The sequence below is a fragment of the Microbacterium sp. LMI1x-1-1.1 genome (assembly GCF_040676205.1).
Lineage (GTDB): Bacteria > Actinomycetota > Actinomycetes > Actinomycetales > Microbacteriaceae > Microbacterium > Microbacterium aquilitoris.
In genome coordinates this window covers 617,514-840,307 of sequence record NZ_JBEGHM010000002.1, presented here as the reverse complement: position 1 = coordinate 840,307, position 222,794 = coordinate 617,514, and the positions used below count along the sequence as shown (strand labels likewise).

The window sequence follows — 222,794 nt, the reverse complement described above, 5'->3', positions numbered from 1 at the left end:
GCCCCGACAGCGACATCACGTCGGTCGCCGATCTCAAGGGCAAGAAGGTCGCCGCGACGAGCGGAACCGACCCGTACTTCTTCCTCCTGCAGGCGCTCGAGACCGAGGGACTGAGCGTCAAGGACGTCGACGTGCAGAACCTGCAGCACGCGGACGGGCGCGCCGCCCTCGACGGCGGCTCCGTCGACGCGTGGGCGGGCCTCGACCCGATCATGGCGGCCGCAGAGGTCGAGTCCGGCGACAAGCTCATCTATCGGAACGTCGACTTCAACTCCTACGGCTTCCTCAACGCGACCGAGGATTTCCTCACCGACCACAAGGACGTCGCGCAGGTCGTCGTGGACGCCTACGAAGAGGCGCGCACCTGGGCGCTGGCGCACCCCGACGAGACCGCGTCGCTGCTCGCGAAGGTGGCCGGGATCGACCCGAAGGTCGCGACGACCGTCATCGGCGAGCGCTCGAACCTCGACGTCAGCGGCGTCCCCGGTGAGGCTCAGCTCGCCGTCCTGAAGAAGATCGCGCCCGTCCTCGTCGACTCCGACGCCGTGACCGGCGGGCAGGATGCCGTCGACAAGGCACTTGACACGATCATCGAGCCGTCCTTCGCCGAGAAGGCGGCGGGCTGACGATGACGGCATCCGTCGACACGACCGCCACCGCCGCAGCGCCTTCGGGCGTCGCGGCGGTGCGGCCGTTCTGGTCCCGGACGAGTGTCCGCATCATCGGAGGTCTCGTCGTCCCCCTCGCCGTCCTCGCGCTCTGGCAGGCGGTGACGGGCTTGGGTCTCATCCCGACCTACCGGCTCCCGGCTCCGTTCGACGTCGTGGTCGCGGCGATCCAGCTCGCCGAGGGCGGCGCGCTGTGGACCCACGTCGCGATCTCGGTGCAGCGCGTCGTTCTCGGGTTCGTGTTCGGATCGCTCGTCGGACTGGCGGTTGCGGCCATCGTTGGGCTGACGCGCTCCGGCGACGTGCTGCTGAGCCCGATCCTTGCCGCTTTCCGCGCGATCCCCTCCCTTGCGCTCGTTCCGCTCCTCCTGCTTTGGATGGGGATCGGCGAGGACTCGAAGGTCACTCTCGTGGCCATCGGCGCGTTCTTCCCGATGTTCACGACGGTTGCGGGCGCTCTGCGGCACGTCGATCCGCACCTCGTCGAGATGGGACGCTCCTTCGGCCTCCGCGGCTGGGATCTGTTCCGGTCGGTCCAGCTCCCCGCGACCGTTCCTGCCCTGATCTCGGGGCTGCGCCTCGCGCTCGCACAGGCCTGGCTCTTCCTGGTCGCCGCCGAACTCCTCGCGGCGTCGATGGGACTCGGGTTCCTCCTCACCGACGCGCAGAGCACCGGCCGCGTGGATCGCATCTTCCTCGCGATCGTCATCCTGGCGGCACTGGGGACCCTGTCGAACGCGCTCGTGACCCTGCTGCAGCGCCGTCTGCTGAGGAGATGGGCATGACGGGTCACTCAGCCGAGGAGCTCCGCCTCGTCGAGACGCGCGCGTACCCTGCCCCGTCGGCCTTCGCCGCGCAGGCGAACGTGTCACAGGGTGCGTACGCGGATGCCGCGGCCGACCCGATCGCGTTCTGGGAGGACGCCGCCCGGCGGCTCGACTGGCAGACGCCGTGGCACACCGCCCTCGACTGGCGCCCTCCCGTCCGTTCCGCGGAAGGCGAGCTGTCGATCCCTGTCGCCCGATGGTTCGACGGCGGCACCCTGAACGTCGCGGCGAACTGCGTCGACCGTCACGTCGAGGCCGGGCGCGGCGAGAAGGTGGCCCTGTACTTCGAAGGCGAGCCGGGCGACCGCACCGCGGTCACCTACGCCGACCTCCGGCGCCGGGTGTCGCAGGCCGCGAACGCGCTCATCGCCCTCGGCATCCAGCCCGGCGACCGCGTCGTCGTCTACCTGCCGGTCCTCGTCGAGACCGTCGTCATCGCGCTCGCCTGCGCCCGCATCGGCGCGGTGCACTCGCTCGTGTTCGGCGGGTTCTCGGCCGAGGCCGTCCGGTTCCGCCTCGAGGACACCGGCGCGAAGCTGCTGGTGACGAGCGACGGTCAGTTCCGACGCGGGGGAGCGGTCGAGGTCAAGTCCGCCGCCGACACCGCCGCCGCAGGCCTGCCCGCGCTCGAGCACGTGCTCGTCGTCCGACGCACCGGCAGCGACGTGCCCTGGACGCCCGGCCGCGACGTCTGGTGGCACGACGTCGTCGACACGGCGTCGCCGGTCCACGAGGCGACGCCGTTCGATGCGGAGCATCCGCTCTTCATCATCTACACGTCGGGCACGACCGGAAAGCCGAAGGGCCTCGTCCACACCACGGGCGGGTACCTCGCGCACGCGAGCTGGGCCCACTGGGCGCACTTCGACGCGAAGCCCGACGACGTCCACTGGTGCACCGCCGACCTCGCGTGGGTGACGGCCCACACCTACGAGATCTACGGGCCGCTGTCGAACGGCCTCACGCAGGTCATCTACGAGGGCACCCCCGACGCACCTCACCGGGAGCGCCACCTCGAGATCATCGAGCGGTACGGCGTGACGGTGTACTACACGGCGCCCACCCTCATCCGCACCTTCATGACCTGGTTCGGCGACGACCTCCCCGAGGTCCACGACCTGTCGAGCATCCGCCTCCTCGGCACCGTCGGCGAGGCGATCAACCCCGCCGCGTGGGCGTGGTTTCGCCGCGCCTTCGGACGCGACGAGGTCCCCGTGGTCGACACGTGGTGGCAGTCCGAGACCGGCGCCGCCATGATCGCCCCGCTCCCGGGGGTCACGACGCTGAAGCCGGGCTCGGCGAGCGTGCCGCTCCCGGGGATCGACGCCGCGGTGGTCGACCCGGACGGTCGCGAGGTCGAGCCGGGCCGATCGGGCACCCTCGTCGTCCGTCGTCCCTGGCCCGGGATGGCGCGGACCGTCTGGGGGAACCCCGAACGCTATCGCGACTCCTACTGGTCGACCTATGCCGGCCACGGCGAGCACGGCGGGTACTACGTCGCCGGCGACGGCGCGACCCGCGACGCCGACGGCCACATCTGGATCCTCGGCCGCCTCGACGACGTCGTGAACGTCTCGGGCCACCGGCTGTCGACGATCGAGATCGAATCGGCGCTCGTCGCGCACGCCTCCGTCGGAGAGGCCGGAACCACCGGCGTCGTCGACCCGATCACCGGTCACGCCGTCGCCGCGTTCGTCGTCCCGTCCGGGGCGGGGCAGCCGGATGCCGCTGCCCTCCGCGCGCACGTCGCCCGCGAGATCGGCCCGGTCGCCAAGCCCCGTCATGTGGTCGTCGTCCCCGACCTCCCCAAGACCCGCTCCGGCAAGATCCTCCGCCGCCTCCTCGCCCAGCTGTGGGAGGCCGAGCAGGACCGCCGCGCCGGACGTGAACCCGCACCGCTCGGCGACACCACGTCGCTGCAGAACCCCGACGCCGTCGACCGCATCGCCGCCGCGCTGGCCGCGGCGTGACCTGCGGCATCCACCCGCCAGAGAGAGAACATGACTGACGAACACCGCTTCGGCTTCCGCACGCGCGCACTCCATGCCGGCGGCACCCCGGATGCCGCGACCGGCGCCCGCGCCGTGCCGATCTACCAGACCTCCTCCTTCGTCTTCGACGACGCGACGGATGCCGCGAACCTGTTCGCGCTGCAGAAGTACGGCAACATCTACTCGCGCATCGGCAACCCGACGGTCGCTGCACTCGAGGAGCGCCTCGCGTCCCTCGAGGGCGGCATCGGCGCAGTGGCGACCGCCTCCGGGATGAGCGCCGAGTTCATCACCTTCGCCGCGCTCGTCGGTGTCGGCGACCACGTCGTCGCCTCGGCGCAGCTCTATGGCGGCACCGTCACCCAGCTCGACGTGACGCTCCGCCGTTTCGGGGTCGACACGACGTTCGTCGCCTCGAGCGACCCGGCGGACTACGCTGCGGCGATCCGCCCCGAGACGAAGGTGCTCTACGTCGAGACGATCGGCAACCCGTCGGGGGAGATCGCCGACATCGAGGGCCTCGCCGAGGTCGCACACGCGGCCGGCATCCCCCTCGTCGTCGACTCGACGCTCGCGACCCCCTACCTCGCGCGCCCGCTCGAACACGGCGCGGACATCGTCATCCACTCCGTGACCAAGTTCCTCGGCGGACACGGCACGACCCTCGGCGGCGTCGTGATCGAGAAGGGGACGTTCGACTGGGGGAACGGCAAGTTCCCGCAGATGACCGAGCCGGTCGCCTCGTACGGCGGCATCAAGTGGTGGGACAACTTCGGCGAGTACGGCTTCCTGACCAAGCTCCGGAGCGAGCAGCTCCGCGACATCGGTGCGGCTCTCAGCCCGCACTCCGCCTTCCTGCTGCTGCAGGGCATCGAGACCCTGCCGCAGCGGATCGACGCGCACGGCGCGAACGCGCGGATCGTCGCCGAGTGGCTCGCCTCAGACCCCCGGGTCTCGTTCGTCACGTGGGCGGGGCTGCCGGATCACCCCCACCGCGAACGGGCCGAGAAGTACCTCCCGCTCGGGCCGGGATCGGTCTTCGCGTTCGGCGTGAAGGCCGGCGACGATGCCGCGAACGAGGACGACCGCGTCGCCGCGGGTCGCCGGGCGGGGGAGGCGGTCATCGACGCGCTCCAGCTCGCCTCGCACCTCGCCAACATCGGCGACGCCCGGACGCTCGTCATCCACCCCGCCTCGACGACGCACCAGCAGCTCAGCGCGGATCAGCTCGTCGCCGCCGGGGTGCCGGCCGACCTCATCCGCATCTCGGTCGGTCTCGAAGACCCCGAGGACATCGTGTGGGACCTTGATCAGGCCCTCACCGCCGCGACAGGAGTCTCCCGATGACCGATCCGAACGCCTGCGCCCTTCCGACCCCGCCGGCACCGGCCGACGGCGTCGCCTGCGCGCTGCCCGGCGCGCCGGCGGCGGCGAACGATGTGCGGACGTGGCCCGCCGCCGGCCCTCAGGAGAGGTTCGAGATCCTGCGCCGGGCGAAGACGATCGCGATCGTGGGTGCCTCCGACAACCCGGCGCGCGCGAGCTACTTCGTCGCCACCTACCTGAGTGGAAGCTCGCCGTACGACGTCTATTACGTCAACCCGCGGGCGAGCGAGATCCTCGGGAGGCCCGCCTACGCGTCGCTCGCCGACCTGCCCGTCGTCCCCGACATCGTCGACGTCTTCCGCAAGCACGACGACCTGCCCGGCGTCGCGCAGGAGGCGGTGGATGCCGGTGCCTCGACGCTCTGGCTGCAACTCGGCTCGTGGCACGAGGGCGCCGCGAAGATCGCCGCCGACGCGGGTCTGTCGGTCGTCATGGACCGGTGCGTCAAGATCGAGCACGCCCGCTTCCACGGTGGTCTGCACCTGGCGGGCTTCGACACCGGGGTCCTCAGCTCGAAGCGGCAGCTTCTCAGCCGGTGAGCCGGGCGCAGGCGTCACAGGCGCGCGGCGACCTGTAGACTGAGAGGATGCCGCGCCGCGTCCGCGCGCGTTCCGGCAGACATCTCTCCTCACCGATCCTGGAGGACCACCATGGCCAACCGTGACCAGGGCATCATCGACCCGCCCATCGACGCACTCCTCAACAAGGTCGACTCGAAGTACCAGCTCGTGATCTACGCATCCAAGCGCGCGCGTCAGATCAACGACTACTACTCGGACCTCCACGAGGGCAACCTCTTCGACAACGTGGGCCCGCTCGTCGACTCCAACGTCGAAGACAAGCCGCTGACGATCGCCCTCCACGAGATCCACGAGGACAAGCTGCGCCTCCGCGCGGCCGAGTGATCTCGACCTCATGACCCCGGCGCCACACGGCGTCATCCTCATGCCCGCGAGCCCCCCGTGTCGGGGGCCGCGGGCATGATGGTTTCCACACCCCCGATCCGCCCTCTGGAGGACCGATGAGCGCGCTGCGCCTGTTCACGTCGGAGTCTGTGACCGAAGGTCACCCCGACAAGATCTGCGACCAGATCTCCGACAGCATCCTCGATGCCCTCCTCGCGGTCGACCGCGGCAGCCGCGTCGCCGTCGAGACACTGGTCACGACGGGCCTCGTCCACGTCGCAGGTGAAGTCCGCACCGACGGCTACGTCGACATCCCGGGGATCGTCCGTCGCGTCGTGAACCGCATCGGGTACACCTCCTCCGAGACCGGCTTCGACGGCGACTCGTGCGGTGTGACGGTGTCGATCGGCGAGCAGTCGGGCGACATCGCCGCGGGCGTCGACAACGCCCTGGAGCACCGCGAGGGCGGTTCGGTCGACCCCGTCGACGCGCTCGGCGCGGGGGACCAGGGCATCATGTTCGGCTACGCGACGAACGAGACGCCCTCGTACATGCCGACCGCGATCTGGACCGCCCACCGGCTGGCCGAGCGGCTCACCGATGCGCGTCGCAGCGGCGCGCTGCCGTTCCTCCGCCCCGACGGCAAGACGCAGGTGACCCTCGGTTACGACGGCACGACGCCGCGGACCGTCGACACGGTCGTCCTCTCCACCCAGCACCACCCCGACATCTCGCTCCCGGCCCTCCGCGCCGCGGTGCAGGCCGAGGTCATCGACCCCGTCCTCGCGCAGACAGGGCTCGACGTCTCGGGCGTGCGCTACGTCATCAACCCGGCGGGCCCCTTCGTCGTGGGCGGTCCCAAGGGTGACGCAGGCCTGACGGGTCGCAAGATCATCATCGACACCTACGGTGGGGCCGCGCGTCACGGCGGTGGGGCGTTCAGCGGCAAGGACCCCTCCAAGGTCGATCGCTCGGCGGCGTATGCGATGCGCTGGGTCGCGAAGAACGCCGTCGCGGCGGGCTTGGCCGACCGGCTCGAGGTGCAGGTCGCCTACGCGATCGGCCGTGCCGCCCCCGTGGGGCTGTACGTCGAGACGTTCGGAACGGGCCACGTCTCGGACGAGAAGATCACCGCCGCGATCCGCGAATCGTTCGATCTCCGGCCGCAGGCGATCATCGACGACCTCGACCTCCTGCGCCCGATCTACGCGCAGACCGCCGCCTACGGACACTTCGGGCGGGAACTGCCCGAGTTCACGTGGGAACGCACCGACCGCGTCGACGCGTTGCGGGCCGCCGCCGGGCTCTGACGCCCGTGATCGCCGTCGCGCGGATCCTCCTCGATTCGCCGCTCCCTCAACTCGACCGGCTCTTCGACTACGCCGTGCCGGGCGCCCTGGACGCCGACGCGCAACCGGGTGTGCGGGTGAAGGTGCCGTTGCGGAGCGCCGGCCGGATGATCGAGGGCTGGGTCATCGAGCGGGCCGAGGTCGAGCCCGGCGGGCGGCCGCTGTCCGAGGTGGCATCCGTCGTCTCTCCGGTACCGGTGCTTCCGGCATCCCTCTACGCGCTGGCACGGCGCGTCGCCGACCGTGCCGCGGGCTCTGCGAGCGACATCCTGCGCCTTGCGGTGCCGAAGCGGATGGTGCGTGCCGAGAAGGCCTGGCTCGCCGCCGATCCGCCCGAAGCTCCGCAGGTGGATCCGGATGCCGTGACCCGCGCGCACGAGCTCGCATCACCCTATCCGGGGCTCGCCGACGCCGTCCTGAACGGGGAGCGGGTCGCGATCGACGCCCCGCCGCATCCGACTCCCAGAGCTCTCCGCGGTGCGTGGGCGGACCTGCTGGCGAGCCTCGCCGCGCTCGTCCTGGACAGCGGTCGGAGCGCGCTGCTCGTCGTCCCCGATCACCGTGACCAGACGCAGCTCCTCGACGCCCTCACGACCCTCGTCCCGGGCGAGGCGGTTGTCCGCGACGACGCCCGACGCTCGGGCCCGGAGCGGTACGCGACGTACCTGCGGATGCTGAGTCCCACGCCCTGCATCGTCGTCGGGAACAGGTCCACCGTGTACGCGCCCGCTCACGATGTCGGCGCCGTCTTCGTCTGGGACGACGGCGACACGCTTCTCGCCGAGCCGCTCAGTCCGGGAGTCCACGCACGGGATGCCGCGCTCGTCCGTCAGGAGGAGGAGCACTCCGCGCTCGTCTTCGCGGGCCACACCCGCACCACCGATGTCGAGCGTCTCGTCCAGCTCGGGTGGGTGCGTGAGATCCCCGCGTCGCGACGGGTCAGTCCGAGGGTCGTCCTGTCCGCGACGCACGAGGCCGAGTACCGCGGTGCCCGCGTCCCCTCGGCCGCCTTCGGTGCGGCGCGAGAGGCCTTGCAGCACGGCCCGGTGCTGGTCCAGGTCGCCCGGCCGGGCTACTCACCCGTCCTCGTCTGCGCGGAGTGCCGAACGCCCGCCCGGTGCCGGCACTGCTCCGGCCCGCTCCGTGCGCGCCGCCCCGGTGCGACTCCCGACTGCGGATGGTGCGGCCGGTCGGCGCCGAACTGGACGTGCGCCAACTGCGCCGGGACGCGCTTCCGGATGGCGTCATCGGGGAGTGAACGTACGGCGGACGAACTCGGTCGGGCGTTCCCCGGCATCCGCGTCATCGTCGCCGACGGCGATCACCCCGTTGCATCGGTCGACGGCCGACCGGCCCTCGTGATCGCTACGCGCGGAGCGGAGCCCGCGGCGGAGGGCGGCTACCGTGCGGTCATCCTCCTCGACGGCGACAAGATGCTCATGGCCGAGCAGTTGCGGATCGGCGAATCGTGCCTGCGGTGGTGGTCGAACGCCGCCGCGCTGGCGGCTCCCGGCTCGCCGGTCCATCTCGTCGGCGTCACCGGTCCCGTCGCCCGTGCCCTCGCGACGTGGACCCACGCCGCATACGCACGTGCCGAGCTCGCGGACCGGGCGCCACTGCTGATGCCCCCGACCGTCCGGGTCGCCGCCGTCGAGGGGGCCGCGGCATCCGTCGACCGCGCCCTCGCCGAGCTGCGCGAGGCGGTTCCCGACCTCGCACCGCTGTCGGTGCTCGGCCCCGTGCCCACCGACGACGGCGCGCGCGCCCTCGTCCGGGTGGACTACGCGCACGGCCGCGCCGTCGCCGAGCAGCTGCGGGCATCCGTCGTCGCTGATGCGGTCCGGGGTCGCCGCCGGGGTCCTGGACCCCGGACTACACTCAGGGTTCGGCTCGATGTGCCCGAGCTCGATCTGTGAGGACCCCTGCATGCGCGTCGTTTTCGCCGGAACCCCCGAACCGGCCGTCCCGTCCCTCCGCGCCCTCGCGGCCTCGTCCCATGAGGTCGTCGGCGTCGTCACGCGACGCGATGCTCCGATCGGACGCAAGCGCGTCCTGACGCCCTCGCCGGTCGCGGTGGCGGCGGAGCAGCTCGGGCTCCCGATCGTCAAGGCGGACCGCCTCGACGACGCCGCGACGGCCGAGATCGCCGCGCTCGGCGCGGACCTGGGTGTCATCGTCGCCTACGGCGGACTGGTGCGCGAACCGCTCCTATCGATGCCGCCGCACGGCTGGATCAACCTGCATTTCTCCCTCCTCCCGCGCTGGCGCGGCGCGGCGCCCGTGCAGCACGCGCTCATCGCCGGCGACCGTGTGACGGGCGCCGCCGTGTTCCAACTCGTCGCCGCCCTCGACGCCGGGGACGTCTTCGCCGAGCTCCGCTACGACGTCCCGCGCGGTGCCACGGCGGGCGACGTGCTCACGGACCTGGCCGCGTCCGGCGCGGAACTCGTCTCGGGAGTCGTGGATGCGATCGCCGACGGCTCGGCGGTCACGACGCCCCAGCACGGCGAACCCACCCTCGCGCCGAAGCTCACACAGGCCGACGGCGCCCTCGATCTGGCCGAACCCGCTGACCGGGTGATCGACCGCTTCCGCGGGACGACGCCCGAGCCCGGTGCCCACGTGTCGCTCGACGGTCAGCGGGTGAAGGTGCTCGCCGCCCTCCGCGGTCCCGACGCCGATCTCGAGGCCGGTCAGGTCGCGCTCGTCGGCCGTGACGTTGTCGCGGGCACGGGGGAGGGAACCGTCCTTCTCCGGACGGTCCAACCCGCCGGAAAGGGTGCGATGAACGCGGCCGACTGGTGGCGCGGGCTCCGCGTCGATGATCCTCGGATCGATCTCCCTGGAGCGGTCTCGTGAGCGCCGCCCGCGACGTCGCGTACGCGGTCATCCGCGCCGTCGGCGAGGACGACGCCTACGCGAACCTCCTCCTGCCGCGCGAACTCGAGCGCGCCCGGCTGTCGACGGCGGATGCCGCCCTCGCCACCGAGCTGACCTACGGCACCCTCCGCCGCGTCGGGACCTACGACGCCATCATCGAGATGGCGGCGTCGCGCCCTGTCTCGGGGATCGACGCGCCCGTCCTCGACGCCCTTCGACTCGGCACGCACCAGCTCCTCGCGACCCGCGTCCCCGCTCACGCCGCCGTCCACGAGACGGTCGACCTCGTCGGTCGTGTGGCGGGCCGCCGCGCGACGGGGTTCGCCAACGCCGTCCTCCGCCGTGTGTCGGAACGGGACGAGGAGGAGTGGCTGACCCGCATCGAGGATGCCGCCCGCTCCGACGACGAGCGCCTGGCCGTCCGGTTCGCGCACCCCGTCTGGATCATCCGCGCCTTCCGTCGCGCACTCTCCGTCGAGGGACGCGGCGACGAGCTCCTCGACCTCCTCGCCGCCGACAACGCCGCACCCACCGTGACCCTCACCGCCCTGCCGGGCGTCGGGTCGATCCCGGAGGACGCGGAGCGCACCCCGTTCTCCCCGATCGGATTCCGCCTCGCCGGTGGTGACCCGGACCGGATCGTCCGCGGGTCGGGGGGCGCTGTCCGCGTACAGGACGAAGGGTCGCAGCTTGCGGCCCTCGCCCTGTCGCGTGCGGTGCCGATCCGCGCGGGGGAGCGGTGGCTGGACCTCTGCGCCGCGCCCGGCGGCAAGACCGCCGTGCTGGCTGCCGAGGGCGCCACCGGCGGCGCGATCGTCGAGGCGAACGAAGTGTCACCTGCGCGGGCCCGCCTCGTCCGGCAGTCGGTCGCCGCCGTCCCTCTCGACGTGCCCGTGTCGGAGGAGGACGGCCGCACCCGCGCGGGCCGCGGGGTCTACGACCGGATCCTCGTCGACGCCCCCTGCACCGGCCTCGGCGCCCTCCGACGCCGGCCCGAGGCGCGGTGGCGGAAGGCCCCGGCGGACGTCCCCGAACTCACGCAGCTGCAGACCGAACTCCTCATCGCGGCGGTCGACGCGCTTGCTCCCGGCGGCGTCGTCGCCTACGTGACGTGCTCACCCCACCTCGCCGAGACCGCGGGTGTCGTGGCAGAGGTCGAACGTCGGTTCGGTGACGCTCTCACCCAGCTCGACGCGCGCGAGGTGCTCCGGCAGGTCGCCGGCGGGGATATCGATCTCGCGGAGCCGTCGGATGGATCGGGCCGCGCCCAGCTGTGGCCCCACCGTCACGGCACCGACGCGATGTCGATCTGGCTGCTCCGCAAGAACTGACCGGGCACCGGGATAATGGCTGACGTGGCCGATTCCGACGTACGCATCAACCCCAGCATCCTCGCCGCCGACTTCGTGAACATGCAGGCGGAACTCGCCCGCATCGCGTCGGCCGACTTCGTCCACGTCGACGTCATGGACAACCACTTCGTCCCGAACCTGACGTTCGGCCCGCAGATGGTCGAGCGCATCCAAGCGACGAGCCCCGTCCCGCTCGACGTGCACCTCATGATCAGCGACGCCGATCGCTGCGCTCCCGAGTACGCCGAGATCGGGGCGGCATCCGTCACGTTCCACCTCGAGGCGGCCGCCGACCCCGTCGCCCTCGCTCGTCGGCTGCGGCAGATCGGCGCACGCGCCGGCGTCGCGGTCAAGCCTGCGACCCCCGTGGAGCAGCTGTTCGACGTCCTCGACGAGTTCGACCAGATCCTCGTTATGACCGTCGAGCCCGGCTTCGGCGGGCAGGGCTTCATGGCCGACCAGATGCCCAAGCTCCGCCGGCTCAGCGACGAGGCCCGCCGCCGCGGGTCGCAGGTCTGGCTCCAGGTCGACGGCGGCATCGGCGAGTCGACCATCGCGCAGGCAGCCGATGCCGGTGCCGACACGTTCGTGGCGGGCTCGGCCGTCTTCGGGGCCGAGGATCCCGGCGCGGCGATCAGCGCCCTCCGCTCGGCCGCGGCATCCGCTCACCGTCACTGACGCGCACGGCCGTCACGCGGACCGGCCGTGATCGGCGGGCCGGTACCCTGGAGGGTGTGAAGACCTTCGACGCACTGTTCTCCGAGCTGAGCGAGACCGCGGCGAGCCGTCCCGAGGGATCGGGCACGGTCGCGCAGCTGGATCGCGGCGTCCACGCCATCGGCAAGAAGATCGTCGAAGAGGCCGCCGAGGTCTGGATGGCCGCCGAGTACCAGTCCGACACCGAGACGGCCGAGGAGATCTCGCAGCTGCTTTACCACCTGCAGGTGATGATGCTCGCGAAGGGCCTGACGCTCGAGGACGTGTACCGACATCTCTGATCGGTCCCTCGACTCGTCCGCCCACCTCCACACCGAAAGACGCTCCATGCTGCGCATCGCCGTCCCCAACAAGGGCATGCTCGCCGAAACCACCGCGGGGATGCTCGCCGAAGCCGGGTACACCGGTCGACGCGACCCCAAGGACCTGCACGCCATCGACCCCGTCAACGACGTCGAGTTCTTCTACCTTCGTCCCAAGGACATCGCCACCTACGTCGGCTCCGGTGCGCTGGACGTCGGCATCACCGGTCGCGACCTGCTGCTGGACGCCCGGATGCCGGGCGCCCGTGAGATCGAGAAGCTCGGCTTCGGCGGCTCGACGTTCCGGTTCGCCGGCCCTCCCGGACGCTTCACGGAGCTCGCCGACCTCGACGGACTGCGCGTCGCGACGGCATACCCGGGCCTGGTCGACGCGTACCTCGACGACCTCGGCGTCGCCGTCGACCTCGTGCCGCTCGACGGTGCGGTCGAATCCGCCGTTCAGCTGGGTGTCGCGGATGCCGTCGCCGACGTCGTCTCGACCGGCACGACCCTCCGCCAAGCGGGTCTCGAGATCTTCGGACCGGTGCTGCTGGAGTCCGAGGCCGTCCTCATCGGCGCGCCGACCGAGGCCGACGGCACCGAGACGCTCCTGCGCCGCCTGCGCGGCGTGATGGTCGCCCGGCGCTACGTCCTCATCGATTACGACCTGCCCGCGCACCTGGTCGACCAGGCGGTCGCCCTCGCTCCCGGCATCGAGTCGCCCACGATCTCGCCGCTCCGCGACCCCGAGTGGGTCGCCGTCCGCGTCATGAGCCCGCGGAAGACCGTGAACCAGGTCATGGACGCCCTCTACGAGATCGGCGCGCGGGCGATCCTCGTGACCGCCATCCACAACGCGAGGCTCTGACGTGTCGCTCGTCAGCCGCGTGATCCCGTGTCTCGACGTGGCCGCGGGCAAGGTCGTCAAGGGCGTCAACTTCGAGAACCTCCGCGAGATGGGCGATCCCGTCGAACTGGCGCGCCGGTACTACGAGCAGGGCGCCGATGAGATCACCTTCCTCGACGTGACGGCCACCGTCGACGCGCGCGACACGACGTACGACGTCGTACAGCGCACCGCCGAGCAGGTCTTCATCCCGCTCACCGTGGGCGGGGGAGTGCGCTCGGCCGAGGACGTCGCACGGCTCCTCGGGGTCGGCGCCGACAAGGTGGGCGTCAACTCGGCCGCGATCGCCCGGCCCGAGCTCCTCGGCGAGATCGCCGACCGCTTCGGGGCGCAGGTCCTCGTCCTCTCCCTCGACGTCAAGCGCGATCCCGGCACGCCGTCCGGCTTCGCCGTCACGACGCACGGCGGACGCACCCTCACCGACATCGACGCGCTCGCCTGGGCGCGCGAGGCGATCGAGCGCGGTGCGGGGGAGCTCCTCGTCAACTCGATCGACGCCGACGGCACGAAGGACGGGTTCGACCTCGAGCTCGTCTCGCTCATGCGCGAGGTGTCCACGGTGCCCGTGATCGCTTCCGGAGGAGCGGGGGATGCCGCGCACTTCGCCCCGGCGATCGCCGCCGGTGCCGACGCGGTGCTCGCGGCATCCGTCTTCCACTCCGGCCAGCTGACCGTCGCGGACGTCAAGGACGCGCTCGTCCGCGAAGGGGTGGAGGTCCGCCGATGACCCGGTCGATCGAGGAGCGCATGTCCCGAGTGGTCTACAACGCCGACGGCCTCGTCCCCGCGATCGTGCAGCAGCACGACACGCGCGAGGTGCTCATGCTCGGGTGGATGGATGCCGAGGCCCTCCACCGGACGCTCACCGAGGGTCGCGTGACGTTCTGGTCGCGGTCGCGTCAGGAGTACTGGCGCAAGGGCGACACGTCCGGCCACGCGCAGTTCGTGAAGGGCGTGCGGCTGGACTGCGACGGCGACACGCTGCTGGTGTCCGTCGAGCAGGTCGGCGCGGCCTGCCACACCGGCGACCGCACGTGCTTCGACGCCGACGACCTCGATCCCGTCGTCGGCGAGTTCTCGTGACCGAGGCGACGTCGCGGCGCACCCGTCTGTCGGCCGTCCTCGCGATCCTGGCCGGCGGCGCACTCGGCATCATCGGGTCGACCCAGACCTGGCTCGAGGCGACCGTCGACGACGGGTCTCCGGTGCCGATCGCCGTCGCGGGAGCCGATGCCCTCGCCGTCGTCGCGCCCCTGAGCCTCGCGGCGCTCGCTCTCGGGCTCGCCCTGACGATCGTCGGCCGGGTGCTCCGCCACGTCTTCGCCGTCATCGCCGTGGCCCTCGGCGCCGGCCTCGGATGGGGTGCGTTCCGCATCGCCTCTCAGCGACCCGTGGATGCCGTCGCCGGCCCGGTGACCGACGCCACCGGTCTCAGCGGGGAGAAGAGCATCGCCGCCATCGTGACCGAGGTCACGGCGACGCCCTGGCCGGCGGTCACCGTCGCGGCATCCGCTCTGATCCTGCTCGGCGGCGTGCTCGCCCTCGCGACGGCACACCGATGGAGCTCGGCGGGCCGGAAGTACCGCACGGATCGCGCGGCCGGTCCCCGCGACAGCATCGACTCCTGGGACGATCTCTCGCGCGGCGAGGACCCGACCACCTGAGCTCCGCGGGGCGGGGGAGTCTGCACGCCCCGCTAGACTGATCGGGCGGCGTCAGCCGACCCAGACAACCCGTGCGTCCCATCGAAGGAGAACAATGAGCGGCATCGAGGACCCCGGCCACGGACACTCCCCGGCGGCATGGACGACGGTCATCATCATGCTCGTCGCGCTGACGATCGGCACCGTGTTCTTCTTCCTCGAGATGCCGCTCCTCGTCTGGCTCTCGGTCGTCCTGCTGCTCCTCGGTCTCGTCGTCGGCTTCATCATGACCAAGGCCGGCTACGGCGTCGGCGGGTCGAAGACCGTCTCGAAGCAGCACTGACATGCTCGCCGACCTCATGGGCGGCGCGGTGGAGGATGCACGGGAGCGGGAGACCGTCCGCCCCCTTGCTGTCGTGGAGAAGCTCGCCCTCGCGCAGCCTGCCGCGATCGACGCCCTCGCCGCCCTCGCACCCGCAGAGCGCGTCAAGATCATCGCCGAGGTCAAGCGCGCGAGCCCGTCGCGCGGTGACCTCGCCGACATCCCCGATCCCGCGCTGCAGGCGCGCCGGTACGAACTCGGCGGCGCGTCCGCCATCTCGGTCCTGACCGAGGGGCGCAAGTTCAAGGGTTCGCTCGCCGACCTCGAGGCCGTCCGCGCCGCGGTCACGCTTCCCGTACTCCGCAAGGACTTCATCTCGACGGCCTACCAGGTGTTCGAGGCACGCGCCGCGGGCGCCGACCTCGTGCTGCTCATCGTCGCCGGGCTCGAGCAGGACCTGCTCGCCGAGCTCCACGGTCTCGTGCAGGAGCTCGGGATGACGCCCCTCGTCGAGACGCACTCGGCGGAGGAACTGGCGCGCGCGAACGACATCGGTGCGCGTCTGGTCGGAGTCAACGCGCGCAACCTCTCGACCTTCGAGCTCGACCGCGACCTCTTCGGGCGGCTCGCGGCCGACATCCCCGAGGGTGTGATCAAGATCGCCGAGTCCGCGGTCCTCTCACCCGCCGACGTCGCGCACTACCGTGCCGCGGGTGCCGACGTCGTCCTGATCGGCGAAGCGCTCGTCACGAGTGACCCCGTGTCGACGCTCGCCGCCTTCCTGGAGGCAGGTTCATGAGTCTTCGTGCAGCTACCGGTCCGTTCTTCGGCGAGTTCGGCGGGCGGTACATGCCCGAGTCCCTGATCGCCGCGATCGACGAGCTCACGGCGGTCTACGAGGATGCGAAGGCGGACCCCGCCTTCGCTGCCGAGTTCTCCCGGCTCCTGAGCGTCTACGCCGGCCGACCGTCGGCCCTGACCGAGGTGCCCCGGTTCGCCGAGCACGCCGGCGGCGCGCGGGTCTTCCTCAAGCGCGAAGACCTCAACCACACCGGCTCGCACAAGATCAACAACGTCATCGGTCAGGCGCTCATCACGAAGCGGCTCGGCAAGAAGCGCGTGATCGCCGAGACCGGGGCAGGCCAGCACGGCGTCGCGACCGCGACCGCCGCCGCCCTGTTCGGCTTCGAGTGCACGGTGTACATGGGCGAGGTCGACACCGAGCGACAGGCGTTGAACGTCGCGCGCATGCGGCTGCTCGGGGCCGAGGTCATCCCCGTCACGACGGGCTCGCGGACGCTGAAGGACGCGATCAACGAGGCGTACCGCGACTGGGTCGCGTCGGTCGACACGACCAACTACATTTTCGGCACCGCCGCCGGGCCCCACCCGTTCCCCGCGATGGTGCGCGACTTCCAGAAGATCATCAGCGAGGAGGCGCGTCAGCAGCTCCTCGACGAGATCGGCCGGCTCCCCGACGCGGTCGTCGCCTGCGTGGGCGGCGGGTCGAACGCGATCGGCATGTTCGACGCCTTCCTCGACGACGAGGGCGTGGCGCTGTACGGCGTCGAGGCGGCCGGCGACGGCGTCGACACGCCCAAGCACGCGGCATCCATCGAACGCGGTCGCCCCGGCATCCTCCACGGCGCGAAGACGTTCGTCCTGCAGGACGAGGACGGGCAGACGACCGAATCGCACTCGATCTCGGCCGGGCTCGACTACCCGGGCGTCGGTCCCGAGCACGCGTGGCTCGCGAGCATCGGCCGTGCGCAGTACATCCCCGCCACCGACACCGAGGCGATGGAGGCCCTGCGTCTGCTGAGCCGGACCGAGGGCATCATCCCCGCCATCGAGTCCGCGCACGCCCTCGCCGGGGCGCTGCGCATCGGACGCGAGCTGGGTCCCGACGGCGTGATCGCGATCAACCTCTCGGGCCGCGGTGACAAGGACATGGACACCGCCGCCCGGTGGTTCGAGCTCTACGACGCCGACAAGGAGCCCGTCGAGGTGCCGACCGACCCCGCGCACGGCAGCGGCGAAGGGGTCGAACTGTGACCTCTCGCGTCGCGGCGGCGATCTCCGCCGCGAAGGAGGCGGGACGCGGGGCCTTCGTGGGCTACCTCCCGATCGGATATCCCGACCTGCAGACGAGCATCGACGCCGCCGTCGCCCTCGCCGAGAACGGCGCCGACATCCTCGAGCTCGGCCCGCCCTACTCCGACCCCGTCATGGACGGCGTCGTCATCCAGGAGGCCACCCAGGCCGCCCTGGCGGCCGGGTTCCGCTTCCGCGACACGTTCACGGCCGTCCGTGCGATCGCCGAGCGCGTCGACGTCCCGATCGTCGTCATGACGTACTGGAACCCGGTGTTCCAGTACGGCGTCGACCGCTTCGCCGACGACCTGGCCGCTGCGGGCGGCGCGGGGCTCATCACGCCCGACATCACCCCCGACGCCGCCGCCGACTGGATCGCCGCGTCGGAGCGCACCGGCCTGGACCGCATCTTCCTCGCGGCGCCCTCTTCCACCGAGGAGCGGATCAAGATGATCGCCGAGCACTCCACGGGCTTCGTCTACACCGTCTCGACGATGGGCATCACGGGGGAGCGTGCCGAGTTGGATGCCGCAGCCCGCGCGCTCGTCGACCGCCTGCGGGCCCACGGGGTCGAGAACGCCTGCGTCGGCATCGGGATCTCCACCGCCGACCAGGTGGACGGTGTCCTCGAGTACGCGGACGGCGCGATCGTCGGCACGGCGCTCGTCCGCGCACTGCGGGACGGCGGCGTCGACCGGCTCGCGGCGACGGCGCGCGAGCTGTCGCAGGGCGCAGGACCGCACGCCGTCACCGCGTAGACTCGCCGTCGTGACTTCTGCTGCCCTCTCTGTCGTCGCGAGCATCCCCAGCCCGTCGATCAGTTCGTTCCAGCTCGGCCCGCTGACGATCCACTTCTACGCCCTGTGCATCCTGGCGGGCATCATCGTCGCGACGCTGTGGACCAACCGTCGCCTCACCGCGCGCGGCGCGGAGCCCTGGGTCGTGATCGACATCGCTCTGCTGGCCGTCCCGCTGGCCATCATCGGCGCGCGCATCTTCCATGTCCTGACCCACCCCGGCTTCTACTTTGGCGAGGGCAAGGACCTGTGGGCGATCTTCCGGATCTGGGAGGGCGGCATCGCCATCTTCGGCGCCCTCATCGGCGGTGCGATCGGCGCGTGGCTCGGCTGCAAGTGGAGCGGCATCCGCTTCTGGACGTTCGCCGACGCCCTCGCGCCGGCACTGCTGCTGGCGCAGGCGTTCGGACGTTTCGGCAACTGGTTCAACCAGGAGCTCTACGGTCTTCCCACCGACCTGCCCTGGGGGCTGGAGATCGACTACCCGAACTCGGCGTGGCCCGCCGGGCTGCCCGTGGGCACCCTGTTCCACCCGACGTTCCTCTACGAGGTCATCTGGAACGTCATGGGCGTCATCATCATCGCTGCGGCGGGACGCCGGTTCCGGCTGCAGTGGGGACGCCTGTTCGGCCTCTACCTGGTCTGGTACTCGGCCGGTCGCATCGTCTGGGAGTCGATCCGCATCGATCCGAGCGAGGTGTACCTCGGTCTCCGCACCAACGTGTGGGCGGCGATCTTCGGTGTCATCGTGGGTCTGGTCATCATGATCGTGCAGAAGCGTCGGCACCCGGGGCTCGAGCCCTCGCCGTACCAGCCGGGTCGCGAATGGACTCCGCCGGGCGGGGTACACTCACAGGGAACCGATGACTTCGTGGACGTGAGCGCACCCCCCGCGTCCGAAGAATCCTCCGGTGGGGCCACAAGCTCCCTCACCACCCGATAGCACCGCAGGGCCGACGTCGTCCCAGGTTGAGCACCCATGTGAGGACGGTAGGCATGCCCTCGAGCTCCCGTCACGAAGACACCACGACCCGGCCGGCCGGGTCCATCACCGGTGGTTCGTTCCCTGCGAAGCAGGGGATGTACAACCCGGCGTTCGAGAAGGACGCCTGCGGTCTGGCGATGGTCGCGACTCTGCGCGGCGAGGCGGGCCACGACATCGTGGACCTCGCCCTCACCGCGCTCCGAAACCTCGAGCACCGCGGTGCCATCGGGTCGGATGCCGGTACCGGTGACGGCGCCGGCATCCTGACTCAGATGCCCGACGCGTTCCTGCGCGCGGTCGTCGACTTCGACCTGCCCGCGGTCGGCGAGTACGCCGTCGGTCTCGCGTTCCTGCCGACCGACCACGATGAGCGTGCCGCGCAGAAGGCGGCTGTCGAGGACATCGCGGCGAGCGAGGGTCTGACGGTCCTCGGGTGGCGCGTGGTCCCGACGGCGGATGAGAACCTCGGCAAGCTGGCGTTCAACGCGCGCCCGGCGTTCGAGCAGCTCTTCGTGTCACGGCCCGCTGTCGGCGATGCGCCGGCGTTGTCCGGCATCGCGCTGGACCGCCGCACGTACCGCCTGCGCAAGCGGGCCCAGCACGAGCTCGATGCGTACTTCGTGTCGCTGTCGAGCCGCACGCTCGGCTACAAGGGCATGGTGACGACGCTCCAGCTCGAGCCGTTCTACCCCGATCTGCAGGACGAGCGTTTCGCGACCGAGCTCGCGGTCGTGCACTCCCGCTACTCGACCAACACCTTCCCCTCGTGGCCGCTGGCCCAGCCGCTGCGCATGCTGGCCCACAACGGCGAGATCAACACCGTCAACGGCAACCGCAACTGGATGCGGGCGCGGCAGTCCCAGCTCGAGTCCGAGCTCCTCGGCGACATCAGTCCGCTGCTGCCGATCTGCAGCCCCGGCCAGAGCGACTCCGCGTCGTTCGACGAGGTGCTCGAACTGCTGACGTTGACCGGCCGCAGCCTGCCGCACGCGATCATGATGATGGTCCCCGAGGCGTACGAGAAGCAGGCCGACATCCCCGATGACCTGCGCGCCTTCTACGACTACCACTCGATGCAGATGGAGCCGTGGGACGGCCCGGCGGCGCTCATCTTCACCGACGGCTCGCTCGTCGGCGCGACGCTCGACCGCAACGGCCTGCGCCCCGGTCGCTGGACCGAGACGACGGACGGCCTCGTCGTCATCGGAAGTGAGACGGGTGTGCTCGACTTCGAGCCCCAGCGCATCAAGCGGCGCGGTCGGCTCCGGCCGGGACGCATGTTCGTCGTCGACACGGCGCAGGGCCGCATCGTCGAGGACGACGAGATCAAGCGCGACCTCGCCTCGCGCCACCCGTGGCAGGAGTGGCTCGACGCAGGGCGCGTCCGCCTCAAGGACCTTCCCGAGCGCGAGCACATCGTGCACCCGATCGCCTCGATCACCCGGCGTCAGCGCACCTTCGGCTACACCGAGGAGGAGGTGCGCATCCTCCTGACCCCCATGGGCCAGACCGGTGCCGAACCCCTCGGTGCGATGGGCTCGGACACGCCGATCGCCGTCCTCAGCCAGCGGCCGCGCCTTCTCTTCGACTACTTCGTGCAGCAGTTCGCGCAGGTCACGAACCCGCCGCTCGACTCGATCCGCGAGGAGGTGGTCACCTCCCTCGGGCTCGGCCTCGGCCCCGAGCGCAACCTCCTGGCCTCCGGCGCCGACCACACCCGTGTGATCACCCTCGACTTCCCGGTCATCGACAACGACGAGCTCGCGAAGCTACAGAACATCGACCGCGCCCTGCCCGGTCGCCGCTCCATCACGATCCGGGGCCTGTACCGCGCCGACGCCGACGCGGACTCGTTGCGCTCCCGGCTCGACGAGATCTGCGCCGAGGTGGATGCCGCCATCGCCGACGGCGTCGAGTTCATCATCCTCAGCGACCGAGACTCGACGTCGGACCTCGTGCCGATCCCGTCACTGCTGACCCTGTCGGCCGTACACCACCACCTCATCCGCAACCAGAACCGCATGAAGGTCGGTCTCGTCGTGGAGGCGGGCGACGTCCGCGAGGTCCACCACGTCGCGACGCTGATCGGATACGGTGCGTCGGCGGTCAATCCCTACCTCGCGATGGAGACCGTCGAGTACCTGGTCCGCGCGGGGTACATCACGGGCGTCGAGCCCGAGAAGGCCGTCCGCAACCTGATCTACGCGCTCGGCAAGGGCGTACTGAAGATCATGTCCAAGATGGGCATCTCGACGGTGTCCTCGTACGCGGGCGCCCAGGTCTTCGAGGCCGTCGGACTCTCGCAGGAGTTCATCGACACGTACTTCACCGGCACCGAGACGAAGCTCGGGGGCATCGGGATCGAGGAGATCTCGCGGGAGAACCTCGCCCGTCACGAGTTCGCGTACCCCGCCGATCAGGCCGCGCGTGCACACGAGCGGCTCTGGACGGGCGGCGAGTACCAGTGGCGGCGGGACGGGGCATCCCACCTCTTCAACCCCGACACCGTGTTCCGTCTGCAGCACGCGACCCGGACGCGCCGCTACGACATCTTCCGCGAGTACACGCAAATGATCGACGAGCAGGCGTCCGACCTGAAGACGCTGCGCGGCCTCTTCCGGCTCAAGTCCGGCGTCCGCCCCGCGGTTCCCATCGACGAGGTCGAGCCGATCTCGTCGATCGTGAAGCGCTTCTCGACCGGAGCGATGAGCTACGGCTCCATCTCCAAGGAGGCGCACGAGACCCTCGCGATCGCGATGAACCGACTCGGTGCGAAGTCGAACACGGGCGAGGGCGGAGAGGACGTCGACCGGCTCCTCGACCCCGAACGGCGCAGCGCCATCAAGCAGGTCGCCTCGGGACGTTTCGGCGTCACGAGCATGTACCTGACGCACGCCGACGACATCCAGATCAAGCTCGCCCAGGGCGCGAAGCCCGGCGAGGGCGGGCAGCTGCCTCCCGGCAAGGTCTACCCCTGGATCGCGCGGACGCGCGGCGGCACGCCCGGTGTGGGACTCATCTCACCGCCGCCCCACCACGACATCTACTCGATCGAGGACCTGAAGCAGCTGATCTTCGATGTCAAGCGAGCCAACCCGTCGGCGCGCGTCCACGTGAAGCTCGTCAGCCAGTCCGGCATCGGCGCGGTCGCGGCGGGAACGGCGAAGGCCCTGGCCGACGTCATCCTCGTCTCGGGACACGACGGCGGCACGGGGGCGAGCCCGCTGAACTCCCTGAAGCACGCGGGCACGCCCTGGGAACTCGGTCTCGCCGAGACCCAGCAGACGCTCATGATCAACGACATGCGCGGCCGGGTGGTCGTGCAGGCGGACGGACAGCTGAAGACCGGACGCGATGTGCTCATCGCGGCGCTGCTCGGCGCCGAGGAGTTCGGCTTCGCGACGAGCGCGCTCGTCGTCGAGGGCTGCATCATGATGCGCGTGTGCCACCTCGACACCTGCCCCGTCGGCGTCGCGACGCAGAACCCGGAACTGCGCAAACGCTTCTCCGGTAAGGCCGATCACGTCGTGAACTTCATGGAGTTCATCGCGCAGGAGGTGCGGGAGTACCTGGCCGAGCTCGGCTTCCGCTCGATCGAAGAGGCCGTCGGTCACACCGAGGTCCTCGACGTGCAGCCGGCGGTCGACCACTGGAAGGCGTACGGGCTGGACCTGTCGCCCATCCTCCGCGGACCCGTGTTCGAGGAGGATGCACCCCGTCACCGCGTGCGCGAGCAGGACCATGAGCTCGAAGAGCACTTCGACGTCGGCCTGCTCGACCGGGCGCGCGATGTCGTCGCCCACGGGGGTCACGTGACGATCGACCTCCCGGTGCGCAACACCGAGCGTGCCGTCGGCACCATGCTCGGACACCACGTCACCAAGGCCCACGGTGAGAACGGTCTGCCGTCGGGCACGATCGAGGTCAACCTGACCGGATCGGCGGGGCAGTCCTTCGGCGCCTTCCTGCCTTCGGGCATCACGCTGCGTCTCGAGGGCGACTCGAACGATTACGTCGGCAAGGGCCTGTCGGGCGGCGAGATCGTCGTCCGGCCTCCCCGCGATGCCGCCTTCGACGCGTCGAAGAACGTCATCGCCGGCAACGTGATCGGCTACGGCGCGACCCGCGGCTCGATGTTCCTCCGAGGCGTCGTCGGCGAACGGTTCCTCGTCCGGAACTCCGGAGCCACGGCTGTCGTCGAGGGCGTCGGAGACCACGCGCTCGAGTACATGACCGGCGGACTCGCCGTGATCCTGGGGCCCACCGGCCGCAACCTCGGAGCGGGCATGTCCGGCGGATCGGCCTACATCCACCACCTGGACCGGGCCCTCATCAACCGCGAGGCCCTCGCGACCGGCGAGCTGGAGCTCCTCGAGCTCGGCGCCGGCGATGTCGAGATCCTCCGCGACCTGCTGGTCCGTCACGTCGAGGAGACCGGATCGGACCTCGCCGAGCGGCTGCTCGCGAACCTCGACACCGAGGTCGCGAACTTCACCCGCGTCCTGCCGCGTGACTACGCGGCCGTCCTGAAAACCCGCCAGGAGGCGGCCGCCGAGGGGCTCGACCCCGACAGCGACGTCGTCTGGAACCGCATCCTGGAGGTGACCCGTGGCTGACCCGAAGGGCTTCCTCAAAGTCACCGAGCGCGAGCTGCCGCCGCGCCGGCCCGTCCCCGTTCGCATCATGGACTGGAAAGAGGTGTACGAGCAGGGCGACCAGGCCGTGCTGCGTCGCCAGGCCGGCCGCTGCATGGACTGCGGCGTCCCGTTCTGCCACCAGGGATGCCCCCTGGGCAACCTCATCCCGGAGTGGAACGACCTCACCTGGCGCGGGGAGGGTCGCGCTGCCATCGAGCGGTTGCACGCGACGAACAACTTCCCGGAGTTCACCGGTCGCCTGTGTCCTGCGCCCTGCGAGAGCTCGTGCGTCCTGGGGATCAACCAGCCGGCCGTCACGATCAAGCAGATCGAGGTCTCCACGATCGACGAGGCGTTCGCGCACGGCTGGGTCGAGGCCGAGCCGCCGGGACGTCTGACCGGCAAGACGGTGGCCGTCGTGGGTTCGGGCCCCGCCGGTCTCGCTGCGGCGCAGCAGCTCACGCGCGCCGGGCACACGGTCGCCGTGTACGAGCGCGACGACCGCATCGGCGGTCTGCTGCGCTACGGCATCCCGGACTTCAAGATGGAGAAGCGCCACCTCGAGACCCGACTGCGGCAGATGCGTGACGAGGGCACCCGCTTCCGCGCCGGCGTCGAGATCGGCAAGGACCTGTCGTGGGACGACCTGCGGGCGCGGTACGACGCCGTCGTCATCGCCACCGGTTCGACCGTGCCGCGCGACCTCGCGATCCCGGGGCGCGACCTTGCCGGCGTCCACTTCGCCATGGAGTACCTCGTCGAGTCCAACAAGGCTGTCGCGGGCGATCAGGTCCCTCACCAGATCCACGCCGAGGGCAAGCACGTCGTCGTGATCGGCGGCGGCGACACCGGCGCCGACTGCATCGGCACGGCGCACCGCCAGGGTGCCCTGAGCGTCACCAACCTCGCGATCGGCAAGCAGCCGCCCGAGGCGCGTCCCGATCACCAGCCGTGGCCCATGATGCCGACCCTGTTCGAGGTCGCCTCGGCGCACGAAGAGGGCGGCGAGCGTTCGTACCTCGCCTCGACCGTCGAGTTCCTCGGCAACGAGGCGGGGGAGGTGCGCGCCCTGCGGGTGGCCGAGACGGAGTTCGTCGACGGCCGCCGCGTCCCCAAGGGCGGGACCGAGCGGGAGATCCCCGCCGATCTCGTTCTCATCGCCATGGGATTCACCGGCCCCGAGCGCACGGCGCTCGAGCAGCAGCTCGGCGCCGTGTTCACCTCGAACGGCAACGTCGAGCGTGCGGGCGACTGGCAGGCGACGGCACCGGGTGTCTTCGTGGCCGGGGATGCCGGTCGTGGTCAGTCCCTCATCGTCTGGGCGATTGCAGAAGGGCGCGCGGCGGCCTCGGCCGTCGACGAGTACCTGATGGGGTCGACCAGCCTCCCGGCGCCGGTCCGACCGACCGACGTCGCGATCGGCCTCCAGCACGCCTAGGCTGAGACCGTTCCCAACTCCCGAATCACTACCCGACGGAGCAATTTCTGTGAGACGCGCGAAGATCGTCGCCACTCTGGGTCCCGCCACCGAAAGCTACGAGATGGTCCGTGCCATCATCGACGCCGGTGTGGACGTGACCCGCTTCAACCTCAGCCACGGCGACTACGCCGACCACGACGCCCGCCTGGCGAACGTGCGCAAGGCGGCGGATGACGCCGGCCGTGCCGTCGCCGTCCTCGTCGACCTGCAGGGCCCCAAGATCCGGCTCGGCCGGTTCGCCGAAGGCCCGCACTTCCTCGCCGTCGGCGACGTCTTCAAGATCACGACCGAAGACATCTCCGGCACGAAGGACATCGTCGGCACGACGTTCAAGGGCCTGCCCGAAGACGTCAACAAGGGCGACTTCCTCCTGATCGACGACGGCAAGGTCCGCGTCCAGGTCACCGGTGTCGAGGGTCCGGTCGTCACGACCGAGGTCATCGTCGCGGGCTACGTGTCGAACAACAAGGGCATCAACCTGCCCGGCGTCGCCGTCAACGTCCCCGCGCTGTCCGACAAGGACGAGGCCGACCTCCGCTGGGGCCTGCGCGCCGGCGCCGACATCATCGCGCTGTCCTTCGTGCGCAACGCCGCCGACGTCACCCGCGTGCACGAGATCATGGCGGAGGAGGGCCGCAAGGTCCCCGTCATCGCCAAGATCGAGAAGCCGCAGGCCGTCGACGCCCTCGAGGAGATCATCGACGCCTTCGACGGCATCATGGTCGCCCGCGGCGACCTCGGCGTCGAGCTGCCCCTCGAGGCCGTGCCGATCGTCCAGAAGCGCGCGGTCGAGCTCTGCCGCCGCATGGCCAAGCCCGTCATCGTCGCGACGCAGATGCTCGAGACGATGATCGAGAACCCGGTTCCCACGCGCGCCGAGACGAGCGACGTCGCCAACGCCGTCCTCGACGGTGCGGACGCGGTCATGCTCTCGGGCGAGACGAGCGTCGGCAAGCACCCTGTCGGCGTCGTCGAGACGATGGCCCGCATCATCGACGCGACCGAGACGCACGGTCTCGAGCGCATCCCCCCGCTCACGGCCAAGCCCCGCACGCAGGGTGGCATCATCACCCTCGCCGCGAACGAGGTCGCCGAGTTCGTCGAGGCCAAGTACATCTGCCTCTTCACCGAGTCGGGCGACACGGCGCGTCGCATGTCGCGCCTGCGCCCCGGCATCCCGATGCTCGCCTTCACCATCGAGCCCGCGATCCGTCGCCGGATGGCGATGACGTGGGGCATCCAGTCGGCGCTCGTCGACCACGTCGCCCACACCGACCTCATGTTCCTGCAGGTGGACGACTACTTCCTGTCGCGCGGTCTGCTCGAAGAGGGTGACAAGGTCGTCGTGATCTCCGGGTCCCCTCCCGGAATCATCGGTGCGACCAACGACATCCGCATCCACAAGATCGGTGACGCCGTGCACGGCAAGGCCCCGATCTACAAGGCCGAGAGCTGATCCCTCGCCTGTGATGCACGAAACGGCGCCCCCTCGGGGGCGCCGTTTCGCTGTGGTGCCGGTGGTGGGAGTCGAACCCACACGCCCTTTCGGGCAACCGAGTTTGAGTCGGTCGCGTCTGCCATTCCGCCACACCGGCGCGCGCCTGATCGACGATACCGCAGGATGCGGGTGCGCCCTGGCCTAGGATGGACGAGTGACTGAGCAGGAACCCTCCCTCGCCCCCCAGGCAGCTCCCACCCCGCGACGTGTCGTCGTCGCGGAGGATGAGTCGCTGATCCGCCTCGACATCGTCGAGATCCTGCGCGACAGCGGCTTCGATGTGGTCGGCGAGGCGGGCGACGGCGAGACCGCCGTCCAGCTGGCCACCGAGCTCCGTCCCGACCTCGTCATCATGGATGTGAAGATGCCCATCCTCGACGGCATCAGCGCCGCCGAGAAGCTGAGCAAGAACCACGTCGCCCCCGTCGTCCTCCTCACGGCGTTCAGCCAGAAGGAGCTCGTCGAGCGGGCGAGCGAGGCCGGCGCGCTGGCCTACGTCGTGAAGCCCTTCACTCCGAACGACCTCCTGCCGGCGATCGAAATCGCCCTCGCGCGCTACGAGCAGATCATCACGCTCGAAGCCGAAGTCGCCGACATGGTCGAGCGCTTCGAGACCCGCAAGCTTGTCGACCGGGCCAAGGGCCTGCTCAACGAGAAGATGGGTCTGTCCGAGCCCGAGGCGTTCCGCTGGATCCAGAAGGCATCCATGGATCGTCGCCTCACGATGCAGGATGTCGCCAAGGCGATCATCGAGCAGCTGGCTCCCAAGAAGGCCTGACGCCTTCGTCATGATCGACGAACTCGACGTCCCCGTCACCCTCGCATCGCGAAACGGATCGGTGCGACTGCGGGGAGCGTCGCAGGACGACCTCGATGCGATCGTCGCGCTGCTGTCGGACGACCCGGTCAGCGCCGGTCGCGGAGATGTGGCGGCCGCGGAGGACCGAGGCCTCTACCTTCGCGGATTGCTGCGCACCCTGGACTCGGAGAGCAACGACGTGCTGGTCGTCGAGAGCGACGACCGCGTCGTCGGGACGATGCAGCTCACCGTCATCCCCGGGATGGCGCGTCGCGGCAGCACGAGGCTCCTCGTCGAAGCTGTCCGAGTCGCGAGCGCCGAGCGTTCAGCGGGGATCGGCGCCGCGATGATGACGTGGGTCGCCGACGTCGCCGCTCCTGCCGTCGGAGCATCCGTCGTGCAGTTGACGTCGGATGCCGCGCGCACCGACGCCCACCGGTTCTACACGCGCCTGGGGTTCGTCGACTCGCACGTCGGCTTCAAGCTCGCCGTCCCGCGCTGAGCGGATCAGGATGCCGGCAGGTCCCGCACCATGTTGGTGATCCGGACCGTCGAGCACCGGCGACCCTGATCGTCGGAGACGACGATCTCGTGGACCGTGAGGCTCCGGCCGAGGTGCAGGGGGGTGCAGACCCCCGTCACCCATCCTTCGGTCGCCGAACGGGTGTGCGTCGCATTGATGTCGATGCCCACCGCGAGACGGCCGGGACCTGCGTGGAGATTGGCGTGCATCGACCCGAGCGACTCGCCGAGCACGACGTAGGCGCCGCCGTGCAGGAGGCCGACCGGCTGAGTGTTGCCGGCGACCGGCATCCGCGCCACTGCCCGCTCAGGCGAGAACTCGGTGAACTCCATGCCCATCTTCTCGGCGAGGGCTCCCATGCCCCGGCTCGTGACCCATTCGAGCGCGTCGGAGGGGAAGGACGCGGACTCGGGCATGGCGATTCACCTCGTGGATCGGGCGGTGCCGACGGGGCAACGCGGGGGGAGTCGATGTCGCGGGCCCGAACTAGGCTGGTCGGGTGAGCGACTCCGGAAAGCCTACTCTGCTCGTCGTCGACGGCCACTCGCTGGCCTACCGGGCGTTCTACGCCCTTCCCGTCGACAACTTCTCGACGAAGGACGGGCAGCACACCAACGGGATCTACGGCTTCCTCTCGATGTTCGTGAACCTTGTCAAGGCAGAGAAGCCGACGCACCTGGCCGTCGCCTTCGACACGTCGCGGCAGTCGTTCCGCACGCGCGTCTACGAGGAGTACAAGGCCAACCGCTCCGAGTCGCCCGCCGAGTTCAAGGGGCAGATCCCGCTGCTGCAGGACTGCCTCGCCGCCATGGGCGTGCCGGTGCTGACGAAGGAGGACTTCGAGGCCGACGACATCCTGGCGACCCTCGCGACGCAGGGCGTCGAGAGCGGCTACCAGGTGCTCGTGTGCTCCGGCGACCGTGACACGATCCAGCTGGTGACCGAGGACGTCACGCTCCTCTACCCGAGCGTCCAGGGCGTCTCGCAGCTGAAGCGCTACACCCCCGACGCGGTCGTCGAGAAGTACGGCCTCCCGCCCGAGAACTACCCGGACATCGCCGCGCTGGTGGGCGAGACGAGCGACAACCTGCCCGGCGTCCCGAAGGTGGGGGAGAAGACCGCGGTCAAGTGGATCACCCAGTTCGGTTCGCTCGACGCGCTCCTTGAGCGCGCCGATGAGATCAAGGGTGTCGTCGGCGGAAACCTCCGCGAGCACCTCGACGACGTCCGTCGCAACCGCCAGCTCAACCGCCTTCTGCGCGACGTCGAACTCGAGTACGCGCCCGAGGACCTCGTCATCCGCCCGCTCGACACCCAGGCGGTCCGCGACATCTTCGCTCGTCTGGAGTTCCGCACCCTTCTGCCGCGGGTGTTCGAAGCATTCGACGCGACCGACGAGCCGCCCGCGCCCGAGGTCTCGGCGCCCGAACCGCAGCAGACGGATGCCGCGACCCTGGCCGTGTGGCTGACGCAGCAGACGGGCGAACTGGCACTGACGGTCACCGTCGCCGGCGGTCTTCCGACGCGGCTCGGCGTCGCGACGTCGGACACGGTCCACGAGGTCGATTGGGACGAGAGCGCCCGCGAGGCGCTCGCCCCGTGGCTCGAGAGCGACGCCGCGAAGATCATGACCGACGCGAAGCCGCAGGTGAAGGCCCTCCGCCGCGCCGGCGTTCGGCTGAGCGGGCTGACGTTCGACGTCCTGCTCGCGGGATGGCTGCTGCGTCCGAGCCTGCCCGACAAGACCCTCGCCGACCTCGTCGACCGCTACCTCGACGAGAAGCTGCCCGAAGCCGACCCGTCCCAGCTGGTCCCCGAAACCGAGGGCGCGACGCCGGGTCAGCTCGCCTGGTTCGCCCTGCGGGTGGCCGAGGCTGAACGGGCGGAGCTCCCGGCATCCGTCGGCGCCGTCCTGACTGACATCGAGCTCCCGTCCCTCGACGCCCTCGCCGACATGGAGCTCGCGGGGGTCTCGGTCTCGCGCGACAAGCTCTCGGGCTTCTCGGGCGAGCTGGCCGCACGAGCCGACGCGATCGCGCAGGAGGCATACGGCATCATCGGGCGCGAGGTGAACCTCGGCTCGCCCAAGCAGCTGCAGGAGGTGCTCTTCGACCAGCTGGAGCTGCCGAAGACTCGTAAGACGAAGACGGGGTACTCGACGGATGCCGCGGTCCTCGCCGACCTTCAGGAATCCCACCCGCATCCGTTCCTGGGGCTTCTCCTCCAGCACCGTGAGGCGACGAAGCTCCGCCAGATCATCGAGTCGCTGACGGTCGGCATCGCCGACGACGGCCGTATCCACACGACCTACGTGCAGACGGGCAGTCAGACGGGTCGCCTCTCGAGCACCGACCCGAACCTGCAGAACATCCCGATCCGCAACGAGGAGTCGCGCCGCATCCGCGAAGCATTCGAAGTCGGCGAGGGCTACGAGACCCTGCTGACGGCGGACTACTCGCAGATCGAGATGCGCATCATGGCGCACCTGTCGGGTGATCCGGGGCTCATCGAGGCCTTCAACTCGGGTGAGGACCTGCACCGCTTCGTCGGCGCCCGTGTGTTCGGTGTGGAGCCCGCCGAGGTGACCGCGCCGATGCGCACGAAGGTGAAGGCGATGTCGTACGGCCTCGTCTACGGGCTGAGTGCCTTCGGTCTGTCGAAGCAGCTGCGCATCGAGCAGTCCGAGGCGAAGCAGCTCATGCTCGAGTACTTCGCCCGCTTCGGTTCCGTGCGCGACTATCTGCGCTCGTCCGTCGAGCAGGCGCGGATCGACGGCTACACCGAGACGATCTTCGGACGCCGCCGACCGTTCCCCGACCTGACGAGCCCGAACCGCGTGCTCCGCGAGAACGCCGAGCGCGCGGCGCTCAACGCCCCCATCCAGGGCAGCGCGGCCGACATCATGAAGATCGCGCTCGTCGAGATCCACAGCGACCTCCGTGAGAAGGGTCTGGCGTCGCGCGTGCTTCTGCAGATCCACGACGAACTCGTCGTCGAGGTGGCGACGGGGGAGTGGGACGCGGTCGAGGAGATCGTCCGCGCCCGGATGGGGGACGCGGCGGAGCTCTCCGTCCCGCTCGACGTGCAGATCGGCCGCGGCGCCGACTGGGACGAAGCGGCTCACTGACGTCCGGCGGTGCGACGCTCTACGCTCGAGGGATGACCGACGCACAACGCACGCCCACTCCGATCGACACGATCGCGGACCGCTGGGTGGACACGCTGGCAGAGCTCTCACCGAGTCTCGCGACCTACATCGGACGCACCGAGCACAACGGCCGTCTCGATGATTTCTCACCGGAGGGACACGACCGCCTCGCTGCTGCGGCGGGCGAGACGCTTCGCGCCCTGCAGGCCGCGGACGCGGTCGACGACGTCGACGAGGTCACGAAGATGGACCTCTCGGCGGAGCTCGGGCTGCAGCTCGACCTGCACGCGGCGAAGTCGCACCTGCGCGACCTCAACGTGATCGCCTCGCCGTCTCAGGACATCCGCGCGGCGTTCGACCTCATGCCGACCGACACCGTCGAGGACTGGTCCGTCGTCGCCACGCGCCTCGCGGCCATCCCGACGGCGCTCGGCGGATACATCGAGACGCTCCGGCAGGGCATCGCCGAGGGTGTCGTCCCCGCGCGTCGCCAGGTCCGCGAGGTCGTGACGCAGATCGCGCGATACACGAGCGACACCGGCTTCTTCGCGACCTTCGTCGGCGATGCGGCCCCCGCCGACGGTCACCTTCCCGCCTCGCTCGCGCGCGAGCTCGCCGACAATTCGGGCGCCGCGCGCGTCGCGTACGACCAGCTCGCGGCGTTCCTCCGCGACGAACTGGCACCGGAGGCCTCCGAGGTGGATGCCGTGGGCCGGGAGCTCTACGCGCTCCACTCGCGTCGGTTCCTCGGCGCGACGATCGACCTCGACGAGACCTACGAGTGGGGCGTCGAGGAGCTTTCGCGGATGGTCGCCGAGCAGGAGTCGATCGCGAACGAGATCCAGGCCGGTGCCACCGTCGAGGAGGCCGTCGCCTTCCTCGAGCAGGACGAGGCGCGGAAGCTCCGCGGCACCGAGGCGCTGCAGAAGTGGATGCAGGAGACCAGCGATCGCGCCGTCGAGGAACTCGGACGCACCCACTTCGACATCCCCGACCCGATCCGCCGCCTCGAATGCATGATCGCGCCGACGAACGAGGGCGGCATCTACTACACCGGCCCGACGGACGACTTCTCGCGGCCCGGCCGGATGTGGTGGTCGGTCCCCGAGGGCGTCGACACCTTCGACACCTGGCGGGAGCTCACGACGGTCTACCACGAGGGTGTTCCGGGGCACCACCTGCAGATCGCGCAGGCGGTCTACAACCGGACCGAGCTGAACTCGTGGCGGCGCCTGCTCGCCGGTTCCAGCGGACACGCCGAGGGGTGGGCCCTTTACGCCGAGCGACTCATGGCGGAGCTCGGCTACCTCGACGACCCCGCGGACCGCCTGGGCATGCTCGACGGACAGCGGATGCGGGCGGCCCGCGTGGTCCTCGACATCGGCGTCCATCTCGGCAAGCCGCGGCTCGACGGCACCGGTACGTGGGACGCCGACTACGCTCTCGAATTCATGCGGCGGAACGTCAACATGTCCGACGAGTTCATCCAGTTCGAGGTGAACCGCTACCTCGGGTGGCCGGGTCAGGCACCGTCGTACAAGGTCGGTCAGCGGATCTGGGAGCAGATCCGCGACGAGGCCGCTCAGCGCGGGGGGTCCGGCTTCGACATCAAGAGCTTCCACATGCGAGCACTCCGCCTCGGCGGCGTCGGGCTCGACACCCTCCGTGCCGCCCTGCGCGACAGCTGACGAGACGTCGAAATTCTCCGTCGGGGGATGCCGGGAATATCCGGCATCCCCCGACGTTCATGCATGTGAATGAAAGGGGCGGACATGACCGCTGTGGAACTGGGCCTGGACACGTTCGGCGACATCACCGTCGATGAGAACGGCGACAAGGTGTCGGGCGCTCAGGCGATCCGGAATCTCATCGCGCAGGCGACTCTCGCCGACCAGGTGGGCGTCGACTTCATCGGCGTGGGGGAGCACCACCGCGCGGACTATTCCGTGTCGAGCCCCGAGATCGTCCTCGCGGCGATCGCCGCGCAGACCGAACGCATCCGCGTCGGCACCGCTGTGACCGTCCTCTCCAGCGACGATCCGGTACGCGTCTACGAGCGCTTCGCGACGCTGTCGGCGATTTCAAACGGTCGCGCTGAGGTCATCCTCGGACGCGGATCCTTCATCGAGTCCTTCCCGCTCTTCGGGTTCGACCTCTCCGATTACGAAGCCCTCTTCGAGGAGCGGCTCGAGTTGTTCTCGCTGCTCCGGACGGAGAAGCCGGTCACGTGGCAGGGATCGACCCGGGCCCCCCTCACCGACGCAGACGTCTTCCCGAAGACCGAGCACGGCTTCCGCGCCTGGGTGGGCGTGGGCGGATCGCCGGAGTCGGTCATCCGCACCGCCCGCTACGGGTACGGGCTGATGCTGGCCATCATCGGCGGCCCGGCTGCCCGCTTCCGCCCCTACGTCGACCTGTACCACCGCGCCATCGGCGAGCTCGGCACCGAGGCTCAGCCCATCGGCATCCACTCTCCGGGGTACATCGCCGACACGGACGAGCAGGCGTGGGAAGAGGCCTACCCGGGCTTCGAAGCGCAGAACAACTCGATCGGCCGCGACCGCGGCTGGCCTCCCTACAGCCGCATGCGGTTCCAGCACGAGGTCGGGCCGGAGGGTTCGATCTACGCCGGATCACCCGAGACGGTGGCGCGCAAGATCGCCGACACCATCACGACCCTCGGCGCCTCGCGATTCGATCTCAAGTACGCCAACGGCACTCTCGGGCACGAGAAGCTGATGCGTTCGATCGAGCTCTACGGCACCAAGGTGATCCCGATGGTCCGCGAGATGCTCGGCGAGTGAGCCCGGACCGGCGCTCCCCTCGTACGATGCAGGGATGACCACGACCACGACGGGCTCCGTCGCCAGCCGGCTCGACCGTCTGCCGTTCACCCGGACGCACCTGCGTGTCCTGACCGGTTCGGGCGCCGGCTGGGCCTTGGACGCGATGGACGTCGGGCTGATCTCGTTCGTCATCGCCGCGCTGGTCAGCGAGTGGGACCTCACGCCGGCCTCGACATCGTGGATCGCCTCCGCGGGCTTCGCGGGCATGGCGATCGGCGCGACCGTCGGCGGTCTGCTCGCCGACCGCATCGGCCGTCGATCGGTCTTCGCCCTCACTCTGCTCGTCTACGGCGTCGCCACCGGCGCGAGCGCCCTCGCCGGTGGTCTCGTGGCTCTGATCGCGCTGCGGTTCCTGGTGGGACTGGGTCTCGGCGCCGAGCTGCCCGTCGCCAGCACCTATGTGAGCGAGTTCGCGCCGGCCCGGATGCGCGGGCGGATCATCGTCGTCCTCGAAGCCTTCTGGGCCGTCGGGTGGACGGCATCCGCTCTCATCGGCTACCTCGTCATCCCGTCGGTCGCCGAGGGGTGGCGCTGGGCCCTCGCGATCGGCGCCGTCCCCGCGGTCTACGCCCTCGTGGTGCGCTGGGGTCTCCCCGAGTCGCCACGCTGGCTGGCCTCCCGCGGACGGGTCTCCGACGCGGAGCGGATCGTCTCCGACCTCGAAGCATCGCGCCCACTGTTCGGACGGACGTCGACCGACTCCGCGCTCGCCCCGGACGCCCCGGCAGCACCCGCGACGACGGTGGGGATGCGGCTGCGCGGCCTCTGGGCCCCCGATGTGCGCGTGCGCACCGCCTCACTCTGGGTCGTCTGGTTCTGCGTGAACTTCTCGTACTACGGCGCCTTCATCTGGATCCCGACGCTCCTCGTGTCGCAGGGGTTCGGTCTGGTGCGCAGTTTCGAGTTCACGCTGCTCATCACCCTGGCCCAGCTGCCCGGATACGCCGTCGCCGCGTGGCTGATCGAGAAGTGGGGGCGGCGCGCGACGCTCTCGGTGTTCCTCGCCGGTTCCGCGGTCGCCGCGATCCTGTTCGGACAGGCGACGACGGTGCCGATGATCCTCGCCACGGGGATGGCGCTGTCGTTCTTCAACCTCGGCGCCTGGGGCGCCCTCTACGCTGTGACGCCCGAGACCTACGCCACGACCCTTCGGGCGACCGGTGCCGGCTGGGCGGCGGGCATCGGCCGCATCGCCTCGATCCTCGCGCCTCCGGTCGTCCCCGCGCTCCAAGCGCTCGGCGGCATCCCGCTCGTCTTCATCGTGCTGAGTGCCTTCTTCGCGGTCGCGGCGGCCGCCGCGTGGGGGCTCGCCGAGTCGCGAGGTCGCAGCCTCGCGGACTGATCGACGGCTGCGACTCGTAGGCTGGCGGGATGTCACAGGAAGTCCGCTACGTCGCGATCGGGGATTCGTTCACGGAGGGCGTGGGTGACGAGCTGCCCGACGGGACGGTCCGAGGCTGGGCCGACCTGGTCGCGCAGGGATGGGCCGATTCGCGAGGCGAGGCGATCTCGTACGCGAACCTCGCCGTACGCGGCAAGCTCATCGGACCGATCGTCGACGAGCAGTTGGAGCGCGCCCTCGCCCTGAACCCGACGCACCTCTCGTTCAACGGCGGCGGCAACGACATGCTCCGCCCCCGCACTCCCATAGCCCGTGTCGCCGACGTCTTCTCGCAGGTGCTGCGGCGCTGCGATGAAGAGGGCGTCACGATGATCGTCCTGTCGGGGGCCAACCCGTCGGCGCAACTGCCGCTGTCGGGGCTCATCCAGCGCCGCGGCGATGAGCTGTCGCGCGCGGTGACGGAACGGATCCGCGGTCGTGATGACCTCGTCGTCGCGCTCAACTGGCCGGACGTCGAGCTCTCGGATCCCTCGTTCTGGTCGGCGGATCGTCTCCACATGAACTCCCGAGGCCACCATCGGGTCGCGGCACGCGTCCTCGAGGCCCTCGGCGAACGACCGCCCGCGCAGTGGTGGCGGCTCGACGAGGCGGACTCGGCGGTGTCCCTGAGTCGCGCCCGCTACTTCCGCGAACACCTCGGCCCGTGGCTTCGGCGACGTCTCACGGGCACATCCTCCGGCGACGGCCGACCGGCCAAATACGGTGACTGGCTCACCGTGCAACCGCGAGCCACAGCCTGATTCCGCCCCCTGTCAAGGGCTATCAGGTTCCTGTCAGGGTCGGGGATGATCGGAGCACACCGCCAAGAGAGGGAGTGTGCGCATGAGCATCGGAACCGGAATCGTGCTGTTCGTCATCGGAGCCATCCTGACGTTCGCCATCGACGTCGACGTCCAGTACGTCGACCTCGACCTGATCGGCTACATCCTGATGGGCGCCGGTGTCGTCGTCTTCATCCTCGGCCTCGTGCTGATGATGCGTCGGCGTTCCAGCGAGTCCACCGTCCGAACGGTGGACCCCGTCGCGGGGGAGCGGGTCACCCGCTCCGAGACGCGGACGTCGGGAGACGGCACCGTCTGACACGCGACAGACATCGAACGACCCGTTCCTCCCGGAGCGGGTCGTTCGTCGTTCCGGTCAGACGCGCCGGCGGGGCTGGTCCATCCCGATATGGATGCGGGTGCGCCGCCGTTCGATGCTGATGAACACCGCACCGAGGACCCACAGCGGAATCTGGACAAGGAACGCGATGCGGAAGGCATCGAGTCGGTAGGTGTCGGGGGTGCCCGCTCCCTGCAGATCGAGCACGAAGCCGATCGCGAAGATCGCGAGGAGGGCGGCGAGGAAGCCACCCGCATTGGTGACCCCGGTCGCCGTGCTGAGCCGGTGCGACGGATTGTGCGTCCGAGCGTGGTCGAAGGCGATCATCGACGCCGGCCCGCCCATGGCGAGAGCGATGAGCAGAATGACGAGGAGCCAGATCGGTGAACGCCCCGGCCAGAGGATGACGGCCGACCACGCCAGCAGTTGGAACCCGACAGCGGGAAGCACGAGGGCACGCGATCTCCGGTGGGGCGCTCTCCGCGACAGCTCTCCGAGGACGGGACCGAGCGCCATCCCGGCGAAGACGTAGATCGAGGTGAGCGCGCCGGCTTGGCCCACGGTGAGCCCTTCGCCCGCGGTGAGGTACGGGAAACCCCACAGCAGGATGAACGCGGTGCCCGCGAAAGGCGTCGTGAAGTGCGACCAGAAAGCCAGTCGCGTCCCCGGGTGGGCGAGTGCTGCGCGGATGCCGACCCCGGTGTCGATCGTCGACGTCACGACGCGGATGGCGCCGGTGTCGGTGTCGACGCTGACGTCGCGCGCGAGTTCGGGCGGGCGGTTGCGGACGATCGCGAAGACGAGGATCGCGAAGAGCACGCAGAGCCCGGCGATCCCCCCGAACGTCACGCTCCAGTCCGTCGCGTGGAGGACGGCGGCGATGGGGATGACCGCGATGAGCTGACCCGCTTGCCCGAGGATGCCGGTCAACTGCACCATGAGCGGCCCGCGCTGTGCCGGGAACCACGTCGCCACCAGGCGAAGGACAGCGGGGAAGACGGCGGCATCGCCCGCTCCGAGCAGCATGCGCGCGACGATCGCCACGCCGACGCTGGGGGACAGGGCCATCGTCAGCTGGCCGGCCGCCATCAGCAGCATCCCGATCGTGATGATGGGTCGGGAGCCGTAGCGGTCGAGGAGGACGCCCACGGGGATCTGCATACCGCCGTAGACGGCGAGCTGGACCACCGCGAACAGCGACAGGGTCGCGGCATCCGCCTGGAACCGGTCGGCGGCGTCGACGCCCACCGCAGCCAGGGACGTGCGGTTGGTGACGGCCAACATGTACGCGGCGACACCGGTGCCCCAGATGAGCCAGGCTCGCAGACCCGGACCGTTCGCTCGTCCGACTGCGTCCACCCGCCCACGCTACTCTCCGCCGGGCGTACGCTGAGGCCACACCACCGGATGAGCGGAGACGACATGAAGGCGACCATCGGCGAGACGGTCATCGCAGAGGCGAATGACGACGAGATCATCCGGATCGAAGGGAACGCCTATTTCCCGCCGGCATCCGTCAAGGAGGGCGTGCTGGTCGAGAGCCCGACGCCGTACACGTGCCCGTGGAAGGGCGAATGTCAGTACTTCCACATCGAGGCCGGTTCGGAACGCCTGTCCGACGGCGCCTGGTCGTACCCGAACCCGTACCCGTCCGCATTCGACCGTGTGGGTGCGGACTTCTCGGGCTACGTCGCCTTCGCGCCCGGGGTCACCGTCGGAGCCTGATCACTCCTCCAGCGGGCCGAGAAGGGGACGGGGAACGAACCGCGCCGTCTCGGCCAGAGGCTGTTCGAGCTCGACGACCGTCAGGGTGTTCCTTCCGGCACGGGTGACGGGCGCCGGCACGTAGAGCGTCTGCTGCGGTCCGTTGGACCAGTAGCGACCGAGCAGGAAGTCGCCGACGAAGACGTACCCCTTCCCCCACCCCGTGGTGTCGAGGTAGAGGTCGGTCGCTGTCTCGAGGTCGAAAGCGCCCTCCGCCACCGACAGCTCGGGCGCCGCCGAGGTGTCCTCGAGGAGAACCGGCGTCGTCCGCCAGCCTGCGAGATCCCGGCCGTCGACGGTCACCGGACCGATGAGACCCTTCACCTCGCCCAGACGTTCGGCGTAGTTCACACGCCCCTGCTCCTCGACCAGGATCGAGAGCGCCGAGCCCCGTGGCAGCCGGAGGGCGTGTTCGTGGCGCGTCCGCGAGAGCGATCCGATCCGGATGCCGTCGACCGAGACCCACGCCTGGTCGCGGACCTCGCCGATCGCGAGGACGCCGCCGGCGAATCCGTCCGGCAGCGCGACGTCGTAGCGGAGGAGCGTGCCGGTGTGAGCGGCATCCTCGAATGTGACCCTCCCGGGCAGTGAGCGCTGCACTCCGGCGTCGGACGTGCGGCGGGGAGTCAGGGCGACGGAGAACTCCGGACGGGGCGTCGCCGACGGCGGCACGTCGTCCGGGACGTCGGCGTACTTCGCGATCACCTCTCGGAACGCGTGGAACTTCGCCGTGGGATCGCCGGCTTCGTCGAGCGGGGCGTCGTAGTCGTAGGACGTCACGATGGGCAGGTACCGGCCCTTGTCGTTCGCGCCGTTGGTCGTCCCGAAATTCGTCCCGCCATGGAACATGTAGATGTTCACCGAGGCTCCGGCGGCCAGGAGATCGTCCAGTTCGGCAGCGGCGGCGCCGGCATCCGTCGTGTGATGCGTGCTGCCCCACCAGTCGAACCATCCGTCCCAGAACTCCGAGCACATGAGGGGCCCCGTGGGCTGGTGCTGCCGGAGGGTCGCGAGACGTTCGCCGGCCCGCGAGCCGAACGAACCGGTCAAGTGGATGCCGGGGAGCGACCCGGCCTCGAGCATGTCGGGCTCGGGCTGGTCGACCGTGGTGAGCGGCACCGTGATGCCCGCATCCCTCGTGACGCGGACCAGCTCCGCCAGGTAGTCCTTGTCCGAGCCGTAGGCACCGTACTCGTTCTCGATCTGGACGAGGACGACGTTGCCGCCGCGGTCGATCTGCCGGGGCGCGACGATGCGGTACACGCGGCGCAGGTAGGTCTCGAGCGCTGCCTGATAGCTGGCATCCGTCTGGCGCAACCGGATGCCGGGGGTCGCCGTCAGCCAGGTCGGGAGGCCCCCGTTGTGCCACTCGGCGCAGATGTACGGGCCGGGGCGGACGATGGCGTGGAGCCCTTCGGCGGCGATCAGGTCGAGGAAGCGGCCAAGGTCCAGGCCGTCCTTCTCGCTCCACTGGCCCTCGACGGGCTCGTGCGCGTTCCAGGCGACGTAGGTCTCGATCGTGTTGAGCCCCATGAGGCGTGCTTTGCGGATGCGGTCGGCCCAGTCGCCGGGATGGATCCGGAAATAGTGCATCGCGCCGGAGATGATCCGATGGGGCCGGCCGTCCAGCAGGAAGTCGCGGTCGCCGATGGCGAAAGTGCTCATGTGATCTCCGCTCGGAGCTGTTCGTCCGGGTACCCGCCTGCGTCGAGGAGGGGTGACGTGGCGCTGCGCGAACTGCTATGTTTACGCAATCATGTCGCCTCAGCGTAGCACGCGACCGGCCCCGGAGACGGGTGCCGATGCACCCCTCGACGAGCCCGTGGCACGTCGTGGCGGAACACCTCATGGCGTGCCCACGCAGGCCGACGTCGCTCGCCACGCGGGCGTCTCGGCGCAGACGGTCTCCCGCGTCGTCACGGGCGGCGCGCGGGTGGACGAGCCGACGCGGGAGCGCGTCCTGGCGAGCATGCGGGAACTCGGATACCGGCCGAACCGGGCGGCGCGTGCACTGCGCTCAGCCCGGTATCGGAGCATCGGCGTCATCATGAGCGATCTGACGTCGTACGGCAGCGTCCGCACGTGGGAGGCGATCTCCCGCGCGGGCGCGGCATCCGGCTATGCGGTCGCCCTCGTGCCGACCTCGCGATTCGACCGCAGCGCCGTCGCCGAGGCGATCGAGCGTGCGCGAGACCAGGCCGTGGACGGGCTCGTCATCGCGATCGGCGATCACCTCTCGGCGGGAGAGGATCTGCCCCTTCCCGACGACCTTCCCGTCGTCGTGGTCGATGCGTCCGCCCTCGATGACCGCTCCTTCGTCGACACGGATCAGACGATGGGCGCCGGTCAAGCCGTGACGCACCTCCTCGAGCTCGGGCACGAGACCGTCCACCATGTGGCGGGCCCGGTGAGCTCGTATTCCGCCGTCCGCCGCGAGCAGGGATGGCGGGTGGCGCTGACCGCCGCGGGGCGGACGGCCCCCACCCTCGAGCGCGGGGACTGGAGTGCGCAGTCCGGATACGACGCAGGATGCCGTCTGCGCGGGGAACCCGCCGTGACCGCCGTGTTCGCGGCCAACGATCAGATGGCCCTCGGGGTGCTCCGCGCGTTCCACGAGGCCGGCGTCGCGATTCCTTCGCAGGTCAGCGTCGTGGGCTTCGACGACATGCCCGAGGCGGGCCAGTTCTGGCCGCCGCTCACCTCCGTCCACCAGGAGTTCGAGCAGGTCGGGCGTGCGGCCGTCGACGTCCTCCTCGCGCGCATCGACGACGCCGCCGCCGTCCACCGGCTGTTCGTCCCCACCCGACTGGTCGTGCGCGGGAGCACGGCCGCCGCTCCCCGAAAGGCGACCTCATGACGTTCCACCCCTCGCACACCGGCGTGCTCTGGCGCGGCGACGGACAGACCGTCTCGATCGAGGCCTGGGGGCGCGGCGTGCGCGTGCGCGCCGCCCTCGGCCCGATCGACGACGCTCCTGGCGCCCTCGTCGAGGTGCCCGGCTCCCGCGCCGAGGTGTCCATCGAGGGCGCCGTCGCGACCGTCGCGACCGGTGGGGTCCGCGTCGTCGCCGAGGAAGAGGACTACCACGACTGGTCGGTGGGGTTCCACACGCCGCGACTGCGGTTGCGGGTGCAGGATGCCGACGGCCGCCTCCTGTTCGAGGAGATCCGCGACGGCGGGGCCCTCAAGCTCGCCGCGCGCGAGTTCCGTCCGACCGAAGGCGGCGACCACCGGCTGCGGCTGAGCCTCGCCGCCCCGGCGGACGAGCACCTCGTCGGGATGGGGCTGTACCAGCAGGACCTGGTCGACCTGAAGGGCACGGTGCTCGAGCTCGCGCACCGCAACTCGCAGACCTCCGTCCCGTTCGTCGTCTCGAGTGCCGGGTACGGCTTCCTCTGGAACCTCCCCTCGATCGGCCGCGCCGTGTTCGGGGCGAATCGCACCGAATGGGAGGCCGAGAGCGCGACCCAGTTCGACTGGTGGGTGTGCGCGGATCCGCGTCCGTCGCAGATCGCCGCCGCGTACGCGGAAGCCACGGGTCATGCGCCGATGATGCCGGAATACGGCCTCGGGTTCTGGCAGTGCAAGCTGCGCTATTCGACCCAGGGCGAGCTCCTGGCGGTCGCGCGCGAGTACCGCCGCCGCGGCATCCCGATCGACGTCATCGTGGCCGACTTCTTCCACTGGCGGTGGATGGGGGACTGGAGCTTCGAGGAGGAGTTCTGGCCCGACCCCGCCGCGATGACGGCGGAGCTCCGCGAGCTCGGGATCGAGCTCATGGTGTCGGTCTGGCCGCAGGTGGTGCCGCAGTCCGAGAACTGGGACGAGCTGCGCGACGGGAACATGCTCGTGCGCACCCGGCGCGGGATCGACGTCCAGTACTACTTCGACGGCCAATACACGCGGTTCCTCGACGTGACCGAACCCCGGGCGCGCGAGTTCCTGTGGCAGAAGCTCGCCGAGAACTACGGCGCCTACGGCATCACCGCGTTCTGGCTCGATGAGGCCGAACCCGAGTACGGGGCCTATCACTTCGAGAACTACCGGCTCGCTGCGGGGTCGAGCGCACAGGTCGCCAACCTCTACCCGCGGGAGTTCACCCGCGCGATCGCGGACGGCCTCCGTGCCGACGGCAACGATCAGCCGGTCTCACTCGTCCGGGCGGCTTGGGCCGGATCGCAGCGGCACGGCGCGCTGGTGTGGTCGGGCGATGTCCACTCGACCTTCGCCGACCTGAAGGCGCAGATCGCCGCGGGGATCCACATGGGGGCCGCCGGCATCCCCTGGTTCACGACCGACATCGGCGGGTTCACCGGCGGCGATGTACGGGAGCCCGCGTTCCACGAGCTCCTCATCCGCTGGTTCCAGTTCGGGGCCTTCAGTCCCGTCATGCGTCTGCACGGCGATCGCGTACCCGGGATCCCCGTCGTCGACGCCCAGGGCGTCGCGCGCGTCGGGTCCGGGGCCGACAACGAGGTGTGGAGTTTCGGCGAGCAGATCGAGGCCCTCCTCGTGGAGTACATCCGGCTGCGCGAGGACCTGCGGGACTACACCCGCGAGGCGATGGCGGACGCTCACCGTGACGGAGCCCCCGTCATGCGCGGCATGTTCTTCGAGTTCCCCGACGACGAGCGGGCGTGGACGACACCGGGGCAGTACCTTTTCGGGCCCGACATCCTCATCGCCCCGGTGACCGAGCCGGGGGCGACCCGGTGGGACGTCTACCTGCCCGCGGGGACGGCATGGACCGACGCGCGGAGCGGAGCGTCGCACGCCGGCGGTCAGACCGTGACGGTCGACGCCCCTCTCGCGTCGATTCCCGTGTTCCACCGCGGTGGCCGCGTCGGATCGGCGCTCGCCCGACTCGCTGACCTGCCCGACATCCGCCTGTCCTGATCCGACCTCACACCCTCGATGGAGAGAACCGAATGAGCCTCATCACCGCGACGACCCGCGCCCACCGCATCGACCGACGCATCTACGGCCAGTTCGCCGAGCACCTCGGTCGCGGCATCTACGAGGGCCTGTGGGTCGGCGAGCAGGACGAGATCCCGCACAAGAACGGTCTGCGCACCGACGCGATCGCGGCCCTCCGCGAGATCAAGGTGCCCGTCGTCCGCTGGCCCGGCGGCTGCTTCGCCGACGAATACCACTGGCTCGGGGGCGTCGGGCCCACCGAGCAGCGTCGCGCGATGGTCAACACGCATTGGGGCGGTGTCGTCGACCCGAACACCTTCGGCACCCACGAGTACTTCGAGCTCCTCCACCAGCTCGACGCCGAGGCCTACGTCAACGGCAACGTCGGCAGCGGCTCGGTGGCCGAGATGCAGGACTGGGTCGAGTACATGACCCTCGACAAGCACACCCCGATGGCCGAACTCCGCCGTGCGCACGGGCGCGACCAGCCGTGGAAGCTGCAGTTCTTCGGGGTCGGAAACGAGAGCTGGGGATGCGGCGGCAACATGCTCCCTCTCCACTACGCGAACCTCTACCGCCAGTACCAGACGTTCGTGCGCGACTACGGGGACAGCCACGTCGCGAAGGTCGCGTGCGGTGCGAACGCCGACGACTACGAGTGGACGGACGTCCTCATGGCGCGCGCCGCCGGGCACATGGACGCGCTCAGCCTCCACTACTACACGCTCCCGACGGGGGAGTGGGACGTGAAGGGCGCCGCGCTGAGCTTCGACGACGCCGCCTGGTACGACACGATGCACCGCACGCGGCAGATGGACACGCTCCTGCGCCGTCACGGCGAGATCATGGACCGGCACGACCCGGCGCGCCGCGTCGGCCTGTTCGTCGACGAGTGGGGCACCTGGTACGACGTCGAGCGGGGGACGAACCCGGGCTTCCTGTTCCAGCAGAACACGATGCGCGACGCGATGGTCGCGGCGGTGAACTTCCACATCTTCCACCGTCACGCCGCCCGCGTCCGGATGACGAACATCGCGCAGATGGTGAACGTCCTCCAAGCGATGCTCCTCACCGACGGCCCGCGCCTGCTGAAGACCCCGACGTTCCACGCGTTCGGCATGTACATCGACCACCAGGACGCCGATTTCGTCGAGACCGTCGACGACGGCGGGCGCTCGGGCGGTCGTGGCGGAGCGCACCTCGACCACACCGTCAGCGTCAAGGACGGCGTCTACACCGTCAGCGCCGTCAACTGGGACCTCGAGACCGAGGCCGAGCTCGCACTGCGGCTGCCCGAGCGGATCGGCGAGGTCGTGAGCGCCCGGATCCTGCACGCGGCGGCATCCGCTCACAACACCTTCGACGAACCGGATGCCGTCGCCCCGGTCGACTTCGACGGAACCGTCGTGGCGGGCACCGACCTCCGTCTCGCGCTGCCGCCGCGCAGCATCGTGACGGTGCGGGTGCGGGCAGCCGGATGAGCGAGACGGCAGCCGAGCTGCTGCCGCTCGCCGCCGTCGCACTGACGAACGGTCCGTTCGCCGCCGCGCAGCAGCGCGCTCTGCGGACGGCGCTGGACCTCGACCCCGAGCGGCTGCTCGCGCCGTTCCGCCGGGAGGCGGGGCTGGCGACGGGTCCGGGATACGGCGGCTGGGAGTCGGAGGGACTCGACGGGCACACGCTCGGGCACGTCCTCAGTGCGCTGTCGGCGCACGCGGCCGGCGGGTCGGCCGCCGCACGCGAGCGTCTCGAGCTGCTGCTCACCGGGCTCCGCGACTGCCAGGTCGCTCACGGCACGGGTTACGTCGGGGGCGTGCCGGACGGCGTCGCCCTCTGGAGCGAGATCGAGAACGGACGGATCGACGCGCAGACGTTCGATCTCGACGGGCGGTGGGTGCCGCTGTACAACCTCCACAAGACGCTGACGGGTGTCATCGACGCCGCGGTGTACGCCGACTCCGCGCTCGGACGGACCGTTGCGGCGGAGTTCGTCGAGTGGTGGCTGCGGGTGTTCGCACCACTCGGAGACGCCGACGTCGAGATGGTCCTCCGGACCGAATCCGGTGGCCTGGCGGCATCCCTTGGTCGATGGTCGCAGTTCACCGACGACGAGCGCCCGGGCGGGCTCGCCGTCCGTCTCGCCGTCCGCGCCCTGTGGGAGCCGCTCGCGGCGGGGCGTGATCCGTTGGACGGACTGCACGCCAACGCGCAGATCCCGATCGTCGTCGGACACGCCGTCCTCGCCGGACTCGGCTGGGGCGAGCAGTTCGCCGCCGCGGCCCGGACCTTCTGGGAGAGCGTCACGCGGCACCGGACGACCTCGATCGGCGGGAACAGCGTGCGCGAGCACTTCCCGCCGCGCGACGATTGGTCGACCATGTTCACGGCGCGCGAGGGCCCCGAGACGTGCAACACGGTGAACATGGTCGAACTCGCCCGTGAGCTCCACCAGCTCGACGGCGGCGCCGAGCACCTCGCCTACATCGACCGCGCCCTCAGCGCGCACGTGCTCTCGGCGCAGCATCCCGACCACGGCGGCATCGTGTACTTCACGTCGCACCGGCCGGGCCACCATCGCGTCTACTCCCGACGCGAGACGGGATTCTGGTGCTGTATGGGCACCGGTCTCGAGGCTCCTGCCCGGTTCGCCGCCGCGGCATTCGCGCAGGCTCCCGGGCGTGTCGACGTGAACCTCCTCGTCGGTGCACGCGCCCGAGTCGAGGACGTCGTCGTCGAGACCGAGACCGACCGTCCGTTCTGGGACGACGCGAGCATCCACGTGAGCGTGCCGACTCCGCGCGCCTTCGTTCTGCGGATCCGTCTGCCGGAGGGGGTGGATGCCTGGACGGCGGAGGCCCTGGTCGACGGCACCGCGTACCGGCCGGCGCCCGATGGCTGGTTCCGCATCGATCGCACGTGGACCGACCGCACAACGGTCCGGCTCACGCTGCCGCCTGTGCTCCGCGTCGAGGCGGCCCCCGACGGATCCGGGTGGGCGACTCTCGTCGACGGGCCTCGCGTGCTCGCCGAGCGTCTGCCTCATCCCGCCGTCGACCCGCTCGCGACGGACGCCCGCATGGGCCACATCGCCCGCGGGGCGCTGCTCCCGCTCGCAGCGGCGCCGATCCTGACACCCGAAGACGTGCGGTCGGCGGACCGATCCGGAGGCCGCGTCGTCGTGCTGCCGGCGACCCCGACCCGGCGCGAGATCGTCCTCGAACCTTTCGCCTCTCTGCACGATGATCGCTACATCCTCGCCTTCCCGTTCGCGTCAGACGGGGATGCCGCGACCCGCCTCACCGCGCTCCTCGCCGAGGACGCACGCGCCGACGAGCTCGACTCCCGCACGATCGACGCGGTGACGTTCGGTCAGCAGCAGCCGGAATCCGATCACGCCCTGACGTTGGCCGGCACGAAGTCCGGATACGACGCGGTGCACTGGCGGAGGTTTCTCGGTCCGTCGACGTTCGTCCTGCAGGACTGGAGTGCGTCGGCGGCGACCTTGCGTGTCTCCTGGCTCGCGGATGCGGTCGGCCGGCGAATGATCGTCGGGATCGGGGACGACGTCGTGATCGATCGCATCATCGACGCCGGCGACGGCGACGGCATGGAGATCGACCTCGCCGCCTACGCGGACGGGCGGTCTCGCTGGGTCGTCGTGGTGGACGGGGCAGGCGAGGGCACTCCGCGCCTCACCGAAGCCCGCCTGATGAGCGCGGCGGTCGCCTGACCGACGGCCGTCAGGCGTCGTGACGCCAGAACGCGCACGCGTGCGCGTCGAGGCGGAGGTCGACGGCGGTCGAGTCCGGCGCGACGCCGCGCACGGTCTCGTCTCCTCTCCGACCCGGGCGCGTGGGCACGGTCGCATCCGTCCACACGTCGACGATCGACCTGGGCGCGGGGCCGAGTCCGAGGTCCCGCGTGTCCAAGGTCGCCGTCAATGCGGAGCCGGTGATGTTGACCGCCGCGATCCACGTCGTCGCGCCGCCGATCGCGCGCCAGAGGACGAGGCCGTTCTCGCGTCGGATCTCCCCGGACGATTCCGCTCGCGTCAGCAGGTCGACCAGGGCGGGGCTCTGCAGGAGTGAGATCGTCTCGGGCTCGGTCGAGGGCAGGTCGCCCCCGAACATGAGCGGCGAGCGGGCGATCGTCCAGAGTGTCAGCAGGCTCCGCCGCTCGGCGGGGGTGAGCGCATCGTCTCGTGGCTCGCCGCGCTCGGCACGGATCCCGATGCGGCCGAGCGGCAGCATGTCGGCATCCGGCCAGGCACCCCGGCGCGCATGCGGCGCCCACCGTGCCATGCGTCCGAGGTTGTCTGCGACATCCTCCCACCGGTCCCACACGTCATCGCAGATGCGCCACATGCTCGCGTGCTCGGCGAGATGCTCGCGGTGAGCCGCGGACAGGTCGCGGCCGGGGGAGAGGCTGAGGATGATCTCGCGCTCGGCGGACTCCACTGCCGCGCTGTAGGCCGAGATGTCCTCCTCCTGGTAGGGCCAGAGCATGTCGTCGGCCTTGATGAGGTCGACACCCCACGCGTCGTAGAGGGCGACGGTCGAACGGTAGTAGGCCGCGGCATCCGGATGGGCATGATCGATGCCCACGAAATGGGGGTTCCACTCGCAGTCGTTCGCGGAGTCGGCGATCGCCGACAGCGGGGTCGAGGTGCCGTGCAGCAGCAGGCCTTCCGCCATCGCGCGACGAGGGATGCCGCGCATGACGTGCAGTCCGAACTTCAGACCGAGCGCGTGTATCTGCGCGGCGAGCGGTCCGAACCCCGCGCCGCCCGATGAGGAGGGGAAGCGCGCCGGGTCGGGCAGGAGGCGCCCGTGCTCATCGATGTGCAGCCGGGCGTCATCGTTGTAGCCGTGGGAACGGGCGTCGGGATCCGCCCAGTCCGCGTCGACGACGACGGTGTCCCACCCGGCGTCCCGCAGGTGCTCCGCCATGAAGCGGGCGTTCGCGAGCACCTCCGCTTCGGTGACCGTCGTGCCGAAGCAGTCCCAGCTGTTCCATCCCATCGGCGGGCGATCCGGGCGTGCGAGGACCATGTGACTCCTGTCGGGTTCGTCCTCAGCCCGCGACGGGCTGAGGGGCGGATGAGGCGGTCGGTGGAGGACCGGGCGGTTCCACTCGCGGACCGGGACGCGACCGCACGCGGCGGGCGAGAGCGCTCGAGTCGAGGTGGTTCTCGAAAGCGAGCACGGCCATCCCCGTCGCGACGCTGTTGACCTGGACCGGTGACACTCCGAGATCGAGACGCGCGGCGGTCAGTTCTGGAGCACGCTCGGCGAGGGCGATCCGCGCGGCCGGCAGCAGCGCGTCTCCGAGCGCCCACGCGGTCCAACCGGTGAGGGTCATGACCTCCGGATTGAGCACCGCGACGATGTCCGACAGGGCGATGCCCAGGTACCGCGCGGTCCGCGCGAGCGTCTCGGCGACGGGGGGATGGCCCACCGCGTCGCGGAGCCCCTCGATGAACTCCCGTTGGTGGAGCTGCAGGAGCGCGTGATCGGGATCCACCTCGCTGAGGGTGTGACGGATGCCGGGCACCCCCACGTACGCTTCGACGCACCCCCGGCGGCCACAACGGCATAAGCGCCCGTCGAGCTCGAGGACCGTGTGGCCCCATTCGCCCGCCGTATGCGTCGCACCGCGGAGGACCCGCCCTTCGACGATGATGCCTGCACCGACGCCCGTGCCGAGATTCACGACGACAGCGCTCGAGCGCCCGCGAGCAGCGCCGAACCAGATCTCCGAATGTCCCACGGCCTGCAGGGGGTTCGCCGTTACCAGGGGTCCCGGGAGGCGTGGGCGCACGCGGTCCTCCAATCGGCGCACGTGCGCCGCCCATCCGGGCGTCGCCACGGTGCCGGTGCGGTCCGTCGACAGGAGACCGGGCAGGCCGAGGCCCACCCCGAGGATGTCGCTCGGCGCGCGGCCGCCTCTCTCGAGCGCCAGGTCGACGGCACGCAGGAGAGCATCGGCCACGCTGTCGACGGACACCCACTCTTCATCGATCTCGACGTTCGCGGCGCCGATCTCCGTCACGGCGGCGTCGAACACGACGGCACGGACGTAGGTCTCGGCGAGGTCGATCCCGAGGAAGGAGCCTCCCTCGCCGTCGATCCGCAGCACCGTCGTCGGTCGACCGGTGCCGGCGCTGTCGGTCCCGGCATCCGCGATGAACCCGGCCTCCCTTAGCTCCGCGACCAGGTTCGACACCGTCGCGGCGCTGAGTCCCGTCGTGTGCGCGAGTTCGGTCCGCGTGGCCGTCCCCTGCACGACGAGTGCGCGGACGATCTCGCGCCGGGAGGCGTCGCGGATCTCACTCGAGGATCGAGTACGGGTCATGGTCGTCACAGGTCTCTGACCCGAGCGGGGCTCAGGCGCCCCCGAGGCCTGTCTCCGCGACACCGCGCAGCAGCCACCGCTGCAGCAGGATGAAGACGAGCAGGACGGGGATGGAGGCGAGGAAGCCCGCGGCGAACAACCCGGTGTAGTCGAAGGTCTGCGCTGTGATGAACGACGACAGGTAGACCTGCACAGTGAGCGCGCCGAATCCCGTACCGGCGACCACGAGTGGCCAGAGGAACGCGTTCCATGCGCCGAGGAAGCCGAGAACGGTGAGGGCCGCGGCGAAAGCGAGCGAGTTGGGCAGCACCACGCGCACGAAGGTGCCGATGTATCCGAGACCGTCGAGCTTGCCGGCCTCTTCCAGTTCCCTCGGGAACGAGATGAAGAACTGTCGGAAGAGGAAGACGTTGAACGCCGTGAACAGCGTCGGGATGACGATGCCCTGCAGACTCTCGGTCCATCCGAGCCACGAGACGATCAGGTAGTTCGGGAGGAACGTGGTGGCGCTCGGGATGAGGAGCATCGTCACGGTCAGCGCCAGGAGCGGCTTCGAGGCGCGGTTCGGGATGCGGGCGAGCCCGTACCCCGCGAGGGCGCCGATGATGATCTGCCCCACGGTCATCGACACGGCCATGATCGCCGAGGTCACGAGGGACTGTCCGAAGCGCTCGTCGGCGAAGATCTCCGCGAACTTGCCCCAGTTGGGGTTCGTGGGCCACCACACGAACGTCTTGGAGGTGACGTCCTCGGGCTGCGAGACCGCGGTCTTGACCATGACGTACAGCGGCATCAGGAACAGCAGTGCGAGGACGATGAGGACCGCGTAGCGGAAGGTCAGTTCGACCCTCCGGCGGACGGGGTTTCCGACGACACTCATGAGGCGCGTCCCTTCCGGGCACCGCGGCGCGGCGCTTTCGTCTCGTCAGCGGCACCGAATCCGAAGAAGCGCGACTGCAGGAGGGCGACGAGGACGACGATCGCCGTGACGACGAACGCACCCGCGGAACCCTTGCCGTAGTCGAGTTGCTGGAACGAGAGGTTGTAGATGTAGAGGAGGGGTGGTCGGACCGAGGGGATCGTCCGTACGAGGTTGTAGAACTCGTCGAACGCCTGGAACGCCGCCACCAGCAGGAGGAGCATGACGGCCGCCGTGGTGGGGCGGAGCTGGGGCCACGTGATCGCGAAGAATCGCCGGGGTCCGCGGGACAGGCCGTCGATCGCCGCGGCTTCGTACAGCGTCTCGGGGATCCGCTGGAGGCCGGCGATGAACAGCAGCATGTAGAAACCGACCTGCAGCCACAGGCGGACGCTCACGATGACGACCCAGTAGTAGGGCGACTGCGTCAGCCAGGCATCCACCGTCGGCAGCCCGAGCGAGGAGAGCACCGAGTTGGCGACGGAGGAGGTCGATCCGCTGAAGATGCCGAGCTTCCAGATCAAGGACGCGATGACGTACGAGAACGCCGTCGGCAGGAAGAAGACGGATCGGAAGAAGGCGCGGGCGACCGGGAGGTTCGCCACCAGCATCGCGAGGACCAGCGAGACGATGAGGGTGGTCGGCACGACAAGCACCGCGAACACGGTGAACGACAGGAGCGATGACAGGAAGCTCGGGTCGGTCAGCAGCGAGACGTAGTTGTCGAAGCCGACGAAGTCGGTCGGCGTGATGGTCGCAACGGCGCGCGTGAAGCTGAGATAGAAACCCCAGAACAGCGCGATGATGCTGAAGATCAGTAGGCCGAGGAAGAACGGGCTGACGAAGAGCCAGAAGGCACGCCGGGTGCCTCGGATCGGACGCCGGCGTCGCGGCACGGACGGCGGGGGAGTGGGCCGGTGGCCCGGGTCTGAGACCCGGGCCACCGGAGTGTTGAGCTGAGTCACTGGAGTGCGTCCAGCATGCCCTGCATCGTGGTCTGAGCCGCAGCCAGCTCGGACTTCGCGTCCGCGCCTTCGACGACGATGCGGTTGACCGCGTCGGTGAGCGCTGTGCTCATCGCGGGCGTGTAGTACGGGCCGCCGGTCCAGCCGTACTCCGTGGTCAGGTCGACGATGTCCTTCGCGATGCCGTCACCGAGGCTCTTGGCCTGCTCGCGCGCGGACTTCAGCGGCGGGATGTGGAATCCGTACTTGGTGCTGAACTCGATCTGCCAGTCTGTGTCGTCGATCCACTGCTTCTTGGCGATCTCCTTCGCCTTCTCGATCTTGCCCGACTTGCCGGCGACCATCTCGTTCCACTGCGAGACGCCCACGATGGGCTGTCCGCCTTCGAGCGCCGGGACCGCGAATGCGCCCACGTCGTCGCCGAGCGCCTTCTTGAGGGCGGGGATCGCCCACAGGCCCTGCCAGCTGATCGCGACATCACCGGCGATGAAGGACGTCGGGTCCCACCAGTCGGTCGGTGCGCCCATCAGGAGCGAGCCCGAGTCGTAGAGATCGTGAGCCGAGGTCAGCGCGTCGGCGAGCTGGGGCGAGTCGAGCGAGACCTTCGTGTTCTCGTCGTTGATGATGCCGCCGGGGGCTGCCGGCGGCAGGTTGGCGGCGAGGATGCCCGCGCCACCGTCGTTGCCGAGGAACAGGCCCTTGTGGTCGGCGTTCGTGAGCTTCTTGGCCGCCTCGACGAGCTCGTCCCACGTCGTGGGGACCTCGATGCCGGCTTCCTTGAACATGGAGGGCCGGTAGACGAAGAGCTGGGCATCGGTGATCATCGGGATGCCGTAGTACTTGCCGTCGATCGTGACGGGCTTGAGGGCGATCGGGAGGATGTCGTCCTTGACAGGCTCGACGATGTCCGTGAGATCTGCGTACTGCCCCTGTCGGGCCGCCTCGACGTTGATCGCGTTGTACTCGAACAGGTCGACCCCGCGGCCCGATGCGAGCAGGGCGTTGACGCGCTGCGCGTAGTCGCCCTCGACCCACTGGAGGTCGATCTTGGCGTCCTTGTAATCGTCCGCCCAGCGGTTGACGGCATCCTGGACGCCGTCTTCGCCGTACTGGTGGTAGAACTGCGTGATCGGGCCGTCCGCACCGCCGCCCGCGCCGCTCGAGCATCCGGAGATCAACAGCGCGGATGCGCTGAGGAGTGCTGCTGTGATTGCGAGCTTGCGTCGCTTGGGTGATGTCATCCTTCTCGCCTCTCTGCGGGATGGTGACGGCGATACGGGTATCCGATCGGTCCGCCGTCGCACCGATCGCCCTTAATCTAACGCTTAAAAGAAGGGGTGGTCTACCCCTGATCCAGAATCGGTTCGGCTCTGGCAGTATTCATGCAGGCAGTCGCGTAGGTCGTGGGGATGCCGGAGAGAAGAGACAGTGGTCGGGAAGAGATCGTCGCGCGACATCCGCAGCGAGTCGCGTCTCGACGTCCTGCACGGTCTGCTCTCGGCGGGAACCTCGACGCGTAACGAGCTCGCCCAGACGACGGGGCTGAGCGTCGCCACCGTCGCGACCATCGTTCAGGAGCTCCGCGGCGAGGGCCTGGTGGTGGATGCCGGCAGCTCGGCACTCGGTGCCGGACGACCGACGACGATGCTGCGGGTGAACGGTGACCGCGGCCGCATCCTCGGGATCGACGTCGCCGAGACGTACGTCCGCGCGATCGTGTTCGACGCGAGCCTCGAGGAGATCGGCTCCGTCGAGGTCCCGATGGACGAGTCCCTTCCGTCGGCGAGCAGCGTGACCGAGACCATCGTCCGTGCCGTCGACACGGCTCTTCGCGAGACGGCGATCGACCGCGACCGTGTCCTCGGCGCCGGCATCGCCCTGCCCGGCCTCATCAGTGCGGAGGAGTCGGCGGACGCCGTTGCCCCCCGCTGGGCCGCGCGTAACGTCGAGGTGCTCCGCCAGCTGCGTGAGCGCATCGGTCTTCCGCTCGTCGTGGAGAACCCGCTGAAAGCCATCGCCACGGCCGAACTCTGGTTCGGGCGGGGCCGCACCGCGGCCTCGATGGTGATCGCCAACCTCGGCACGGGTGTCGGAGCGGGCATCGTGCTCGAGGGGAAGATCCTGCGGGGCGCGACGCACAGCGCAGGGGAGTGGGGTCACGCCGTTCTCGTCCTCGATGGGCGCACCTGCCGTTGCGGTCGCCGGGGATGCGTCGAAGCGTACGTGGGGGCACCCGGCATCCAGGTCACCCTTCGGGAGATCGCTCCCGATCACGAGCTCGCCGTCGTCCCGCAGCGCGAGTTCATCGACGGATTGGCACAGGCGCACCGCCGGGCCGGGGGAGACCCGGTCATCGACGACGTATTGGCGCGCACAGCCCATTACCTCGGGGCGGCGCTCGGCGACCTGGCCTCGATCATCGATCCCGAGGTGATGATGCTGACGGGCTGGACCGCGTGGACGCTCGGCGATGACCTGGTCGAGCCCACGAAGCGCGAATTGCAGCGCCGGGCACCAATCGGCGCGACCACGCCGCGGGAACTCGGGGTGTCGACGGTGCGGGGGAGTTCGGTCGCCATCGGGATGGCGACGCTGGCGTTCGAGCGTTTCCTCGGCGACGTCGGCCTCTCGACGACGCGTCTTCCGCTCGCCCTGTGAGCGCCGGTCGAACCGGCGTGCGGCCGGCCATACTGAGGACATGGGCTTCTCCCTGAGCTTCTACCCGATCGACCGCGGCGATCTCGGCGACGCCGACCGGGACGGCCTGGCCGCGTTCCTCGATGCACGTGGATTGTCGGTGCACTCCGACGGCAGCGGGCTGTTCTCTGCGGACGGTGCCGCGATGTCCTTCGACGGGGCCCGGAGCGACCTGGCCCTGGACGTCCTCGACCAGCCTGAGCCGGTCACCGGAACACTCCCGCACGCGACCCTCAGCTCGTCGGAGTGCGCCTTCGTGTTCGACCTGTGCACAGCGGGGAGGTTGATGATCGCCAATCCGCAGGGCGATCCCACCTACCTCGGCATCGCCGGCATCCACGACGGTGATGACTTCCCCGATCCTGACGACGCGGTCGTGGTCGGCAGCGCGGCGGAACTGGCCCTCGCCCTCGAAGGCGGATTCGAGAGGTTCCAGGACTACCTGCAGCGTGTCCTCAACGGGAACCCAGGCTAGATCCTCGGGTTGTGAGCCGCTCGCGAGCCGTACGCGCAGCGGCATCCCGTCCGATCGCGACACGGACGACGAGATCTTCCGGATGAAGCGCGATCTGATGGAAGGCACCGTGCGTCACGAGCGCCGCCGTCCAGTCCCACTCCGGCCAAAATATCGACGCGGCCGCGCGAACGTCCGATACGTCGATCTCGCGATCGTCGCTTCGTCGGTCGGTCACCCGTCCATCCTCTGGCCGGGGAGCACCTGCGTCGTCGCCCGTCGCCGAGTTGACATAATGTACATTATCGGATGACTCATCTGGTTCAGAGGCATCCCGTGGTGATCGTCCCGTGGATCGTTCCGTCGATCGTTGAACGATCGGCGATGCGCAGGGTGACCGTCGTGATCGGATCGAAGCGGATGTCCGTCTGGATCGCACGATCGACCTCGTACCCGGCGGCATCCCACGTCGCGAGGATCTTCTCCAGTGACGCCGCGTTGTCCTCGGTTGTGAGCGAGAACGTCAGTGCCGATTGCGCGGCGCCCCGATCGCATGTCGTCCGTGTCGGCGCGGACGACGCCACGGCGCGGCCGTCCGTGCCAACGGCTCCGGGAACCGCAGCGAGTGTCGCTGCGTACATGCGCTCCAGTTCCGCCTCGGCGCGTTCCAGACTGACGGGTGCCGGCGCAGTCGGCGTCGGCGACGGACGATCCGCCTGATACGTCGGACGCTTCAGCCCGCACTCCGGCACGTGCCCCGTCAGCTCAGGCACGGTCACCGTCTCGACGACACCACTGCCCGCGGAGGCAGCCGACACCCGCAGAGTTCCGTCCTCTTCCGAGGCGCCGTACGCGCCCTCGTGGAACGGCATCCCGCCATCCGCGTTCGAGATCGTCGCCACGCCGGTCGCAACGAGACCGTCCATGCGGTACAGGGAGCTCGAGCTCGACAGCCAGTGGTTCTCCTCGCGGACGAGGTAACCGGTGTCGCATCCGTCATCGTCGATGAGCGGCGACACGATGGTGGTCGGGAACGTCGCCAGGAACACACCTGCGCCCGCGACGAGCACCGCTCCGGTTGCCGCGACCCTCGCCACGATCACTCCAACGCGGCCCGCAACCCTCGTCGCTCGCAGACTGAAGACGAGGACAGTGAGGTCGATCACGCCCACCAGGATGAGCACAGCCACGATCTGCCGCGAATCCAGCGTCCCCACGAGAACCGTCGTGCCCTCGCCTTCCTCGCTCGTCGACACCGCTACGGCGATCATCGCTGCGGCGATGAGAACTGCCACCACCGCTGTGAGGACTCGGATGCCGACGGCCACGCGCCGTGCGTCAGCCACCCGTATCCTCGGCCGGCTCCCAGCGCAGCAGGTCACCCGGTTGGCAGTCGAGCGCCTCGCAGAGCGCGTCGAGCGTCGTGAACCGGACGGCTTTCGCCCGGCCGTTCTTCAGCACCGCGAGGTTCGCCGGTGTGATGCCGATGCGGGCGGCCAGGTCACCCACGGCCATCTTCCGCCGCGCGAGCATGACATCGATGTCCACGACGATGGGCATCAGACGACCTCGTCGAGCTCGGAACGCATCTCGATCGCCTTCCGCAGCAGTGACCGCATCACGACCACGACGAGCGCGACTCCCCCGGTCGCCAGAGCTGCGCCATAGACGATCCCCACCACTCCGGGGGCGGCCGATCCCGGGACCAGCATCGTCGCCAGCATCCCGGTGAGGACGGCGGCGCCGGCGATCGCTGCGATGATCCCGTCGACGAAGCGGAAAGCGCCGACCGAGAACACTGCGTCGGCCGCAGCCATCGACACGAGCCGCCAGATGCACAGCGCGACGACCTGCAGGCACACGAGCCAGAGGGCGAGGATGACGATGACCGTCACCCGCCATGCGGTCGGCAGCGCCTCGAGGTCGTTCCAGATTGTCGGAAGCACCAGGATCTGCACCGCCAAGGACCCGAGCAACGACAGAGCGAGCGCCGTCCGCAGGGTGAGGATCGTTACACGACTCATGAGCGCCTTTCGATAGCCATCTATCGAAAAACGATAGCCACTCCCCCGTCTCCGGGCAACCGTGACTCCCCGTAGGCTCGAATGATGATCGAGGTGCTCACCGGATTCGCCGTCATCGGCGTCGCGATCATGGTCGGGTGGATCATCGGACGCATCGACCTCCTGGGTCCCACCGGCGGCCAGGTCCTCGGTCGGATCACGTTCTTCGTGCTGAGTCCGTTCCTCCTCTTCGTCGTGCTGGCGCGCGCCGACGTCGCGACGCTGTTCTCCGCGCTCCTGCCCGTCTCGGCGCTCGCAGCCGTCTCGGTGTTCGCCATCTTCGCCGCCGTGTCGCGATTCGTCTGGCGGCGACCGGCCGGCGAAATCCTCATCGGCCTCCTCTCGGCCGGTCAGGTCAACTCGAACAACATCGGCATCCCGCTGTCGCTCTACGTGCTCGGAAGCGCGGCATACCCCGCACCGGTGATCCTCTTCCAGCTGCTCGTGCTCACACCCGTCGTGATGGCGATCTTCGAAGCTCTGACGACGGACGGACGACGGCGGCCGTGGCCGATCCTGCGCCGGACGATCACGAACCCCATCGTGGTGGGATCGCTTCTCGGCACGATCGTCTCGGCCACCGGCATCCCGCTGCCGCAGATCGTGATCGCGCCGATGGAGCTGATCGCGGGCGCCGCCGTCCCCGTGCTGCTGATCAGCTACGGCATCTCACTCCACGGCCAGCGGGTGCTGGGGACGCCGGGACGACGCCGCGACATCCTCCTCGCCGCCGGCCTGAAGCTGCTCGTCATGCCCGTCGTGGCGTGGGTTCTCGCGCAATTCGTCTTCGGCCTCTCCCCCGCCGAGGTCCTCGTCGTGACCGTGCTCGCCGCGCTCCCGACCGCGCAGAACGTCTTCAACTACGCGCAGCGATACGCGATCGGGCAGACGATCGCCCGGGACACCGTCTTCGTGACGACGATCGGATGCGTCCCCGTACTGTTCGTCGTGGTCCTGCTCCTGCGACCGGGCGGCTGAACCCGCCGGGGCGCCGTCAGACGCCGAACGAGCTCGTGTCGCCGATGAGGCGAGTGTTGTCGGCGGGGATCGGCTCCACCGCGGCGCGGGCGACCTCGGCCGCGAACTCCGACACGTTGTAGAGCTTGCCGGCGCTCTCGCGACGCTCGGCGATCGCACCGGGGTTGGCGCGCTCCAACAGCGTCGCGGTGATGGTGCCCTCGATCATGTCGCCCGAGACGACGACGAACTCGACGCCCTTCTCGGAGAGAACCGGGATCCGCTCGCGCAGGGCGTCCTCTCCGGCACGCTTGGAGCGGGCGACGGGCTCGTATTCGGGCATCGTCGGCGTCGTGTGGATGAAGTGGGCCTGGTGGCTCGTGACGAAAACGACGCGGCCACCGGCCGGGATCAGCGGGAGCGCAGCCTCGAGCGCACCCACCTGGGCGTCGCGGTTCAGGGTCAGGGCGTAGTCCTCGGCCATGCCGCCCTCCATGCCGCCGGACGCGTTCAGCACGAGGATATCGAGCGAGCCGAAACGCTCCTTGATCGCCGAGACCATCTCCGACACGGATGCCGCATCGGTCAGGTCAGCGCCGACGGTGAGCACCTCGACGCCGAGCCCCCGCAGTTCGGTCGCGAGCTTCTCGGCTCGAGGAGCCTTGTTGCGGAAGTTGATGACCACGTTCGCGCCCGCCTGGGCCAGATAGCGCGCCGTGTCGGCGCCGATGCCTCGCGACGACCCGGTCACCAGGGCGGTCTTACCGGTCAGGGATGCGGCGGGGACGGGCTGCGACATGGGGCTCTCCTGCGAGGTGCTCGGCGGGTGCGCGAGGCGGATGGGGCTCGACGAGCCTATCAATCCGGCGCGTCCGACCCGCGCGAGGGAGCCCGTTGGTAGTGTGCGAGGACACGCCCACCGAAGGAGCCGACGATGTTCCCGGACCTCATCCAGTACCTGTGGATCGGTTGGCTGGTGCTCGCGGTCCTCTTCGTCATCATCGAGCTGCTTACCCTCGAATTCACCTTCCTCATGCTCGCTGCCGGCACGCTGGTCGGCGGGCTGGGAGTGAACCTCGTCGGTGGCGTCTGGTGGCTCCAGATCCTCGCGGCCGCGGCCGTCTCGGCGCTGTTGCTGTTCACGATTCGTCCGCTCCTGCTGCGGGCGTTGCACCGCTCGAGTCAGCACATCCCGACCAACGTGGACGCTCTCACCGGGATGTCCGCGCGGGTCGTCTCGGCCTTCGTCGACGGCGACGGCTCGGTCAAGCTCGACAACGGTGAGACGTGGACGGCGCGATTGACGGATGCCGCGGCATCCGTCTCCCCCGGTCAGCGCGTCACCGTCACCGCCGTCCGCGGCGCCACCGTCGTGGTGGCACCCGAAGAAGGGAACCCCGCATGAGAATCCCCCTCACCGTCAACGCCGGTGACTTCGTCGGTCAGATCTTCGTCGTCGTGTTGCTGGTCGTCGTCGCGATCTTCGTCGTCGTCGTCCTCTTCCGCTCGATCCGGATCATCCCACAGGCCTACGCCGGGGTGGTCGAGCGACTCGGGCGCTACCAGCGCACCCTGTCCCCCGGACTGAACCTCCTCATCCCGTTCATCGACCGCCTCCTGCCGCTGGTCGACATGCGCGAGCAGGTCGTCTCGTTCCCGCCTCAGCCGGTCATCACCGAGGACAACCTCGTGGTCTCCATCGACACGGTCGTCTACTTCCAGGTCACCGACGCGCGGGCAGCGACGTACGAGATCAACAACTACCTCGGCGCCGTCGAGCAACTGACGACGACCACGCTCCGCAACGTCGTCGGTGGTCTCAACCTCGAAGAGGCGCTGACCAGCCGGGACAACATCAACACTCAGCTGCGCGTCGTCCTCGACGAGGCGACGGGCAAGTGGGGCATCCGCGTCTCGCGCGTCGAGCTGAAGGCGATCGACCCGCCGGTGTCTATTCAGGATTCGATGGAGAAGCAGATGCGCGCCGAGCGCGACCGCCGCGCCGCGATCCTCACCGCGGAAGGTTCCAAGCAGTCGCAGATCCTCGAGGCCGAGGGGCGACGTCAGGCCGAGATCCTGCGCGCCGAGGGCGACAAGCAGGCCGCGGTCCTCCGCGCCGAGGGCGAGGCCGAGGCGATTCAGTTCGTCTTCGAGGCCATCCACAAGGGTGATCCCGACGAGAAGCTCCTCGCTTATCAGTACCTGCAGATGCTGCCGAAGATCAGCGAGAGCTCCTCGAACAAGCTCTGGATCATCCCGAGCGAGTTCACGAACGCCCTCAGTTCGTTCAGCACCGCCTTCGGCGGTTCCGACGCGCACGCTCCGAAGCCGAAGCCCGCAGACGGGACGACTCCGACGTCATGACCCACCCGTGGTTCCTCGGTGAGGCGACCCCCCGCATCCTCGCCCACCGCGGTTTCGTGCCGCCCGATTCCGAGAACGTCGCCGAGAACTCCGTCGCCGCCCTCGCGGCGGGCCGGGCGACGGGGACGCTCTATCTCGAGTCGGACTGCCACCTGACCGCGGACGGCGACGTCGTCCTCTTCCACGACGATGACCTTCGCCGCGTCACCGGCGATCCCCGCCGCGTCGCTGACGTACGGACCCGAGAGCTCACCGACATCATGTCGACGCGAGGCGGTCTCGCGGTGCTCCCCGACGTCCTTCAGGCGTTCCCCGACGCCCGATTCAACCTCGATGTGAAAGCGGATGCCGCCGCCCACCAGGTCGGCACGCTCGTCGCACGCGAAGCCCACCGCGTCCTCCTCACGAGCTTCTCGGATCGCCGGCGTGAGGTCGCCCTCGTGGCCGCCCGGTCGCAGGGCGGCGAGCCGGCGACCTCGGCGGGCTCACGGACGCTCGCCGGCGTGCTCGCCGCGCTGTCGGCGCGCCTCCCCCGCCTCGCTGCGCGACGACTCGACGGGGTGGACGCGCTGCAGATCCCCGAACGCCACCGCGGCATCCCGATCCTGACGCGCCGGCTGCTCGATCTTGCTCATGCGAGGGGCATCGAAGTCCACGTCTGGACGGTGAACGATCCCGACGCCATGACACGACTGATCGGTGTCGGGGTGGACGGCATCGTCACGGACCGAGCCGATCTCGGCGCGGCCGCACGGGCGAAATCGCTATAACCTCCGGGCCTGGAAGTCGGCTGTGAATACCACATCGATTGAGGTCTTCTCGGATGATCCGCACAGGTGGGTTCGTTATACCTGAGGACGACGAGAGGACCACACAATGGCAGATCGCAGCCTTCGCGGCATGCGTCTCGGCGCTTCGAGCCTACAGAGCGAAGAAGGCGTCGTATTCGTAGAGCGCACCAACCACACCTACGTCTGCACGCAGTGCGAGCGGGAGACCGTTCTCACCTTCGCTGCAGACGCTGAGGTCCCTGAGGCCTGGGAATGCCGGACCTGCGGAGCCGAAGCACTCCGCCGCATCGGCGACACCGTCGCCGTGGTGGACCACTCCGGCGACAAGGCCGCTCGCACCCACTGGGACATGCTCATGGAGCGTCGCACCATCCCCGAGCTCGAAGAGCTGCTCGAGGAGCGACTGGCTCTCCTGCGGTCCCGACGCGGCGAGAACTCCGGCAAACTGAGCGCCTGACCCTCACACTTCAGCGGCGTCGTCCTTCGCGGACGGCGCCGCTTTCGTGCGCCTGCGGACGAGGACGCCGAGCAGCAGCAGCACGGGGAGGGCCGACCAGCCGAGGACCCACTGCACCGCCGGGCCGATGACGACGGCGGGTGTGAGGCCGGTGCGCAGCGGGACGTCCACCAGGAGGGCCCCGGAGGTGTCTGCGGCCAGGCCGTCGATGACGGAGCCGTCCGGACCGATGACCTGACTGGTCCCCACCGTCGAGATGTTGACGACGGCGCGGCCCGTCTCGATCGCCCGCATGCGCGCGAATCCGAGCTGCTGCACGTTCTCGTCGGTCCCGCGGAAATCGGCGTTGTTCGTCTGGAACATGTACACCTCGGCGCCGTCCCGGGCACCCTGCCAGATCACGTCGTCGTAGATGACGTCGAAGCAGATCGCCAAACCGACGCCCACGCCGTTCACATCGAAGAAGGGCGGGTTCGTACCCGGGGTGTACTCGCGAGTGATCAGGCCGACGAGATCAGGCGCCAAGGCTTCGAAGAACCAGCGATCGGGCACGTACTCCCCCATCGGCACGGGATGGGTCTTGTCGTGGATCGCCAGCGGGTTCTTCCGGCCTGCCTGCCACAGCATCGAGGTGTTGTAGACGAGCGAGTCGCGCTCGGTGGCGGCATTCACGAGTAGGGGCGCCTCCACCTCCCGGGACAGGTCGTCCAACGCTCCTGCGATGGAGCTGTTGTTCAGCGGGTCGGCGTCGACACCGCCCTCGGGCCACAGCAGGACGTCGAGCTTCTTCCCGATGAGGGGCTGTGTCGCGGCGAGCTGGGCCCGGAACACGTCGTAGGGCTCGCGCCTGTCGAAGAAGCCCGAGGGTCCGTTGCCCTGCACCGCGCCGACGCGCATGGTTCCGGCATCCGTCGTCGGGAACTGCGGAATGAGGACGAGGACGGCGGCAGCGACGGCGGCGGGTGCGAGCAGGCGTACGCGACGCCACACGCGCAGGCGTACGGCTTCGATGGCAGCGGCGACGACGAACACCATCACGAAGGTGAGACCACTCACACCGAGCCACGACGCGAGCTCCGCGAGCGGACTGTCGGCCTGGCTCATTCCGAGTCGTGCCCAGGGGAAGCCGGTGTAGGGCCACGAGCCCATGAACTGCTCGCGCGCCGTCCACGCTGCGGCGACGAGCGCCGGAAGGAAGGTCACGCGAGCCCAAGACCCGGGGAGCAGACGCGGCAGCCATCGGTAGGACAGCGTGATGACGATCGCTCCGACCGCGCTGAGTATCGTCTCGACCCCCGCGAGAGCGAACCATGGGACAGCGCCGAGGTAGCGGGTGATCCATGCGATGTGGAGCAGGTAGAAGGATGCCGCGAACACGGCGCCCACGGCGACGGAACCCCACGCGGAGCGGCCGATCAGGGTCACGAGCGTGAGCGCGGCGCCGACGAACGCGAGCGGCCAGATGCCGATGTCAGGGAAGGCGAGGTCCAGCACCGCTCCCCCGGCGATCGCGACGGGCAACGCGAGCCACAGGGGCAGCAGGGGGCGTTCGGGCACGGACGGAAGCCTAGATGAGTCGGGCTATGGCGAGGCTGGAGACGGCCCCGGTCACCAGACGGTCCCGGTCACGAGACAACACCGTGCCGCTCGGCGTGACCGAGGTAGATCTCCGCGTTGCGGAGGATCCCGGAGCGCTCCTCGTCGGTCAGGTCCCGTCGAACGCGCGCGGGCACACCCGCCACGAGCGACCCGCTCGGGATGACCGTCCCCTCGAGGATCACCGCGCCGGCGGCGATGAGGCATCCGGGTCCGATGTCGGCACCGGACAGGACGACCGTCCCCATGCCGACGAGCGTTCCGTCGCCGATGCGGCAGCCGTGGACGACGGCGTTGTGGCCGATCGAGACGTCCTCTCCGACGTCCACCCCGTGCGCGGAGTCGACGTGGATCGCGACACCGTCCTGCACATTGCTCCGCGCCCCGATCGCGATCGGCGCGCTGTCGCCCCGGAGGACGGCGTTGTACCAGATGCTCGCGCGCTCCCCGAGGGAGACGGCGCCGACGAGGCGGGCGCCCGCGGCGACGAAGGCCGAGTCGGGGACGGACGGGACGCCGCCCGCCACGGAGATCACAGTGGCGTCAGGTGACACGGTCATGGTTCTGCTCCTCAGCCGTCGATGTGGGTGAGGCGGCCGGCGAGGATCGTCGCTGCCGCGCGCGTCGTCCGCAGCTCGGGGTCCGTCGCGGTCAGCGGGTCTTTGTCGACGACGACGAGGTCGGCGGTGCCCCCGGGCTCGAGGGCGCTCCCCGTCAGCGAACCTCCGGCGGTGGATGCCGCGAGCGCGATCGCTGCAGACAGTCCCTGATCCGGTCGCCACGGCTCACGTCCCCCGCGCGTGCGGTGGACCGCCGCAGCCATCGCGGCCCAGGGGTCGAGCGGCGAGACCGGGGCATCCGAACCGAACAGGAGGTTGGCACCGGAGTCGGCGAGCGAGCGGAGCGGGTAGGGCAGGGCGGTCTGCGCGGACCAGACGGAATCGGTCAGGTCGCGGTCGTCGATCGCGTGCTCCGGCTGCACGCTCGCTCCCACGCCCAGCCGGGCGAACCGGGGGATGTCGGCATGGGCGACGAGCTGCGCGTGCTCGATCGTGCCCGTCGCGCCCGTGGCTGCGAACGCGTCGAGCGCGTGGGAGTTGGCGACGTCGCCGATCGCGTGGATCGCGCAGGACAGCCCCGCACCGGTCGCCCGCACCATCAGGGCACGGAGATCCTCCGGTGCCACCGTCATGACTCCCGTGTTGTGCGGGTCGTCGGGGTAGGGATGCGAGCACGCCGCAGTGCGGGTCCCCAGCGATCCGTCGGTGATCACCTTCAGTGATCCCACACGGATGAGGCCGCGGGGATCGAGCGCATCGCCCGTCGCGAGTCCCTCGGCGACGGCTCGTTCGAGGAACTCCGGGTACACGCCGAAGGCGACGCGCACGGCATCGAAGCCGGCCGCGACCCGGCGAGCCCAGGCATCCGCGTTCCACGCCATGTCGAGGTCGACGATGCCGGTGACACCGCGGGATGCCGCGCGGTCGAGCGCCGCGACCACGTACCGATCCACCGCTGCCGGCTCGAGGTCGTTGAGGCGTCGGGAGATCTCGAACGCGGGTTCCTCGCGCAGGATCCCGTCGGCTGTGGGAGCGATCGATTCCCGGCGGAACGCGGCGCTGTTCAGCCACACACTGTGGACGTCGGCGTTAATGAGATAGGTCGGAACCTCCCCCGTCGCCGCGTCGAGCAGATCGAGCGTGGGGGCGTCCGCCCAGAACGCGTCGCGGAAGCCGGTGCCGATACGACGCCCGTCGTCGAGGACGGGGGCGCGTCCCATGACGGATGCCGCCTCCACAGCACTCGCGACGTCGCCGAGCGGCGTCCGCTGTGCGGTGAGGGCCCATTGGACCGTGTGCACGTGGTGATCCCGAAGGCCCGGCAGGAGCCACCCACCGGCGCCGTCGACGACGGTCCCGCGGGCGGGCAAGGCACCCGCGGGCGCGATGTCGGCGATCACACCGCCTCGCACGTGAACGTCGACGGGGTCGTCACCGAACGGGTCGACGCGGTCGGCCCCCGTCAGTCGGACCCCTGCGATGACCCCGACCTCATCGCCCCGTTCGGCACTCATCCTTGCCCCTCACGCGCCCGGCGCATGGCGTCGCGCGAACGGCGCATCTCGTCGGCGAGCCGGGGATCCGCGTAGGGGCTCGCCCCGGCATCCAGTCGGTCGATGATCGTGTCGACCACCTCGTCCGGCCGGTTCTGGCTGAGCTTGCGCTTCGCCGTGACGTGAGTGGGCGTGAGCCGGAAGCCGACGGTGCCCTTCTCGAGCCGGCGGACGAACTCCTCGTCGTTGGGCGCCTGCCACATCGGTCGCGGTTCGGGCAGCCCCGATTCGAAGCGGTCGACCAGGCGTTCGAGCACCTCGAGGTTCTCCTCCGGAGTCAGGATCTCGGGAACGCCGCGGAGGTGGACCGAGACGAAGTTCCACGTCGGCACCGCCGGGCCGTCGCCGTACCAGCCGGGCGAGATGTACCCGTGCGGGCCTTGGACGATCACGAGGAGCTCGGACTGCCCCAGTCCGTGGATGAGGTCGTCGGGCCGCCCGACATGGCCGACGATCGTCAGATCGTCCCGCGTCGGGTCGAGGAGGACGGCGTAGTGCGAGGCGACGAGGCCCGCCTCGGTGTCGCTGACGATCGTGACCCACGGATGAGCGTCGATGAGGCGGCGCATCTCGGTCACGTCGGTCATGGCGAAGCTCGGATTCTGCCTCATCGCCGCTGCCCCTCCCCCGCCGTCACGCCTGGCACCGCGGGCACCAGTACAGCTTGCGGGCCGCCATCTCCTCGAGGACGATCTCCGTCCCGCACACCCGGCACGGCAGACCGGCCCGGTGGTAGACCCAGTGGCGGTCGTCGCGATGCGCCATGGCGCGTCGGTACGCCTCGGGGTCGAGGTCGTCCATCGTCATCATCTGACCGGTCTCGACACCGATGGCCAGGAGGCGCACCCAGTCCTGCCAGAGCAGTCGGAGGGTCTCCTCCGGGACGTCACGGCCCGGGGTGTGGGGGTTCAGGTTCGCGCGGAAGAGCATCTCGGCGCGGTAGACGTTGCCGATCCCGCTGACGACCTTCTGGTCCATCAGCAGCTGCCCGATGGGGGTGGGCTTCCGGCGCGCGGCGGCGACGAAACGCGCCTCGCCCTCGGCGACGTCGTCGACGAGCGGGTCGGGCCCGAGAGCTGCGACGGTGGCGAGCATCTCGTCGACCGTCTGCACCTGACAGGCGGTGGGGCCGCGCAGGTCCGCGCACGTCGAGTCGGTCAGCAGACGCAGACGCACCTGGCCGACGACGGGCGGCGGCCACTCGGCATCCGTCTGGCCGTCGAGACCTCGGGTCTGCTCGCTCATACGGACGGCGCCGCGGGCCCGCCGCGGCGCGCCGATGGACGCGAGCGAGTTCTCGCCGGCGGCGTCGTAAACGGGGTCGACGCCGCGCTGGTTCGTCTGCCCCATGCGTCCGTTCGCCGAGGCGATCGTCGGATCGAGCAGGATCTCGCCGGCGAAATCCCACGCGCCGTAGATGCCCAGGTGCACGCGCAGCCACACGTCCTCGTCGAAGGCCAGGAACATCTGCTTGCCGACCGCGCGCGCCTCGGTCGGTGTGCGTCCATCGAGGACGGCAGCCCCTTCGGAGAAACGCCCCTGAGGGCTCGAGGCGGACACGGGCCGCCCCACGAAGTTGCGGTCGAACTGGCGGGCGATGCGGTGGACGGAATGCCCCTCGGGCATCAGCCGGCTTCCGGGTCGAACGTCTCCGAGGCGTCGAGCACGTCGGGCGTCACGGCGCGAGGGTCGGCCTCGAGCGTGCCGTCGGTCTCGTACGCGGCGAGCTGGGCGATGCGCCTCGCATGGCGCTCCTCGCCCGAGAACGGTGTGGCGATGAATCGATCGATGAACCCGACGGCCTCATCGAACGTGTGCTGGCGGGCGCCGATCGCGATGACGTTCGCGTCGTTGTGCTCGCGGGCCAGCTCGGCCGTCGCGATGCTCCAGACGAGGGCCGCACGGATGCCGCGCACCTTGTTCGCCGCGATCTGCTCGCCGTTGCCGGAGCCGCCGAAGACGACGCCGAGCGTCTCGACGCCGCGCGCCTGATCCTCGGCCACGGCCTGCGCCGCACGGATGCAGAAAGAGGGGTAGTCGTCGAGGGGGTCATACTCGATCGGCCCGTGGTCGACGACGTCGTGACCGCCCTCGGCCAGGTGGTGCTGCAGGCGGGTCGAGAACTCCATGCCCGCGTGATCGGTCGCGATGTGGATGCGCATGTGACGATTCTAGGGACGCCGGTACCACGTTCCGGCGAGACGGCGGCGTAGGCTGTGACGGTTGCCGTCGGCGCCAGCAGCGCCCGTCCGCGGCACCCCACCCTCACCCCTGGGAGACACGAACGTGCCTGGAGAGAACCTCACCCGCATCGAAGCGCAGGAGCGCCGCGCGACCGTCGAGACGCATTCGTACGACGTCACGCTCGATCTGACCACCGGTGACGAGGTCTTCGAGTCTCGGAGCGTCATCCGCTTCGCCGCGACCGCCGGCGCCTCGACCTTCGTCGATCTGATCGCCCGCGGCATCCGCGAGATCACTCTCAACGGCCGGACGCTCGACCCCTCCGCCGTCTACGCGGACTCCCGCATCGCCCTCGAAGGGCTCACCGACGAGAACGAGCTCGTCGTCGTCGCCGACTGCGAGTACACCAACACGGGCGAGGGCCTCCACCGCTTCGTCGACCCCGTCGACGGCGAGGTCTACCTCTATTCGCAGTTCGAGGTGCCGGATTCCCGGCGCGTCTTCGCCGTCTTCGAGCAGCCCGACCTGAAGGCGACGTTCCGCTTCACCGTCACCGCTCCGGACGCGTGGAAGGTCGTCTCCAACTCCCCGACCCCCGAGCCGCAGCCCGCCGGCGACGGCGTCGCGACCTGGTCGTTCGACCCGACCCCGCGCATCTCCTCCTACATCACGGCGCTCGTCGCCGGTCCTTACGAGCAGGTGTTCTCCGAGCTCACGAGTTCGGACGGTCGCACCATCCCGCTCGGCGTCTACGCACGCAAGAGCCTGTGGCAGTACCTCGACGCCGACTACGTCTTCGAGAAGACGCGGCAGGGATTCGCCTACTTCGAGGACAAGTTCGGCGTCCCCTACCCGTTCGCGAAGTACGACCAGCTGTTCGTTCCCGAGTTCAACGCGGGTGCGATGGAGAACGCCGGCGCGGTGACCTTCACCGAGACCTATGTCTTCCGCTCCAAGGTGACGGATGCCGTCAAGGAACGCCGCGTCGTCACGATCCTCCACGAGCTCGCCCACATGTGGTTCGGCGACCTCGTCACCATGAAGTGGTGGAACGACCTCTGGCTGAACGAGTCGTTCGCCGAGTGGGCCTCCACGATCGCGACCGCCGAGGCGACCGAGTGGACCGAGGCGTGGACGACGTTCAACGCCATGGAGAAGACCTGGGCGTACCGCCAGGACCAGCTCCCCTCGACCCACCCGGTCTTCGCCGAGATCAACGACCTCGAGGACGTGCAGGTCAACTTCGACGGCATCACCTATGCCAAGGGCGGCTCCGTCCTCAAGCAGCTCGCCGCATGGGTCGGCATCGAGGCATTCTTCGCCGGGGTGTCGGCCTACTTTCAGAAGAACGCCTGGGGCAACACGGAGCTCAGCGACCTGCTCGTCGAGCTCGAGGCCACCAGCGGCCGCGAGCTGACGACCTGGTCGAAGAAGTGGCTCGAGACCGCGGGCGTGAACACGCTCGCCCCCGAGATCCGCGTCGACGGCGACGGCACCATCACGCGGTTCGCCATCGTGCAGACGGCGCCCGCCGACTACCCGACGATCCGCCCGCACCGCCTCGGGGTCGGTTTCTACTCGCTCCAGGCAGACACGCTCGTCCGGACCCACCACGTCGAACTCGACGTCGATGGCGACCTCACCGAGGCGCCCGAGCTCGTCGGCCTCACTCAGCCCGACCTCGTCCTCCTCAACGATGACGACCTGGCGTACGCGAAGATCCGCCTCGACGAGCGGTCGCTCAAGACGGCGACGGCCCACCTGAGCAAGATCAGCGACCCGCTCGCCCGCTCACTCGTCTGGGGTGCCGCGTGGGATCAGACGCGCGACGCCGAAGCCTCGGCATCCGAGTACATCGATCTCGTGCTCCAGAACATCGGGACCGAGACCGAGTCAACGACCGTCCGCACGACGCTCGGGCAGCTCCAGCTGGCCGCGAACTCGTACGTGTCGCCGAAGAAGCGGGATGCCGCGCGCCAGCGTGTCGCCGACGGCCTGTGGGATCTCGCCCGCGATGCCGAGGCGGGAAGCGACAGCCAGCTGCAGTTCGTGACGGCCTACGCCTCGGCGGCCGCGACCGCCGCGGACTGGGAGCGAGTCGGACAGCTGCGCTCGGGTGAACTCACCCTCCCCGGACTCGACATCGATGCGGACCTCTCGTGGGCCCTCCTCGTGTCGCTCGCCGCCGGTGGCGTCGTCTCGGCTGCCGACATCGACGACGCGCTGGCGTCCGACAACACCGCCAAGGGCGGCGAGTTCGCCGCACAGGCGCGCGCCGCGCTGCCCACGGTCGACGCGAAGCGTGCCGCGTGGGCGTCGCTCATCGACAACGCCGATCTTCCGAACACGGTCGTCCGTTCGGCGGCGGCCGGCTTCGTCCACCCCGCCGGGATCGAGGCTCTCGGCGACTTCGTCGGCGCGTACTTCGACATGCTGCTGCCCGTCTGGGAGTCGCGCACGTACCAGATCGCGCAGTACCTCATCGTGGGCCTGTTCCCGGCGCCGCTGGCGAACACCGCGCTGCGCGACGCGACGCGTGGATGGCTCGCAGACCACCGCGACGCACCCGCGGCCCTGCGTCGTCTCGTGAACGAGAACCTCGCGGGCGTCGAGCGCGCCCTCTCGGTGCAGGAGCGCGACGCACAGGACTGAGCACGGCCGCGGCGGGGCATGTCGTACCACAGGGGGACATGCCCCGCCGCGATCTCCCGCTCACGGGGGACGCGGGGTGGGCCGGCCGCTCCGTAGCGTGGGCTGCATGATCGTTGCAGAAGGCCTCACGAAGAGGTACGGAGACAAGACAGCCGTCGATGGCGTGAACTTCACGGTCCAATCCGGCAAGGTAACGGGGTTCCTGGGGCCGAACGGCGCCGGCAAGTCCACCACCATGCGAATGATCGTGGGACTCGACAAGCCGACCGCCGGACGCGTCACGCTGGACGGACGCGACTACCGATCGCTGCGTTCGCCTCTGACCGAGGTGGGGATCCTCCTCGACGCGAAGGCGGTGCACACCGGGCGGAGCGCGCGCAACCACCTGCTGGCCATGGCGGCGACCCACGGCATCCCGCGTTCACGCGTGGACGAGGTGATCGAGATCACCGGCCTGCAGAGCGTCGCGAAGCGCCGAGCCGGCAAGTTCTCGCTCGGCATGGGACAGCGGCTCGGGATCGCGGCGGCGCTTCTCGGCGACCCGCAGACGCTCATCCTCGACGAGCCCGTGAACGGTCTCGACCCCGAGGGCGTGCGCTGGGTGCGCCAGTTCGTGCGCGCACAGGCGGCATCCGGCCGCACCGTGCTGCTGTCGAGCCACCTCATGAGCGAGATGTCCCTCACGGCCGACCACGTCATCGTCCTCGGACGAGGACGAGTGCTCGCGGATGCGACCATCGCCGACCTCGTCGCCGCCTGGACGCGCAGTGCCGTGACGGTCCGTTCGCCGCGCGCTGCCGAGCTGGCGCAGCTCGTGGCGGGGGCCGACATCACCGTGACGTCCTCCGAGTCGGGCCTCCTCGACATCACCGGCACGACCGCCGCCGCCGTCGGCGACATCGCCGCGCAGCACGGCATCGCCCTCCACGAGCTCACCCCGCGCAGTGGGTCGCTCGAGGACGCCTACCTCGCCCTCACCGAGGGTTCCGTCGAATACCGCACGCAGGGGGCCGCATCATGACCACCACGACCGACACCCGCGTCGCGGCGCGTTCCTCGGCGCCGTCGTCGACCTACCGTCTGGGCTTCCTCCGCCTGGTGCAGAGCGAAGCGATCAAGCTCTTCACGCTGCGTTCCACCTGGTGGTCGCTCGCCGTCACGGTCGCCCTCGCCGCCGGGATCTCACTGTTGATCGCGGCGATCATGAACAGCCTCGCCGACGGCCCCGGTCAGATGGTGGCGAACCCCATGACGGCCGTGGTCTCACCCCTGCAGTTCACGATGCTCGTGGCGGGCATCCTGGGTGCCATAGCGATCACGGGCGAGTACTCCACGGGCATGATCCGGTCGAGTCTGACCGCTGAACCGCGCCGCGGTGCCGTGCTGATCGCGAAGGCGCTGGTTGTCGCGGCGACGCTGATCGTGACCACCGTCGTGACCTCGCTCATCTCGATCCTGATCGTCACACCGGTCTACGCCGACAACGGATTCGACTGGGGCAACGCAGAGCTGACGTGGATCCCCCTCGCCTACGCGGTCATCTCGATGGCGACGTTCGGTCTGCTCGGGCTCGGGAGCGGATTCCTCATCCGTAACGGTGCCGGTGCGATCGCAGCGACCGTCGGCATCCTCTTCGTCCTGCCGATCGTCATGGGGCTGTTCAGCTTCGGCGGACCGTCGTGGCAGTGGCTCATCGACCTCTACAACTACCTCCCGTCGACCGCGGCGGGGGCTTTGACGACCAACCCCGCGAGCGAGACCGTTCGGAACGTCATCGTTCTGCTCGCGTGGCCTGCGGCGGCCCTCCTCAGCGGCTGGGCCGTCCTGCGGGTACGGGACGCGTAAGGTCTTGGCGTGACGAACAGAAGCCGCAGCTCCTCCTCTTCCGAGGGGGAGCTGCGGCTTCCGCGTCCGCCGGGCGTGCTCCGACGGTATTGGGCCCGGCATCCGTTCTTCGCCGACACGCTCGTCGTCGTCGTGTGTCTGATAGTCTCGGCGATCCCCGTCCTCGCCACCCCCGTCCTCCCCGACGGCGTCGGCACCGAGGGGGCCGAATGGCGACGCGTGCTGCCGACGTTGATGGTCGTCGCGGGCCTGGGATGTCTCTCGCTCCTCCTGCGGCGCCGGCACCCGCTGCTCGTGTTCGTCGTGTCGTTCGTCGTGGCGCTGGCCTACCTGTTCGCGCCGACCCCGATCAACGGCCCGCTGGTGCTCGTCGCCACCTACGCCGTCGCGGTCTACGTCAGCACACGTGCCACCCTCGTCGCGGTCGCCGCGGGGATGATCGTCCTGGCGGGAGCGGGCCTCGTCCTGGCGGGGACCGGCGTCATCTCGACGACCGTCCTGTGGGGTGCGCTCGTCAACGAGGGGCTGAACGCCGTCATCGGCGGGCTGATCGGAGCGAACGTCGGCTCGCGGGCACGCTACGTGGCTGCCCTCATCGATCATTCGCGTCGCCTCGTCGTCGAGCGCGACCACCAGGCGCAGCTCGCCTCGTCAGCGGAGCGCGAGCGCATCGCGCGGGAGCTCCACGACATCGTCGCCCACTCGCTCACCGTCATGGTCGCCCTGGCCGAAGGCGTGGCAGCCTCGAACGATGCCGAGCGCACGCGCCCCGGCGTCGAGGCCATCGCGGCGACGGGCAGAGAGGCACTGAAAGACATGCGGGCGACCCTCGGCATCCTGCGCGACGCGGATGCGGCTCCGCTCGCGCCGCTCGCCCGGGACACCACGACGGAGACAGTCGCGTCCGCGCGTGCGGCCGGGTTCGACACCCGATTGGTCGTCTCGGGTGATCCGGCAGATCTCGACTCCCGCACTCAGCTCGCCGTCTCGCGGATCGTGCAGGAGAGCGTGACGAACGTCCTCCGCCATGCGTCGGCGGCCACCCGCATCGACGTGGCGATCCAGCACGATCCGGACGGCGTGTCCGTCACCGTCACGGACGACGGCCTTCCGACGTCCGCCTCAGAGCACACCGCTGGCTTCGGCCTGCGCGGTCTGCGAGAGCGCGTCGGGCTCGCGGGAGGCACCATCACGGCAGGTCCGCGCCGTCCCCACGGCTGGTCGGTCGCCGCCCGCATTCCCCGACAGGAGTCCGCCTCGTGAGTACGTCCCCTTCCGCCGCGGTGCGGGTGCTGATCGTCGACGACCAATCGCTCATCCGCCTCGGGTTCCGCATGGTCCTCGAAGCCGCCGACGGGATCGAGGTGGTCGGCGAGGCCGGGGACGGTGCGGAGGCCATCGAGGCGACGGCACGCCTGCGTCCCGATGTGGTCTTGATGGACGTCCGGATGCCGGGGGTCGACGGAATCGAGGCCACGGCGACGATCGCTCGGGACCACCCCGGCGCCCGCGTGCTCGTGCTCACCACGTTCGATCTGGACGAGTACGCGTTCGGCGCCCTCCGCGCCGGAGCGGGCGGCTTCCTCCTGAAGGATGCCGGGCGCGATGAGCTCGTCGCCGCTGTCCGCGCCGTCGCCGCGGGGGAAGCCACTCTCGCCCCTCGCATCGTCCGGCGGATGATCGAACTCGTGACCGCAGCACAGGGGGCGGATGCCGCTCCCCCGCCGGTGACGGGGTCGGCCGGGCTCGATCTCCTCACGTCGCGCGAGCAGGACGTGCTGCAGGCGATGGCGCGAGGCCTCACGAACACCGAGATCGCCGAGGAACTGTTCCTCGGCGAGTCGACGGTCAAGACGCATGTCGGCCGGATCCTCGCGAAGCTCCCGGCCCGCGACCGCGTCCACGCCGTCCTCATCGCCCACGGGCTGGCGAGTCCGTGGGAGCACGCCGCCGAGGGCGTTCAGGTGGATGGCGAGACCCGTCGTTAGGATCGAGACGATGACCACGATCGTTGACGCCGCATCCGCTTCGACACCTCCCGAAGGGTGGGAGGCCATCCGCGACGGATTCCTCGCCTTCCTCGTCTCGGCGGGCTGGAGCCTCCTGTGGGTCGTCGTGACCGTCGTGCTCGCACTGCTCCTCTCGTGGATCATGCGCCGACTGATCGGCCGAGTCGTCGATCGCATCGTCACCGGCGCCAAGTCGCGCGCCGCGGCGGAGGACACGCGCGCGATCGACATGTCGCCGCTCGCACAGGTCCGGGTCGTGCAGCGCACCCGCACCCTGGGGTCGATCCTCACCAACATCGTCAACGTCGCGATCGTCATCATCGCCGCGCTGACGATCGTCTACATCCTGAACCCGGGTGTCCTCGCGTCGTTCACCCTGTTGTCGGCGGCGATCGGCGCCGGCCTCGGATTCGGAGCGCAGAACATCGTCAAGGACGTCCTGAACGGCATCTTCATCGTCGCGGAGGACCAGATCGGCATCGGCGACGTCGTCGACGTGGGGCTGGCGACGGGTGTCGTCGAGTACGTGAGCGTCCGCGTCACCCACGTCCGCGACGTGAACGGCACACTGTGGTTCGTCCGCAACGGCGAGATCCTCCGCATCGGCAACATGTCGCAAGGCTGGGCGCGCGTCGTCATCGACGTGGGCGTGCCCGTCGACGCAGACCTCGACGCCGTCGAGGACGCGATGCTCACGGCCGCGAAGGACCTCGTCCGCGAACCGAAGTGGCGCACGCGCATCATCGACAAGCCCGAGGTCTGGGGTCTCGAGTCCATCGGCGGCGAGACCATCGTCACGCGCCTCGTGGTGAGGACCCGCCCGAACGCGAAGGACGACGTGTCCCGTGCGCTGCGCGCACGACTGAAGAAGGCGCTCGACGAGCTGGGCGTCCCCCTCCCCCAGCTCGACTCCGTCTTCCTCACCGGAGCGGACGCGGCTCAGAGCGTGCGCGGTGCGAACCCGCCCAAGACGAAGCCACAGCAGATCACTCCGCCGGCGGCGCCGCAGCGTCTCGCGTGGCGCCCGAAGAAGCGGGGACGGACCGACGGGGACGCCCCCGAGGGGAGTGCGGCGCCGTGAGCGAGCAGATGAGCTTCTACGACGAGGTCGGCGGACACGACGTGTTCCGTCGCCTCGTGGATGCCTTCTACCGCGAAGTGGCCGCCGACGACATCCTGCGGCCGATGTACCCCGAGGAGGACCTCGGACCCGCCGCTGAGCGGCTGCTGCTGTTCCTCGAGCAGTACTGGGGCGGACCGACGACCTACGGCGAGACGCGGGGTCACCCGCGCCTCCGCATGCGTCACATGCCTTTCCACGTCAACCCCGAGGCGCGCGACCGCTGGCTGCGGGCGATGCGGATCGCGGTGGACGAAGCGCAGCTGTCGCCTCTGCACGAGGCGACCCTCTGGGATTATCTTCAGCGCGCCGCCCACGCGATGGTGAATACCTTCGAACCGACCGGCGCCGGCCCGAAAACCGAGCCCCGCGGCGGCACGAACCTGCCGTTGCACCCCGGGGCGTGAGCCCCCGCGCGGTCAGCGACCGCCGGTCGAGCGGACCGTGGTCAGTCCGGTCGGGTTGCCGGCCCGGACCAGCACGTGTCCGCGGGACAGGCTGACACGGGTCCACGTCCCGGTCCGTCGGACGGATGCCTCTTCGTTCCCGTCCGCGCCGAGGAACCCGAGGGCGTCCGCCGCGAACGCCACTCCCGCGACGAGACCGTCCAGCTCCGCGTCGGGTGCGCCCCACACGGCGGCTCGGACTGTCCGGACGAGGTCCTCGCCGGGTGCCGCCGGCAGCGCCGTCGCCACGGCATCCACTCCGCGACGGACCGACCGTGCGAACGCATCGACCGCGACCGGCGAGCCGGGCAGCCAGCCCGCGCGGGGCGGCGAGATGCCCGCCCACGCGGCGGAGACGCCGCTGTCGGGAAGTCCCACACGCCTCGGGTCCTCGCCGGCGCGGAGGGCACCGGCATCCACGACGAGGTCGCACTCCAGTTCGGGGTCGATGGAGAGGAAGCGCATCCCGAGGACCGTCGGGGTGTCGTCGCCGAAGCCGCGCGGTGACAGCGGGGCCGCGGAGACGGCCAGGGTCCCGCCGGCGGCCCGCAGCCGCACCGCCGGGTCGCCCAGCCGCGCGGCCCGCCCGGCGAACGTGAGGAGGTCGGCCGCCGAGCGCGGGTCGGGGAAAACGAGCTGCGGGGACATCCGACCTAAACTACCAACCGGGCGCCCACGGGATGACATCGGGCTCCCCGGAAAGGAACGCCGTGAGCGAATCGGGCCACGTCGACGGGCTGCTGGCCGTCCTGGATCTGTCCTCGAGCGACGCCCGCACCACGGAGGACATCTTCACCGGGGTGTCGCAGGCGATGCCGTTGGGTCGGGTGTTCGGCGGTCAGGTCCTCGCGCAGGCGGTCATCGCGGCGGAACGAACGGTCGACGACGGCCGCGCCGCCCACTCGATGCACGGGTACTTCCTCCGCCCGGGTGACTCGACGCGCGGCATGACCTTCTCGGTCGATCGCATCCACGACGGGCGGTCATTCTCCACGCGGCGCACCCAGGCCTTCCAGGAGGGCGTGCCGATCTTCTCCATGATCGCGTCCTTCGAGGTCGACGCGACGGGACTCGAGCACCAGGACGAGATGCCGAGCGGCATCCCCGGACCGGATGACCTGTCCGATGACTCCGTCCTGGCGGGGCTGCACCCAATGAGCAAGCGCCACTTCGATCAGAGCCCCGTCGAGGTGCGCCACGTCGAAGATCCCATCTATGCGAGCGTCGGCAGCGACCGCGTCGCGCACCAGTCGGTGTGGGTGCGCACGCGCGGCGAGGTTCCCGACGATCCGCGCGTGCACCGGGCCGCGCTCGCGTACATGAGCGATCTGACGATCCAGGAATCGGTCCTCCGTGCCCACGGAGCCTCGTGGGCCACGCCCGGACTGAAGGTCGCGAGTCTCGACCACGCCATGTGGTGGCACCGTCCCGCCCGCGTCGACGAGTGGCTGCTGTACGTCCAGCAGTCGCCGAGCGCGCAGGGCGGCCGAGGGCTCGCGACGGGGCGGATCTTCTCTCGCGAGGGAGAGTTGGTCGCCTCCGTCGCTCAGGAGATCATGGTCCGCATCCCGGACGCGGACTGACCGGACTCAGCGTCGTCCGAGCGGCGGCAGCGGTTCGCCGAGGAACGGCTCCCAGGCCTTCCGCGTTTCGGGCGACAACCGCACGGGACGGCCGGTCCCGGCATCCACCTGGACGATGACGGTGGATGCCCGGGCGTACAGCGTCTGCGGCTCCTGGCCCGCGGGCGTGAAGACCTCGTAGTGGACCTCGGCGCTCGATCCGCCGATCTTCCCGAACCACATCTGCACGTCGATCGGATCGCGCTGGTAGGGAACCGGTGCGAGGTACTCGATCTCCTGGCGGGCGATGAGGGTCAGCTGCGCCGCGCCGTGGCTCGCGTCGATGACCGCGGTCGGGACGACCCGCTCCCCCGCGCCGGGCACCCAGAAGGCGCGCACGCGCGCCTCTTCGAGGAGCTTCAGCATCGCGGCGTTGTTGACGTGGTTGTACGCGTCGAGATCGCCCCACCGCAGGTGGATGGGAACGCGGATGCGGGGGTCAGTCACGCGTGAGCTTGCGGTACGTCGACTTCGCGGGGTTCGCCGCGTCGGCGCCGAGCCGCTCGATCTTGTTCGCCTCGTACGCCTCGAAGTTGCCCTCGAACCAGTACCACTGGTCGGGCTTCTCGGCGGTGCCCTCGTACGCGAGGATGTGCGTCGCGATGCGGTCGAGGAACCACCGGTCGTGGGTGATGACCACGGCGCAGCCGGGGAACTCCAGCAGAGCGTTCTCGAGGGAGCTCAGGGTCTCGACGTCGAGGTCGTTCGTGGGCTCGTCGAGGAGGAGCAGGTTCCCGCCCTCCTTCAGCGTGAGCGCGAGGTTCAGGCGGTTGCGCTCACCGCCGGAGAGCACTCCCGCCTTCTTCTGCTGGTCCGGCCCCTTGAAGCCGAACTTCGAGACGTAGGCGCGCGAGGGGATCTCGGTCTTGCCGACCGTGATGATGTCGAGGCCGTCCGAGACGACCTCCCACAGCGTCTTGTTCGGGTCGATGTTCGAGCGTGACTGGTCGACGTAGCTGATCTTGACTGTCTCGCCGATCTTCAGGTCGCCGCCGTCGAGGGGCTCGAGGCCGACGATCGTCTTGAAGAGCGTGGTCTTGCCGACGCCGTTCGGGCCGATGACGCCGACGATGCCGTTCGGCGGCAGGCTGAAGCTGAGGCCGTCGATGAGCGAGCGGCCGTCGAAGCCCTTCTGGAGCTTCTTGGCTTCGATCACGACACTTCCCAGGCGCGGCCCGGGCGGGATCGAGATCTCCTCGAAGTCGAGCTTCCTCGTCCGCTCCGCCTCGGCCGCCATCTCTTCGTAGCGAGCCAGGCGCGCCTTCGACTTCGTCTGGCGGCCCTTCGCGCTCGAGCGGACCCACTCGAGCTCTTCCTTCAGGCGCTTCGCGAGCTTGGCGTCCTTCTTGCCCTGGACTTCGAGACGCTCGCCCTTCTTCTCAAGGTAGGTCGAGTAGTTGCCCTCGTAGCCGATGAGGCGGCCGCGGTCGACCTCGGCGATCCACTCCGCGACGTTGTCGAGGAAGTACCGGTCGTGGGTGATGGCGATGACCGCACCCTTGTAGGCCTGCAGGTGCTGCTCGAGCCAGAGCACGCTCTCGGCGTCGAGGTGGTTGGTGGGCTCGTCGAGGAGCAGAAGGTCCGGCTTCTGGAGCAGGAGCTTGGCGAGGGCGACGCGGCGCTTCTCGCCACCGGAGAGCGGGGCGATCGCGGCGTCTGCCGGAGGCGTGCGGAGTGCGTCCATGGCCTGCGACAGCTGCGAGTCGAGATCCCAGCCGTCCGCGGCGTCGATCTCCTCCTGCAGCGTCCCCATCTCGGCGAGGAGCGCGTCGAAGTCGGCGTCGGGATCGGCCATGAGCGCGGAGATCTCGTTGAACCGGTCGAGCTTGGGCTTGATCGCCACGCCGTCCTGGATGTTCTCGAGGACGGTCTTCGACTCGTCGAGCTCGGGCTCCTGCATGAGGATGCCGACCGAGAACCCGGGCGAGAGCTTCGCCTCGCCGTTGGACGGGGTGTCGAGACCCGCCATGATCTTCAGGATCGTCGACTTACCGGCGCCGTTCGGGCCGACCATGCCGATCTTGGCGCCGGGCAGGAACGCCATCGTGACGTCGTCGAGGATGAGCTTTTCGCCGACGGCCTTGCGGGCGCGGACCATGGAGTAGATGTATTCGGCCATAACGGCCCAAGTCTACGTGGGTCGTCCCTCGTGACGGGACGGTCCGGGTGTCACCAATCGATCGATCGGGTCTGTCCGAGCAGGCACGCACCGTCGGCGAGGCCGGGCATCACGAGCGCCGTCGGCTTCGCCACCGACGGACCGACCTGTCCGACGAGGCACTCGTCGCCGATTCGGACGGAGAACTGGATGCTGTCCGCGGGATTGCCGATCGAGGTCTCGTCCTCCGTGACCTGCATCGCCTTCTTCGGGAACCCCGCCGCCACCAGGGCGTCGACGTAGACGCGCCCCTTGACGGATGCCGAGTCCCGCCAGACGGCATCCATCACCGACGTGAAGTCGGGCAGACGCGCCTCGGCGGAGTCCGCAGCGGCTGTGGCGGTGGGTGTCGCCGACCCCGCGGGGCTGGGCGCAGCTGCAGAGGAGGTCGCGGGCTCGGAGGGCGCCGGGCTCGACCCGGGTGCACATGCGGCGAGCGTCACCACCACCACGGGCGAGAGCGCGAGCAGGAGCAGGCGGGATCCCCGGGAGGGCTGGTGTCTGCGCACGGGCGAGAGTCTAGGGCGTGCGGCCTCCGAGCCGGCTGGGTGCGAGTCAGAACGGCGTGGCGGCGGGTTCGGCCTGCCAGGTCCGCTCGTCCGCGCTGTCTGCGTCGGCCCCGGATTCCGCGCCCGGCGCCGCCCACTCCGTCGCCGATTCGCCGGTGTCGGCCTGACCGCGCGGCTTCTCGTCGCGCGTGAACACCGACGTCCCGAAGGCGAGGTCGTGTCCCAGTGCGACGGCGTCGATCTCGGCATCCGTTCCGGACTTGTCACCGGCCTCCCACCGCTTGATGGCGAGGGTTCCGTGCACGACGATGCGCTGACCTCGACGGACGGAAGCGGCGACGTGCTCTCCGAGCGTCCGGAAGACCGAGACGCGGTACCAGCTGGTGAGCCCGTCGACCCACGCGCCCGCCTTCACGTCGTAACGGCGGTCGGTGCTGGCGACCCGCAGCGACACGACGGGCGTGCCGTCGGGAAGTCGACGGTACTCGGGGTCGGCCCCGACGTTGCCGACGATCGTGATGTGATCCTTCATTTCGACTCCTTCAGTCGTCGGGGCACGGTTGTGCCCGCTCGATGCTCCGACGCCCGCGTGCCCGGCGGGCGTCGGAGCCCCTTCAGGATTCCGTTGACGCCCGGCACGACGGCGCCCCGGTCGCCGAACGGTGGAAACCGTCGGCGACCGGGGCGCGTGGGGAGAAGGCGGAGACCATGAGGTCCGCCGGGGAGGATCAGCGGCGGGCGTACTCCCCGAACCGGGCCCGGACCTTGTTCACCTTCGGCACCGCGACGGCCAGGCAGTAGCCCTGGCCCGGGTTCTTGGTGAAGAAGTCCTGGTGGTAGTCCTCGGCGGGGTACCACTCGCCGAGGGGCTCCATCGTGGTGACCAGTCCGCCACCCCACCAATCCGCGGCACGTTCCGCGGCGCGCTGGAACTCCTCGCGCTGCGCGTCATCGGCGGGGAACATGGCGGAGCGGTACTGGGTGCCGACGTCGTTGCCCTGCCGGTTGAGCTGGCGCGGGTCGTGCATGGTGAAGAACGCATCGAGGATGACGTCGGAAGGGATGATCTCCTCGTCGAACGTCACCTTGACGGCCTCAGCGTGACCGGTCGTGCCGGTGCACACCTGCTCGTACGTGGGCGACGCCACGGAACCGCCGATGTAGCCAGATTCGACCGACTCGACTCCCTCGAGAGCGCGGTACGCGGCGTCGAGACACCAGAAGCAGCCTCCGGCAAGCACATAGGTCTGCATGCGAGACCTTCCTTTCACTGTGGGATCGTCACGAGGGACAACGCCGACGGCGGGCGCGATGTTCCGTCCCGAAGGTGCGTGTCGGTGGCCGAGCGTACCCTGCGAATCGACGCAGAGGAGGCCCCGTGACCACCATCGCACCGAACACCGATGTCCGGCTCCGCCGATATCGCCTCACACCTGTCTCCGACCGCCTGTCGCGCGTCGTCGACCCCGAGGGCCGGGTCGTCGGACACGTGGCCCGCATCGGCGACGACCTCGCCACGCGCTATCGCGCGCGCCGGTTCCGCCCTGCGGCCGGTGGCTTCGTCGAGCTCGGCGATTTCTGGCGGATGGAGGACGCGGTGGCCGTCCTCCACGACTCGCGCTGACACGCTCAGACGATGGCGGCGACGGCCTCGCTCTCGTCCTGCGCGTGCCCCGCACCCGCGCCGCCCACTTCGGGCCACAGTCGTGCCAGCACCGTGATCGCGTCCCGCAGTTGCTCGGGCGGGGCGGTGAACGGCACGCGAAGGTGCGCGTCGTATCCGCCGTCCACGGAGAAACGCGGGCCCGCCGACAGGAGGACTCCCTCGCGCCGAGCCGCCAGGACGAGCGATCCGCTGAGCGGAGCGTCCATCCCCACCCACAACGAGACTCCGCCCGCCGGGACGGGGACATCCCACGTCGGGAACGATGCGCGGAGCGCGGCCACGGCGGCATCCCTCCCCCGGCCGAGCAACTCGGCGCGCTGCGGCAGGATGTCGGGCATCAGACGCATGAGACGCGAGGCGACGGCTTGCTCGAACTCGGCGGTGCCGAGATCGCGACGGGGGCGGGAAGCCACCAGCCGCCGCACGAAGGTTCGGTCCGCCCGCACCCAGCCGACCCGCAGCCCACCCCACACCGTCTTGCCCAGTGAACCGATCCGCACGGCATGAGGTCCGAAGTCCAACGGTTCTGGAGCGGTGCCGTCGATTATCAGCTCGGCGGTCGTCTCGTCGATCACGAGCACCGTCCCCGCGCGTTCGGCTGCGGCGCGGAAGGTCGCGGCATCCGTCGGGGACATCGACCGCCCCGTCGGGTTCTGGAACCACGGCATGAGATAGGCGAGGGTCGGACGCGCACGCCGGAAGGTCTGCTCGGCACGATCGAGGTCCCAGCCGCCGTCGACGGTCACCGGTGTTCCGGTCACGCGCGCTCCCGTGGCCTTGATCGCCTCGGTCGCATGCGGGTACGTGGGCGTCTCGAGCAGCGCCGTCATCCCCGGCCCGAGGAGAGCGGCCGTGACGAGGTGGATGGCGTGCTGTCCCCCGTTCGTGACCAGGATCTCGTCCGGGGCAGTCGGAATCCCGCGTGCGGTGTAGCGGTCGGCGATGGCCGTCCGGAGTTCGCTGCTGCCGACGATGTCGTAACCGGGCCGGCCGACGAGGGATGCGGCATCCGCTCCGACCTCGGCGATGACGCCCGCAAGGCCGGGCCACGCCGCCGGACTGGCCTGCTGCAGGTCGATGCCCTCGCCGTCGTCGAACACTCGACCGGCTCCTCGGCGCACCTGGGGAAGCGTGATGCTGCCCGATCCCCGCGTGCTCTCGATGTGACCGCTCTCGCGGAGCGAGCGATAGGCCGCCGCGACCGTCGCCCGACTCAGGCCGAGTGTCGCCGCGAGTTCGCGCTCGGCGGGCAGGGCGGTGTGGGCGGCGACGCGGTTATCGAGACAGAGAAGACGGATGCCGTCGGCCAGGGCCTCGTAGGTGGGCGTCCTGGTCCGCCAGCCACCGAGTGCAGCGGCGAGGCTTCGGGCACCGATCCGAGAGTCCATGGTCCACCTTTTCGAGATTGGACTGCATACAGAAGGCCAATCTTACGGTGGAATGGGTCCATGCTTCTGCGCCTCCTCCGCCTCGTCATCGGACTCGCCCTGTTCGGCATCGGCTGCGCCGTCCTCGTCCAGGCCGGCATCGGACTCGACCCCTGGACGGTCCTCGCCGAGGGACTCTCCGTGCAGACGGGTATCGGGATCGGCTGGATCGTCGTCATCACCGGCGCGCTCGTCCTCCTCGCCTGGATCCCGCTCCGTCAACGCCCCGGCATCGGCACGATCGCGAACATCCTCGTCGTCGGAACCGTCATGCAGGGGGCGCTTGCGGTCATCCCGCCCGTCGAGAACTACCTCTTGGGCGTTCTCGTCTTCGTGTTCGGCATCGCGCTCATCGCCGCGGCATCCGGGATCTACCTCGGCGCCGACCTCGGACCGGGGCCGCGCGACGGGTTGATGACCGGCCTCCACGCTCGGTTCGGATGGCCGATCTGGGTCTGCCGGTTCGCCGTCGAAGGGAGCGTCCTCGTCACCGGGTGGCTGCTCGGCGGCACCGTAGGCCTCGGCACGGTGCTGTTCGCGGTCCTCATCGGTCCCGGCGTCCACGTCGCCCTCGACGTGTCGGCGCGGTGGCGCGCCCTGCGCGCGCGCCGAGCGACCATAACCGTGTGAGCGGTAGCCTGGGGGGCGAGCATCCTTCCCTCCATAGCTCAGTGGATAGAGCGAGCGGTTTCTACCCGCCAGGTCGGGGGTTCGAATCCTCCTGGAGGGGCTCCGAGTCGCCGTGTCCGCGGACGACTCCTGTGGGAGGAGACCACGTGTCAGCTGCGGAGAACGACCGCCTCGTCTGGATCGACTGCGAGATGACGGGCCTCGACCTGTCGGTCGACGAGCTCGTGGAAGTCGCCGTCGTCATTACCGACTTCGAGCTCAACGTCCTCGACCCCGGCTTCCAGATCGTGATCAAGCCCGACGACTCCGCCCTCGCGCACATGAACGACTTCGTGACGAAGATGCACGAGAGCTCCGGCCTTCTCGCAGAGATCCCGAACGGGGTGAGCCTCGCCGACGCCGAATTCCAGGTGCTCGAGTACATCCAGCGGTTCGTCCCCGAAGGCAAGGCCCCGCTCGCGGGCAACACGATCGGCACCGACCGCATGTTCCTCGCGCGCTACATGCCCCGCGTCGATCGGTGGCTGCACTACCGCAACGTCGACGTGTCGAGCGTGAAGGAGCTCGCCCGTCGGTGGTACCCCCGCGCCTACTTCAACGCTCCGGCGAAGGACGGCGGCCATCGCGCCCTCGCCGACATCCGCGAGAGCGTCCGCGAGCTCGCGTACTACCGCGAGACGGTCTTCGTGGACGCCCCCGGACCGTCGAGCGACGACGCGCGCACCGCCGCGGCATCCGCCGTGTCATCGTTCGCCTCCGGACTGTAATACACTTGTGGGGTTGCCCGGAGACGGGCACATGGTGGGTATAGCTCAGTTGGTAGAGCACCTGGTTGTGGTCCAGGGGGTCGCGGGTTCAAGTCCCGTTACTCACCCCATATCTTCTCCGCGTGAGGCGTGGTCATGATCGATATGGATGCCGAGGCATTCGAGGATCTGGTTGCGTCCGAACTCGATGGGTTGCCCGACGACATGGTCGTGGGGCTCGACAACGTCGTGTTCGTCGTCGAGGACCGTCCCGAGGACGGCTCACTCGACCTGTTGGGGCTGTACGACGGCCTCGCGTTGACGGAGCGGGACCAGTACGGCATGGGTGACCTCCCGGATCGCATCATCCTCTACCGGGAACCGCACCTGGACGCGTGCGATGACGTCGACGACCTCCGTGATGAGGTGCACACGACCCTCGTCCACGAGATCGCCCACTTCTACGGCATCGACGATGCCCGACTGCACGAGCTGGGGTGGGCCTGATGAGCATCGCGTCGCCGGAGATCGACGAGCGGACGGACCTGCAGGCATCCACCTCGGGACCCTGGCAGACCGTCGTCTGGAACGACCCCGTCAACCTCATGAGCTACGTGGAGCACATCTTCCGCCAGTACTTCGGATTCTCGCGTGAGAAGGCGCACCGGCTGATGCTCGCCGTCCACCACGACGGGCACGCGGTCGTCGCCGAGGGGGCGCGGGAGCAGATGGAGCTGCACGCTCAGGCGATGCACGACTACGGGCTGTGGGCGACCGTGCGAGAGGCGGGGTCGTGACTGGCCACGCTGTCGCCATGGAGCTGACGCTCCTCGAAGCCGCGCATCTGTCCGATCTCGTCGGACAGTTCGAAGACGTCGTGACCTCGCACGACGGCTCCGACCCGGCCGTGCGCCGACTCGTGCCGGACGCCTACGCCGACGACGCAGAGGCAGCGGCGGAGTTCCGTCGCCTGACCGAGGACGACCTCCTGGCACGACGGGCGGCGGATGCGGGCATCGTCCGCGCGTCCCTGCGGCACGACGGGCAGGACCTCGACATCGATCAGCTCGACCGCGCCGCCGCCGAGGACATCCTCGTGGTCGACCTGACCCCGGATGCCGCCGGTGCCTGGCTCCGCACGCTCGCCGCCCTTCGGCTGGTGCTGGCGGACCGGCTCGGGGTGACGGACGAAGAGCAGCGCGGCGACGGCGACGCCCGGTTCGGCGTGTACGAGTGGATCGGCTACCGCCTCGAGATGCTCGTGCAGGCGCTCGACGCCTGAGCAGGGACGTTCAGGGCAGCCGGAAGACGTGGCTCGCGAGCTGATCCGGGTGGTGATCCCGGAGGTGCGCCTCTTCTTGCCTCTCCCACCGCTCCCAGTGCGGTCGGTACGTCTCGCCGTCCCGTTCGAGCGCGCGCACCCGGCGGGCGTCCCGGGGCGCGTCGAGCCATACGGCGACGTCCGCGAGCGGGGCCGATGCGGGCGTCAGCACACCGGAACCCTCCACGATGACGACGGCCGCGGGGGCGACGCGCCTCTCCTGCCCCGAGGGCCGATCCGTCGTCCAATCCCACACCGGCCACGACCCCGGTTCGCCCCTGCGCAGCGGCACGAGGACGCCCTGACGCACGGTGTCCGCGCCGTCGCGCAGGCCGTCCCAGCCGGGGTAGACGTCGTCGAGTCGCACGATCGCCGCACCCGCCAGCCGCTCGGCGAGGAGGTCCGCGAACGTCGACTTCCCGGCGCCGGAACGACCGTCGACCAGCACCACCGCCGGCTCGCGCCGCACGCCGTGAACGGCGTCCGCGACGTCGTCGACCGCGACGACGAGGGCAGCCCCGAGCCGATCAGCGCTTGAGTGCACGGATGACGCGGCTGAGCGCCCGTCCCGCGATCCACACGAACGGGATGCCGACGGCGACGAGCGAGACTAGATTCGGCTCGAAGCGCAGGTCATCGCCGGTGCGGATGTACGCACCGATCGGGATCGCGGCGCCGCCGCCGCCTCCGCCGCCTGCACCGCCCGACGTGTCCTCTCCCGCGCCGAAGCCCGACCAGGTCAGGGCGACGGGGATGATCCGGATGCCGTCGACGTCCTGCTGTTCGCCGTAGACGGTGGTCACGCCGAGCGAGGCGAACTGCTTGCCGAGTTCGAGGGGGAGGTTTGCCATGCCCTCACGGTAGCCGCAGGCGACGCGGAAAGCAGGGGGTTGCGCCGATTCGGGTCAGTCCGGCGCGGGGCGCGGGTTGGTGGGAAGAGCGTTGACGTCTCGTCGCGGCCCGAGGGTGCTCGCGCGCGTGACGGCGCCGCGGCCGAACCTGCTGCGGGCGTCGTCGAGAGCGGCATCCACCCTCCGCCACTCCGCGTCGTCGTCCCACAGTGCCAGACCGCCGATACCGTCGCCCGTGAGCTTCTCGCCTCGGACCCCGATCAACCGGACGGGCTGGACGAGGTCGATCTTTCCGAAAAGCTCGAGGGCGACGTCGCCGATCCGCTGACCGACGTTCGTGGGCTCAGGGACGCTCACCGACCGTGAGAGGGTCGTGAAGTCCGCGAACCGCACTTTTATGGCGATCGTCCGCGCTTCCCAGCCGCCCGCGCGCAATCGAGAGGCGACCCTGTCGGCGAGACGGCGGAATTCGCTCCGGAGCATCGCTGTGTCGGAGACATCCTCGAGGAAGGTCTCCTCGTGCCCGACGCTCTTCTCGGTGTGCTCCGTCTGCACCGACCGCGGGTCGTGGCCGCGCGCGAGCTGCGAGACACGCGCGCCCATCGCCGGGCCGAGCGCTCGATCGAGGACGCTCCGCGGGGTGTTCAGGATGTCGGACACCATCCGGATGCCGCGCGCTTCGAGTGCCTCTGCAGCTTTGGGACCGACGCCCCAGAGCGCGCTGACCGGGCGAGCAGCGAGGAACGCCTGTGTGTCGGGCTCAGCGACGATCAGCAGCCCGTCGGGCTTCGACACCGTCGAGGCGATCTTCGCGACGTGCTTCGTGGCCGCGACGCCGATGCTGCACGTCAGTCCGGTCTCCTCCAGGACCCGGCGGCGGACCATCCGAGCGATTTCGCCGGGACTCCCCCAGAGGCGGCGCGCACCGCTCACGTCGAGGAACGCCTCGTCGATCGAGAGCGGCTCCACGAGCGGGGTGACGTCGCGGAAGATCGCCATGACCTTCTTCGACAACTCCGAATACCGCTCGAACCGCGGGACCACGACGATCGCCTGCGGGCACAGCTGGAGTGCCCGGCCGACCGACATCGCCGACCTCACCCCGAAGCGGCGAGCCTCGTACGACGCGCTCGAGACGACGCCGCGCCCCTCCATCCCGCCCACGATGAGCGGCTTACCCGCGAGCGACGGGTCGTACAGGACCTCGACCGACGCGTAGAACGCGTCCATGTCGACGTGGAGGATGCGGGTGCCGGTGTCGTCGGCGCCGTCGGGCGAGACGATCCGTCCCGTCCCGTCTCCGCGTCCCATACCTCCATTGTCGACGATGCCGCCGACACCGAGCCCGGATCGGGCAGCGGCGCGGCGGCATCCTCGATCAGCGTCAGGCCTGTCCGGCGCGCTCCAGGATGAGCTCGCGGACGCGTGCGGCATCCGCCTGGCCCTTCATGGCCTTCATCACGGCGCCGATGACGGCACCGGCGGCCTGGACCTTGCCGTCCTGGATCTTCGCGAGAACGTCGGGCTGCGCGGCGAGGGCCTCGTCGATGGCGGCGATCAGGGCGCCGTCATCCGAGACGACGGCGAGACCACGCGCGTCGACGACCTCCTGCGGGGTCCCCTCCCCCGCGATGACGCCCTCGAGCACCTGACGCGCGAGCTTGTCGGTCAGCGTGCCGGCATCCACCAGCTTCTGCAGCTCGGCGACCGATTCGGGCGAGACCAGCGCGGCGGGTTCGGCTCCCTGCGCGTTGGCGACACGGGTGACTTCGCCCGTCCACCACTTGCGAGCGGATGCCGGGGACGCGCCGGCGGCGATCGTCGCCTCGACCTCGGCGAGGAGACCGCCGTTGGCGACGTCCTGGAACTCGAGGTCGGTGAAGCCCCACTCGGTCTTCAACCGTCGTCGGTACACCGAGGGCGCCTCGGGGAGCGCGGCGCGCAGCTCCTCGATCAGCTCCTCGGACGGCTCGACGGGCAGGAGGTCGGGCTCGGGGAAGTACCGGTAGTCGTCGGCATCCGACTTCGGGCGGCCGGGCGAGGTGCGCCCGGTGTCCTCGTGCCAGTGGCGCGTCTCCTGCGTGATCGTGCCGCCACCGGCGAGGATCGCCGCCTGACGCTGGATCTCATAACGGACGGCACGCTCCACAGAACGCATCGAGTTGACGTTCTTCGTCTCGGTGCGCGTGCCGAGCTTCTCCTGACCGCGGGGGCGGAGCGAAACGTTCGCATCGCAACGGAGGTTGCCGCGCTCCATGCGCGCCTCCGAGATCCCAAGTGACCGCACGATGTCGCGGATCGCCGCCACATAGGCCTTGGCGACCTCCGGAGCACGGTGCTCGGTGCCGAAGATCGGCTTGGTGACGATCTCGACGAGCGGCACGCCGGCGCGGTTGTAGTCGACGAGCGAGTACTCCGCGCCCTGGATGCGACCGGTCGAACCGCCCATGTGGGTGAGCTTGCCGGCATCCTCCTCCATGTGCGCGCGCTCGATCGGGACGACGACCAGGTCGCCGCCCTCGAGTTCGATCTCGACGCTGCCCTCGAAGGCGATCGGCTCGTCGTACTGGGAGATCTGGTAGTTCTTGCCGAGGTCCGGGTAGAAGTAGTTCTTCCGCGCGAACCGGCTCGACGGCGCGATCGAGCAGCCGAGGGCGAGGCCCAGGCTGATCGAGTAGCGGACCGCGGTCTCGTTGACCACCGGCAGCGAACCGGGCAGGCCCATGTCGACCGGGGCGACGAGCGTGTTGGGAGCTGCGTCGTGGTTCGCCTCGTGCGCCGGGTTGGCCGCCGGCGAGAACATCTTGGTCTCGGTGTTGAGCTCGACGTGCACCTCGAAGCCCAGCACCGGCTCGAAGAGCTCGAGTGCTTTGTCGAAGTCCATCAGCGCGTCCTTGGCCATCAGCGGGCTCCTCCGAGGATCGGGGCGCGGTCCAGCAGCGGACCGCCCCAGCTGTCGACGAGCAGGGCCTCGAGGGCCGCGCCGACGCGGTACAGACGTGCATCCTCCCGAGCGGGGGCGACGAACTGGATGCCGACGGGCAGCCCGTCCTCCGCCGCGAGGCCCGAGGGGATCGAGATGCCGGGGACGCCGGCGAGGTTGACCGGGATGGTCGTCACGTCGTTGAGGTACATCTGGATCGGGTCGTCGAGCTTCTCGCCGAGGCGGAAAGCGGTCGTCGGCGCCGACGGCGTCGCGATGACGTCGACCTGCGCGAACGCTTCGTCGAAGTCGCGCTGGATCAGGGTGCGGACCTTCTGAGCGCTGCCGTAGTAGGCGTCGTAGTACCCCGCCGACAGGGCGTAGGTGCCCAGGATGACGCGCCGCTTGACCTCGTCGCCGAAGCCGGCATCGCGGGTCGCGGCCATGACGTCCTCGACGGTGCCACCGGGCACGTTCACCCGCATGCCGAAGCGCACGGAGTCGAACTTGGCCAGGTTGCTGGAGGCCTCCGCGGGGAGGATCAGGTAGTACGCGGCGACCCCGTACTCGAAGTGGGGTGCGCTGACCTCGACGATCTCGGCGCCGGCGGCTTCCATCGCGGCGAGGGAGGCGCGGAACGACTCCGAGACGCCGGTCTGGAAGCCGGAATCGTCGAGCTCGCGGATGACGCCGACCTTCAGGCCCTTCAGGACCTCGCCGGTCGCCCCCTCGCGCGCAGCGGCCGCGAAGGACGGCCAGGCGTCGGCGAGGGACGTGGCGTCGTGGGGGTCGTGCCCGCCGATGACGTCGTGCAGGAGCGCCGAGTCGAGGACCGTGCGCGAGACCGGGCCGACCTGGTCGAGGCTCGACGCGAGCGCGATGGCGCCGTAGCGGCTGACACCGCCGTAGGTGGGCTTCATGCCGACGGTACCGGTCACATGGGCGGGCTGCCGGATGGAGCCGCCGGTGTCGGAGCCGAGGGCGAGCGGTGCCTCGAAGGCGGCGACCGCCGCAGCGGAGCCACCGCCCGACCCGCCGGGGATCCGGTCGAGGTCCCACGGATTGTGGGTCGGGCCGTACGCGGAGTGCTCCGTCGAGGAACCCATGGCGAACTCGTCCATGTTGGTCTTGCCGAGCGGCACGAGACCGGCGGCGCGGGAGCGCGCCACGACGGTCGCATCGTAGGGCGACATGTAGCCCTCGAGGATCTTCGATCCGCTGGTCGACGGCATGTCTGTCGTCACGAGGACGTCCTTGATGGCGAGCGGGACGCCGGCCAGTTCGCCGAGCTCCTCGCCCGCAGCGCGGCGCCGGTCGATGTCCTGGGCGACCTCGACCGCGTGGTCCGAGACGTGCAGGAAGGCGTGGACGTCGCCGTCCACGGCGGCGATACGGTCGAGGTGGGCCTGCGTGGCCTCGACGCTCGACAGCTCGCCGGAACGGAGCTTCGCCGAGAGGTCGGCAGCGGTCAGCTTCAGGATGTCGCTCACTGCTCCTCCCCCAGGATCGCGGTCACGCGGAACCGGCCGTCGGCGGCATCCGGCGCGTTCTGAAGCACCTCGTCGAGGCTCAGCATGTCGCCGGGGACATCGGGACGGAACACATTGCTCAGCGGGATCGGGTGGCTCGTCGCGGCGACCTCGGGGGTGGCGACCTCGGAGACCTTGGCGATGTTGTCGACGATCGCATCGAGCTGGCCGGTGAGGCGTTCCACCTCCTCGTCGCTCAACTGGATCCGGGCGAGCACGCCGAGATGGCGCACGAGATCGGGGGTGATTTCAGACACTCCCCCAGTCTAGTTCGGGCCACTCGTCGTCCGAGCGCTCGCCCTAGGCTGAGGACGTGACCGATTCGATCTCCGCCGATCGCCCCTGGCTCTCGTCCTACGACGCCGGCGTCCCGCTCGATCTCCCGCCCGTCACCGGGTCGCTCATGGATCTGCTCGACGACTCCGTCCGCGATTACCCGAAGGCGGCCGCGCTGCAGTTCTTCGGCAAGGAGACGACCTACGCCGCGCTGGCGGATGCCGTGAGTCGAGCGGCGGCCGGGTTGCGCCGCCTCGGGGTGAAGAAGGGCGACCGGGTCGCGATCGTCCTTCCCAACTGCCCGCAGCACATCGTCGCCTTCTACGCCGTCCTGCGCCTGGGCGCCGTCGTCGTTGAGCACAATCCGCTCTACACGCCGCGGGAGCTGCGGACCCAGTTCCAGGACCACGGCGCGCGCCACGCGATCGTCTGGAACAAGGTCGTCGCGACGGTCCAGGAGTTCCCGGCGGACCTCCACGTCGAGGCACTGGTGTCGGTCGACATCACGACGGCACTCCCGCTGCACACCCGGCTCGCGCTCCGGCTGCCGGTCGCGAAGGCCCGCGAATCGCGCGACGCGCTCACCGCGCCGGTGCGCGGGACGCGCACGTGGGACGACCTCGTCCGGACCGAGCCGCTCCCGGCATCCCACCCCCGTCCCGCCACGGATGACCTCGCGGTCCTCCAATACACCTCCGGAACGACGGGCACGCCCAAGGGTGCGATGCTCACCCATCGGAACCTCCTCGCCAACGCCCGCCAGAGTCAGGCATTCATCCCGGCGGTGGTCCGCGGGGACGGATGCGTCTTCTACGCCGTCCTGCCGATGTTCCACGCGTACGGGCTCACGCTGTGCCTGACGTTCGCGATGTCGATGGGAGCGCGTCTCGTGCTCTTCCCGAAGTTCGACGCCGACATGGTGATCGACGCGATCAAGAAGCACCCGCCGACGGTCCTGCCCCTCGTCCCGCCCATCGCGGAGCGCCTGCTCGCTCGTGCCCGTGAGACCGGCGCGTCGATCCGGGGCATCGGAATCGGCGTGTCGGGCGCGATGGCCCTCTCCCCGGCGCTCGTCGAACCCTTCGAGGAGGCCACGGGCGGCTACCTCATCGAGGGCTACGGCCTCAGCGAGTGCTCACCCGTCTTGATGGTGAACCCGCCGGCCGACAGCCGGAAGGCGGGGACGATCGGCATCCCTGTCCCCGGGACCGACGCGCGGGTCGTCGATCCGGAGGACCCGTCGCGCGTCTTCGGTGTCGGTGAGCCCGGCGAGCTCGTGGTGCGCGGACCGCAGGTCTTCTCGGGGTACTACGGCAAGCCGGAGGAGACCGAGAAGGTGCTCGAGGACGGCTGGTTCCGCACCGGGGACATCGTCGAGCGCGACGAAGACGGCTTTTTCCGGGTCGTCGACCGGCTGAAGGAGCTGATCGTGACGGGCGGCTTCAACGTCTCGCCGTCCGAGGTCGAGGCGACGCTCCGTCAGCACCCGCAGGTCGCGGATGCCGCCGTGGTCGGCCTGCCCGATCCGCACAGCGGCGAGCAGGTCGTGGCCGTCGTCATCCCCGCCCCCGGCGTGACCGACCTCGACATCGACGACATCCGCTCCTTCGCGCGGACGCGACTGACCCCGTACAAGGTGCCGCGTCGCATCGAACCGGTCGACGACCTGCCGCGCTCGCTCATCGGCAAGGTGCTTCGCCGCCAGGTGCGGGACGCGCTGCTCGCGCAGAAGGACTGAGCCTCACTCCACGACGGGAGCCTCGCCGAGGGCATCCGGCCCCTCGGTCACCAGCAGGTGGAACTGAGCTGCGTCGATGATGCGGAGCCCGAGCGCTTCGGCCTTCGCCAGTTTCGAGCCCGCGCCGGGGCCGGCAGCGACGAAGTCGGTCTTCTTCGAGACGCTGGATGCCGCCTTCCCCCCCGCCTGCATGATCGCCTCCTGCGCGCCCTCGCGGGTGTAGCCCTCGAGCGAGCCGGTCGCGACGACCGTGATGCCCTCGAGGACGCCGCCTGCTGCTGCGGCGGCACCGGACCCGGGGTGACCCGGGATCGACAGGCGCGCACCGGCCGCGACCCAGCGATCGACGATGTCGACGTGCCAGTCGACCGCGAACCAGTCCTGCAGTGCGTCGGCGATGATCCCTCCGACGCCGTCGACGGAGGCGAGCTCATCGCGCGAGGCGGCGCGGATGGCGTCGAGTGAGCCGAAGTACTGCGCCAGCGCACGGGCGGCGACCGGACCGACGTGCCGGATGTTGAGGGCGACGAGGAACCGCCAGAGGTCCTTCGTCTTGGCCTTCTCGAGTTCGTCGATGAGGGTGAGCGCCTGAGCCGACGGCTGCGGGCCGGTGAGCCCCTCCTTCTTCTCTGCGGCGCTGGGATTGCGGCGGAAGGGAGCGCGCCGGATCACGTCGCCGGTCTTCTCGTCGACGCGTGCCTCCCCGGTCTCGGAGTCCCGGACGATGACCTCGATCGGGACGAGCCGCTCCACCGTCAGGTCGAACAGCCCCGCCTCGGTGTCGAGGGCGGGTTCCTGCGGCGGGAGCGGCTGCGTCAAGGCGGCCGCGGTGACCTCGCCGAGCGCCTCGATGTCCAGCGCGCCACGGGAGCCGATGTGTTCGACGCGGCCGCGCACCTGCGCGGGGCAGCCGCGGGTGTTCGGGCAGCGCAGATCGATGTCGCCCTCTTTCGCGGGGGCGAGCGTCGAACCGCACTCGGGGCACTCCGTCGGCATGACGAACGCCCGCTCGGTGCCGTCGCGCAGTTCTGCAACCGGTCCGAGCACCTCGGGGATGACGTCGCCCGCCTTGCGCAGCACGACCATGTCGCCGATCAGCACGCCCTTGGCCTTGACGACGTCCTGGTTGTGAAGGGTGGCCTGACGCACGACGCTTCCGGCGACGAGTGCGGGCTCCATCTGCGCGTAGGGCGTGGCTCGGCCTGTGCGCCCCACCGACACGATGATGTCGACGAGCCGCGTCTGCACCTCTTCCGGCGGGTATTTGTAGGCGATCGCCCACCGCGGCGCGCGACTGGTCGCGCCGAGCTCATCGTGCAGCGAGAGTTCGTCGACCTTGACGACGATGCCGTCGAGCTCGTGAGCGACGGAGTGACGCTTCTCGCCGTACTCCGCAACGAAATCGAGGACGCTGTCGACGTCGTCGAAGGTGCGCGGGTAGGGACTGACCGGGAGCCCCCACTCGGCCAGAAGCCCGTACACGTCGCTCTGCGCGGCGACGGGCGGGTCCGGCCACGCGCCGATCCCGTGCACGTACATGCGCAGCGATGCGAGACGGGCCTCGCCGGCCTCCAGCTCGAGACCCGACTTCTTGTCGAGCTGCTGGCGGAGTCCGCCGCTGGCCGCATTGCGCGGGTTGGCGAACGCGGGGAAGCGCCGGGCGGCGCTCTTCTGGGCCTTCTCCTCGTCGTACCGCGGCCGCGCGGCCGCGTCGGCGATGACGCGCTCTCGCAGCCGCGCCTGAAGCGCGTTGAGCTCTTCGAACGCCGCGACGGGGATGAAGACCTCGCCGCGGACCTCGACGAGAGCGGGATGCCCCTCCCCCGCCAGTCGATCGGGGATGCCGGCCACGCGCACCGCGTTGACGGTCACGTCCTCGCCGATGCGGCCGTCGCCTCGGGTCGCGGCCGAGGTCAGGACCCCGTCCTCGTATCGCAGCGAGATGGCGAGACCATCGATCTTGAGTTCGGTGAGCCAGCGCACCGGGCGTCCGGCCGAGGCCTCGGCCTTCGTGCACCACTCCCGCAACTCCTCCGGCGAGAACACGTTGTCGAGGCTCAGCATCCGCTCCGCGTGCTCGACGGGGGCGAACATCGACGATTCGGCCGCGCCGACCGTCTGCGTCGGCGAGTCCTGGCCCTGCAGCTCCGGATGCGCGCGCTCGATGGCCTCGAGCTCGTGCATCCACCCGTCATAGGTCGCGTCGTCGACGAGCCCGACGTCGCCGCCGTAATACGCCTCGCGCGCACCGAGGATCTTCTCGGTGAGGCTCTCGGCGGCGGCGCGCGCCTCATCGAGTGTCAGTGCGGGGAGTTCTGCGTCAGCCACATCGACAGTGTAGGGAGGGCGGCCGACACTCCCGAGCCGCTGTCGTCGTCGCGCACGATGCGGTAGGCGAACGATCCCGAGTACCGGAAGACCTCGCCGAGGAGAGGCATCCGGAGCCGGACGTCGACGCGCTGACGCCCGCCGCCGCCCTGGCCCGCACTCTCCTGCACGGTGACCGAGGCGACCCGGGGCAGAGGGACGCGGATGCCGCGCACCCGCCACGCGAGTCGTCCTGAGCGCAGCACCATACGGCGGTCCTCGATTGCGGGACGAAGGCGTACCTCCAGCCCGCCGCGGCGGCCGAGCCGCTCGATGATCTCCCCGTCACCGGCACGCATCGTGTCGCGCATGACCCGGAGCCGGCCGGGGAACGCGAACCACCGCGATCCGGCGAGACCGTCCGCGACGGGTCGGTTCTCGACCAGGAACGGCACCTGCTCGCCCGCCTCGGGGAAGAGCATGTCGTGCCGCGTCGACCAGACCAGCAGCGGCCACACGATCAGGCGGTAGCGGGATCCGACGGTGTCGTACGTCCCCTCCCCGACCCCGACGTGCCCAGGAGGGATGGGACCGAAGTACCGCGCCAGCACGGACGGCAGATCGCCGTACGCCTCACCGAGCACGCGTTGGTAGACGGATGCCGGGGCGTCCCCGGCGGCGGCGGTCATGCTCGGAATCTACCGCGGGCGGGGGTGGCGGCCGGTGCATGTACCGTCGAGGCATGAGCACCGACCGTCCTCGTGCCGTGGTCGCCGGAGCCGGCGGGTTCATCGGCGAAGCTCTTGCCGCCTCTCTCCGCGCCGACGGCTACGACGTCGTCGAGGTGGGTCGGACCTCCCGCGTGTCCTGGAACGACCCCGAGGCGCTCCGTGCAGCGATCGACGGCGCGGACCTCCTCGTCAACCTCGCCGGGAAATCCGTGGACTGCCGCTACACCGATGCGAACCGCGACGCGATCCTGGCTTCCCGTGTCGAGACGACGCGGGCACTGCACGATGCCGTGGCGGCGGCATCCGTCCCGCCGGGACTCTGGGTGAACTCGTCGACCGCGACCATCTACCGCCACGCGATGGACCGGCCGAACACCGAGTCGACCGGCGAACTCGGCGCCGGGTTCTCGGTCGACGTCGCGAAGGCGTGGGAGCGCGCCTTCTTCGCCGGCGACCTCCCCGCGACGAGGCGCGTCGCGCTCCGCCTGGCGATCGTCGTCGGCGACGGTCCCGCCACGCGCATGCTTCTCACCCTCGCCCGTACCGGCCTCGGCGGGCCGCAGCACGACGGCTGGGTTCCGCCGCACCGTCGCTATCGCGGCATCGGCGACGAGCCCACCGGCGGCCGGCCGCCCTGGTACCGCACGCGCGGCCGTCAGCGGTTCAGCTGGGTGCACATCGACGACGTGCTCGACGCGATCAGGTTCCTCGTGCGGCGGGACGACATCGCGGGGGTCGTGAACGTCGCGGTGCCCGAGGCATCCGACAACCGGTCGCTCATGCGCTCCCTCCGGAGCGTCGTCGGGATGCCGGTGGGAATCCCCTCGCTCCGCTGGATGCTCGAGATCGCCATGTGGGTCCTCCGCACCGAGCCCGAGCTGATCCTGAAGAGCAGATGGGTCGCGCCCGAGCGACTGGTCGAGGCGGGGTTCCGCTTCTCGCACACCGACCTGCGCGAGGCGCTCGCGTCCGTCGAATGCGAGCGGAGGCTCAGGCGTCCTGCGGCACGGCGGACACGGTCCGCGCGATCGTGAACTGACCGATGACGCGCGTTCCGTCGTAGAGGACCGCCGTCTGACCGGGGGCGACCCCGTCGAAGGGCTCGTCGGGGACGACCGTCACCGAGCCTGCGGCCACCATGGCACGCGCCGGCACCGGGTCGGCGTGTGCCCGGATCTGGACGTGGCACGCGAACGCGCCGTCCTCAGGCGCACGGCCGGCCCAGCTGTGCCGTTCCCCGGAGATCTCCGCCGTCGCGAGCGCCTCCTTGGGGCCGACGACGACGGTGTTCGAGACGGGACGCACCTCGAGGACGAAGCGCGGCTTGCCGTCCGCGGCCGGTACGCCGAGCTGCAGGCCGCGACGCTGACCGACGGTGAAGGCGTGCGCACCCTCGTGGCGGCCCACGACGGCACCGTCGCGGTCGAGCACGTCGCCCTGCTCGGCGCCGACCTTCTCGGCCAGCCAGCCGCGGGTGTCGCCATCGGGGATGAAGCAGATGTCGTGGCTGTCGGGCTTCTGGGCGACGGTCAGGCCGCGCTCGGCGGCCTCAGCGCGGACGACCGCCTTGGACGGGGTCGTGCCGAGCGGGAAGTATGTGTGCGCGAGCTGATCCGCCGTCAGCACACCGAGGACGTAGGACTGGTCCTTCGCCTCATCCGACGCGCGGTGCAGCTCGCGGCCCTCGGGGCCGTCGACCAGGGTCGCGTAGTGGCCCGTGCAGACGGCGTCGAATCCGAGCTCGATCGCGCGCTCGAGGAGAGCCGCGAACTTGATCTTCTCGTTGCACCGCATGCACGGGTTCGGGGTGCGCCCCGCTCGGTACTCGCTGATGAAGTCGTCGATCACGTCGTCTCGGAAACGCTCGGAGAAGTCCCACACGTAGAACGGGATGCCGAGCAGATCCGCCGCGCGCCGCGCGTCGAGGGCGTCCTCGATCGTGCAGCAGCCCCGGCTGCCCGTGCGCAGCGTCCCGCCCGCACGCGAGAGCGCGAGGTGGACGCCGACGACGTCGTGTCCGGCGTCGACGGCTCGGGCCGCGGCAACCGCCGAATCGACCCCACCGCTCATCGCTGCCAGTACGCGCATCGTTCCAGTCTACGAGCGGGCGGCCGCACGGGCGCTGGATGCCGCGGCTCGCCGGTGCGCATCCGGGAGCGCCGCGAGGAACGCGTCGACGTCGTCCGCCGTGCTCGATCGCCCGAGGGTGATCCGCAGGACCGAGCGCGCTTCGCGGTCGCCGTATCCGAGCGCCATGACGACGTGGCTCGGTTCCGCGATCCCGGCCTGACACGCGGACCCCGTGGAGACCTCGACGCCGGAGTGGTCGAGCAGGAACAGCAGGGTCTCGCCCAGCGCGTCGGGGAACAGGACGTGGACGTGGCCCGGCAGCCGCCGGTCCGGCGAGCCCAGCAGGCGCGCCCCGGGGACGACGCGACGGATGCCGTCGGCCAGCCGACCCGCGAGCGCCGTCAGTCGCGGCGACTCGGCGTCCCGCTCAGCCGCTGTGAGCTCGAGGGCGACGGCGAGGGCAGCGGCACCCGCGACGTCGGGGGTGCCGGAGCGGAGACCTCGCTGCTGTCCGCCTCCGTGGAGGACGGCGCCGATCCGGGCGAACCGAGAGACCACGAGTGCCCCCGTACCGACGGGAGCGCCGACCTTGTGACCCGAGACACTGGCGGCGACGAGTCCGTGCGGCGCATTCCCCGTTCCGCGGAGCGCCGCGAAGTCGATCGGTGTGTGGGCGATCGCGCCCACCGCGTCGAGGTGCAGCGGCACGGCGGCATCCGCTGCGGCCGCGGCGAGCCGGGCCACGTCGGACACCGTCCCCACCTCGTTGTTCGCGACGAGCGCCGTCGCGAGGGCCGCACCCGGCAGCACCGCGGCGAAGGCGTCGGCGTCGATCGCCCCCTCCGGGTCCAACGGCACCGGGCGGACCTGCGCCCCCTGGGCTGCGGCGAGCCACTCGACCGTGTCGAGGGTCGCATGGTGCTCGCCGTCGGGCAGGACGATCGCCGAGCGGTCGGGCTCCCGCGCCCACCACAGCCCCTTCACGCCGAGGTTGACGGACTCCGTGCCTCCCGAGGTGAAGACGACCTCGATCGGATCGCAGCCGAGGACCGCCGCGATGCGCTCGCGCGCATCCTCCAGGACTCGGCGTGCGGCTTGCCCCGCACCGTGCACCGAGGACGCGTTCCCGGTCAGCTCCGCCGCAGCGAGCCACGCCTCGCGCGCTTCGGGCCGCAGCGGCGTGGATGCCGCGTGGTCCAGATAGACCCCCATCGCCCTCCGCCTGCCGCTGTCGTCCATCACCTGCTCACTACTGTAGAACGCATGATCTCCGCCCCGGCCGACCCGACCACCGCGGCATCCGTCTCCCCCGCCGCAGACGTCCTCTCGGACACGTACGACCGTCTCGGGATACGTCTGCACGACGGCGTCGCCACCCTGCGCATCTGGTCCGGCGACGCGAGCGCCGTCGAGGTGGTCGTGTTCGACGACGACGACCCCGACTGGATCGTCGAGACTCTGCCGCTCTCGCCCGCGGGCGGCGGCGTCTGGGAGGTGACGACACCCGTGCTCCGCCCGGGCGTGCGATACAGCGTGCGCGTCGACGGACCGCACGGCCCGGGGATGACATTCAATCCCGCGACCCTCCTCATCGACCCGTACGCGCGCGGGCTGGCGGTGCCCGGCATCCATTCCTGGAGATCGGTCGTCGTCGACGAGTGCTTCGACTGGGGTGGCGTGCGCAAGCCCGAGACGCCCCTCGACCGCACCGTCGTCTACGAGGCGCACGTCAAGGGGCTCACCAAGCGGCATCCCGGGGTCCCGGCGGCGCTGCACGGCACGTACGCCGGCATGGCGCACCCGGCGATGATCGAGCACTACCAGCGCCTCGGCGTGACCGCCGTCGAGCTCCTCCCGATCCACGCCTTCGCCAGCGAGCCGCGCCTGCTGCAGCTGGGCTTGACCAACTACTGGGGATACAACTCGGTGGGGTTCTTCGCGCCCCACGCCCCGTATGCGACCGCGGCGGCACAGGCCGAGGGCGCAGGCGCCGTGCTCCGCGAGGTCAAGGGCATGGTCAAGCTGCTCCACCAGGCCGGCATCGAGGTGATCCTCGACGTGGTCTACAACCACACCTCCGAGCAGGGGCTCGGGGAGCCGCGGTCGAGCTTCCGCGGCATCGACAACCGCGCCTACTACCGGCAGGCCGAGGACGGTACCTACATCGACGTGACCGGATGCGGGAACTCCGTCAACACCTCGACGGATGCCGCGGCCCGATTGGTCCTCGACTCCCTCCGCTACTGGGCGAACGAGGTGCAGATCGACGGGTTCCGATTCGATCTGGCGCCGACCCTGGGACGGGATGCCTCGCACACGTTCACCGCTGACCATCCGCTGCTGCGCGCGATCATCGACGACCCCGCGCTCACCGGCGTGAAGAAGATCGCCGAGCCGTGGGACGTCGGCCTGGGCGGATGGCAGACCGGCGGGTTCGGCACGGGGTGGAGCGAGTGGAACGACCGGTACCGCGATCGGGTCCGGAACTTCTGGCTGAGTGACATCGACTACTCGCGGCGCGCGGACGTGACGCCCGTCGGCATCGGCGGGTTCGCCACCCGCCTGGCCGGCTCCGCCAACACGTTCAGCGCCGAGCGGGGACCCCTCGCGAGCGTGAACTTCGTCACCGCGCACGACGGGTTCACCCTGCACGACCTCGTCTCCTACGACGTCAAGCGCAACGACGCCAACGGCGAGCACGGACGCGACGGCGCGGACACCAATCGATCCTTCAACCACGGCTTCGAGGGACCGACCGACGACGAGGCGGTCTTGCGCACGCGGCGGCGGGCCATGCGGAACCTCATGGGCACGCTCCTGTTGTCCGCAGGTGTCCCGATGATCACCGCGGGCGACGAGATCGGCCGGAGCCAAGACGGCAACAACAACGCGTACTGCCACGACTCGGACCTGACCTGGTACGACTGGGACCTGAGCGACTGGCAGGAGGAGCTCCGCGCGCACGTCGAGCTGCTCACGCGCATCCGCCGGGAGAACCCCGCGCTCCGCCCCGTGCGGTTCGCGCATGCCGACAAGACGGTGCCGAGCGCCTCGGTGATCGACTGGTACGACGAGCACGGCCAGACGATGTCGGTGGAGCAGTGGACGGATCCGTCCCACCGGACCCTGCAGTACGACGCCCAGTCGACTCCGGAGCACGAGGCGCAGAACCGCATCCTCCTGGTCGTCCACGGTCGCGAGCGGGGGACGGACATCACGCTGCCCGCGCTGGACGGGGTCACCAGGTTCGTCCCGCTCTGGTCGAGCGTCGACGAACGGCCGTCCGATCACGCGGACGTCCGAACCCCCGGCGAGACGTTCCCCGCGGCGGGGACGTCAATGTACCTGTTCCGGGCCGAGTGATCCAGGGCCGTTTCCGGGTCCGCCCGGCAACGGTAGGTTCGGAACGTGGCCTCACCGATCTCCCCCGCTTCCGTCCGCAGCTCCGCAGAGATCCCCCTTCGCCCGGCGAAGGCGACGAAGAAGGATGCCGGAATCCGCAACGGCCGCATCCCGATCGCCTCACACCGTCCGAGCGTCCCCGGCGGCAAGTTCGCCCCGTCGGCGTTCGTGGGCGAGGCGGTGCCCTTCACGGTCGCCGCGTTCCGTGAAGGACACGACCGGATCGGGGTGCACCTTCGGCTGACGTCGCCCTCCGGAGCTGCCAGTCTGCACCGGCTGCATCCGCTGGACGACGGCTTCGACACCTGGCAGGTGCATGTCGCGCTCCTCGAGCAGGGAGCCTGGCGCTTCCGTTTCGAGACGTTCGCCGATGACTACGCGACGTGGCGGCATGCCGCCGAGGTGAAGATCGCCGCCGGAGTCGACCCGATCCTCATGCGCGAGACGGGTGCTCGCCTGTTCGAACGCGCAGCCGCGGAGAAGACCCGACCGGCAGACGAACGGACCGCCCTCGCGGCCGCCGCCCGCGCGCTCCGGGACGACTCCGTCGATGACGCCGCCGCACTCATCGTCGTCCGCGACCCGGGACTCGCCGACGCCTTCGCCGACCGGCCCGCCGTCTCGCTCCACACCGTCCACGAGGAGAACACGCTCCTCGTGGAGCGCGAGCGCGCGGGTGTGGGCGCCTGGTACGAGTTCTTCCCGCGCTCCGAGGGCGCCGAGCGGATGCCGGACGGCACCGTCCGCAGCGGCACCTTCCGCACAGCGGCGAAGCGCCTTCCCGGCGTCGCGGCCATGGGCTTCGACGTCCTCTACCTCCCCCCGATCCACCCGATCGGCGAAGTGAACCGCAAGGGTCCGAACAACACCCTCGATGCCGGTCCTGGCGACCCGGGTTCCCCCTGGGCCATCGGCTCCGCCGCCGGCGGCCACGACACGGTCCACCCCGACCTCGGCACGCTGGAGGACTTCCGCGCGTTCGTCGACGCGGCCGCCGCCCAGGGGCTGGAGGTCGCGCTCGACCTGGCCCTCCAGGCCGCGCCCGACCACCCGTGGGTCACGGAGCACCCCGAGTGGTTCACGACCCTCCCGGACGGATCCATCGCGTTCGCGGAGAACCCGCCGAAGAAGTACCAGGACATCTACCCGGTCAACTTCGACAACGACCCGGAAGGCATCCGCGCCGAGGTCCTGCGCATCGTCCACCACTGGATCCGCCAGGGCGTACGCATCTTCCGCGTCGACAACCCGCACACCAAGCCGTTGCAGTTCTGGGAGTGGCTCATCCGCACGGTGAACGCGGAGCACCCCGACGTCATCTTCCTCGCCGAGGCCTTCACGCGCCCGATGCCGATGCGCGCGCTGGCTCAGAGCGGCTTCCAGCAGAGCTACTCGTACTTCACCTGGCGCAACACGAAGACCGAGATCGAGGAGTTCTTCGCGTCGATCTCCGATGAGACAGCCGACTTCATGCGGCCGAACCTCTTCGTGAACACCCCCGACATCCTCACCGAATACCTCCAGTTCGGCGGTCGGCCGGCGTACCGCATCCGCGCGGCGCTCGCCGCGACCGCGGGCGCCAGTTACGGCGTCTACGCGGGCTACGAGCTCTACGAGAACGTCGCGCGCCCCGGCTCGGAAGAGAACATCGACAACGAGAAGTACGAGTACAAGTTCCGCGACTGGGAGGCCGCGGAAGCCGCGGGCGACTCGCTCGCGCCGTACCTGCGCCGGCTCAACGAGATCCGACGCGCGCATCCCGCGCTCCGGCAGCTCCGCGGGCTCCACGTGCTCGGGTCCGACGACGATGCGATCGTGGCCTACGCGAAGCACCTGCCGGCTCCCCTGTCACCGACCGGCGAATCCGACACGATCATCGTCGTCGCCAACGTCGACCCGCACTCGGCTCGCGAGACGACGGTCCACGTCGATTCGGAGCTCTGGGGTCTGCCCCGCGGCCACGATTACGACGTCGAGGACCTCGTCACCGGCGCCCGCTGGACCTGGAACGAACACAACTACGTCCGCCTCGACGCGTTCGCCGAACCCGTCCACATCCTCCACGTGAAGGCACGCTCATGACCCGTCCCGACGATTCGATCCTGGATGCCGTCGGTGCCGGCTCCTACCACGCCCCGCATGACGTGCTCGGCCCCCACCAGGAGGGCGACGAGTGGGTGGTGCGTGCGCGCCGTCCCTTCGCGCAGACCGTGACCGCCGTCCTCTCCGACGGCGCCCGCGTCGAGCTCCGACACATCCGCGCGGGCGTCTGGGAGGGCGAGACGACGGTCCAGCCCACCGCCTACGACATCGTCGCCACCTACGAGGGGGCGCCCGACTACCGTGTCGACGACCCCTATCGCCATCTGCCGACGGTCGGTGAGGTCGACCTCCACCTCATCCGCGAAGGACGCCACGAGCAGCTTTGGAAGGTGCTCGGTGCGCACGTGCGCCACTACGACGCGCTGAGCGGCGTGTCGTTCGCCGTCTGGGCTCCCAACGCCCGGGCCGTCCGCGTCGTCGGCGACCTCAACGGGTGGGACGGCACGCAGCACGCCATGCGTTCCCTGGGCTCCACCGGCGTCTGGGAGCTGTTCGTCCCGGGCATCGGGGTGGGATCCGCGTACAAGTTCGAGATCCTCACCGCCGACGGGCAGTGGGTCATGAAGGCCGACCCGATGGCGCGTCGCGCGGAGGTCCCGCCCGCGACGGCATCCGTCGTCACCGAGAGCGAGTACACCTGGTCGGACGACGAGTGGCTCGCCGACCGCGCGAGCGGATCGGTGCACGACCGGCCGATGTCGACGTACGAACTCCACCTCGGGTCCTGGCGTCCGGGACTCGGCTACCGCGAGGCCGCTGACGAACTCGTCGACTACGTCGGCGGGCAGGGCTTCACGCACATCGAGTTCCTGCCGCTCGCCGAGCACCCCTTCGGCGGCTCCTGGGGCTATCAGGTCACCGGCTACTACGCCCCGACGAGCCGCTTCGGTACGCCCGACGAGCTCCGCTACCTCATCGACCGCCTCCACCAGGCGGGCATCGGCGTCATCATGGACTGGGTCCCGGGGCACTTCCCGAAGGATGCGTTCGCTCTCGCCCGCTTCGACGGCGCGCCCCTGTACGAGCACCCGGATCCGCGCCGCGGTGAGCACCGCGACTGGGGCACGTACATCTTCGACTACGGCCGCAACGAGGTGCGGAACTTCCTCGTCGCCAACGCGCTGTACTGGTTCGAGGAGTTCCACGTCGACGGGCTGCGGGTCGACGCCGTCGCCTCGATGCTCTACCTCGACTACTCCCGCGAAGAGGGCGAGTGGGAGCCGAACATCCACGGCGGCCGCGAGAACCTCGAGGCGATGCGTTTCCTGCAGGAGGTCAACGCCACGGCCTACAAGCGCTACCCCGGCATCGCGATGATCGCCGAGGAGTCGACGAGCTTCCCGGGAGTGACCGCGCCGACCAGCCAGGGCGGTCTCGGCTTCGGCTTCAAGTGGAACATGGGCTGGATGAACGACTCGCTCGTCTACATCGGCCGCGACCCGCTGTACCGCGCTCACCACGAGGGTGAACTCTCGTTCTCGTTCGTCTACGCCTTCAGCGAGAACTTCGTCCTGCCGATCAGCCACGACGAGGTCGTGCACGGCAAGGGGTCGCTGTTCACCCGGATGCCGGGCGACCACTGGCAGCAACTCGCCAACATGCGCGCCTTCCTGGCGTACATGTGGGGGCACCCCGGCAAGCAGCTGCTGTTCATGGGCCAGGAGTTCGGGCAGATGTCCGAGTGGTCCGAAGGACGCGGTCTCGACTGGTGGATGCTGGACCAGCCCGCGCACCAGCAGCTGCAGCACTTCGTGTCAGCCCTCAACCACACCTACCGTGCTGAGGCGCCCCTGTGGTCGCGGGACAGCGACGGTGAGGCGTTCTCCAGGGTCTGGCCGCACTCCCCCGACAGCAACGTCCTCGGGTTCGCACGGCGCGACCACGACGGCGGAACGGTCGTGGTGCTGTGCAACTTCGCCGGGTCACCGCGTCACGACGTGCGACTGACGCTGCCCGAAACCGGTGCATGGGCCGAGGTGCTCAACTCCGACGCGGCCGAGTTCGGCGGTTCGGGCGTCGGCAACTTCGGAGGCGTGACGACGGATGCCGACGGCACCGCGCACGTGACTCTGCCGCCGCTGGGCGTCCTCTGGCTCCGCCACCGCCGCGAGGCGTGAGAAACCGCCGCGAGGCGTAAGAAACAGCCGCGAGTCGTGAGAAAGGGGTCCGGGGCTCAGCCCCGGACCCCTTCTCCGTCGTCTCCGGAAGCCGTCAGAACAGCAGACTCGCCAGACGACCGCGCGCCCGGATCACCCGCGCATCGGCGTCTCCGACGACACCGAACAGCTCGAGCAGGCGCTCCCGCACGGGAGCACGCTCCTCGGCGGGAAGAGCCGCGAACAGGTCCAGCAGGCGCGCGAACGCGTCGTCGACGTGACCACCCGCGAGATCGAGGTCTGCGACCGCGAACTGCGCGTCGACGTCGGTCGGCGCTGATGCGGCAGCCGCGCGGGCCTCGGCGAGATCGAGGTGCTGCACGCGGGCGAGCAGGTGGACCTGCGCCAGCCCGGCTTTCGCATCCTCGTCACGGGGATTCTCCGTCAGCGCCTGTTCGTACGCGGTCGCGGCAGCGGCATAGTCGCCGGCCTCGATCGCATCGAACGCCGCCTGATGCAGGGGCGGGAGCGCGGGAGCAGCGTCATCGCCCTCGGCCGGCGGTGCCCCCTCCATCGGAATGGTGCCGGTGACGCCGTGCTGGGCGGCGAGCTGCAGTAGCTGCGTGAACACCTCGCGCACCTGCGCCTCGGGGACCGCACCGGTGAACAGCTGCACCGGCTGCCCCGCGACGAGCGCGACGACGAGCGGGATCGACTGGGCACGGAAGCTCTGGGCGAGCTGGGGATTCGCGTCGACGTCAACCTTCGCGAGCACGAGTCGGCCATCGAGCTCGGTGACGAGCTTTTCGAGCACGGGACTCAGCTGCTTGCACGGACCGCACCATTCGGCCCAGAGGTCGACGACGACGGGAACCGTCTTCGACAACTCGAGCACCTGCCCGAAGTCCGCATCCGTGACGTCGAAGACGAGGCGGGATGCCGGTGCCTGCCCGTCCGGCGAGGGCGCGGTGCCGCCGGCGGGCGCCGGGCCGGCGGGCCGGTTGCGGAGGGACGAAAGGTCGACGGCGCCGCGCAGGACGGCACCGGGGGCGGGGGTACTCACTCTTTCTCAACCACCTTGGCGTCGAGGACGTTGGAACGGGAGGCGAGCAGCTGGATCTTGTCGTTCGACCCCTGCGCGGGGACGAAGAAGTACAGCTGATCGGTGTAACGGGTGCGGAATCCGGTGCTCGATTGCGAGACGCCGGACAGCGCCTTCACGACGACGTTGTCGCCGAGCTTGATCACGGCGTCCTCGTCGGTCGGCACGATCGTCTCATTCTCCGTCACCGTGACCGCGACGATCGCGCCGCTGTCGAGCGTGACGAGTGAGAGTGGCTCGGACGGGCCGGGCTCGGCGAGGAAGGAGACGCGGCCGGTCTTCTCACCGGTCTCGTTGAAGTTCTTCAGGAGCGTCGCGCGGTTCTCCGCCACCAGCGGGCGGAAGGTGTCGCTCTTCTCGTCGAACATGCCGGCGAATTCGCTCTTGGCACCCTTGTCGAGAACGTCCGCATACGCGGCCGCGAGGTCCTTGGGCGGCATGAGGAGGAACGGCGAGTTCGGCTCCACGGCGACGGCGCCCACGTACTTGGCCGCGAGGTTCATGCTGGCGTCGGCCCGGAGACTGGAGATGTAGGCGACCTTGTACTCGGCCCAGGGATTCTCCTGCGTGGCGGTCAACACCGTCCCGACTCCGTCGGCGTCTTCGACGACGGCGAGGAACATGCGGGGCCAGTCGTTCTGGGCCTGCGGGAGGAACGCCGTCATGTCACCGGAGGGGATCGCCGGGAGGGCCTCCGACTTCGGAAGTGCCGTGCGCAGGCGGTAGTTGGTCTCCCGTTCCACGAGGGCGGGGCCTGTCAGCCTGGCCGCCGCCGCCTTCGGGTCGTTGGCCTTGTCGGCGGCTTGCACCTGCTCGGAGATCCTCGTCAGGATCCGTTCGGCCTGCGTCTGGGTGACGGCCGGAGCACCCTGACCTTCCGGGACGATGACCGACGGAGTCGGAGAGGGCGTCGTCCCGGGCTGCAGATCGGGCCATGCCTCGGGCGAGCAGCCGGTCAGAGCGATGCCCCCTGCCACGAGAGCAGAGAGCGCGACCACGCTGCGCCGACGGCCGATCGTCAGGCGCCGCCGGGTGGGGGCTGCGGTGATCACGCCCTTCTCCGCTTCTTCGACCGCGAGGTCGATCGGCTGGGTCTGCGTGAGCGGCAGACCCTTCCGGCGGGGACCGCGGGAGCGCCGTACATGACGGAGAGCGAGGATGTAGAGGACCAACCCCACGACGGCCATTGCGATGCCGCCCGCCAGGAGAGGACCCGCCCAGGGGGTTGTCGCGCCCGTAGGCCAGGAAACACTCATGGCGGAGGGGGCGGCCGCCGAGCCGTCGGAGGCGACCAGGACGCTCATGTCCTCGGGCAGCCGCAGCGTCGTCGCCAGCGAACCGTCCTGCTGGAACTCGTCCAGCCACAGGTCGGATCCGGCGGGAGACGCCGTCGGCGACGCACCTTCGACCGGAGCCGAGGCGGGGACCGTTTTCGACGTCGGTTCGCCGTCCTTCCCGAGGGTCACGTGCACGTACGGCGTCGGTGCGAGCCACGCCGTGACATCCTGGGTCCGCCCGTAGGCGGCAAAGACCTGACCGGTCCCGTCGATGCGAACGGTCTGCGCACCGGGATGACTCGCGAGCACGGCCCCGTCGATCAGAACGTACGGCTCTGCACCATCCGTCGAGATCTTCGCCGTCTCGGTCGTGGGAGCCTCGAGGATCGTGCGCTGTGCGATGCCGGCACCGATCATCACCGTGGCCAGTACGAAGGCGATGATCGCCCACACGAATCTCACGAACCGCCGCCCTCCTCCGACCTGCATCAGGGGGTGCATGGCCGATCGACATTCCAGCCTAGCGAACGGCGCTGGCAAACGCGTGGGAGCGTGTGTCTGCTCATGAGGTCGCTATGAGAGAACTAGGGTGAGTGCAGACCTGGGAAAGGGCCGACGTGAAGATCCAGCATCCGTTCCGTACTGCACTGATCGCCACGCTCGGCGTGGGCGTGGGCATCCTCATCCTGACCGGTGTGCAGACGCTGTCGACGGTGTTCCTCTACATCGGCACGGCATTGTTCCTCGCTCTTGGACTCGACCCCGTCGTCTCCTTCTTCGAGCGCCGCGGCCTCCCGCGCTGGGGAGCCCTGGTGGCGACCTTCGCAGGGCTCCTCGCTATCGCGTCCGCCCTCGTGCTCATCGTCGTGCCCGTCCTCGTGGACCAGATCGCCAAGCTCGTCCAGCAGACTCAGCGCCTCGTGGACAGCGCGATCAACGGCGAGTGGAACCCGATCACGGTCGTCAGCAAGTGGCTGGCCGACACCTTCCCGCTCCTGCAGGTCGACATGGTCCTCAACTACGTGAACGACTGGTGGAACGGACTCGATTTCACCGACATCGGCGCGTCCCTCGGATCCGGCCTGCTGTCCTTCGGCGCGGGGATCGTCGCCTTCGCCACCGGGACGATCATCGTCCTGATCCTCACCATCTACTTCACCGCGTCGATGCGGTCGCTTAAGCGCTCCGTCTACCAACTCGCCCCGGCATCCAAGCGGGAGCGGTTCGTCGACCTCTCCGAGCAGATCACCGCCTCGGTGGGCTACTACGTCATGGGGCAGGTCATCCTCGGTGCCATCAACGGCATCCTGAGCGCCGTCTTCCTCTCGATCATCAAGGCGCCGTTCCCGGCCGTTCTGGCCGTCATCGCCTTCTTCTTCTCTCTGATCCCGCTCGTCGGTACGCTCACCGGATCTGCCATCATCGTGATCGCATGCCTCGGGCTCGCCTCTCCCCTGACCGCGCTCGTGGCGCTCATCTGGTACCTCGTCTACATGCAGGTCGAGGCGTACTTCATCTCGCCGCGCATCATGAGCCGCGCGGTCTCGGTCCCCGGCGCCGTCGTCGTGATCGCGGCGCTGGCGGGCGGTTCGCTCCTCGGCCTGTTGGGCGCCCTCATCGCCATCCCGGTCGCCGCGAGCGTGCTGATCATCTACCGACAGGTCCTGATCCCGCGTCAGAACGAACTCTGATCAGGCGATCCGCCAGCAGGCGGTGTGCCAGTGGCGCCGCGCCGCCAGATCGGCGGCATCCCCCAGCACACCGTCGGCACGCCAGACGACGACGTGCGCCGTTCCCCGCGGCACCGTGCGGCCGCAGCCGGGGCAGGTGTACTCCTTCTGCGCCTGGACGGCCGACACCGGTTGAACGGTCCATTCCACACCGCGTCGCTGCTCGGTCCGCTTCCAGCCGGCCAGCAGGCGATCGAAGGATGCGTCGGAGCCGGTGGGCTTCCGGCGGTGCGAGCGGGGCATCGGCTCAGTACCAGCCCGAACGCTGCGACTTCCCCCACGCGCCGCACGGGGTGCCGTACCGGCCCTGGATGTAGCCGAGTCCCCACGTGATCTGTGTCGCCGGGTTCGTCTGCCAGTCAGAGCCCGCGGACGACATCTTGCGTCCGGGAGTGGCCTGGGCGATCCCGTAGGCACCGCTCGAGGCGTTGTACGCGTTGACGCGCCAGCCCGACTCCTTCTTCCACAACGCGACCAAGCAGGCGAACTCCGAGTCGCCCCAGCCGCGCGCGGTCACCATGTCGTAGGCGATGGCCTGCGCGCTCCCGGGATTCGGGGTCACGAATGGCGGGCTCCACCCGGATGACGAGCCCGAGCCGGACTTCTTCGCGGGGGTGGGAGTGGGCGTCGGAGTGGGGGTCGGCTTGACGTACACCGTGTACTCGCTCGCACGGTCGAGTTCGAGGACCGGGGCCTCGCCGGCGTGATACTGCTGCGCGTCGTGGACCGTGGAGGCGTAGAGCGACATCGGGTCGAGTTCGGTCGCCTCAGCGGTGTTCGGGAACGAGACGAGCGGGACGAGGGATGCCGCCACGAACCCCGCCGTCGCCATCACCGCGAACGCCCCGAGCACACCGCGACGACGCGACCAGCGAGAAGCAGGTGCGACGCGTGCCGAGTGCCGGCCCGACCGCGCGGCGACGCCGGTGCGGGACGGGAGGATCTCGTTGCCGGAAGTCACAGTGCCCCGATCATATCCGCGGCGGGGAACCGCCGCCACGCGGTCATCCGACGGACTGCATCACGTCGACCACCGCATCCAGCACGGCATCCACCTGCGCCTCGTCGTAGCCACGGAGCTGCATACGGAACGCCACCGTGCGCACCTGCTCGATGGTGAGCCCCTCGCCCGCCTCGAGGTACCGCGCGACGCGACCCGCGACGAGGTCGACCTCGTCGACGCGATACCCGAAGCGAAGGGGCGAGACGCGCCGGAACTTGTGGTGGGCGGGGCGGGACAGCCTGTCGAGGATCTCCTGGGCGAGTGCACGGGACGCGCCCACCCACGCGCGCGCGCCGCGCTGCGACATCGCCGCGGCCCGCTCCCGCTGCGCGAACGCATCCTCGATCCGTGCCAAGGCGGCGTCGACGGCCTCGACGGCGTACCCGTCCCGGACGATCGGGAAAGCCGCGCTCCGGATGTCCTCGGACGTCACCGTCGTGCCCTCGGTCTCGAACGCCGCGCGGGTCGACGAGAGGAACTCGTCGACGGGCTGACGCGCGTAGCCCTTGCGACGGCCGGAGGCGGGGAAGGCAGCGGGCGAAGTCAGTTCGGTCATGTCAGTGCGCTCAACGGATTCAGGAGGATGTACAGGGCGAGGCCGGGGACGAGCGACGGGAGGATCGAATCGAGGCGGTCCAGCACTCCCCCGTGGCCGGGGAGGAACGAGCTCATGTCCTTGATGCCGAGGTCGCGCTTGATGAGGGACTCGCCGAGGTCGCCCACCGTCGCGGAGACGAGGATGGCGAGTCCGAGGATGAGGCCGGCCCAGAGCGGGATCTGCAGCATCAGGACACCGAGCAGCCCGCCGGCGACGAGGCTCGCGACGACGGCGCCGCCGAACCCCTCCCAGGTCTTGTTCGGGCTGATCCGAGGGGCCATCGGGTGCCGACCGAGCGCGACTCCGCTGGCGTACGCACCCGTGTCCACCGCCACGGCGATGACGAGCACGGCGAGCAACCACAGCTCGCCGTGATCCTGACGCAGGATCACCAGTGCGAGGCTGCCGTGGAACACGACGTACACCTGGATCAGACCGCTGGCGAGGACGTCGCTGACCACATCGCCGTACCGCCGCCCGTCATGAGCCGCCATCTGGGCGACGAGACGCCACACGACGACGAGGACGACGGCGGCGAAGATGACGAACCACTGCGTCAGGTAGCCCACGAACGCTGCGCCGAGGACCAGGACACCGCCCGACAGCTGGGCGGCGAGGTCGATCCGACGCCCCGCGGCCTGGAGAGCGCGGGTGAACTCGAGCGCTCCCATGAGGCACAGCGGCACCGCGAAGGCGATGAACGCCCACTTCCAGAACAGCAGCGACCCCAGCACCACCGCACCGATCGCAAGACCGATTAGGGTGGCGACGAGGAGATTGCGCCCGGAGCGCGCGTTCAGACGCTCGTTGGCCTCTTCGAACTCGACACGGGCACGTTCGATCTGGCTCTCGAACTCGCTGCGCGCCGCACGCACGTGAGCTTGGAACGACGACGAGTCCGCTGTGGCATCCCCGCCACGGCGCGAGTCGGATCGGCTCGGGGAGGCGTCCGGTCCGGGCGCCTTCCCCGATGCGTCTTCGGACATGACGATCTCAGACCTCGAGGAGTTCTGCCTCTTTGCGCTTCAACGCCTCGTCGATCAGGTCGACGTGCGTCTTGGTCACCGCGTCGAGCTCCTTCTCGGCACGAGCGAGGTCGTCGTCGCTCACTTCGCCCTTGAGGGCGTCGAGCTCGTCCTTCGACTTGCGACGGATGCCGCGGACATGCACCTTCGCGTCCTCCGCCTTGGTCTTGACGAGCTTGACGTACTCCTTGCGGCGGTCAGCCGTCAGCTCGGGCATCGTGACGCGGACGACGTTGCCGTCGTTCGACGGATTCGCGCCGAGGTTGGGCATGTCGCGGACGGCCTGCTCGATGCCCTTCAGCGCGGACTTGTCGTACGGGGTGATGACGAGCGTGCGAGCCTCGAGCGCGTTGAGCGATGCGAGCTGCGCCAGCGGGGTCGGGGTGCCGTAGTACTCGACCATGACCTTCTGGAACAGCTGCGGGTTCGCGCGCCCGGTGCGGACGGTCGAGAAGTCCTCTTTCGCGGCCTCGACGGCGCGGTCCATGCGGGTCTTCGTGTCGGCCAGGATCTCGGCGATCACGGTCTCTCCATTCGTCGGTACGTCCTGTTGAGTCTAGTCGTCGGCCGGGGTGGACCTCAGACGCTGACGAGCGTGCCGATCGATTCTCCGAGGAGTGCACGGGTGACGTTGCCGGCCGGCTCCATACCGAACACGCGCATGTCCATGCCGTTGTCCATGCACAGGCTGAACGCCGTTGAATCGACGACTTTGAGGCCACGCTGCAGAGCGTCGCGATAGGTGATCGTGTCGAGCTTCTGCGCCGAGGCATCCGTCTTCGGGTCGGCGGTGTAGACGCCGTCGACGCCGTTCTTGGCGACGAGGACCTCGACCGCTCCGATCTCGAGGGCGCGCTGCGCGGCCACCGTGTCGGTCGAGAAGTACGGAAGTCCGGCGCCGGCGCCGAAGATGACGACGCGGCCCTTCTCGAGGTGACGCTCGGCGCGGCGCGGGATGTAGGGCTCGGCGACCTGTGTCATGGAGATCGCGGACTGCACGCGTGTGGCGGCGCCGGCCTGCTCGAGGAAGTCCTGAAGGGCGAGCGCGTTCATCACCGTGCCCAGCATGCCCATGTAGTCGGCGCGGCCGCGGTCCATGCCGCGCTGGCTCAGCTCAGCGCCGCGGAAGAAGTTCCCGCCGCCGACGACGACGGCGACCTCCACGCGGTCGACGGCCGCCGCGATCTCTCGGGCGATCTGGCTGACCACGTCGGGGTTGACGCCGAGCTGGCCGGCACCGAACGCTTCGCCGGAAAGTTTCAGAAGGACGCGACGGCGTCCGGTGTTCTCATCGATCACGCGGGGATCCTCTCGTCTAGGGGGAGACTATCGAACGGCACGGAAAAGGGGTCCGCATCTTCCGATGCGAACCCCTCGTCCATCTGCTTACGCGCCGACCTTGAAGCGGGCGAAGCCGGTGATCGTGATCCCGGCGTCGGCCGCGACCTTGGCGACGGACAGCTTGTTGTCCTTCGCGTAGTCCTGGTCGAGCAGGGCGACCTGCTTGAAGAACGCGTTCACGCGACCCTCGACGATCTTCGGAAGGGCGGCCTCGGGCTTGCCCTCGTTGCGGGAGATCTCGGTGACGATCTCACGCTCCTTCTCGACGTCGGACTCGGGGACCTCGTCGCGCGAGAGGTACGTCGGGTTGGCGAACGAGACGTGCTGCGCGATCGAGCGAGCGGTCTCGGCGTCGTCACCCGAGTAGGCGACGACGACGCCGACCTGCGGGGGCAGGTCCTTGCTCGTCTTGTGCAGGTAGACCTGGAACGCGTCACCGGACAGGGTGCGGACGCGGCGCAGCTCGACCTTCTCGCCGATGATCGCGGCCTCGTCGGAGATGAGGTCGGCGACCGTCTTGCCACCGGCGTCGGCGGCGAGAGCAGCCTCGGCCGAGTCGGCACCGGCTGCAGCAGCCGCGTCGAGGACCTTCTCGGAGAGCGCGATGAAACGCTCGTTCTTCGCGACGAAGTCGGTCTCGGTGTTCAGCTCGATGAGCGTGACCTTGCCGTCCTGCTCGCGCGCGGCGATCAGGCCCTCGCTCGTGGAGCGGTCGGCACGCTTCGCGTTGCCCTTCGCGCCCTTGAGGCGGAGGATCTCGACGGCCTTCTCGAGGTCGCCCTCGGCCTCCTCGAGCGCCTTCTTCGTGTCGACCATTCCCGTGCCGAGCTGCTCGCGCAGCGCCTTGATGTCGGCGATGGTGAAGTTTGCCATGGGTGGCGGCTCCTCAGTAGTTGGGTGGTTGTATCCGGACGTCGGCGCCCCGCGGGTGGCGGGGCGCCGACGGGAAGATCACTCGGCGGACTTGGCCTCGGCGGGAGCCTCGGTCGCCTCGGCGGCCGGAGCCTCCTCGGCGGCCGGAGCCTCCTCGGCAGCGGGAGCGGACTCCTCCGCAGCCGGAGCGTCGGCCTGCTCGGCGGGAGCGGACTCGAGGAGCTCGCGCTCCCAGTCGGCCAGCGGCTCGGCCTCGGCCGACTCATCGGTCGGGTTGTGGCGCTGGATGAGACCCTCGGCGGCGGCGTCGGCGATGATACGCGTCAGCAGGCTGACCGAGCGGATCGCGTCATCGTTGCCCGGGATCGGGAACTGGAACTCGTCCGGGTCGGCGTTCGTGTCGAGGATGCCGATCACGGGGATGCCGAGCTTCTGCGCTTCGCTGACCGCGAGGTGCTCGCGCTTCGCGTCGACGATCCAGATGGCCGACGGCGTCTTGGTCAGGTTGCGGATACCGCCGAGCGACTTGTGCAGCTTGTCGAGCTCGCGCTTCTTGAGAAGCAGCTCCTTCTTCGTGAAGCCGCTCTCCGACGGGTTGTCGAAGTTGAGCTCCTCGAGCTCCTTCATGCGAGCGAGGCGCTTGGAGACCGTCGAGAAGTTGGTGAGGAGGCCACCGAGCCAGCGCTGGTTGACGAAGGGCTGGCCGACGCGCGTCGCCTGCTCGGCGATGATCTCCTGCGCCTGCTTCTTGGTGCCGACGAAAAGGACGGTGCCGCCGTGGGCAACGGTCTCGCGGACGTACTCGTACGCCTTGTCGATGTAGCCGAGCGACTGCTGCAGGTCGATGATGTGGATGCCGCTGCGCTCGGTGAGGATGAAGCGCTTGACTTTCGGGTTCCACCGGCGGGTCTGGTGTCCGAAGTGGACGCCGCTGTCGAGCAGCTGGCGAATGGTGACGACGGCCATGGCCGTTCTCCTGTTCTGTGTGGTTGATCGCGCCGGACCGTTGGTCGCGACGAGCCTGGTGCCCGGCACGCACCCGCTCCCGGAGGAGACCGTTGGGTGGGATGCCGCGATGTCGATCGACGTGGTCGGATCGAGCCGCTCAGGGCACGCGTAGTCACCCCGACGAGCGAGGTGCCCCATCAGCATAGCAAGAACGGGGCTTCTCCCCCGCGCCGCGGAACGACGGATCATCCCCCGCATGGCGAACCCGTCGTCGCGCTGTTGTCGCACCCGTCGACGATCAGGGGATGCACCGCATCCTTCGCTCCCCCGCGTCGACCGCGGCTCTCGCCCTTCTGCTCGCTCTGGCGCCCTGGGGTGCGGCTGCCGCGGAGGACCCGCCGCCCTCCTGGCGGCTACCGGTGAGCGGAGCCCGTGTCCTCGTTCCTTTCGAGGCGCCCGCGCACGACTACGGACCCGGGCATCGGGGCATCGACATCGGGCCCGCCGACGACGTGGTCGCGGCGCCCGCGGGCGGGGTCGTGGCGTTCGCCGGCACCGTCGTCGATCGCGGGGTGGTGAGCATCGATCACGGGGGCGGATGGGTCACGAGCGTCGAGCCCGTGACGCCGACCGTCGCCCCCGGTGATGTCGTGCGGGCCGGCGACCCCATCGGCCGGATCTCCGAGGGCGGTCATGCAGGGCCGGGCTCCCTCCACGTCGGCGTGCGGCACGACGGCGAGTACGTGAACCCCCTCGCGCTGATGGGTCGCGTCCCACGGGCCGTGCTGCTGCCCTGCTGCTGAGCGCCCTAGGCGCGCGGGTGGGCCAGCCGGTAGGCCGCGGACAGTCGTTCGGTGGATACGTGCGTGTAGATCTGCGTCGTCCCGAGGCTCGCGTGCCCGAGGAGTTCCTGCACCGCGCGGAGGTCGGCACCGCCGTCGAGCAGGTGCGTGGCAGCCGAGTGGCGGAGGGCGTGGGGGCCGACGGCATCCGCTCCCACGACGGGGCCGACGATGCGGCGGACGACGTCGTACGCGGTGCGCACGCCCAGGCGGCCGCCGCGCGCGCCGAGGAAGAGCGCGGATGCCTCCGTACCGGCGAGGAGGGCGGGGCGTCCACGGACGATCCAGGCGTCGAGCGCGAGAGCTGCGGGCGCCCCGTAGGGCACGACGCGTTCCTTGCCCCCTTTCCCGAACACCCGGACCGTCGCCGCTCCGCGGTCGAGTGAGTCGAGATCGAGGCCGCAGGCCTCGGACACCCGCAGGGCCGACCCGTAGAGGAGTTCGACGAGCGCGGCATCGCGGAGGACGATCGGGTCCCCCGCGGCGTCAGCTTCGACGCGCAGGTCGTCGAGGGCGTGCTGAAGCGACGACGACGACGCGACGGCGGGGAGGGTGCGGCCGCGCTTGGGGGTCACGAGCCGCAGGGTCGGGTCGTCCTCGCGCAATCGCTCCCCCGCCGCCCACGCGAAGAAGCCGCGCACGGATGCGGTGCGCCGAGCAAGGCTCGCCCGCGCAGTGCCGCGCTGGGTCGCCGCCCACAGCCACTCCCGCAGGTCTTCCACGTCGATGCGATCGAGCTCGGGGTCGCCCAGAAAAACGGCGAGGTCCGCGAGGTCGGAGCGATACGCCCGCACCGTGGCGGCGGAGAGCCGGCGCACGCGTTCCGCGTGCTCCGTGTAGAGCAGGACCGCCGCCGACATACGCACCTTCCCAGGATGCCGCGCGATGACCGTGTCGGCGGGAGGCGTGCCGATGCGCGGCGGAGGCGCCGCCTCATCCCGGGGACGCTGAACGCCGCCATCCGTCCGGACCGCGCCGAGCCCGCCCCTCGAGCTCGAGCACCGCGAGGAGCCCTCGGGCCTCTTCGGGCGCGAATCCCGCCCGGAGCGCGACATCCTCCGGCGTCCTCGGACTCCGGAAGCTCAGGGCGTCAAGGACGCGCGTCCGATCGTCCGTCCTGTCCGGCGACGTCGATCCGGATGTCTCCGCGCCGCCGTACAGTTCCGCGGCATCGTCCGCCGACGTGATGCAGCGCGCGTCGTACTCCCGCAGCAACCGGTGACATCCCGCCGACGCCGCGCTCGTGACCGGTCCCGGGACGGCCCCGAGCGGTCGGCCCAGCGCTGCTGCATGACCTGCGGTGTTGAGCGACCCGCTGCGCCAGCCCGCCTCCACCACGACGGTCGCGCGGCCGAGCGCAGCGATCAGCCGGTTGCGTTGGAGGAACCGCCACTTCGTCGGCGCCGTCCCGCACGGGACCTCGGCAACGACGACCCCGGGACCCCCGGCGATGCGCCCCAGCAGATCGGCGTGACCGGCTGGATATGCGCGGTCGACGCCCCCTGCGAGCACGGCGACGGTGACTCCGCCCGCTGCGAGGCACGCGCGATGCGCCATGCCGTCGATGCCGTACGCGCCCCCCGACACGATCGACGCGCCCCGGTGGGACAGTTGCGTGGCGAGCTCAGCGGTGACGTGCTCCCCGTAGGCGGTCGCCGCACGGGCTCCGACGAGGGCGAGGGCGGAACCGTCTCGGCGCAACGCCTCCGCGTCGCCCCGGGTCCAGAGTGCATGAGGCGAGTGGATGCCGAGATCCTCCACCGCCGCGGGCCATTTGGCGCTTCCCGGCACGATGAGCGACGCGCGGACGCGCCTCGCGCGGTCGAAGGCGTCGTCGACGGTCGCCCAGCGCGTACGCCAGCGTCGTCGCCCGGCGTCGACGGCCGCGTTCCCGGTGTCGGCGTCCCTGACGGCGACATCCAGTGCCTCGACCGCCCCCATCTCCGAGATGAGAGCGCCGGCCACACCGTCGCCGGGCTCGGTGAGACACGACCACACTGCGGCGGCGTGATGCCGGGCGACGGCCTGCGCGTCCTCGAGTATCGCGGCGGGCACGAGGCCCGCCAGGCGACCGCGCCAGGCAGTGAGGTCGGAGCTCATCGCGGCGACGCTCCTCTCTTGAGGTACAGCGCACCGCCGATGTCCGCAGCATTCGGACGGCTCCGACCGGAGAGGTCGGCGAGCGTCCACGCCACTCGGAGGACTCGGTCGTAACCCCGCAGTGTGAGGGAGCCACGGTGCAGCGCGTCGTCAAGCGGGCGCGTGATCGACGGCTCGGGGCGAAGCGGTCCGGATCGGAGCCACGTTCCCTCCACCTCGCTGTTGGTGCGCCAGGGGGTGTCTGACAGACGGTGCCGTGCGCGGTCGCGTGCACCCGAGACTCGCTCGCGCGCCTCGTCCGTCGACATCCCTGCGACCACGCTCTGCGTCGCGGACACGCGCTGCAACCCCAGTTCGATGTCGATCCGGTCGATGAGGGGGCCTGACAGTCTGCCGAGGTAGCGCCGGATGGCGAGCGAAGGGCAGGAGCAGGCACCTCCCGGGACGCCGTAGTTGCCGCAGGGACACGGGTTCGTCGCCACCACGAGTTGGAGCCGCGCGGGCAGAACCGCACGGAAGCCGACCCGGTGGATCTCGATGCGGCCCGACTCGAGGGGCTGGCGGAGGGCGTCCAACGCATGCCCGCTGAACTCTCCCGCCTCGTCGAGGAACAGGACTCCCCCACTCGCTCGAGCGATCGCCCCCGGCTGCAGGATCCGACTCCCCCCGCCGACGAGAGCAACGGCCGACGCGGTGTGGTGAGGCGCTTCGAACGGCGGTCGACGACGAAGCGTCGTGACGGGCAGACCTGCGAGCGAGCGGATCGACGCCACTTGCAGGGCCGTCTCGTCGTCGAGGTCGGGCAGGAGGCCTGGCAGACGCTTGGCCAACATCGTCTTCCCCGCCCCCGGCGGGCCGCTCATCAGCAGGTGATGGCCACCGGCCGCGGCGACGATGAGGGCTTCGACGGCGTCGCGCTGGCCGATCACGTCAGCCAGATCGGGCGTCGCCACCTCATCGGTCTCGACGTCGCCCGGGCCTGCGACCGGCTCGGTCTCGACGTCGGGCACGTCCAGTCCGTGCGCCCGAGCGACATCGCGCAGGCTGACGGCGCCTCGCACTTCGATCCCCTCCACGAGCGCCGCCTCGGCGAGGTTGCCGTGGGGGACGATGACCCGGCGGAAGCCGGCCCGTGCGGCCGCCAGGACGGCCGGGAGGATCCCCGAGACGGGGCGCAGCCTGCCGTCGAGACCCAGTTCGCCCAAGTGGACCGTCTCGGCGAGCGACTGCCGATCCAGCGGGGCCTCGGTCGCCACTGCCGCGATGGCCACGGCGACGTCCAACGCCGAACCCCGTTTGGGAAGGTTCGCGGGCGACAGGTTCACCGTCACATGGCGACGAGGGAGCGCGAGGTCGCTGTTGGCGCAGGCGTTGTGGACCCGCTGCTGCGCTTCGCCGAGCGCCTTGTCCGCCAGACCGATGATGGAGAAGCCGGGGATCTGGTTCGAGAGGTCCGCTTCGACCTCCACGATATCTCCCACCAACCCGGTGAGGACGACGGACCACGTACGGCAGAGGCTCATCGGAGGTCCTCCAGGTGCTCCACGACCGCCGATTCGGGATCGGGGCCCGTGACGCCGATCACATCGAGCCGCAGTCGCCTCCCCCGAGCTGCGTCAGGGTGCGCGACGACCCAGGCGGCGCCCAGGCGCCAAAGGCGATCCCGCTTCCTCGCATCCACGGCGGCGAAGGGATGGCCGAACCATTCGCCGCGTCGCGTCTTCACCTCGACGACGACGAGGTCCCTTCCGCAGGCGGCGACGATGTCGATCTCGCCGCTGCGGCTTCGCCAGTTCCTATCGAGGATGCGGTAGCCGAGGGTGCGAAGGTGCCTCTCGGCACGCTCTTCGCCCGCTCGGCCGAGGTCGTCTTTCGCTGCCATTCCCCCACTGTCGAGGGCGCGCGGTGCGATTCCCGCCGCTACTGCCGGACCCGTGGAGCCACGCGACCGAACCCGACCTGGGGAGGAGGCTCAGCCGTCGAGCGAGAGCTCTTCAGGGAGCTGGAAGTCCCGACGCTGCAGTTCCTCCACGTTGACATCCTTGAAGGTGAGGACGCGGACCGACTTGACGAAGCGATCGGCGCGGTAGATGTCCCACACCCAGACGTCGGTCATCGAGATCTCGAAGTAGAAGTCGTGCTCGGTGTCCCGGCGGACCACGTTCACATCGTTGGCGAGGTAGAACCGTCGCTCGGTCTCGATCACGTATTGGAACTGACCGACGACGTCGCGGTACTCCTTGTACAGAGCCAGTTCCAGCTCGCGGTCGTAGTCCTCGAAGACTTCGTCATCCATGGTGATTCCATCCTAGGCGGGCGCTCGGCGCGCGCGGACCTAGAACAGCGTCGGCGCCGATGCGATGGCCCACGACGCTCGATGATGCACGCTCAGACCGTGGGTCTCGATGGCTGCGCGATGCTCTGCGCTCGCGTAACCCTTGTTCCGCGACCAGCCGTAGACTGGGGCGTCTCCGTCGAGTCCGCTCATGTACTCGTCGCGTGAGACCTTCGCGATGACGGATGCCGCCGATGCCGACGCGCAGTCCCGGTCCGCTTTGATGACGGGCCGGACACCGCGACCCACCGCGGAGACGGGGGTGATGTAGTCGTGGTTGCCGTCGAGGATCACCAGGGCGTCGTCGATGTCGACCCCCTGGGCACCCAGTCCTTCGATCGCCCTCACCGCGGCGAGGCCGAGCGCCCGGATGATGCCGACGTCGTCCACCTCGGCCGCCGACGCCCACCCGACGGCGTGCGCGGGAACCCATGCGCGCGCCCGCTCGGCGATGCCCGCGCGTCGGGGTTCGACGATGAGCTTGGAGTCACGGAGCCCCTCCGGTATCCGGCGGCGGCTGAAGGCGGCATCCGCTGCCACCGCCCCGACGGCGACCGGTCCTGCCAGCGCGCCCCGACCGACCTCGTCGCACGCGATGACGAGCGAGTGTTCTTTCAGCAGGCGGCGCTCCAAGGTCAGCGTCGGCGCGACCGCCGCCATCACGGCGCCGGGACCCCTCTGAACACCTCGTGGTGGAAGTCGAGCGTCCCGAACCGGTCGAACGGCCAGGTGATGAGGAATGCCCGCCCCACGATGTTGTCGATCGGGACGAAGCCGTGACCGGGCTGATCCTGCTGGTATCGGGAGTCCTGGGAGTTGTCGCGGTTGTCGCCGAGAACCCAGACGGAGCCCTCGGGGACCGTGACGTCGTAGTCGAACTCCTCGGGAGCGGACTGCGAGGGGCCGAGATCGAGGTACGGGGTCTCGTCGATCGGCACGCCGTTGACCGTGACCTGCCCCAGTGCGTTGCAGCAGATCACGTGATCGCCGGGTAGGCCGATGATGCGCTTGATCAGGTGATCCTCGCTGTCGGACGCCGTCAGGCCCACGAGGGATCCCAGCCAGTCCAGCGCAGCCGTCAGCGGGGGCTGCTCGGGCTCGTAGGTCGTCGGAAGCCACCCGCCCGGGTCGCGGAAGACCACGACGTCGCCGCGCTCGTACGCACCGAAGCGGGGCGTCAGCTCATCGACGAGGATCCGGTCGCCCTTCAGCAGCGTTCGCTCCATCGAGCCCGACGGGATGTAGAACGACCGCACGAGGAACGTCTTCACCAGGAAGGAGACGAGCACCGCGACCAGCAGGATCACGAGGAGGTCGCGGATGAAAGGCCACGGTCCGCGACGGGGACGCGTGTCGCTGTCGACGGCGGGCGACGAGGAGTCGGTGGTCATGCTGTCCTTCACCGGCGCCGGGGTTCGGCGACCATCCACCAGCGTCGCACATGACGGCTGGACCGGGCATCGAAACACCCGGGAACGACGGATGCCCCGGGACAGTGTCCCGGGGCATCCGTGGAAAAGCGCTCAGCGGTCGCGCTTCTCCTTGATCTTCGCCTTCTTGCCGCGCAGCTCGCGCAGGTAGTACAGCTTCGCGCGACGCACGTCACCGCGGGTGACGACCTCGATGTGGTCGATCACGGGGCTGTGCACCGGGAAGGTACGCTCGACGCCCACCTGGAAGCTGATCTTGCGAACGGTGAACGTCTCGCGGACGCCGTCACCCGAGCGACCGATGACGACACCCTGGAACACCTGGATGCGCGAGCGGTTGCCTTCGGTGATGTTGACGTGGACCTTCACGTTGTCGCCGGCGTTGAAGACGGGGATGTCGGACCGCAGCGAGGCTGCGTCGACGGAGTCGAGGATCTGCATGATCGTCACTTCCTGCGACCGCCCCAGGTCGACCGCGAGAGTTAGAGGAGAAAGGATGCGGTGCCCTGTCGGCGCCGATGCGGCTCCGAACTCCCCCGAGGCAGAGGTCTGTCAGGGCACAAGCGTCCATTCTGCCATGGATGCCGACCCCCTCCAAACGCGCCCGGATCAGACGAGGGGGTCGCGCTTCTCCTCGAGGACGACCACCGAAGGATCGCGACGTCCTGCCGTGGCCGGGGCCGTGTAGCGACGGAGGATCACCGAGGGGCGGGCCTCCTGGAACAGCTGCCGGAGCGAGGACCAGAAGACGGCGAGATACACGACGGTCGCTGCGATCAGGAGCGGCCAGAACCACGTCTGATTGAACAAGCCCACCGCGATCGTCAGGACGTGCCAGAGGCCGACGCCGGCGGCATCCCACCATGACACCGTCCGCGTGTGCCGGACGGTCCCTCGGGAGCGGATGAGGAGGGTCAGGATGAGCTGACCGACGAGTACGGACGGGATCGCGATCACGAGGACCCAGGCGAGCGCCCACCCACCGGCGTCCGAGACGATCCAGCCCACCAGGAGCCAGAGCGGCAGGATGGCCGCGCTCGGGAGGAGCCAGAAGAAGAATCCACGACGCAGGGGCATCCTCCGATGCTACGCCGACGAGGACCGACCGGCCTCTGCGGGTTCCGGCTACTCGGGCAGGAGGTCGGGGCGACGCGTCCTGGTGCGCTCGACCTGCTGGTCGCGACGCCACTGCGCGACACGTCCGTGGTGACCGCTCAGCAGGACGTCGGGAACCTCGTATCCTCGCCACGACGCGGGCTTCGTGTACGAGGGGTATTCGAGCAGCCCGTCCTCGTGCGACTCCTCGACGAGGCTCTCGGGATTGCCGACAACGCCCGGGACGAGTCGCCCCACGGCTTCGATCATCGCCATCGCCGCGACTTCACCGCCGTTCAGCACGTAGTCTCCGAGGCTCACCAGGCGCACGCGGCCGATGGTCGCGGCGTACGAGAAGACGCGCTCGTCGATACCCTCGTACCGTCCGCAGCCGAAGACGATGTGCGGCTCGTGGCTCCACTCGCGGGCGAGGGACTGCGTGAACCGTTCCCCCGCAGGCGAGGGGAAGACGAAGAGCGGTCCGGATGCCGCATCCTCGGCGTCGTGACCTGCGGCGGCGATCTCATCCAGCGCCAGCGCCCAGGGTTCGGGCTTCATCACCATCCCGGCGCCACCGCCGTAGGGCGTGTCGTCGACGGTACGGTGACGATCGGTCGCGTGCTCGCGAAGATCGTGGACGCGGATGTCGAGGAGGCCGGCTCCGCGCGCTCGACCGAGCAGCGAGACCTCCAGGACGTCGAAGAACGCGGGGAAGATCGTGACGACGTCGATGCGCACGTCAGGCTCCGCGGACGTCCTCATCGGCGACCTCGTCCGAGGATCCCTCGGAGTGGTCGTCATCGGCGGGAAGCTCTTCGAACAAGCCTGGCGGCGGGGTGACGATCAGCCGGCCGGCAGCCATGTCCACCTCGGGAACGATGGCCTTCACGAAGGGGACGAGAACCTCGCGGTCGCCGTCCTGGGTCAGCTGGACTCCGAGGAGATCCTGGGCCGGGAAGTGGTCGACACGGACCACTTTGCCGACGACATCGCCGTCGCGCACGACGTCGAGCCCGACGAGCTGGTGGTCGTACCAGGCGTCGTCTTCGACGACTGGAGCGGAGGCATCCTGCTCGATCCAGAGGATCGCCCGCACGAGGGACTCGGCCGCGCTGCGGTCGTCGATCCCCTCGAGGAAGACGACGGGGTGCGAGTTCATCCATTTGAACTCGCGGACGGTCACGGTCCTGCCGTGCCAGGGCGAGGACTCCGGGACCTGCAACGTGAAGACGGCACCGGTGACGAAACGCCCGTCCGGGTCATCCGTGTAGAGCTCGAGCTTGAGGGCGCCCTTGAGGCCGTGCGCCTTGACCAGGCGTCCGACACGCAACTGCGTCCGGGCCGACTTCGCCGACATCTCAGTCGTCCGCAACGTCGACGCGGACGCGCGAGCCGTCGGCCAGCGCGGAGATGAGGGTGCGCAGGGCTTTCGCCGTGCGTCCGCCGCGCCCGATCACACGACCCCGGTCATCGGGGTGCACACGCACTTCGAGCACCTCGCCGCGAGGCGAGGAGCTGGAGGCGATGGTGACGTCATCCGGGTGATCGACGATCCCCTTGACGATGTGTTCGAGCGCGGCGGCCAGCAAGGTCTTACTCGGACTCGGTCGCGTCGGCGGCCTCGGCGTCGGCGGCGGGCGCCTCGGCCTTCTTCTCGGCCTTCGGCTTGACGACCGACTTCTTCGACGAGTCGAGCTCGAAGGGAGCCTTCGGCTCGGCGGTCTTCACGGTCGAGACCGCGTCCTTGTCGCCCTTGAACTTGCCCCAGTCGCCCGTGAGCTTGAGGATGGCGGCGACCTGCTCGGTCGGCTGTGCGCCGACGGAGAGCCAGTACTGCGCGCGCTCCGAGTCGACCTCGATGAACGAGGGCTGCTCGGTGGGGTGGTACTTGCCGATCTCCTCGATCACGCGACCGTCGCGCTTGGTGCGCGAGTCGGCGACGACGATGCGGTAGTACGGCGCACGGATCTTGCCCATGCGCTTCAGACGGATCTTGACAGCCACAATTCTCCTGAATGGTGTTGCGAATGATGATGAACGTCGCCTGGAGCGTGGGGTGCACACCCGGCGGGAGCTCTGCGGTGGACCTCCGAGCCGGATAGAGGGTCGGGCAAGGCGGTCCAACCGTCCATTCTGCCAGATGGAGAGGGATGCCGCGAACCGCCGGATCGGCGTGCCACACTGGGCCGATGACGGTGACCTTCGCCACATCCGCCCGTTCGTCCGTCGGTATCGAATGGGAGATCATGTTGGCCGACAGGTCGACCGGTGATCTCGTGCCGGCGGCCCTCGGCATCCTCGACCAGGTCGAGGAGCAGACGCGGCACGAGCGTCACACGGTCACGGGCGAGCTCCTGACGAACACCATCGAGGTGACGAGCGGCGTCGGCGACACCGTCGCGGCGGCGGTGGACGACATCGGGGATGCGATCGATCTCGTCCGCACGGTCACCGATCCCCTGGGCGTCGAGCTCCTCTGCGCCGGCAGCCACCCGTTCGCACGCTGGTACGACCAGCAGGTCACGGACAAGACGCGCTACCACAAGCTCATCGAGCGGACCCAGTGGTGGGGGCGCAACATGATGATCTGGGGCATCCACGTCCACGTCGGGGTGGAGGACGTGTCGAAGGTCTTCCCCATGATCAACGCGCTCTCGGCGTATCTCCCCCACCTCCAGGCGCTGTCCGCCTCGAGTCCGTTCTGGGCCGGCGACCGCACGGGGTACGCGTCCAACCGCGCCCTCGTCTTCCAGCAGCTCCCGACGGCGGGGCTCCCCTGGCCGCTGGAGTCGTGGGCCGAGTACGAGGCCTACCTGGGCGACATGGAGCGCACGGGGGTCATGGCCGATGCGACCGAGGTGCGGTGGGACATCCGACCGGCACCACGGTGGGGCACCATCGAGATCCGCGCGTGCGACGGCATGTCCACGCTCCCCGAACTCGCGGCGGTCGCCGCCCTCGTGCAGGTCCTCGCCGAGCACTTCTCGCGGATGCTCGACGAGGGGCGGGCCCTCCCGACGATCCAGCCGTGGTTCGTCCGCGAGAACAAGTGGCGGGCCGCACGCTACGGACTGCAGGCCGACGTCATCGTCGACCGCGAGGGGCGGCAACGACCCGTCGCCGACCATCTCCGCGAGATCGTCGACTCGCTCTCGCCCATCGCCGCGGAGCTCCACTGCGCGAAGGAATTCGCCGGCGTCGCCCAGATCCTCGACCAGGGTGCCAGCTACGAGCGACAGATCCGAGTCGCGGATGCCGCCGACGGCGACCTGCGCGAGGTCGTCCACCACCTCATCCGGGAATTCCGCGGCGGACCCAGCCTCCGGGACATCGTCTCGGTCGGCTGAGCCGTTCAGCCCTTGCCGAAGAGCTTCTGGATCTCGGCGAGGTCGGCCTCGCTCGGCTGAGCGGGTGCGCCGAGCCCGAACCCGGAGCCGGATGCCGCCGTGCTCGCCGACGTGATGCCCGCGTTCTCGGCCGCGCGCTTGGCGGGATTGCCCGAGCGCGATCCGCCACCGCTCTTCTGCTTCTTCCCGCGCTTGCTCGAGGCGCCCGGCTTGCCGCCGACAGCACCCATCCCCGGCATCGAGGGGACGCCGCCGCGAGCCACGGTCTTCATCATCTTGGCCGCCTGGTCGAAGCGTTGCACGAGCTGGTTCACGTCGGTGACCGTCATGCCCGAGCCGCGGGCGATGCGGAGGCGACGCGAGCCGTTGAGCACCTTCGGATTGCGGCGCTCTCCCGGCGTCATGGAGCGGATGATCGCCTCGGTCCGGTCGATCTCGCGCTCGTCGAAGTTCTCGATCTGCTGCTTCATCTGCCCCATACCGGGCAGCATTCCGAGCATCTTCTTCATCGAGCCCATCTTGCGGACCTGCTGGAGCTGCTCGAGGAAGTCCTCGAGGGTGAACTGCTCGGTCGCGAGCTTCTCAGCGACGCGCTGCGCCTCCTCCTCATCGAAGGCCTGCTGAGCCTGCTCGATGAGGGTGAGGATGTCGCCGAGGTCGAGGATGCGGCTCGCCATGCGGTCGGGGTGGAAGGGCTCGAGGTCGTCGAGGCCTTCACCCGTCGACGCGAAGATGATGGGGCGACCGGTCACGGAGGCCACGGACAGCGCGGCACCACCGCGTGCGTCGCCGTCGAGCTTGGAGAGCACGACACCGGTGAAGTCGACGCCGTCCTGGAACGCCTTGGCCGTGTTCACGGCATCCTGACCGATCATCGCGTCGATGACGAAGAGGACCTCGTCCGGCGCGGTCGCCTTGCGGATGTCGGCGGCCTGCTTCATGAGCTCGGCGTCGACGCCGAGGCGGCCGGCCGTGTCGATGATCACGGTGTCGAACTGCTGACGTCGCGCGTGCTCGACGCCATCGCGGGCGACCTTGACCGGGTCACCGACGCCGTTGCCCGGCTCGGGCGCGTAGATGGCCGCGCCGGCACGCTCCGCGACGACGGTCAGCTGGTTGACGGCGTTGGGGCGCTGGAGGTCGCACGCGACGAGGAGCGGAGTGTGACCGTCCTTCTCGAGCTGCTTGGCGAGTTTTCCCGCGAACGTCGTCTTACCGGACCCCTGGAGACCGGCCAGCATGATGACCGTGGGGGGCTGCTTGGCGAACTGCAGACGGCGCTGCTGCCCGCCGAGGATGGCGACGAGCTCCTCGTTGACGATCTGGACGACCTGCTGAGCCGGGTTCAACGCCCGGCTGACCTCGTCACCGAGTGCGCGCTCGCGCACCTTGCCGGTGAACTCCTTGACGACCTGCAGTGCGACGTCCGCGTCGAGCAGTGCGCGACGGATCTCGCGCACGGTGCCGTCGATGTCGGCGGGCGACAGCTTCCCCTTCGTGCGGAGGTTGCGGAAGGTCTCGGTGAGACGATCGGAGAGCGTGCCGAAGGTAGCCATGATGGATCGAGTTTAGTCGAGAGAGCGGGAGTCCCCCGCCCGGCTCCACGGGAGAGTGACCTCCGCCACCACCAGGGCGTGCGCCAGCTCCATCGCCAGCGTCGCGCGGGCCACCCCGCCGCGCGCCCATCGTTCGATGGCGACCATCACGGCTCCGGCGTGCGCCGCGCCGCACACTGCAGCCTCGACCTGATCGGCGCCGTGTGCGATGACGGATGCCGCGACGGCTCGCGCGATCCTGGCGTGGCGCACCGCGGCGCCGCGCTCGAGCTCGTCGGTCAGCCCCATGGCCTCGGTGTTGACCAAAGCGAGGGCGAGACTGTCGGGCTCGAGGTCGCGGCACAGCGTCGTGAGAGCAGCGGCCGGGTCGATGAACGGGACGTCGCCGCGAAGGCGGTCGATGCGCTCGTCCAGGGACGACCAGAGGATCGCTTCCTTCGACTCGAAGTAGTTGAAGAAGCTGGACCGGCTCACGCCCGCGCGACGGGAGATGTCGGTGATCGAGGTCGCGTCGAAGCCGCGCTCGAGGAAGAGCTCGCAGGCCGCCTCGGACAGGACTTCCCGAGACGACGCGCGGGGCCGGCCGGACGTCATGCGACGAGCTTACCGGGGGCGTATTGTTGCACGCAGTCCAACAACCCCTGAGGAGGCTCACGTGATCGAGATCCGGACGGTCGGCTTGTCGCCCGACCTCGTGCCCTACCGAGAGGGCTGGGCGCTGCAGCGTCAGCTGCATTCCGAAATCGTCGATGGCCGCCGCGGAGACACCCTGCTGCTGCTCGAGCACGACGCCGTCTACACCGCGGGCGCGCGCACCGCGGCCCACGAGCGGCCGATCGACGGCACGCCCGTCGTGGACGTGGACCGAGGGGGCAAGATCACGTGGCACGGTCCTGGCCAGTTGGTGGGCTATGCCCTCGTTCGCCTGACGGAGCCCGTCGACGTCGTGGCTCACGTCCGTCGGCTGGAGAGCATCCTGATCCGCGTGACCCGATCCTTCGGCGTCCCGGGGATGCGCGTGGACGGCCGCAGCGGGGTGTGGGTCGAACACCGGGGAGCTGTCGAGAAGATCGCGGCGATCGGGGTCCGGGTGCAGGCCGGCGTCACGATGCACGGATTCGCCCTCAACTGCGACAACACGCTCGAGCCGTTCAGCCGCATCATCCCGTGCGGGATCGCGGACGCCGGCGTCACGACCCTCAGCACGGTCCTCGGTCGGGACCTGACCCCCGCCGAGGTGCTGCCGACCGTCAGCGCGGCGTTCGCCGAGGAGTTCGGGGCGGAGGTCGCCGCATGAGCGGGTCCGCGTCGCCGGAGGGCCGTCGGATGCTCCGTCTGGAGGTCCGCAACGCGCAGACCCCGATCGAACGCAAGCCCGAGTGGATCCGGACGAAGGCCCGCATGGGCCCTGAATACCAGGCCCTGCAGACACTGGTGAAGGACGAAGGCCTGCACACCGTCTGCCAGGAGGCGGGCTGTCCGAACATCTTCGAATGCTGGGAGGACCGGGAGGCGACGTTCCTCATCGGCGGCTCCCAGTGCACGCGCCGCTGCGACTTCTGCCAGATCGACACCGGCAAGCCGGCGGACTACGACACGGATGAGCCTCGGCGCGTGGCCGAGAGCGTCAGCCGTATGCGATTGAGGTACGCCACCGTGACCTGCGTGGCGCGCGACGACCTCCCCGACGGCGGCGCCTGGCTGAACGCCGAGACCGTCCGCCGTATCCACGCGGACAATCCCGGAACCGGGGTCGAACTGCTCGCGACGGACTTCAACGGCGATCCGGGACTCCTCGACGTCGTGTTCGAGGCTCGGCCGGAGGTCTTCGCCCACAACGTGGAGACGGTGCCGCGCATCTTCAAGCGGATCCGACCGGCATTCCGGTACGACCGGTCGCTGGGAGTCCTGACCCGGGCACGGGATGCCGGATTGATCACGAAGTCGAACCTGATCCTCGGAATGGGTGAGGAGCGACACGAGATCGAAGAGGCCCTCCGGGACCTCCACGCCGCCGGAACCGACATCATCACGCTGACCCAGTACCTGCGCCCGACGCCCCGGCACCTGCCCGTGGACCGTTGGGTCACGCCGCAGGAGTTCGTGGAACTCCGCGAACTCGCCGAATCGATCGGCTTCCTGGGCGTTCTGGCGGGCCCGCTCGTGAGGTCGTCCTACCGGGCGGGCCGGCTGTGGGCACGATCGATGCGATCGAAGGGGCGAGAGATCCCGGCCGCCCTGGCGCATCTGGCCGCGGAGGCCGACGAGGCCGGCTTCGCCCAGGCGGTGTGACCCGCTTCCTCCACAGCTGCCTCCAGCGCGACGGTCTCCGCCGGGTCGGTGTCGGCAGGACGCGGCGGCGCAGGGCGCCCGTACCTTCATCGGGATGCCGGACCTCGGCATCCCGATGAAGGAGAATCATGCGCACACCTCTCACCGTCACCGCCGCCCTCGGGCTGGCTCTCTCGGCGGCAGTCCTTCCCCACGTGACGGCCTCAGCGCCCACCGCGGAACCACCCGCCGACACCGTGGTCTCGGTCACCGGCGATGCGGAGAACGGCTTCGAGATCCACTACTACGACGGCTCAGCGGAGTACCCGCCTACCGATTCGGAGGCACTCGCCGAGTGCGGTGAGTACGACACCCGCGTCGAGCGGGTGCGATGCCGTGTCGAAGTCCGTACGTGGTACCGCGACCTCGCGACGCTGCGAGACGCCCTCAAGTGGGCCCACGCGTCGAAGGGCTGACCGGGTCAGTCGGCGCTGGTCACCGACTGCACCGCGCCGGAGACATCGAGGTTGACGAGAAGCACATCGTCGGTCGAATCGGGGTCGAGCGCGTACTCGAGGACGGCGAACGGGTCCTTGCCCCCGTGCTCGTCGGCGAGGATCGTCATGCTCATCAGCTGCAGGGAACGGATGACGTCCATGTGCGTGTCGCCGGAGACGTCCACGAGGAAGTCCTCGATGTCCTCCCCGAGGATCTCCTGCTGTTGCAGGATGAACTCGGTCACCTCGCTCGTCCGGTCGTCGAGCTCGGACACCATCGCGTTACGGGCCCGGAGGTCGATCGACTCGAGCGCGGCGATCATCGCGGCGGCCACGTCGAGCGCGTCGATGGAGACGTCATCCTGATCGGGCGCGGTCAGGTCGACGGTGACCCGCTGATCACCGAAGTCCACGACTTCAGACCAGAAGATCGACCCGTCGGGTCCGGACTCGAGGAGTCCGAAGTAGTCGTGCTCGATCGCCATGTCTCAATGAAACCAGCCTCGGGGCCTGCGCGCGACCGACTCGCTCAATCCACGAGCGCCGAAGCGAACACGTGAGGCGTGAATCCGGTCAGGTCGCCGACCCCCTCACCCTGCCCGAGGAGCTTCACCGGGATACCGGTGCGCTCCTGCACGGCGAGGACGAAGCCACCGCGAGCCGACCCGTCGAGCTTGGTGAGCACCAGGCCGGTGACACCCGCGTGCTCGAGGAACGCCTCAGCCTGCATCAAACCGTTCTGCCCCGTCGTGGCGTCGAGCACGAGCAAGACCTCGCTGATCGGAGCCTGCTTCTCGATCACCCGACGGATCTTCGTGAGCTCGTCCATGAGACCCGCCTTGGTGTGCAGCCGACCCGCCGTGTCGACCAGGACGATCTCGGTCCCGGTGCGGATCGCGTAGTCGATCGTCTGGAACGCGACGGATGCCGGGTCCTGCCCCTCCTGCTGAGGCCGCACGATCGCCGCCCCGCCGCGCTCGGCCCACGTGGCGAGCTGGTCGACGGCCGCAGCGCGGAAGGTGTCGGCTGCGCCGACGACGACGCTTCGGCCGAAGCGCCGGAGGTAGTGGGCGAACTTGCCGATCGTCGTCGTCTTACCGACCCCGTTCACGCCGACCACGAGGACGACGGCCGGACGCTCGCTGAGGCGGAGGGTCGTGTCGAACTTCGCGAAATGCTCCTCGAGGGTCTCGCGCAGCATCCGCTGGAGGTCCTTCGGATCCGTGGTCCGGAACCGTTCCACCTTCTCGCGGAGCTCGTCGACGATGCGCTCGGTGACGTCGGGACCGAAGTCAGCCGTCAGGAGAGCCGTCTCGAGGTCCTCCCACGTGTCGTCATCGATCGTCGGCTTGACGAACAACCCGCGCAGTGCGCGACCAAGGGACCAGGAGCTCTCCGCCATGATCCCAGGCTAGTTGACCGGATCAGCCCTTCTCGCAGGCGATGCCGTCCTTGTCGCGGTCCATCTTCTTGTTGGCGTTGTACAGCGCCGTCGAGAACGTCGGCCGCACCCCGAAGGCCCGCTTCTTCCCGTTGACCTTGTTGTGGGTGACGCCGGCCTTCGCGACGCCGCCCCGATGCACCTTGTTGAGCGCCGTACAGTTCTTGTAGGTCTTCACGACGGGCTTCGCCGCCGGGACCATCCGCGCCGCCGTCACCGACGCCGCCGGCCCCGGTGCTGCGACGGCTGCCGCCGCCGGTGCTCCCGCCAGCCCGACGGCCAGAACTGCGATCATCGCCATCCGGCGCACGCTCGTACGAACCTTCATTCCCACCCCTGTCGATCGTGTGGGATACGTCGTGTTCCCCCGCTCACAGGCTACACACAGGACGCGGTCGATCACGCCGTCGCGCGCTCGCGCACCCGCTGTCCCACCACAGCCGAGACGCCGTCCTGCCTCATCGAGACGCCGTAGAGCGCATCAGCGATCTCCATCGTCCGCTTCTGATGAGTGATCACGATCAGCTGGCTCGACTGCCGTAGCTGCTCGAACACCCCGAGCAGTCGACCCAGGTTCGCGTCGTCGAGCGCCGCTTCCACCTCGTCGAGGATGTAGAAGGGACTCGGTCGCGCTTTGAAGATGGCGGTGAGCAGGGCCACGGCGGCGAGAGAACGTTCACCGCCCGAGAGGAGCGAGAGTCGTTCGATCTTCTTCCCGACGGGGCGCACGGCCACATCGATCCCCGTCGTCAAGGGGTTGTCCGGATCGGTCAGGGAGATTGATCCCGTGCCTCCCGGGAAGAGGATGGGGAAGACCTCGCCGAACGCGACCTTCGTGTCCTCGAATGCCGCAAGGAAGATCGTCTGCATCCGCTCGTCGAGCCCCTCGATGATCGTCAGCAGATCCGTCCGGGTACGGACGAGATCGTCGAGCTGAGCAGTGAGGAAGGAGTGCCGCTGCTCGAGCGCCGCGAACTCCTCCAACGCGAGCGGGTTCACGCGTCCGAGCTGCGAGAGCTTGCGTTCCGCCTCCTGGAGTCGGCGTCGCTGAGCGGTCCGATCGAACGATTCAGTGGCCCCCTCGTCCGAGGTGGGGATGGGGACATCCGGACCGTATTCCGCGAGGAGAATGCTCTCGTCGAGACCGAGTTCAGACTGGACCCGCTCGAGGAGGCTCTGCACGTGAAGACGCTTCTCGTGCATCTGCAGCTCGAGACCGTGCACCGACTCGGTGACCCGCGACAACCGCTCGCGGACCCCCGCATCCTCCTTGCGGAGCTCCGCCAGTTCCGCCGTCAAGGCCGTTCTCGTCTGCTCCGCACGCTCCAGCTCGACCCGTGCTTGCGCTGTTGATCGATCGATCGAGTCGAGGACGGGCGGCAACGCGGCCACGACCTCCGATGCAACGGCGCGCTGCGCCCGTCGGACCACGGCACGCCGTGCCGCGGCTTCGGCGGCTGCACGCTCGCGCTCACGCTGGCGCTCGAGCTGGGCGACGCGCGACTCGGCCGCGCGGACACGCTCGCGGAGGGTCTCGACGTCGAGGCGCGTATCCATCTCACGCGTCCGAGCCGACTCGAGCGCGTCGAGCAGGCCGTCGCGAGCCGACGCGTCGAGGATCGGCCGCGGTGACTCCTCGGCGGCGCGATACGCCTCCCCCGCGGCCCGGGCGGCCGTCTCGGCGTCTCGGGCCGCGGCCTCGGCTTGGCGGAGCCCGGCGTCGAGACGTTCGCACTCGGCGGCGGCGGATTCGAGGCGGACGGTGGCCCGGTTCATCTGCTCCGCGTGAGCCGCGAGGGCGGAGTCGTGCTCGCGGAGCGCGGTCAGCGTCTCGCGGGTGCGCTGACGCGCGGCATCCCACCGGGCCTGGGCGTCGGTGAGGGCCTCCCGTAGCGAATCGGCGACCACCGTGACCTCGGTGAGTCTCTCGCTCGCGGCATCCCGCTCGGCGCCGAGTTCGATGCGCGACCGGGACTGTCCGGATCCGGCTTGGACGGTGCTGGCCGTGACGGTCTCGCCTGCGCGCGTCACGACGATCACGTGGACGCCCGAGTCCGCCGCGGTCCGCGCTGCGACATACGCGTCTTCGAGGTCTGCGGTGATCGCCACCCCCGCGAGGGCGGCGCGAACACCCGAGGGCGCGTCGACCACGTCGGCGGCCCAGGTCCATTCCCCGGGCACCGCTGGTCCGGGCGCGGCGGCGCCGTCCGCCACCGCGATGTCGACCACGCCGAGGTCGTGCTCGCGGACAGTCTCGACGACGCCGCGGGCGGTCTCGAGGTCGTCCACCAGGACGCCGTCGGCAAGCGCACCGAGCGCTGCGGCGACCGCCGCTTCGAAGCCCGGCGTGACCCGGATGGCATCGCTGACGATTCCACGGATGCCGGGGCCTCCGCGGTCGACGACCGCGGCCGCCGCATTCCGTATGTCGAGGGCTCGACCGAGCGCTGCCGTCTCTGCGAGGAGGGACTCCCGTTCGCGTTCGGCGGCGTGGAGCCGTTCACGGATCCCGCCCACCCCGCTCTCGGCCTCCGTCGCCTCCCGCTGCGCGCGATCGTATGCGGCCGCGAACTCCGCTGCGGAGTCCGCAGGTCCTTCCGACGCGGGCTCGATCTCGGCGAGAGCCGCTTCGGCCTCGTTCCGACGTTGCTCCGCGGCATCGAGCGCACGCTGCTGACGTTCCACCGCGGCGCGCAGTGCCTCTGCTTTCGATGTGGCGGCCTCGAAACGCCCGTGCAGGGATGCGAGCCGCATGTCGTGTTCCGAGACGAGGGCGCTCTGGGCGGCGATGTCCGTGTCGAGGGCATCGAGCTCGGCGCGGGCGCGGATGACCTCGCGAGCAGCGGCAGCAGCGGCATCCTGCGCAGTGCCCAAGCCGGAGCCGATCTCACCGATCTCCGCGCGCGCCTCGTCGATGACCGCTTGGGTGACCGTCGCGCCGGCCTCGGCGGGCTGCGTGTCGTCCTCGAGAAGCGACAGACGCTGTCCTGCCAGCGAATAGAGCCCGCGGAGCCGCTCCTGAACGCGGCCGAGCTCGAACGTGATCGCGCGAGCGCGGTCGACCGCTTCGGCACGCTGGTCGTTCTCGAGCTCTTCGATGCGGCGGCGGAATCCCTCGGCGCGGTCCTGCAGCACCAGTCGCTCGGCGTGACGCTCCTGCTCGTTCTGCGAGTGATCGGCCAGTTCGGCGCGGAGCCGCGCGAGCTCGTCCGCGTGCAGTCGTGCCTTCGCATCGCGGACGACGGCGGCGATCGTCGCGGCTTCACGGGCGATCTCGGCCTGCTTGCCGAGCGGTTTGAGCTGTCGGCGGAGTTCACCGGCGAGGTCGCTGAGCCGCGTGAGATTGGCCTCCATGGCATCGAGCTTGCGGAGGGTCTTCTCCTTGCGGCGGCGATGTTTGAGGATGCCCGCCGCCTCTTCGATGAAGCCACGTCGATCCTCGGGGCTCGCCTGGAGAACCGTGTCGAGGCGCCCCTGACCGACGATGACGTGCATCTCACGGCCGAGACCGGAGTCGCTCAGGAGCTCTTGGACGTCGAGAAGCCGGCAGGTCTCGCCGTTGATGGCGTATTCGCTCGACCCGTTCCGGAACAGCGTCCGGCTGATCGTCACTTCGCTGTACTCGATCGGCAGGACACCGTCGGAGTTGTCGATCGTCAACTGCACTTCCGCACGACCGAGGGGACCACGGGTCGCCGTGCCCGCGAAGATGACGTCCTCCATCTTGCCGCCGCGGAGCGTTTTCGCCCCCTGCTCCCCCATCACCCAGGCGAGCGCGTCGACGACGTTCGACTTACCTGACCCGTTGGGGCCAACGATGCACGTCACCCCGGGCTCGAGGGCGAACGTCGTGGGCTGCGCGAAGGATTTGAACCCCTTGAGCGTCACGCTCTTCAGGTGCATGAGGGGCCTCCGGTGTCGTCGTCGCGTCCACGCTAGCGGACGAATCGTCGCCGTCTCTTGACGGCGCGCCCGGGGCGACGCTAGTGTCGGGGCTCGCGTCAGAAGTCTGAGAAAGGAGGTCCTCGACATGATTATCGACATGATGCCCACTGGAGAAGCGTTCATCGCGTTCCCGTTCGCCTCGGGGACCGTCTCCTTCGGCGCCGCTGCGGACACCCGCGCTCACACCGGCCACTAACCGCCGCCTCACGTGAGCTCCGTCTTCGGACGGAGTGCGCCTCCCTGCCCCCGGACGTTCCGCGTCCTCACCACCCCGTGTTCGCCGGGCCACCGGCCCCGGACACGGACGTGCTCCTTCGTGCTGCGGCACGATACTCCGCCGCGCTCGCGGCACCTCACTGCAACGATCGAAATGAGATCACCTCATGCGCACTCTCACCGCGCCGCAGCGCACCTCGGCGGTCATCGCCGCGCTGCAGCATCCCACCCCGACGGGCATCACCGCCCGTCAGACGATCATCGACCGACTGGCCCTGCGGCTCGCGTTGGCACTGCTCCTGTGGAGCACCCGTCCCGGCGCCGATCGCGAACAGATCGACTCCCGCCGCCGAGAGCGGCTCGCCCGCGATGCGCGCGAAGCCGAATGGGACCGCCGCCGTGCGCTCCTCGCCCCGCGTCGATGACCCTCTCGGGGGCTGCGACACCGTCGCAGCCCCCGACCACACTCCGTCCCGGAAGAAGACCATGACGACCGCACCCTACGAACTCCGTCCCCTTACCGTTCCCGCATCCGTCGATGCGCCCGACGCCGCCGACTTCCTCGCGATGGTCGACGTCCGTAACGAGATCTATCGAGAGATCAGCGACAACGACGACGAAGCCGCGACCGCGGCGCAGCTGTTGCCGCACTTCCAGGAGAACCCCGACAACGACAAGCGCAGCTGGATCGTCATCGTCGGCGACGACGTCGTCGGCCGGGTCATCGTCGACATCCCCGCAGAGGAGGGGTCGCAGGTCGCCTACTGGATCATCGAGCTCCTCGAGCGCGTCCAGGGTCGAGGCATCGGCAGCGAGCTTCTCGGCGTCGTCGAGGACACCGCGCGGAAGGCGGGTCGCACCGTCCTCGAGTCCTGGGCGGAGCATCCCGAACCGCACCCCGGGGCCCCGACGGAACGACTGGCCGCTCCCACCGGCTTCGGGACCATCCCGCTCGATCGTCCGGCGCGCTACTACCGACGCCACGGCCACACCCTCGAACAGGTCGACCGCAAGAGCATTCTCGAGATCGAGCCGTCGTTGTCGACGGTCACGGCGATGCAGGCAGAGGCGTTGGTTCACGCGGCCGGCTACCGGGTCGAGCAATGGACGCTGCCCGTGCCGGACCGGTATCGGGAGAGCTTCGCGTGGGCGAAGTCCCGCATGTCTACGGATGCTCCGGCCGCCGGCCTGGAGGTGGACGAGGAGGTATGGGATCTCGAACGCCTCGGACGGCACGAGGCTCGCTACCTCGAGGCCGGACAGACCGTGCTGGTTACCGCGGCGGTCCACGAAGCCTCCGGTCAGGTGGTCGCCTTCAACGAGCTGTGTTCCGGCGCGGACCCGACCGCGACAAGCCAGCAGATGGACACCCTGGTGCTCCGCGAACACCGGGGACACCGACTCGGGCAGCTCATCAAGTGCGCCGGGATCCTCCGCTGGCGGGAGATCGCACCCCAGTCACCGAGGATCATCACCTGGAACGCCGAGGAGAACCGTCCCATGCTCAGCATCAACGAGGCGATCGGGTTCGCACCCGCCGCGTACATCGGAGCGTGGAAGAAGGTGCTCGGCTAGCCCCGGCGCTGACACCTGGGGCAGTAGTGGCTCGACCGGTTGGTGAAGCTCACGCGCACGATCGGTGTGCCGCAGCGGGGACAGGCTTCGCCGGTGCGGCCGTACGCGTTGAGGGAATGGGCGAAGTAGCCGGCCTGCCCGTTGACGTTCACATACTGCGCGTCGAAGCTGGTCCCCCCTTCGGCGAGGGCTCGGTGCAGCACTGCCCGAACCTCGTCGAGGAGCCTGCGCACCGCGCGTGACGAGAGGTCGTCAGCCGAGCGCTCCGGGTGGATCCGCGCCGCCCAGAGCGACTCGTCCGCATAGATGTTCCCGATGCCGCTCACCACGGTCTGGTCGAGCAGCACCCGTTTGATGGCCGAACGCGTGCGTGCCAACCGGGCACGGAACACGGTCTCCTCGAAAGCGGGGTCGAGGGGGTCCCGCGCGATGTGCGCCACCTGAGTCGGGACCAGGGGTGCCTCGCTCCCCCAGCCGCCGGCCGCGGCGTCAGGTGTGGGGATCAGCCGGTCCAGGGCCAGCGAGCCGAAGGTGCGCTGATCGACGAAGACCACAGCGACATCGGCATGGGTGGGATGCCGGATGTCGAACCGGATCCGTTCGTGGCGGAGCTCCGGCGTCCCCGAGGAGCGCAGCAGCATCTGGCCGCTCATACCCAGGTGACCGACGATCGCCTCGGACTCGGCCCGGCCGTCGCCGTCGCCGAGCGGCATCCACAAGAACTTGCCGCGACGGGCGACGGCGTCCACCGTCCGCCCGGTCAGGCGGTGCTCGAAATCTGCTGCACTGCCATCGTGTCGGGTCAGCGATCGTGGATCGAGGACCGTGACGGCCTCGATCCGCGAGCCAGCCAGGGCGGGGGCGAGGCCCGCGCGGACGACCTCGACTTCGGGGAGCTCGGGCACGTCTGCTCAGGACCGAGCCGACAGCTCGCGCCAGACGGCAAGAGCAGCCGCCATCTCGGCCTGCTTCTTGCTGGAGCCGCGGCCGCTTCGTGACACTTCGCCGACGGCGACGGTCGCGGTGAACACCCGGTGGTGATCGGGCCCCTCGGCCTCGACGCTGTACGAAGGGACCGGACGCCCGGATCGTGCCGCGAGCTCTTGGAGCGCGGTCTTCGGGTCCATCGCCGCACCGTAACGCTCGGGATCCGCCATCAGCGGCGACACCAGGCGGAGGACGAGTGCGGTGGCCTCCTCGATTCCCGCAGACAGATAGGCGGCGCCGATGAGCGCCTCCGTCGTGTCGGCGAGGATGGAGTCCTTGTCGCGTCCGCCGGTCTGGTCCTCACCGCGGCCGAGCCGCAGATGCGTTCCGAGCCCCATTCCGCGGGCGACCTCCGCCAACGCGACCGTCGACACCACGCTCGCACGACGCTTGGCCAACGACCCTTCGTCGAGGTCGGGGTGTGAGCGGTAGAGATGGACGGTGACCGCCATCCCGAGGATGGAGTCGCCGAGGAACTCCAGACGCTCATTGTGAGCGATCCCCCCGTGTTCGTAGGCGTACGACCGGTGGGTGAGCGCAAGCGACACAAGCTCGGGGTCGATGTCGACCCCGAGCTTGTGTGTGAGCACCGAGTGATCGGTGGTGGCGTCTGTCACGACGCGCCGATCAGATGTCGGCGACCTTGCGGCCCTTGTATTCGAGGAACAGCTCCGTGCCCTGCGAGTCGGTGACGACCTTCGCCTGGTGGGGACGGCTGTAGACGACCTTGCCGTTCTCGATGGTCTTGACGAGCGTGGGGGCCTCGGCCTTCCACTGCGCGCGACGCGAACGGGTGTTGGAGCGGGAGACCTTCCGCTTCGGGGGGTTACCTGCCATGGTCAGCTCTTCTCTGTGTCGTCGGCGGCGGGGCGTGATGCTTCGCCGTCGTGGTCTGTGGGTGGGGCCGACAAGGCGGCCAGCGCAGTCCAGCGCGGGTCGATCTGAGTCTCCGTGACCGGTGCTTCGGTCAGCTTCTCACCCGTGGACGGATCAAGTCCGGGGCAGTCCGGCTGACACACCGGCTGGAACGGAAGCGACAGGACGATCGCATCCCTGACTCCTGTTTCAAGATCCACGTGGTCGTCTTGAACCTCGAAGTCAGTCGCTTCGTCCCCAGAATACCCGAAGAGCTCCTGAAACTCGACTTCGAGGGGGCGTGTCAGGTCCGTGAGGCACCGGCTGCACTGTCCGTCGTAGGTCGTGGAGATCTCCGCGGTGACGAGGATGCCCTCGTGGACGGATTCCAGACGAGCGTCGACATGGACGTCTTCACCCGCCGGAACCCAGGCGAGTCCCTCGCCCCATTTCTCGGCGACAGGCACCGTCAGCTCGAATTCGCGCATCTCCCCGGGAGCCCGGAGGATGTCGCGGACGGGAAGGACGAAGGGACCGCTCACACGCTTTCTGACCACGGTCGTCCATCGTACGCGTGACGGGGAGCTCCAGGGCCGGATCAGCCTTCGCGAGCACCGGTGTCGAGGAATCGAGCCACCGGCGCGGGCACGAACGGCGACACATCCCCGCCGAGCGACGCCACCTGACGCACGAGCGAACTGGACACCAGGGCGTGAGCGGGGTCGGGCAACAGGAACACGGTCTCGATGTGCGCAAGATGCCGGTTCACGATCGCCATCGGGGTCTCGTAGGCGACGTCGACTTGGGAGCGGATCCCCTTGACCAGGACTCCGGCGCCGACGTCGGTCGCATAGTCGACGAGGAGGCCGACGCTCCAGGCGGCCACGATGACGTCGCCGTCGATGTCGCTCTCGGAGATCGACTGTTCGAGGAGCGACAGTCGCTGAGCGATCGGCAGCATCGCCTCTTTGCCGGGGTTGTGCACGACGAGCACGTGCAACTGGTCGTAGAGGGCTGCGGCGCGCCGGATGACGTCGAGATGCCCGAGCGTCGGCGGGTCGAACGAGCCCGGCACCACGGCGATCCGGTTGTTCATGCCGTCGAGCCTAACGACAGAGAGCCCGCGCCGCGGCCCGGCTCAGTTCTTCGCGAGCGCCGCGCGTTCCCGCTGACTCACGCGACCGGCGATCGCCGCAGCGAGTCCAGGGGCTCCGTCGAGGGTCGGGTCGTCGGCGAGAAGACGCTCCGCCTCGGCGCGGGCCGTCGCGATCAGGTCCGCATCGGCGACGACGCGCAGCAGCCGCAGCGACGACCGCACACCGGATTGCGCGTCGCCGAGGACGTCACCCTCGCCGCGCAGCTCGAGATCGACCTCGGCGAGTTCGAAACCGTCCGTCGTCGCGGCGACGGCCTCGACGCGCTGTCGTGCCGGCGTGAACGGTTCGGCCTCGGTGACCAGCAGGCAGAGCCCGGGAACTGAGCCGCGGCCGACACGCCCGCGGAGCTGGTGGAGCTGCGAGACGCCGAATCGATCCGCCTCGAGGATCACCATGGTCGAGGCGTTCGGGACGTCGACACCGACTTCGACCACCGTCGTGGCGACCAGCACGTCGATGTCGCCTCGCGCGAAGGCCTGCATGACGGCATCCTTCTCGTCACCGGGCATCTTGCCGTGGAGGATCTCGACGCGGATGTCCCGGTAATCGGGATGCCCCGACAGCAGCGCGGCCGCCTGCACGACTCCCCAGCGCGTCCGGGCGGGCTCCTCGGTCTCGGGACCCTCCTCGTCGGTCGCGTCGGTCGCAGCGTCGATCGCCGGACACACCACGAACGCCTGCCTCCCGAGTCGGACCTCCTCGGCAACGCGCTCCCAGACGCGCGCGAACCACGCGGGCTTCTCCCCCACGGGCGCGACGAAGCTCGAGATCCCGGCGCGGCCCCCGGGCATCGTCCGGATCGTCGACACGTCGAGGTCGCCGAACACGGTCATGGCGACCGTACGAGGGATCGGGGTGGCGGTGAGGACGAGGACGTGCGGCGAACTCCCTTTGGCGCGCAGCGTCTCGCGCTGGTCGACCCCGAAGCGATGCTGCTCGTCGACCACGACGAGACCCAGATCCGCGAACGTCGTGGACTCGCTCAGCAGCGCGTGGGTTCCCACGACGATGCGCGATTGCCCCGAGGCGACCCGCAGGGCCGTCCGTCGCCGCTCGGCCGCGCCCAGCTGCCCGGTGAGCAACGTGGGCATGAGTTCGGGTGCGAGCTCGGGTCCCAGCATCCGAGCCATGGAACGCACGTGCTGGGCGGCCAGGACCTCCGTCGGGGCGATCAGCGCGGACTGCCCGCCCGACTGGGCGACCTGGAGCATGGCTCGGAGCGCGACGAGGGTCTTGCCGGACCCCACCTCGCCCTGCACGAGGCGGTTCATCGGCCACGGGGCGACGAGGTCCGCGGCGATGCGGTCACCGACGCTCAGCTGGTCGGGTGTGCGCTCGAACGGCAGCCGTGCGTCGAATCGGGCCAGAAGGTCGCCGGGTGGCCGGGCGGTCGCGGACATCATCCGGACGAAGTGACGCTGTTGCAGGAGGGCCGCCTGAAGGACGAACGCCTCGTGCATCCGGAGGGTCTCGCGTGCCGGATCGATCTGGTCGAAGGACTCCGGATCGTGGATGCGGGTCAGCGCCGTGCGGGCGTCGAGAAGGCCCTGAGCGGCGCGGAAGGCGTCGGGGAGAGGCTCGGGCACGCCCGTCAGCGCAGGGAGCACCAGGTCCACGCACTTCTTGACCTGCCAGCTCGAGAAGGTGCTCGTCGCCGGATAGATCGGGATGGGGCGATTCCGCCACGCCTCCGCGGTGAGCCGCGCCGTTCCCTCGTCGTCGAAGAGCTGGTAGTCGGGATGCGTCAACTGCTTCTGACCGCGGTACTCCCCCACCTTGCCGGAGAAGATGCCCTGCCGGCCGGCCGTAAGGTCCTTCACGCGCCAGGACTGTCCGAAGAACGTGAGCGACATGGTTCCCTCGCCGTCGCCGATGACGACCTCGACGAGTTCCCCCCGGCGGCCCCGCATCGGCCTCGTCGACGCGGAGCGGACCTCGGCCACGATCGTGACGAGCTCGCCGACCGGAAGAGCGGCGATGTGTGTCAGCTCCCCGCGGTTGGCATACCGCCTGGGGTAGTGCCCCAGCAACTCCCCCACTGTCGTCATGTGGAAGGCGCGCTTCAGCCCCTTCGCCAGGTTGTCGCCGACCGCCTCGTGCAGGGGCGTGTCGAGCGAGTACGAGGCCATGCGATGAGTCTACGAGCGACCGCCGACGCGGATATCGTGTGGGGGTGACGAGGATCATCGCCGGGGCCGCCGGATCGCTGCCGCTCGCCGTCCCGAGCGCCGGGACGCGGCCGACGAGCGAACGTGTGCGGGAGTCGCTGTTCGGCGCTCTGGAATCCGCGGACCTCATCGAGTCCGCCGCCGTCCTCGATCTCTACGCGGGATCAGGCGCGCTCGGGCTCGAGGCCGTGAGCCGCGGGGCGTCGTCGGCCGACCTCGTCGAGCGGGCGCCGCGCGCGGCATCCGTCATCGAGCGGAACGTCCGAGCCGTCGCCCGCAGTCTCCCGGATCGGCGGGTGACGGTGCACCGGTCCTCCGCGGATGCGTTCCTCCGCGCCGGCGGACCGTCTTTCGACCTCGTGTTCGTGGACCCGCCCTACGACATGACGGATGCCGAGGTGTCCACGACGCTCGCACTCCTGACTCCTCGGCTCACCGGCTCCGCGGTCGTCGTCGTCGAACGGGCCACCCGCTCCGGCGAGCCCGATCTGTCCGCAGGCCTCGTCGTGGACCGCGCGAAGAAGTACGGCGACACGACCCTCTGGTGGCTCGCCCCCGCCGATGCCGCGGACGCGGGTCAGCCGAGCGCCGAGTCCCAGTCGGCGTAGGGATCCCAGCCGCCTCGCGCCGAGGGGACGGCGCCCTGCACGAGGACGGCGGCGTCGCCGCGCACCCGCACGTGGCCGATGACCTCGAAGCCGGTCGGCGTGGACCCGGCCGGGAAGCAGGCGAGGAGAGCGTGGTCCTCGCCGCCCGAGAGTGCGTCGTCATCGAGATCGACATCGATCGACAGCGTCACGCGCGAGGCGTCCGCGATCCGTGAGGCATCGAGCAGGAGCCCGTCGGAGACGTCCATGAGCGCCGTCGCTCCCGCCCGCGCGGCGAGAACGCCGAGTTCGATCGGCGGACGAGGGCGCAACTGCGCGTCGAGGTCGTGCTGCTCGGCAGGCGCGAGGACGTCGCGATCGATCGGGACGGGTGTGCCGGCGGCATCCCGGAACCGGTCGAACAGGATCCGAAGGCCCCGAGCCGCCGCGCCCAGCTCACCCGCCACCGCGATCTCGTCTCCGGGACGCGCGCCGGACCGGCGGACGGGTTCCACTCCGTCGAGCACGCCGAGGGCGGTGACGGCGACCGTGAGCGTCTCGGAGACGGCGAGGTCGCCCCCCTCGACCGCGCAGCCCGGCGCGAGTTCGGCGAGGGCGTCGCGGAAGCCGGTCGCGAGAGCCTCGACGAAGGTCGCCGGCAGCCAGTCCGGCAGCGCCAGGGCGACGAGCAGCGCTGTGGGCCTCGCGCCCATCGCAGCGACGTCGGCGATGTTCACCGCAGCGGATTTGTAGCCGAGATCGTAGGGCGAGGTCCAGGCGAGGCGGAAGTCAGGCCCGTGTACGAGGGTGTCGGTCGTGGCCACGATCCGCCCGCCGGCAACGGCGAGCACGGCGGCGTCGTCCCCGGGGCCGATCTCGGCACGCGACGCCGGTCCCAGCACACGGAGGATGCGGGCCAGGAGCTCCTTCTCGGACACATCGCGCACACGGAGCTCACCCATGCGTCCACGGTAGCCTGGAGCGATGCCCCGGACCCGCTCGACCACCGCGCTCGCCCTGCTCGTGGCCGGGTTCGCCGCCTTGTCCGGCTGCTCCTCGACCGTCGCCGTCCAGGCCGCTCCGAACGCCGACGACCCGCGCTGCGCGCAGGTGATGGTCCTCCTCCCCGACGTCCTGGGAGATCAGTCGCGCCGCTGGACCGACGCGCAGTCCACCGCGGCGTGGGGCGACCCGACGACCGTCCAGTTCACCTGCGGCACACAGCCGACGGGACCGACGACGCTCCCGTGCTTCACGGTCGACGGCGTCGACTGGGTCGTGGACGACTCGCGCGCGCCGTTGTACCGGATCGCCACCTACGGGCGGACGCCCGCAGCGGAGCTCATCCTCGACTACGACGCCGTCTCGTCGAGCGGTCCCGTCTCGGCGCTCAGCCGATTGATCACGAAGCGGTTCGAGGTCACCGGAAAGTGCGTTGCTCCGACCGAGGGGCAGCCCTGACCCGGTTTACCGCGCCAGTTCGATGAGCTCGGTGATCAGGTCGGGGTAGCTGAGCCCGCTCTGGATCCAGCACGTCGGGAACATCGAGATCGGGGTGAACCCGGGCATCGTGTTCACCTCGTTCACGAAGAACTCGCTGCCGGTGTAGAAGAAGTCGACGCGCGACAGACCCTGTCCCCCGACCGCCTCGAACGCCTGCGCCGCGACCCGCTGCATCTCGCGCAACTCACCGTCGTGCAGCTCGGCGGGACAGACGAGATCGATCCCGGGAGCGCCGAGATACTTCGCCTCGAAGTCGTAGAAGTCCCGCCCGCTGACGACGATCTCCCCCGCCACGCTGACGCGCGGCTCGGCGCCGTCTCGGCCCTGCAGGACGCCGCACTCCACCTCGCGCCCCGTCACGGCCTGCTCGACGAGAACGCTGGAGTCTTCGGCGAAGGCGGTGTCGAGGGCGGCATCCAGGTCCTCCCATTCGGACACCTTCGACACGCCGACGCTGGACCCGGCGCGGGCCGGCTTGACGAAGACGGGAAGACCGAGGGCACGGATGCGGCGTCGCCACAGGTCGTCGTCGCGCTCGAGCGCTGCGCGGGTGACGGTCACCCACGGCACGACGGGAACGCCCGCCGCGCGGAGGACGCTCTTGGTCGTGTGCTTGTCCATGCCGATCGCCGACATGAGCAGGCCCGCTCCGACGTAGGGCAGGTCGAGGAGCTCGAGGAAGCCCTGGACGGTGCCGTCCTCGCCGAAGCGGCCGTGGAGGATGGGGAAGACCACATCGATCTCACCGAGGGACTCGACCGCCCCGTCGGGGCGACGCACCGACAGCGTCCGGTTCGCCGTCGACTCCGGCCAGACGATCCGCGTGCCGTTGTCGACGACCTCGGGGAGCCGCTCGGGATTCAGCGCGAACTTGTCGGGATCGTCGTCCTCGAGGACGTACGCGCCCTCGCGCGTGATCCCGACGGGGATGACGCGGTACCGCTCACGATCGATCGCGCGCAGCACCCCGCCCGCCGTGGCGGAACTGATCGAATGCTCGCTGGAACGCCCTCCGAAGAGCAGAACCACTACCGCCTGAACCATTCTGAGTCCTCTCCTCCGTGGGCTCATCGTCATCCGTTGTGAGGTGCGGTGCGATGTCACGGGGGTTCATCGTGCCGTCGAGCACCATCTTGACCTGCTCGACGATGGGCATCTGGACGCCGGCTTCCTTGGCGAGCTGGAGGACGGGGGCGACGGAGGCGAGGCCTTCGGCCGTCTGGTCCATCTGCTTCACGACCTCCGTGAAGCTGTAGCCCTGTCCGAGCAGGCGGCCGGCGGTGTTGTTGCGGCTGAGGGGCGACTGGCACGTCGCGATCAGGTCGCCGAGTCCGGCGAGTCCCTGCAGCGTCTCGGGCTGCGCCCCCTGGGCGACGGCGAAATCCGTCATCTCGACGAGGCCTCGCGTGATGATCGACGCTTTCGTGTTCTCGCCGTAGCCGACACCGTCGACGATGCCGATCGCCACCGCGATCAAGTTCTTCAGCACCCCGCCGAACTCGGTGCCGATGACGTCCGTGTTGACGAACGTGCGGAAGTAGGTGTTGCGGGCGATGCGCGCAACGGCTTCGGCCGTCTCCTGGCTCGACGACGAGATGACCGCGGCGGTCGGCTGCTCGCGGGCGATCTCGAGGGCGAGATTCGGGCCGGATGCCACGGCGATTCGGTCGGGGTCGCAACGGAGCTCCTGCTCGAGGACCTGACTCATCCTCAGTCCGGTCTTCTTCTCCACGCCCTTCATCAGCGACACGATGGGCGCGTCGCCGGCGGCGAGGATGGGGCGGACGGCCTTGAGGTTCTGACGGAGCGCTTGGCTGGAGATGGCGATGTAGACCTGCGTCGCCCCGTCGAGGGCCTCGGCGAGGTGGTGGGTCGCGGACAGACCGCGCGGCAGGTTGATGCCCGGGAGGTACTGCGAGTTCCGCTTGCCCTCGCGGATCTCGTGAGCGAGCTCGGCGCGTCGCGCCCACATCATGACGTCCGCGCCGCCGTCGGCGAGGACCTTCCCGAACGTCGTTCCCCAGCTTCCGGAACCGAGGACCGCGACCCGGGGAGCCGCGGCGTCGCGGCGCGATTCCCTAGGAGTCAAGGCGTCCCGTTTCGTTCTGCCCGTGCTTGGCCGGATTCCAGCGCTCGGCGGGCGGCTCCTCGCCGCGGAGGCGACCGAGGAGGATCGAGATGTCCCGCATGACGGCATCCGTCGCCGCGACGAGCGTGGCGGGGGTCGTGTCGGTGAACGCGGACAGGTCGACGGGAGGACCCACGAGCACGCGCACCCGGCGACGCGGCGGCCACAGCCGCAGGCGCCCGTACCGCGGCAGGATCTCCTGCACACCCCACGTCGCGACGGGGATGACGGGGAGTGTCTCGGCCGCGGCGAGGGCGAGGCGCACGGCGCCCGTCTTGCCCCGCATCGGCCACATGTCGGGGTCGCGGGTCAGCGAACCCTCGGGATACACGATGACGCCGCGCTGCTCGGCGACGAGGGCGTTCGACTGCGCGAGCGTCTGCGTCGCCGCCGCCGAGTTCGAGGCCCGGGCCACGGGGATCATGCCCGTCGCCCGCAGGAGGGCACCCAGGACCGGGACCTTGAACAGACTCTCCTTGGCCATGAACCGGGGCGCCCGGCCCATCCGCCAGGTCGCGACGGCGACGATCACCGGATCGAACTCGCTGTAGTGGTTCGGGGCGAGGACGTAGGCGCCCTCGAGCGGCAGGTTCTCGGCGCCCTCGATCTCGATCTTCGCGAACCATCCCGTGGCGGGGATGACGATCATGGCGGCGGGCCAGAAGACGCTCGGGCGGGTCTTCTCAGCCGACGCGTGACGACGAGGGCTCACCCGGGTCACTCCGTGACGTCGAAGTCGGCGCCGAGGTCCGTCAGCTTCTCGAGCAACTTCTCGTAGCCGCGACGGATGATCCCGATGTTGCGAACGGTCGACTCGCCCTCGGCCGCCAGCGCGGCGATGACGTAGGAGTAGCCGCCGCGGAGGTCCGGGACCACGACGTCGGCACCGTGGAGGGGCGTCGGACCGTTGATGACAGCGGCCTGCTCGAGGGCGCGGCGGGGAACGCGTCGCTCGGAGCTCGCGATGCCGTCGGGGTGCACGACGATGTCGGCGCCCATCTGGACCAGAGCGCGGGTGAAGCCGAGCCGGTTCTCATACACGGTCTCGTGGACGACGGACTCACCCTCGGCCTGCGTCAGGGCCACGATGAGCGGCTGCTGCCAGTCGGTCATGAACCCGGGGTGCACGTCGGTCTCGACCATGACGGGCTTGAGCGGACCGCCGCGGCGGAAGCGGATGCCGTCCTCGGCGATGTCGAAGTCGCCACCGACCTTGCGGAAGACGTTGAGGAAGGTCAGCATCTCCTGCTGCTTGGCGCCGCCGACGAAGATGTCGCCGTCGGTGGCCAGGGCGGCGGCGGCCCACGAGGCGGCCTCGTTGCGGTCGAAGATCGCCCGGTGGTCGTAGCCGCGGAGAGACTCGACGCCCTCGATGAAGATCACCCGGTTGGGCTCGTAGGAGATGATCGCGCCCATCTTCTGCAGGACGGCGATCAGGTCCATGATCTCGGGCTCGATGGCCGCGTTCCGAAGCTCGGTCGTCCCCTTCGCCCGGACCGCGGTGAGCAGGACCTGCTCGGTCGCGCCGACGCTCGGGTAGGGCAGCTCGATGTTGGCGCCGTGAAGGCCGCCGGGCGCCGACAGCCGGATGCCGCTCGGGAGCTTGTCGACGATGGCGCCGAACGAGCGGAGCGCGTCGAGGTGGAAGTCGATCGGGCGGTCGCCGATGCGGCATCCGCCGAGGTCGGGGATGAACGCCTGGCCGAGCAGGTGCAGCAGAGGTCCGCAGAAGAGGATCGGGATGCGGGACGCACCGGCGTGGGCGTCGATCTCCTCCATGTGAGCCGAGACCGCTCCGCTCGGGTCGAGCCGGAGGACGCCGTCCTCGAGGTCCTCGACGTGGACGCCGTGGACCTCGAGGAGCGAACGCACGACATGGACGTCGCTGATGTCCGGCACATCCCGGAGGATGCTGGCGGTCTCACCCAGGAGGGCGGCCACCATCGCCTTCGTGGCGAGGTTCTTCGCCCCCTTCACTTCGACCCGGCCGCGCAACGGTCGTCCGCCGCGGATCCGGAGCGTCTGACCCGTATTACCGCCGCCGGCGGGGGTGGACGCGGAGTCGCTGAGAAGTGTGTTCATGGGTGGGACCTCATTACTGGTGTCGAGGAAGCGTGGTCGGCCCCGTTGTGCGGGGCGCTGGCCGATCAGCGGACGGGGAGCGTCCGCGGCCGCCACGCCTCGCGGCGCGCCTCGAACTGCGCGATCTGATCTTCGCTGCGCAGCGTGAGCCCGATGTCGTCGAGCCCTTCGAGAAGCCGCCACCTAGTGTAATCGTCGATCTCGAACGAGGCCTGGAGGTCGCCGACCGCCACCGTTCGTGTCTCGAGGTCCACGGTGATCTCGCGGCCGGGGTCAGCCTCGAGAGCCGCCCAGATGGCCTCGAGGACGTCTTCGGTGACGACGCCGGTGACGAGGCCCTGCTTGCCGGAGTTGCCGCGGAAGATGTCGGCGAACTTCGTGCTGAGGACGACGCGGAATCCGTAGTCACGAAGAGCCCAGACGGCGTGCTCACGGCTCGACCCCGTCCCGAAGTCCGGGCCGGCGACGAGGACGGATCCGCCGCGGTAGGCATCCTGATTGAGGACGAACTCGGGGTCCTGTCGCCAGTTCGCGAAGAGCGCGTCCTCGAAACCCGTCTTCGTGACGCGCTTCAGGTAGACGGCCGGGATGATCTGGTCCGTGTCGACCGCGGAGCGCTTCAGGGGCACGCCGACGCCGGTGTGGCGGGTGAACTTCTCCATGTCAGGCCTCCGTCAGGGTCAGTGCGTCGAGGTCGCTCGGGCTCGCGAGGCGGCCCAGGACCGCCGTCGCCGCAGCGACCAGCGGCGACACGAGGTGGGTGCGGCCGCCCTTGCCCTGGCGGCCCTCGAAGTTGCGATTGCTCGTGGAGGCGCAGCGCTCCCCCGGGGCGAGCTGGTCGGGGTTCATCCCGAGGCACATCGAGCATCCGGCGAAGCGCCATTCGGCGCCGAAGTCCGTGAAGACCTTGTCCAGCCCCTCGGCTTCGGCTTCGAGACGGACGCGGGCGGAACCCGGGACCACCATGACGCGGACGCCCGGGGCCTTGGTGCGACCCGCCACGATCGATGCGAACTGGCGGAGATCCTCGATGCGGCTGTTCGTGCACGAGCCCATGAAGACGGCATCCACCGCGACGTCCTTCAGGGCGGTGCCCGGCGCGAGATCCATGTACTCCAGAGCCCGCTCCGCGGCCGCGCGTTCGTTCGGGTCGGCCATCTCGGCGGGTTCGGGGATGACGCCGTTCAGCGAGACGCCCTGGCCGGGGTTCGTGCCCCACGTGACGAAGGGTTCGAGCTCGTCGGCATCGAGGAAGACTTCCGCGTCGTAGACGGCTCCCTCATCGGAGGGCAGCGTCCGCCAGTAGGCGACCGCCTCGTCCCAGTCGGCCCCCTGCGGGGCGTGCGGCTTGTCCTTCACGTACGCGAAGGTGGTCTCGTCCGGCGCGATCATCCCCGCGCGGGCGCCCGCCTCGATCGACATGTTGCAGATCGTCATACGCCCCTCCATCGAGAGGGCGCGGATGGCGGAGCCGCGGAACTCGAGGACGTAGCCCTGCCCGCCGTTCGCGCCGATCTTCGCGATGATCGCGAGGATGATGTCCTTCGCGCTCACGCCGGGCTTCAGGGTGCCCTCGACGGTGATCGCCATGGTTTTGAAAGGCTTGAGCGGCAGCGTCTGCGTCGCGAGGACGTGCTCGACCTCGCTCGTGCCGATGCCGAATGCCATCGCCCCGAACGCGCCGTGGGTCGAGGTGTGGGAGTCGCCGCAGACCACGGTGATGCCCGGCATCGTCAGACCCAGCTGGGGTCCCACGACGTGCACGATCCCCTGCTCCTTGTCGCCCAGCGAGTGCAGGCGGACGCCGAACTCCTCGGCGTTGCGGCGGAGGGTCTCGATCTGCGTGCGGCTCGTGAGGTCGGCGATCGGCTTGTCGATCTCGAGCGTCGGCGTGTTGTGATCCTCCGTCGCGATCGTGAGGTCGAGACGGCGGACCGGTCGTCCCTCCGCGCGGAGACCGTCGAAGGCCTGCGGGCTCGTCACCTCGTGGACGAGGTGCAGGTCGATGTAGATGAGGTCGGGGCTGCCGCCCTCGCCCTTCACGACGAGGTGGTCGTCCCACACCTTCTCAGCGAGGGTCCGTGGACGGTCGGGAATCGTGCTCATGTTGTCTCCTGATGTCGGATGGCGCCCGCGACAGCCTCCGCGACGAGAGAGAGCTCAGAACGAGGTCTCGTCGCGGCCGATAAGGAGTCGAGCGGTCCGCACGGCGTCAGACTATCACCGGCCTCCCGGCGACGTGCGCGACCGCGCCCCGGTCAGGGACGGAAGCGCGGCGATCCTCACCGGGCGTCGTCAGAGGGACGCGTCTCGACCGTGGGAGGGGTCCCCTGTTCAGCGGCGACGTCCTCCGCGTGGCGGACGGGCGTCGGCCCGGTTGCGGGGAGCGGTTCCCGCAGCCCCTCGCGGCGCGCCGCGATGAGACTGGCGATCGTCGCGACCGCCATCGAACCGACGATGACCCCGAGAGACACCCAGGTGGAGATCTCCGGAGCCCACTCCACGTGCTCCCCGCCGTTGATGAACGGCAGCTCGTTCTCGTGGAGGGCGTGGAGGACGAGCTTGACGCCGATGAACGCCAGGATGAACGCGATGCCGAAGTGCAGGTACTTCAGCCGGTCCAGGAGTCCGCCGAGCAGGAAGTAGAGCTGGCGGAGCCCCATGAGCGCGAAGATGTTCGCCGTGAAGACGATGAAGGCGCTCTGCGTGATGCCGAAGATCGCCGGGATCGAGTCGATCGCGAACAGCAGGTCCGTCATGCCGAGAGCCGCGAACACGATGATCATCGGCGTGAAGACCTTCTTGCCGTCGATCACCGTCCGCACTTTCGCACCGTCGTACTCCTCGGACACCTTCATCCGGCGCCGGAGGAGCCTGACGAGGAAGCTCTCCTTCTTTTCCTCGTCCTCGTCGTCCTCACCGTCGAAGGCCTGCTTCCAGGCCGTGTAGATGAGGAAGGCGCCGAACAGGTAGAAGACCCAGCTGAACTGCTCGATGATGGCGGCGCCCAGCAGGATGAAGATGCCCCGTAGGACGAGCGCGATGATGATCCCGACCATCAGCACCTTCTGCTGCGCCGCCCGCGGCACCGAGAACTGGCTCATGATCAGCACGAACACGAAGAGGTTGTCGATGGAGAGGCTGTACTCGGTCAGCCAGCCCGCGACGAACTGCCCGGCGTACTCCCCGTTCGTGACGACGAGCATCAGGAGCGCGAACAGCAGGGCGAGCGCCACGTAGAACACGACCCACAGGGTGGATTCCTTCGTCGACGGGACGTGCGGGCGCTTGATGATCAGCAGCAGGTCGGCGACGAGGATGAGCGTCAGACCGACGAGCGAGCCGACCTCGAACCAGAGGGGGAGCTCCATGGGGGCCTTTCGTGCGGGGGCGACCCTAAGAGTACCTTTCGAGTTGTCTGAGACGATCCCTCACGCTGCGACACTCCCCCATCGACAGGACGAACGAGGATGCCATGGCCGACCCGCTCGCACGGCGTGACGCGGACCTGGTGGCAGCCGCCGCGCGGGGCGACCAACAGGCCTTCCGCGAGCTGTATCGCGCCTACGCGCGGCCCGTGTACTGGCTCGCCCATGGGCTCCTGGGCGACACATCGGATGCGGAGGACGTCATGCAGGAGACCTTCCTGGTCGCGTGGCGACGCCTGCCGACGCTCGATCTCGTGAGCGATTCGCTCCTTCCGTGGCTCGTGACGATCTGCCGGTTCCAGAGTGCGAATCGGATGCGGCGACAGCGGCGCGACCGGCTGAACACCGACGCGGGGGTCGATGAGACCATCCCCGGCACGGTCGACGTCGAGGATCAGGTCATCGGCTCGGCGTTGGCGGAGCGCGTCGTCGCGGAACTCGGGACCCTGTCGCCGCTCGATCAGCAGATCTTCCGCTTGTGCGCCACCGAGGGATACGCCTATGCGGCGGCGGCCGAGGAACTGGGGATCTCGCACGCCGTCGTCCGCAACCGCCTCTCGCGGGTCCGCGCCCGCCTGCGCACGGCCCTGGGAACGGAGGGATCATGACCACGGACGACATCGCACTGCCGGAACTGACCCGATCGCGTCAGGACGACATCGAGAGGGCGCTGTTCGCCGAGATCGCTGCGACGGAGAGCAGCACCCGCAACGGTGCGACGCGGCGTCGTCGACGCGGATGGGCCTACGCCGCCGCAGCGGCTGCCGTCCTCGTCGTCGCCGGGTTCGTCGGCCCGGCCCTCGGGAGCGGCGCCGGCGCCGGATCCATCGCCGACGGCGCCGCGTCGCAGGAGTCGATGGCACGACCGGATGCCGAGGGCACCGAGATGAGCGGTGGCTTGCAGGATCTCGGCGACGCCGGCGCGGCCGCAGCCCCCGTCGACGAGCGAGCCGTGATCGCCCGCGCCGAGGCGCGCCTCGAGGCCGACGACCCCGCCGATGCCGCCGATGAGATCGGGACGAGAGCCCAGGCATCCGGGGGGTACGTCGAGTCCTTGACCGTCAGCGACGCGGCGACGGATGACGCTGCAGCCACCGGGGATGCCCGCATCACGGTGCGCATCCCCGCGACGGGCCTCACGGACTTCCTCCGCGACCTCGACGACCTCGGCGCCGTCCGAGCCACCGACATCTCACGGGACGACGTCACGGCCGAGACGACGGACCTCCGCGCACGGATCGCGTCGCTCGAGACGTCCGTGGAGCGCCTCCGCGGACTGATCGCGGATGCCGCGAGCACGGCGGACGTCCTGGCGGCCGAGGACGCACTCGCCCAGCGTCAGGCGGATCTCGACGCCTTGCGCGCACGGGAGAAGACCTTCGCCGACGATGTCGCGCTCTCGAGCGCGACCATCACGATCTCGCGCCACGGCCAGGCGGTGACCGACGAGCCGGACGGGTTCGGTGATGGGTTCGCCACCGGCTGGAACGCCCTGCTCGTGACCCTCAACGGGGTCGTGATCGGCCTGGGGTTCCTCCTCCCCTGGCTCGCCGTCGCTGCGGTGGTCATCCTCATCGTCCGGGTGGCGCGGGGTGCGCGTCGGCGGCGACGCACCGACGCCACCGCCGACGACGCCTGAGAACGCATCGGAAACGACGAAACCCCCGACCTGTCGGTCGAGGGTTTCGTCATGTGGTGACCCCAGCGGGATTCGAACCCGCGTTACCGCCGTGAGAGGGCGGCGTACTAGGCCGCTATACGATGGGGCCGTACTTTTTCGTTCCCTCCCTGCGGAGGCAACCGTTCAATTATGCACGACGTTCACCGTCGCGCAAAATCGGCGCGCCCTTGCCAACCTCGCGGCGTCGTGGGTTGACTGGACGCATGCGCGTTACGAAGCACGAACATGCCTGCCTCCGTCTCGACAGCGAGGGCAAGACCCTCCTGATCGACCCCGGTTCCTTCACCCTCCCCCTCGACGACCTCGGCACCCTGGTCGGCGTCGTCCTCACGCACGAGCACCCCGATCACTGGACACCCGCGCAGCTCGACGCGATCCGTTCGCAGGCGCCGGCAGTGCCGGTGTTCGGCCCGGCCGGCGTCGCGGCTGCGGCATCCGACTACGACGTCACCACGGTCGGCGTCGGGGACGAGGTCGAGGTCGGCCCGTTCCGGATGCGGTTCTTCGGCGGGACGCACTCCGTGATCCACGAGTCGATCCCCGTCATCGACAACCTGGGTGTGCTCGTCAACGACGAGTTCTACTACCCCGGTGACTCCTACGCCGTCCCCGAGGGCGTCGATGTCGGCCTCCTCGCAGCACCCGTCGGGGCGCCCTGGCTGAAGATCGGCGAGGCTATCGACTACGTCCTCGCGGTGAAACCTCGTCGTGCGTTCGGAACTCACGACATGACGCTGTCGCGCGCGGGTCTCGCGATGCACCGCGACCGCCTCAAGTGGGCGACCGAGCAGAACGGCGGCGAGTTCCTGGAGCTCGAGCCGGGCGAGTCCGCCGACATCTGAGCACCTCGACAGAATGACGGATGCCGCGGGGCTTTCGCTCCGCGGCATCCGTGATTCGTGAGGGTCGAGACTCACTCGGCGTCGTGGTCCGTCTCGATGAAGGCGACGAGCTTGTCGAGCGCGTCGTCGGCGCCCTCGCCCTCGGCCTTGAGCGTGACGACGGTGCCCTGCGTGGCACCCAGACCCATGAGGGTGAGGATGCTGCCGGCGTTCTGGTCAGGACCGCCGGGGACGGCGATCGTGACGGGCACACCCGTCTCCTTGACCGCCTGCACGAAGAGCTTGGCGGGGCGGGCGTGCAGTCCGGAGCTGCTCGCGACGGTTGCGGTCCGTTCGGCCATGGTGATTCTTCCTCCTTGAGTCGGTATGACGAGACTATGCCGTGACGGCCACGGCGGGCGCATCGACCTCGAGGGGGCGACGGCGCGCGTAGCGCTTGAGCAGGACCACGGCGACCGCGCTGACGACGGTGCCGACTGCGATCGACAGCAGCCACAGCCAGAAGTTGTCGATGGCGAAGAAGACGAACACGCCGCCGTGCGGGGCACGGGATGTGACGCCGAAGAACATCGACAGCGCGCCCGTCACGGCGCCGCCCAGCATCGCCGAGGGGATGACGCGGAACACGTCGGCCGCGGCGAACGGGATGGCACCCTCCGAGATGAACGCGGCACCGAGCAGCCAGGCCGCCTTGCCGTTCTCACGCTCCGGGGCGGTGAAGAGCCCGCGTCCGAGGACGGTCGAGGCGAGGGCCATCGCGAGGGGCGGGACCATTCCGGCTGCCATGACGGCGGCCATGATCTGGAGGTAGCGCTCGTCGCCGGCGATGCCCTGCGCGAGGTTCGCCGTGGCGAAGCCGTAGGCGACCTTGTTGAGCGGTCCCCCGAGGTCGAAGCACATCATGAGCCCGAGGATGACGCCGAGCAGGATGACGCCGGCGCCGGAGAGTCCGGATAGCCAGTCGTTGAGGAGCTTCGTCAGCGCCGCGATCGGGCCGCCGAAGACGAACAGCAGCAGCCCCGACGCGAAGATCGAGCCGAGCAAGGGGATGATGACGACCGGCATGAGGCCACGCAGCCAGCGAGGGACCGACAGGCGGTTGAGCCACCACGCGGCGAGACCGGCGAGCAGACCGCCGACGATGGCGCCGATGAAGCCCGCACCCATGAAGGTGGCCGCGGCACCGGCGACGAAACCGGGGGCGATACCCGGCCGGTCCGCCAGGCCGTACGCGATGTAACCGGCCAGGGCAGGGACCAGGAACGCGAACGACAGCTGGCCGATCTGGAATGCGGCGGCGCCGAGGTAGTAGACGAGACCCTCGGGCGGCAGGTTCCAGAGGGTGAAGTTCTGCAGCGTGAAGATCGCGTTGTTGACGGTGTTGCCATCAGCGGTGTTCGCGATCTCGTACCCCGCGAGGGCGAATCCGAGGGCGATCAGCAGACCGCCGCCGGCGACGAACGGGATCATGTAGCTCACACCGGTGAGCAGCGCCCTGCGGATGGCGCCGCCGAGCGAGGTCGGCGCGGCTTCGCTGGCGGTCGCGGCGCCCGACGCGGCGGGAACGCGGGGAGCGTTCGGGTTCTTCGCGGCGTCGACGGCTTCGCGGAGCATCTGAGCAGGCTGCTCGATGCCGCGCTTCACTCCGGAGCGGACCACGGGTTTGCCGGCGAACCGCGCCTGCTCGCGAACGTCGACGTCGACGGCGAAGATGACGGCGTCGGCCTCGTCGATGATCCGCTGTTCGATGGCCTTGTAGCCGCTCGAGCCCTGCGGCTCGACGGTCAGGTCGACGCCTTCCTTCTGACCGGTCGCCGTGAGGGCGTCGGCCGCCATGAAGGTGTGGGCGATACCCGTGGCGCAGGCCGTGACGGCGACGATGCGCGCCGGGCGTCCGTCGACCATCAGTCCGTCGTCGGTGGCCGACGCGGACGGGGCAGCGGCGCGAGCCTCGGCGCGCGAGGCGGGTGCCGGTGCATCGGCGGCTGCGGCGGCCGGAGCGTCCGAGATCGCGTCGCGGACGATCGCAACGACCTCGTCGGCGGTCGTCGCGGCGCGAAGACCGGCGGTGAAGTCGTCGCGCATGAGGCTGCGCGCGAGCTTCGAGAGCACGGCGAGGTGCTCCTCGGCCGCGGTGTCGGGAGCCGCGATGAGGAAGACGAGGTCCGCCCCGCCGTCCTCAGCGCCGAAGTCGACACCCGGGTTCAGCCTCGCGAAGGCGAGCGATGCCTGGGTGACGGCGGCGCTCTTCGCGTGCGGGATCGCGATGCCGCCGGGCAGGCCGGTCTCGTCCTTCTCCTCGCGGGCCCAGGCGTCGGCGGCGAGTCGAGCCGCATCCGTGGCCCTTCCCTGCGCGGCGACGCGCTGCGCAAGCGCGTCGATGACGGCGCGCTTGTCGGCGCCGAGCGGCTCGTCGATACTGACGAGTTCCGCGGTGATGATCTCAGTCACGGTGACCTCCAGTGGTCGGGTTGTCCTGCTGCAGGAGTCGTCGGACCGGCACCTCGCCGGTCGACAGGTCGTTCGGGGTCGGGGGTTGCGTGCCGGGCAGGGCCGCGGCGGCGGATCCGTAGCGGATGCCGGAGCGCAGCCGCTCCTCGGGCGCGGCGCCGGTCGTCTCGGCCAGCAGGTAGCCGGCGAGGGAGCTGTCGCCTGCGCCCACCGTGCTGCGGACGCGGGTCGGCGGCGGCGTACCGTGCCAGGACCCGTCGTCGGTGACGAGGACGGCACCGTCACCACCGAGGGTGACGAGTGCGGCGCCTACCCGCGCGGGCACGAGGTCGGCGGCGATCGCGGCGACGGCGTCGGCGAGGGCGACCGTGGTGTCGAGGTTCCGCCCCGCGAGTTCGACGAGTTCCTCGTCGTTCGGCTTGATGAGGTCGGGTCGGCCCGAGGCGACGACGGCCGCGAGCGCCGGTCCCGAGGTGTCGACACCGATGCGAGGAGCCGCGGCGCCCCACGCCGAACGGACGGCCTCGATGACGGTGACGTAGTAGTCGTCCGGCAGTCCCGGGGCGAGCGAGCCCGCGAGGACGAGCCAGGAGGCGCCCTGCGTGGCGGCGACGACCGCGGCGGTGAGGGCCGCGGCATCCGCTTCGGTGAACGCCGCACCCGGCAGGTTGAGCTTCGTCGTCGTACCGGCCTCGTCGGCGATCGTGACGTTGGCGCGGGTGGCGCCGTCATGCGGAACGATCCTGGCGGGGATGCCGGTGGCTGCCAACGCGACGGCGAAGGGGTCGGCTGCGTCGAGCGGTAGGACCGCGAGAGTGGGGCGGGATGCCGCGGCGACGACGCGTGCGACGTTGATGCCCTTGCCGCCCGCATCCTCCCGTGCGCCGAGCGCCGCCTGCACCTCGCCGACGCGCAGCGGCTCGCCGAGGGCGATGGTGCGATCGAGCGAGGGGTTGGTGGTCAGGGTGACGATCATGCGAGCTGGACCTCCACATCGGCCTCACGCAGGGCGCCCGCGAGATCTCCCGTGGGCGCGGTGTCGGTCAGGAGGACGTCGACGTCCGAGAGCGACGCGAACGACACGAGCAGCTCGGCGTCGAATTTGTCCCCGTCGGCGACGACCACGACGCGACGCGCGGAAGCGACGATCGCGCGCTTCACGGCCGCCTCGTCGGGGTCGGGGGTGCTGAGGCCGAACCCTGCCGCGAGGCCGTTCGTCCCGATGAAGGCGATGTCGGGCCGCAAGCGTCCGATCGCCTCGACCGTCTGGGCTCCGACGGCTGCGGCGGTGAGTCCGCGGACCCGTCCGCCGATGGCGGTCAGTCCGATCCCCTGCGCACCGGCCAGGATGTGGGCGACGGACATGGAGTGGGTGACGACTTCGAGGTCGCCCGCGGGGTGGGGCCCGGTCGCGAGAAGCTGGGCGATGGCGCCCGTCGTGGTGCCGGCATCCAGGTACAGAGCACCGTCGAGCTCCTCGCCGAGCAGGTCCACGGCGGCGCGGGCGATGGTCTGCTTGGAGCCGCTACGCTGCGACGCGCGCTCCGCGACGGAGGCCTCGGCAGTGCTGGCCCGGGTGCGGTGGACCGCTCCGCCGTGGACGCGTCGGACCACCCCGGACCGCTCGAGGGCTGCCAGATCACGGCGGACCGTCTCGGTCGTGACCCCGAAGCGATCGGCGAGGTCGACCACGGCGACACGACCGTCAGTCGCGATCAGCTGCTCGATCTGCTGCTGGCGCTCCGTTGCGTACATGTGGTCCTCCTTGAACAAGACCACACGTTACAACAGAAACCAACACGAAACAAGAATGGGATACAGCACGACGCCCCCGGCCGAAACCGGGGGCGTCGTCGAGGTGGAGGAAGGCTCAGGCCTCGCTCATGGCGAGGACTTCGCGCTGACCACGGGCAGCGAGCGCGGCTGCACGAGCGGCGATGCGGCGCTCCTGCTCGGCCTGGCCGGCGTCGATGGTCTCCTGGTCGAGCGGGACGCTCTCGACCTTGTTCACACCGTTGTACTTCTCCATGTAGGCGTCGAGCTCGGGACCCGACTCCCACGACGTGATGAGGCAGTACCGGGGCGCGTCGCCCGGGTGGTAGGCGGCGTGCCAGAGACGCTGCGTGTCAATGACGAGCTGCGCCCCGGCAGGAAGGGCGATGCGGGTCTCGCCGTTCGGGTCGGTGCGGTTGTCGCGAAGGACGAAGAAGCTGTCCTTGTCATCGGTGAGGTTGAAGAAGCTGCGGACGACCCACCCGGTGCCGTCGGGGTTCAGCCGGTTGTTGTCGTCCTGGTGCAGGTTGTACAGCGCGTCGGCGTACGTGTTCGGCTGCAGCTCGATGATGCGGCAGCGTCCGACGTTCGAGCCGGGCTCGAGGGCGCGCTCGGTGAGAGTGGGCGCCTTCTCGGTCTGCGACGGGATCCAGACGCCGTCCTTGTCGGTGCGCGGCGGCTGGTGGTTCCAGAAGCCGTTGCACTCGATCTCACCCTTGGCGGACGCGAGCGGCGCGAACCGGGTGTCGCCGGAGGACTTCCAGTCGACGTATTCGATGTCGAGCCATTCCTTGGGATCGATTTCCTTGCCGTACATGTCGAGGACGACGTATCCGGTCTCCTCGAGCAGAGCACTCTTGATGTAACCCATGCGGATCAACCTTTCTGTCGGACGAGCGAAGTTTTTACAGGCCCGACTTAGGTCAGCCTACCTAGCGGCTCTGAGACCGTCAGTAGACTCGACCGGGGAAATTCGAGGAGCGATTCGAGGAACATGAGCAGCGCCACGAACGTCGATGCGACCGCCGTCAACACGATCGAGTGGCTTTCCGCCTCGGACACCACGATCGTCGTGCCGGTGTACCAGCGGCAGTACCGATGGGACATCGGAGGGTGCGAGCAGCTCCTCGGCGACATCCGCGCCGTCGCCGCTAGCGAGGACGGTCACACGCACTTCATCGGGTCGATCCTGTCGACGGCGAGCACCACGGTCGATGACGACGCGCATCTCGTCCTCATCGACGGACAGCAGCGGGTGACGACACTGATGCTGCTCATCGCCGCTCTCCATCACACGCTGCACACCGACGATCCGGCACTCGCGAAGGAGCTCGAAGCCGTCCTCGTGCGCCGCGACGATCCCCTCCGGACGAAGCTCCGTCCGCACCGGGCATGGGCGGACGTCTTCGAGAGCGTGGTCCTCGACCGCCGCTCCCCCGCCGACACCGACCGTACGTCACGGTTCGACGACAACTACGCGTTCTTCCGCAGCCAGATCCGTCCCGACGAAGCGGCGGGCATCTGGCGCGGTCTGCGCAAACTCGAGCACGTGTCGATCACCCTGGGCGCTGGCGCCAACGCCCAGCAGATCTTCGAGAGCCTCAACTCGACGGGTGAGCCCCTCCGTGACCACGAACTCATCCACAACTACGTCCTCATGGGACTCTCGCACGCCGAGCAGAGCGAGATCGAGAACGAGTACTGGCTCCCCCTCGAAGCGAACACCGGCGAGCAGATCGGCGCGTTCTGGAGGGACTACCTCGTCATGCTGACCGGCCGCGAGGTCCTCGTCGAAGGCGAGCGCGGTGTCTACGACGCGTTCCGGCACGAGTTCCCCCGCCTCGACCGCGCCACCCTCCTCGAGAACGCGACGCAGTGGCGGGAACTGTCGGAGATCTATCGGCTCCTGCTCGAACCCGCCACGGCGACGGATGCCGCCATCGCCCGCCACTTCGGGGCGGTCAACGTCCTCGGTCGCGGCATGTACCCCATCGCGATGCGTCTGTACCGCGACCACCTGCGGGGTGAGCTGTCGGCATCCGATCTTTCCCTGGCTCTCACCCACGTGGAGTCGCTCCTGCTGCGCCGGACCGTCGTCGGCCTGCCGATCGACCGTCTCGTCGCCCGGTTCTGCCGGGCCGCGGACGAGGGCATGGAGTCCCTCGTCCTCGCGATCGCGCGCATCACGCCGTCCGACGAGCGCACGCGGGTCGGCCTCCGCTACGGCGAGCTGCCGCACGCGGCCTTCGTCCTCGAGCGACTCGCGGGGATCGACGCCGATGCGGGCCTCGTCCTCGATCACGTGCTGCCCGCGGCTCCCTCAGACGACTGGAGCGGCGACGGGGTCCGCCGATGGGCGGATCTCACCGACGACGAGCAGAACGCGCACCGGGCGCTCGTGAACACCCTCGGGAACCTTACGCTCCTCGAGGAGGACCTCGCGGACCGCGTGTTCGACGCGTCGTTCCCCGCGAAGCGCACGGCGTACGCGACGAGCTCGCTCCCGCTGACCCGTGAGGTCGCGGATTCCGCGGCGTGGTCGACGGCGCAGATCGCCGCGCGCACCGAGCAGTTGACCGCCCGTTTCATGGATGCCTGGCGCCGCCCCGCCGTCGTGGGCATCGACGACGACAACCTCACGCCGATCCTCGACGCCAAGAAGCGCCGCGGGTGGCCCCGTGGGTGGCAGCGGGAGTTCGACTACGTCGAGTACCGCGGCGAGCACTGGGACGTCCGGGACGTCCGCTACCTGTTCAACCGCGTCTTCGCCCGGCTGTGGGCGGACTCGCGTCAGAGCGTCGTCGACTACAGCGCGCGCCAGGGCGGTCCGGTGTATCCCGCGATGGCATGGAACGGCCAATGGGACCGGCTGAGCGAGGGCCAGTACCTGTACCTCGGGTGGGACTCGAAGTACATGCTCTCCGCTGTACAAGGAGTGCTCGAGGAAGCCGGCTGGGCGTCGGAGGTCTTCGTCAAGTACTCCTACATCGGCGACGCGATGCGCTGATCCGCAGCGCCCCGCCGCGATAGGTTGGGGCCATGCATGCGAGCCAACGCCAGCCCCGACCCGGGGCGGCGATCGAGCGAAAGGCTCGCATCCATGATGCGCTCACCCCTGTGCAGGCTGCTGTTCCGGCTCTTCGGACATCGCGTCTGCTGTCATCTCCCTGAATGGACCGCGCACGTCGGGCGCCCCTGGCGGCCCGTCGGCGAGGAACCCTGGAACCTCTACAACATCCTTTGGCGCATGCAGCAGTGGGTCTGCACGGGCATCGAGTGAGCCCGCGCACCTGATGCGCTGAGGATCAGTCGCCGTCGGCTCCGCCGTCCCCCTCGGGGGCGGCGGGGTCGACGGGGATCTCGATCCAGGTCGCCGTCGTGGGCTTCGTGGACAAGAGGTCTGGCTTCCACCCGCCGACGGCCGGGCCCTCGCCGAGACGGTCGATCGGATTCGCCGGCTCCAGCGGCTCGGACGGGAGACCGCCCCATTCGGACGGTTCCTCGGGTCGCTGCGTGAAGAGTCCCATGGGACCATTGTGCGCCCGCACGGCGAGCCGCGACAGCACGCTTCGCTTCACGGGACCGCGACCCACAGCCGGGCGGCGGTGGTCCCTTGTGCTACAAGTCGGTTGCTGCGTACCCTGCCAAAACGGCGCATTCTGCGCACATTCAAAGGGGGAAGTATGAAGAAATCCATCATGTCGATCGCAGCCGCCGGGATTCTCGCGCTCGGCGTACTGTTGAGCCCGAGCCCTGCGACAGCTGCGAGCCCCACGATCGTGGAGAAATCAACCAAGACTGTCAATTTTGTTCAGACGGGCCAGTACTACTCCTCCGCGGTCAAACGATGCCTGAAGGTAAAAGTGTCGGGGACAATGAAGGTTCAGTACGTCAGGTCGAAGGATTACCTCGGAAACGATTTCCAATCACTTACCAACCCGACAATCCATGCTCCGAAGATGGTCCTTTCGTCTACGTCTTCATGCTCGGCGAGCACTGGAGCAAATCTGAGTAGCGCGAAACTGACGCAGACATTCTCCTATTACGCCTGTGGCGGCTCAGTGTCATACTCCGCAGGCTATCCGCTCTCTGTCGGTATCTCGTGGACCCCGGAATGCGGGAATCGACAAGCGATTAATCGATCGATGGAACTCAGTGGCCCAGCAAGCGTGTTCACCCAGGCGAACTCAAACAGCGTGGGGACCGTGAAAAAGGTAGTCAGCGGCCGCACGTCGACAAACGTCAAGACGTGCGTTGCCGTCGGCACCTTGGTTACAGCAAGGGTGGGCAGCACCGGAGATAACGTGAAGATCGACGCCGGAGACGTCTGCGTCACCGTTTAGGCATCAGTCGACGACAGACGCCTCTCCCGACGTAGAGCGGGGTGTGAGAAGGATGACGATCACGCCCCGCTCGCGAACATTCGATAAGAGATGAGCCGCGACCGCTCTCGCAGGAAAAGCAAAACCCCCGCCGGAGCGGGGGTTTTTCATCTTGCTGGGGTACCTGGACTCGAACCAAGAACAACGGAACCAGAAACCGCCGTGTTGCCAATTACACCATACCCCACTGGATCCGGCCGGAACCGTTCCGAGGGTCAAGCTTAGCCCACGGCGCGGTCCCGGCCAAACCGAGGCATCAGCCGCGTGTCGCCCTCAGCTTCTCGAGGCGGGCGATCGACACGTCCTTGCCCAGGAGCTCCATCGACTCGAACAGCGGCGGCGAGACACGCCGGCCGCTGAGCGCGACGCGGGCAGGGCCGTACGCGACACGAGGCTTGAGCCCCAGTCCGTCGATGAGCGAGCCCGCGAGCGCCGCTTGGATGGCCTCCGCGTGGAACGCGTCGGCGGGCACACCCTCGAGAGCCTCGATGGATGCGGCGAGGACCTCCGCCGCGTTGGCGGGAAGCCCCTTGAGAGCGTCCTCGTCGTACGTCTCGACGTCGCGGAACAGGAAGCCGAGAAGGCCCGGTGCCTCACCGAGCATCTGCATGCGCTCCTGGACGAGCGGTGCGGCCTTGGCGAGCATCTCGCGCTGCGCGTCGGTGGGAGGCGTGCTGACGACGCCGGCGCCGACAAGGTAGGGCACCAGACGCGACGCGAAGTCGTCGGACTCCAGCATCCGGATGTGGTCGCCGTTGATGGACTCGGCCTTCTTCTGGTCGAAACGGGCCGGGTTGGGGTTGACGTTCACGATGTCGAACGCCTCGATCAGCTCCTGACGCGTGAACACGTCGCGGTCGGAGGCGATGGACCAGCCGAGGAGGGAGAGGTAGTTGAGCAGACCCTCGTGGATGAAGCCCTTCTCGCGCTGCAGGAAGAGGTCGGCCTTCGGGTCGCGCTTGGAGAGCTTCTTGGTGCCCTCCTCCCCCAGCACCAGCGGCATGTGCGCGAAGCGCGGCACGAAGTCCGTCACGCCGGCGTCGATCAGTGCGCCGTACAGGGCGAGCTGGCGCGCCGTCGAGGGCATCAGGTCTTCGCCGCGGAGAACATGGGTGATTCCCATGAGCGCGTCGTCGACGGGGTTGGTGAACGTGTAGAGCGGGATGCCGCCGGCGCGGACCACCACGAAGTCGGGGAACGACCCGGCGGGGAAGGTGACCTCGCCGCGGATGAGGTCGACGTAGGTCACGTCCTCCTCGGGCACGCGCAGGCGCCAGGCGGGCTCGCGTCCCTCGGCGCGGAAGGCGGCCTTCTGCTCGTCGGTGAGCGTGCGGTCGTAGTTGTCGTACCCGAGCTGCTTCGCGCGGCCCGCCGCGGTGTTCCGCGCGTCGATCTCCTCGGCCGTCGAGTAAGACTCGTAGACGGCGCCCGAGGCGATGAGCTTGTCGAGGACCTCGCGGTAGATGTCGTGGCGCTGCGACTGGCGGTACGGCTCGTGCGGTCCACCCTTCTCCACGCCCTCGTCCCAGTCGATCTCGAGCCAGGTGAGCGCGTCGACGAGCTGACGGTAGCTCTCCTCGCTGTCGCGTGCCGCGTCGGTGTCCTCGATGCGGAAGATCATCTTGCCTCCGGTGTGCCGCGCGTACGCCCAGTTGAACAGGGCGGTGCGGACCATCCCGACGTGCGGGAGGCCGGTCGGCGAGGGGCAGAAGCGGACGCGGACGTCCGAGCCGGAAGCGGTCGTGGTGAGGGGGTGCGGTGCAGTCGACATCACCGTCCAGTCTACGGCCGCGCCTTCGACCGGCCCGCTCGGTCAGCGACGCGCGTAGGGAGAGAGCACGGTGATCGCGATGACGACCGCGAGAGCGACGAGCGCGAGCCCGCCGTACCCGATGAGACTGAGGATGCCGCCGGCCAGCACGGACCCGATGGCCGCCGACAGCGTCATCGCCGTGTCGCTGCGCCCCTGCCGGCGAGGCCGGAGCTCGGTCGGCGTGGCCTCGGTCAGCAGCGCCGCGCCGCCCACCGTCGCCGCGCTCCACCCGAGTCCCAGGAGCAGGAGAGCGATGAGCACCGCGGTGGGCGAGTTCGGAGCGATCGCCGCGGTGACGAGCGAAGCGGCGAGGATCGCCTGTCCGAGGAGGATCGTCTGCAGCCGACCCCAGCGATCCGCGAGGATGCCGAAGACCGGCGACAGGCCGTACATCCCGAACACGTGCAGGGCGATGGTGACGCCGACGATCGTGGTCACGTTCCGAGGGTCGAGGTGCGACAGGTGGACGGGGGTCATGGCCATGACCGACGCCATCGTCACGTGCGAGCCGGCCACGGCGAACACCGCGTAGCGGGCCACGATCGGTCGGTCCACTTCCACGACGCGGGTCGCACCGGCATCCCTCGTGCGAGCGAGCTGCTGCGCGACCTTCAGGGGGTCGGGCCGGAGGGCGACGAGGTAGAGGATGAGGGCGAGCGTCTGCGCGACGATCGAGAACGCGTACGAGCCGGTGAGGGGCGGCATCCCGAGCCACTGACCGACCGCCTCGCCGGGCGTCAGCATGAGCGGGCCGACGACCCCGCCCACGGTCGTCGCCCACACCACGGTGCCGAGGTCGCGTCCGCGACGCCCCTGACCCGAGAGGTCGGTCGCCGCGAACCGGGACTGCAGGTTGCCCGCATTGCCGGCACCGATGAGGATGACGCCCACGAGGAGCAACGGAAAGAGGCGGAGCGCCGCCGCGGTGATGACGACCGCGATCCCGACGAGGGCCAGCAGGTTCCCGAGGGTCAGCGCACGCCGGCGCCCCTGCGCCGAGGCGAGTCGTGCGAGCGGGATCGCGCACAGGGCGGCACCGAGGGTGACGGATGCCGTCGCGAACCCCGACAGCGACTCCTCACCCGACAGGTCGGCCGCCAGCAGCGCCCCCAGTGAGACCGTCGAGCCGAAGGCGACGCCACCGAGGACCTGCCCCGCGGCGAGGACGCCGACCGTCCGCCGCTGGATGCGGGCAACGTCGGTCGAGGAGAGGGTGGGGTCTGTCCCGTCAGGCATTCCGCGCCGTGTTGCGCAGGATGCCGAGACCCGTGATCTCGACCTCGAGCACGTCACCGGCGTGGAACTCGCCGATCCCCGCCGGCGTGCCCGTGAGGATCACATCGCCCGGGAGGAGCGTGAAGGCCGCCGACGCGTAGGCGATGATGTCGGGCACGGAGTGCACCATGTCGGAGATCGGACCGTCCTGACGGACCTCGCCGTTCACCCGGGAGACGATGCGCGCGCCGCCGTCGAGGTTGAACTCGGTCTCGATGATCGGACCCAGCGGGCAGAAGGTGTCGAAGCCCTTGGCACGCGACCATTGGCCGTCGGAGCGCTGCAGGTCGCGCGCCGTGATGTCGTTGCCGATCGTGTAGCCGAAGACGTAATCGAGGGCCTTCTCAGCGGGGACGTTCTTGGCGACGCGGCCGATGACCACGGCGAGCTCGCCCTCGTAATCGGTGCGCTCGGACTGCGGCGGGCGGACGACGGCGTCATCCGGACCGATGACCGACGTGTTCGGCTTCAGGAACAGCAGCGGCTCGCCGGGGGCCTCGCCGCCCATCTCGGCCGCGTGGTCCCGGTAGTTCTTGCCGACGCAGACCACCTTGGAGCGTGGGATGGACGGGGCGAGGAGGGTGATCTCGGCGAGAGGGATCCGATCCCCCGTCGTCTCGAACCCGGCGAACATCGGGTCACCGGCGAGCTCGACGACCTCCTTCTCGTCGATGATCCCGTAGCGGATGGCCTCGTTGCGGCGGTAACGGACGATGCGCACGGTTCAGCCGTCCAGCCGCGTCAGCCAGCCGTGCACGTCTTCGGCGCGACCGTACTGGATGTCGGTGAGGTGCTGACGGAGCTCGAGCGCGAGAGTGCCCGTGGGCTGGACATCCTCGAACCCGGACGCCTTCAGCGCTCCGATCGGGGTGACGACGGCGGCGGTTCCGCACGCGAACACCTCGACGATGTCACCCGAGGCGACGCCCTCGCGCCAATCGGTCAGCGAGACGGGACGGCGCTCGACGCGGTGCCCGCGGTCCTCCGCGAGCTGCAGGATCGAGTTGCGGGTGATGCCGGCGAGGATCGATTCGGACTCGGGCGTCACGAGCGTCCCGTCCTTCATGACGAACACGACGTTCATGCCGCCGAGTTCTTCGACGTTGCCGTCCTCGTCCAGGAACACGACCTGGTCGCAGCCCTTCTCGTAGGCCTCGGCCTGAGGCAGGAGGCTCGCGGCGTAGTTGCCGCCGGTCTTCGCCGCTCCCGTGCCGCCCTTGCCGGCACGCGCGTAGTCCTCGCTCAGCCAGATCTTGACGGGGGTGACACCGCCCTTGAAGTAGGCGCCCGCGGGGCTGGCGATCACGTAGTAGGCGACCTTCTCGGCCGGGCGGACCCCGAGGAAGGCCTCCTTGGCGAACATGAACGGACGCAGGTACAGGCTCTGGTCGTCACCGGACGGAACCCAGGCGCCGTCGACGGCGATCAGCTCGCGGAGCGACTGCAGGAAGTACTCGGCGGGGAGCTCGGGCAGAGCCATCCGTCGTGCCGACCGCTGCAGGCGCGCGGCGTTCTCGTCGGGCCGGAACGTGTGGATGGAGCCGTCCGCGTGGCGGTACGCCTTGATGCCCTCGAAGATCTCCTGGCCGTAATGCAGCACGGCGGCCGCCGGCGACAGCGAGATGGGTCCATAGGGCGAGACGCGCGGGCGGTGCCAGCCGCCCTTCGACGACCAGCAGATGTCGACCATGTGGTCGGTGAAGTTCGTGCCGAACCCGGGGTTCGCGAGGATCTCCTCGCGGGCGGACGGCGACGCCGCAGCCAGGTTCTTCGTCACCGAGAAGGTGAGGGGGGCGGCGGTCGAGTCGGTGAGGGTCATGTCTTTCCTGTTCCTCGCGCGGTGTCTGCGCGACGCGCATCCAGTCAGATTACGCCCGGAGGCGTGCGGTGATGGCGTCGCCGACCTGCGCGGTCGTGCGGGCGGAGCCGTCCCTCGCCTCGATGTCCTCTCGGGCCGCGCGGGTGACGCGCTGGGCCTCGTCACCCAGCCCGAGGTGCTCGAGCAGGAGGGCGACGGAGAGGATCGCGGCGGTGGGATCGGCGATCTGTTGTCCGGCGATGTCGGGCGCGGAACCGTGCACGGGCTCGAACATCGACGGGAACGCGCCGTCGGGGTTGATGTTCCCCGAAGCGGCGAGGCCGATGCCTCCGGTGACGGCGCCGGCCAAGTCGGTCAGGATGTCGCCGAAGAGGTTGTCGGTGACGATCACGTCGAAGCGGCCCGGGTTCGTGACCAGGAAGATCGTCGCCGCGTCGACGTGCAGGTAGTCTACGGCGACGCCGGGATGCTCCTGCGCGACCTCGTCGACGATCCGCTTCCACATCCCACCCGCGTGGACCAGCACGTTCGTCTTGTGGACGAGGGTGAGCTTCTGGCGACGCTTCTCGGCCTGCGCGAAGGCGAACCGGACGACCCGTTCGATGCCGAACGCCGTGTTGACCGACGTCTCGTTCGCGATCTCGTGCGGGGTCCCCGTGCGGATGGAACCGCCGTTGCCGACGTACGGCCCCTCGGTCCCCTCACGGACGACGACGAAGTCGATGTCTCCGGGATCAGCGAGCGGTCCGGACGCCCCCGGGTACAACACCGACGGGCGGAGGTTGACGTAGTGGTCCAGGGCGAATCGGAGCTTGAGGAGGAGGCCCCGCTCGATGTTCGCGTCCTTCAGGCGCGGGTCGCCCGGCATCCCGCCGACGGCCCCGAGGAGGATCGCGTCGTGCGACGCGATGGCAGCGAGGTCCTCGTCGGTGAGCGTGTCGCCCGTCTCGAGGTAGCGCGCGGCGCCCAGCGAGAATCGGGTCTTCTCGAAGGCGACATCGGCACCGTCCGTCACGGCGTCGAGGACCTTCTCGGCCTCTGCGACGACCTCCGGACCGATGCCGTCTCCGGGGATGACGGCCAGCTTCACGACGCGCGACATCGCTCTCCTCGTTGTCGGGGTGGACCGCGCGTCGTCAGTGCTCGACGTGCGCGGTGCGGGTCCCCTTCAGCGTAGTGGCCGCGATCACGGCGGCGCAGACGACCAGCACCGCCCCGATGATCGAGGTGACGCCGACGCCGGAATCGAAGGCGGATGCCGCGGCCTCGAGCACGCGCTCGCCGAGACCCGCCGGCAGCCCGTCGGCGGCGGTGACCGCTCCGCCCAGGGTCTCGCGCGCCGCTGCCGCCGTCTCGGCGGGCACCCCGTCGGGCAGCACGATCCCGGAACGGTACAGCGCGGTGAGGATGCCGCCCAGCACCGCCGTGCCGAGAACGGCCCCGAGTTCGTAGGCCGTCTCGGACACGGCACTCGCCGCGCCCGCCTTGGCCGGCGGAGCCGTCGCCAGGATCAGCTCGTTCGACACGGTCTCGGCCGCGCCGATACCGAGGCCGAGCAGCCCGAAGGCGGCGATGAGCGTGCCGAGGGTCGCGGCATCCGTCGACATCGCGATGATGAGATACGCCGCGACAGACAGCGACAGCGCCACCGGCACGACGACGCGCGGCGATACCCGGCGCGAGATCGGGACGACCGTGAGCCCTGAGACGATCATCAACACGAGCCCGGGGACGAGCGCGAGGCCCGCCTGCAGCGGGCTCAGTCCGACGATGAGCTGCAGGTGCTGCGTCACGAAGTACAGGAACCCGACGAGGGCGACGACGCTCAAGAGGTTGACGAGGAGCGCGCCGGTGAACGCGCCCGTCCGGAACAGTCGCATGTCGAGCATGGGCGCGTCGGACCGGAGCTGACGACGCACGAAGATCAGCCCGAACGCCAGGCCCGCGACCACGAGGACGACCGGCAGGATGCCCGGACCGTGAACGGCGAACTCCTTGATGGCGTAGACGATCGGCACCATGGTCGCCATGCTGAGGGCGATGCTGACGGGATCGATGCGGCCCGGCTTCGGGTCGCGACTCTCGGGGACCAGGATCGGCGCGAGGACGAGCAGCGGGATCAGGACAGGGACCGCGAGGAGGAACACCGACCCCCACGCGAAGTGCTCCAGCAGGAGTCCTCCGACGATGGGTCCGAGAGCGGAGCCCGCCGAGAACATCGACGCCCACACCGCGATCGCGAGTCGGCGCTGGTCGCGGTCGGTGAAGATACTCCGCAGCAGCGACATCGTCGACGGCATGAGCATGGCACCGAAGAAACCCATGGCGGCGCGGGCGGCGATGAGGAGCTCGGCCGACGGGGCGAAGGCAGCGACGGCGGAGATGCCCGCGAAGCCGGTCGCTCCGATCATGAGCAGCCGGCGGCGTCCGAATCGGTCCCCGAGGGATCCCATCGTGACGAGGAGCCCTGCCAGGACGAGCGGATAGACGTCGATAATCCAGAGCTGCTGCGCGCTCGTGGGAGTCAGGTCGCGTGCGATCTCGGGCAGCGCGAAGCTCAACACCGTGTTGTCCACCGACACCAGGAGCACGGGCAGCATGAGCACCGCCAGCGCAGCCCAGCCGCGCCACCCCTGTCGCACACCCGCCGCGTCGGCGACGCGGATCTCTTCCGTCAACGTCATGATTTATACACCGTCCAGTCGGTATAGTAACAGAGCCGACCGACGAGAGGGAAGAGACGTGAGCAGACCACCGCGGGCGCGAGAAAGCGTGCTGGACGCGTTCGAGGCCGCCTTGATCGACGGCGGTGCCCGCGGCGCGACGATGGATGCCGTCGCCGCAGCGGCGGGCGTCTCGAAGGGCGGTCTGCTCTACCACTACGCCTCGAAGGAAGCGCTCGAGTCGGCGCTCATCGAGCGGATGCGGCGCCTCGTCGACCTGGACGTCGAGGAGATGCTGCGCTCCCCCGACGGGATCGTGGCGGTGTTCGTCCGCACGTCCGTGCAGTCCGACACCCCGCTCGACCGCGCGATCGTCGCCACGTCGCGTCTGGCGCAGACGGGCCACGACGCGGCGTCCGTCGCCCTCCGTGACGCGCGACGCGTCTGGGAGGATGCGCTCCGTCCCCACACTCGCGACGAGAGCGCGCTGCAGCTCGTCCTGCTCGTGAGCGACGGGCTCTACTTCAACAGCGCGCTCGCCACGCAGGGCGTCCCGGGCCCCATCCCGCAGGGCGACGACCTCGACGCGCTCATCGCGCTCGTCGAGCGCGCGGCACGCTGACCCGCTCTCCTGTCACGAACGACCGCCGCACGCGGCGTGATGCGACAGGGGAACGAGGGATGCCGGTGCGTCAGACCTCGGTGAGCTCGATCTGGCGGAACAGGTCGGCCTGGACCGAGGCGCGGAGCTCGTCGAGCATCGGCTCGGGGATCGGCGAATCGACGGTCAGGACCGACAGTGCGCGGCCGCTCGCGTCGGGCCGCGCGACCTGGAGCCCCGCGATGTTGATGCCCGCTTCGCCGAGCTTCTGACCATAGATCGCGACGATGCCGGGCCGGTCGGCGTAGCGCATCACGACGTGGTAACGGTTGATCGGCACCTCGACCTCGTAGCCGTTGATGCCGACGACCTTCGGCACCATGCGCGTGCCCGCGAGGGTGCCCTCCACGGTGAGCACCGTGCCGTCGGACAGCGTGCCGCGGAGGATCGTGATGTTCCGGTACAGCGGGCTCTCGGACTCGACGATCAGTCGGGTCTCGATGCCGCGCTGCTCGGCGAACAGCGGCGCGTTCACGTAGGAGACGTTCTCGCTCACGATGTTCGTGAAGATGCCCTTCAGCGCCGCCAGGCGGTAGACGCTGACGTCGTAATCGGCGAGCTCTCCGCGGACCTCGATGTCGAGGCTCGTGAGGGCGCTGGGCGCGAGCCCCGTGAAGATCTGACCCAGCTGCTCGACGAGCGCGATGCCGGGACGCACGAACGGGTCGATCACGCCGCCGGCGACGTTCACGGCGTCCGGGACCAGGTCGCCTTCGAGCGCGAGCTTGACGGACTTCGCGACCGAGACACCCGCCTTCTCCTGAGCCTCTTCGGTCGAGGCGCCCAGGTGGGGCGTGACGATGACGTTCGGCAGGGACAGCAGGGGGAACGCCGTGCCGTCCTCCTTCGGCGGCTCGCTCGTGAAGACATCGAGTCCAGCGCCGGCGATCTGGCCGGTGGTGAGCGCCGTGTGCAGCGCCTCTTCGTCGATGAGACCGCCGCGGGCGACGTTCACGACGTACGCCGTGTCCTTCATCATCTCGAACTGCGCGGCGCCGATCATGCCGGTCGTCTCGGGGGTCTTCGGCATGTGGATCGTGACGAAGTCGCTCGTCTTCAGCAGCTCGTCGAGCCCGAGGAGCTGCACGCCCAGCTGCTGCGCGCGGGTCGGCGTGACGTAGGGGTCGTACGCGACGACCGAGACGCCAAACGCCTGCAGTCGAGCGGCGATGAGGGCGCCGATGCGGCCGAGGCCGATGATGCCGACCGTCTTCTCGAACAGCTCGGTGCCCGTGAAGGAGGAGCGCTTCCACGCGCCGGCCGCGAGCGAGGCGTGGGCCGCCGGGATGTGGCGCGCGAGGCTCAGGATGTGACCGACGGTGAGTTCGGCCGCGGAGATGATGTTCGACGTCGGGGCGTTGACCACCATGACGCCCGCGCTCGTGGCGGACTTGATGTCGACGTTGTCGAGACCGACGCCGGCACGGGCGATGACCTTGAGCGACGGAGCCGCGGCGATCGCCTCGGCATCCATCTTCGTTGCGGAACGGATGAGGACGGCGTCCGCATCGGCGAGGGCCGGGAGGAGGGCGGCACGGTCGGCACCGTCCACGGATCGGACGTCGAAATCGGGGCCCAGGGCCTCGATCGTGGCGGGAGAGAGTTCTTCGGCGATCAGGACGACAGGCTTGGGCACGGCAGACCTTCGGGTACGCGAGTGTGGATCGCCACGCGGCCGGCCGGGCTGGGACCGACGACGGTACGCGGCACGGCCAGCCTAGCGAATCCGACCGCACGGCCCCGACCGTGTGACGGACCTCAGGAGCCGAAGAGCGAGTTGCCGTTCGTGATCGCGAACGTGAGGACGTTGAGCCAGAAGACGCCGACCAGCCCGAGCCCCACGAGCAGGATCGCGGCGAGGTGCAGCAGCGGGCGCCGACGGCCGAGGACCACCCCCGCGACGAAGACGATGATCGGGAAGACGACCGGGAAGAGGAGGAAGGCCCAGCCGGCGCCGGTGAGGCCCTCGACCGCGGTGGCCTGCGCGACGAGGAAGGCCACAGCGGTCCACACGGCGTAGGCGTAGAAGAGCCCGAACACGCCGGCGACCGTGGCCCGCAGCCACGACGGTGAGCGGCGAACGGTGGGGGAAGACGTCGTCACGGGGTCACACTCCGCTCACGAAGGGCCAGGGCACGAGCAGGAACGCACCGACGATGAGCCACACGAAGCGCACCCACGTCGCCGAGGCGCGCGTGAGGAGCATCGACACCCCGAACCAGAGGACGGGAGCCGCGACCGCCGCCCATTGCGCCGGGACGACAGCCCAGGGCGCGAGGAACGCCGAGATCACGAGCGCCGTACGAGCGCCACCCAGCGCCCAGCCGACGGTGTACAGCAGGTAGATCCCGCCGAGGAGACCGAGCGTGACGAGCGCGACGTTCCCGAGGGATGCCGGTGGTCCCGCCTCGGCGCGGTCCTCCCCCGACCCCTTCTCCCCTGCCGGAGGCACAGGATCCTGCTCGGCCGCCGGAGCCGCCGGCTGCGGCGCACTCCCCCTCCCGACCGCGCGGAAGCCGGGCGGCAGGGACGTCTCGCTCCGCTCGGGGCGGGGTGGACGGGTCGGCGAATCGTCGCCCTCCCAGCGGAAGGCGTCCTCGTCGTCTCGGGGCTCGGAAGGCACGGATCGAGTCTACCGACGCCGAAGGCCCGACCCCTTGTAAGGGCCGGGCCTCCGTGGCTCATATCAAGCCGGTCTCGGCGGATGCGCCGAGGGCGGGATGCCGAGGGTCAGCGCGCGGCGGAGCCTTCGGTGTAGTCCGAGTCCTGCTGCTTCCACGCGAAGAGGGCGCGCAGGTCCTTGCCGACGGCCTCGATCGGGTGTGCGGCGGCCTTGGCACGGAGCTCCTGGAACTCCACGGCGCCGTTGTCCTGGTCGTCGATGAAGCGCTTGGCGAAGGCACCCGATTGGATGTCGCCGAGGACGGCCTTCATGTTCTCCTTGACGCTCGGGTCGATGACGCGCGGGCCAGAGACGTAGTCGCCGTACTCCGCCGTGTCGGAGACCGACCAGCGCTGCTTGGCGATGCCGCCCTCCCACATGAGGTCGACGATGAGCTTCAGCTCGTGGAGCACCTCGAAGTAGGCGATCTCGGGCTGGTAGCCCGCTTCGGAGAGAGTCTCGAAGCCGTACTGGACCAGCTGCGACACGCCACCGCAGAGGACGGCCTGCTCGCCGAACAGGTCGGTCTCGGTCTCTTCGGTGAAGGTCGTCTTGATGACGCCCGCACGGGTTCCGCCGATGGCCTTCGCGTACGAGAGCGCGACGCTCCAGGCCTGGCCCGAGGCGTCCTTCTCGACGGCGATGATGTCGGGGATGCCGCGGCCCGCGACGAACTCGCGCCGCACCGTGTGGCCGGGGGCCTTCGGGGCGACCAGGATGACGTCGACGTCGTCGGGGACCTCGATGTAGCCGAAGCGCACGTTGAAGCCGTGCGCGAAGGCGAGCGTCTTGCCGGCCGCGAGGTGAGGCTTGATCTCGTCGTTGAAGATGCCGCGCTGGTGCTGGTCGGGCGCGAGGATCATGATGAGGTCGGCCCACTCGGCAGCATCCGCGACGGACTTCACCTCGAAGCCGTCCTCTTCGGCCTTCGGAGCGGACTTCGAGCCGTCCTTGAGGGCGATGACGACCTCGACGCCGGAGTCGCGGAGGTTCTGGGCGTGGGCGTGGCCCTGCGAGCCATACCCGACGATGGCGACCTTCTTGCCCTGGATGAGCGAGATGTCGGCGTCGGCGTCGTAGAGGATCTCAGCCATGTTCGTGTGTGTCTCCTTGTAGATGTCGGTAGAGAAGTTGTGGGGTCAGCCGCGCAGGACGCGCTCGGTGATGCTCTTGCCGCCGCGGCCGATGGCGACCATGCCGGACTGCGCGAGCTCCTTCACACCGAAGGGCTCGAGCGCCCTGAGGAAGGCGTCGACCTTGCCGCGATCGCCGGTCACCTCGACCACGAGGGCGTCGGTCGCATAGTCGACGACGGACGCGCGGAAGAGGTTGACGACCTCGATGACGTTCGAGCGCGTCTGGTTGTCGGCGCGGACCTTGACGAGCATGTGCTCGCGCTGGACCGAGGTCGAGTAGTCGAGCTCGACGATCTTGATGACGTTCACGAGCTTGTTCAGCTGCTTCGTCACCTGCTCGAGCGGCAGCTCCTCGACGTCGACGACGACCGTGATGCGGGAGAGCCCCGGCACCTCGGTGACGCCCACGGCGAGCGAGTCGATGTTGAAGCCACGTCGGGCGAACAGGCCCGCCACGCGCGTCAGCAGACCGGGCTTGTCCTCCACGAGGAGGCTCAGGACGTGCTTGCTCATCGTCAGTCCCCCTGCTCGAATGCCGGCGCGTGTTCGCGCGCGTACTGGATGTAGCTGTTGCTGACGCCCTGCGGCACCATCGGCCACACCATCGCGTCGGCGCTCACGACGAAGTCGATGACGACGGGACGGTCGTTGGTCTCCAGTGCCAGCTGGATGGCGGCATCCACGTCCTCGGCCTTCTCGACCCGGATGCCGAGGCAGCCGTACGCCTCGGCGAGCTTGACGAAGTCCGGGATGCGGATGCTGTCGTGACCCGTGTTGAGGTCGGTGTTCGAGTGGCGGCCGTCGTAGAAGAGGGTCTGCCACTGGCGCACCATGCCGAGGGACGAGTTGTTGATGATCGCGACCTTGATCGGGATGTTGTTGATCGCGCAGGTGGCGAGTTCCTGATTGGTCATCTGGAAGCAGCCGTCGCCGTCGATCGCCCACACCGCCCGGTCGGGCTGGGCGACCTTCGCCCCCATCGCGGCGGGGACGGCGTAGCCCATCGTCCCGGCGCCGCCGGAGTTCAGCCACGCGTTGGGGCGCTCGTAGCCGATGAACTGCGCGGCCCACATCTGGTGCTGACCGACACCCGAGGCGAACACGCCCTCGGGTCCGGTGATCTCGCCGATGCGCTGGATCACGTGCTGCGGCGACATCAGACCGTCCGTCGTCGGCGCGTAACCGAGCGGGAACTCGGTCCGGAGGCCGTCGAGGTACGACCACCACTCCGAGATGTCCGGCCCCTCGACCCCGGCGAACGCGGCATCGAGGTCGACGAGGACGTCCTTCAGGTCGCCCACGATCGGAACGTCTGCGGCGCGGATCTTGCCGATCTCGGCGGGGTCGATGTCGACGTGGATCACCTTGGCGTCGGGGGCGAACAGCGCCGCCTTGCCGGTGACGCGGTCGTCGAACCGTGCGCCGAGTGCGATGAGCAGGTCGGATTCCTGGAGCGCGAGGACGGCCGGAACCGTGCCGTGCATGCCCGGCATGCCGAGCTGCTGCGGGTGGGAGTCGGGGAACGCTCCCCGCGCCATGAGGGTCGTGACGACAGGGGCTCCGGTGGCCTCCGCGAAACGGCGGAGCTCAGCGGCAGCCCCCGCGCGGACCACGCCACCGCCCACGTACAGGACGGGCTTCTTGGCCTCGGAGATGAGCTGCGCCGCGGCCTGAATCTGCTTGCCGTGGGCTTTCGTCACCGGCCGGTACCCGGGGAGGTCGACCTTCGGCGGCCAGATGAAAGGCGCCTTGGCCTGCTGCGCGTCCTTCGTGATGTCGACGAGCACGGGGCCCGGGCGACCGGTCGAGGCGATCTCGAACGCCGCGGCGATCGCGCCGGGGATCTCGGCGGGATCCTTCACGAGGAACGAGTGCTTCGTGATCGGCATGGTGATGCCCACGATGTCGGCCTCCTGGAAGGCATCCGTCCCCATCAGGGTCGAGTACACCTGCCCGGTGATGCAGACGATCGGCATCGAGTCCATGTAGGCGTCCGCGATCGCGGTGACGAGGTTGGTCGCGCCCGGGCCGGAGGTCGCGATCGCGACGCCGACACGACCGGATGCCGCGGCGTACCCCTCGGCGGCGTGACCGGCGCCCTGCTCGTGACGGACCAGGATGTGGCGGAGGTCCGTGGAGTCCATCAGGGGGTCGTAGACCTCGATGATGGCTCCACCCGGGAGGCCGAAGACGTCGGTGACGCCCAAGAGCTCCAGTGAGCGGACGACGGCCTGCGCTCCGGTGAGCACGGGGTGGGACGCGCCTCCGGCGGGTGGCCGGGGCACAGCGGCAACGGTGTCAGAAGACATGAGAGAGACCTCTGTGGTGATGGATGACGAGTGTGTGGGGCCTAGCCCGTCGTCGCGCCCTCCGCAGCGGAGCGCACGAGCTTCGAGTACTTGGCCAACACGCCACGGGTATAGCGCGGGGGAAGGGGCTCCCAGCCCTCACGGCGGGAGTTCAGCTCAGCTTCGTCGACGAGTAGGTCGAGAGAACGAGCCGCGATATCGACCCGTATCAGATCACCATCGCGCACGAAGGCGATGGGACCAGCGTCCACCGCTTCGGGTGCTATGTGGCCGATGCACAGGCCGGTTGTGCCGCCTGAGAATCGTCCGTCCGTCAACAGTAGTACATCTTTTCCGAGGCCAGCGCCCTTGATGGCGGCGGTCACCGCGAGCATCTCGCGCATGCCCGGACCGCCCTTGGGCCCCTCGTATCGGATGACGACGACGTCGCCGGCGGCGATGCGTCCCTCCTCGAGGGCGTCCATCGCGGCGCGCTCGCGTTCGAACACCCGGGCGGGTCCCTCGAAGACGGCGGCATCGAACCCCGCGGTCTTCACAACGGCACCTTCGGGCGCCATCGAGCCGTGCAGGATCGTGATGCCGCCGGTCGCGTGGATCGGGTCGTCGAAGGTGTGGATGACGGTGCCGTCGATCGGGTCCGGGTCGAGGTCGCGCAGGTTCTCGGCGAGCGTCTTGCCCGTGACGGTGAGCGCATCGCCGTGCAGGAGGCCCTCGTCGAGCATGGCCTTCATGATGACCGGGATGCCGCCGTGCCGGTCGACGTCGTTCATGACGTAGGTGCCGAACGGCTTCATGTCGGCCACGTGCGGGACCTTGTCGCCGATGCGGTTGAAGTCGTGGAGCGTCAGGTCGACCTCGGCCTCGCGGGCGATGGCGAGCAGGTGCAGGACGACGTTCGTCGAACCGCCGAGGGCCATCGCGAGCGCGATCGCGTTCTCGAAGGACTCCTTCGTGAGGATGTCGCGGGTCGTGATGCCCTGGCGGAGCAGGTTGACGACGGCCTCGCCGGAGCGGTGGGCGAAGTAGTCGCGGCGACGGTCGGCGGAGGGCGGCGCCGCGGAGCCGGGAAGACTGAGCCCCAGAGCCTCGGCGACCGATGCCATCGTGTTGGCGGTGTACATGCCGCCGCATGCGCCCTCGCCGGGCGCGATCGCGCACTCGATGCGCTTGAGGTCGGCCTCGCTCATCTTGCCGGCCAGGCACGCCCCGACCGCCTCGAAGGAGTCGATGATCGTGACGTCCTTCTCGGTGCCGTCGCTGAGCTTGACCCAGCCCGGCGCGATCGAGCCCGCGTAGAGGAAGACGCTCGAGAGGTCGAGGCGGGCGGAGGCCATGAGCATGCCGGGGATCGACTTGTCGCAGCCGGCGAGCAGGACCGAGCCGTCGAGGCGCTCGGCCATCATGACCGTCTCGACCGAGTCGGCGATGACCTCACGGCTCACGAGGGAGAAGTGCATGCCCTCGTGGCCCATGGAGATGCCGTCCGAGACCGAGATGGTGCCGAACTGGAGGGGGTAACCGCCTCCGGCGTGCACGCCTTCTTTGGCTCCCTGCGCGAGCCGGTCGAGGCTCAGGTTGCAGGGCGTGATCTCGTTCCAGCTCGAGGCGATGCCGATCTGGGGCTTGTCCCAGTCCTCGTCGCCCATGCCGACCGCGCGGAGCATTCCGCGGGACGTCGTGGCTTCGATGCCGTCGGTGACCGCGCGACTGCGGGGCTTGATGTCGATGTTCTCGTCGGGAGAGGGCATTCTCGAAGTCTATTGCCGCGAAGCGACGCGCTCGTGTGCGACAGTCGACAGCACTGCGGCGAGTTCTTCGATGTCTGCCACACGGACGGATGCCGCGGTCTCCCCCGCACCGACACGGATGCCGAGATCGTCGGGTCCGAGCGAGCGGAGGGCGTCCTCATCGGTCAGGTCGTCCCCGGCGAAGACGACGGCGGTCGCGCCGACGACCTCGCGGAGGTGGGCGACGGCGGCATCCTTCCCGGCGTCGGTGAACGCGTATTCGACGATGTCGTGGCCCTGACGCCGGCGCCAGTGTGGGGCGGCATCCGCCATCAGCGCATCGACGGATGCCCGGAGCCGCTCCGCAGCGGTCGCGTCGGTCACGGTCCGCAGGTGCACCCCGAAGCCGAACGTCTTCGGTTCGATCCAGGAGCCGGGGGCTCCCTCGGCCAGCTTCTCGACGTCAGCTCGCAGCCGGTCCCGCACCTCGACGTCGGCGGGGTCCAGGGCCTCGTCCACGGGCGCGCCGGGGATGAGGTACTCCGCACCGTGCGAGCCGGCCAGCAGAATCGGCGAGTCGTCGGAGTGCTCGGCGATGATCCGCAGGTCGCCGAGCGACCGGCCCGACACGAACGCCACGGCGGTGTCGGGCGCCGCGAGCAGTGCCTCGACGGCGGAGCGGGCCGCCGGAGCCATCCGCGCGCTCATCGGGTCGTCGACGAGCGGCGACAGGGTTCCGTCGAAGTCCAGCGCGACCAGCAGCCGATGGGCACGTGCGATGTCGGTGAGATCGGTCACGGGTGTTCCTTCCGGGCGGCGTTCAGATCCGAGATGAACCTCTCCGACCATTTCGCGACGTCGTTCTCACGGACCCGACGGCGAAGAGCCCGCATCCGGCGGTCCTTCTCCTTCTGCGGCATGTCGATCGCCTGCATGATGGCGTCCTTCAGTCCGGTGATGTCGTGCGGATTCACCTTGATGGCCTGCGTGAGCTCGTCGGCCGCCCCGGTGAACTCGCTGAGCACCAGCGCCCCGCCGCCGTCGACGCGACTCGCGACGTATTCCTTGGCGACGAGGTTCATGCCGTCGCGGAGAGCCGTGACCAGCATGACGTCCGCCGCGAGGAAGAGCGCGACCATCTCCTCGCGCGGGTACGAGTGGTGGAGGTATTGGATCGCGCTGTAGCCGAGTTCATCGGCATCGCCGTTGATGCGCCCGACGGTGAGCTCGATCTCGTCGCGGAGCTCCATGTAGGTCTGCACGCGCTCGCGGCTGGGACTCGCGACCTGGACGAGGATGACGTCGTGCACCGACAGGCGGCCGTCCGCCAGCAGTTCGCCGTACGCCTTCAGCCGGTGTCGGATGCCCTTCGTGTAGTCGAGCCGGTCGACGCCCAGCAGGATCGCCTTCGGGTTGCCGAGACTCGAGCGGATCTCCTCGGCCCGAGCCCGGATGTCGGGACGCTTCGCGAGCTCCTCGTACTCGGCCGCGTCGATCGAGATCGGATAGGCGCGGGCGACGGCGGTCCTGACGCCCCCGTCTTCCGTCGGGACGGCGATCGCGCCGGCCTTGGTGTCGAACCCCAATTGGCGGCGCACGGCACGAGCGAAGTTCCCGGCATCCGCCACCCGCTGGAAGCCGATGACGTCCGCACCGAGCAGGCCCTCGAGGACCTGGCGTCGCCACGGCAGCTGCGCGTACAGGCCGTATGCGGGGAACGGAATGTGGTGGAAGTAGCCGATGGTCAGGTCGGGACGGAGCTCGCGGAGGAGCTTCGGGACGAGTTGCAACTGGTAGTCGTGGACCCAGACCGTCGCGCCCTCGGCGGCGTGGGTCGACGCCGCCTCCGCGAATCGCTTGTTGACCCTGACGTAGGCGTCCCACCACGTGCGGTGATACGTCGGCGCCGCGATGACGTCGTGGTAGAGCGGCCAGATCGTGTCGTTCGAGAAGCCCTCGTAGTAGAGCTGCATGTCGTCGGCCGACAGCGTGACGGGGACGAGCTGGAGGCCGTCGAACTCGAACGGCTCGAGCTCCATGTCCGCTTGTCCCGGCCAGCCGACCCAGGCACCGTGGGTGCTCCGCATCACGGGATCGAGCGCCGTCACGAGGCCGCCGGGCGAGCGCCGCCAGGGTTCGTTCTCGTCGTCCGTCCGGTCGACCGGAAGGCGGTTGGACACGACGACGAAGTCAGAAGCCACGGTCACGGTGTTCCTCTCGATGGATGACTTCAGGCTAACAACCGCCACGCCATGCGTCGGGCGCACTAGCGTGGGTGGTATGCGCAAATACCTGTTCGGAACCGGTCTTCTCTCGGCCCTCACAGGAGGCGTCACTCTCTTGCGCTCCGCGCGCAGCCCCGAGCCGTTCACCTGGCGCACCGCGCTCGCCTGGCTCAGCTGGGGCATCACCCTCGCTCTCGCGGTCGGATCGGTCGTCGACACCCGTCGCGCGTCGCGCGGCAAGCTCATCCCGATGGACTCGCCGCGCGACGGCGAGAAGAAGAAGCTGCTGAAGCGCCGCCTCTCGCGCTGATCTTCCGTTAGCGGGTCAGGATGAGCGCCTCGCCCTGACCGCCACCGCCGCACAGGCCCACCGCGGCCGTGCCACTCCCCCGTCGCTGGAGCTCACGCACGGCGTGGACGACTAGGCGCGCACCGGACGCTCCGATCGGATGCCCGATGGCGATCCCGCCACCGTGGACGTTGACGATCGACTCGTCGATGCCGAGTTCCCGCTGCGATTGGGCGACCACGGCGCCGAAGGCCTCGTTGATCTCGACCAGGTCCAGAGCGGATGCCGCGATGCCCTGACGTCCGAGCGCCTGCGCGATCGCGCGCGCGGGCTGGGAGTGCAGGGAGTTGTCGGGTCCGGCCACCTGACCCGCCGCACCGACCGTCGCGAGAATCGCCCACCCCTCCGCTTCGGCGCGGGACCGCGTGGTCACGACGACCGCGGCGGCGCCGTCGGAGATCGGCGAGGCGTTGCCTGCCGTGATGTCGCCGTCGGTGGAGAACGCGGGGCGCAGCCGGGCCAGGGTCTCGACGGTGGTGTCCGGGCGGACGCCTTCATCCGCGACCACGCGGACCGGGTCGCCTCGCCGCTGCGGCACCTCGACGGGGACGATCTCGTCGTCGAAGACACCCTGCTCGGCCGCGGCGGCGGCACGCTGGTGGGACAGCGCGGCGACGTGGTCCTGCGCCTCGCGCGTGAGCCCGAGCGCGGGGTTGTGCTGCTCGGTCGACAGACCCATCGAGATCCCCTCCGCGGCGTCGGTGAGACCGTCGAACGCCATGTGGTCGAGCACCTCGACCGAGCCGTACGCCCAGCCGTCGCGTGAGCCGATGAGGAGGTGGGGCGCGCGCGACATCGACTCCATCCCGCCGGCGACGACGACCGCGGCATCCCCCGAGGCGATCAGCCGCTTCGCATCGATGATGGCGGTGAGTCCCGACAGGCAGACCTTGTTGACAGCGGATGCCGGGACGTCCCACCCGATGCCGGCACCGAGAGCCGCCTGCCTCGCCGGATTCTGGCCCGACCCGGCCGGGAGCACCTGGCCCATGATCACGGCGTCGACCGCGGTGGGATCCACTCCGCTGCGCTCCAGCGCACCGCGGATCGCGATGGCCCCCAGCTGCGGGGCGGACAGGGACGACAGGGCGCCCATGAGCTTGCCCTGCGGCGTCCGGGCGGCACCGACGATGACGATCTCTTCACTCATGACTCCACCTTCGCATCGCTCGGGACGATCAGTTCGGGCTCCGTCGCCTCGCGGACCTCGGACACGCTCACTCCGGGCGCCGTCTCGACGAGAACGAGCCCGCGCGGCGTGACGTCGATGACAGCGAGGTCGGTGATGATGCGATCGACCACCCCGCGGCCCGTGAGGGGAAGCGAGCACTCGGCGACGATCTTCGGCGACCCGTCGCGAGCGACGTGCTCCATCAGGACGACAACCCGTCCGGCACCGTGGACGAGGTCCATGGCCCCGCCGGGCCCTTTGACCATCTTCCCCGGGATCATCCAGTTCGCCAGGTCTCCGGCGGCGGACACCTGCATCGCACCGAGGATGGCGGCGTCGATCTTGCCGCCCCGGATCATGCCGAAGCTGAGCGCGGAGTCGAAGAAGGCCGCTCCCGGAAGGGTCGTCACCGTCTCCTTGCCCGCATTGATCAGGTCGGGGTCGACGTCGGCCTCCCGCGGGTACGGACCGACGCCGAGGATCCCGTTCTCGGATTGGAGGACGACGGTGACGCCTTCCGGGACGTGGTTGGGCACGAGGGTGGGCAACCCGATGCCGAGGTTCACATAGGAGCCGTCGCTGAGCTCCGCGGCAGCACGGGCCGCCATCTCATTCCTGGTCAGCGCCATGTCACTGCCCTTCCGCCGTGATCGTCCGTCGTTCGATGCGCTTCTCGATGCCGGTGCCGACCTCCACGACCCGATGCACGTAGACGCCCGGGAGGTGAACGGCATCCGGATCGAGCTCGCCCGGCTCGACGAGCTCCTCGACCTGCGCGATGCACACCCGCCCGGCCATGGCGGCGAGCGGATTGAAGTTGCGGGCCGCTTTGGCGAAGACGAGGTTGCCGTGCCGGTCGCCGCGGCGCGCGTGGACGAGCGAGAAGTCGGTCGTGATGGCCTCCTCGAGGACGAACTCCTTCGCGGAGCCGGCCACATCGAAGACCCTGACGTCCTTCGGTGCGGACGCCACAGCCACCCCGCCGGCGCCGTCGTAGCGGCGCGGCAAGCCGCCCTCGGCGACTTGCGTCCCGACTCCGGTCTGGGTGTAGAACGCGGCGATGCCGGCGCCGCCCGCGCGGAGCTTCTCGGCCAGCGTGCCCTGCGGCGTCAACTCGAGTTCGAGCTCGCCGGAGAGGAACTGGCGCTCGAACTCCTTGTTCTCGCCGACGTAGGAGGAGGTCATCTTGCGGATGCGATGTGCGCGCAGCAGCACGCCGAGCCCCCAGTCGTCCACGCCGCAGTTGTTCGAGACCACCGAGAGGTTGGCCGTCCCCTGTTCGAGAAGGGCCTCGATCAGGGCGGTCGGATTGCCGGAGAGTCCGAATCCGCCGACGGCGATGCTCGCTCCGTCCGGGATGTCCGAGACCGCCTCAGCCGGTCCGGCCACGCGTTTGTCGATCACTGCGCACTCCTTCGTGTCGTCTCCCTCGAGCATCGCCGCACCCGCGTCCCCGGTCGAGGATGTCGTTGCCATGTGGACCGCTCGACCCGTAGGGTCCACGATGTGGAACGACCCACGGCATCCGTCCCCGGCGCACAGGCGATCGCCCGTGCCGCGCTCCTCCTGCGACTCGTGAGCGCAGCCGGCATGACCGGCAAAGGACTTCGCGAACTGGCCGCGGATGCGGGGCTCACCCGGACGACGGCGCACCGGCTGCTCTCGGCCCTGCGCGCGGAGGGGCTCGTCGACCAGGACGACCGCACCGCCCGCTGGCTCGCCGGCCCGGAGCTGTTCCTCATGGGGGCCGCAGCCGCACCTCGCTACGACATCACCCACATCGCCGCGGACATCGTCCGCTCCCTCGCGGTGAAGACCGAGGAAAGCGCGTTCCTCTCCGTGCGTCGCGGCGACGAAACGGTCTGCCTCGTGCGGGAGGAAGGATCCTTCCCCATCCGGTCCTTCGTCCTGAGCGAGGGTGTCCGCTTCCCGTTGGGCGTCGCATCCGCGGGCCTCGCGATCCTGTCCTTCCTTCCGCAGGGCGACGTCGACGCGTATCTCGACCGCCATCCCGACCTGCCGGGACGATGGGGCGGTGCCCACGATGCGGCAGCGCTCCAGATGCGCATCGCCGAGACGCGTGACCGGGGCTACGCCGTCAATCCGGGGCTCATCGTCCCCGGTTCGTGGGGCATCGGTGCGGCCGTCTTCGACCACGCCGGACACCCCGCATGGGCGCTGAGCCTGACCGGCGTCGAGTTCCGCTTCGGCCCCGATCGGCTCGCCGACCTCGGGCGCCTGCTCCTGGCCCACGCGCATCAGCTGACGACGCGCGTCCAGTCGGCCCGGCGGGCGTGAGGCGCCTCAGAGCCCGGCCGACTCCAGCCAGCGGAGCCAGACCTCGCTCACGGTCGGGTAGGCCGGGACGGCGTGCCACAGTCGGTGCAGCGGGACCTCGCCGACGATCGCGATCGTGGCGGCGTGCAGGAGTTCGGCGACGTCCGGGCCGACGAAGGTGGCACCCACGAGCACTCCGCGCTCGGCGTCGATGATGGCCCTCGACATCCCCTCGTACCGGTCCGAATGCGTGCTCGCCCCGGCGACCCACGACAGGTCGTAATCGACGATCTTCACGTCGATCCCGGCCGCGCGAGCGGACGCCTCGGTGTGCCCGACGGCGGCGACCTCGGGCTCGGTGAACACGACCTGCGGGACGGCGGCGTGGTCGGCCGTCGCCGCGAGGGGACCCCACGGGGAGGTGTCGACATCCGTCGAGGTCGCGCGTCGGGCGATGACATCACCGGCGATCCTCGCCTGATACTTCCCCTGATGCGTGAGCAGGGCACGGTGATTGACGTCGCCGACGGCGTACAGCCACTCGCTGCCCGGGACCCGGAGGGTGTCGTCGACCTCGATCCAGGCGCCCGCCTTCTGGCCGATGACGTCGAGACCGACATCCTCGGTCCGGGGCACGCGCCCCGTCGCGACGAGGATCTCCTCGGCGCGGACCGACGACCCGTCGTCCAGCGACACGGTCACGCCGCCGTCCGAGCGCTCGACGCCCGTCACGCCGACCCCGGTGCGGACGGTCGCGCCGGCCGAGGTAAGCGACTTCTGCACGGCTTCGCCGGCGAAGCCCTCGAGCCCGCTGAGGAGCGACGACCGGGCGATCACCGTGACGTCCGTTCCGAAGGCGGTGAACGCCGTCGCCATCTCGACGCCGACGACGCCCCCGCCGAGCACGACGAGGGACGAGGGAACGTCAGTCACGCCGGTGGCCTCGCGGCTCGTCCACGGCGCGGCATCCCGAAGACCGGGGATGTCGGGAAGGAGAGCGGCCGACCCGGTGCACACGGCGACCGCGTGGCGTGCCCGCAGGACCGTCGTCGAGCCGTCGGCCGCTTCGACCGTTACCTCCCTCTCGGCAGACAGTCGGCCGTGGCCCCGCACGAGATCGATGCCCGCGCCCTGCAGCCACTCGACCTGGGAGGTGTCCTGATAGTCGTGCACCATGCGATCGCGCCTCGCGAGGACGGCCGCGACGTCGACGCCGCCGTTCACCGCCTCGGCCGCTCCCGCGACGTCCCGAGCCGCGCGCAGTGCGGCGGGTGCGCGCAGAAGCGCCTTCGACGGCATGCACGCCCAATACGAGCACTCGCCGCCGACGAGCTCGCTCTCGACGATCGCGGCGGTCAACCCGCCGCGGACGGCCCGGTCCGCGACGTTCTCGCCGACGGGGCCGGCTCCGATGACGATGAGGTCGTACTCGCGTGTGCTCATGCCGACACCGTAGCGAGCGCCCGGCCGTAATGTCCCGCCCTTGCCATACCCGGGGAAAGACGTCAATGGACGCCGGAGACTGCCGGGATGTCGGGGGTCTGTGGTTTGCTGAAGCACCGGCCGAAAGGACGCCCATGGCCATCGAATTCCGATCCGTCACCAAGCGCTTCGGCGACGGCCCCGCCGCCGTCGACGACGTCTCGCTCGAGATGCCCGCGCGCAAGACGACGGTCCTGGTCGGATCCTCGGGCTGCGGCAAGACCACGCTGCTGCGGATGATCAACCGCCTGATCGAACCGACGTCCGGTGACATCATGATCGACGGCGAGTCGATCCGCTCCCGTGACGCCGTCCAGCTGCGGCGCAGCATCGGGTACGTCCTGCAGAACGCCGGACTCCTGCCCCACTACACGGTGGCCGACAACATCGCGACCGTGCCCGTGCTCACCGGCCAGACCCGCGCGACCGCGCGTCGGCGCGCGATGGAGTTGATGGAGGTCGTCGGCCTCGACACCGCGTTCGCCGATCGCTACCCCGCTCAGCTCTCCGGCGGCCAGCAGCAGCGCGTCGGCGTCGCACGTGCGCTCGCTGCGGACCCCAACATCCTGCTCATGGACGAGCCGTTCGGCGCCGTCGACCCCATCGTCCGCAAGGAACTGCAGGCCGAGGTCATCCGACTGCAGCGAGAACTCGACAAGACGATCGTGTTCGTGACCCACGACATCGACGAAGCCTTCCTGCTGGGTGACCAGGTGGTCATCCTGCAGAAGGGCGCCCGGATCGCCCAGCACGGAACGCCCTCGGAGATCATCGAAGCCCCCGCCGACGAGTTCGTCGCGAGCTTCATCGGCGCCGATCGCGGCGCGCGTGCCTTCCACGCGAAGCAGACCGACCGCGGGACGGTGCTCGTGGACGGATCCGGTCGGACCCAAGGCGTCCTCCTGCCGGGGTCGCCGGAGGACGAGGGGTGACGGCTCCATGAACTGGGTCGTCGAGAACCTCGACCTGATCGGGCAACTCACGCTCGCCCACCTGCGGCAGAGCGCCATCGCGATCGTGCTCGGTTTCGTCCTCGCGATCCCGCTCGGCTGGGCGGCGTTCCGATTCACGCGCCTGCGCGGCACACTCCTGGGCGTGGTGGGCATCCTCTACACGATCCCCTCGTTCGGTCTGTTCGCCCTCATCAGCGCGACGACGGGCATCGGCCTCCTGTCGGAGACCAACCTGGTCGTCGCGCTCACGATCTACGCCGTGGCGATCATGACGCGTTCCGTCACCGACGGTCTCGCGTCGGTGGATGCCGCGGTCCGCAGCGCCGCGGTGGCTGTCGGCTTCGGCCCGGTCAGGCGATTCTGGACGGTCGACTTCCCCCTCGCCGGGCCGGTCATGCTGGCGGGTCTGCGCGTGACGGCGGTGTCGACCATCTCCCTGGCCACCGTCGGAGCCCTCATCGGTGTGCAGAACCTGGGATACCTCTTCACGAACGGGTCGCAGCGACGCATCATCCCCGAGGTGCTGGCGGGCGTCCTCGCCGTCGTCGTCATCGCCCTCGTGATCGATCTGGCGCTCGTCCTCGCGGGACGCGCGCTGATGCCGTGGACCCGACGGATCCGCGTGCCGCGGCAACGCGCCCGTGCGGCGGAGGTGACGGCATGAACGTCTTCCTCGACGCGTTCGCGTGGATCTTCTCCCCCGACCGCACCACCGGGTACCTCCCCCTCTGGGAGGCGATCCTGCAGCACCTCGGTTTCACCTTCGGGTCGGTCGCGATCGCGGCTGTCATCGCCATCCCCGCCGGGTGGGCGATCGGTCACACCGGGAAGGGCCGCGAGATCGCGGTGTTCCTGTCCGGCGCCGCCCGCTCCCTGCCATCCCTCGGTCTCGTCGTCCTGCTCTACCTGGTGATCGGCGTCAACTTCAAGGAGCAGGCCGCGGTCGTCGCCTTCGTCCTCCTCGCGATCCCCTCGATCCTCGCCGGCGCGTACGCCGGTATCGAGGCGATCAACCGCTCCACCGTCGAGGCGGGCCGCGCCGTCGGGATGACTCCGATGCAGATCCTGTGGAAGATCGAAGTCCCCCTCGGTCTGCCGCTTCTCATCGGCGGCATCCGCTCCGCAGTCCTGCAGGTCGTGGCCACCGTCACCATCGCCGCGTACGTGGGGCTCGGCGGACTGGGGTTCGCCCTCATCCAGGGCATCCAGACCCGCAACGCCGCACAGATCCTCGGCGCCTCGATCGTCGTCGTCATCCTCGCCCTCGTCCTGGACGGCGCTTTCGCACTGTTCCAGCGCATCGTCGTTCCCCGCGGCGTCGCCGTGCAAAACTCTTCCCCCACGCGTCGTCGCACCCGGCGCGCCCCCGTCCCGGCCACCTGAGACCGGGCATCCTGACCACCACCCCATCCGGAGGCATCCATGTCCATCACACGCACCCGCATCCTTCCCGTCGTCGGCCTCGCCGCCGCGGCCGTTTTCGCGCTGTCCGCCTGCGGCTCGAGCGATTCCCTCCAGGGCAGCGGTTCGAGCGGCAACGAGGGCGGCGGCGAGCAGTCCAAGACGATCGTCGTCGGCTCGCAGTCCTACCCGTCGAACGAGATCATCGCCGAGATCTACTCCCAGGTGCTGGAGAAGGACGGCTTCTCCGTCGAGCGGAAATTCGCCATCGGCCAGCGCGACGCCTACATGCCGTCGCTCGAGGACGGGTCCATCGACCTCTTCCCCGAATACACCGGCAGCCTGCTGCAGTACTACGACAAGTCGGCCACCGCCGGGTCGTCCGACGAGGTCTACGACGCAATGGTGAAGGTCCTTCCGGACAACCTGAAGGCTCTCGACTACTCGCCGGCGACCGACCAGGATTCCTACAACGTGACGGCCGCCTTCGCGAAAGAGAACAACCTCACCGAGATCGGCGACCTGGCCAGCATCAAGGACCTGACGTTCGGCGGCGCCCCCGAGCTCGAGCAGCGGCCGTACTTCACCGACCTGAAGAAGGTCTACGGCGTCGACGCCAAGTTCGAGGCGACGGCCGACACGACCGTCGACGAGCTCGTCGCGGGGAACATCCAGGTCGCCAACGTCTACAGCGCGGACCCGCGGATCAAGACGGAGGATCTCGTCACGCTGGAGGACCCGAAGGGACTGTTCCTCGCTGCGAACGTCGTGCCGATCGCGAACGCCGACAAGGCCGACGAGATCGCGGATGCGATCAACAAGGTCAGCGAGGCGATGAGCCCCGAGGAGCTCGTCGCGATGAATGTCGAGTCCACTGTCGACCAGCGTTCGAGCGCTGACATCGCCAAGAAGTGGATCGCCGACAACCTCGGCTGACACATGACAGCTCTGGGCCCGCAGCCCACCGTCGAATCCGTCACCGTCGTCATCCCCGTGAAGGACGACGCCGACGGACTCCGGCGGTGCCTGCGGGCCCTTGCGCTGCAGACCCGTCGGCCCGATGAGATCGTCGTGGTCGACAACGGCTCGTCGGACGATTCGGCCGGTGTCGCGCGCGAGGGCGGGACGCGGGTCGTCTCCTGCGACCAGCCCGGCATTCCCGCGGCGGCGGCAGCCGGGTACGACTCCGCGGAGGGCGACCTCATCCTCCGCCTCGACGCGGACTGCATCCCGGCGGCGACCTGGGTGGAGGTCATGAGCGCACAAGCCCGCGAGCGCCCCGAGGTGGATGTCTTCGCGGGCGCTGCTCGGTTCATCGACGGTCCGCGCTTCCTCCGGTCGCCGTTGGCGGTCGCCTACCTCGGCGCCTACGCCGCCGTCCTCACGCCGACCCTCGGACACCTCCCCCTCTTCGGGTCCAACCTCGCCATGCGCCGGTCAGCCTGGCGGCGGGTGAGCACGGTCGTCCACCGCACGGACCCCGAAATCCACGACGACCTCGATCTCTCATTCCATCTCGGAAGGGAACATCGGATCCGGTTCGTGCCCTCAGCGGCGATGGGCATCTCGATGCGCCCCTTCGCGTCTGCATCCGCTTTCCGCCGCCGTGTGCGCCGCGGCATCCGAACCGTCGTCCGGCATTGGCCGGAGGAGTTCGCACCGATCCGGTGGGCGCGGTCCGCACGTCGACGCGCGGACCGCCGCAGCACAGCCTCGAGGATGTCGGCATGAACCCCGTCCTCGGCGAGGTGGAGGGCAATCTCCTGCACGTGGCGACGCTGAACGTGCGCAGGCCGCTCCCGCGCGGGCTCTCCCGCGGTGCCGATCGATGGGAGCGGCGCCGCCCCGCGCTCCTGGCGTCGCTCTCGAGGGAATCGCCCTCGGTGATCAGCCTGCAGGAGGTGCTTCCAGGTCCCGCTCGTGACATCGCCCGGGCATTAGGAGGCGAGTACGGGCGCATCGGCGTGGGACGCGGACGCGGCGGACGCGGCGAGGGGTGCCCGATCTTCTTCGATCGATCGCGGCTCGAGCTCATCGATCATCAGCAGCTCGCCCTATCGGCCTCGCCCGAGGTCGCCGGCTCCCGGTCGTGGGGCAACCCGCTGCCTCGTGCGATGGTGATCGGAGTCTTTCGGGACCGACGCGCACGAGCGTCCTTTGCCGTGATCAACACGCACCTGGATCCGTTCTCGTCGCGGTCTCGCGTCCGCGCCGCCGAGCAGATCCGTCAGGTGGTGCGACGGCGAGGGCTCCCCACCGTCGTGATGGGTGACATGAACGCAGCCGAAGGTTCGCCCGCGCTGGAGGCCCTCACCCGCGGCAACCTGCTGACGGATGCCTGGACCACGGCGGCCGAGCGGGTGACGCCGCCCTGGGGCACCTACAGCGGGTACCGCCCCCCGGTGCGCGGGGGTAAGCGCATCGACTGGATCCTGACGACGCCGGATGTCGCTGTGGAGCGCGTAGGCATCGACGCCCGCCTGGAGGACGGCGTGGCCGGGTCGGACCACCTCCCGGTCCATGCCGCCATCGAGGTACCGCGATGAGATCCGAATTCTTGCGGCCGCCGCGATCCTCCGCCGAGTGGGCGGCCGACGGTATCCGCGTCTTGGGCCTGCTGAGTGTGGCAGCGGCTTTTCTCTGGTGGACGCCGACGGACGCCGGGATCCTGGCGCTCGCTCTGCCCGCCCTCCTCGTGCCCCGAGCGATCGGCGCACGGCCCGGTCTCGATGTCCTCTACGGCGTCACGGTCACCGTCGCGGCGTGGAGCAACGTCCTGGACCTGTACCGTTCCATCGCGTGGTGGGACATCGCCGTCCACTTCGTGGCCACCGGTGTGATCGCGACCATCGCCTTCCTCGTCCTCCGGCGCTTCGAGGTCGTTCCGGCACGCGCCGACCGGCGATCGAGCGTCGTCCTCGTCCCGACGATCGGCCTCGCGATCAGCGCGCTGTGGGAGATGGTCGAGTGGGCCGGCAAGACATTCCTCGCGCCGGACATCTTCGTCACCTATCAAGACACCATCGGGGACATGGCCGTCGGCGGGCTCGGTTCTCTCGTCGCCGGCATCCTGATCATCCGAATCCCCATCGAGAGGACCGCGCTCGTCGCGGCAGACAGGAAGGAACAATCATGGCGGACCTGAAGAAAGGCGATCGCGTCAGCTGGAACACGTCGCAGGGACGCACCCAGGGCAAGATCACGGAACGCAAGACGAGGGACTTCACCTTCGACGGGCAGGACTTCACCGCGTCGACGGATGAGCCTGCATTCATCGTCGAGTCGGAGAAGACGGGGGCGAAAGCCGCCCACAAGGGTTCGGCCCTGAACAAGCTGTCGTCCTGAAGGGACGCCGCACACCCCGCTGCCGTCCTTCTCACCGGATCCGGCGAGGGTGTGCGGCGCGGCGCGCGGCATCCGCTCATCCCGCAGGGCGCAGAATCTACGCATGCCCATCGTCGACAACGCCGTGTACGTCCACGGCCGCCGTATCCAGGACCCCTCGAATCTGAGCGAGACGTTCGAGCACATGCGCGATCACAATGGCATGGCGTGGATCGGTCTGTACCGCCCCACCGAGGCGGAGGTGGCCGCGGTGGCGGCCGAGTTCTCGCTGCACCCGCTCGCCGTCGAGGACGCTCTCGCCGGCCACCAGCGGGCGAAGCTCGAGCGTTACGGCGACGTGTTGTTCGCGGTGCTCCGTCCGGCCCAGTACGACGACGAGAAGGAGTCCGTGGTGTTCGGCGAGCTCCACGTCTTCGTGGGCCCGGACTTCGTGGTCACGGTCCGACACGCCGACTCCCCCGACCTCGCGCGGGTCCGCGGCCGCATGGAGGAGCAGCCCGAACTGCTGGGCATGGGACCCGAGGCGATTCTGTACGCGATCCTCGATCAGGTCGTCGACGAGTACGCGCCGGTCATCGCGGGCGTCGAGAACGACATCGACGAGATCGAGGAGAAGCTCTTCAGCGGCGATGACGTCGGTCTGTCGCAGCGCATCTACGCCCTCGCCCGCGAGGTCATCGCCCTCCACAAGTCCACCCTGCCGCTCGACGACATGCTGCAGCGACTGCTGCAGGGGTCGGACAAGTACGGTGTCGACATCGAACTCCAGCGCTCGCTGCGGGACGTGTTGGACCACGTCATCCGCGTCAACGAACGGATCGCCGCCTTCCGTTCCATCCTCGACAACGCCCTGACGGTGCATTCGACGCTCGTCACGCAGCGGCAGACCGACACCTCGCTCGAGCAGAACGAGCAGGTCAAGAAGATCTCGGGGTGGGCGGCGATCCTCTTCGGACCGACCCTCGTCGGCACGATCTACGGCATGAACTTCGACAACATGCCCGAGCTCCACTGGACGTTCGGATACCCCATGGCCCTCGGCCTGATGGTCGCGAGCTCGGTCGTCCTGTACGCCGTCTTCAAGCGCAAACACTGGCTCTGAGGCCGCCTCTGCGCCCAGGAAAAGCAGAAGGCCCCGATCACTGGCGAGAGTGATCGGGGCCGTCCGTGCACCCCCCGGGACTCGAACCCGGAACCCACTGATTAAGAGTCAGTTGCTCTGCCGATTGAGCTAGAGGTGCGTGATTCGAAGAACTCGAACCGAGGGTCAACACTAGCATCACGATCGCGCACTGCGCCAATCGAGGCCCCCAGGCACACGCCGTATCCTGGACAGCGTGACGCCCCCTTCCTCTTCGACGCCCTGGCTCGCGCCGTACGACGGTGACCTCCGCGACGATCTCGCGTTCGCTCTCCGCCTTGCGGATGCCGCGGACAGCGCATCGATGGAACGCTTCGACGCCCCCGACCTCGAGGTCAGCACGAAGGCCGACGCGACGCATGTGACGGAAGCCGACCTGGCGACGGAGCGAGCGATCCGCGAGCTCCTGGCCCGGGAACGCCCCGAGGACGGGATCCTCGGCGAGGAGTACGGCACGAGCGGAGACACCCGCCGCCAGTGGATCATCGACCCGATCGACGGCACCGCGAACTACCTCAAGGGCATTCCCATGTGGGCCACCCTCATCGCCCTGGTGGTCGACGGCGTCCCCCGGGTCGGGGTCGTCAGCCAACCGGCGATCACGCGGCGCTGGTGGGCCGCCACCGGTGCCGGCGCGTGGACCCGGGGCGCCGACGGCACGACGAGGCGCATCCGCACGTCGGACGTCGCTACCGCCGCGGACGCGAGCATCAGCTTCCAGAGCATCGGGCAGTGGGATGCCGCGGGCCGCACAGACTCCCTCCTCCGCCTCACGCGGGCCGTGTGGCGCGACCGGGGGTACGGAGACGCGTGGCCCTACATGCTCCTGGCGGAGGGCCGTCTCGAGATGGTCGCGGAGTTCGACGTCCGCGAATACGACATCGCCGCTCACGTGCCGATCGTCCTCGAGGCGGGTGGCCGTTTCACCGACATCGACGGCGTCGAGCGCCTGGACGCCCGTTCGTCGCTGGCGACCAACGGCATCCTGCATGACACGTTCCTCGGGATGTTGCGAACGTGAGGTCGCACCTCTCGCACCGGAAGCGGACCGCGGTCGCCGTGCTCATCGCGGCCGTCGTGGCGGTGACGACGGCGTGCGCTCCGACGTCAGGCTCGGGTGGTGATCCGAGCGGCGCTGCGGCACCCGGGGCATCCGGGTCGTCACCGTCCGCTGCGGCCACGATCGTCCCCGAGGACGTCACGTGCGAGAACATGCTCTCCTCGGACACCATCGACACCTTCACGTCGACGGGCTGGACGGTTCGCGAGGACCCGTTCGTGGTCCTCGACCTCGAACTCCCGAAGGGGATCTCCTGCACGTGGGGAGACTTCGCCTCGCCGACGAACGATGATCTCGTGCTCTTCGGATGGTCGCCGATCAGCGAGGCCGACGCGTCCGCGACCCAGGCGGCGCTGCAGGCCGAGGGATGGATCCGAAAGGACGATCCTCGGGGCGTGCTGATCACCGAGGATCCCGCGGGCGCCCTCCGTCTGGATGACGAGGGGTACGGGATGACCTACCTCTTCCGCAACGGCTGGGTGGAGGTCTCGGACACGAGACAGGGCCTCGACCTGATCGAGCTCGGCTGAAGAGACGACGAAGCCCCCGCATCCGCGAACGGACCGGGGGCTTCTGCTCCGTGACAACGGTTCGTGGAGATGGGGGGAATCGAACCCCCGTCCATCGCTGAGAGACGGCGTCTTCTCCGGGCGCAGTCTGTAAATGGCGTTCTGCTCGGCCCCGACCCTTAGTACAGACACGTGAGTCGACGAGCCCAGCCTGAAAAAGTCCCGCGTGACGCTCAGGCGACGCCACGCAGCGAGATCCCTTAGATGACGCCAGGGACCATGAGGGGATCACTCACGGACTGACGGACTCGAGCTGGCTGCTTACGCAGCGAGGGCGAAGTCGGACTGCTTCTTATTGGCAGTTATTGGTTCGCAGAGATCGTTTACGAGATAACCCTGCATCCTCGGCCCGCTTCTCGCAGAGTCACAGGCGATGTCGAAACCGATCATCCCCGAGACACCTGGCGGTGTGTGGACCGTTGTCACTCTGTGGAGTTGTCAACACTCGGATGCCGGAGCGTCCGAGCGTCCCAGACTACCACCGACCGGGGCGGTGTCACCCGCGGAGGAAGTACTCGACCGCCAACGGCGCGACCTCGAGGGCCCCCGCCTCCTCCGCCGCGACCCACCGGATCTCGGCGATCTCGGCAGCCGCAGCGGGTTCCTGACCGGCGATCGAGACGTCGAACACGTGGGCGACGACCACGTGCCCGGGTTCGTTGGCCGCGGCGGCGTGGAACACGCCGAGCGATCGGAGTGCAGTGACCGACACGATCACTCCCAGCTCTTCCGCGAGCTCGCGCACGAGCGTCTCGTCCGGCGTCTCGCCGGGCTCAGGCTTGCCGCCGGGCTGCATGAACGCGGTCGTCCCGGCTTTGCGCACGAGGAGCAATCGGCCCGTGTCATCCCGGATGACCGCGGCCGAGACGCGGATGGACGGTACGGATGCGGCGTCAAGCGGGGTCACGCGAGAACGCTAACAGGCGACCCGACGTACAATCTCATGTGCTTCCCGACATCTCCCCCGACGACCAGGGGATCGATCCCGCCGACCTCGCCACGACGCTCCGCGTCCTCTCAGAGCTGTCGTCGCTCCCCCGGACGCACCCCGATTTCATCACCGTCCGTCAGGCGACCGCCGCGATGTTCAAGGCGGCGAAGAAGGAGCGCCGTCGCGAGATCCGCGCCGCGATCGCCGACGCCGACCGCGCCGTCGTGCACGCCACGGCGACGGGCGCCCCCGACCGCATCGACGACGAGACGCGCGGCATCCCGATCGCGACACGCACCGCCGCGCCGATCGCGGGCGTCCTGCAGAAGGCGCGCGGCTGCTACATCTGCAAGGAGCCGTACACGGTCGTGGACGCCTTCTACCACCAGCTCTGCCCCGAGTGCGCGGCCCTCAGCCACGCCAAGCGTGACGCACGCACCGATCTCACCGGACGACGCGCGCTGCTGACGGGCGGACGCGCCAAGATCGGCATGTACATCGCCCTTCGGCTCCTCCGCGACGGCGCCCACACGACGATCACGACCCGCTTCCCCCGCGACGCCGTGCGGCGCTTCCGCGCTCTGCCCGACTCGCCGGAGTGGATCGATCGACTGAAGATCGTCGGGATCGACCTGCGCGACCCGGCCCAGGTGATCGCCCTCGCCGACGACGTCGCCGCATCCGGACCGCTCGACATCCTGATAAACAACGCGACGCAGACCGTCCGGCGCTCCCCGGGCGCCTACCAGCCGCTGGTCGACGCCGAGCTCGCGCCCCTTCCCGACGGTCCCCTCCCGGCGCTCGTCACCTTCGGGCACACGAACGACCGGCACCCCGAGGCCCTCGAGCGCTCTGTGAGCGCCCACCCGATCCTCGCGGCGGCCGCGGACCGCGCCGACACCCTGACCCGCGAGGCGATGACCGCCGGATCGACCTCGCTCGACCGGCTTGCCGCGGGAACCGCGATCGACGCCGGCGGACTGATCCCCGACCTCGACCACTCGAACTCGTGGGTTCAGCGGGTGGAGGAGGTCGATCCGCTCGAGATGCTCGAAGTGCAGTTGGCCAACACCACGGCACCCTTCCTCCTCGTCTCCAAGCTCCGCCCTTCGATGTCTGCGAGCCCTGCACGCCGCACCTACATCGTGAACGTGAGCGCGATGGAGGGCGTCTTCGAGCGCGGATACAAGGGTCCGGGGCATCCGCACACCAACATGGCCAAGGCCGCCGTCAACATGCTGACACGCACCAGTGCGCGCGAGATGTTCGAATCGGACGGCATCCTGATGACGAGCGTCGACACCGGCTGGATCACCGACGAGCGCCCCCACCCGACCAAGGTCCGTCTCGCCGAGGAGGGCTTCCACGCCCCGCTGGACCTCGTTGACGGCGCTGCGCGCGTCTACGACCCGATCGTGCGCGGAGAAGCGGGCGAGGACGTCTTCGGGGTGTTCCTCAAGGACTACGCCCCCAGCCGATGGTGACGCGGTTCCCAGCCCCGGGGACCCGCGTCGTGGTGCGCTACCAGTTGCCCGATGGCCGCGCGACCGACGCGCTGGGCGAGCTGATCTCGATCGATGTGGATCTCGTGGTCGTCGACGGCAAGCGCGGCGTGGAACGCATCCCCCGAGCAGCCGTCATCGCGGCGAAGGCCGTTCCCCCGCCGCCGGAACCCCGACGCCGGACCGGAACCGCCTGAGCGTCACTCGCCGAGGCGGTTGCGGCCGCGCATGGCCCGCTCAGCCTCGCGCTTGTCTTCGCGTTCGCGGATCGTCTGCCGCTTCTCAAACTCGCGCTTGCCCTTCGCAACGGCGATCTCGACCTTGGCGCGACCGTCCGAGAAGTAGAGCTTCAACGGGATGAGCGTGTAGCCGCCTGCGGAGATCGCGTGCGAGAGCTTGACGATCTCCTCCTTGTGCAGCAGGAGCTTGCGCGTGCGCTTGGTCGAGTGGTTCGTCCAATGGCCCTGCGAGTACTCCGGGATGTGCACGGCGTCGAGCCACGCCTGTCCCCCGTCGATGAACGCGTAGCCGTCGCTGAGGTTCGCGCGCCCCTGCCGGAGCGACTTGACCTCGGTGCCGGTGAGCACGAGGCCCGCCTCGTAGGTCTTCTCGATGGCGTACTCGTGGCGCGCGCGACGGTTGGTCGCGATGACCTGTTCCCCGCGTTCCCTGGGCATGATGACTCCTCGACACGACGGCGCTCCGCGCGCAGCCGGTCTGCCAGTCTAACGGAGCCGGGTCGCCGCGTGGGCAGGGCTCAGGTGCGCAGCCATCTGCGGATCGCGAAGCTCGCCGACAGTGCAGCGAGGACGAGACCCAATCCGACGATCACCGGGATGACCAGGAGCGCGTCGCGTCCGTCGATCCAGGTGGTCACGAAGTCGATCTCGTTCACGAGATACCCTCGGACGCCGTACTGCACCCCCAGCCAGATCGTCACGCTCGCGAGCGCCGAGCCGAGGAGGGCCGCGAACACGCCTTCGAGGATGAAGGGGGTCTGGATGAAACGATTGGATGCCCCGACGAGACGCATGATGCCGAGTTCCTTACGTCTGGCATACGCGGACAGCCGGATGGTGGTGGCGATCAGGAGGACCGCCGCGACCAGCATCAGCCCGGCGATGGCGACGGCGAAGTAGGTCGCGATGGTCAGCGCCGAGAAGAGCGGCTGCAGGTACTCCATCTGGTCCTTCACCTGCTCGACACCGTCCATACCGCTGAACGCTTCGTCGATGACCTCCGTCTGAGTGGGGTCGACGAGGTTGACCCAGTAGGTCTCGTTGAGCTGGGCCGGGGTGATGAAGTCCTTGTAGTCCTCGCCCATGAGGTCGAGCACGTTCTGATAGGCCTCGTCCCGGGTCTCGAAGCGGACGCTCCGGACGATGCCGTCGAGGGCGGGGCTCTTGAGCTTGTCGGCCACGGCCGCGAGCTGGTCCTTGGAGGCCTCGCCGCCGCTGCACGTCGTCTGCGTCGAGCCGTCCCGACACATGAAGACCGCGACCTGGGCGCGCTCCGCCCAGTACCCCTGCATCTTCGCGATCTGCATCTGCATGAGCATCGCGGCACCCACGAACGTGAGCGAGACGAAGGTGACGAGGATGACCGAGATCACCATCGAGGCATTGCGGCGAAGCCCGGTGAGCGCTTCACCGAGGACGAGACGAGCTCTCATGCGGTGGGCCCCACTTCGTCCTCGTCGCGGCGTCCGAGCCCGAGTCGGTCGGCCGCCCCCAGTCCATCGATACCCGCGAGGTCGATCTCGGCAGGCGAGATCGGGATGCCGCGGGTGCCGGTGTCGGGCTCCGATGCGGCTGCCGGGGTCGCGGCATCCTGCGTCTGCTGTTCGTTCGGAGGCGAGTCCGCAACCGGCGGGTCGTTCACGACCGGGACAGCGGGGAGCACCGCGTCGGGCTGAGGCGCCGGGGGCTCCACGACCTCCGGCAGCGGCTCGACAGCTCCGGTGTCGCCCGAGGAGACGATCTGCTTCTGCAGCTCGAGGACCGCCGTCAGCGCCGCGGTCGCCGCAGCGCCCTTGACGGTCTCCGGCCGGAGGACGGGAAGACTCGAAGTGTCACCGTAGCCACCACCGCGCTCGTCGCGGACGATGACGCCGCCGCGGAGCTCGATGACGCGGCGCTGCATCTGGTCGACGAAGCCGGCTTCGTGGGTGGCCATGACGACCGTCGTCCCGCCGGCGTTGATGCGAGCGAGCAGCTGCATGATGTCGATCGAAGTGCCGGGGTCGAGGTTTCCGGTCGGCTCGTCAGCCAGGAGGATCTGGGGGCGGTTGACGATCGCGCGCGCGATGGCGACGCGCTGCTGCTCACCGCCGGAGAGTTCGTGCGGAAGGCGCTTCTCCTTGCCGTCGAGACCGACGAGGGCGAGCGCCTCGGGCACCGACTGCTGGATGAACGCGCGGCTGGACCCGATGACCTGAAGCGAGAAGGCGACGTTCTGGAACACCGTCTTGTTGGGGAGCAGGCGGAAGTCCTGGAACACCGACCCGATGTGGCGGCGGAAGTACGGGACCTTGCGGGTGCTCAAACCCCGCACGTCGCGCCCGAGGACGACGACGCGTCCGTCGGAGGCCGTGTCCTCTCGGAGGATGAGACGCAGGCACGAGGACTTCCCCGAGCCGGAGGCGCCGACGAGGAACACGAACTCACCGCGCTGCACATCGAATTCGACGTCGCTGAGGGCGGGTTTGCTCGTACCGCGGTAACGCTTGGAGACCTTTTCGAACCGGATCATGGCCAGATGAGCCTAAGCGCGATGCCCGTGGCATCCGTCAGCGACACTCCCGGGCACTCAGGGGGCTGACAGGGTTCCCCGCACGATGGAGTCCCCCGAGTGTCCCGGATCGCCGTCGACGTTCTCCTGCGAGATGTCGACGACGGTGAACTTCGAGAGGTCGATGTCATCGGGGATGTCGAACGTCCCGGACGAGCCGTCCAGGATGCCGAGACTCACCAGGTCGCTGGCGTCGCCCGTCAGGAGCCAGACCTCGCGGTAGCCGTCGTCGGGGACGGATGCGTCGAGGTCGACACTCACGCGGTCGTGCCCGTCCACGCGTTCGAGGAGAGCCTCCCCCACAGCGCCCGACCACGACGGGAACCCGTCCAGTCGAGCCTCGGAGATCACCTGCGGACGCGGCACGATGCCCCCGGACGCCCACACGGCGGTCACGATCGCGACGACCGCCGCGACGGCACCGGCGAGGACGAAGAACACGGGGCGCCGACTCATCCGCCGACGTCTCGGTGCGACGTGCGGGCGAGCGGGGGCGGCGACGGATGCCTCTCGCGGGTGAGCCGCGGGCTCGGCCGTGTCCTCCGGCAGGGAGAGCTCGGAGCGGATGGACTCCCACACGCGATCGGGAGGCGTCAACAGGGCTTCGCCCTCGCCGGTGGCGCGGCCGGCGAGGACGGCGCGCGCGAAGGAGGCGACCTCCGCCGCGCAGTCGGCACAGGCATCCAGGTGGCGGCGGTCCTCGTCGGACGCCTGCTCACCCATCGCGAGGAGGGCGGCGACCTCGGGGTCAAGATGTGACATGGTGCGCCTCCAATCGGCTTCGCAGACGGGTGAGACTTCGGCGGATGTGACTCTTCACGGTACCCAGCGGCATCCCGAGCCGTTCGGAGATCTGCTGATGGGTGAGGTCCTCGTAGAACGCGAGGGCGAGCACCGCACGGGCGTCGGGTTCGAGCTGGGCCACCTCGTCGGCGACGAGCATCGCATCCGAGAGGTCGTGCTCGACCGTGGACTCGGGCACGACCGCCTTGAGGGCCTCCTCGAGGCGCGCCGCGCGCGCACGGGCCTCGTGGGCGTCGGCGATGCGGCGCCGGGCGATCGTGATGAGCCACGCTCCCAGCGGTGCCCGGCCCGGCCGGAACGACGAGCGCGAGGTCCAGGCCGACACGAAGGTCCGCTGCGTGACGTCCTCCGCCTCGGCGGTGTCGCCCAGAGAGCGCACCGCCAGGGTGTAGACGATCCTCGACCAGCGGTCGTACATGGCCTTCACCGCCGTCTCGTCGCCGGTCGCGAACCTCTCCGCGAGCTGCATGTCGTCGTCTACGGCCTGCTCCTTCCGTGCAGCGAGCCGGGGCTCGGTGGTCAGACTCATGACCGGGCCCGTGCAATGAGCACCACGTTATCGCTGTAGGTCCGGGTCTGCTGGTCGAAATCACCACCGCAGGTGATCACGGCGAGCATGCGGGGTCCGTCGCGGGTGAACAGCCGGTCGACCGGAAGCTCGGCCCGAGGGATGTAGGTCACGGACTCGGTGACGTAGTCGGTGGCGGCACCGTCGGCATCCGTCACCGTGACGACGTCACCGGCACGGGCTTCGCGGAGCTTCGCCAGCGGACCGATGCCGAACTGCCGGTCGTCGACGTGCGCGGCGATCACCGTGGTCCCTGCGTCATCGTCCGGCGCGACACCGAAGCGGTACCACCCGGCTGTCGACGGCCGCTCCGGGATCTGCATCTCGCCGCCGGCTTGGACGCCGACGGGCTCGACCGGCATGTCGACGCCCAGAGCGTCCAGCCTGAGGCGCTCGGGCGCAGGCACCGGGTCGAGGGCTGCCGGGGTGGCCGGTGCGACCGGGACGGAGACCTCCGGCGTGGGGGTCGCCGGAGTCGGGGAGACCGTCCCGGTCGCACCGGTGCCGGTCCCGGAGGAGGGATCCGCCTCCGGGACCGGCGCGCAGGCCGCGAGCATCATGACCGTCAAGACGACGGTGGGCGGGAGCAGGCGGCGCATGTCGGTGACCTCAGCGGCGAGCCTTGGCGGCTCGGGTCGCGTAGACGCCACCGGCGAGCAGCCCGGCGATGAGCGCGGCACCGCCGGCGAACACCCAGCCATTCGTACCGTTCTCGGCGACCAGTCCGGCCGAACCGGTGTTGACCCCACCGGGGCCTGAGTGCAGGCCGTCGATCGTCTGCGTCGCGAGCGCGAGGTTGCCGGCCTCGGCCGAACCCCACGCATAGACGACCGTCAGCTCGCCCTCCGCGACGTCGACGTCTGCCGGCCCGATGACAGGGTCGGTCGTGCCGGCGAGGGCGACGGACGCGCTGACCGTTCCGGCGGGCAGGTCGAGCGACTCCTCGTTCGGGTTCTCGAGCCCGCTGATGACCGCTTCCCCACCGGCCAGCACATCGACGGCCGGGGCGGCGGCGACGTGCCGGACCGTGAGCCGGCCTTCGCCGGCGGCGGTCTTCGACGTGTCGTTGGTGAAGAGGTTCGCCGCGGGCTGGCCTGCGGCGTCGAGGTGCGCGACCGCGGTGTAGTTCTTTCCCGCCTCGAGAGTGAGGTCGATGGGTCCGAGGACGGGCGCGGAGTCATCCGTCGCGTCCGCCGCCGTCAGGGCGACCGAGTAGGTGCCGCCGGGCAGCTGCAGCGGACCACCGAGGTCGCCGGGCTGGAAGTCGTCGATCGTCAGCTTGCCGTCGACATAAACGTCGACCGGGGTGTCGGGGATCGCGTGCAGCACCGCGAGGTCTGCATCGTCCGACGTCGCGGCCGATGCGGGGACGAAAGCGGCGAAGGCCACGGCGGCACCGAGAGCCACGCCCGCAGAGAGTGTCTTGCGCATGAGGAACTCCTTCTGATCCGGCGCGAGCTGTTCGCGCTGTCACAGAGGTATTCCGGCTGTCCGCCCCGTATGGATGCAGGTGGATGAAAATTCTTTCAGCCCACCCGGCGTGGATCAGTCGTCGTCTTTGCGCTTGCGCCAGCGGATGCCGGCCGCGATGAACCCGTCGAGGTCTCCGTCGAAAACGACGGCGGGGTTTCCGACCTCGTGGCCGGTCCGAAGGTCCTTGACGAGCTGCTGACCGTAGAGGAAGTAGGAGCGCATCTGGTCGCCCCAGCTCGCCGTGATCGTACCGGCGAGTTCCTTCTTCTTCGCTGCCTCCTCTTCCTTCTGGAGGAGCATGAGCCGCGTCTGCAGCACGCGCATGGCTGCGGCGCGGTTCTGGATCTGGCTCTTCTCGTTCTGCATCGAGACGACGATGCCGCTCGGGAGGTGCGTGAGGCGGACCGCGGAGTCCGTCGTGTTGACCGACTGACCACCGGGGCCCGACGAGCGGAAGACGTCGACGCGGATGTCACCTTCGGGGATGTCGACCTCCTGGGCCTCCTCCATCACCGGGATCACCTCGACGGCGGCGAAGCTCGTCTGACGCTTGTCGGCTGAGCCGAACGGGCTGATGCGGGCGAGACGGTGCGTGCCGGCTTCGACCGACAGCGTTCCGTACGCGTAGGGGGCGTCGACTTCGAACGTCGCGGACTTGATGCCCGCGCCCTCGGCGAAGGACGTGTCCATCACCTTGACGGGGTACTTGTGGCGCTCGGCCCACCGCAGGTACATGCGCATGAGCATCTCGGCGAAGTCGGTGGCGTCGTCGCCACCGGCACCCGAGCGTATCGTGACGACCGCGCCGCGATCGTCGTACTCGCCGTCGAGGAGCGTCTGCACCTCGAGCTGGCTGATGACCTTCTCGAGGTCGACGATCTCGCGGCGAGCCTCTTCGGCGGATTCCTCGTCGTCCATCTCCTGGGCGAGCTCGACGAGCACCTCGACGTCGTCGAGTCGCTGCTCGACCTCGGTGACGCGCTTCAGCTCGGACTGACGGTGGCTCAGGGCGCTGGTGACCTTCTGAGCCTTCTCCACGTCGTCCCAGAGATCGGGAGCGCCCGCCTCGTCGGAGAGACGGGCGATCTCGGCGGTGAGCGCGTCGACATCGACGACCGCCTTGATCTCACCGAAGGTGGAACGGAGGGCCTGGATCTGCACAGACGGATCGAATTCAAGCATGACACTCCAGAGTAACGTGGATGGCGATGACCGACCGACCCGACTCCCCCACTGCCCGGGAGGTGCTCTGGCGTTTCGGACCCATGGTCTACGCGCCGACCGTCCTCTTCGCCATCGGCGAGGGAGCGGTGCTCCCCCTCATCCCGATCCTCGCAAGCAACCAGGGGGCGGATGTCGCCCTGTCGGCCCTCATCGCCTCGTTGCTGGTCGTCGGGCAGCTGGTCGGCAATCTGCCCGCGGGCTGGGCGGTCGCCCGGTTCGGCGAGCGGGTGACGATGATCGCCGCGGGCTCTCTTGCACTCGTCGTCTCGCTGACCGCCGCCCTGGTGCCGTCCCTGCCGGTGTTCGCCGGTGCGGTGTTCCTCATCGGCTCCTGCGCCGCCGCGTTCGGCCTGGCGCGCCACTCCTTCATGACCACCCGTGTGCCGGTCATGTTCCGCGCTCGTGCGCTGTCGCTTCTGGGCGGGACGTTCCGCCTCGGGATGTTCACGGGTCCCTTCATCGCGGCGGCACTCATCGGACTGTTCGGCGACGAGCGGTCGACGATCTGGTTCTTCGCCGTCTGCCTCGTCGCCCTCATCGTGCTGGTGACCTTCGGACCCGACCCCGAGAAGCAGTTCGTCGCCGAGACGGTCCGCAGCCACGAGGCCGAAGACTCCGGTGAACCCGTGACCGGCTCGATCCCCATCGCCGAGCGGGCGGGCGTGTTCCGCACGATGTGGCTGCACCGTCGGGTGCTGTCGCGTGTCGGACTGGCTGCGGCGAGCCTCTCGGCGGTCCGGTCCGCACGTCAGGTCGTCCTGCCGTTGTGGGGCGTATCGATCGGGCTGGACGCTCAGTCGATCGCCCTCGTCGTCGGCATCTCCGGCGCGCTCGACTTCGCCCTCTTCTACGCGAGCGGGCAGGTGATGGACCGGTTCGGACGACTGTGGGCCGCACTTCCGGCGATGGTCCTGATGGGGAGCGGCTTCCTCGCCCTCTCGGTCACGCACGACGGCGCGAGTGCCGAGATGTGGTTCGCGATGTTCGCGGCGGTGCTGGGCGTGGGCAACGGCCTGTCCAGCGGCATCCTGCTGACGATCGGTGCGGATCTCGCGCCGAAGGATGATCCGGCGCCCTTCCTCGGGTCGTGGCGCACATTGACGGATGCCGGCGGTGCCACCACCCCGCTGATCGTGACGGGCATCACGGCGGTCTCTTCGCTGTCGTTCGCGGCAGGGGCCGTCGGAGTCATCGGGCTGCTCGGAGCTCTCGCCTTCATCCGCTGGCTGCCGCGGTTCTTGCCGCACGTCAACCGCTGACCGGGCACCCTTCTCGTCCGCAACTTGGGTACAAACCTCGAGAGCGTCATCCAATCGGTAGACGACAAGGGCCAGCGACCATGAGCGCGTGGAACACGAACCGTTCGTCGAACCTCCAGCAGGTCGTCGACATCGCCACAGACCCCGCCGACATCGTGAACGTGCCATGACGGGCCGTTCCCTCGAGATCGCGGTGCGCCGTGGGGAGGAGACCGTTCCGGCGACCATCGGCTGGCGGCGCGAGGGGTGGCGGTACGCCGTCACGATCTCGAGCGCCCGGTTCGACACGATCGACGAGGTCGCCGACGACGCGTTCGAGGCGCTCTGCCGCATACGCGGACACCTCGAACCGCTCGGGTGGCGCATCGGTGTCGTCGGCGCGCAGACGGACGTGTGGCCGAGCGGGATGGCGCGCGACCAGGGCGGCGGGCTCCGCGCCTACCGCGTCGGAACGGACCGGATCGGTGATCTCGTCGACGTCTTCGAGCCGGCCGACCCGGAGACCGTGACGACCGTCGAGGCTCAGCGAGCCGAAGCTGACCGGCGGTTCGAGCTCATCCGGAACGCGGACGCGCACTGACATCCGGACTCCCGCGGCCGCATGCGGCTCAGTCGAGCGCCGTCCGACTCGTGGCGGTCGCGTCGAGCACCACCCCGGCGGGAACGAAGAGCGAGGATATCGGCGGATGCCACGTCGTCGACACCCTCACTCGCGCGGATACTCCGTCCGGTGTGCCCGCGCTCACGAGCGTCACGTCGTCTTCGACCGCGACGATCGCCTCAGCTTGTTCCCGCACCCCTTCATCGGTGAGCTGCGCGCGCGGCTGATCAGCCACGACGTCGAGCGTGAACCCGTCCGCGCCCGCGAGAGCCGCGGCATCCGCTGCGGCCTGCGTGCGCTTGTGCGCGAGGTACAGACTCGTGGCGTCCACCGAGACGAACACGAGGACGAGCGCGAGAAGCGCGTAGCCGATCGTGAGCAGGAGCACGCTTCCTTCTTCGTCGCGGCGGATCATCCGTCTCTCCAGTAGCGCGAGAACTTCTGGACCGACGACGACTCGACGCCCACACGGGCCGCCTGGTCGAGGCCGAGGACCGGCGGCACGAGAGGCAACGGGACGGACGAGGCGACGGTCACCCGGACGATCGCGCCTGCGGCCGGGCACGACGCAGCAGTTCCGACGCACGAGACGTCGACAGCGAGCGAGTCCCTCGGGATGTCGTACTCGCGCGCCAGGGCGTCCAAGATGGTCGCGGCACGGTCGTCGGCGTCCTCCGCGCTCTCGGCGGATGCCACGGCCCGCGCCACGTGCCTCGACGCCGCTTCGACTCCCAGCGCGTGCGACTGGATGAGCCCGAGGGTCACGACGAGATAGACGATGGGGACGAGCAGGACGACGCCGCCGACGATGAACTCCAGTGCCGCGGACCCGCGCTCGTCCTCCGCGAAACGCTCAGTCGAAGCTCTCGGCCGGAGCATGGACGGTCACCTCCCACCCGTGCGGAACGCCGAGGAGGCCGACGAGCGGGAGCGCGGTCGTCACCGTCACGGAAACGGTGTCGTATCCCAGACCCCGTGAATCCGTCGCCGTCACGCTTTCCAGGAAATCCCCGCCCACGGTGCGCTCGACGATGTCGCGCGTGCGGGCCGCTCCCGCTTGCGTGTCGACGTCGGCTAGGGCGGCGTAATAGGCGCCCTCGACAGCAGCATCGTGCACGACGTTCCGGACGTAGACGGCGAGCCCCAGCTGCAGGACACCGAGGGTCAGGACGGTCAACAACACGCCGACGAGCACGAACTCGACCGGAGTCGAGCCGCGTTCATCGGAGAGCAGCCGCCGCATCCTTCGCCCTCAGAAGCTGGAGACCTGGTCGATCGCCTGCTGGAACAGCTGAGACAAGGCAGGTCCCGCGAGCGCCCAGATCACGACGACCAATCCGGCGGTCATGAGGGTGATCAGCACCCAGCCGGGGACGTCGCCGCGTTCGTCATCGCGGAGGCGGGTGAGGACGGCACCCCACGCGGTGCGGAGTCTCGCCAGAGAGGGACGGATCATGATGTTCTCCTTTCGGATCAGGTGGTCAGCCGACCCCGAGGCGCAGCATGACGATGCCGGGGAAGACCGCGAACAGCACGCTCATGGGGAGGAGGAGGAAGACGATCGGGAAGAGCATCGCGATCTCCTTCTTCCCTGCCTGCTCGATGAGCGATCGTTTGGCGTCCTCGCGCGCGTCGCCGGCCTGTGCCTGCAGCACACCCGCCAAGGGGGCCCCGCGGTCGATCGCCGCGACGAGGTGCTCGATCGCACGGGAGAGCGTGGGAACGTCGAGGCGCCGCCCGAGATCGAGGAGCGCGTCGGACAGGTTCGAGCCGGTGCCGCTGTCGAGGACCGCGCGGCGGATCTCGACCGTGAGCTCGCCGGTGCCGATCTCCCCCACCCGCCTGAGTGCGTCGCGCAGACCCTCGCCCGCCGCGAGGCAGAGGGACAGGAACTCGAGAAGTGTCGGGAGCTCCTCCTCGACGCGCGCACGCCTGCGGCGGGCCGCGGACGTGAGCCGCAGATCGAGCACCGCGGCGGCCGAGAGCGCCAGGACGGGCGGCAGGAGCGCGGACCCGGGAGTGAGCCGGCCGGCGAGGGCGAGGACGACCAGCACGACCCCGCCGAAGAGACCACCGAGGAGGACCCAGGTGAGCTGGCGGGCGCGGAATGCCGCGGCATCCTGCGTCGACCCGGCCTGACGGAGACGGTGCTCGAGTCGCGCGGCGCCGCCGAAAGAGGAGATGACACGGTCCCGGCGGGTGCGCCAGTCGCCGCGGGCGGATGCCAAAGGGGTGAGGCCCCGCGGATCGGCGATGTCGCGCAGATACGGTGCGATCCGACGTGAGAGCGTCGGCGCCGCCAGACGCGGGATCCGGGTTGAGACCAGGACGAGGCCGGCTGCGAAAGCGCCCCCGAGCACGATGGCGAGCGCGAGTTCGGTCAGCCCGCTCATGCGAACCACCGCCGCGGCTCCGGGAGGCGGCCGATGCCGACCATGAGGCGGAAGGCGACGACGGACACCGCCGCTCCCAGGAGGATGACCGCGACGCCTTCCGGACTGCTGTATGCGGCGGCGCCCTCGGGGCGCAGCCCGAGCAGACCGAGGATCACCCATGGCGCGACGACACCGAGAACCGCAGCGCCGCGGATCCAGGACTGCCGGGCTTCGATCTCGGCCCGGAGCGCGGCCTCGGCGCGCACGGACGCCGAGAGGGCGCGGAGGACGCTCGTGAGCTCCGTGCCTCCGACCTGGCGCGCCATCCGCAGGGCTTCGATGATGCGGTCGGCGACGGGGTCGGCGAGCCGCGCCTTCAGGCGGAGAGCGCTCGAATCGAAGTGACCGGAGGCCGACACGTCCGAGGAGAACGCGCTGAACGCGGGACGCAGCGACGGCGGACCGACCTCCCCCAGCGCCGACACCGCGTCGGGCAAGGACATGCCCGAGCGGACGGAGGCGACGAGGAGGTCGCACACATCCGGCCACATCTGACGGCGGCTCTTCTGCAGTCGCCGCGCGCGCCCGCGGAGCCATCCCGCAGGCGCGAAGAATCCGGCCACCGCGGCGACGGCGGCGAAGGCGGGGAGGGCGGTGACCAACCAGATGATCGCCCCTGCGACGGCGGCGGCGGCCAGACTGATCGAGGCGAGGTGGCCCGTCGTCGCGTGGCCGAATCCCGCGGCTTGCAGGAGCCGGGCGACGGTGCCATCGCGCTGCGGCGCCTCTGCACGGCGCGCACGCGGAGGCCAGAGCCAGGGTGCGAGCGTGAGCAGGATGCCGGCGGCCAGGGTGAGCCCCAGGATGGTCGTCACACGCCCTCACCCCCGAACACGCGACGCGTCTCGACAGCGCCGTCGACGACCCGCCCGGTGGGCGCGATGATCTCGACGACGGCTCGCCGACCGGCGACATCCCGTCGGCAATGCACGACCAGGCCGACGGACGCGGCGATGGCCGGCAGGAGGAAGTCGCGGTCGATGTTGCGACCGGCCAGGAGCGGCAGCGATGCCAGCTTGCGCAGCGCGTCGCCCGCGGAGTTCGCGTGGATCGTCGCCGCGCCGGGCACGCCGGTGTTCAGGGCGAGCAGCAGATCGAGCGCCTCGGCATCGCGGACCTCTCCCACGACCAGGCGGTCGGGCCGCATACGGAGAGCCTCCTTGACCAAGCGGCGGAGCGACACTTCACCGGTTCCCTCGAGGCTCGGCTGACGACCTTGGAGGGCGACGAGGTCGGGAGCCTGGGCGTTGAGCTCGAACGTCTCCTCGACCGTGACGATGCGGTCCTCGGCAGGAGCGGACGCGATGAGCGCGCCGAGTAGGGTCGTCTTCCCTGCGTGCGTGGCTCCGGAGACGATGACGCTCGTGCCGTCGCGCATCGCGGCTCGCAGCACCGAGGCCGCCTCGGGGCGGACCGACCCGGCTGCGACCAGATCGTCCAGGGTGCGGAAGCGGGTGAGGAACTTCCGGATGTTGACGGCCCAGTGCCGACGGGTGATATCGGGGATGACGACGTGCAGACGCGAGCCGTCGGGCAGCGACGCATCGACGAAGGGCTGGCTGAGGTCGACACGGCGGCCGGTCGCGTGCAGCATCCGTTCGACGAGATCACGCACCGCCGTGTCGCTGAGGACGATCGGAGCCCGCTCACTCCGCCCTTCTCGCGCGATGAGGACCTTGTCGGGGGCGTTGATCCAGATCTCCTCGATATCGGGGTCGTCCAACAGCGCCTGGAGGGGGCCGTACCCGGCGACGGTCGAGAGGATGTCGCGGACGGACGCCGCTTCGTCCTCGATGACGTCGACTCCCCGCGCGAGGGCGAAGTCGTTGTGACGGCGCACCTCGGCCCGGGCGATCCGGGCCGCGCGGTCGGGGTCTCGGGAAGGATCGACGTCCTCGCTGCGCAAGCGTTCCCGCACCCGCTCCGCGACCGCGGCGAGACCGCGGGTCGGCGCAAGGGGGGATGCGATGCTCATGGCCTGGGATCCTCGCAATCCCCCGCACCTCGGCGTGGGAGTTATCCACACCGCCGGGAGGCCTCAGAGATCGAGGAGAGCGAGCGCGACGCTCACCAGACTGTCCTTCGTGAGGCGGCCGTCCTGCCCCCAGCGCGAGTCGCTGATGACGATGTCGACGCCGGGCACCAGGACAGAGCCCGTTCCCCCGCCGACGGCGGCGGAATCGGCATCCATCCAGAGCCCCACGCCGCCGACCTTCTCGAGACGCGGGTCGTCGAAGTACATGTCCATGCCGAGGCCGGCAGCCTCATCCGCATCGGGCACCTCGTCCATGCCCTCCGAGATGTCCACGGTGAAGGATTGGATGTCGGAGAGCTCGCTGACCGCGTCCGCAGGGGTCACCCAGGCGCAACCTATGGCATCCGGCTGGACGTAGGAGTTCTCCTGGTCGAGCGGGATGCCGTCGATGTAGTCGCCGACGACGGCGGCGACCTGATCGCAGCTCGAGATGCCGGGAAGATCCCGGACGGCCGCCGTCCCGCCGTCGCCCGCAGCGGCGGGTGCGGTCGGCCTTGCGGATCCCTCGCCGGAGACGGCGGGGGCGGCGGGCGCGCATCCGGCGAGGAAGCCGGCGAGGGCGAGGAGCAGGATCACGGGGATGAGAGATCGAGGCGCAGTCACGCGACAGAGGTTACCGATTCGGGGGTTATCCCTCCCAGGTCCCTCCCACCCGGCGCCCTAGACTGAACCCACCAGCGGGAGTGGTGAAATCGGCAGACACGCAGGATTTAGGTTCCTGTGCCTTCGGGCGTGGGGGTTCAAGTCCCCCCTTCCGCACGAGGCACCGTCGTGTCTCACACCTTGCGCCCATTCCGCCGGCCGGCCAGCCGTCGCGACCTGAAGGACCTCCGTGCACCCCTTCGCACTGATCCCCTGGCTGGATCCCGAGACCATCATCAACGCCGCCGGTCCGTGGGCGCTCGTCGTGGTCTGCTTCATCATCTTCGCCGAGACCGGCCTGCTCGTCGGGTTCCTCCTCCCGGGCGACACCCTCCTGATCATGGCGGGGCTCCTCTCCAACCCGGTGACGCACGCCCCCAACGGCGTCTTCGGCATCAACGTGTGGATCGTGGGCCTGCTCATCGGCCTCTCGGCCTTCCTCGGCGGGGAAGTCGGGTACCTCATCGGGCGCAAGGGCGGCCCCGCGGTCTTCGAACGCAAGGAATCCGGACTCTTCAGCCGGAGCAACGTCGATCGCACGAACGCCTTCTTCGAGCGCTACGGCGGCGTCACCGTCATCCTCGCTCGCTTCGTGCCGATCGTCCGCACCTTCGCGCCGGTCGCTGCAGGCGTCGGCAAGATGGCGTGGCACAAGTACTCGCTCTACAACCTGATCGGTGCGGTCATCTGGGGCTTCGGCCTCACCGTCATCGGCTACCTCGTCAGCCTCATCCCCGGCGTCGGCGAGTTCGTCGCCTCGTACATCGACGTGATCCTCCTCGCGGCCGTCGCCGGGACCCTCGTCTTCATCGTGTGGCACTACTTCGCCGAGAAGCGCAAGGTCAAGCGAGAGATGGCAGCGGGCTCGGACGGCGTCATCGACCCGAAGGAAGCACGCGACCTCGTCCTCGAGCCCGAGGCGTTCGACGAGAAGCAGGACGGCTCCCGCGGGGACGCTCCCCGGCTCTGATCAGGACGCCTTTTTCTTCGCGGGCTTCTTCTTCGCCGGCGCCGACCCCGTGTCGGCGCCGGCGTCCTTTTTCGCGGGGTCCGACCCCGACCGCGCGGCACGGCTCTTCTCGACGCTGGCCCGGAGGGCCGCCATCAGGTCGATGACCTCGCCGCCCTCGGCATCCGTCTTCTCCCCGAAGGTCTCGGTGGTGTCGAACGCCTCACCCTTGTCGAGCTTCGCCTCGATGAGGGTGCGCAGTTCCTTCTGATAGTCGTCGGTGAACTCGGTCGGATCGAAGTCGCTCGAGAAGCTGTCGACGAGGGATGCCGAGAGCTCAAGCTCCTTGCTCGAGATCTTCACCGGCTCGTCGAGCACGGGGAAGGATGCCTCGCGCACCTCGTCCGCCCACAGGAGCGTCTGCAGCACGAGGACGTCGCCGCGCACGCGGAGTGCCGCGAGTCGCGTCTTCTGCCGCAGCGCGAACCGCACGATCGCCGTGCGATCGGTCTGCTCGAGCGTCTGACGCAGGAGGACGTACGCCTTCGGACTCTTCGAGTCGGGTTCGAGGTAGTAGGCCTTGTCGAGGGTCAGCAGATCGATCTGCTCGGTGGGGACGAACTCGACGACCTCGATCTCGCGACTGCGCTCGCTGGGCAGCGCTGCGAAGTCATCGGAGGTGAGGACGACGGTGCGCTCGCCGTCGTCGTAGGCCTTGTCGATGTCGGAGTACGGCACGACCTCGCCGTCTATCTCGCAGATGCGCTGATACCGGATGCGGCCGCCGTCGGCCGCATGAACCTGGTGGAGGGACACGTCGTGGTCCTCCGTCGCCGAGTACACCTTGACGGGCACATTGACGAGCCCGAAGGTCAGCGCGCCTTTCCAGATCGATCTCATGCCCCCAGTAGACACCCGCGCTGCGGTGGCGTCATAGGGCTTGCACACTAATCTGGCCCCATGCCAGCCGCACCGCAGGAGGTCGTCGTCGACGGCCGCAGGCTGCGGTTGACCAACCTCGAGAAGGTGATGTACCCCGAGACGGGGACCACCAAAGGCGAGGTCATCGACTATCTGACGCGGATCGCTCCGGCGATGCTGCCGCACCTCGATGGTCGACCGGTCACCCGCATCCGCTGGCCCGACGGCACGGGCGAAGGCTCGTTCTTCGCGAAGCACCTCGAGGCGGGCGCGCCTTCGTGGGTCGCTCGGAGGCCCATCGAGCATTCGACCGGGGCGAAGGACTATCCGCTCGTCGACGGGGTTCCGACCCTGGTGTACCTTGCACAGGTCGCGTCGATCGAGCTGCACGTGCCGCAGTGGCGCTTCGGCGCGGACGGGGCGAGACGGAACCCCGACCGTCTCGTGCTCGACCTCGATCCGGGCCCCGGCATCGGCCTAGCCGAGTGCGCCGAGGTCGCACGGTGGGCGCGCGCGATCCTCACCGATCTGGGGATGGAGCCGCTTCCCGTAACGAGCGGCAGCAAGGGCATCCACCTCTACTCCTCGCTCGACGGCAGCCGGACCAGCGACGAGATCAGCGCCTTCGCGAAGGAACTCGCCCGGGCGCTCGAGGCCGACCATCCCGACCTCGTCGTGAGTCGGATGTCGAAGGCGGCCCGGCCCGGCAAGGTGTTCCTCGACTGGAGCCAGAACAACGGCAAGAAGACGACCATCGCGCCCTACTCGCTCCGTGGAAGCGAGCGTCCGACGGTCGCTGCTCCGCGCACGTGGGCAGAACTCGACGACCCCGGCCTGCGGCAGTTGCTCGTCAACGAGGTGCTCGATCGGGTCGCCGAGGGCGGCGACCTCCTCGCCGCACTCGCACCGACGGATGCCGGTCCTCTGCGCTCCTACATCGCGAAGCGGACGGCCGCGAAGACGCCGGAGCCGGTCCCCCACTCGCCCGCGGGCTCCGCCGTCCCCGCGGGCTCCCGGTTCGTGATCCAGGAGCACCACGCTCGGCGGCTGCACTACGACCTGCGACTCGAGCACGACGGCGTTCTCGTCAGCTGGGCGGTGCCGCGCGGCATCCCGGAGTCGCCCTCGACCAACCACCTCGCCGTCATGACCGAGCCGCATCCGATGGAATACCTCGAGTTCTCCGGCGACATTCCCGCCGGGGAATACGGTGCGGGCTCGATGTCAATCTGGGACTCGGGCACGTTCGAGCTCGAGAAATGGCGCGACGACGAGGTGATCTTCACTGCCACCGGGCGCGGCGACGGGCCGCTCGGAACCGCGAGGCTCGCCCTCATCCGCACGAGCGGCGACGGTGAGAAGTCGCAATGGCTGCTGCACCGCATGAAGGCGAAGGCCCCGGGGCCTGCCGCCACCCCGCCGTCATCCGCACCCGCACCCGCACCCGCACCGATGCTCGCGACGTCGTCGAACGCGGCGCTCGCCCGGCATGCGGCCACCCGCTGGGGTCCGTGGGTCGAATTCAAATGGGACGGCGTCCGCGCCCTCGGGATCTGGGACGGCCAACGACTGAAGCTCCGCGCGCGAAGCGGCGCCGACATCACCGCGCGGTATCCCGAACTGACCGGCGGCGACCCCGGGTTCGGCGCCGCCGCCTGCGTCGTCGACGGCGAGATCGTCGCGCTCGACGATCGGAACCGGCCGAGCTTCTCGCTGCTCCAGCACCGCATGCACCTCACGAAGGCCGGGGAGATCGACCGCGAGTCGGCCCGGATCCCCGTGCAGTTCCTGCTGTTCGACGTCCTCGAGGTCGACGGAACGGATGCCGCTCCACTCCCTCTGTCGCAACGACGAGAGCTGTTGGAGGGCGTCGCCGAGGGCACGATCGATTCCATCGTCGTACCTCCCGTCGCGAGCGACGTGGACGATGCCCTCGCGACGGCGCAGCAGCTCGGACTCGAGGGCGTCGTCGTGAAGGACCCCGCGTCCACCTACCGCCGGGGGGTGCGCAGCGAGCAGTGGCTCAAGGTCAAACTGACCCTGATGCAGGAGGTCGTGATCGGAGGCATCCGACCGGGCAAAGGCGGCCGCACCGGCGAGATCGGTTCGCTGCTCATGGGAATCCCCACCGACGGCGGGCTGCGCTACATCGGTCGCGTCGGGTCCGGTTTCAGCGAAGCGACGCTCGCACGTCTGGATGCCGAGCTCTCACCCCTCCGCACCGCCGAGAACCCTTTCGTCGACATCGGTCGTGCCGAGGCATCCGATGCGCTGTGGGTCAGGCCCGAGGTCGTCGGCGAGGTGGAGTACGCCGAGGCGACGCCGAGTGGGACCCTCCGTCATGCCCGTTGGCGAGGGCTCCGCCCAGACAAGGCTCCGACGGAAGTCCGCGCCGAGGGCTGACGACCACCGTCACCGGTTCTCGACTCAGGCGTGGGCTTCGTGCTCGACGTGCCCCGCCGGTTCGAGCTGGAACGTCGAGTGCTCCACGTCGAAGTGGCGTGCGAGGCAGGACTGCAGCTGGGACAGAAGCGCACCGGCGCGATCATCCGCGAAGTAGTCCGTCGCGACGACGACGTGCGCCGTGAAGACCGGCGCGCCGCGCGTGAGCTGCCAGACGTGGACGTCGTGCACGTCCACGACCCCCTCGGTGCCGAGGATGTGGTCGCGGATGTCGGTGACCTTCGTCCCCGCCGGTGCGCGCTCCCCCAACACGGCGAACACCTCTTTCAACAGGGTGATGGCGCGCGGCACGATCAGGGCGGCGATGACCAGCGAGGCCACGGCGTCAGCCGGCATCCATCCCGTCACCCAGATGACGCCGGCCGCGATGATCACGACCACCGACCCGAGCAGGTCGCCGAGGACCTCGAGGTAGGCGCCGCGCACGTTGATGCTCGTGCGCTGCGCGACGCTCAGGACGTAGAGCGAGACGCCGTTGGCGATGAGGCCGATGACGGCGACGACGAGCATCGGCAGGCCCTGCACCTCGGCGTCCGCGGGTCGCATCAGTCGGCCGACGGCTTCGATCGCGATCCACGCTCCGAGGGCGATGAGGATCACGGCGTTCAGCAACGCGCCGAACACCTCGGCGCGCTGGTAGCCGTAGGTCTGCCGTTCGTCCGCGGGGCGCGCCGCGACCGACGCGGCGATGAGCGCGATCACAAGTCCCGAGCTGTCGGTGAACATGTGGCCGGCGTCGGCGAGGAGGGCCAGCGACCCGGTGAGGATCGCACCGACGAGCTGGACGACGAGCACCGTCGCGGTGATCCCCAGGGAGACCGCGAGCAGACGCCGCGGGTGTCCTCCCCGGATGCCGGTGGGTGCGTGATCGTGCATACCTACGAGGTTAGGACGGCACGCCGGGGCGGGCGGCCTCATCCCGCAACTCGGGAATGAGTCCGATTCTCAGCCTCAGCGGAAGAGCCCGCGCGGCGTCACAGTGCCGTCAGCAGGGGGCCGAGCGCGTCGAACGCCCGCGCTCGGTGTGACGACGCGTTCTTCTCCGCTGGCGTGAGCTCCGCCGCGGAACGGCCCGCGGCGTCGTCCGGCAGGAACACGGGGTCGTAGCCGAAGCCGTTCTCTCCGGTCGGTGCGGTCGCGAGACGACCGGGCCAGACTCCGGTCACGACGTGCTCCTCGCCACCGGGGACGACGAGCGCGATCGTCGAGACGAACTGCGCCGTCCGGTGCGGATCGGCGATGTCGGCGAGCTGATCGAGCAGGAGCTCGTAGTTCGCGACGCCGTCCTTCTTGTGCCCCGCCCAGTACGCGGAGAACACCCCGGGGGACCCGCCCAGCACATCGACGGCGATCCCGGAGTCGTCCGCCATCGCCGGGAGGCCGGTGTGGGCGGCCGCGGCGCGCGCCTTGATCAGGGCGTTCTGCGCGAACGTCACACCGTCCTCGACGGGCTCTGGGCCGTCGTATCCGACGACCTCGAGATCGGGACGGGTCGACGCGACGATCGCTCCGAACTCCTCGACCTTGTGCGCGTTGTGCGTGGCGAGGACGATGCGGCGCGTCGTCACGCGAGCTCCTGCGCCAGCGCGGCGAGCTGCGCCTCGCGGAGGTCGCCGCAGCCGTTCACGCCGAGCTCGAGGAGGGCGTCGAGCTCGCGCTTGTCGAAGGGCGCACCCTCGGCGGTGCCCTGGACCTCGACGAACAGGCCTCGACCGGTCACGACGACGTTCATGTCGGTCTCGGCGCGGACGTCCTCGACGTAGGCGAGGTCGAGCATCGGCTCGCCGTCGATGATGCCCACCGACACTGCTGCGACGGAGTCGTGCAGGGCCTTGGCGTTCTTGCCGACGAAGCCTTTCGCGCGACCCCACTCGATCGCGTCTGCCAGGGCCACATACGCGCCCGTGATCGCGGCGGTGCGGGTGCCGCCATCGGCCTGCAGGACGTCGCAGTCGATGACGATGGTGTTTTCGCCGAGGGCCTTCGTGTCGACGACGGCCCGGAGCGCACGGCCGATGAGGCGCGAGATCTCGTGAGTGCGACCGCCGACCTTGCCCTTGATCGACTCGCGGTCGTTGCGGGAGTTGGTCGCGCGCGGGAGCATCGCGTACTCGGCGGTGACCCACCCCTTGCCCTTGCCGGTCAGCCAGCGCGGGACGCCGTTGGTGAAGGATGCCGTGCACAGCACCTTCGTGCCGCCGAAGGAGATCAGCGCAGACCCTTCGGCGTGCGCACTCCAGCCGCGCTCGATCGTGATGGGGCGGAGCTGGTCGACGGCACGGCCGTCGGCGCGGGTGGTCTCGGTCATGGGGTCCCCTTCGGTAGGTCGATGGCACCGGTCTGGACGAGACGCACGGCGCTGACGCCGCGTCCCATCAGCCGGTCGGCGAGTCGGAGGAAGTCGTCGGCGGAATCGCCGGTCGCCTCGTAGACGTGGGTCGCGGTCGCGTCGTGCCCGGCGAGCAGGTCGCGCGAGACGAGCTGGCGGTAGACGTCCTTGGCGGTCTCGGTGTCGCTCGAGACGAGCGACACATCGGGACCCATGACGTAACTGATCGCGCCCTCGAGGAACGGGTAGTGCGTGCATCCGAGCACGACGGTGTCGACGCCGGCATGGCGAAGGGGCGCGAGGTACTCCTCCGCGACCCGGAGGACATCCGGGGAGTCGGTCACCCCCGCCTCCACGAAGTCGACGAAACGCGGGCACGCCTGAGCGAACACGCTGAGGCGCTCGTTGACGCCGAGCATGTCCTGGTAGACGCCGGATCCGATCGTCCCCGCCGTCCCGATCACGCCGATGCGGCCGTTGCGCGTGGTGGAGATCGCGGTTCGGACCGCGGGACCGATGACCTCGACGACGGGCACGTCGTACCGTTCGCGGGCATCGCGAAGGAGGGCAGCGGATGCGGTGTTGCAGGCGATGACCAGCATCTTCACGCCCTGGTCGACGAGGGTGTCGAGCACCTCGAGACCGTACCGGCGGACGTCCGCGATGGGCTTCGGCCCGTAGGGCGAATGCGCCGTGTCGCCGATGTAGAGGATGGATTCCCGCGGCAGGAGCTGCGAGACGGCACGGGCGACCGTGAGCCCGCCCACTCCGGAGTCGAAGATCCCGATCGGTGCGTCCGTCACGATCGACCAGCCTAGTCTCGGTCAGGCCCTCGTCCGCGCCTGGATAGAGTGACCGCATGGGCATGTCCACAGCATTGCTGACCGACCGCTACGAGCTCACGATGCTGGATGCCGCCCTGCGCGACGGCACCGCGAGCCGGCGCTGCGTCTTCGAACTGTTCGGGAGACGCCTGCCCGGCGGCCGTCGTTTCGGCGTCGTCGCCGGCACGGGCCGGCTGCTGTCGGAGATCGCCGACTTCCGTTTCGACGATGCCGAGCTCGCCTACCTCCGCGACAACGACATCGTGAGCCCGGCCACGGTCCGCTACCTCGAGGGGTACCGGTTCGGCGGAACCATCAGCGGCTATCGCGAAGGTGAGCTGTACTTCCCCGGCTCCCCCATCCTCACGGTCGAGGGCACGTTCGCCGAAGCCGTGATCCTCGAGACCCTGGCCCTCAGCATCCTCAACCACGACTCGGCCGTCGCCACGGCCGCGGCCCGCATGAGCATCGCCGCCGGTGACCGCCCCCTCGCAGAGATGGGCTCGCGCCGCGCCGCCGAGCGCTCCGCCGTTGCGGCGGCCCGCGCCGCCTACATCGCGGGGTTCTCCGCCACGAGCAACCTCGAGGCCGGCCGCTCCTGGGGCATCCCCACCATGGGAACCGCCGCCCACGCATGGACCCTGCTGCACGACAGCGAGGAGGACGCATTCCGCAGCCAGATCGACGCGCTCGGAACCGACACCACCCTGCTCGTGGACACGTACGACATCCGCCAGGGCGTGGAGACCGCGATCCGCGTCGCCGGCACCGGGCTCGGCGGCGTCCGACTGGACTCCGGCGACCTTCCTACCGTCGCCGCCTCGGTGCGCCGGCAGCTCGACGAACTCGGTGCGACCGAGACCAAGATCACCGTGACGAGCGATCTCGACGAGTTCGCGATCGCGGCACTGGCGGCATCCCCCGTCGACGCCTACGGCGTCGGTACCTCCGTCGTCACCGGGTCGGGTACGCCGACGGCCGGCATGGTCTACAAGTTGGTCGCCCGCCAGGGTGTCGACGGCGGCTGGGTCCCGGTCGCGAAGGCCTCCACGTCGAAGGCGTCCATCGGAGGCCGGAAGGCCGCGTTCCGGCGACGGGTGGACGGTGTGGCGACGGCCGAGGTCGTCGCCGTCGCCGACGGGTTCGACGAGGTGGACCCACCTTCCGCGCACCCCGACGCCCGGCCGCTGCAGACCGTGCTCGTCGATCACGGTGACACGGATGCCGCCCACCTGGGCGCCGACGGTGTCACCGCTGCTCGGGCCCACCACCTGCGCGTGCGGGAAGAACTCCCGGTCATGGCGCTGGCGCTCAGTCGCGCCGATCCCGCCCTGCCGACCGTTTACGAGGTCAGCGAGGCGTAGATCTCCTTGCACGTCGGGCAGACCGGGAACTTCTCCGGGTCGCGACCCGGCGTCCACTTCTTGCCGCAGAGTGCTCGCACGGGCTTGCCCGTGATGGCCGACTCGAGGATCTTGTCCTTCTTGACGTAGTGCGAGAACCGCTCATGGTCGCCGGGCTCGATCGCCTCCTCGCGGATGAGCTCCTCGAGCTCACGGTCGAGTGTGGCGAGGCCGCCCTGATCCGGGCTGTCGATCGGCGTGCTCATTCCCCCGAGTGTACTGCGACGCGGCGCCGCGTGGTCGGGTCAGAGCGTCTCGGCGAATTCCATGGTGCGGCTGGTGCGACGCTCGAAGAGGGCCCCGCCGATGGCCACGCCGACGACGAGGACCGCCGCCCCGACGCCGACACCGCTCCAGAAGGACGTCCACGCCTCATCCTCGTCGCCGGCGAGGGACAGCCACCCCCACCAGACCGCCGGCGCGGAGAGCAGGATCGCACCGAGCAGGACGAGCGCCTGCGTCATCGAGCCGCCCGTGCGCTGAGGCTGCTCGAACGGTCCCTCCCCCGGTCGTGAGACCGCGTACGGGGCGGCCACCGAGGAGATGGAGCTCAGACCCAAGCCGGTGGCGAACAGGCTCACGCACACTCCGACGAGCGCCGGCAGCACGGCCCATCGCCCGTGGATCCAGATCGACCCGGTGATCGCCAACGCCAGGAGCGGGACACCCACCAGGACGATGGGGACGAGGCGTCCGAGACGGTCGGCGACGCCGCGGACTCCGGCCGAGATGTGCAGCCACACGCCCGTCGAGTCGTAGGCGAGGTCGTTGTGCACGAGCCAGCCCAGGAACAAGGCCAGGATCGGGGGTGGGATCAGGGCGACGGTCTGCAGGGGGACACCCACCACGAGGAGGGGGGTCACGATGAGGACCGAGGCGACCGGGACGACGATGACGTTCGCGAGGTAGCGAGGATCGGAGAACCAGTAGACGATGCTGCGGGCGGCGATGGCACCTCCCGGTGTGCCGGGCATGACGGCGAACCAGCCGAGTCCGCGACGTTCCCCGACCGGCACGACGCGCTCGGTCGAGGTCATGAGAGTCCGGACGAGCAGCTGCCACAACGCCGCCAGGACGAGCAGTGTGCCGACCGCGACGAGCATCGATGCGACGAGTTCGCCCCCGCTGCGGACCGCGATGGCGGATGCCGCACCGAACGGGGTGACGGCGAGCACCTGCGCCACTTCCGTCAGCTGGGACGGCAGTCCGCCGGACCACTCCAGGGAGAACGCGAAGGCGGCGACGGGGATCACGACGACACCGGCCGCCGTCACCATCAGGCCGGTGAGCTGAGGCGACCGCCGGTCGCGGAGGGCCACGGCGGACACCGCCATCGCGCACCGGGCCGCGAGCACGGAGGTTCCGACGAGCAGGAGCGCTGCCAGAACGGCGAGACCGGCCGGCGAGCCGTGGCCGGTCCACGCCGCGATCATCGCCGCCGCGACCGCGACGACGACCAGACCCGGGATGCCGAGCGGCGATGCGAGCGCGACCGACCAGGCCACCCGTCCCGGCTCTTCACCCGTGACCACGAACCGACGCGGATCGAGCGGGTCCTCGACGCCGCTGAACAGCGGAATCAGGAAGAAGCCCGCGACCAGGAGGGAGCTTCCCACCACCGTGAGCGTCGCCGCCTCGCCGTCGGGAACACGGTCGAGTCGGATGAGGGCCACGCAGACGGCCGCCACCGCGAGGGCGAGG

At 69.5% G+C, this 222,794-nt stretch carries 228 protein-coding genes, 7 tRNA genes and 1 other RNA gene (2 of these 236 cut by a window edge); 104 read left to right on the top strand and 132 right to left on the bottom strand.

All coding sequences use genetic code 11. The features are described 5' to 3' along the window. The 24 genes from MRBLMI1x_RS11800 to pyk form a co-directional block, all read left to right on the top strand. On the top strand, positions 1-626 hold the 3' portion of the coding sequence (locus MRBLMI1x_RS11800) for an aliphatic sulfonate ABC transporter substrate-binding protein (RefSeq protein ID WP_363458942.1). Its footprint begins 403 nt before the window's first position; only the last 626 of its 1,029 coding nucleotides appear in the window; its start codon lies beyond the left edge, outside the window; its stop codon occupies positions 624-626. Between the two features lie 2 nt (positions 627-628). Beyond that, complete coding sequence (locus tag MRBLMI1x_RS11795; RefSeq protein ID WP_363458940.1) at positions 629-1,453, top strand: ABC transporter permease; 825 nt, start codon at positions 629-631, stop codon at positions 1,451-1,453. Further along, positions 1,450-3,465 (top strand): acetate--CoA ligase, encoded by a 2,016-nt coding sequence (gene acs / locus MRBLMI1x_RS11790; RefSeq protein ID WP_363458938.1) that lies wholly within the window; start codon positions 1,450-1,452, stop codon positions 3,463-3,465. The genes MRBLMI1x_RS11795 and acs overlap by 4 nt, the downstream gene beginning before the upstream one ends. 30 nt (positions 3,466-3,495) lie before the next feature. After that, a complete protein-coding gene (locus tag MRBLMI1x_RS11785; RefSeq protein ID WP_311856730.1) occupies positions 3,496-4,833 on the top strand; it encodes an O-acetylhomoserine aminocarboxypropyltransferase/cysteine synthase family protein in 1,338 nt (445 codons plus the stop codon). After that, positions 4,830-5,411 carry a CoA-binding protein gene (locus MRBLMI1x_RS11780; protein WP_018186757.1) on the top strand — a complete coding sequence of 194 codons (582 nt, stop codon included), beginning with the start codon at positions 4,830-4,832 and terminating at the stop codon, positions 5,409-5,411. Before MRBLMI1x_RS11785 ends, MRBLMI1x_RS11780 begins: the two co-directional genes overlap by 4 nt. Before the next feature lie 111 nt (positions 5,412-5,522). Beyond that, the gene (rpoZ, locus tag MRBLMI1x_RS11775) at positions 5,523-5,777 is read left to right on the top strand and encodes a DNA-directed RNA polymerase subunit omega (protein WP_018186758.1); all 255 of its coding nucleotides are present in this window, start codon (positions 5,523-5,525) and stop codon (positions 5,775-5,777) included. A 116-nt stretch (positions 5,778-5,893) separates the two neighbouring features. Beyond that, positions 5,894-7,087, top strand: a complete 1,194-nt coding sequence (gene metK / locus MRBLMI1x_RS11770) for a methionine adenosyltransferase (protein WP_018186759.1) — start codon at positions 5,894-5,896, stop codon at positions 7,085-7,087. Between the two features lie 5 nt (positions 7,088-7,092). After that, positions 7,093-9,042 carry a primosomal protein N' gene (locus MRBLMI1x_RS11765; RefSeq protein ID WP_363458934.1) on the top strand — a complete coding sequence of 650 codons (1,950 nt, stop codon included), beginning with the start codon at positions 7,093-7,095 and terminating at the stop codon, positions 9,040-9,042. A gap of 10 nt (positions 9,043-9,052) precedes the next feature. After that, entirely contained in the window at positions 9,053-9,985 is a 933-nt protein-coding gene (gene fmt / locus MRBLMI1x_RS11760; RefSeq protein ID WP_363458932.1) for a methionyl-tRNA formyltransferase, read from the top strand. Then, positions 9,982-11,337 carry an RsmB/NOP family class I SAM-dependent RNA methyltransferase gene (locus MRBLMI1x_RS11755; RefSeq protein WP_363458930.1) on the top strand — a complete coding sequence of 452 codons (1,356 nt, stop codon included), beginning with the start codon at positions 9,982-9,984 and terminating at the stop codon, positions 11,335-11,337. Before fmt ends, MRBLMI1x_RS11755 begins: the two co-directional genes overlap by 4 nt. Before the next feature lie 15 nt (positions 11,338-11,352). Beyond that, entirely contained in the window at positions 11,353-12,036 is a 684-nt protein-coding gene (gene rpe, locus MRBLMI1x_RS11750) for a ribulose-phosphate 3-epimerase (protein WP_363458928.1), read from the top strand. Positions 12,037-12,092: 56 nt separating this feature from the next. Then, positions 12,093-12,356 carry a phosphoribosyl-ATP diphosphatase gene (locus MRBLMI1x_RS11745; protein WP_018186764.1) on the top strand — a complete coding sequence of 88 codons (264 nt, stop codon included), beginning with the start codon at positions 12,093-12,095 and terminating at the stop codon, positions 12,354-12,356. 46 nt (positions 12,357-12,402) lie between these two features. Next, on the top strand, positions 12,403-13,245 hold the full coding sequence (gene hisG, locus MRBLMI1x_RS11740; protein ID WP_018186765.1) for an ATP phosphoribosyltransferase: 843 nt from the start codon (positions 12,403-12,405) through the stop codon (positions 13,243-13,245). A gap of 1 nt (position 13,246) precedes the next feature. Beyond that, positions 13,247-14,011, top strand: a complete 765-nt coding sequence (hisF, locus tag MRBLMI1x_RS11735) for an imidazole glycerol phosphate synthase subunit HisF (protein WP_018186766.1) — start codon at positions 13,247-13,249, stop codon at positions 14,009-14,011. Continuing rightward, positions 14,008-14,367 (top strand): phosphoribosyl-AMP cyclohydrolase, encoded by a 360-nt coding sequence (hisI, locus tag MRBLMI1x_RS11730; protein WP_311856740.1) that lies wholly within the window; start codon positions 14,008-14,010, stop codon positions 14,365-14,367. Before hisF ends, hisI begins: the two co-directional genes overlap by 4 nt. Next, positions 14,364-14,948: a Trp biosynthesis-associated membrane protein gene (locus MRBLMI1x_RS11725; RefSeq protein ID WP_116229098.1), complete on the top strand. Its 585-nt coding sequence runs from the start codon at positions 14,364-14,366 to the stop codon at positions 14,946-14,948. The genes hisI and MRBLMI1x_RS11725 overlap by 4 nt, the downstream gene beginning before the upstream one ends. A gap of 94 nt (positions 14,949-15,042) precedes the next feature. Further along, positions 15,043-15,270 carry a DUF6704 family protein gene (locus MRBLMI1x_RS11720; RefSeq protein ID WP_018186769.1) on the top strand — a complete coding sequence of 76 codons (228 nt, stop codon included), beginning with the start codon at positions 15,043-15,045 and terminating at the stop codon, positions 15,268-15,270. A gap of 1 nt (position 15,271) precedes the next feature. Further along, entirely contained in the window at positions 15,272-16,048 is a 777-nt protein-coding gene (gene trpC / locus MRBLMI1x_RS11715; RefSeq protein ID WP_116229097.1) for an indole-3-glycerol phosphate synthase TrpC, read from the top strand. After that, positions 16,045-17,304, top strand: a complete 1,260-nt coding sequence (gene trpB / locus MRBLMI1x_RS11710; protein ID WP_018186771.1) for a tryptophan synthase subunit beta — start codon at positions 16,045-16,047, stop codon at positions 17,302-17,304. Before trpC ends, trpB begins: the two co-directional genes overlap by 4 nt. After that, positions 17,301-18,101, top strand: a complete 801-nt coding sequence (gene trpA / locus MRBLMI1x_RS11705) for a tryptophan synthase subunit alpha (protein ID WP_363458922.1) — start codon at positions 17,301-17,303, stop codon at positions 18,099-18,101. The genes trpB and trpA overlap by 4 nt, the downstream gene beginning before the upstream one ends. Before the next feature lie 10 nt (positions 18,102-18,111). Continuing rightward, entirely contained in the window at positions 18,112-19,083 is a 972-nt protein-coding gene (gene lgt, locus MRBLMI1x_RS11700) for a prolipoprotein diacylglyceryl transferase (RefSeq protein WP_020097283.1), read from the top strand. Positions 19,084-19,136: 53 nt separating this feature from the next. Further along, on the top strand, positions 19,137-23,741 hold the full coding sequence (gene gltB, locus MRBLMI1x_RS11695; RefSeq protein WP_414685607.1) for a glutamate synthase large subunit: 4,605 nt from the start codon (positions 19,137-19,139) through the stop codon (positions 23,739-23,741). After that, a complete protein-coding gene (locus MRBLMI1x_RS11690; RefSeq protein ID WP_363458920.1) occupies positions 23,734-25,200 on the top strand; it encodes a glutamate synthase subunit beta in 1,467 nt (488 codons plus the stop codon). The genes gltB and MRBLMI1x_RS11690 overlap by 8 nt, the downstream gene beginning before the upstream one ends. A gap of 49 nt (positions 25,201-25,249) precedes the next feature. Continuing rightward, positions 25,250-26,698, top strand: a complete 1,449-nt coding sequence (pyk, locus tag MRBLMI1x_RS11685) for a pyruvate kinase (protein WP_020097281.1) — start codon at positions 25,250-25,252, stop codon at positions 26,696-26,698. A 53-nt stretch (positions 26,699-26,751) separates the two neighbouring features. Here the strand turns inward: pyk and MRBLMI1x_RS11680 are convergent. Next, positions 26,752-26,837: transfer RNA gene (locus tag MRBLMI1x_RS11680), tRNA-Leu, on the bottom strand. Positions 26,838-26,894: 57 nt separating this feature from the next. Here MRBLMI1x_RS11680 and MRBLMI1x_RS11675 point away from each other — a divergent pair. Further along, positions 26,895-27,518, top strand: a complete 624-nt coding sequence (locus MRBLMI1x_RS11675; RefSeq protein ID WP_018186777.1) for an ANTAR domain-containing response regulator — start codon at positions 26,895-26,897, stop codon at positions 27,516-27,518. A gap of 10 nt (positions 27,519-27,528) precedes the next feature. After that, positions 27,529-28,041, top strand: coding sequence for a GNAT family N-acetyltransferase (locus MRBLMI1x_RS11670; protein WP_018186778.1), 513 nt, complete (start codon positions 27,529-27,531; stop codon positions 28,039-28,041). Between the two features lie 5 nt (positions 28,042-28,046). Here MRBLMI1x_RS11670 and MRBLMI1x_RS11665 read toward each other — a convergent pair whose 3' ends face one another. Continuing rightward, entirely contained in the window at positions 28,047-28,478 is a 432-nt protein-coding gene (locus MRBLMI1x_RS11665) for a hotdog fold thioesterase (protein WP_020097280.1), read from the bottom strand. An 83-nt stretch (positions 28,479-28,561) separates the two neighbouring features. Between MRBLMI1x_RS11665 and polA the strand changes: the two genes are divergently transcribed. From polA to MRBLMI1x_RS11635, 6 genes are all read left to right on the top strand, one after another. Beyond that, entirely contained in the window at positions 28,562-31,189 is a 2,628-nt protein-coding gene (polA, locus tag MRBLMI1x_RS11660) for a DNA polymerase I (RefSeq protein ID WP_363458916.1), read from the top strand. Positions 31,190-31,221: 32 nt separating this feature from the next. Beyond that, positions 31,222-32,898, top strand: a complete 1,677-nt coding sequence (locus MRBLMI1x_RS11655) for a DUF885 domain-containing protein (protein WP_363458914.1) — start codon at positions 31,222-31,224, stop codon at positions 32,896-32,898. Between the two features lie 84 nt (positions 32,899-32,982). Beyond that, the gene (locus MRBLMI1x_RS11650; RefSeq protein WP_363458912.1) at positions 32,983-34,014 is read left to right on the top strand and encodes an LLM class flavin-dependent oxidoreductase; all 1,032 of its coding nucleotides are present in this window, start codon (positions 32,983-32,985) and stop codon (positions 34,012-34,014) included. A gap of 34 nt (positions 34,015-34,048) precedes the next feature. Next, positions 34,049-35,398: an MFS transporter gene (locus MRBLMI1x_RS11645; RefSeq protein WP_363458910.1), complete on the top strand. Its 1,350-nt coding sequence runs from the start codon at positions 34,049-34,051 to the stop codon at positions 35,396-35,398. A gap of 29 nt (positions 35,399-35,427) precedes the next feature. Then, positions 35,428-36,198, top strand: coding sequence for an SGNH/GDSL hydrolase family protein (locus MRBLMI1x_RS11640; protein ID WP_363458908.1), 771 nt, complete (start codon positions 35,428-35,430; stop codon positions 36,196-36,198). An 82-nt stretch (positions 36,199-36,280) separates the two neighbouring features. Further along, on the top strand, positions 36,281-36,538 hold the full coding sequence (locus MRBLMI1x_RS11635) for a DUF6458 family protein (protein WP_018186785.1): 258 nt from the start codon (positions 36,281-36,283) through the stop codon (positions 36,536-36,538). Between the two features lie 57 nt (positions 36,539-36,595). Here the strand turns inward: MRBLMI1x_RS11635 and MRBLMI1x_RS11630 are convergent, their stop codons facing one another. Beyond that, the gene (locus MRBLMI1x_RS11630) at positions 36,596-37,918 is read right to left on the bottom strand and encodes an MFS transporter (protein WP_018186786.1); all 1,323 of its coding nucleotides are present in this window, start codon (positions 37,916-37,918) and stop codon (positions 36,596-36,598) included. A gap of 63 nt (positions 37,919-37,981) precedes the next feature. On the opposite strand from MRBLMI1x_RS11630, the gene MRBLMI1x_RS11625 reads away from it, so the two are divergent. Continuing rightward, entirely contained in the window at positions 37,982-38,284 is a 303-nt protein-coding gene (locus MRBLMI1x_RS11625) for a DUF427 domain-containing protein (protein WP_018186787.1), read from the top strand. Here the strand turns inward: MRBLMI1x_RS11625 and MRBLMI1x_RS11620 are convergent, their stop codons facing one another. Continuing rightward, positions 38,285-39,988 carry a glycoside hydrolase family 35 protein gene (locus MRBLMI1x_RS11620; protein WP_363458905.1) on the bottom strand — a complete coding sequence of 568 codons (1,704 nt, stop codon included), beginning with the start codon at positions 39,986-39,988 and terminating at the stop codon, positions 38,285-38,287. A 187-nt stretch (positions 39,989-40,175) separates the two neighbouring features. Between MRBLMI1x_RS11620 and MRBLMI1x_RS11615 the strand changes: the two genes are divergently transcribed. The 4 genes from MRBLMI1x_RS11615 to MRBLMI1x_RS11600 are packed head-to-tail and all read left to right on the top strand — an operon-like array spanning position 40,176 to position 46,970. Further along, a complete protein-coding gene (locus tag MRBLMI1x_RS11615) occupies positions 40,176-41,180 on the top strand; it encodes a LacI family DNA-binding transcriptional regulator (RefSeq protein ID WP_363458903.1) in 1,005 nt (334 codons plus the stop codon). Continuing rightward, a complete protein-coding gene (locus tag MRBLMI1x_RS11610; protein WP_363458901.1) occupies positions 41,177-43,219 on the top strand; it encodes a TIM-barrel domain-containing protein in 2,043 nt (680 codons plus the stop codon). Before MRBLMI1x_RS11615 ends, MRBLMI1x_RS11610 begins: the two co-directional genes overlap by 4 nt. A gap of 32 nt (positions 43,220-43,251) precedes the next feature. Next, entirely contained in the window at positions 43,252-44,721 is a 1,470-nt protein-coding gene (locus tag MRBLMI1x_RS11605; RefSeq protein WP_363458899.1) for an alpha-N-arabinofuranosidase, read from the top strand. Continuing rightward, positions 44,718-46,970 carry a beta-L-arabinofuranosidase domain-containing protein gene (locus tag MRBLMI1x_RS11600; protein ID WP_363458897.1) on the top strand — a complete coding sequence of 751 codons (2,253 nt, stop codon included), beginning with the start codon at positions 44,718-44,720 and terminating at the stop codon, positions 46,968-46,970. Before MRBLMI1x_RS11605 ends, MRBLMI1x_RS11600 begins: the two co-directional genes overlap by 4 nt. Before the next feature lie 10 nt (positions 46,971-46,980). On the opposite strand, the gene MRBLMI1x_RS11595 is transcribed toward MRBLMI1x_RS11600, so the two are convergent. From MRBLMI1x_RS11595 to MRBLMI1x_RS11575, 5 genes are all read right to left on the bottom strand, one after another. After that, positions 46,981-48,291 (bottom strand): glycoside hydrolase family 27 protein, encoded by a 1,311-nt coding sequence (locus MRBLMI1x_RS11595; protein ID WP_363458895.1) that lies wholly within the window; start codon positions 48,289-48,291, stop codon positions 46,981-46,983. A 22-nt stretch (positions 48,292-48,313) separates the two neighbouring features. Then, complete coding sequence (locus MRBLMI1x_RS11590) at positions 48,314-49,594, bottom strand: ROK family transcriptional regulator (protein WP_363458893.1); 1,281 nt, start codon at positions 49,592-49,594, stop codon at positions 48,314-48,316. A 31-nt stretch (positions 49,595-49,625) separates the two neighbouring features. Then, the gene (locus MRBLMI1x_RS11585) at positions 49,626-50,474 is read right to left on the bottom strand and encodes a carbohydrate ABC transporter permease (protein ID WP_018186795.1); all 849 of its coding nucleotides are present in this window, start codon (positions 50,472-50,474) and stop codon (positions 49,626-49,628) included. Next, complete coding sequence (locus MRBLMI1x_RS11580; protein ID WP_018186796.1) at positions 50,471-51,409, bottom strand: carbohydrate ABC transporter permease; 939 nt, start codon at positions 51,407-51,409, stop codon at positions 50,471-50,473. The genes MRBLMI1x_RS11585 and MRBLMI1x_RS11580 overlap by 4 nt, the downstream gene beginning before the upstream one ends. 65 nt (positions 51,410-51,474) lie before the next feature. After that, positions 51,475-52,719, bottom strand: a complete 1,245-nt coding sequence (locus MRBLMI1x_RS11575) for an ABC transporter substrate-binding protein (RefSeq protein ID WP_018186797.1) — start codon at positions 52,717-52,719, stop codon at positions 51,475-51,477. A 187-nt stretch (positions 52,720-52,906) separates the two neighbouring features. Between MRBLMI1x_RS11575 and MRBLMI1x_RS11570 the strand changes: the two genes are divergently transcribed. Continuing rightward, positions 52,907-54,136, top strand: a complete 1,230-nt coding sequence (locus MRBLMI1x_RS11570; protein ID WP_363458890.1) for an ROK family protein — start codon at positions 52,907-52,909, stop codon at positions 54,134-54,136. A 40-nt stretch (positions 54,137-54,176) separates the two neighbouring features. Beyond that, the gene (locus MRBLMI1x_RS11565; protein WP_363458888.1) at positions 54,177-54,650 is read left to right on the top strand and encodes a hypothetical protein; all 474 of its coding nucleotides are present in this window, start codon (positions 54,177-54,179) and stop codon (positions 54,648-54,650) included. Positions 54,651-54,952: 302 nt separating this feature from the next. Here the strand turns inward: MRBLMI1x_RS11565 and MRBLMI1x_RS11560 are convergent, their stop codons facing one another. Genes MRBLMI1x_RS11560 through MRBLMI1x_RS11550 form a run of 3 tightly spaced genes read right to left on the bottom strand, consistent with a single transcriptional unit; the run spans position 54,953 to position 56,653 of the window. After that, entirely contained in the window at positions 54,953-55,975 is a 1,023-nt protein-coding gene (locus MRBLMI1x_RS11560) for a hypothetical protein (protein ID WP_363458886.1), read from the bottom strand. Further along, positions 55,968-56,189 (bottom strand): helix-turn-helix domain-containing protein, encoded by a 222-nt coding sequence (locus tag MRBLMI1x_RS11555; RefSeq protein WP_020097260.1) that lies wholly within the window; start codon positions 56,187-56,189, stop codon positions 55,968-55,970. The genes MRBLMI1x_RS11560 and MRBLMI1x_RS11555 overlap by 8 nt, the downstream gene beginning before the upstream one ends. After that, positions 56,189-56,653 (bottom strand): DUF2975 domain-containing protein, encoded by a 465-nt coding sequence (locus MRBLMI1x_RS11550; protein ID WP_363458883.1) that lies wholly within the window; start codon positions 56,651-56,653, stop codon positions 56,189-56,191. Before MRBLMI1x_RS11550 ends, MRBLMI1x_RS11555 begins: the two co-directional genes overlap by 1 nt. 84 nt (positions 56,654-56,737) lie before the next feature. Here MRBLMI1x_RS11550 and MRBLMI1x_RS11545 point away from each other — a divergent pair, with 84 nt between their 5' ends. Next, positions 56,738-57,670 (top strand): AEC family transporter, encoded by a 933-nt coding sequence (locus MRBLMI1x_RS11545; protein ID WP_026302961.1) that lies wholly within the window; start codon positions 56,738-56,740, stop codon positions 57,668-57,670. 16 nt (positions 57,671-57,686) lie between these two features. On the opposite strand, the gene MRBLMI1x_RS11540 is transcribed toward MRBLMI1x_RS11545, so the two are convergent. Continuing rightward, complete coding sequence (locus tag MRBLMI1x_RS11540) at positions 57,687-58,448, bottom strand: SDR family oxidoreductase (protein WP_363458881.1); 762 nt, start codon at positions 58,446-58,448, stop codon at positions 57,687-57,689. 135 nt (positions 58,449-58,583) lie between these two features. Here MRBLMI1x_RS11540 and MRBLMI1x_RS11535 point away from each other — a divergent pair, with 135 nt between their 5' ends. From MRBLMI1x_RS11535 to MRBLMI1x_RS11520, 4 genes are all read left to right on the top strand, one after another. Beyond that, a complete protein-coding gene (locus MRBLMI1x_RS11535; protein ID WP_018187975.1) occupies positions 58,584-59,054 on the top strand; it encodes an NfeD family protein in 471 nt (156 codons plus the stop codon). Then, the gene (locus tag MRBLMI1x_RS11530; RefSeq protein WP_311856773.1) at positions 59,051-60,013 is read left to right on the top strand and encodes an SPFH domain-containing protein; all 963 of its coding nucleotides are present in this window, start codon (positions 59,051-59,053) and stop codon (positions 60,011-60,013) included. Before MRBLMI1x_RS11535 ends, MRBLMI1x_RS11530 begins: the two co-directional genes overlap by 4 nt. Next, positions 60,010-60,783 (top strand): glycerophosphodiester phosphodiesterase family protein, encoded by a 774-nt coding sequence (locus tag MRBLMI1x_RS11525; RefSeq protein ID WP_363458878.1) that lies wholly within the window; start codon positions 60,010-60,012, stop codon positions 60,781-60,783. Before MRBLMI1x_RS11530 ends, MRBLMI1x_RS11525 begins: the two co-directional genes overlap by 4 nt. A gap of 106 nt (positions 60,784-60,889) precedes the next feature. Next, positions 60,890-61,261: an RNA polymerase-binding protein RbpA gene (locus MRBLMI1x_RS11520; RefSeq protein WP_018187978.1), complete on the top strand. Its 372-nt coding sequence runs from the start codon at positions 60,890-60,892 to the stop codon at positions 61,259-61,261. Positions 61,262-61,264: 3 nt separating this feature from the next. Here MRBLMI1x_RS11520 and lnt read toward each other — a convergent pair whose 3' ends face one another. The 6 genes from lnt to MRBLMI1x_RS11490 form a co-directional block, all read right to left on the bottom strand. Further along, entirely contained in the window at positions 61,265-62,818 is a 1,554-nt protein-coding gene (gene lnt / locus MRBLMI1x_RS11515; protein ID WP_018187979.1) for an apolipoprotein N-acyltransferase, read from the bottom strand. A gap of 68 nt (positions 62,819-62,886) precedes the next feature. Beyond that, positions 62,887-63,417: a gamma carbonic anhydrase family protein gene (locus tag MRBLMI1x_RS11510; protein ID WP_363458875.1), complete on the bottom strand. Its 531-nt coding sequence runs from the start codon at positions 63,415-63,417 to the stop codon at positions 62,887-62,889. A gap of 11 nt (positions 63,418-63,428) precedes the next feature. Then, entirely contained in the window at positions 63,429-64,931 is a 1,503-nt protein-coding gene (locus MRBLMI1x_RS11505; RefSeq protein ID WP_363458873.1) for an amidohydrolase, read from the bottom strand. Next, positions 64,928-65,581, bottom strand: a complete 654-nt coding sequence (locus MRBLMI1x_RS11500; RefSeq protein WP_116229072.1) for an FMN-binding negative transcriptional regulator — start codon at positions 65,579-65,581, stop codon at positions 64,928-64,930. The genes MRBLMI1x_RS11505 and MRBLMI1x_RS11500 overlap by 4 nt, the downstream gene beginning before the upstream one ends. Positions 65,582-65,603: 22 nt before the next feature. Beyond that, complete coding sequence (locus MRBLMI1x_RS11495; RefSeq protein WP_363458871.1) at positions 65,604-66,596, bottom strand: Fpg/Nei family DNA glycosylase; 993 nt, start codon at positions 66,594-66,596, stop codon at positions 65,604-65,606. Next, the gene (locus tag MRBLMI1x_RS11490; protein ID WP_020097249.1) at positions 66,596-67,132 is read right to left on the bottom strand and encodes a ribose-5-phosphate isomerase; all 537 of its coding nucleotides are present in this window, start codon (positions 67,130-67,132) and stop codon (positions 66,596-66,598) included. Before MRBLMI1x_RS11490 ends, MRBLMI1x_RS11495 begins: the two co-directional genes overlap by 1 nt. A 124-nt stretch (positions 67,133-67,256) precedes the next feature. On the opposite strand from MRBLMI1x_RS11490, the gene pepN reads away from it, so the two are divergent. The 7 genes from pepN to MRBLMI1x_RS11455 all read left to right on the top strand — a co-directional run bounded on the left by pepN (position 67,257) and on the right by MRBLMI1x_RS11455 (position 75,187). Next, positions 67,257-69,806, top strand: a complete 2,550-nt coding sequence (pepN, locus tag MRBLMI1x_RS11485) for an aminopeptidase N (RefSeq protein ID WP_363458869.1) — start codon at positions 67,257-67,259, stop codon at positions 69,804-69,806. A gap of 106 nt (positions 69,807-69,912) precedes the next feature. Continuing rightward, positions 69,913-70,827 carry an ABC transporter ATP-binding protein gene (locus MRBLMI1x_RS11480; RefSeq protein WP_336123671.1) on the top strand — a complete coding sequence of 305 codons (915 nt, stop codon included), beginning with the start codon at positions 69,913-69,915 and terminating at the stop codon, positions 70,825-70,827. Continuing rightward, entirely contained in the window at positions 70,824-71,651 is an 828-nt protein-coding gene (locus MRBLMI1x_RS11475) for an ABC transporter permease subunit (protein WP_363458866.1), read from the top strand. Before MRBLMI1x_RS11480 ends, MRBLMI1x_RS11475 begins: the two co-directional genes overlap by 4 nt. Positions 71,652-71,660: 9 nt before the next feature. Beyond that, entirely contained in the window at positions 71,661-72,914 is a 1,254-nt protein-coding gene (locus MRBLMI1x_RS11470) for a sensor histidine kinase (RefSeq protein ID WP_363458864.1), read from the top strand. A 71-nt stretch (positions 72,915-72,985) separates the two neighbouring features. Beyond that, complete coding sequence (locus MRBLMI1x_RS11465; protein WP_414685641.1) at positions 72,986-73,639, top strand: response regulator; 654 nt, start codon at positions 72,986-72,988, stop codon at positions 73,637-73,639. 10 nt (positions 73,640-73,649) lie between these two features. Next, entirely contained in the window at positions 73,650-74,741 is a 1,092-nt protein-coding gene (locus tag MRBLMI1x_RS11460; protein ID WP_018187990.1) for a mechanosensitive ion channel family protein, read from the top strand. Positions 74,742-74,749: 8 nt separating this feature from the next. After that, the gene (locus MRBLMI1x_RS11455; RefSeq protein WP_336126375.1) at positions 74,750-75,187 is read left to right on the top strand and encodes a globin; all 438 of its coding nucleotides are present in this window, start codon (positions 74,750-74,752) and stop codon (positions 75,185-75,187) included. Positions 75,188-75,199: 12 nt separating this feature from the next. Here MRBLMI1x_RS11455 and MRBLMI1x_RS11450 read toward each other — a convergent pair whose 3' ends face one another. Next, positions 75,200-75,874 (bottom strand): hypothetical protein, encoded by a 675-nt coding sequence (locus tag MRBLMI1x_RS11450; RefSeq protein WP_363458862.1) that lies wholly within the window; start codon positions 75,872-75,874, stop codon positions 75,200-75,202. Positions 75,875-75,936: 62 nt separating this feature from the next. Between MRBLMI1x_RS11450 and MRBLMI1x_RS11445 the strand changes: the two genes are divergently transcribed. Further along, entirely contained in the window at positions 75,937-76,809 is an 873-nt protein-coding gene (locus tag MRBLMI1x_RS11445) for an acyl-CoA thioesterase (RefSeq protein ID WP_020097243.1), read from the top strand. 6 nt (positions 76,810-76,815) lie between these two features. On the opposite strand, the gene MRBLMI1x_RS11440 is transcribed toward MRBLMI1x_RS11445, so the two are convergent. From MRBLMI1x_RS11440 to msrA, 5 genes are all read right to left on the bottom strand, one after another. After that, positions 76,816-77,295 carry an acyl-CoA thioesterase gene (locus MRBLMI1x_RS11440; protein ID WP_116229063.1) on the bottom strand — a complete coding sequence of 160 codons (480 nt, stop codon included), beginning with the start codon at positions 77,293-77,295 and terminating at the stop codon, positions 76,816-76,818. Next, positions 77,288-78,967: an energy-dependent translational throttle protein EttA gene (gene ettA / locus MRBLMI1x_RS11435; RefSeq protein ID WP_018187995.1), complete on the bottom strand. Its 1,680-nt coding sequence runs from the start codon at positions 78,965-78,967 to the stop codon at positions 77,288-77,290. Before ettA ends, MRBLMI1x_RS11440 begins: the two co-directional genes overlap by 8 nt. A 50-nt stretch (positions 78,968-79,017) precedes the next feature. Next, complete coding sequence (locus MRBLMI1x_RS11430; RefSeq protein WP_363458859.1) at positions 79,018-79,515, bottom strand: DUF6993 domain-containing protein; 498 nt, start codon at positions 79,513-79,515, stop codon at positions 79,018-79,020. A 46-nt stretch (positions 79,516-79,561) separates the two neighbouring features. Further along, on the bottom strand, positions 79,562-80,047 hold the full coding sequence (locus MRBLMI1x_RS11425) for a single-stranded DNA-binding protein (protein WP_018187997.1): 486 nt from the start codon (positions 80,045-80,047) through the stop codon (positions 79,562-79,564). 196 nt (positions 80,048-80,243) lie between these two features. Continuing rightward, complete coding sequence (gene msrA / locus MRBLMI1x_RS11420; RefSeq protein ID WP_018187998.1) at positions 80,244-80,768, bottom strand: peptide-methionine (S)-S-oxide reductase MsrA; 525 nt, start codon at positions 80,766-80,768, stop codon at positions 80,244-80,246. 125 nt (positions 80,769-80,893) lie between these two features. Here msrA and MRBLMI1x_RS11415 point away from each other — a divergent pair, with 125 nt between their 5' ends. Next, complete coding sequence (locus MRBLMI1x_RS11415) at positions 80,894-81,139, top strand: hypothetical protein (protein ID WP_018187999.1); 246 nt, start codon at positions 80,894-80,896, stop codon at positions 81,137-81,139. 5 nt (positions 81,140-81,144) lie between these two features. Here the strand turns inward: MRBLMI1x_RS11415 and MRBLMI1x_RS11410 are convergent, their stop codons facing one another. Continuing rightward, complete coding sequence (locus tag MRBLMI1x_RS11410) at positions 81,145-82,569, bottom strand: PLP-dependent aminotransferase family protein (protein WP_018188000.1); 1,425 nt, start codon at positions 82,567-82,569, stop codon at positions 81,145-81,147. Positions 82,570-82,629: 60 nt separating this feature from the next. Between MRBLMI1x_RS11410 and MRBLMI1x_RS11405 the strand changes: the two genes are divergently transcribed. The 7 genes from MRBLMI1x_RS11405 (at position 82,630) to MRBLMI1x_RS11375 (ending at position 85,266) form a co-directional block, all read left to right on the top strand. Further along, positions 82,630-83,238: a YczE/YyaS/YitT family protein gene (locus tag MRBLMI1x_RS11405; protein ID WP_018188001.1), complete on the top strand. Its 609-nt coding sequence runs from the start codon at positions 82,630-82,632 to the stop codon at positions 83,236-83,238. A gap of 27 nt (positions 83,239-83,265) precedes the next feature. Continuing rightward, positions 83,266-83,338, top strand: a tRNA-Arg gene (locus MRBLMI1x_RS11400). Between the two features lie 46 nt (positions 83,339-83,384). Then, on the top strand, positions 83,385-84,005 hold the full coding sequence (gene orn / locus MRBLMI1x_RS11395) for an oligoribonuclease (RefSeq protein ID WP_018188002.1): 621 nt from the start codon (positions 83,385-83,387) through the stop codon (positions 84,003-84,005). A gap of 34 nt (positions 84,006-84,039) precedes the next feature. After that, positions 84,040-84,115, top strand: a tRNA-His gene (locus tag MRBLMI1x_RS11390). A 25-nt stretch (positions 84,116-84,140) separates the two neighbouring features. Then, positions 84,141-84,491 (top strand): metallopeptidase family protein, encoded by a 351-nt coding sequence (locus tag MRBLMI1x_RS11385; protein ID WP_026302964.1) that lies wholly within the window; start codon positions 84,141-84,143, stop codon positions 84,489-84,491. After that, the gene (clpS, locus tag MRBLMI1x_RS11380; RefSeq protein WP_116229060.1) at positions 84,482-84,781 is read left to right on the top strand and encodes an ATP-dependent Clp protease adapter ClpS; all 300 of its coding nucleotides are present in this window, start codon (positions 84,482-84,484) and stop codon (positions 84,779-84,781) included. The genes MRBLMI1x_RS11385 and clpS overlap by 10 nt, the downstream gene beginning before the upstream one ends. Further along, positions 84,778-85,266, top strand: a complete 489-nt coding sequence (locus MRBLMI1x_RS11375) for a DUF2017 family protein (RefSeq protein ID WP_311870224.1) — start codon at positions 84,778-84,780, stop codon at positions 85,264-85,266. Before clpS ends, MRBLMI1x_RS11375 begins: the two co-directional genes overlap by 4 nt. Before the next feature lie 10 nt (positions 85,267-85,276). Here MRBLMI1x_RS11375 and MRBLMI1x_RS11370 read toward each other — a convergent pair whose 3' ends face one another. From MRBLMI1x_RS11370 to gatC, 6 genes are all read right to left on the bottom strand, one after another. Next, positions 85,277-85,849 carry a hypothetical protein gene (locus MRBLMI1x_RS11370; protein WP_363458851.1) on the bottom strand — a complete coding sequence of 191 codons (573 nt, stop codon included), beginning with the start codon at positions 85,847-85,849 and terminating at the stop codon, positions 85,277-85,279. Then, positions 85,833-86,156: a hypothetical protein gene (locus tag MRBLMI1x_RS11365; protein WP_020097236.1), complete on the bottom strand. Its 324-nt coding sequence runs from the start codon at positions 86,154-86,156 to the stop codon at positions 85,833-85,835. The genes MRBLMI1x_RS11370 and MRBLMI1x_RS11365 overlap by 17 nt, the downstream gene beginning before the upstream one ends. 54 nt (positions 86,157-86,210) lie before the next feature. Next, entirely contained in the window at positions 86,211-87,467 is a 1,257-nt protein-coding gene (dinB, locus tag MRBLMI1x_RS11360; RefSeq protein ID WP_116229057.1) for a DNA polymerase IV, read from the bottom strand. Positions 87,468-87,540: 73 nt separating this feature from the next. Then, positions 87,541-89,058 (bottom strand): Asp-tRNA(Asn)/Glu-tRNA(Gln) amidotransferase subunit GatB, encoded by a 1,518-nt coding sequence (gatB, locus tag MRBLMI1x_RS11355; RefSeq protein ID WP_018188009.1) that lies wholly within the window; start codon positions 89,056-89,058, stop codon positions 87,541-87,543. Continuing rightward, a complete protein-coding gene (gatA, locus tag MRBLMI1x_RS11350) occupies positions 89,058-90,569 on the bottom strand; it encodes an Asp-tRNA(Asn)/Glu-tRNA(Gln) amidotransferase subunit GatA (protein ID WP_363458847.1) in 1,512 nt (503 codons plus the stop codon). Before gatA ends, gatB begins: the two co-directional genes overlap by 1 nt. Then, positions 90,566-90,865, bottom strand: a complete 300-nt coding sequence (gene gatC / locus MRBLMI1x_RS11345; protein ID WP_018188011.1) for an Asp-tRNA(Asn)/Glu-tRNA(Gln) amidotransferase subunit GatC — start codon at positions 90,863-90,865, stop codon at positions 90,566-90,568. Before gatC ends, gatA begins: the two co-directional genes overlap by 4 nt. A gap of 56 nt (positions 90,866-90,921) precedes the next feature. On the opposite strand from gatC, the gene MRBLMI1x_RS11340 reads away from it, so the two are divergent. Further along, entirely contained in the window at positions 90,922-92,622 is a 1,701-nt protein-coding gene (locus MRBLMI1x_RS11340; RefSeq protein WP_363458845.1) for a long-chain-fatty-acid--CoA ligase, read from the top strand. A 3-nt stretch (positions 92,623-92,625) separates the two neighbouring features. Here MRBLMI1x_RS11340 and ligA read toward each other — a convergent pair whose 3' ends face one another. Together ligA and MRBLMI1x_RS11330 are read right to left on the bottom strand one after the other, a co-directional pair. After that, complete coding sequence (gene ligA / locus MRBLMI1x_RS11335; protein WP_363458843.1) at positions 92,626-94,950, bottom strand: NAD-dependent DNA ligase LigA; 2,325 nt, start codon at positions 94,948-94,950, stop codon at positions 92,626-92,628. Further along, positions 94,923-95,618, bottom strand: a complete 696-nt coding sequence (locus tag MRBLMI1x_RS11330) for a DUF4166 domain-containing protein (protein ID WP_363458841.1) — start codon at positions 95,616-95,618, stop codon at positions 94,923-94,925. The genes ligA and MRBLMI1x_RS11330 overlap by 28 nt, the downstream gene beginning before the upstream one ends. A gap of 53 nt (positions 95,619-95,671) precedes the next feature. Between MRBLMI1x_RS11330 and MRBLMI1x_RS11325 the strand changes: the two genes are divergently transcribed. Continuing rightward, positions 95,672-96,694 (top strand): epimerase, encoded by a 1,023-nt coding sequence (locus MRBLMI1x_RS11325; protein ID WP_363458839.1) that lies wholly within the window; start codon positions 95,672-95,674, stop codon positions 96,692-96,694. Here MRBLMI1x_RS11325 and mnmA read toward each other — a convergent pair. After that, positions 96,651-97,748: a tRNA 2-thiouridine(34) synthase MnmA gene (gene mnmA, locus MRBLMI1x_RS11320; RefSeq protein WP_081626465.1), complete on the bottom strand. Its 1,098-nt coding sequence runs from the start codon at positions 97,746-97,748 to the stop codon at positions 96,651-96,653. The genes MRBLMI1x_RS11325 and mnmA overlap by 44 nt on opposite strands. A gap of 9 nt (positions 97,749-97,757) precedes the next feature. Beyond that, positions 97,758-98,942, bottom strand: a complete 1,185-nt coding sequence (locus tag MRBLMI1x_RS11315) for a cysteine desulfurase family protein (RefSeq protein ID WP_363458836.1) — start codon at positions 98,940-98,942, stop codon at positions 97,758-97,760. A gap of 51 nt (positions 98,943-98,993) precedes the next feature. Between MRBLMI1x_RS11315 and glgX the strand changes: the two genes are divergently transcribed. From glgX to glgB, 3 genes are read left to right on the top strand one after another with little or no spacing between them, the layout of a single operon-like run. Continuing rightward, positions 98,994-101,093: a glycogen debranching protein GlgX gene (gene glgX, locus MRBLMI1x_RS11310; protein WP_363458834.1), complete on the top strand. Its 2,100-nt coding sequence runs from the start codon at positions 98,994-98,996 to the stop codon at positions 101,091-101,093. 45 nt (positions 101,094-101,138) lie between these two features. After that, complete coding sequence (locus tag MRBLMI1x_RS11305; protein ID WP_363458832.1) at positions 101,139-103,214, top strand: alpha-1,4-glucan--maltose-1-phosphate maltosyltransferase; 2,076 nt, start codon at positions 101,139-101,141, stop codon at positions 103,212-103,214. Then, on the top strand, positions 103,211-105,352 hold the full coding sequence (gene glgB, locus MRBLMI1x_RS11300) for a 1,4-alpha-glucan branching protein GlgB (protein ID WP_363458830.1): 2,142 nt from the start codon (positions 103,211-103,213) through the stop codon (positions 105,350-105,352). The genes MRBLMI1x_RS11305 and glgB overlap by 4 nt, the downstream gene beginning before the upstream one ends. Positions 105,353-105,446: 94 nt before the next feature. Here glgB and MRBLMI1x_RS11295 read toward each other — a convergent pair whose 3' ends face one another. Next, complete coding sequence (locus tag MRBLMI1x_RS11295; RefSeq protein WP_363458828.1) at positions 105,447-106,394, bottom strand: tetratricopeptide repeat protein; 948 nt, start codon at positions 106,392-106,394, stop codon at positions 105,447-105,449. Then, entirely contained in the window at positions 106,391-108,172 is a 1,782-nt protein-coding gene (locus MRBLMI1x_RS11290) for a glycosyl transferase (RefSeq protein ID WP_363458826.1), read from the bottom strand. The genes MRBLMI1x_RS11295 and MRBLMI1x_RS11290 overlap by 4 nt, the downstream gene beginning before the upstream one ends. A gap of 155 nt (positions 108,173-108,327) precedes the next feature. On the opposite strand from MRBLMI1x_RS11290, the gene MRBLMI1x_RS11285 reads away from it, so the two are divergent. Continuing rightward, on the top strand, positions 108,328-109,401 hold the full coding sequence (locus MRBLMI1x_RS11285; RefSeq protein WP_018188023.1) for an AI-2E family transporter: 1,074 nt from the start codon (positions 108,328-108,330) through the stop codon (positions 109,399-109,401). Here the strand turns inward: MRBLMI1x_RS11285 and MRBLMI1x_RS11280 are convergent, their stop codons facing one another. The 8 genes from MRBLMI1x_RS11280 to rpsB form a co-directional block, all read right to left on the bottom strand. After that, the gene (locus MRBLMI1x_RS11280; protein WP_018188024.1) at positions 109,402-109,683 is read right to left on the bottom strand and encodes a hypothetical protein; all 282 of its coding nucleotides are present in this window, start codon (positions 109,681-109,683) and stop codon (positions 109,402-109,404) included. It lies immediately after the preceding gene. A 4-nt stretch (positions 109,684-109,687) separates the two neighbouring features. Continuing rightward, positions 109,688-110,401, bottom strand: a complete 714-nt coding sequence (locus MRBLMI1x_RS11275; RefSeq protein WP_363458823.1) for a phage tail tip lysozyme — start codon at positions 110,399-110,401, stop codon at positions 109,688-109,690. 43 nt (positions 110,402-110,444) lie between these two features. Then, positions 110,445-110,999, bottom strand: a complete 555-nt coding sequence (locus MRBLMI1x_RS11270) for a DivIVA domain-containing protein (RefSeq protein ID WP_363458821.1) — start codon at positions 110,997-110,999, stop codon at positions 110,445-110,447. Then, complete coding sequence (locus MRBLMI1x_RS11265) at positions 110,996-112,027, bottom strand: phosphatidate cytidylyltransferase (protein WP_018188027.1); 1,032 nt, start codon at positions 112,025-112,027, stop codon at positions 110,996-110,998. The genes MRBLMI1x_RS11270 and MRBLMI1x_RS11265 overlap by 4 nt, the downstream gene beginning before the upstream one ends. Before the next feature lie 7 nt (positions 112,028-112,034). After that, positions 112,035-112,589: a ribosome recycling factor gene (frr, locus tag MRBLMI1x_RS11260; protein WP_018188028.1), complete on the bottom strand. Its 555-nt coding sequence runs from the start codon at positions 112,587-112,589 to the stop codon at positions 112,035-112,037. Positions 112,590-112,645: 56 nt separating this feature from the next. Then, positions 112,646-113,365, bottom strand: coding sequence for a UMP kinase (pyrH, locus tag MRBLMI1x_RS11255; protein WP_018188029.1), 720 nt, complete (start codon positions 113,363-113,365; stop codon positions 112,646-112,648). Positions 113,366-113,452: 87 nt separating this feature from the next. Then, positions 113,453-114,280 carry a translation elongation factor Ts gene (gene tsf / locus MRBLMI1x_RS11250; RefSeq protein WP_363458818.1) on the bottom strand — a complete coding sequence of 276 codons (828 nt, stop codon included), beginning with the start codon at positions 114,278-114,280 and terminating at the stop codon, positions 113,453-113,455. A 78-nt stretch (positions 114,281-114,358) separates the two neighbouring features. Beyond that, positions 114,359-115,246 carry a 30S ribosomal protein S2 gene (gene rpsB, locus MRBLMI1x_RS11245; RefSeq protein ID WP_363458816.1) on the bottom strand — a complete coding sequence of 296 codons (888 nt, stop codon included), beginning with the start codon at positions 115,244-115,246 and terminating at the stop codon, positions 114,359-114,361. A gap of 19 nt (positions 115,247-115,265) precedes the next feature. On the opposite strand from rpsB, the gene MRBLMI1x_RS11240 reads away from it, so the two are divergent. Next, positions 115,266-115,400, top strand: coding sequence for a hypothetical protein (locus MRBLMI1x_RS11240; RefSeq protein ID WP_363458814.1), 135 nt, complete (start codon positions 115,266-115,268; stop codon positions 115,398-115,400). A gap of 133 nt (positions 115,401-115,533) precedes the next feature. After that, complete coding sequence (locus MRBLMI1x_RS11235; protein ID WP_363458812.1) at positions 115,534-116,031, top strand: murein hydrolase activator EnvC family protein; 498 nt, start codon at positions 115,534-115,536, stop codon at positions 116,029-116,031. 5 nt (positions 116,032-116,036) lie between these two features. Here MRBLMI1x_RS11235 and MRBLMI1x_RS11230 read toward each other — a convergent pair whose 3' ends face one another. The 13 genes from MRBLMI1x_RS11230 to rpsP all read right to left on the bottom strand — a co-directional run bounded on the left by MRBLMI1x_RS11230 (position 116,037) and on the right by rpsP (position 125,034). After that, positions 116,037-116,930, bottom strand: coding sequence for a tyrosine-type recombinase/integrase (locus tag MRBLMI1x_RS11230; RefSeq protein WP_363459402.1), 894 nt, complete (start codon positions 116,928-116,930; stop codon positions 116,037-116,039). A 73-nt stretch (positions 116,931-117,003) separates the two neighbouring features. Further along, positions 117,004-118,170, bottom strand: a complete 1,167-nt coding sequence (gene dprA, locus MRBLMI1x_RS11225; RefSeq protein ID WP_363458810.1) for a DNA-processing protein DprA — start codon at positions 118,168-118,170, stop codon at positions 117,004-117,006. Next, positions 118,167-119,693, bottom strand: coding sequence for a YifB family Mg chelatase-like AAA ATPase (locus MRBLMI1x_RS11220; RefSeq protein WP_363458808.1), 1,527 nt, complete (start codon positions 119,691-119,693; stop codon positions 118,167-118,169). The genes dprA and MRBLMI1x_RS11220 overlap by 4 nt, the downstream gene beginning before the upstream one ends. After that, entirely contained in the window at positions 119,690-120,052 is a 363-nt protein-coding gene (locus MRBLMI1x_RS11215; protein WP_311856826.1) for a YraN family protein, read from the bottom strand. Before MRBLMI1x_RS11215 ends, MRBLMI1x_RS11220 begins: the two co-directional genes overlap by 4 nt. A gap of 90 nt (positions 120,053-120,142) precedes the next feature. Then, a complete protein-coding gene (locus MRBLMI1x_RS11210; protein WP_018188038.1) occupies positions 120,143-120,466 on the bottom strand; it encodes a DUF2469 domain-containing protein in 324 nt (107 codons plus the stop codon). A gap of 39 nt (positions 120,467-120,505) precedes the next feature. After that, positions 120,506-121,165, bottom strand: a complete 660-nt coding sequence (locus MRBLMI1x_RS11205) for a ribonuclease HII (protein WP_018188039.1) — start codon at positions 121,163-121,165, stop codon at positions 120,506-120,508. Further along, positions 121,165-121,896: a signal peptidase I gene (gene lepB / locus MRBLMI1x_RS11200; protein WP_363458804.1), complete on the bottom strand. Its 732-nt coding sequence runs from the start codon at positions 121,894-121,896 to the stop codon at positions 121,165-121,167. The genes MRBLMI1x_RS11205 and lepB overlap by 1 nt, the downstream gene beginning before the upstream one ends. Before the next feature lie 132 nt (positions 121,897-122,028). After that, positions 122,029-122,376 (bottom strand): 50S ribosomal protein L19, encoded by a 348-nt coding sequence (gene rplS / locus MRBLMI1x_RS11195; protein ID WP_018188041.1) that lies wholly within the window; start codon positions 122,374-122,376, stop codon positions 122,029-122,031. Between the two features lie 168 nt (positions 122,377-122,544). Then, positions 122,545-123,012, bottom strand: coding sequence for an MFS transporter permease (locus tag MRBLMI1x_RS11190; RefSeq protein WP_311856828.1), 468 nt, complete (start codon positions 123,010-123,012; stop codon positions 122,545-122,547). 48 nt (positions 123,013-123,060) lie between these two features. Continuing rightward, entirely contained in the window at positions 123,061-123,768 is a 708-nt protein-coding gene (gene trmD, locus MRBLMI1x_RS11185; protein WP_026302966.1) for a tRNA (guanosine(37)-N1)-methyltransferase TrmD, read from the bottom strand. A gap of 1 nt (position 123,769) precedes the next feature. Then, a complete protein-coding gene (rimM, locus tag MRBLMI1x_RS11180; RefSeq protein ID WP_363458802.1) occupies positions 123,770-124,387 on the bottom strand; it encodes a ribosome maturation factor RimM in 618 nt (205 codons plus the stop codon). Between the two features lies 1 nt (position 124,388). Next, positions 124,389-124,619, bottom strand: a complete 231-nt coding sequence (locus MRBLMI1x_RS11175) for an RNA-binding protein (protein ID WP_018188045.1) — start codon at positions 124,617-124,619, stop codon at positions 124,389-124,391. A 4-nt stretch (positions 124,620-124,623) separates the two neighbouring features. Continuing rightward, complete coding sequence (rpsP, locus tag MRBLMI1x_RS11170; protein WP_020097209.1) at positions 124,624-125,034, bottom strand: 30S ribosomal protein S16; 411 nt, start codon at positions 125,032-125,034, stop codon at positions 124,624-124,626. A 185-nt stretch (positions 125,035-125,219) separates the two neighbouring features. Here rpsP and MRBLMI1x_RS11165 point away from each other — a divergent pair, with 185 nt between their 5' ends. Then, positions 125,220-126,377: a glutamate--cysteine ligase gene (locus MRBLMI1x_RS11165; RefSeq protein WP_363458799.1), complete on the top strand. Its 1,158-nt coding sequence runs from the start codon at positions 125,220-125,222 to the stop codon at positions 126,375-126,377. A 5-nt stretch (positions 126,378-126,382) separates the two neighbouring features. On the opposite strand, the gene ffh is transcribed toward MRBLMI1x_RS11165, so the two are convergent. Together ffh and MRBLMI1x_RS11155 are read right to left on the bottom strand one after the other, a co-directional pair. After that, entirely contained in the window at positions 126,383-127,933 is a 1,551-nt protein-coding gene (gene ffh / locus MRBLMI1x_RS11160) for a signal recognition particle protein (protein ID WP_020097207.1), read from the bottom strand. A gap of 12 nt (positions 127,934-127,945) precedes the next feature. Further along, entirely contained in the window at positions 127,946-128,527 is a 582-nt protein-coding gene (locus MRBLMI1x_RS11155; RefSeq protein WP_018188049.1) for a TetR/AcrR family transcriptional regulator, read from the bottom strand. Between the two features lie 61 nt (positions 128,528-128,588). Between MRBLMI1x_RS11155 and lipB the strand changes: the two genes are divergently transcribed. The 3 genes from lipB (at position 128,589) to MRBLMI1x_RS11140 (ending at position 130,680) form a co-directional block, all read left to right on the top strand. Then, entirely contained in the window at positions 128,589-129,230 is a 642-nt protein-coding gene (lipB, locus tag MRBLMI1x_RS11150; protein ID WP_363458796.1) for a lipoyl(octanoyl) transferase LipB, read from the top strand. After that, positions 129,227-130,225 (top strand): lipoyl synthase, encoded by a 999-nt coding sequence (gene lipA / locus MRBLMI1x_RS11145; RefSeq protein ID WP_026302967.1) that lies wholly within the window; start codon positions 129,227-129,229, stop codon positions 130,223-130,225. The genes lipB and lipA overlap by 4 nt, the downstream gene beginning before the upstream one ends. A gap of 128 nt (positions 130,226-130,353) precedes the next feature. Beyond that, entirely contained in the window at positions 130,354-130,680 is a 327-nt protein-coding gene (locus MRBLMI1x_RS11140; protein ID WP_363458794.1) for a hypothetical protein, read from the top strand. A 5-nt stretch (positions 130,681-130,685) separates the two neighbouring features. On the opposite strand, the gene MRBLMI1x_RS11135 is transcribed toward MRBLMI1x_RS11140, so the two are convergent. From MRBLMI1x_RS11135 to smc, 4 genes are all read right to left on the bottom strand, one after another. Beyond that, the gene (locus tag MRBLMI1x_RS11135) at positions 130,686-131,186 is read right to left on the bottom strand and encodes a DUF2004 domain-containing protein (protein WP_018188053.1); all 501 of its coding nucleotides are present in this window, start codon (positions 131,184-131,186) and stop codon (positions 130,686-130,688) included. A gap of 44 nt (positions 131,187-131,230) precedes the next feature. Next, positions 131,231-132,103, bottom strand: a complete 873-nt coding sequence (ftsY, locus tag MRBLMI1x_RS11130) for a signal recognition particle-docking protein FtsY (protein ID WP_116229029.1) — start codon at positions 132,101-132,103, stop codon at positions 131,231-131,233. Between the two features lie 22 nt (positions 132,104-132,125). Continuing rightward, positions 132,126-132,443, bottom strand: coding sequence for an excalibur calcium-binding domain-containing protein (locus tag MRBLMI1x_RS11125; RefSeq protein WP_020097204.1), 318 nt, complete (start codon positions 132,441-132,443; stop codon positions 132,126-132,128). 98 nt (positions 132,444-132,541) lie between these two features. Further along, positions 132,542-136,045: a chromosome segregation protein SMC gene (gene smc, locus MRBLMI1x_RS11120; protein ID WP_363458791.1), complete on the bottom strand. Its 3,504-nt coding sequence runs from the start codon at positions 136,043-136,045 to the stop codon at positions 132,542-132,544. A gap of 425 nt (positions 136,046-136,470) precedes the next feature. On the opposite strand from smc, the gene MRBLMI1x_RS11115 reads away from it, so the two are divergent. Together MRBLMI1x_RS11115 and MRBLMI1x_RS11110 are read left to right on the top strand one after the other, a co-directional pair. Then, positions 136,471-136,728 (top strand): hypothetical protein, encoded by a 258-nt coding sequence (locus MRBLMI1x_RS11115; protein ID WP_018188058.1) that lies wholly within the window; start codon positions 136,471-136,473, stop codon positions 136,726-136,728. 61 nt (positions 136,729-136,789) lie between these two features. Next, positions 136,790-137,878 (top strand): GNAT family N-acetyltransferase, encoded by a 1,089-nt coding sequence (locus MRBLMI1x_RS11110; protein WP_116229331.1) that lies wholly within the window; start codon positions 136,790-136,792, stop codon positions 137,876-137,878. Here MRBLMI1x_RS11110 and mutM read toward each other — a convergent pair. Genes mutM through MRBLMI1x_RS11080 form a run of 6 tightly spaced genes read right to left on the bottom strand, consistent with a single transcriptional unit; the run spans position 137,875 to position 143,006 of the window. Then, a complete protein-coding gene (mutM, locus tag MRBLMI1x_RS11105) occupies positions 137,875-138,783 on the bottom strand; it encodes a bifunctional DNA-formamidopyrimidine glycosylase/DNA-(apurinic or apyrimidinic site) lyase (RefSeq protein WP_363458788.1) in 909 nt (302 codons plus the stop codon). The two genes, MRBLMI1x_RS11110 and mutM, sit on opposite strands and share 4 nt — an antisense overlap. A 6-nt stretch (positions 138,784-138,789) precedes the next feature. Beyond that, positions 138,790-139,482, bottom strand: a complete 693-nt coding sequence (gene rnc, locus MRBLMI1x_RS11100; RefSeq protein WP_414685597.1) for a ribonuclease III — start codon at positions 139,480-139,482, stop codon at positions 138,790-138,792. A 10-nt stretch (positions 139,483-139,492) separates the two neighbouring features. Beyond that, positions 139,493-139,702 (bottom strand): 50S ribosomal protein L32, encoded by a 210-nt coding sequence (gene rpmF, locus MRBLMI1x_RS11095; protein WP_018188062.1) that lies wholly within the window; start codon positions 139,700-139,702, stop codon positions 139,493-139,495. Positions 139,703-139,704: 2 nt separating this feature from the next. Further along, entirely contained in the window at positions 139,705-140,262 is a 558-nt protein-coding gene (locus tag MRBLMI1x_RS11090; protein WP_018188063.1) for a YceD family protein, read from the bottom strand. 56 nt (positions 140,263-140,318) lie between these two features. Continuing rightward, entirely contained in the window at positions 140,319-140,816 is a 498-nt protein-coding gene (gene coaD / locus MRBLMI1x_RS11085) for a pantetheine-phosphate adenylyltransferase (RefSeq protein ID WP_018188064.1), read from the bottom strand. A 42-nt stretch (positions 140,817-140,858) separates the two neighbouring features. Further along, positions 140,859-143,006 (bottom strand): ATP-dependent DNA helicase RecG, encoded by a 2,148-nt coding sequence (locus MRBLMI1x_RS11080; protein WP_363458786.1) that lies wholly within the window; start codon positions 143,004-143,006, stop codon positions 140,859-140,861. A 38-nt stretch (positions 143,007-143,044) separates the two neighbouring features. On the opposite strand from MRBLMI1x_RS11080, the gene rsmD reads away from it, so the two are divergent. Further along, positions 143,045-143,653 carry a 16S rRNA (guanine(966)-N(2))-methyltransferase RsmD gene (gene rsmD / locus MRBLMI1x_RS11075; RefSeq protein ID WP_363458784.1) on the top strand — a complete coding sequence of 203 codons (609 nt, stop codon included), beginning with the start codon at positions 143,045-143,047 and terminating at the stop codon, positions 143,651-143,653. Here rsmD and thiL read toward each other — a convergent pair. Next, positions 143,623-144,594 (bottom strand): thiamine-phosphate kinase, encoded by a 972-nt coding sequence (gene thiL, locus MRBLMI1x_RS11070; RefSeq protein ID WP_363458782.1) that lies wholly within the window; start codon positions 144,592-144,594, stop codon positions 143,623-143,625. The two genes, rsmD and thiL, sit on opposite strands and share 31 nt — an antisense overlap. Positions 144,595-144,616: 22 nt before the next feature. Here thiL and MRBLMI1x_RS11065 point away from each other — a divergent pair, with 22 nt between their 5' ends. Continuing rightward, entirely contained in the window at positions 144,617-145,093 is a 477-nt protein-coding gene (locus MRBLMI1x_RS11065; protein ID WP_363458780.1) for a DUF3515 family protein, read from the top strand. Positions 145,094-145,099: 6 nt separating this feature from the next. Here the strand turns inward: MRBLMI1x_RS11065 and MRBLMI1x_RS11060 are convergent, their stop codons facing one another. The 7 genes from MRBLMI1x_RS11060 to MRBLMI1x_RS11030 form a co-directional block, all read right to left on the bottom strand. Continuing rightward, positions 145,100-146,179, bottom strand: a complete 1,080-nt coding sequence (locus tag MRBLMI1x_RS11060) for a D-alanine--D-alanine ligase family protein (RefSeq protein ID WP_363458778.1) — start codon at positions 146,177-146,179, stop codon at positions 145,100-145,102. Further along, the gene (locus MRBLMI1x_RS11055) at positions 146,079-147,224 is read right to left on the bottom strand and encodes an NAD(P)H-dependent glycerol-3-phosphate dehydrogenase (RefSeq protein ID WP_363458776.1); all 1,146 of its coding nucleotides are present in this window, start codon (positions 147,222-147,224) and stop codon (positions 146,079-146,081) included. Before MRBLMI1x_RS11055 ends, MRBLMI1x_RS11060 begins: the two co-directional genes overlap by 101 nt. Beyond that, positions 147,214-147,984: a lysophospholipid acyltransferase family protein gene (locus MRBLMI1x_RS11050; RefSeq protein WP_018188071.1), complete on the bottom strand. Its 771-nt coding sequence runs from the start codon at positions 147,982-147,984 to the stop codon at positions 147,214-147,216. The genes MRBLMI1x_RS11055 and MRBLMI1x_RS11050 overlap by 11 nt, the downstream gene beginning before the upstream one ends. Next, entirely contained in the window at positions 147,981-149,345 is a 1,365-nt protein-coding gene (gene murA, locus MRBLMI1x_RS11045) for a UDP-N-acetylglucosamine 1-carboxyvinyltransferase (RefSeq protein ID WP_363458774.1), read from the bottom strand. The genes MRBLMI1x_RS11050 and murA overlap by 4 nt, the downstream gene beginning before the upstream one ends. Before the next feature lie 65 nt (positions 149,346-149,410). Continuing rightward, positions 149,411-150,007, bottom strand: a complete 597-nt coding sequence (gene leuD, locus MRBLMI1x_RS11040; protein WP_336123714.1) for a 3-isopropylmalate dehydratase small subunit — start codon at positions 150,005-150,007, stop codon at positions 149,411-149,413. A gap of 1 nt (position 150,008) precedes the next feature. Then, positions 150,009-151,451 carry a 3-isopropylmalate dehydratase large subunit gene (leuC, locus tag MRBLMI1x_RS11035; protein ID WP_336123715.1) on the bottom strand — a complete coding sequence of 481 codons (1,443 nt, stop codon included), beginning with the start codon at positions 151,449-151,451 and terminating at the stop codon, positions 150,009-150,011. Between the two features lie 176 nt (positions 151,452-151,627). Further along, a complete protein-coding gene (locus tag MRBLMI1x_RS11030) occupies positions 151,628-152,716 on the bottom strand; it encodes a TerC family protein (protein WP_018188075.1) in 1,089 nt (362 codons plus the stop codon). Positions 152,717-152,820: 104 nt separating this feature from the next. Between MRBLMI1x_RS11030 and MRBLMI1x_RS11025 the strand changes: the two genes are divergently transcribed. Continuing rightward, positions 152,821-153,381 carry an RNA polymerase sigma factor gene (locus tag MRBLMI1x_RS11025; RefSeq protein WP_311870202.1) on the top strand — a complete coding sequence of 187 codons (561 nt, stop codon included), beginning with the start codon at positions 152,821-152,823 and terminating at the stop codon, positions 153,379-153,381. Then, on the top strand, positions 153,378-154,412 hold the full coding sequence (locus tag MRBLMI1x_RS11020; protein WP_363458770.1) for a DUF4349 domain-containing protein: 1,035 nt from the start codon (positions 153,378-153,380) through the stop codon (positions 154,410-154,412). Before MRBLMI1x_RS11025 ends, MRBLMI1x_RS11020 begins: the two co-directional genes overlap by 4 nt. 54 nt (positions 154,413-154,466) lie before the next feature. On the opposite strand, the gene MRBLMI1x_RS11015 is transcribed toward MRBLMI1x_RS11020, so the two are convergent. After that, positions 154,467-154,542: transfer RNA gene (locus MRBLMI1x_RS11015), tRNA-Glu, on the bottom strand. 115 nt (positions 154,543-154,657) lie between these two features. Here MRBLMI1x_RS11015 and MRBLMI1x_RS11010 point away from each other — a divergent pair. Next, complete coding sequence (locus tag MRBLMI1x_RS11010) at positions 154,658-155,296, top strand: MBL fold metallo-hydrolase (RefSeq protein WP_363458768.1); 639 nt, start codon at positions 154,658-154,660, stop codon at positions 155,294-155,296. Between the two features lie 71 nt (positions 155,297-155,367). Here MRBLMI1x_RS11010 and MRBLMI1x_RS11005 read toward each other — a convergent pair whose 3' ends face one another. From MRBLMI1x_RS11005 to MRBLMI1x_RS10985, 5 genes are all read right to left on the bottom strand, one after another. After that, complete coding sequence (locus tag MRBLMI1x_RS11005) at positions 155,368-155,637, bottom strand: HPr family phosphocarrier protein (RefSeq protein WP_116229015.1); 270 nt, start codon at positions 155,635-155,637, stop codon at positions 155,368-155,370. A gap of 34 nt (positions 155,638-155,671) precedes the next feature. Beyond that, the gene (locus tag MRBLMI1x_RS11000) at positions 155,672-157,747 is read right to left on the bottom strand and encodes a PTS fructose transporter subunit IIABC (RefSeq protein WP_363458766.1); all 2,076 of its coding nucleotides are present in this window, start codon (positions 157,745-157,747) and stop codon (positions 155,672-155,674) included. Further along, positions 157,740-158,723 (bottom strand): 1-phosphofructokinase family hexose kinase, encoded by a 984-nt coding sequence (locus MRBLMI1x_RS10995; RefSeq protein WP_311856865.1) that lies wholly within the window; start codon positions 158,721-158,723, stop codon positions 157,740-157,742. Before MRBLMI1x_RS10995 ends, MRBLMI1x_RS11000 begins: the two co-directional genes overlap by 8 nt. Then, complete coding sequence (locus tag MRBLMI1x_RS10990; RefSeq protein ID WP_363458764.1) at positions 158,720-159,502, bottom strand: DeoR/GlpR family DNA-binding transcription regulator; 783 nt, start codon at positions 159,500-159,502, stop codon at positions 158,720-158,722. Before MRBLMI1x_RS10990 ends, MRBLMI1x_RS10995 begins: the two co-directional genes overlap by 4 nt. A 115-nt stretch (positions 159,503-159,617) precedes the next feature. Continuing rightward, positions 159,618-160,391, bottom strand: coding sequence for a hypothetical protein (locus MRBLMI1x_RS10985; protein ID WP_018188083.1), 774 nt, complete (start codon positions 160,389-160,391; stop codon positions 159,618-159,620). A gap of 123 nt (positions 160,392-160,514) precedes the next feature. Here MRBLMI1x_RS10985 and MRBLMI1x_RS10980 point away from each other — a divergent pair, with 123 nt between their 5' ends. Together MRBLMI1x_RS10980 and MRBLMI1x_RS10975 are read left to right on the top strand one after the other, a co-directional pair. Then, complete coding sequence (locus MRBLMI1x_RS10980; RefSeq protein ID WP_363458762.1) at positions 160,515-162,527, top strand: DUF262 domain-containing protein; 2,013 nt, start codon at positions 160,515-160,517, stop codon at positions 162,525-162,527. 93 nt (positions 162,528-162,620) lie between these two features. Next, the gene (locus MRBLMI1x_RS10975; protein WP_065570411.1) at positions 162,621-162,800 is read left to right on the top strand and encodes a hypothetical protein; all 180 of its coding nucleotides are present in this window, start codon (positions 162,621-162,623) and stop codon (positions 162,798-162,800) included. A gap of 25 nt (positions 162,801-162,825) precedes the next feature. On the opposite strand, the gene MRBLMI1x_RS10970 is transcribed toward MRBLMI1x_RS10975, so the two are convergent. Beyond that, positions 162,826-163,047, bottom strand: a complete 222-nt coding sequence (locus MRBLMI1x_RS10970) for a hypothetical protein (RefSeq protein ID WP_363458760.1) — start codon at positions 163,045-163,047, stop codon at positions 162,826-162,828. Positions 163,048-163,203: 156 nt separating this feature from the next. On the opposite strand from MRBLMI1x_RS10970, the gene MRBLMI1x_RS10965 reads away from it, so the two are divergent. Beyond that, on the top strand, positions 163,204-163,863 hold the full coding sequence (locus MRBLMI1x_RS10965) for a hypothetical protein (protein WP_363458758.1): 660 nt from the start codon (positions 163,204-163,206) through the stop codon (positions 163,861-163,863). 154 nt (positions 163,864-164,017) lie between these two features. Here the strand turns inward: MRBLMI1x_RS10965 and MRBLMI1x_RS10960 are convergent. From MRBLMI1x_RS10960 to MRBLMI1x_RS10930, 7 genes are all read right to left on the bottom strand, one after another. Further along, positions 164,018-164,089 (bottom strand) — tRNA-Gln (locus tag MRBLMI1x_RS10960). A 69-nt stretch (positions 164,090-164,158) separates the two neighbouring features. Continuing rightward, on the bottom strand, positions 164,159-165,673 hold the full coding sequence (gene gltX / locus MRBLMI1x_RS10955; RefSeq protein ID WP_363458756.1) for a glutamate--tRNA ligase: 1,515 nt from the start codon (positions 165,671-165,673) through the stop codon (positions 164,159-164,161). Positions 165,674-165,715: 42 nt separating this feature from the next. Further along, positions 165,716-166,951 (bottom strand): MFS transporter, encoded by a 1,236-nt coding sequence (locus MRBLMI1x_RS10950; RefSeq protein WP_363458754.1) that lies wholly within the window; start codon positions 166,949-166,951, stop codon positions 165,716-165,718. Next, entirely contained in the window at positions 166,944-167,711 is a 768-nt protein-coding gene (locus MRBLMI1x_RS10945; protein ID WP_311856875.1) for a fumarylacetoacetate hydrolase family protein, read from the bottom strand. The genes MRBLMI1x_RS10950 and MRBLMI1x_RS10945 overlap by 8 nt, the downstream gene beginning before the upstream one ends. 3 nt (positions 167,712-167,714) lie before the next feature. Then, positions 167,715-168,809: a branched-chain amino acid aminotransferase gene (locus tag MRBLMI1x_RS10940; RefSeq protein WP_020097180.1), complete on the bottom strand. Its 1,095-nt coding sequence runs from the start codon at positions 168,807-168,809 to the stop codon at positions 167,715-167,717. Positions 168,810-168,858: 49 nt separating this feature from the next. Further along, complete coding sequence (locus tag MRBLMI1x_RS10935) at positions 168,859-169,911, bottom strand: 3-isopropylmalate dehydrogenase (protein ID WP_018188091.1); 1,053 nt, start codon at positions 169,909-169,911, stop codon at positions 168,859-168,861. Positions 169,912-169,945: 34 nt separating this feature from the next. Continuing rightward, positions 169,946-171,493: an MFS transporter gene (locus MRBLMI1x_RS10930; protein ID WP_363458751.1), complete on the bottom strand. Its 1,548-nt coding sequence runs from the start codon at positions 171,491-171,493 to the stop codon at positions 169,946-169,948. A gap of 58 nt (positions 171,494-171,551) precedes the next feature. Between MRBLMI1x_RS10930 and MRBLMI1x_RS10925 the strand changes: the two genes are divergently transcribed. Further along, positions 171,552-172,094: a TetR/AcrR family transcriptional regulator gene (locus MRBLMI1x_RS10925; RefSeq protein ID WP_026302971.1), complete on the top strand. Its 543-nt coding sequence runs from the start codon at positions 171,552-171,554 to the stop codon at positions 172,092-172,094. A 70-nt stretch (positions 172,095-172,164) separates the two neighbouring features. On the opposite strand, the gene serA is transcribed toward MRBLMI1x_RS10925, so the two are convergent. From serA to MRBLMI1x_RS10880, 9 genes are all read right to left on the bottom strand, one after another. Further along, entirely contained in the window at positions 172,165-173,769 is a 1,605-nt protein-coding gene (gene serA, locus MRBLMI1x_RS10920) for a phosphoglycerate dehydrogenase (protein WP_018188094.1), read from the bottom strand. A gap of 122 nt (positions 173,770-173,891) precedes the next feature. Then, complete coding sequence (locus tag MRBLMI1x_RS10915; RefSeq protein ID WP_020097177.1) at positions 173,892-174,236, bottom strand: hypothetical protein; 345 nt, start codon at positions 174,234-174,236, stop codon at positions 173,892-173,894. A 4-nt stretch (positions 174,237-174,240) separates the two neighbouring features. Then, positions 174,241-174,756, bottom strand: a complete 516-nt coding sequence (locus MRBLMI1x_RS10910; RefSeq protein ID WP_028497385.1) for a hypothetical protein — start codon at positions 174,754-174,756, stop codon at positions 174,241-174,243. Positions 174,757-174,863: 107 nt separating this feature from the next. Continuing rightward, entirely contained in the window at positions 174,864-175,889 is a 1,026-nt protein-coding gene (ilvC, locus tag MRBLMI1x_RS10905; RefSeq protein ID WP_020097175.1) for a ketol-acid reductoisomerase, read from the bottom strand. Positions 175,890-175,934: 45 nt separating this feature from the next. After that, a complete protein-coding gene (gene ilvN, locus MRBLMI1x_RS10900) occupies positions 175,935-176,444 on the bottom strand; it encodes an acetolactate synthase small subunit (protein WP_018188098.1) in 510 nt (169 codons plus the stop codon). A 2-nt stretch (positions 176,445-176,446) separates the two neighbouring features. Beyond that, positions 176,447-178,240 (bottom strand): acetolactate synthase large subunit, encoded by a 1,794-nt coding sequence (locus MRBLMI1x_RS10895; RefSeq protein WP_028497384.1) that lies wholly within the window; start codon positions 178,238-178,240, stop codon positions 176,447-176,449. 41 nt (positions 178,241-178,281) lie between these two features. Continuing rightward, a complete protein-coding gene (gene ilvD / locus MRBLMI1x_RS10890) occupies positions 178,282-179,988 on the bottom strand; it encodes a dihydroxy-acid dehydratase (protein ID WP_018188100.1) in 1,707 nt (568 codons plus the stop codon). 9 nt (positions 179,989-179,997) lie between these two features. Continuing rightward, positions 179,998-180,765 (bottom strand): trehalose-phosphatase, encoded by a 768-nt coding sequence (otsB, locus tag MRBLMI1x_RS10885; protein ID WP_363458747.1) that lies wholly within the window; start codon positions 180,763-180,765, stop codon positions 179,998-180,000. Then, positions 180,762-182,174, bottom strand: coding sequence for an alpha,alpha-trehalose-phosphate synthase (UDP-forming) (locus MRBLMI1x_RS10880; protein WP_311856885.1), 1,413 nt, complete (start codon positions 182,172-182,174; stop codon positions 180,762-180,764). Before MRBLMI1x_RS10880 ends, otsB begins: the two co-directional genes overlap by 4 nt. 73 nt (positions 182,175-182,247) lie before the next feature. Between MRBLMI1x_RS10880 and MRBLMI1x_RS10875 the strand changes: the two genes are divergently transcribed. Continuing rightward, positions 182,248-182,502 (top strand): hypothetical protein, encoded by a 255-nt coding sequence (locus MRBLMI1x_RS10875; RefSeq protein WP_018188103.1) that lies wholly within the window; start codon positions 182,248-182,250, stop codon positions 182,500-182,502. Positions 182,503-182,509: 7 nt separating this feature from the next. Here the strand turns inward: MRBLMI1x_RS10875 and MRBLMI1x_RS10870 are convergent, their stop codons facing one another. Genes MRBLMI1x_RS10870 through MRBLMI1x_RS10860 form a run of 3 tightly spaced genes read right to left on the bottom strand, consistent with a single transcriptional unit; the run spans position 182,510 to position 185,149 of the window. Next, positions 182,510-183,691: an acetyl-CoA C-acetyltransferase gene (locus tag MRBLMI1x_RS10870; RefSeq protein ID WP_020097171.1), complete on the bottom strand. Its 1,182-nt coding sequence runs from the start codon at positions 183,689-183,691 to the stop codon at positions 182,510-182,512. Further along, positions 183,688-184,341: a CoA transferase subunit B gene (locus tag MRBLMI1x_RS10865; protein ID WP_363458744.1), complete on the bottom strand. Its 654-nt coding sequence runs from the start codon at positions 184,339-184,341 to the stop codon at positions 183,688-183,690. Before MRBLMI1x_RS10865 ends, MRBLMI1x_RS10870 begins: the two co-directional genes overlap by 4 nt. 1 nt (position 184,342) lies before the next feature. Continuing rightward, positions 184,343-185,149 (bottom strand): CoA transferase subunit A, encoded by an 807-nt coding sequence (locus tag MRBLMI1x_RS10860; protein WP_020097170.1) that lies wholly within the window; start codon positions 185,147-185,149, stop codon positions 184,343-184,345. A gap of 69 nt (positions 185,150-185,218) precedes the next feature. Here MRBLMI1x_RS10860 and MRBLMI1x_RS10855 point away from each other — a divergent pair, with 69 nt between their 5' ends. Beyond that, positions 185,219-186,010: an IclR family transcriptional regulator gene (locus MRBLMI1x_RS10855; protein ID WP_020097169.1), complete on the top strand. Its 792-nt coding sequence runs from the start codon at positions 185,219-185,221 to the stop codon at positions 186,008-186,010. A 6-nt stretch (positions 186,011-186,016) separates the two neighbouring features. Here MRBLMI1x_RS10855 and MRBLMI1x_RS10850 read toward each other — a convergent pair whose 3' ends face one another. Next, positions 186,017-187,432, bottom strand: coding sequence for a dihydrolipoyl dehydrogenase family protein (locus MRBLMI1x_RS10850; RefSeq protein ID WP_363458742.1), 1,416 nt, complete (start codon positions 187,430-187,432; stop codon positions 186,017-186,019). 134 nt (positions 187,433-187,566) lie between these two features. On the opposite strand from MRBLMI1x_RS10850, the gene MRBLMI1x_RS10845 reads away from it, so the two are divergent. The 9 genes from MRBLMI1x_RS10845 to corA all read left to right on the top strand — a co-directional run bounded on the left by MRBLMI1x_RS10845 (position 187,567) and on the right by corA (position 194,272). After that, positions 187,567-188,403, top strand: coding sequence for an ABC transporter ATP-binding protein (locus tag MRBLMI1x_RS10845; protein WP_018188109.1), 837 nt, complete (start codon positions 187,567-187,569; stop codon positions 188,401-188,403). Between the two features lie 7 nt (positions 188,404-188,410). After that, positions 188,411-189,088, top strand: coding sequence for an ABC transporter permease (locus MRBLMI1x_RS10840; protein ID WP_018188110.1), 678 nt, complete (start codon positions 188,411-188,413; stop codon positions 189,086-189,088). Continuing rightward, the gene (locus MRBLMI1x_RS10835) at positions 189,085-189,807 is read left to right on the top strand and encodes an ABC transporter permease (protein WP_018188111.1); all 723 of its coding nucleotides are present in this window, start codon (positions 189,085-189,087) and stop codon (positions 189,805-189,807) included. Before MRBLMI1x_RS10840 ends, MRBLMI1x_RS10835 begins: the two co-directional genes overlap by 4 nt. A 39-nt stretch (positions 189,808-189,846) precedes the next feature. Beyond that, positions 189,847-190,761: an ABC transporter substrate-binding protein gene (locus MRBLMI1x_RS10830; protein ID WP_020097167.1), complete on the top strand. Its 915-nt coding sequence runs from the start codon at positions 189,847-189,849 to the stop codon at positions 190,759-190,761. A 3-nt stretch (positions 190,762-190,764) separates the two neighbouring features. After that, positions 190,765-191,556 carry a glycosyltransferase family 2 protein gene (locus tag MRBLMI1x_RS10825; RefSeq protein WP_018188113.1) on the top strand — a complete coding sequence of 264 codons (792 nt, stop codon included), beginning with the start codon at positions 190,765-190,767 and terminating at the stop codon, positions 191,554-191,556. After that, positions 191,553-192,371 (top strand): endonuclease/exonuclease/phosphatase family protein, encoded by an 819-nt coding sequence (locus MRBLMI1x_RS10820; RefSeq protein WP_363458738.1) that lies wholly within the window; start codon positions 191,553-191,555, stop codon positions 192,369-192,371. The genes MRBLMI1x_RS10825 and MRBLMI1x_RS10820 overlap by 4 nt, the downstream gene beginning before the upstream one ends. Next, a complete protein-coding gene (locus MRBLMI1x_RS10815) occupies positions 192,368-192,970 on the top strand; it encodes a DUF2238 domain-containing protein (RefSeq protein WP_020097164.1) in 603 nt (200 codons plus the stop codon). Before MRBLMI1x_RS10820 ends, MRBLMI1x_RS10815 begins: the two co-directional genes overlap by 4 nt. Then, entirely contained in the window at positions 192,958-193,170 is a 213-nt protein-coding gene (locus MRBLMI1x_RS10810; protein WP_018188116.1) for a DUF2945 domain-containing protein, read from the top strand. Before MRBLMI1x_RS10815 ends, MRBLMI1x_RS10810 begins: the two co-directional genes overlap by 13 nt. A 103-nt stretch (positions 193,171-193,273) precedes the next feature. Further along, a complete protein-coding gene (gene corA / locus MRBLMI1x_RS10805) occupies positions 193,274-194,272 on the top strand; it encodes a magnesium/cobalt transporter CorA (RefSeq protein ID WP_018188117.1) in 999 nt (332 codons plus the stop codon). Positions 194,273-194,338: 66 nt separating this feature from the next. Here corA and MRBLMI1x_RS10800 read toward each other — a convergent pair. Then, positions 194,339-194,411, bottom strand: a tRNA-Lys gene (locus MRBLMI1x_RS10800). Positions 194,412-194,507: 96 nt separating this feature from the next. Here MRBLMI1x_RS10800 and MRBLMI1x_RS10795 point away from each other — a divergent pair. Continuing rightward, positions 194,508-195,332: an inositol monophosphatase family protein gene (locus tag MRBLMI1x_RS10795; RefSeq protein WP_363458735.1), complete on the top strand. Its 825-nt coding sequence runs from the start codon at positions 194,508-194,510 to the stop codon at positions 195,330-195,332. Next, positions 195,329-195,901, top strand: a complete 573-nt coding sequence (locus tag MRBLMI1x_RS10790; RefSeq protein WP_363458733.1) for a hypothetical protein — start codon at positions 195,329-195,331, stop codon at positions 195,899-195,901. The genes MRBLMI1x_RS10795 and MRBLMI1x_RS10790 overlap by 4 nt, the downstream gene beginning before the upstream one ends. Positions 195,902-195,962: 61 nt before the next feature. Here the strand turns inward: MRBLMI1x_RS10790 and ssrA are convergent. Both ssrA and MRBLMI1x_RS10780 read right to left on the bottom strand, forming a co-directional pair. Beyond that, positions 195,963-196,334, bottom strand: a transfer-messenger RNA (tmRNA) gene (gene ssrA, locus MRBLMI1x_RS10785). Between the two features lie 102 nt (positions 196,335-196,436). Then, complete coding sequence (locus MRBLMI1x_RS10780) at positions 196,437-196,847, bottom strand: NUDIX hydrolase (protein ID WP_363458731.1); 411 nt, start codon at positions 196,845-196,847, stop codon at positions 196,437-196,439. 38 nt (positions 196,848-196,885) lie between these two features. Between MRBLMI1x_RS10780 and MRBLMI1x_RS10775 the strand changes: the two genes are divergently transcribed. Further along, entirely contained in the window at positions 196,886-198,355 is a 1,470-nt protein-coding gene (locus MRBLMI1x_RS10775) for an SDR family NAD(P)-dependent oxidoreductase (protein ID WP_363458729.1), read from the top strand. Beyond that, positions 198,349-198,570 (top strand): hypothetical protein, encoded by a 222-nt coding sequence (locus MRBLMI1x_RS10770; protein ID WP_028497383.1) that lies wholly within the window; start codon positions 198,349-198,351, stop codon positions 198,568-198,570. The genes MRBLMI1x_RS10775 and MRBLMI1x_RS10770 overlap by 7 nt, the downstream gene beginning before the upstream one ends. 3 nt (positions 198,571-198,573) lie before the next feature. Here the strand turns inward: MRBLMI1x_RS10770 and smpB are convergent, their stop codons facing one another. The 8 genes from smpB to prfB all read right to left on the bottom strand — a co-directional run bounded on the left by smpB (position 198,574) and on the right by prfB (position 205,190). After that, on the bottom strand, positions 198,574-199,050 hold the full coding sequence (gene smpB, locus MRBLMI1x_RS10765) for an SsrA-binding protein SmpB (RefSeq protein WP_018188123.1): 477 nt from the start codon (positions 199,048-199,050) through the stop codon (positions 198,574-198,576). A gap of 80 nt (positions 199,051-199,130) precedes the next feature. Continuing rightward, complete coding sequence (gene ftsX, locus MRBLMI1x_RS10760; RefSeq protein ID WP_020097157.1) at positions 199,131-200,045, bottom strand: permease-like cell division protein FtsX; 915 nt, start codon at positions 200,043-200,045, stop codon at positions 199,131-199,133. Then, positions 200,042-201,124: a cell division ATP-binding protein FtsE gene (ftsE, locus tag MRBLMI1x_RS10755; protein WP_020097156.1), complete on the bottom strand. Its 1,083-nt coding sequence runs from the start codon at positions 201,122-201,124 to the stop codon at positions 200,042-200,044. Before ftsE ends, ftsX begins: the two co-directional genes overlap by 4 nt. Before the next feature lie 57 nt (positions 201,125-201,181). Next, complete coding sequence (locus tag MRBLMI1x_RS10750; RefSeq protein ID WP_363458725.1) at positions 201,182-201,925, bottom strand: anti-sigma factor; 744 nt, start codon at positions 201,923-201,925, stop codon at positions 201,182-201,184. Next, positions 201,912-202,496 carry an RNA polymerase sigma factor gene (locus MRBLMI1x_RS10745; RefSeq protein ID WP_363458723.1) on the bottom strand — a complete coding sequence of 195 codons (585 nt, stop codon included), beginning with the start codon at positions 202,494-202,496 and terminating at the stop codon, positions 201,912-201,914. The genes MRBLMI1x_RS10750 and MRBLMI1x_RS10745 overlap by 14 nt, the downstream gene beginning before the upstream one ends. Then, positions 202,493-203,134 carry a class F sortase gene (locus MRBLMI1x_RS10740; RefSeq protein WP_363458721.1) on the bottom strand — a complete coding sequence of 214 codons (642 nt, stop codon included), beginning with the start codon at positions 203,132-203,134 and terminating at the stop codon, positions 202,493-202,495. Before MRBLMI1x_RS10740 ends, MRBLMI1x_RS10745 begins: the two co-directional genes overlap by 4 nt. Positions 203,135-203,144: 10 nt before the next feature. Continuing rightward, the gene (locus tag MRBLMI1x_RS10735; RefSeq protein WP_018188129.1) at positions 203,145-203,966 is read right to left on the bottom strand and encodes a DUF4397 domain-containing protein; all 822 of its coding nucleotides are present in this window, start codon (positions 203,964-203,966) and stop codon (positions 203,145-203,147) included. A 114-nt stretch (positions 203,967-204,080) separates the two neighbouring features. Further along, positions 204,081-205,190: a peptide chain release factor 2 gene (gene prfB / locus MRBLMI1x_RS10730; RefSeq protein ID WP_020665420.1), complete on the bottom strand. Its 1,110-nt coding sequence runs from the start codon at positions 205,188-205,190 to the stop codon at positions 204,081-204,083. 26 nt (positions 205,191-205,216) lie between these two features. Between prfB and MRBLMI1x_RS10725 the strand changes: the two genes are divergently transcribed. Beyond that, complete coding sequence (locus MRBLMI1x_RS10725) at positions 205,217-206,491, top strand: MFS transporter (protein WP_363458719.1); 1,275 nt, start codon at positions 205,217-205,219, stop codon at positions 206,489-206,491. 166 nt (positions 206,492-206,657) lie between these two features. Further along, the gene (locus MRBLMI1x_RS10720) at positions 206,658-207,071 is read left to right on the top strand and encodes a hypothetical protein (protein ID WP_363458717.1); all 414 of its coding nucleotides are present in this window, start codon (positions 206,658-206,660) and stop codon (positions 207,069-207,071) included. Positions 207,072-207,099: 28 nt separating this feature from the next. Here the strand turns inward: MRBLMI1x_RS10720 and MRBLMI1x_RS10715 are convergent, their stop codons facing one another. The 8 genes from MRBLMI1x_RS10715 to MRBLMI1x_RS10680 form a co-directional block, all read right to left on the bottom strand. Next, complete coding sequence (locus tag MRBLMI1x_RS10715; protein ID WP_336123778.1) at positions 207,100-207,507, bottom strand: pilus assembly protein TadG-related protein; 408 nt, start codon at positions 207,505-207,507, stop codon at positions 207,100-207,102. After that, positions 207,504-207,971: a TadE/TadG family type IV pilus assembly protein gene (locus MRBLMI1x_RS10710; protein WP_363458715.1), complete on the bottom strand. Its 468-nt coding sequence runs from the start codon at positions 207,969-207,971 to the stop codon at positions 207,504-207,506. The genes MRBLMI1x_RS10715 and MRBLMI1x_RS10710 overlap by 4 nt, the downstream gene beginning before the upstream one ends. Next, complete coding sequence (locus tag MRBLMI1x_RS10705; RefSeq protein WP_018188136.1) at positions 207,946-208,335, bottom strand: TadE/TadG family type IV pilus assembly protein; 390 nt, start codon at positions 208,333-208,335, stop codon at positions 207,946-207,948. Before MRBLMI1x_RS10705 ends, MRBLMI1x_RS10710 begins: the two co-directional genes overlap by 26 nt. 9 nt (positions 208,336-208,344) lie before the next feature. Beyond that, entirely contained in the window at positions 208,345-208,548 is a 204-nt protein-coding gene (locus tag MRBLMI1x_RS10700; RefSeq protein ID WP_018188137.1) for a hypothetical protein, read from the bottom strand. Positions 208,549-208,573: 25 nt separating this feature from the next. Then, a complete protein-coding gene (locus MRBLMI1x_RS10695; RefSeq protein ID WP_363458712.1) occupies positions 208,574-209,485 on the bottom strand; it encodes a type II secretion system F family protein in 912 nt (303 codons plus the stop codon). After that, positions 209,482-210,342 carry a type II secretion system F family protein gene (locus MRBLMI1x_RS10690; protein ID WP_363458711.1) on the bottom strand — a complete coding sequence of 287 codons (861 nt, stop codon included), beginning with the start codon at positions 210,340-210,342 and terminating at the stop codon, positions 209,482-209,484. The genes MRBLMI1x_RS10695 and MRBLMI1x_RS10690 overlap by 4 nt, the downstream gene beginning before the upstream one ends. Continuing rightward, positions 210,339-211,502 carry a CpaF family protein gene (locus tag MRBLMI1x_RS10685; protein ID WP_363458709.1) on the bottom strand — a complete coding sequence of 388 codons (1,164 nt, stop codon included), beginning with the start codon at positions 211,500-211,502 and terminating at the stop codon, positions 210,339-210,341. Before MRBLMI1x_RS10685 ends, MRBLMI1x_RS10690 begins: the two co-directional genes overlap by 4 nt. A 63-nt stretch (positions 211,503-211,565) precedes the next feature. Continuing rightward, the gene (locus MRBLMI1x_RS10680) at positions 211,566-212,165 is read right to left on the bottom strand and encodes a hypothetical protein (protein WP_363458707.1); all 600 of its coding nucleotides are present in this window, start codon (positions 212,163-212,165) and stop codon (positions 211,566-211,568) included. Between the two features lie 74 nt (positions 212,166-212,239). Between MRBLMI1x_RS10680 and MRBLMI1x_RS10675 the strand changes: the two genes are divergently transcribed. Further along, positions 212,240-212,321: transfer RNA gene (locus tag MRBLMI1x_RS10675), tRNA-Leu, on the top strand. Positions 212,322-212,394: 73 nt separating this feature from the next. Beyond that, a complete protein-coding gene (locus tag MRBLMI1x_RS10670) occupies positions 212,395-213,174 on the top strand; it encodes a DedA family protein (RefSeq protein WP_018188216.1) in 780 nt (259 codons plus the stop codon). On the opposite strand, the gene MRBLMI1x_RS10665 is transcribed toward MRBLMI1x_RS10670, so the two are convergent. Beyond that, complete coding sequence (locus tag MRBLMI1x_RS10665) at positions 213,175-214,053, bottom strand: Ku protein (RefSeq protein ID WP_116228980.1); 879 nt, start codon at positions 214,051-214,053, stop codon at positions 213,175-213,177. A 60-nt stretch (positions 214,054-214,113) separates the two neighbouring features. On the opposite strand from MRBLMI1x_RS10665, the gene MRBLMI1x_RS10660 reads away from it, so the two are divergent. Next, positions 214,114-216,477, top strand: a complete 2,364-nt coding sequence (locus tag MRBLMI1x_RS10660; protein ID WP_363458704.1) for an ATP-dependent DNA ligase — start codon at positions 214,114-214,116, stop codon at positions 216,475-216,477. Positions 216,478-216,501: 24 nt separating this feature from the next. On the opposite strand, the gene MRBLMI1x_RS10655 is transcribed toward MRBLMI1x_RS10660, so the two are convergent. The 4 genes from MRBLMI1x_RS10655 to murI form a co-directional block, all read right to left on the bottom strand. After that, on the bottom strand, positions 216,502-217,413 hold the full coding sequence (locus MRBLMI1x_RS10655) for a cation diffusion facilitator family transporter (RefSeq protein WP_336123790.1): 912 nt from the start codon (positions 217,411-217,413) through the stop codon (positions 216,502-216,504). A gap of 98 nt (positions 217,414-217,511) precedes the next feature. Then, positions 217,512-218,105, bottom strand: a complete 594-nt coding sequence (gene rdgB / locus MRBLMI1x_RS10650; RefSeq protein WP_018188220.1) for an RdgB/HAM1 family non-canonical purine NTP pyrophosphatase — start codon at positions 218,103-218,105, stop codon at positions 217,512-217,514. Next, entirely contained in the window at positions 218,102-218,845 is a 744-nt protein-coding gene (gene rph, locus MRBLMI1x_RS10645) for a ribonuclease PH (protein WP_018188221.1), read from the bottom strand. Before rph ends, rdgB begins: the two co-directional genes overlap by 4 nt. Further along, on the bottom strand, positions 218,842-219,669 hold the full coding sequence (murI, locus tag MRBLMI1x_RS10640) for a glutamate racemase (protein WP_020097139.1): 828 nt from the start codon (positions 219,667-219,669) through the stop codon (positions 218,842-218,844). Before murI ends, rph begins: the two co-directional genes overlap by 4 nt. Before the next feature lie 56 nt (positions 219,670-219,725). On the opposite strand from murI, the gene MRBLMI1x_RS10635 reads away from it, so the two are divergent. Then, positions 219,726-221,054, top strand: coding sequence for a nicotinate phosphoribosyltransferase (locus tag MRBLMI1x_RS10635; protein WP_363458701.1), 1,329 nt, complete (start codon positions 219,726-219,728; stop codon positions 221,052-221,054). Here MRBLMI1x_RS10635 and MRBLMI1x_RS10630 read toward each other — a convergent pair. Both MRBLMI1x_RS10630 and MRBLMI1x_RS10625 read right to left on the bottom strand, forming a co-directional pair. Then, positions 221,033-221,299 carry a DUF3039 domain-containing protein gene (locus MRBLMI1x_RS10630; RefSeq protein WP_018188224.1) on the bottom strand — a complete coding sequence of 89 codons (267 nt, stop codon included), beginning with the start codon at positions 221,297-221,299 and terminating at the stop codon, positions 221,033-221,035. The two genes, MRBLMI1x_RS10635 and MRBLMI1x_RS10630, sit on opposite strands and share 22 nt — an antisense overlap. A 39-nt stretch (positions 221,300-221,338) precedes the next feature. Beyond that, positions 221,339-222,794, bottom strand: the 3' portion of a protein-coding gene (locus tag MRBLMI1x_RS10625) for a hypothetical protein (protein WP_363458699.1). The gene runs 98 nt beyond the window's last position; only the last 1,456 of its 1,554 coding nucleotides appear in the window; the start codon falls outside the window, past its right edge — the gene reads right to left on this strand; it ends in the stop codon at positions 221,339-221,341.

Excerpts from the sequence above, each read along its gene's own strand:
- MRBLMI1x_RS11795 (WP_363458940.1), top strand. The coding sequence starts at position 629 with ATGACGGCATCCGTCGACACGACCGCCACCGCCGCAGCGCCTTCGGGC.
- acs (WP_363458938.1), top strand. The coding sequence starts at position 1,450 with ATGACGGGTCACTCAGCCGAGGAGCTCCGCCTCGTCGAGACGCGCGCG.
- MRBLMI1x_RS11785 (WP_311856730.1), top strand. The coding sequence starts at position 3,496 with ATGACTGACGAACACCGCTTCGGCTTCCGCACGCGCGCACTCCATGCC.
- MRBLMI1x_RS11780 (WP_018186757.1), top strand. The coding sequence starts at position 4,830 with ATGACCGATCCGAACGCCTGCGCCCTTCCGACCCCGCCGGCACCGGCC.
- rpoZ (WP_018186758.1), top strand. The coding sequence starts at position 5,523 with ATGGCCAACCGTGACCAGGGCATCATCGACCCGCCCATCGACGCACTC.
- metK (WP_018186759.1), top strand. The coding sequence starts at position 5,894 with ATGAGCGCGCTGCGCCTGTTCACGTCGGAGTCTGTGACCGAAGGTCAC.
- fmt (WP_363458932.1), top strand. The coding sequence starts at position 9,053 with ATGCGCGTCGTTTTCGCCGGAACCCCCGAACCGGCCGTCCCGTCCCTC.
- rpe (WP_363458928.1), top strand. The coding sequence starts at position 11,353 with ATGGCTGACGTGGCCGATTCCGACGTACGCATCAACCCCAGCATCCTC.
- hisG (WP_018186765.1), top strand. The coding sequence starts at position 12,403 with ATGCTGCGCATCGCCGTCCCCAACAAGGGCATGCTCGCCGAAACCACC.
- hisI (WP_311856740.1), top strand. The coding sequence starts at position 14,008 with ATGACCCGGTCGATCGAGGAGCGCATGTCCCGAGTGGTCTACAACGCC.
- MRBLMI1x_RS11720 (WP_018186769.1), top strand. The coding sequence starts at position 15,043 with ATGAGCGGCATCGAGGACCCCGGCCACGGACACTCCCCGGCGGCATGG.
- trpC (WP_116229097.1), top strand. The coding sequence starts at position 15,272 with ATGCTCGCCGACCTCATGGGCGGCGCGGTGGAGGATGCACGGGAGCGG.
- trpB (WP_018186771.1), top strand. The coding sequence starts at position 16,045 with ATGAGTCTTCGTGCAGCTACCGGTCCGTTCTTCGGCGAGTTCGGCGGG.
- gltB (WP_414685607.1), top strand. The coding sequence starts at position 19,137 with ATGCCCTCGAGCTCCCGTCACGAAGACACCACGACCCGGCCGGCCGGG.
- MRBLMI1x_RS11670 (WP_018186778.1), top strand. The coding sequence starts at position 27,529 with ATGATCGACGAACTCGACGTCCCCGTCACCCTCGCATCGCGAAACGGA.
- MRBLMI1x_RS11665 (WP_020097280.1), bottom strand. The coding sequence starts at position 28,478 with ATGCCCGAGTCCGCGTCCTTCCCCTCCGACGCGCTCGAATGGGTCACG.
- MRBLMI1x_RS11655 (WP_363458914.1), top strand. The coding sequence starts at position 31,222 with ATGACCGACGCACAACGCACGCCCACTCCGATCGACACGATCGCGGAC.
- MRBLMI1x_RS11650 (WP_363458912.1), top strand. The coding sequence starts at position 32,983 with ATGACCGCTGTGGAACTGGGCCTGGACACGTTCGGCGACATCACCGTC.
- MRBLMI1x_RS11645 (WP_363458910.1), top strand. The coding sequence starts at position 34,049 with ATGACCACGACCACGACGGGCTCCGTCGCCAGCCGGCTCGACCGTCTG.
- MRBLMI1x_RS11640 (WP_363458908.1), top strand. The coding sequence starts at position 35,428 with ATGTCACAGGAAGTCCGCTACGTCGCGATCGGGGATTCGTTCACGGAG.
- MRBLMI1x_RS11635 (WP_018186785.1), top strand. The coding sequence starts at position 36,281 with ATGAGCATCGGAACCGGAATCGTGCTGTTCGTCATCGGAGCCATCCTG.
- MRBLMI1x_RS11625 (WP_018186787.1), top strand. The coding sequence starts at position 37,982 with ATGAAGGCGACCATCGGCGAGACGGTCATCGCAGAGGCGAATGACGAC.
- MRBLMI1x_RS11620 (WP_363458905.1), bottom strand. The coding sequence starts at position 39,988 with ATGAGCACTTTCGCCATCGGCGACCGCGACTTCCTGCTGGACGGCCGG.
- MRBLMI1x_RS11610 (WP_363458901.1), top strand. The coding sequence starts at position 41,177 with ATGACGTTCCACCCCTCGCACACCGGCGTGCTCTGGCGCGGCGACGGA.
- MRBLMI1x_RS11605 (WP_363458899.1), top strand. The coding sequence starts at position 43,252 with ATGAGCCTCATCACCGCGACGACCCGCGCCCACCGCATCGACCGACGC.
- MRBLMI1x_RS11600 (WP_363458897.1), top strand. The coding sequence starts at position 44,718 with ATGAGCGAGACGGCAGCCGAGCTGCTGCCGCTCGCCGCCGTCGCACTG.
- MRBLMI1x_RS11595 (WP_363458895.1), bottom strand. The coding sequence starts at position 48,291 with ATGGTCCTCGCACGCCCGGATCGCCCGCCGATGGGATGGAACAGCTGG.
- MRBLMI1x_RS11590 (WP_363458893.1), bottom strand. The coding sequence starts at position 49,594 with ATGACCCGTACTCGATCCTCGAGTGAGATCCGCGACGCCTCCCGGCGC.
- MRBLMI1x_RS11585 (WP_018186795.1), bottom strand. The coding sequence starts at position 50,474 with ATGAGTGTCGTCGGAAACCCCGTCCGCCGGAGGGTCGAACTGACCTTC.
- MRBLMI1x_RS11575 (WP_018186797.1), bottom strand. The coding sequence starts at position 52,719 with ATGACATCACCCAAGCGACGCAAGCTCGCAATCACAGCAGCACTCCTC.
- MRBLMI1x_RS11565 (WP_363458888.1), top strand. The coding sequence starts at position 54,177 with ATGGGCTTCTCCCTGAGCTTCTACCCGATCGACCGCGGCGATCTCGGC.
- MRBLMI1x_RS11555 (WP_020097260.1), bottom strand. The coding sequence starts at position 56,189 with ATGCCCATCGTCGTGGACATCGATGTCATGCTCGCGCGGCGGAAGATG.
- MRBLMI1x_RS11550 (WP_363458883.1), bottom strand. The coding sequence starts at position 56,653 with ATGAGTCGTGTAACGATCCTCACCCTGCGGACGGCGCTCGCTCTGTCG.
- MRBLMI1x_RS11545 (WP_026302961.1), top strand. The coding sequence starts at position 56,738 with ATGATCGAGGTGCTCACCGGATTCGCCGTCATCGGCGTCGCGATCATG.
- MRBLMI1x_RS11540 (WP_363458881.1), bottom strand. The coding sequence starts at position 58,448 with ATGTCGCAGCCCGTCCCCGCCGCATCCCTGACCGGTAAGACCGCCCTG.
- MRBLMI1x_RS11535 (WP_018187975.1), top strand. The coding sequence starts at position 58,584 with ATGTTCCCGGACCTCATCCAGTACCTGTGGATCGGTTGGCTGGTGCTC.
- MRBLMI1x_RS11530 (WP_311856773.1), top strand. The coding sequence starts at position 59,051 with ATGAGAATCCCCCTCACCGTCAACGCCGGTGACTTCGTCGGTCAGATC.
- MRBLMI1x_RS11525 (WP_363458878.1), top strand. The coding sequence starts at position 60,010 with ATGACCCACCCGTGGTTCCTCGGTGAGGCGACCCCCCGCATCCTCGCC.
- MRBLMI1x_RS11520 (WP_018187978.1), top strand. The coding sequence starts at position 60,890 with ATGGCAGATCGCAGCCTTCGCGGCATGCGTCTCGGCGCTTCGAGCCTA.
- MRBLMI1x_RS11510 (WP_363458875.1), bottom strand. The coding sequence starts at position 63,417 with ATGACCGTGTCACCTGACGCCACTGTGATCTCCGTGGCGGGCGGCGTC.
- MRBLMI1x_RS11505 (WP_363458873.1), bottom strand. The coding sequence starts at position 64,931 with ATGAGTGCCGAACGGGGCGATGAGGTCGGGGTCATCGCAGGGGTCCGA.
- MRBLMI1x_RS11500 (WP_116229072.1), bottom strand. The coding sequence starts at position 65,581 with ATGAGGCAGAATCCGAGCTTCGCCATGACCGACGTGACCGAGATGCGC.
- MRBLMI1x_RS11495 (WP_363458871.1), bottom strand. The coding sequence starts at position 66,596 with ATGCCCGAGGGGCATTCCGTCCACCGCATCGCCCGCCAGTTCGACCGC.
- MRBLMI1x_RS11490 (WP_020097249.1), bottom strand. The coding sequence starts at position 67,132 with ATGCGCATCCACATCGCGACCGATCACGCGGGCATGGAGTTCTCGACC.
- MRBLMI1x_RS11480 (WP_336123671.1), top strand. The coding sequence starts at position 69,913 with ATGATCGTTGCAGAAGGCCTCACGAAGAGGTACGGAGACAAGACAGCC.
- MRBLMI1x_RS11475 (WP_363458866.1), top strand. The coding sequence starts at position 70,824 with ATGACCACCACGACCGACACCCGCGTCGCGGCGCGTTCCTCGGCGCCG.
- MRBLMI1x_RS11465 (WP_414685641.1), top strand. The coding sequence starts at position 72,986 with ATGGTCCTCGAAGCCGCCGACGGGATCGAGGTGGTCGGCGAGGCCGGG.
- MRBLMI1x_RS11460 (WP_018187990.1), top strand. The coding sequence starts at position 73,650 with ATGACCACGATCGTTGACGCCGCATCCGCTTCGACACCTCCCGAAGGG.
- MRBLMI1x_RS11455 (WP_336126375.1), top strand. The coding sequence starts at position 74,750 with ATGAGCTTCTACGACGAGGTCGGCGGACACGACGTGTTCCGTCGCCTC.
- MRBLMI1x_RS11450 (WP_363458862.1), bottom strand. The coding sequence starts at position 75,874 with ATGTCCCCGCAGCTCGTTTTCCCCGACCCGCGCTCGGCGGCCGACCTC.
- ettA (WP_018187995.1), bottom strand. The coding sequence starts at position 78,967 with ATGGCCGAATACATCTACTCCATGGTCCGCGCCCGCAAGGCCGTCGGC.
- MRBLMI1x_RS11425 (WP_018187997.1), bottom strand. The coding sequence starts at position 80,047 with ATGAAGGATCACATCACGATCGTCGGCAACGTCGGGGCCGACCCCGAG.
- msrA (WP_018187998.1), bottom strand. The coding sequence starts at position 80,768 with ATGCAGACCTATGTGCTTGCCGGAGGCTGCTTCTGGTGTCTCGACGCC.
- MRBLMI1x_RS11410 (WP_018188000.1), bottom strand. The coding sequence starts at position 82,569 with ATGGACTCTCGGATCGGTGCCCGAAGCCTCGCCGCTGCACTCGGTGGC.
- MRBLMI1x_RS11405 (WP_018188001.1), top strand. The coding sequence starts at position 82,630 with ATGCTTCTGCGCCTCCTCCGCCTCGTCATCGGACTCGCCCTGTTCGGC.
- MRBLMI1x_RS11385 (WP_026302964.1), top strand. The coding sequence starts at position 84,141 with ATGATCGATATGGATGCCGAGGCATTCGAGGATCTGGTTGCGTCCGAA.
- MRBLMI1x_RS11365 (WP_020097236.1), bottom strand. The coding sequence starts at position 86,156 with ATGGCAAACCTCCCCCTCGAACTCGGCAAGCAGTTCGCCTCGCTCGGC.
- dinB (WP_116229057.1), bottom strand. The coding sequence starts at position 87,467 with ATGGGACGCGGAGACGGGACGGGACGGATCGTCTCGCCCGACGGCGCC.
- gatB (WP_018188009.1), bottom strand. The coding sequence starts at position 89,058 with ATGGCCAAGGACGCGCTGATGGACTTCGACAAAGCACTCGAGCTCTTC.
- MRBLMI1x_RS11330 (WP_363458841.1), bottom strand. The coding sequence starts at position 95,618 with ATGACCGCCGCCGCCGGGGACGCCCCGGCATCCGTCTACCAACGCGTG.
- MRBLMI1x_RS11325 (WP_363458839.1), top strand. The coding sequence starts at position 95,672 with ATGAGCACCGACCGTCCTCGTGCCGTGGTCGCCGGAGCCGGCGGGTTC.
- mnmA (WP_081626465.1), bottom strand. The coding sequence starts at position 97,748 with ATGCGCGTACTGGCAGCGATGAGCGGTGGGGTCGATTCGGCGGTTGCC.
- MRBLMI1x_RS11315 (WP_363458836.1), bottom strand. The coding sequence starts at position 98,942 with ATGGGGGTCTATCTGGACCACGCGGCATCCACGCCGCTGCGGCCCGAA.
- glgX (WP_363458834.1), top strand. The coding sequence starts at position 98,994 with ATGATCTCCGCCCCGGCCGACCCGACCACCGCGGCATCCGTCTCCCCC.
- glgB (WP_363458830.1), top strand. The coding sequence starts at position 103,211 with ATGACCCGTCCCGACGATTCGATCCTGGATGCCGTCGGTGCCGGCTCC.
- MRBLMI1x_RS11280 (WP_018188024.1), bottom strand. The coding sequence starts at position 109,683 with ATGCCCCGCTCGCACCGCCGGAAGCCCACCGGCTCCGACGCATCCTTC.
- MRBLMI1x_RS11270 (WP_363458821.1), bottom strand. The coding sequence starts at position 110,999 with ATGACCGAACTGACTTCGCCCGCTGCCTTCCCCGCCTCCGGCCGTCGC.
- MRBLMI1x_RS11265 (WP_018188027.1), bottom strand. The coding sequence starts at position 112,027 with ATGTCCGAAGACGCATCGGGGAAGGCGCCCGGACCGGACGCCTCCCCG.
- tsf (WP_363458818.1), bottom strand. The coding sequence starts at position 114,280 with ATGGCAAACTTCACCATCGCCGACATCAAGGCGCTGCGCGAGCAGCTC.
- rpsB (WP_363458816.1), bottom strand. The coding sequence starts at position 115,246 with ATGGCCGTCGTCACCATTCGCCAGCTGCTCGACAGCGGCGTCCACTTC.
- MRBLMI1x_RS11235 (WP_363458812.1), top strand. The coding sequence starts at position 115,534 with ATGCACCGCATCCTTCGCTCCCCCGCGTCGACCGCGGCTCTCGCCCTT.
- MRBLMI1x_RS11230 (WP_363459402.1), bottom strand. The coding sequence starts at position 116,930 with ATGTCGGCGGCGGTCCTGCTCTACACGGAGCACGCGGAACGCGTGCGC.
- dprA (WP_363458810.1), bottom strand. The coding sequence starts at position 118,170 with ATGAGCTCCGACCTCACTGCCTGGCGCGGTCGCCTGGCGGGCCTCGTG.
- MRBLMI1x_RS11220 (WP_363458808.1), bottom strand. The coding sequence starts at position 119,693 with ATGAGCCTCTGCCGTACGTGGTCCGTCGTCCTCACCGGGTTGGTGGGA.
- MRBLMI1x_RS11215 (WP_311856826.1), bottom strand. The coding sequence starts at position 120,052 with ATGGCAGCGAAAGACGACCTCGGCCGAGCGGGCGAAGAGCGTGCCGAG.
- MRBLMI1x_RS11210 (WP_018188038.1), bottom strand. The coding sequence starts at position 120,466 with ATGGATGACGAAGTCTTCGAGGACTACGACCGCGAGCTGGAACTGGCT.
- MRBLMI1x_RS11205 (WP_018188039.1), bottom strand. The coding sequence starts at position 121,165 with ATGGCGGCGGTCGCGCCGACGCTGACCTTGGAGCGCCGCCTGCTGAAA.
- lepB (WP_363458804.1), bottom strand. The coding sequence starts at position 121,896 with ATGACCACCGACTCCTCGTCGCCCGCCGTCGACAGCGACACGCGTCCC.
- rplS (WP_018188041.1), bottom strand. The coding sequence starts at position 122,376 with ATGCAGATCCTCGACTCCGTCGACGCAGCCTCGCTGCGGTCCGACATC.
- MRBLMI1x_RS11190 (WP_311856828.1), bottom strand. The coding sequence starts at position 123,012 with ATGCCCCTGCGTCGTGGATTCTTCTTCTGGCTCCTCCCGAGCGCGGCC.
- rimM (WP_363458802.1), bottom strand. The coding sequence starts at position 124,387 with ATGTCGGCGAAGTCGGCCCGGACGCAGTTGCGTGTCGGACGCCTGGTC.
- MRBLMI1x_RS11165 (WP_363458799.1), top strand. The coding sequence starts at position 125,220 with ATGACGGTGACCTTCGCCACATCCGCCCGTTCGTCCGTCGGTATCGAA.
- ffh (WP_020097207.1), bottom strand. The coding sequence starts at position 127,933 with ATGGCTACCTTCGGCACGCTCTCCGATCGTCTCACCGAGACCTTCCGC.
- MRBLMI1x_RS11155 (WP_018188049.1), bottom strand. The coding sequence starts at position 128,527 with ATGACGTCCGGCCGGCCCCGCGCGTCGTCTCGGGAAGTCCTGTCCGAG.
- lipA (WP_026302967.1), top strand. The coding sequence starts at position 129,227 with ATGAGCGGGTCCGCGTCGCCGGAGGGCCGTCGGATGCTCCGTCTGGAG.
- MRBLMI1x_RS11140 (WP_363458794.1), top strand. The coding sequence starts at position 130,354 with ATGCGCACACCTCTCACCGTCACCGCCGCCCTCGGGCTGGCTCTCTCG.
- MRBLMI1x_RS11135 (WP_018188053.1), bottom strand. The coding sequence starts at position 131,186 with ATGGCGATCGAGCACGACTACTTCGGACTCCTCGAGTCCGGACCCGAC.
- ftsY (WP_116229029.1), bottom strand. The coding sequence starts at position 132,103 with ATGGCGGAGAGCTCCTGGTCCCTTGGTCGCGCACTGCGCGGGTTGTTC.
- MRBLMI1x_RS11125 (WP_020097204.1), bottom strand. The coding sequence starts at position 132,443 with ATGGCGATGATCGCAGTTCTGGCCGTCGGGCTGGCGGGAGCACCGGCG.
- smc (WP_363458791.1), bottom strand. The coding sequence starts at position 136,045 with ATGCACCTGAAGAGCGTGACGCTCAAGGGGTTCAAATCCTTCGCGCAG.
- MRBLMI1x_RS11115 (WP_018188058.1), top strand. The coding sequence starts at position 136,471 with ATGCGCACTCTCACCGCGCCGCAGCGCACCTCGGCGGTCATCGCCGCG.
- MRBLMI1x_RS11110 (WP_116229331.1), top strand. The coding sequence starts at position 136,790 with ATGACGACCGCACCCTACGAACTCCGTCCCCTTACCGTTCCCGCATCC.
- rpmF (WP_018188062.1), bottom strand. The coding sequence starts at position 139,702 with ATGGCAGGTAACCCCCCGAAGCGGAAGGTCTCCCGCTCCAACACCCGT.
- coaD (WP_018188064.1), bottom strand. The coding sequence starts at position 140,816 with ATGAACAACCGGATCGCCGTGGTGCCGGGCTCGTTCGACCCGCCGACG.
- MRBLMI1x_RS11080 (WP_363458786.1), bottom strand. The coding sequence starts at position 143,006 with ATGGCCTCGTACTCGCTCGACACGCCCCTGCACGAGGCGGTCGGCGAC.
- thiL (WP_363458782.1), bottom strand. The coding sequence starts at position 144,594 with ATGGGTGAGCTCCGTGTGCGCGATGTGTCCGAGAAGGAGCTCCTGGCC.
- MRBLMI1x_RS11065 (WP_363458780.1), top strand. The coding sequence starts at position 144,617 with ATGCCCCGGACCCGCTCGACCACCGCGCTCGCCCTGCTCGTGGCCGGG.
- MRBLMI1x_RS11060 (WP_363458778.1), bottom strand. The coding sequence starts at position 146,179 with ATGGTTCAGGCGGTAGTGGTTCTGCTCTTCGGAGGGCGTTCCAGCGAG.
- murA (WP_363458774.1), bottom strand. The coding sequence starts at position 149,345 with ATGAACACACTTCTCAGCGACTCCGCGTCCACCCCCGCCGGCGGCGGT.
- leuD (WP_336123714.1), bottom strand. The coding sequence starts at position 150,007 with ATGGAGAAGTTCACCCGCCACACCGGCGTCGGCGTGCCCCTGAAGCGC.
- leuC (WP_336123715.1), bottom strand. The coding sequence starts at position 151,451 with ATGAGCACGATTCCCGACCGTCCACGGACCCTCGCTGAGAAGGTGTGG.
- MRBLMI1x_RS11030 (WP_018188075.1), bottom strand. The coding sequence starts at position 152,716 with ATGGAGCTCCCCCTCTGGTTCGAGGTCGGCTCGCTCGTCGGTCTGACG.
- MRBLMI1x_RS11025 (WP_311870202.1), top strand. The coding sequence starts at position 152,821 with ATGGCCGACCCGCTCGCACGGCGTGACGCGGACCTGGTGGCAGCCGCC.
- MRBLMI1x_RS11020 (WP_363458770.1), top strand. The coding sequence starts at position 153,378 with ATGACCACGGACGACATCGCACTGCCGGAACTGACCCGATCGCGTCAG.
- MRBLMI1x_RS11010 (WP_363458768.1), top strand. The coding sequence starts at position 154,658 with ATGCGCGTTACGAAGCACGAACATGCCTGCCTCCGTCTCGACAGCGAG.
- MRBLMI1x_RS11005 (WP_116229015.1), bottom strand. The coding sequence starts at position 155,637 with ATGGCCGAACGGACCGCAACCGTCGCGAGCAGCTCCGGACTGCACGCC.
- MRBLMI1x_RS10995 (WP_311856865.1), bottom strand. The coding sequence starts at position 158,723 with ATGATCGTCACCCTGACCACCAACCCCTCGCTCGATCGCACCATCGCC.
- MRBLMI1x_RS10990 (WP_363458764.1), bottom strand. The coding sequence starts at position 159,502 with ATGTACGCAACGGAGCGCCAGCAGCAGATCGAGCAGCTGATCGCGACT.
- MRBLMI1x_RS10985 (WP_018188083.1), bottom strand. The coding sequence starts at position 160,391 with ATGGGTTACATCAAGAGTGCTCTGCTCGAGGAGACCGGATACGTCGTC.
- MRBLMI1x_RS10980 (WP_363458762.1), top strand. The coding sequence starts at position 160,515 with ATGAGCAGCGCCACGAACGTCGATGCGACCGCCGTCAACACGATCGAG.
- MRBLMI1x_RS10975 (WP_065570411.1), top strand. The coding sequence starts at position 162,621 with ATGATGCGCTCACCCCTGTGCAGGCTGCTGTTCCGGCTCTTCGGACAT.
- MRBLMI1x_RS10970 (WP_363458760.1), bottom strand. The coding sequence starts at position 163,047 with ATGGGACTCTTCACGCAGCGACCCGAGGAACCGTCCGAATGGGGCGGT.
- MRBLMI1x_RS10965 (WP_363458758.1), top strand. The coding sequence starts at position 163,204 with ATGAAGAAATCCATCATGTCGATCGCAGCCGCCGGGATTCTCGCGCTC.
- gltX (WP_363458756.1), bottom strand. The coding sequence starts at position 165,673 with ATGTCGACTGCACCGCACCCCCTCACCACGACCGCTTCCGGCTCGGAC.
- MRBLMI1x_RS10950 (WP_363458754.1), bottom strand. The coding sequence starts at position 166,951 with ATGCCTGACGGGACAGACCCCACCCTCTCCTCGACCGACGTTGCCCGC.
- MRBLMI1x_RS10940 (WP_020097180.1), bottom strand. The coding sequence starts at position 168,809 with ATGACCCTCACCGACTCGACCGCCGCCCCCCTCACCTTCTCGGTGACG.
- MRBLMI1x_RS10935 (WP_018188091.1), bottom strand. The coding sequence starts at position 169,911 with ATGTCGCGCGTCGTGAAGCTGGCCGTCATCCCCGGAGACGGCATCGGT.
- MRBLMI1x_RS10930 (WP_363458751.1), bottom strand. The coding sequence starts at position 171,493 with ATGACGTTGACGGAAGAGATCCGCGTCGCCGACGCGGCGGGTGTGCGA.
- ilvC (WP_020097175.1), bottom strand. The coding sequence starts at position 175,889 with ATGGCTGAGATCCTCTACGACGCCGACGCCGACATCTCGCTCATCCAG.
- ilvN (WP_018188098.1), bottom strand. The coding sequence starts at position 176,444 with ATGAGCAAGCACGTCCTGAGCCTCCTCGTGGAGGACAAGCCCGGTCTG.
- MRBLMI1x_RS10895 (WP_028497384.1), bottom strand. The coding sequence starts at position 178,240 with ATGTCTTCTGACACCGTTGCCGCTGTGCCCCGGCCACCCGCCGGAGGC.
- ilvD (WP_018188100.1), bottom strand. The coding sequence starts at position 179,988 with ATGCCCTCTCCCGACGAGAACATCGACATCAAGCCCCGCAGTCGCGCG.
- MRBLMI1x_RS10875 (WP_018188103.1), top strand. The coding sequence starts at position 182,248 with ATGCGCAAATACCTGTTCGGAACCGGTCTTCTCTCGGCCCTCACAGGA.
- MRBLMI1x_RS10870 (WP_020097171.1), bottom strand. The coding sequence starts at position 183,691 with ATGAGTGAAGAGATCGTCATCGTCGGTGCCGCCCGGACGCCGCAGGGC.
- MRBLMI1x_RS10865 (WP_363458744.1), bottom strand. The coding sequence starts at position 184,341 with ATGGCGCTGACCAGGAATGAGATGGCGGCCCGTGCTGCCGCGGAGCTC.
- MRBLMI1x_RS10860 (WP_020097170.1), bottom strand. The coding sequence starts at position 185,149 with ATGCTCGAGGGAGACGACACGAAGGAGTGCGCAGTGATCGACAAACGC.
- MRBLMI1x_RS10850 (WP_363458742.1), bottom strand. The coding sequence starts at position 187,432 with ATGAGCACACGCGAGTACGACCTCATCGTCATCGGAGCCGGCCCCGTC.
- MRBLMI1x_RS10845 (WP_018188109.1), top strand. The coding sequence starts at position 187,567 with ATGGCCATCGAATTCCGATCCGTCACCAAGCGCTTCGGCGACGGCCCC.
- MRBLMI1x_RS10840 (WP_018188110.1), top strand. The coding sequence starts at position 188,411 with ATGAACTGGGTCGTCGAGAACCTCGACCTGATCGGGCAACTCACGCTC.
- MRBLMI1x_RS10835 (WP_018188111.1), top strand. The coding sequence starts at position 189,085 with ATGAACGTCTTCCTCGACGCGTTCGCGTGGATCTTCTCCCCCGACCGC.
- MRBLMI1x_RS10830 (WP_020097167.1), top strand. The coding sequence starts at position 189,847 with ATGTCCATCACACGCACCCGCATCCTTCCCGTCGTCGGCCTCGCCGCC.
- MRBLMI1x_RS10825 (WP_018188113.1), top strand. The coding sequence starts at position 190,765 with ATGACAGCTCTGGGCCCGCAGCCCACCGTCGAATCCGTCACCGTCGTC.
- MRBLMI1x_RS10820 (WP_363458738.1), top strand. The coding sequence starts at position 191,553 with ATGAACCCCGTCCTCGGCGAGGTGGAGGGCAATCTCCTGCACGTGGCG.
- MRBLMI1x_RS10815 (WP_020097164.1), top strand. The coding sequence starts at position 192,368 with ATGAGATCCGAATTCTTGCGGCCGCCGCGATCCTCCGCCGAGTGGGCG.
- MRBLMI1x_RS10810 (WP_018188116.1), top strand. The coding sequence starts at position 192,958 with ATGGCGGACCTGAAGAAAGGCGATCGCGTCAGCTGGAACACGTCGCAG.
- corA (WP_018188117.1), top strand. The coding sequence starts at position 193,274 with ATGCCCATCGTCGACAACGCCGTGTACGTCCACGGCCGCCGTATCCAG.
- MRBLMI1x_RS10770 (WP_028497383.1), top strand. The coding sequence starts at position 198,349 with ATGGTGACGCGGTTCCCAGCCCCGGGGACCCGCGTCGTGGTGCGCTAC.
- smpB (WP_018188123.1), bottom strand. The coding sequence starts at position 199,050 with ATGCCCAGGGAACGCGGGGAACAGGTCATCGCGACCAACCGTCGCGCG.
- ftsX (WP_020097157.1), bottom strand. The coding sequence starts at position 200,045 with ATGAGAGCTCGTCTCGTCCTCGGTGAAGCGCTCACCGGGCTTCGCCGC.
- ftsE (WP_020097156.1), bottom strand. The coding sequence starts at position 201,124 with ATGATCCGGTTCGAAAAGGTCTCCAAGCGTTACCGCGGTACGAGCAAA.
- MRBLMI1x_RS10750 (WP_363458725.1), bottom strand. The coding sequence starts at position 201,925 with ATGTCACATCTTGACCCCGAGGTCGCCGCCCTCCTCGCGATGGGTGAG.
- MRBLMI1x_RS10745 (WP_363458723.1), bottom strand. The coding sequence starts at position 202,496 with ATGAGTCTGACCACCGAGCCCCGGCTCGCTGCACGGAAGGAGCAGGCC.
- MRBLMI1x_RS10740 (WP_363458721.1), bottom strand. The coding sequence starts at position 203,134 with ATGCGCCGCCTGCTCCCGCCCACCGTCGTCTTGACGGTCATGATGCTC.
- MRBLMI1x_RS10735 (WP_018188129.1), bottom strand. The coding sequence starts at position 203,966 with ATGCGCAAGACACTCTCTGCGGGCGTGGCTCTCGGTGCCGCCGTGGCC.
- prfB (WP_020665420.1), bottom strand. The coding sequence starts at position 205,190 with ATGCTTGAATTCGATCCGTCTGTGCAGATCCAGGCCCTCCGTTCCACC.
- MRBLMI1x_RS10725 (WP_363458719.1), top strand. The coding sequence starts at position 205,217 with ATGACCGACCGACCCGACTCCCCCACTGCCCGGGAGGTGCTCTGGCGT.
- MRBLMI1x_RS10720 (WP_363458717.1), top strand. The coding sequence starts at position 206,658 with ATGACGGGCCGTTCCCTCGAGATCGCGGTGCGCCGTGGGGAGGAGACC.
- MRBLMI1x_RS10715 (WP_336123778.1), bottom strand. The coding sequence starts at position 207,507 with ATGATCCGCCGCGACGAAGAAGGAAGCGTGCTCCTGCTCACGATCGGC.
- MRBLMI1x_RS10710 (WP_363458715.1), bottom strand. The coding sequence starts at position 207,971 with ATGCTCCGGCCGAGAGCTTCGACTGAGCGTTTCGCGGAGGACGAGCGC.
- MRBLMI1x_RS10705 (WP_018188136.1), bottom strand. The coding sequence starts at position 208,335 with ATGCGGCGGCTGCTCTCCGATGAACGCGGCTCGACTCCGGTCGAGTTC.
- MRBLMI1x_RS10700 (WP_018188137.1), bottom strand. The coding sequence starts at position 208,548 with ATGATCCGTCCCTCTCTGGCGAGACTCCGCACCGCGTGGGGTGCCGTC.
- MRBLMI1x_RS10695 (WP_363458712.1), bottom strand. The coding sequence starts at position 209,485 with ATGAGCGGGCTGACCGAACTCGCGCTCGCCATCGTGCTCGGGGGCGCT.
- MRBLMI1x_RS10685 (WP_363458709.1), bottom strand. The coding sequence starts at position 211,502 with ATGAGCATCGCATCCCCCCTTGCGCCGACCCGCGGTCTCGCCGCGGTC.
- MRBLMI1x_RS10665 (WP_116228980.1), bottom strand. The coding sequence starts at position 214,053 with ATGAGATCGATCTGGAAAGGCGCGCTGACCTTCGGGCTCGTCAATGTG.
- MRBLMI1x_RS10660 (WP_363458704.1), top strand. The coding sequence starts at position 214,114 with ATGCCAGCCGCACCGCAGGAGGTCGTCGTCGACGGCCGCAGGCTGCGG.
- MRBLMI1x_RS10655 (WP_336123790.1), bottom strand. The coding sequence starts at position 217,413 with ATGCACGATCACGCACCCACCGGCATCCGGGGAGGACACCCGCGGCGT.
- rph (WP_018188221.1), bottom strand. The coding sequence starts at position 218,845 with ATGACCGAGACCACCCGCGCCGACGGCCGTGCCGTCGACCAGCTCCGC.
- MRBLMI1x_RS10635 (WP_363458701.1), top strand. The coding sequence starts at position 219,726 with ATGGGCATGTCCACAGCATTGCTGACCGACCGCTACGAGCTCACGATG.
- MRBLMI1x_RS10630 (WP_018188224.1), bottom strand. The coding sequence starts at position 221,299 with ATGAGCACGCCGATCGACAGCCCGGATCAGGGCGGCCTCGCCACACTC.